The organism is Prauserella salsuginis, assembly GCF_024648885.1.
In the GTDB taxonomy this organism is placed as follows: Bacteria; Actinomycetota; Actinomycetes; order Mycobacteriales; family Pseudonocardiaceae; genus Prauserella; species Prauserella salsuginis.
On record NZ_JANBBF010000012.1, the window covers coordinates 230117 to 460802 of the forward strand.

At 69.3% G+C, this 230686-nt stretch carries 213 protein-coding genes and 1 pseudogene (1 of these 214 only partly in view); 104 read left to right on the forward strand and 110 right to left on the reverse strand.

All coding sequences use genetic code 11. The features are described from left to right. Positions 1-769: the 5' portion of an MFS transporter gene (locus LY40_RS18925; RefSeq protein ID WP_258937669.1), read on the reverse strand. 617 nt of this gene lie to the left of the window's left edge; only the first 769 of its 1386 coding nucleotides appear in the window; the start codon lies at positions 767-769; its stop codon lies beyond the left edge, outside the window. Then, positions 766-1992 carry a M20 metallopeptidase family protein gene (locus tag LY40_RS18930; protein ID WP_258937670.1) on the reverse strand — a complete coding sequence of 409 codons (1227 nt, stop codon included), beginning with the start codon at positions 1990-1992 and terminating at the stop codon, positions 766-768. The genes LY40_RS18925 and LY40_RS18930 overlap by 4 nt, the downstream gene beginning before the upstream one ends. A 103-nt stretch (positions 1993-2095) precedes the next feature. Between LY40_RS18930 and LY40_RS18935 the strand changes: the two genes are divergently transcribed. Further along, positions 2096-3154, forward strand: coding sequence for an Lrp/AsnC family transcriptional regulator (locus LY40_RS18935; protein WP_221212776.1), 1059 nt, complete (start codon positions 2096-2098; stop codon positions 3152-3154). Positions 3155-3257: 103 nt separating this feature from the next. On the opposite strand, the gene LY40_RS18940 is transcribed toward LY40_RS18935, so the two are convergent. Together LY40_RS18940 and LY40_RS18945 are read right to left on the reverse strand one after the other, a co-directional pair. Further along, the gene (locus LY40_RS18940) at positions 3258-4181 is read right to left on the reverse strand and encodes a hydroxymethylglutaryl-CoA lyase (protein WP_258937671.1); all 924 of its coding nucleotides are present in this window, start codon (positions 4179-4181) and stop codon (positions 3258-3260) included. A gap of 1 nt (position 4182) precedes the next feature. Further along, the gene (locus tag LY40_RS18945) at positions 4183-5418 is read right to left on the reverse strand and encodes a CaiB/BaiF CoA transferase family protein (protein ID WP_258937672.1); all 1236 of its coding nucleotides are present in this window, start codon (positions 5416-5418) and stop codon (positions 4183-4185) included. 157 nt (positions 5419-5575) lie between these two features. On the opposite strand from LY40_RS18945, the gene LY40_RS18950 reads away from it, so the two are divergent. The 4 genes from LY40_RS18950 (at position 5576) to LY40_RS18965 (ending at position 9303) form a co-directional block, all read left to right on the forward strand. Continuing rightward, on the forward strand, positions 5576-6397 hold the full coding sequence (locus LY40_RS18950; RefSeq protein ID WP_258937673.1) for an IclR family transcriptional regulator: 822 nt from the start codon (positions 5576-5578) through the stop codon (positions 6395-6397). 242 nt (positions 6398-6639) lie between these two features. Further along, on the forward strand, positions 6640-6930 hold the full coding sequence (locus tag LY40_RS18955; RefSeq protein ID WP_183784460.1) for a hypothetical protein: 291 nt from the start codon (positions 6640-6642) through the stop codon (positions 6928-6930). Next, a complete protein-coding gene (locus tag LY40_RS18960) occupies positions 6918-8417 on the forward strand; it encodes a sodium:solute symporter family protein (protein WP_183784462.1) in 1500 nt (499 codons plus the stop codon). The genes LY40_RS18955 and LY40_RS18960 overlap by 13 nt, the downstream gene beginning before the upstream one ends. A 238-nt stretch (positions 8418-8655) precedes the next feature. Next, positions 8656-9303 carry a TrmH family RNA methyltransferase gene (locus LY40_RS18965; protein WP_258937674.1) on the forward strand — a complete coding sequence of 216 codons (648 nt, stop codon included), beginning with the start codon at positions 8656-8658 and terminating at the stop codon, positions 9301-9303. Positions 9304-9347: 44 nt separating this feature from the next. Here LY40_RS18965 and LY40_RS18970 read toward each other — a convergent pair whose 3' ends face one another. The 7 genes from LY40_RS18970 to LY40_RS19000 all read right to left on the reverse strand — a co-directional run bounded on the left by LY40_RS18970 (position 9348) and on the right by LY40_RS19000 (position 16348). Continuing rightward, entirely contained in the window at positions 9348-9953 is a 606-nt protein-coding gene (locus LY40_RS18970; protein ID WP_258937675.1) for a response regulator, read from the reverse strand. Then, the gene (locus tag LY40_RS18975) at positions 9950-11017 is read right to left on the reverse strand and encodes a sensor histidine kinase (protein WP_258937676.1); all 1068 of its coding nucleotides are present in this window, start codon (positions 11015-11017) and stop codon (positions 9950-9952) included. The genes LY40_RS18970 and LY40_RS18975 overlap by 4 nt, the downstream gene beginning before the upstream one ends. A 36-nt stretch (positions 11018-11053) precedes the next feature. Beyond that, positions 11054-11857: an ABC transporter permease gene (locus LY40_RS18980; RefSeq protein ID WP_258937677.1), complete on the reverse strand. Its 804-nt coding sequence runs from the start codon at positions 11855-11857 to the stop codon at positions 11054-11056. Further along, on the reverse strand, positions 11854-12810 hold the full coding sequence (locus LY40_RS18985) for an ABC transporter ATP-binding protein (RefSeq protein ID WP_258937678.1): 957 nt from the start codon (positions 12808-12810) through the stop codon (positions 11854-11856). Before LY40_RS18985 ends, LY40_RS18980 begins: the two co-directional genes overlap by 4 nt. Before the next feature lie 77 nt (positions 12811-12887). Continuing rightward, on the reverse strand, positions 12888-13766 hold the full coding sequence (locus LY40_RS18990) for a slipin family protein (RefSeq protein ID WP_183784470.1): 879 nt from the start codon (positions 13764-13766) through the stop codon (positions 12888-12890). 130 nt (positions 13767-13896) lie between these two features. Next, on the reverse strand, positions 13897-14670 hold the full coding sequence (locus LY40_RS18995; protein ID WP_258937679.1) for a LamB/YcsF family protein: 774 nt from the start codon (positions 14668-14670) through the stop codon (positions 13897-13899). A 235-nt stretch (positions 14671-14905) separates the two neighbouring features. After that, entirely contained in the window at positions 14906-16348 is a 1443-nt protein-coding gene (locus LY40_RS19000; protein ID WP_258937680.1) for a PucR family transcriptional regulator, read from the reverse strand. Positions 16349-16469: 121 nt separating this feature from the next. Here LY40_RS19000 and LY40_RS19005 point away from each other — a divergent pair, with 121 nt between their 5' ends. The 5 genes from LY40_RS19005 (at position 16470) to LY40_RS19025 (ending at position 22403) form a co-directional block, all read left to right on the forward strand. Beyond that, entirely contained in the window at positions 16470-17369 is a 900-nt protein-coding gene (locus tag LY40_RS19005; protein WP_183784477.1) for a 5-oxoprolinase subunit B family protein, read from the forward strand. Next, on the forward strand, positions 17366-18343 hold the full coding sequence (locus tag LY40_RS19010; protein WP_258937681.1) for a 5-oxoprolinase subunit C family protein: 978 nt from the start codon (positions 17366-17368) through the stop codon (positions 18341-18343). The genes LY40_RS19005 and LY40_RS19010 overlap by 4 nt, the downstream gene beginning before the upstream one ends. 15 nt (positions 18344-18358) lie before the next feature. Next, positions 18359-18598, forward strand: coding sequence for an acetyl-CoA carboxylase (locus LY40_RS19015; RefSeq protein WP_258937682.1), 240 nt, complete (start codon positions 18359-18361; stop codon positions 18596-18598). Beyond that, positions 18595-19938 (forward strand): acetyl-CoA carboxylase biotin carboxylase subunit, encoded by a 1344-nt coding sequence (locus LY40_RS19020; protein WP_258937683.1) that lies wholly within the window; start codon positions 18595-18597, stop codon positions 19936-19938. The genes LY40_RS19015 and LY40_RS19020 overlap by 4 nt, the downstream gene beginning before the upstream one ends. 101 nt (positions 19939-20039) lie before the next feature. Next, complete coding sequence (locus LY40_RS19025; RefSeq protein WP_258937684.1) at positions 20040-22403, forward strand: xanthine dehydrogenase family protein molybdopterin-binding subunit; 2364 nt, start codon at positions 20040-20042, stop codon at positions 22401-22403. A gap of 206 nt (positions 22404-22609) precedes the next feature. Here LY40_RS19025 and LY40_RS19030 read toward each other — a convergent pair whose 3' ends face one another. Both LY40_RS19030 and LY40_RS19035 read right to left on the reverse strand, forming a co-directional pair. Further along, the gene (locus tag LY40_RS19030) at positions 22610-24088 is read right to left on the reverse strand and encodes a 4-hydroxyphenylacetate 3-hydroxylase family protein (RefSeq protein ID WP_228726466.1); all 1479 of its coding nucleotides are present in this window, start codon (positions 24086-24088) and stop codon (positions 22610-22612) included. 139 nt (positions 24089-24227) lie between these two features. Continuing rightward, positions 24228-24821, reverse strand: coding sequence for a flavin reductase family protein (locus LY40_RS19035; RefSeq protein ID WP_258937685.1), 594 nt, complete (start codon positions 24819-24821; stop codon positions 24228-24230). A 164-nt stretch (positions 24822-24985) separates the two neighbouring features. Between LY40_RS19035 and LY40_RS19040 the strand changes: the two genes are divergently transcribed. After that, complete coding sequence (locus LY40_RS19040) at positions 24986-25915, forward strand: AraC family transcriptional regulator (RefSeq protein WP_258937686.1); 930 nt, start codon at positions 24986-24988, stop codon at positions 25913-25915. 150 nt (positions 25916-26065) lie between these two features. Here LY40_RS19040 and tcuA read toward each other — a convergent pair whose 3' ends face one another. From tcuA to LY40_RS19055, 3 genes are read right to left on the reverse strand one after another with little or no spacing between them, the layout of a single operon-like run. Then, a complete protein-coding gene (gene tcuA, locus LY40_RS19045) occupies positions 26066-27532 on the reverse strand; it encodes an FAD-dependent tricarballylate dehydrogenase TcuA (RefSeq protein WP_258937687.1) in 1467 nt (488 codons plus the stop codon). Positions 27533-27566: 34 nt separating this feature from the next. After that, the gene (locus LY40_RS19050; protein WP_258937688.1) at positions 27567-28559 is read right to left on the reverse strand and encodes an asparaginase; all 993 of its coding nucleotides are present in this window, start codon (positions 28557-28559) and stop codon (positions 27567-27569) included. Then, positions 28559-29338, reverse strand: a complete 780-nt coding sequence (locus tag LY40_RS19055) for an IclR family transcriptional regulator (protein WP_258937689.1) — start codon at positions 29336-29338, stop codon at positions 28559-28561. The genes LY40_RS19050 and LY40_RS19055 overlap by 1 nt, the downstream gene beginning before the upstream one ends. Before the next feature lie 178 nt (positions 29339-29516). Between LY40_RS19055 and LY40_RS19060 the strand changes: the two genes are divergently transcribed. The 9 genes from LY40_RS19060 to LY40_RS19100 all read left to right on the forward strand — a co-directional run bounded on the left by LY40_RS19060 (position 29517) and on the right by LY40_RS19100 (position 39022). Beyond that, on the forward strand, positions 29517-30590 hold the full coding sequence (locus LY40_RS19060) for an ornithine cyclodeaminase family protein (protein ID WP_258937690.1): 1074 nt from the start codon (positions 29517-29519) through the stop codon (positions 30588-30590). Beyond that, the gene (locus tag LY40_RS19065; RefSeq protein ID WP_258937691.1) at positions 30587-32002 is read left to right on the forward strand and encodes a dihydroorotase; all 1416 of its coding nucleotides are present in this window, start codon (positions 30587-30589) and stop codon (positions 32000-32002) included. The genes LY40_RS19060 and LY40_RS19065 overlap by 4 nt, the downstream gene beginning before the upstream one ends. Positions 32003-32028: 26 nt before the next feature. Beyond that, positions 32029-33336: an MmgE/PrpD family protein gene (locus LY40_RS19070; protein WP_258937692.1), complete on the forward strand. Its 1308-nt coding sequence runs from the start codon at positions 32029-32031 to the stop codon at positions 33334-33336. 164 nt (positions 33337-33500) lie between these two features. Beyond that, a complete protein-coding gene (locus tag LY40_RS19075; protein ID WP_258937693.1) occupies positions 33501-34406 on the forward strand; it encodes a dihydroorotate dehydrogenase in 906 nt (301 codons plus the stop codon). After that, positions 34403-35698 carry an MFS transporter gene (locus LY40_RS19080; RefSeq protein ID WP_258937694.1) on the forward strand — a complete coding sequence of 432 codons (1296 nt, stop codon included), beginning with the start codon at positions 34403-34405 and terminating at the stop codon, positions 35696-35698. The genes LY40_RS19075 and LY40_RS19080 overlap by 4 nt, the downstream gene beginning before the upstream one ends. 40 nt (positions 35699-35738) lie before the next feature. Continuing rightward, the gene (locus LY40_RS19085; protein ID WP_258937695.1) at positions 35739-36215 is read left to right on the forward strand and encodes a hypothetical protein; all 477 of its coding nucleotides are present in this window, start codon (positions 35739-35741) and stop codon (positions 36213-36215) included. After that, positions 36212-37468, forward strand: a complete 1257-nt coding sequence (locus LY40_RS19090) for a Zn-dependent hydrolase (RefSeq protein ID WP_258937696.1) — start codon at positions 36212-36214, stop codon at positions 37466-37468. Before LY40_RS19085 ends, LY40_RS19090 begins: the two co-directional genes overlap by 4 nt. Further along, a complete protein-coding gene (locus LY40_RS19095) occupies positions 37465-38283 on the forward strand; it encodes an iron-sulfur cluster-binding protein (protein ID WP_258937697.1) in 819 nt (272 codons plus the stop codon). The genes LY40_RS19090 and LY40_RS19095 overlap by 4 nt, the downstream gene beginning before the upstream one ends. Positions 38284-38383: 100 nt before the next feature. Further along, a complete protein-coding gene (locus LY40_RS19100) occupies positions 38384-39022 on the forward strand; it encodes a trimeric intracellular cation channel family protein (protein ID WP_258937698.1) in 639 nt (212 codons plus the stop codon). Between the two features lie 231 nt (positions 39023-39253). On the opposite strand, the gene LY40_RS19105 is transcribed toward LY40_RS19100, so the two are convergent. Genes LY40_RS19105 through LY40_RS19135 form a run of 7 tightly spaced genes read right to left on the reverse strand, consistent with a single transcriptional unit; the run spans position 39254 to position 46292 of the window. Beyond that, positions 39254-39952: an HAD-IA family hydrolase gene (locus LY40_RS19105; RefSeq protein ID WP_258937699.1), complete on the reverse strand. Its 699-nt coding sequence runs from the start codon at positions 39950-39952 to the stop codon at positions 39254-39256. 47 nt (positions 39953-39999) lie between these two features. Beyond that, entirely contained in the window at positions 40000-41211 is a 1212-nt protein-coding gene (locus tag LY40_RS19110) for an FAD-dependent oxidoreductase (protein WP_258937700.1), read from the reverse strand. Between the two features lie 5 nt (positions 41212-41216). Further along, the gene (locus LY40_RS19115) at positions 41217-43256 is read right to left on the reverse strand and encodes an oxidoreductase (RefSeq protein WP_258937701.1); all 2040 of its coding nucleotides are present in this window, start codon (positions 43254-43256) and stop codon (positions 41217-41219) included. 50 nt (positions 43257-43306) lie between these two features. Continuing rightward, a complete protein-coding gene (locus LY40_RS19120) occupies positions 43307-43954 on the reverse strand; it encodes an amino acid ABC transporter permease (RefSeq protein WP_258937702.1) in 648 nt (215 codons plus the stop codon). Further along, positions 43951-44610, reverse strand: coding sequence for an amino acid ABC transporter permease (locus tag LY40_RS19125; RefSeq protein ID WP_258937703.1), 660 nt, complete (start codon positions 44608-44610; stop codon positions 43951-43953). The genes LY40_RS19120 and LY40_RS19125 overlap by 4 nt, the downstream gene beginning before the upstream one ends. Continuing rightward, positions 44607-45374: an amino acid ABC transporter ATP-binding protein gene (locus tag LY40_RS19130; RefSeq protein ID WP_258937704.1), complete on the reverse strand. Its 768-nt coding sequence runs from the start codon at positions 45372-45374 to the stop codon at positions 44607-44609. The genes LY40_RS19125 and LY40_RS19130 overlap by 4 nt, the downstream gene beginning before the upstream one ends. A 39-nt stretch (positions 45375-45413) precedes the next feature. Next, the gene (locus LY40_RS19135) at positions 45414-46292 is read right to left on the reverse strand and encodes a substrate-binding periplasmic protein (RefSeq protein ID WP_258937705.1); all 879 of its coding nucleotides are present in this window, start codon (positions 46290-46292) and stop codon (positions 45414-45416) included. A 160-nt stretch (positions 46293-46452) separates the two neighbouring features. Here LY40_RS19135 and LY40_RS19140 point away from each other — a divergent pair, with 160 nt between their 5' ends. Next, the gene (locus LY40_RS19140; RefSeq protein WP_258937706.1) at positions 46453-47436 is read left to right on the forward strand and encodes an Lrp/AsnC family transcriptional regulator; all 984 of its coding nucleotides are present in this window, start codon (positions 46453-46455) and stop codon (positions 47434-47436) included. 101 nt (positions 47437-47537) lie between these two features. On the opposite strand, the gene LY40_RS19145 is transcribed toward LY40_RS19140, so the two are convergent. After that, complete coding sequence (locus tag LY40_RS19145) at positions 47538-48554, reverse strand: LacI family DNA-binding transcriptional regulator (RefSeq protein WP_258937707.1); 1017 nt, start codon at positions 48552-48554, stop codon at positions 47538-47540. Positions 48555-48763: 209 nt separating this feature from the next. Here LY40_RS19145 and LY40_RS19150 point away from each other — a divergent pair, with 209 nt between their 5' ends. The 4 genes from LY40_RS19150 to LY40_RS19165 all read left to right on the forward strand — a co-directional run bounded on the left by LY40_RS19150 (position 48764) and on the right by LY40_RS19165 (position 54552). Next, positions 48764-50122: an MFS transporter gene (locus LY40_RS19150; RefSeq protein ID WP_258937708.1), complete on the forward strand. Its 1359-nt coding sequence runs from the start codon at positions 48764-48766 to the stop codon at positions 50120-50122. Between the two features lie 41 nt (positions 50123-50163). Next, positions 50164-52218 carry a hydantoinase/oxoprolinase family protein gene (locus LY40_RS19155; protein WP_258937709.1) on the forward strand — a complete coding sequence of 685 codons (2055 nt, stop codon included), beginning with the start codon at positions 50164-50166 and terminating at the stop codon, positions 52216-52218. Next, on the forward strand, positions 52215-53798 hold the full coding sequence (locus LY40_RS19160) for a hydantoinase B/oxoprolinase family protein (protein WP_258937710.1): 1584 nt from the start codon (positions 52215-52217) through the stop codon (positions 53796-53798). Before LY40_RS19155 ends, LY40_RS19160 begins: the two co-directional genes overlap by 4 nt. Before the next feature lie 133 nt (positions 53799-53931). Continuing rightward, positions 53932-54552 carry an IMPACT family protein gene (locus tag LY40_RS19165; RefSeq protein WP_258937711.1) on the forward strand — a complete coding sequence of 207 codons (621 nt, stop codon included), beginning with the start codon at positions 53932-53934 and terminating at the stop codon, positions 54550-54552. Between the two features lie 64 nt (positions 54553-54616). Here LY40_RS19165 and LY40_RS19170 read toward each other — a convergent pair whose 3' ends face one another. From LY40_RS19170 to LY40_RS19195, 6 genes are all read right to left on the reverse strand, one after another. Beyond that, positions 54617-55324 carry an ABC transporter ATP-binding protein gene (locus LY40_RS19170; RefSeq protein ID WP_258937712.1) on the reverse strand — a complete coding sequence of 236 codons (708 nt, stop codon included), beginning with the start codon at positions 55322-55324 and terminating at the stop codon, positions 54617-54619. After that, positions 55324-56106, reverse strand: coding sequence for an ABC transporter ATP-binding protein (locus tag LY40_RS19175; protein ID WP_183784504.1), 783 nt, complete (start codon positions 56104-56106; stop codon positions 55324-55326). Before LY40_RS19175 ends, LY40_RS19170 begins: the two co-directional genes overlap by 1 nt. Further along, positions 56103-57143 carry a branched-chain amino acid ABC transporter permease gene (locus LY40_RS19180; protein WP_183784506.1) on the reverse strand — a complete coding sequence of 347 codons (1041 nt, stop codon included), beginning with the start codon at positions 57141-57143 and terminating at the stop codon, positions 56103-56105. Before LY40_RS19180 ends, LY40_RS19175 begins: the two co-directional genes overlap by 4 nt. Beyond that, positions 57140-58006 carry a branched-chain amino acid ABC transporter permease gene (locus tag LY40_RS19185; RefSeq protein WP_183784508.1) on the reverse strand — a complete coding sequence of 289 codons (867 nt, stop codon included), beginning with the start codon at positions 58004-58006 and terminating at the stop codon, positions 57140-57142. Before LY40_RS19185 ends, LY40_RS19180 begins: the two co-directional genes overlap by 4 nt. A gap of 49 nt (positions 58007-58055) precedes the next feature. Continuing rightward, on the reverse strand, positions 58056-59258 hold the full coding sequence (locus LY40_RS19190; RefSeq protein ID WP_258937713.1) for an ABC transporter substrate-binding protein: 1203 nt from the start codon (positions 59256-59258) through the stop codon (positions 58056-58058). Positions 59259-59405: 147 nt separating this feature from the next. Further along, entirely contained in the window at positions 59406-60890 is a 1485-nt protein-coding gene (locus tag LY40_RS19195) for a long-chain-fatty-acid--CoA ligase (protein WP_183784512.1), read from the reverse strand. A gap of 128 nt (positions 60891-61018) precedes the next feature. Between LY40_RS19195 and LY40_RS19200 the strand changes: the two genes are divergently transcribed. Then, positions 61019-62218 (forward strand): PucR family transcriptional regulator, encoded by a 1200-nt coding sequence (locus LY40_RS19200; protein WP_183784514.1) that lies wholly within the window; start codon positions 61019-61021, stop codon positions 62216-62218. Between the two features lie 10 nt (positions 62219-62228). Here LY40_RS19200 and LY40_RS19205 read toward each other — a convergent pair whose 3' ends face one another. From LY40_RS19205 to LY40_RS19240, 8 genes are read right to left on the reverse strand one after another with little or no spacing between them, the layout of a single operon-like run. Beyond that, positions 62229-63239 carry an amidohydrolase family protein gene (locus LY40_RS19205; protein WP_258937714.1) on the reverse strand — a complete coding sequence of 337 codons (1011 nt, stop codon included), beginning with the start codon at positions 63237-63239 and terminating at the stop codon, positions 62229-62231. Beyond that, the gene (locus LY40_RS19210; protein ID WP_183784518.1) at positions 63236-63775 is read right to left on the reverse strand and encodes a 3-hydroxyanthranilate 3,4-dioxygenase; all 540 of its coding nucleotides are present in this window, start codon (positions 63773-63775) and stop codon (positions 63236-63238) included. Before LY40_RS19210 ends, LY40_RS19205 begins: the two co-directional genes overlap by 4 nt. Beyond that, positions 63772-64209, reverse strand: a complete 438-nt coding sequence (locus LY40_RS19215) for a RidA family protein (protein WP_183784520.1) — start codon at positions 64207-64209, stop codon at positions 63772-63774. The genes LY40_RS19210 and LY40_RS19215 overlap by 4 nt, the downstream gene beginning before the upstream one ends. After that, the gene (locus LY40_RS19220; protein ID WP_183784522.1) at positions 64206-65006 is read right to left on the reverse strand and encodes a 2-keto-4-pentenoate hydratase; all 801 of its coding nucleotides are present in this window, start codon (positions 65004-65006) and stop codon (positions 64206-64208) included. Before LY40_RS19220 ends, LY40_RS19215 begins: the two co-directional genes overlap by 4 nt. After that, complete coding sequence (locus LY40_RS19225) at positions 65003-66475, reverse strand: 2-hydroxymuconic semialdehyde dehydrogenase (protein ID WP_183784524.1); 1473 nt, start codon at positions 66473-66475, stop codon at positions 65003-65005. Before LY40_RS19225 ends, LY40_RS19220 begins: the two co-directional genes overlap by 4 nt. After that, on the reverse strand, positions 66472-67794 hold the full coding sequence (locus tag LY40_RS19230) for an FAD-dependent oxidoreductase (protein WP_258937715.1): 1323 nt from the start codon (positions 67792-67794) through the stop codon (positions 66472-66474). Before LY40_RS19230 ends, LY40_RS19225 begins: the two co-directional genes overlap by 4 nt. Continuing rightward, positions 67791-69044 (reverse strand): kynureninase, encoded by a 1254-nt coding sequence (kynU, locus tag LY40_RS19235; RefSeq protein WP_221212780.1) that lies wholly within the window; start codon positions 69042-69044, stop codon positions 67791-67793. Before kynU ends, LY40_RS19230 begins: the two co-directional genes overlap by 4 nt. A gap of 10 nt (positions 69045-69054) precedes the next feature. Further along, complete coding sequence (locus LY40_RS19240) at positions 69055-69867, reverse strand: tryptophan 2,3-dioxygenase (RefSeq protein ID WP_183784528.1); 813 nt, start codon at positions 69865-69867, stop codon at positions 69055-69057. Between the two features lie 132 nt (positions 69868-69999). Between LY40_RS19240 and LY40_RS19245 the strand changes: the two genes are divergently transcribed. The 3 genes from LY40_RS19245 (at position 70000) to LY40_RS19255 (ending at position 73557) form a co-directional block, all read left to right on the forward strand. Continuing rightward, complete coding sequence (locus tag LY40_RS19245) at positions 70000-70434, forward strand: Lrp/AsnC family transcriptional regulator (protein ID WP_221213368.1); 435 nt, start codon at positions 70000-70002, stop codon at positions 70432-70434. Between the two features lie 174 nt (positions 70435-70608). After that, a complete protein-coding gene (locus LY40_RS19250) occupies positions 70609-72201 on the forward strand; it encodes an amidohydrolase (protein ID WP_258937716.1) in 1593 nt (530 codons plus the stop codon). A 96-nt stretch (positions 72202-72297) separates the two neighbouring features. After that, entirely contained in the window at positions 72298-73557 is a 1260-nt protein-coding gene (locus LY40_RS19255) for an amidohydrolase family protein (protein ID WP_258937717.1), read from the forward strand. 85 nt (positions 73558-73642) lie between these two features. Here LY40_RS19255 and LY40_RS19260 read toward each other — a convergent pair whose 3' ends face one another. Then, positions 73643-74176 carry a helix-turn-helix domain-containing protein gene (locus LY40_RS19260; RefSeq protein ID WP_258937718.1) on the reverse strand — a complete coding sequence of 178 codons (534 nt, stop codon included), beginning with the start codon at positions 74174-74176 and terminating at the stop codon, positions 73643-73645. Positions 74177-74345: 169 nt separating this feature from the next. Here LY40_RS19260 and LY40_RS19265 point away from each other — a divergent pair, with 169 nt between their 5' ends. From LY40_RS19265 to LY40_RS19300, 8 genes are read left to right on the forward strand one after another with little or no spacing between them, the layout of a single operon-like run. After that, a complete protein-coding gene (locus LY40_RS19265; RefSeq protein WP_258937719.1) occupies positions 74346-75959 on the forward strand; it encodes an ABC transporter substrate-binding protein in 1614 nt (537 codons plus the stop codon). Between the two features lie 25 nt (positions 75960-75984). Next, positions 75985-77046, forward strand: coding sequence for an ABC transporter permease (locus LY40_RS26420; RefSeq protein WP_258937720.1), 1062 nt, complete (start codon positions 75985-75987; stop codon positions 77044-77046). Further along, entirely contained in the window at positions 77043-77903 is an 861-nt protein-coding gene (locus LY40_RS19275) for an ABC transporter permease (RefSeq protein ID WP_183784542.1), read from the forward strand. Before LY40_RS26420 ends, LY40_RS19275 begins: the two co-directional genes overlap by 4 nt. Before the next feature lies 1 nt (position 77904). Next, entirely contained in the window at positions 77905-78717 is an 813-nt protein-coding gene (locus LY40_RS19280) for an ABC transporter ATP-binding protein (protein ID WP_183784544.1), read from the forward strand. Next, positions 78717-79667, forward strand: coding sequence for an ABC transporter ATP-binding protein (locus tag LY40_RS19285; protein ID WP_258937721.1), 951 nt, complete (start codon positions 78717-78719; stop codon positions 79665-79667). The genes LY40_RS19280 and LY40_RS19285 overlap by 1 nt, the downstream gene beginning before the upstream one ends. Further along, entirely contained in the window at positions 79664-79984 is a 321-nt protein-coding gene (locus tag LY40_RS19290) for a TIGR04076 family protein (protein ID WP_183784548.1), read from the forward strand. The genes LY40_RS19285 and LY40_RS19290 overlap by 4 nt, the downstream gene beginning before the upstream one ends. Next, complete coding sequence (locus LY40_RS19295; protein WP_258937722.1) at positions 79981-80997, forward strand: LLM class flavin-dependent oxidoreductase; 1017 nt, start codon at positions 79981-79983, stop codon at positions 80995-80997. Before LY40_RS19290 ends, LY40_RS19295 begins: the two co-directional genes overlap by 4 nt. Positions 80998-81039: 42 nt before the next feature. Continuing rightward, on the forward strand, positions 81040-81759 hold the full coding sequence (locus tag LY40_RS19300) for an alpha/beta hydrolase (protein WP_258937723.1): 720 nt from the start codon (positions 81040-81042) through the stop codon (positions 81757-81759). 23 nt (positions 81760-81782) lie between these two features. On the opposite strand, the gene LY40_RS19305 is transcribed toward LY40_RS19300, so the two are convergent. Continuing rightward, complete coding sequence (locus LY40_RS19305) at positions 81783-82247, reverse strand: LysR substrate-binding domain-containing protein (protein ID WP_372497762.1); 465 nt, start codon at positions 82245-82247, stop codon at positions 81783-81785. Then, positions 82177-83028: an alpha/beta fold hydrolase gene (locus LY40_RS19310; RefSeq protein ID WP_258937725.1), complete on the reverse strand. Its 852-nt coding sequence runs from the start codon at positions 83026-83028 to the stop codon at positions 82177-82179. Before LY40_RS19310 ends, LY40_RS19305 begins: the two co-directional genes overlap by 71 nt. 158 nt (positions 83029-83186) lie before the next feature. Between LY40_RS19310 and LY40_RS19315 the strand changes: the two genes are divergently transcribed. Further along, complete coding sequence (locus tag LY40_RS19315; RefSeq protein WP_258937726.1) at positions 83187-84095, forward strand: enoyl-CoA hydratase-related protein; 909 nt, start codon at positions 83187-83189, stop codon at positions 84093-84095. A gap of 69 nt (positions 84096-84164) precedes the next feature. Here LY40_RS19315 and LY40_RS19320 read toward each other — a convergent pair whose 3' ends face one another. The 7 genes from LY40_RS19320 to pcaH form a co-directional block, all read right to left on the reverse strand. Next, positions 84165-85043 carry an SCO6745 family protein gene (locus LY40_RS19320; protein ID WP_258937727.1) on the reverse strand — a complete coding sequence of 293 codons (879 nt, stop codon included), beginning with the start codon at positions 85041-85043 and terminating at the stop codon, positions 84165-84167. Between the two features lie 87 nt (positions 85044-85130). Next, the gene (locus LY40_RS19325) at positions 85131-86333 is read right to left on the reverse strand and encodes a hypothetical protein (RefSeq protein ID WP_258937728.1); all 1203 of its coding nucleotides are present in this window, start codon (positions 86331-86333) and stop codon (positions 85131-85133) included. Between the two features lie 175 nt (positions 86334-86508). Beyond that, entirely contained in the window at positions 86509-87699 is a 1191-nt protein-coding gene (locus LY40_RS19330; RefSeq protein ID WP_183784562.1) for a 4-hydroxybenzoate 3-monooxygenase, read from the reverse strand. Further along, the gene (gene pcaC / locus LY40_RS19335; RefSeq protein WP_307876976.1) at positions 87696-88163 is read right to left on the reverse strand and encodes a 4-carboxymuconolactone decarboxylase; all 468 of its coding nucleotides are present in this window, start codon (positions 88161-88163) and stop codon (positions 87696-87698) included. Before pcaC ends, LY40_RS19330 begins: the two co-directional genes overlap by 4 nt. A 31-nt stretch (positions 88164-88194) precedes the next feature. Then, complete coding sequence (locus LY40_RS19340) at positions 88195-89394, reverse strand: lyase family protein (protein ID WP_258937729.1); 1200 nt, start codon at positions 89392-89394, stop codon at positions 88195-88197. Further along, positions 89394-89957 carry a protocatechuate 3,4-dioxygenase subunit alpha gene (gene pcaG / locus LY40_RS19345; RefSeq protein WP_183784568.1) on the reverse strand — a complete coding sequence of 188 codons (564 nt, stop codon included), beginning with the start codon at positions 89955-89957 and terminating at the stop codon, positions 89394-89396. Before pcaG ends, LY40_RS19340 begins: the two co-directional genes overlap by 1 nt. Beyond that, positions 89950-90699 carry a protocatechuate 3,4-dioxygenase subunit beta gene (gene pcaH, locus LY40_RS19350; protein ID WP_183784570.1) on the reverse strand — a complete coding sequence of 250 codons (750 nt, stop codon included), beginning with the start codon at positions 90697-90699 and terminating at the stop codon, positions 89950-89952. Before pcaH ends, pcaG begins: the two co-directional genes overlap by 8 nt. Before the next feature lie 69 nt (positions 90700-90768). Between pcaH and LY40_RS19355 the strand changes: the two genes are divergently transcribed. After that, positions 90769-91536 (forward strand): IclR family transcriptional regulator, encoded by a 768-nt coding sequence (locus LY40_RS19355; protein WP_183784572.1) that lies wholly within the window; start codon positions 90769-90771, stop codon positions 91534-91536. A gap of 18 nt (positions 91537-91554) precedes the next feature. On the opposite strand, the gene LY40_RS19360 is transcribed toward LY40_RS19355, so the two are convergent. The 7 genes from LY40_RS19360 to LY40_RS19390 form a co-directional block, all read right to left on the reverse strand. Continuing rightward, a complete protein-coding gene (locus LY40_RS19360) occupies positions 91555-91866 on the reverse strand; it encodes a DUF202 domain-containing protein (protein WP_183784574.1) in 312 nt (103 codons plus the stop codon). Further along, positions 91866-92237, reverse strand: coding sequence for a YidH family protein (locus LY40_RS19365; protein ID WP_183784576.1), 372 nt, complete (start codon positions 92235-92237; stop codon positions 91866-91868). Before LY40_RS19365 ends, LY40_RS19360 begins: the two co-directional genes overlap by 1 nt. Next, positions 92234-94429 (reverse strand): arylsulfatase, encoded by a 2196-nt coding sequence (locus tag LY40_RS19370; protein WP_258937730.1) that lies wholly within the window; start codon positions 94427-94429, stop codon positions 92234-92236. The genes LY40_RS19365 and LY40_RS19370 overlap by 4 nt, the downstream gene beginning before the upstream one ends. 154 nt (positions 94430-94583) lie before the next feature. Then, entirely contained in the window at positions 94584-95927 is a 1344-nt protein-coding gene (locus LY40_RS19375; RefSeq protein ID WP_183784580.1) for an MFS transporter, read from the reverse strand. A gap of 186 nt (positions 95928-96113) precedes the next feature. After that, positions 96114-98435, reverse strand: a complete 2322-nt coding sequence (locus tag LY40_RS19380; protein WP_258937731.1) for an arylsulfatase — start codon at positions 98433-98435, stop codon at positions 96114-96116. Between the two features lie 175 nt (positions 98436-98610). Beyond that, positions 98611-99411, reverse strand: a complete 801-nt coding sequence (locus LY40_RS19385; protein ID WP_183784584.1) for an SDR family NAD(P)-dependent oxidoreductase — start codon at positions 99409-99411, stop codon at positions 98611-98613. Positions 99412-99448: 37 nt separating this feature from the next. Beyond that, positions 99449-100072 carry a nuclear transport factor 2 family protein gene (locus LY40_RS19390; RefSeq protein ID WP_258937732.1) on the reverse strand — a complete coding sequence of 208 codons (624 nt, stop codon included), beginning with the start codon at positions 100070-100072 and terminating at the stop codon, positions 99449-99451. Positions 100073-100521: 449 nt separating this feature from the next. On the opposite strand from LY40_RS19390, the gene LY40_RS19395 reads away from it, so the two are divergent. Further along, on the forward strand, positions 100522-102201 hold the full coding sequence (locus tag LY40_RS19395) for a flavin-containing monooxygenase (RefSeq protein WP_258937733.1): 1680 nt from the start codon (positions 100522-100524) through the stop codon (positions 102199-102201). A gap of 34 nt (positions 102202-102235) precedes the next feature. Then, a complete protein-coding gene (locus LY40_RS19400) occupies positions 102236-103336 on the forward strand; it encodes a Zn-dependent alcohol dehydrogenase (RefSeq protein WP_258937734.1) in 1101 nt (366 codons plus the stop codon). Positions 103337-103346: 10 nt separating this feature from the next. Here the strand turns inward: LY40_RS19400 and LY40_RS19405 are convergent, their stop codons facing one another. Beyond that, positions 103347-104237 carry a LysR family transcriptional regulator gene (locus LY40_RS19405; RefSeq protein WP_258937735.1) on the reverse strand — a complete coding sequence of 297 codons (891 nt, stop codon included), beginning with the start codon at positions 104235-104237 and terminating at the stop codon, positions 103347-103349. A 363-nt stretch (positions 104238-104600) separates the two neighbouring features. On the opposite strand from LY40_RS19405, the gene LY40_RS26575 reads away from it, so the two are divergent. The 6 genes from LY40_RS26575 (at position 104601) to LY40_RS19430 (ending at position 109556) form a co-directional block, all read left to right on the forward strand. Next, on the forward strand, positions 104601-105083 hold the full coding sequence (locus LY40_RS26575) for an aldehyde dehydrogenase family protein (protein WP_372497763.1): 483 nt from the start codon (positions 104601-104603) through the stop codon (positions 105081-105083). A gap of 23 nt (positions 105084-105106) precedes the next feature. Then, positions 105107-106045 (forward strand): formylglycine-generating enzyme family protein, encoded by a 939-nt coding sequence (locus LY40_RS19410; protein WP_443687889.1) that lies wholly within the window; start codon positions 105107-105109, stop codon positions 106043-106045. A gap of 389 nt (positions 106046-106434) precedes the next feature. Further along, positions 106435-106728, forward strand: coding sequence for a DUF485 domain-containing protein (locus LY40_RS19415; protein WP_221212782.1), 294 nt, complete (start codon positions 106435-106437; stop codon positions 106726-106728). Beyond that, positions 106725-108275, forward strand: coding sequence for a solute symporter family protein (locus tag LY40_RS19420; RefSeq protein WP_258937737.1), 1551 nt, complete (start codon positions 106725-106727; stop codon positions 108273-108275). Before LY40_RS19415 ends, LY40_RS19420 begins: the two co-directional genes overlap by 4 nt. Before the next feature lie 44 nt (positions 108276-108319). Further along, positions 108320-108877 (forward strand): nuclear transport factor 2 family protein, encoded by a 558-nt coding sequence (locus tag LY40_RS19425; RefSeq protein WP_183784600.1) that lies wholly within the window; start codon positions 108320-108322, stop codon positions 108875-108877. Between the two features lie 46 nt (positions 108878-108923). Next, complete coding sequence (locus tag LY40_RS19430) at positions 108924-109556, forward strand: response regulator transcription factor (RefSeq protein WP_183784602.1); 633 nt, start codon at positions 108924-108926, stop codon at positions 109554-109556. A 229-nt stretch (positions 109557-109785) separates the two neighbouring features. Here the strand turns inward: LY40_RS19430 and LY40_RS19435 are convergent, their stop codons facing one another. The 4 genes from LY40_RS19435 to LY40_RS19450 form a co-directional block, all read right to left on the reverse strand. Continuing rightward, positions 109786-111054, reverse strand: a complete 1269-nt coding sequence (locus LY40_RS19435) for an amidase (protein ID WP_258937738.1) — start codon at positions 111052-111054, stop codon at positions 109786-109788. Further along, positions 111051-111356 carry a hypothetical protein gene (locus LY40_RS19440; protein WP_258937739.1) on the reverse strand — a complete coding sequence of 102 codons (306 nt, stop codon included), beginning with the start codon at positions 111354-111356 and terminating at the stop codon, positions 111051-111053. Before LY40_RS19440 ends, LY40_RS19435 begins: the two co-directional genes overlap by 4 nt. Positions 111357-111366: 10 nt before the next feature. Then, complete coding sequence (locus LY40_RS19445) at positions 111367-111879, reverse strand: flavin reductase (RefSeq protein WP_258937740.1); 513 nt, start codon at positions 111877-111879, stop codon at positions 111367-111369. A 119-nt stretch (positions 111880-111998) separates the two neighbouring features. Then, on the reverse strand, positions 111999-113504 hold the full coding sequence (locus LY40_RS19450; protein ID WP_183784607.1) for a PAS domain-containing sensor histidine kinase: 1506 nt from the start codon (positions 113502-113504) through the stop codon (positions 111999-112001). 129 nt (positions 113505-113633) lie between these two features. On the opposite strand from LY40_RS19450, the gene LY40_RS19455 reads away from it, so the two are divergent. From LY40_RS19455 to LY40_RS19480, 6 genes are read left to right on the forward strand one after another with little or no spacing between them, the layout of a single operon-like run. Next, positions 113634-114803, forward strand: a complete 1170-nt coding sequence (locus tag LY40_RS19455) for an acyl-CoA dehydrogenase family protein (protein ID WP_183784609.1) — start codon at positions 113634-113636, stop codon at positions 114801-114803. Between the two features lie 58 nt (positions 114804-114861). Further along, entirely contained in the window at positions 114862-115242 is a 381-nt protein-coding gene (locus tag LY40_RS19460) for a hypothetical protein (protein WP_183784610.1), read from the forward strand. A gap of 18 nt (positions 115243-115260) precedes the next feature. After that, positions 115261-116538 (forward strand): aromatic ring-hydroxylating oxygenase subunit alpha, encoded by a 1278-nt coding sequence (locus LY40_RS19465; protein ID WP_258937741.1) that lies wholly within the window; start codon positions 115261-115263, stop codon positions 116536-116538. Beyond that, positions 116531-117061 (forward strand): aromatic-ring-hydroxylating dioxygenase subunit beta, encoded by a 531-nt coding sequence (locus tag LY40_RS19470; RefSeq protein ID WP_183784614.1) that lies wholly within the window; start codon positions 116531-116533, stop codon positions 117059-117061. Before LY40_RS19465 ends, LY40_RS19470 begins: the two co-directional genes overlap by 8 nt. Further along, a complete protein-coding gene (locus LY40_RS19475; protein WP_183784616.1) occupies positions 117058-117804 on the forward strand; it encodes an SDR family NAD(P)-dependent oxidoreductase in 747 nt (248 codons plus the stop codon). The genes LY40_RS19470 and LY40_RS19475 overlap by 4 nt, the downstream gene beginning before the upstream one ends. 28 nt (positions 117805-117832) lie before the next feature. Next, a complete protein-coding gene (locus LY40_RS19480; protein ID WP_307876978.1) occupies positions 117833-118795 on the forward strand; it encodes a PDR/VanB family oxidoreductase in 963 nt (320 codons plus the stop codon). 40 nt (positions 118796-118835) lie between these two features. Here the strand turns inward: LY40_RS19480 and LY40_RS19485 are convergent, their stop codons facing one another. Further along, positions 118836-119801 (reverse strand): Lrp/AsnC family transcriptional regulator, encoded by a 966-nt coding sequence (locus LY40_RS19485; protein WP_228726060.1) that lies wholly within the window; start codon positions 119799-119801, stop codon positions 118836-118838. A 125-nt stretch (positions 119802-119926) separates the two neighbouring features. Here LY40_RS19485 and LY40_RS19490 point away from each other — a divergent pair, with 125 nt between their 5' ends. Further along, positions 119927-121150, forward strand: a complete 1224-nt coding sequence (locus LY40_RS19490; protein WP_183784618.1) for a metal-dependent hydrolase family protein — start codon at positions 119927-119929, stop codon at positions 121148-121150. Beyond that, positions 121147-122550, forward strand: a complete 1404-nt coding sequence (locus LY40_RS19495; protein ID WP_221212784.1) for a sodium:solute symporter family protein — start codon at positions 121147-121149, stop codon at positions 122548-122550. The genes LY40_RS19490 and LY40_RS19495 overlap by 4 nt, the downstream gene beginning before the upstream one ends. A 94-nt stretch (positions 122551-122644) precedes the next feature. Here the strand turns inward: LY40_RS19495 and LY40_RS19500 are convergent, their stop codons facing one another. The 12 genes from LY40_RS19500 to LY40_RS19555 form a co-directional block, all read right to left on the reverse strand. Further along, entirely contained in the window at positions 122645-124054 is a 1410-nt protein-coding gene (locus LY40_RS19500) for a rhamnulokinase (RefSeq protein ID WP_258937742.1), read from the reverse strand. Between the two features lie 10 nt (positions 124055-124064). Beyond that, on the reverse strand, positions 124065-126140 hold the full coding sequence (locus LY40_RS19505; RefSeq protein ID WP_258937743.1) for a bifunctional aldolase/short-chain dehydrogenase: 2076 nt from the start codon (positions 126138-126140) through the stop codon (positions 124065-124067). Further along, a complete protein-coding gene (gene rhaI, locus LY40_RS19510; protein WP_258937744.1) occupies positions 126137-127303 on the reverse strand; it encodes an L-rhamnose isomerase in 1167 nt (388 codons plus the stop codon). The genes LY40_RS19505 and rhaI overlap by 4 nt, the downstream gene beginning before the upstream one ends. Next, positions 127303-127662, reverse strand: coding sequence for an L-rhamnose mutarotase (locus tag LY40_RS19515; protein ID WP_183784624.1), 360 nt, complete (start codon positions 127660-127662; stop codon positions 127303-127305). The genes rhaI and LY40_RS19515 overlap by 1 nt, the downstream gene beginning before the upstream one ends. Beyond that, positions 127659-128963 (reverse strand): MFS transporter, encoded by a 1305-nt coding sequence (locus LY40_RS19520; RefSeq protein ID WP_258937745.1) that lies wholly within the window; start codon positions 128961-128963, stop codon positions 127659-127661. Before LY40_RS19520 ends, LY40_RS19515 begins: the two co-directional genes overlap by 4 nt. 102 nt (positions 128964-129065) lie before the next feature. Then, positions 129066-130070: a LacI family DNA-binding transcriptional regulator gene (locus LY40_RS19525; protein WP_258937746.1), complete on the reverse strand. Its 1005-nt coding sequence runs from the start codon at positions 130068-130070 to the stop codon at positions 129066-129068. 336 nt (positions 130071-130406) lie between these two features. Next, on the reverse strand, positions 130407-131501 hold the full coding sequence (locus LY40_RS19530) for an ABC transporter ATP-binding protein (RefSeq protein WP_183784628.1): 1095 nt from the start codon (positions 131499-131501) through the stop codon (positions 130407-130409). 105 nt (positions 131502-131606) lie between these two features. Next, a complete protein-coding gene (locus tag LY40_RS19535) occupies positions 131607-132353 on the reverse strand; it encodes an HpcH/HpaI aldolase family protein (RefSeq protein ID WP_258937747.1) in 747 nt (248 codons plus the stop codon). After that, complete coding sequence (locus tag LY40_RS19540; RefSeq protein WP_258937748.1) at positions 132350-133114, reverse strand: SDR family NAD(P)-dependent oxidoreductase; 765 nt, start codon at positions 133112-133114, stop codon at positions 132350-132352. Before LY40_RS19540 ends, LY40_RS19535 begins: the two co-directional genes overlap by 4 nt. Further along, a complete protein-coding gene (gene hisD / locus LY40_RS19545; RefSeq protein ID WP_258937749.1) occupies positions 133111-134427 on the reverse strand; it encodes a histidinol dehydrogenase in 1317 nt (438 codons plus the stop codon). Before hisD (LY40_RS19545) ends, LY40_RS19540 begins: the two co-directional genes overlap by 4 nt. Beyond that, positions 134412-135140: an alpha/beta fold hydrolase gene (locus tag LY40_RS19550; protein ID WP_183784636.1), complete on the reverse strand. Its 729-nt coding sequence runs from the start codon at positions 135138-135140 to the stop codon at positions 134412-134414. Before LY40_RS19550 ends, hisD (LY40_RS19545) begins: the two co-directional genes overlap by 16 nt. Then, positions 135137-136309, reverse strand: coding sequence for a cupin domain-containing protein (locus LY40_RS19555; protein WP_258937750.1), 1173 nt, complete (start codon positions 136307-136309; stop codon positions 135137-135139). The genes LY40_RS19550 and LY40_RS19555 overlap by 4 nt, the downstream gene beginning before the upstream one ends. 114 nt (positions 136310-136423) lie before the next feature. Between LY40_RS19555 and LY40_RS19560 the strand changes: the two genes are divergently transcribed. From LY40_RS19560 to LY40_RS19580, 5 genes are all read left to right on the forward strand, one after another. After that, a complete protein-coding gene (locus tag LY40_RS19560; protein WP_258937751.1) occupies positions 136424-137461 on the forward strand; it encodes a LacI family DNA-binding transcriptional regulator in 1038 nt (345 codons plus the stop codon). A gap of 253 nt (positions 137462-137714) precedes the next feature. Beyond that, positions 137715-138632, forward strand: a complete 918-nt coding sequence (locus LY40_RS19565) for a carbohydrate ABC transporter permease (protein ID WP_183784640.1) — start codon at positions 137715-137717, stop codon at positions 138630-138632. After that, positions 138629-139528 carry a carbohydrate ABC transporter permease gene (locus LY40_RS19570; protein WP_258937752.1) on the forward strand — a complete coding sequence of 300 codons (900 nt, stop codon included), beginning with the start codon at positions 138629-138631 and terminating at the stop codon, positions 139526-139528. Before LY40_RS19565 ends, LY40_RS19570 begins: the two co-directional genes overlap by 4 nt. Before the next feature lie 5 nt (positions 139529-139533). After that, positions 139534-140919, forward strand: coding sequence for an ABC transporter substrate-binding protein (locus LY40_RS19575; protein ID WP_258937753.1), 1386 nt, complete (start codon positions 139534-139536; stop codon positions 140917-140919). Continuing rightward, positions 140916-141926, forward strand: coding sequence for a nuclear transport factor 2 family protein (locus tag LY40_RS19580; RefSeq protein ID WP_258937754.1), 1011 nt, complete (start codon positions 140916-140918; stop codon positions 141924-141926). Before LY40_RS19575 ends, LY40_RS19580 begins: the two co-directional genes overlap by 4 nt. Here the strand turns inward: LY40_RS19580 and LY40_RS19585 are convergent. Beyond that, entirely contained in the window at positions 141921-142817 is an 897-nt protein-coding gene (locus tag LY40_RS19585; protein WP_183784648.1) for a LysR family transcriptional regulator, read from the reverse strand. The genes LY40_RS19580 and LY40_RS19585 overlap by 6 nt on opposite strands. Before the next feature lie 72 nt (positions 142818-142889). Here LY40_RS19585 and hisD (LY40_RS19590) point away from each other — a divergent pair, with 72 nt between their 5' ends. The 3 genes from hisD (LY40_RS19590) to LY40_RS19600 all read left to right on the forward strand — a co-directional run bounded on the left by hisD (LY40_RS19590) (position 142890) and on the right by LY40_RS19600 (position 146310). Next, entirely contained in the window at positions 142890-144221 is a 1332-nt protein-coding gene (gene hisD, locus LY40_RS19590) for a histidinol dehydrogenase (RefSeq protein ID WP_258937755.1), read from the forward strand. Between the two features lie 203 nt (positions 144222-144424). After that, positions 144425-145504 (forward strand): ester cyclase, encoded by a 1080-nt coding sequence (locus LY40_RS19595; RefSeq protein ID WP_221212787.1) that lies wholly within the window; start codon positions 144425-144427, stop codon positions 145502-145504. Then, positions 145501-146310, forward strand: a complete 810-nt coding sequence (locus tag LY40_RS19600; RefSeq protein WP_258937756.1) for a nitrilase-related carbon-nitrogen hydrolase — start codon at positions 145501-145503, stop codon at positions 146308-146310. The genes LY40_RS19595 and LY40_RS19600 overlap by 4 nt, the downstream gene beginning before the upstream one ends. 118 nt (positions 146311-146428) lie before the next feature. Here LY40_RS19600 and LY40_RS19605 read toward each other — a convergent pair whose 3' ends face one another. Genes LY40_RS19605 through LY40_RS19615 form a run of 3 tightly spaced genes read right to left on the reverse strand, consistent with a single transcriptional unit; the run spans position 146429 to position 149138 of the window. Then, entirely contained in the window at positions 146429-148288 is a 1860-nt protein-coding gene (locus tag LY40_RS19605; RefSeq protein WP_258937757.1) for a WXG100 family type VII secretion target, read from the reverse strand. Then, entirely contained in the window at positions 148285-148596 is a 312-nt protein-coding gene (locus tag LY40_RS19610) for a hypothetical protein (protein ID WP_258937758.1), read from the reverse strand. Before LY40_RS19610 ends, LY40_RS19605 begins: the two co-directional genes overlap by 4 nt. Then, on the reverse strand, positions 148593-149138 hold the full coding sequence (locus tag LY40_RS19615; RefSeq protein ID WP_258937759.1) for a YbaB/EbfC family nucleoid-associated protein: 546 nt from the start codon (positions 149136-149138) through the stop codon (positions 148593-148595). Before LY40_RS19615 ends, LY40_RS19610 begins: the two co-directional genes overlap by 4 nt. Positions 149139-149489: 351 nt before the next feature. Between LY40_RS19615 and LY40_RS19620 the strand changes: the two genes are divergently transcribed. The 3 genes from LY40_RS19620 to LY40_RS19630 are packed head-to-tail and all read left to right on the forward strand — an operon-like array spanning position 149490 to position 152680. Continuing rightward, positions 149490-150323 carry an ESX secretion-associated protein EspG gene (locus LY40_RS19620; RefSeq protein WP_258937760.1) on the forward strand — a complete coding sequence of 278 codons (834 nt, stop codon included), beginning with the start codon at positions 149490-149492 and terminating at the stop codon, positions 150321-150323. A gap of 14 nt (positions 150324-150337) precedes the next feature. Next, positions 150338-150781: a hypothetical protein gene (locus tag LY40_RS19625; RefSeq protein ID WP_258937761.1), complete on the forward strand. Its 444-nt coding sequence runs from the start codon at positions 150338-150340 to the stop codon at positions 150779-150781. Positions 150782-150814: 33 nt separating this feature from the next. Beyond that, positions 150815-152680 carry a hypothetical protein gene (locus tag LY40_RS19630; protein ID WP_258937762.1) on the forward strand — a complete coding sequence of 622 codons (1866 nt, stop codon included), beginning with the start codon at positions 150815-150817 and terminating at the stop codon, positions 152678-152680. Positions 152681-152815: 135 nt separating this feature from the next. Here the strand turns inward: LY40_RS19630 and LY40_RS19635 are convergent, their stop codons facing one another. Beyond that, positions 152816-153835, reverse strand: coding sequence for a LacI family DNA-binding transcriptional regulator (locus tag LY40_RS19635; RefSeq protein ID WP_258937763.1), 1020 nt, complete (start codon positions 153833-153835; stop codon positions 152816-152818). 240 nt (positions 153836-154075) lie between these two features. On the opposite strand from LY40_RS19635, the gene LY40_RS19640 reads away from it, so the two are divergent. Then, positions 154076-155317 (forward strand): MFS transporter, encoded by a 1242-nt coding sequence (locus LY40_RS19640; protein WP_183784659.1) that lies wholly within the window; start codon positions 154076-154078, stop codon positions 155315-155317. Positions 155318-155408: 91 nt separating this feature from the next. On the opposite strand, the gene LY40_RS19645 is transcribed toward LY40_RS19640, so the two are convergent. After that, on the reverse strand, positions 155409-156464 hold the full coding sequence (locus tag LY40_RS19645) for a PQQ-dependent sugar dehydrogenase (RefSeq protein WP_183784661.1): 1056 nt from the start codon (positions 156462-156464) through the stop codon (positions 155409-155411). Between the two features lie 86 nt (positions 156465-156550). On the opposite strand from LY40_RS19645, the gene LY40_RS19650 reads away from it, so the two are divergent. The 5 genes from LY40_RS19650 to LY40_RS19670 all read left to right on the forward strand — a co-directional run bounded on the left by LY40_RS19650 (position 156551) and on the right by LY40_RS19670 (position 162321). Beyond that, a complete protein-coding gene (locus LY40_RS19650) occupies positions 156551-157183 on the forward strand; it encodes a GyrI-like domain-containing protein (protein WP_183784663.1) in 633 nt (210 codons plus the stop codon). A gap of 140 nt (positions 157184-157323) precedes the next feature. After that, the gene (locus tag LY40_RS19655; protein WP_183784665.1) at positions 157324-158169 is read left to right on the forward strand and encodes an SDR family oxidoreductase; all 846 of its coding nucleotides are present in this window, start codon (positions 157324-157326) and stop codon (positions 158167-158169) included. Positions 158170-158309: 140 nt separating this feature from the next. Next, positions 158310-160118 carry a flavin-containing monooxygenase gene (locus tag LY40_RS19660; protein ID WP_258937764.1) on the forward strand — a complete coding sequence of 603 codons (1809 nt, stop codon included), beginning with the start codon at positions 158310-158312 and terminating at the stop codon, positions 160116-160118. 46 nt (positions 160119-160164) lie between these two features. Next, positions 160165-161724: a hypothetical protein gene (locus LY40_RS19665; RefSeq protein ID WP_258937765.1), complete on the forward strand. Its 1560-nt coding sequence runs from the start codon at positions 160165-160167 to the stop codon at positions 161722-161724. Between the two features lie 48 nt (positions 161725-161772). Continuing rightward, positions 161773-162321 carry a TetR/AcrR family transcriptional regulator gene (locus LY40_RS19670; RefSeq protein WP_258937766.1) on the forward strand — a complete coding sequence of 183 codons (549 nt, stop codon included), beginning with the start codon at positions 161773-161775 and terminating at the stop codon, positions 162319-162321. Between the two features lie 108 nt (positions 162322-162429). Here the strand turns inward: LY40_RS19670 and LY40_RS19675 are convergent, their stop codons facing one another. After that, positions 162430-163443 carry an SDR family NAD(P)-dependent oxidoreductase gene (locus tag LY40_RS19675; RefSeq protein ID WP_258937767.1) on the reverse strand — a complete coding sequence of 338 codons (1014 nt, stop codon included), beginning with the start codon at positions 163441-163443 and terminating at the stop codon, positions 162430-162432. An 80-nt stretch (positions 163444-163523) separates the two neighbouring features. On the opposite strand from LY40_RS19675, the gene LY40_RS19680 reads away from it, so the two are divergent. Continuing rightward, positions 163524-164345 carry an SDR family oxidoreductase gene (locus LY40_RS19680; RefSeq protein ID WP_258937768.1) on the forward strand — a complete coding sequence of 274 codons (822 nt, stop codon included), beginning with the start codon at positions 163524-163526 and terminating at the stop codon, positions 164343-164345. 61 nt (positions 164346-164406) lie between these two features. Here the strand turns inward: LY40_RS19680 and LY40_RS19685 are convergent, their stop codons facing one another. Further along, positions 164407-165687: an aspartate aminotransferase family protein gene (locus tag LY40_RS19685; RefSeq protein WP_258937769.1), complete on the reverse strand. Its 1281-nt coding sequence runs from the start codon at positions 165685-165687 to the stop codon at positions 164407-164409. A gap of 95 nt (positions 165688-165782) precedes the next feature. Here LY40_RS19685 and LY40_RS19690 point away from each other — a divergent pair, with 95 nt between their 5' ends. Next, positions 165783-166706, forward strand: coding sequence for a LysR family transcriptional regulator (locus tag LY40_RS19690; protein WP_258937770.1), 924 nt, complete (start codon positions 165783-165785; stop codon positions 166704-166706). 181 nt (positions 166707-166887) lie between these two features. Further along, positions 166888-167619 (forward strand): ribonuclease domain-containing protein, encoded by a 732-nt coding sequence (locus LY40_RS19695; protein ID WP_258937771.1) that lies wholly within the window; start codon positions 166888-166890, stop codon positions 167617-167619. Positions 167620-167815: 196 nt separating this feature from the next. Here the strand turns inward: LY40_RS19695 and LY40_RS19700 are convergent, their stop codons facing one another. The 4 genes from LY40_RS19700 to LY40_RS19715 are packed head-to-tail and all read right to left on the reverse strand — an operon-like array spanning position 167816 to position 172057. Next, positions 167816-169219 carry an MmgE/PrpD family protein gene (locus LY40_RS19700; protein ID WP_183784679.1) on the reverse strand — a complete coding sequence of 468 codons (1404 nt, stop codon included), beginning with the start codon at positions 169217-169219 and terminating at the stop codon, positions 167816-167818. Beyond that, the gene (locus tag LY40_RS19705) at positions 169216-170037 is read right to left on the reverse strand and encodes a cyclase family protein (protein WP_183784681.1); all 822 of its coding nucleotides are present in this window, start codon (positions 170035-170037) and stop codon (positions 169216-169218) included. Before LY40_RS19705 ends, LY40_RS19700 begins: the two co-directional genes overlap by 4 nt. Then, positions 170034-170873: an HpcH/HpaI aldolase/citrate lyase family protein gene (locus LY40_RS19710; RefSeq protein ID WP_258937772.1), complete on the reverse strand. Its 840-nt coding sequence runs from the start codon at positions 170871-170873 to the stop codon at positions 170034-170036. Before LY40_RS19710 ends, LY40_RS19705 begins: the two co-directional genes overlap by 4 nt. Then, entirely contained in the window at positions 170870-172057 is a 1188-nt protein-coding gene (locus LY40_RS19715; RefSeq protein WP_183784685.1) for a CaiB/BaiF CoA transferase family protein, read from the reverse strand. The genes LY40_RS19710 and LY40_RS19715 overlap by 4 nt, the downstream gene beginning before the upstream one ends. Before the next feature lie 240 nt (positions 172058-172297). Here LY40_RS19715 and LY40_RS19720 point away from each other — a divergent pair, with 240 nt between their 5' ends. Genes LY40_RS19720 through LY40_RS19760 form a run of 9 tightly spaced genes read left to right on the forward strand, consistent with a single transcriptional unit; the run spans position 172298 to position 182015 of the window. Beyond that, on the forward strand, positions 172298-173539 hold the full coding sequence (locus LY40_RS19720) for an ABC transporter substrate-binding protein (RefSeq protein WP_258937773.1): 1242 nt from the start codon (positions 172298-172300) through the stop codon (positions 173537-173539). A gap of 2 nt (positions 173540-173541) precedes the next feature. After that, positions 173542-174537, forward strand: a complete 996-nt coding sequence (locus tag LY40_RS19725; RefSeq protein ID WP_183784688.1) for a branched-chain amino acid ABC transporter permease — start codon at positions 173542-173544, stop codon at positions 174535-174537. Next, positions 174534-175598 carry a branched-chain amino acid ABC transporter permease gene (locus tag LY40_RS19730; protein WP_183784690.1) on the forward strand — a complete coding sequence of 355 codons (1065 nt, stop codon included), beginning with the start codon at positions 174534-174536 and terminating at the stop codon, positions 175596-175598. Before LY40_RS19725 ends, LY40_RS19730 begins: the two co-directional genes overlap by 4 nt. Continuing rightward, on the forward strand, positions 175595-176332 hold the full coding sequence (locus tag LY40_RS19735; RefSeq protein ID WP_183784692.1) for an ABC transporter ATP-binding protein: 738 nt from the start codon (positions 175595-175597) through the stop codon (positions 176330-176332). Before LY40_RS19730 ends, LY40_RS19735 begins: the two co-directional genes overlap by 4 nt. After that, entirely contained in the window at positions 176319-177020 is a 702-nt protein-coding gene (locus LY40_RS19740) for an ABC transporter ATP-binding protein (protein WP_258937774.1), read from the forward strand. Before LY40_RS19735 ends, LY40_RS19740 begins: the two co-directional genes overlap by 14 nt. Continuing rightward, on the forward strand, positions 177020-178465 hold the full coding sequence (locus LY40_RS19745) for an MmgE/PrpD family protein (RefSeq protein ID WP_258937775.1): 1446 nt from the start codon (positions 177020-177022) through the stop codon (positions 178463-178465). The genes LY40_RS19740 and LY40_RS19745 overlap by 1 nt, the downstream gene beginning before the upstream one ends. Continuing rightward, entirely contained in the window at positions 178462-179139 is a 678-nt protein-coding gene (locus LY40_RS19750; RefSeq protein ID WP_258937776.1) for an aspartate/glutamate racemase family protein, read from the forward strand. Before LY40_RS19745 ends, LY40_RS19750 begins: the two co-directional genes overlap by 4 nt. Further along, positions 179136-180533, forward strand: a complete 1398-nt coding sequence (locus LY40_RS19755; protein WP_258937777.1) for an FAD-dependent oxidoreductase — start codon at positions 179136-179138, stop codon at positions 180531-180533. The genes LY40_RS19750 and LY40_RS19755 overlap by 4 nt, the downstream gene beginning before the upstream one ends. 12 nt (positions 180534-180545) lie before the next feature. Beyond that, positions 180546-182015, forward strand: a complete 1470-nt coding sequence (locus LY40_RS19760) for a dihydroorotase (RefSeq protein ID WP_258937778.1) — start codon at positions 180546-180548, stop codon at positions 182013-182015. A gap of 27 nt (positions 182016-182042) precedes the next feature. Here LY40_RS19760 and LY40_RS26425 read toward each other — a convergent pair whose 3' ends face one another. The 6 genes from LY40_RS26425 to LY40_RS19790 all read right to left on the reverse strand — a co-directional run bounded on the left by LY40_RS26425 (position 182043) and on the right by LY40_RS19790 (position 188058). After that, on the reverse strand, positions 182043-182900 hold the full coding sequence (locus LY40_RS26425; RefSeq protein WP_258937779.1) for an IclR family transcriptional regulator: 858 nt from the start codon (positions 182898-182900) through the stop codon (positions 182043-182045). 279 nt (positions 182901-183179) lie between these two features. Then, on the reverse strand, positions 183180-184097 hold the full coding sequence (locus LY40_RS19770; RefSeq protein ID WP_258937780.1) for a GntR family transcriptional regulator: 918 nt from the start codon (positions 184095-184097) through the stop codon (positions 183180-183182). 61 nt (positions 184098-184158) lie between these two features. After that, a complete protein-coding gene (gene pdxA, locus LY40_RS19775) occupies positions 184159-185214 on the reverse strand; it encodes a 4-hydroxythreonine-4-phosphate dehydrogenase PdxA (protein ID WP_258937781.1) in 1056 nt (351 codons plus the stop codon). Continuing rightward, entirely contained in the window at positions 185211-186485 is a 1275-nt protein-coding gene (locus LY40_RS19780; RefSeq protein WP_258937782.1) for a four-carbon acid sugar kinase family protein, read from the reverse strand. Before LY40_RS19780 ends, pdxA begins: the two co-directional genes overlap by 4 nt. Continuing rightward, positions 186482-187495, reverse strand: a complete 1014-nt coding sequence (locus LY40_RS19785) for a 2-keto-3-deoxygluconate permease (protein WP_258937783.1) — start codon at positions 187493-187495, stop codon at positions 186482-186484. Before LY40_RS19785 ends, LY40_RS19780 begins: the two co-directional genes overlap by 4 nt. Positions 187496-187731: 236 nt before the next feature. Further along, on the reverse strand, positions 187732-188058 hold the full coding sequence (locus LY40_RS19790) for a hypothetical protein (RefSeq protein ID WP_258937784.1): 327 nt from the start codon (positions 188056-188058) through the stop codon (positions 187732-187734). A gap of 12 nt (positions 188059-188070) precedes the next feature. Between LY40_RS19790 and LY40_RS19795 the strand changes: the two genes are divergently transcribed. Beyond that, entirely contained in the window at positions 188071-188205 is a 135-nt protein-coding gene (locus tag LY40_RS19795; RefSeq protein ID WP_258937785.1) for a hypothetical protein, read from the forward strand. A gap of 12 nt (positions 188206-188217) precedes the next feature. On the opposite strand, the gene LY40_RS19800 is transcribed toward LY40_RS19795, so the two are convergent. Beyond that, positions 188218-189348: an AraC family transcriptional regulator gene (locus LY40_RS19800; RefSeq protein ID WP_258937786.1), complete on the reverse strand. Its 1131-nt coding sequence runs from the start codon at positions 189346-189348 to the stop codon at positions 188218-188220. A gap of 259 nt (positions 189349-189607) precedes the next feature. On the opposite strand from LY40_RS19800, the gene LY40_RS19805 reads away from it, so the two are divergent. From LY40_RS19805 to LY40_RS19815, 3 genes are all read left to right on the forward strand, one after another. Next, entirely contained in the window at positions 189608-190735 is a 1128-nt protein-coding gene (locus tag LY40_RS19805; RefSeq protein ID WP_258937787.1) for an NDMA-dependent alcohol dehydrogenase, read from the forward strand. Between the two features lie 70 nt (positions 190736-190805). Continuing rightward, complete coding sequence (locus LY40_RS19810; RefSeq protein WP_258937788.1) at positions 190806-191771, forward strand: alpha/beta hydrolase; 966 nt, start codon at positions 190806-190808, stop codon at positions 191769-191771. Beyond that, positions 191768-193369: a flavin-containing monooxygenase gene (locus LY40_RS19815; RefSeq protein ID WP_258937789.1), complete on the forward strand. Its 1602-nt coding sequence runs from the start codon at positions 191768-191770 to the stop codon at positions 193367-193369. The genes LY40_RS19810 and LY40_RS19815 overlap by 4 nt, the downstream gene beginning before the upstream one ends. 65 nt (positions 193370-193434) lie before the next feature. On the opposite strand, the gene LY40_RS19820 is transcribed toward LY40_RS19815, so the two are convergent. After that, complete coding sequence (locus tag LY40_RS19820; RefSeq protein ID WP_183784714.1) at positions 193435-194901, reverse strand: MDR family MFS transporter; 1467 nt, start codon at positions 194899-194901, stop codon at positions 193435-193437. A gap of 358 nt (positions 194902-195259) precedes the next feature. On the opposite strand from LY40_RS19820, the gene LY40_RS19825 reads away from it, so the two are divergent. Continuing rightward, positions 195260-196096, forward strand: coding sequence for a M15 family metallopeptidase (locus LY40_RS19825; RefSeq protein ID WP_307876980.1), 837 nt, complete (start codon positions 195260-195262; stop codon positions 196094-196096). A 148-nt stretch (positions 196097-196244) separates the two neighbouring features. Here the strand turns inward: LY40_RS19825 and LY40_RS26255 are convergent, their stop codons facing one another. Further along, complete coding sequence (locus tag LY40_RS26255; protein WP_307876981.1) at positions 196245-197243, reverse strand: TetR family transcriptional regulator; 999 nt, start codon at positions 197241-197243, stop codon at positions 196245-196247. A 95-nt stretch (positions 197244-197338) separates the two neighbouring features. Here LY40_RS26255 and LY40_RS19835 point away from each other — a divergent pair, with 95 nt between their 5' ends. Further along, the gene (locus tag LY40_RS19835) at positions 197339-197821 is read left to right on the forward strand and encodes a hypothetical protein (protein ID WP_183784716.1); all 483 of its coding nucleotides are present in this window, start codon (positions 197339-197341) and stop codon (positions 197819-197821) included. 195 nt (positions 197822-198016) lie between these two features. On the opposite strand, the gene LY40_RS19840 is transcribed toward LY40_RS19835, so the two are convergent. Then, positions 198017-199045 carry a M23 family metallopeptidase gene (locus LY40_RS19840; protein ID WP_258937790.1) on the reverse strand — a complete coding sequence of 343 codons (1029 nt, stop codon included), beginning with the start codon at positions 199043-199045 and terminating at the stop codon, positions 198017-198019. A 209-nt stretch (positions 199046-199254) separates the two neighbouring features. Continuing rightward, entirely contained in the window at positions 199255-200325 is a 1071-nt protein-coding gene (locus LY40_RS19845) for a cation diffusion facilitator family transporter (protein ID WP_258937791.1), read from the reverse strand. 71 nt (positions 200326-200396) lie between these two features. Here LY40_RS19845 and LY40_RS19850 point away from each other — a divergent pair, with 71 nt between their 5' ends. Next, positions 200397-200771 carry an ArsR/SmtB family transcription factor gene (locus LY40_RS19850; RefSeq protein WP_258937792.1) on the forward strand — a complete coding sequence of 125 codons (375 nt, stop codon included), beginning with the start codon at positions 200397-200399 and terminating at the stop codon, positions 200769-200771. Between the two features lie 106 nt (positions 200772-200877). On the opposite strand, the gene LY40_RS19855 is transcribed toward LY40_RS19850, so the two are convergent. From LY40_RS19855 to LY40_RS19865, 3 genes are read right to left on the reverse strand one after another with little or no spacing between them, the layout of a single operon-like run. After that, positions 200878-201645, reverse strand: a complete 768-nt coding sequence (locus LY40_RS19855; RefSeq protein WP_258937793.1) for an SDR family NAD(P)-dependent oxidoreductase — start codon at positions 201643-201645, stop codon at positions 200878-200880. Beyond that, positions 201642-202688, reverse strand: coding sequence for a phosphotransferase family protein (locus LY40_RS19860; RefSeq protein ID WP_183787522.1), 1047 nt, complete (start codon positions 202686-202688; stop codon positions 201642-201644). Before LY40_RS19860 ends, LY40_RS19855 begins: the two co-directional genes overlap by 4 nt. Beyond that, positions 202685-203878 (reverse strand): acyl-CoA dehydrogenase family protein, encoded by a 1194-nt coding sequence (locus LY40_RS19865; protein WP_258937794.1) that lies wholly within the window; start codon positions 203876-203878, stop codon positions 202685-202687. Before LY40_RS19865 ends, LY40_RS19860 begins: the two co-directional genes overlap by 4 nt. Positions 203879-204027: 149 nt before the next feature. Between LY40_RS19865 and LY40_RS19870 the strand changes: the two genes are divergently transcribed. Further along, entirely contained in the window at positions 204028-204627 is a 600-nt protein-coding gene (locus LY40_RS19870; protein ID WP_258937795.1) for a TetR/AcrR family transcriptional regulator, read from the forward strand. A 57-nt stretch (positions 204628-204684) separates the two neighbouring features. Here LY40_RS19870 and LY40_RS19875 read toward each other — a convergent pair whose 3' ends face one another. Both LY40_RS19875 and LY40_RS19880 read right to left on the reverse strand, forming a co-directional pair. After that, a complete protein-coding gene (locus tag LY40_RS19875) occupies positions 204685-204999 on the reverse strand; it encodes a ribonuclease domain-containing protein (protein ID WP_372497764.1) in 315 nt (104 codons plus the stop codon). Continuing rightward, positions 204991-205767: pseudogene (locus tag LY40_RS19880) on the reverse strand (endonuclease I family protein); the annotation flags it as partial. The gene LY40_RS19875 and the pseudogene LY40_RS19880, both read right to left, overlap by 9 nt. 403 nt (positions 205768-206170) lie before the next feature. On the opposite strand from LY40_RS19880, the gene LY40_RS19885 reads away from it, so the two are divergent. From LY40_RS19885 to LY40_RS19900, 4 genes are all read left to right on the forward strand, one after another. Next, a complete protein-coding gene (locus tag LY40_RS19885) occupies positions 206171-206815 on the forward strand; it encodes a C39 family peptidase (protein WP_183787526.1) in 645 nt (214 codons plus the stop codon). Between the two features lie 624 nt (positions 206816-207439). Next, positions 207440-208546 (forward strand): quaternary amine ABC transporter ATP-binding protein, encoded by a 1107-nt coding sequence (locus LY40_RS19890; RefSeq protein ID WP_372497765.1) that lies wholly within the window; start codon positions 207440-207442, stop codon positions 208544-208546. Then, positions 208546-209436: an ABC transporter permease gene (locus tag LY40_RS19895; protein ID WP_183787528.1), complete on the forward strand. Its 891-nt coding sequence runs from the start codon at positions 208546-208548 to the stop codon at positions 209434-209436. The genes LY40_RS19890 and LY40_RS19895 overlap by 1 nt, the downstream gene beginning before the upstream one ends. Positions 209437-209474: 38 nt before the next feature. Further along, entirely contained in the window at positions 209475-210401 is a 927-nt protein-coding gene (locus LY40_RS19900) for a glycine betaine ABC transporter substrate-binding protein (protein ID WP_183787529.1), read from the forward strand. Positions 210402-210493: 92 nt separating this feature from the next. Here the strand turns inward: LY40_RS19900 and LY40_RS19905 are convergent, their stop codons facing one another. Further along, positions 210494-210925 carry a VOC family protein gene (locus LY40_RS19905; protein ID WP_258937796.1) on the reverse strand — a complete coding sequence of 144 codons (432 nt, stop codon included), beginning with the start codon at positions 210923-210925 and terminating at the stop codon, positions 210494-210496. A gap of 185 nt (positions 210926-211110) precedes the next feature. On the opposite strand from LY40_RS19905, the gene LY40_RS19910 reads away from it, so the two are divergent. Further along, entirely contained in the window at positions 211111-211803 is a 693-nt protein-coding gene (locus LY40_RS19910) for a GntR family transcriptional regulator (RefSeq protein ID WP_258937797.1), read from the forward strand. A gap of 39 nt (positions 211804-211842) precedes the next feature. Here the strand turns inward: LY40_RS19910 and LY40_RS19915 are convergent, their stop codons facing one another. Together LY40_RS19915 and LY40_RS19920 are read right to left on the reverse strand one after the other, a co-directional pair. Further along, on the reverse strand, positions 211843-213252 hold the full coding sequence (locus LY40_RS19915; protein WP_258937798.1) for a glycoside hydrolase family 28 protein: 1410 nt from the start codon (positions 213250-213252) through the stop codon (positions 211843-211845). A gap of 39 nt (positions 213253-213291) precedes the next feature. After that, a complete protein-coding gene (locus tag LY40_RS19920; protein WP_258937799.1) occupies positions 213292-214743 on the reverse strand; it encodes a glycoside hydrolase family 28 protein in 1452 nt (483 codons plus the stop codon). A 418-nt stretch (positions 214744-215161) separates the two neighbouring features. Here LY40_RS19920 and LY40_RS19925 point away from each other — a divergent pair, with 418 nt between their 5' ends. From LY40_RS19925 to LY40_RS19950, 6 genes are all read left to right on the forward strand, one after another. Further along, positions 215162-216166 (forward strand): LacI family DNA-binding transcriptional regulator, encoded by a 1005-nt coding sequence (locus LY40_RS19925; RefSeq protein ID WP_258937800.1) that lies wholly within the window; start codon positions 215162-215164, stop codon positions 216164-216166. A 178-nt stretch (positions 216167-216344) separates the two neighbouring features. Further along, complete coding sequence (locus tag LY40_RS19930) at positions 216345-216890, forward strand: TRAP transporter small permease (protein ID WP_228726714.1); 546 nt, start codon at positions 216345-216347, stop codon at positions 216888-216890. After that, the gene (locus tag LY40_RS19935) at positions 216887-218182 is read left to right on the forward strand and encodes a TRAP transporter large permease (protein ID WP_183787502.1); all 1296 of its coding nucleotides are present in this window, start codon (positions 216887-216889) and stop codon (positions 218180-218182) included. Before LY40_RS19930 ends, LY40_RS19935 begins: the two co-directional genes overlap by 4 nt. A gap of 57 nt (positions 218183-218239) precedes the next feature. After that, a complete protein-coding gene (locus LY40_RS19940) occupies positions 218240-219223 on the forward strand; it encodes a TRAP transporter substrate-binding protein (RefSeq protein ID WP_228726713.1) in 984 nt (327 codons plus the stop codon). 85 nt (positions 219224-219308) lie between these two features. After that, positions 219309-220187, forward strand: coding sequence for an NAD-dependent epimerase/dehydratase family protein (locus LY40_RS19945; RefSeq protein WP_183787500.1), 879 nt, complete (start codon positions 219309-219311; stop codon positions 220185-220187). Further along, positions 220184-221257, forward strand: a complete 1074-nt coding sequence (locus tag LY40_RS19950; RefSeq protein ID WP_258937801.1) for a mandelate racemase/muconate lactonizing enzyme family protein — start codon at positions 220184-220186, stop codon at positions 221255-221257. The genes LY40_RS19945 and LY40_RS19950 overlap by 4 nt, the downstream gene beginning before the upstream one ends. A gap of 73 nt (positions 221258-221330) precedes the next feature. On the opposite strand, the gene LY40_RS19955 is transcribed toward LY40_RS19950, so the two are convergent. From LY40_RS19955 to kdgD, 4 genes are all read right to left on the reverse strand, one after another. Next, complete coding sequence (locus LY40_RS19955; protein ID WP_258937802.1) at positions 221331-222785, reverse strand: GntP family permease; 1455 nt, start codon at positions 222783-222785, stop codon at positions 221331-221333. Positions 222786-222872: 87 nt separating this feature from the next. Further along, positions 222873-224219: an enolase C-terminal domain-like protein gene (locus LY40_RS19960; RefSeq protein WP_258937803.1), complete on the reverse strand. Its 1347-nt coding sequence runs from the start codon at positions 224217-224219 to the stop codon at positions 222873-222875. Positions 224220-224302: 83 nt separating this feature from the next. Next, positions 224303-225883 carry an aldehyde dehydrogenase (NADP(+)) gene (locus LY40_RS19965; RefSeq protein ID WP_258937804.1) on the reverse strand — a complete coding sequence of 527 codons (1581 nt, stop codon included), beginning with the start codon at positions 225881-225883 and terminating at the stop codon, positions 224303-224305. Further along, positions 225880-226806, reverse strand: coding sequence for a 5-dehydro-4-deoxyglucarate dehydratase (gene kdgD, locus LY40_RS19970; RefSeq protein WP_258937805.1), 927 nt, complete (start codon positions 226804-226806; stop codon positions 225880-225882). The genes LY40_RS19965 and kdgD overlap by 4 nt, the downstream gene beginning before the upstream one ends. A 106-nt stretch (positions 226807-226912) precedes the next feature. On the opposite strand from kdgD, the gene LY40_RS19975 reads away from it, so the two are divergent. Further along, positions 226913-227851 carry a LysR family transcriptional regulator gene (locus LY40_RS19975; RefSeq protein ID WP_258937806.1) on the forward strand — a complete coding sequence of 313 codons (939 nt, stop codon included), beginning with the start codon at positions 226913-226915 and terminating at the stop codon, positions 227849-227851. A 101-nt stretch (positions 227852-227952) separates the two neighbouring features. Here the strand turns inward: LY40_RS19975 and LY40_RS19980 are convergent, their stop codons facing one another. Then, positions 227953-229242: an MFS transporter gene (locus LY40_RS19980; RefSeq protein WP_258937807.1), complete on the reverse strand. Its 1290-nt coding sequence runs from the start codon at positions 229240-229242 to the stop codon at positions 227953-227955. Beyond that, positions 229239-230654, reverse strand: a complete 1416-nt coding sequence (locus LY40_RS19985) for a M20 family metallopeptidase (protein WP_183787493.1) — start codon at positions 230652-230654, stop codon at positions 229239-229241. Before LY40_RS19985 ends, LY40_RS19980 begins: the two co-directional genes overlap by 4 nt. Between the last annotated feature and the right edge of the window lie 32 nt (positions 230655-230686).

Consider the following 230686-nt stretch of genomic DNA (forward strand, 5'->3'; position numbering starts at 1 on the left):
GGAACAGCAGTTTCGGGTGCTGTTTGATGGTGTCCCACATCCGGCCCTTGGGCTCCGCCGAGTTTTCCTCGTCGTTCTCGGCGAGGAATACCTCGGTCTCCCGCATCCGCAGCCGCACGTAGAGCGAGTAGAGCCCGAAGACACCGCCGAGGATGAACGGCACCCGCCAGCCGTAGCTGTACATCTGCTCCTGTGTGAGCACCCCGGAGAGCAGCGCTCCGAGCAGGGTTCCGGCGAGCACGCCGCACGTGCCGGAGAAGTAGATCAGGCTCGACCAGAGGCCGCGGCGCTTCCGGGGCGCGACCTCGGCGATGTAGGTCTGCGCCGCCGGCAGTTCACCGCCGTGCGCGAGGCCCTGGCCCAGTCGCGCGAGCAGTAGCAGTGCCGAGGCGCCGAGCCCGATCTGCTCGTACGTCGGCGACAGTCCGATCACCAGGCTGCCGCCTGCCGCCAACGCCAGGCACAGCGCCATCGAGACCTGGCGGCCCTTGCGGTCGGCGATCCAGCCGAACACGAAGCCGCCGAGCGGGCGGGCTGCGAAGCCGACCGCGAAGACGGCCAGCGTGCTCAACAGCGCCGAGACCGAGTCCTCGTTGTTGAAGAACTGCCCGGCGAAGAACGAGGCGAAGGTGGCGTAGACGGTCCAGTCGAACCATTCCATGGCGTTGCCTGCGCCGAGGCCGAACAGGGTACGGGCGCGGTCGGGCACGGTGTCGTCGTCGGTTTCGGTGACGTGTCCGCCGGTGGGGGAGACGGGGGAGTCGGTCATCGCGGTGCTCCTTCGGTGAAGCGGTCCAGCCGGCGGATCGCGAGCTCGGCGTAGACGGTGGCCGCGCGGGAGAGCGTGGCCGGGTCGAATGTTGCGTGTGGACTGTGGTTGTTCGGGGCGTCGGCCGGGTCGAGGCCGGGCATGGTGGCGCCGAGACCGAGGAACGCGCCGGGAACTTCGTCGAGCACTCGGGAGAAGTCCTCCGACCCGGCCACCGGGGTCGGCAACTCGGTGTAGTGCACCTCGCCGATCGCCTCGCGGATCACGCCTGCGGCGAAGCCGGCCTCGTCGGCGTCGTTGACGGTCACCGGGTACTCGGCGTCGAACCGGATGTCGGCGGTGACGCCGTGGGAGCGGGCAACGCCGCCGAGGGTCTCGTTGATCATCTCGTCGAGCCGGGCGATCGTCTCGGTGGAGAAGCACCGCACGGTCGCCTCGAACTCGGCGTGGTCGGGGATGACGTTGCGGGCGGTCCCGGCGCGGAGCACCCCGACGGAGATGACGACCGGATCGAAGATGTCGAAGCGCCGGGTCACCATGGTCTGCAGGGCGCCGACCATGTCGGCCGCAGCCGTCACCGGGTCCTGGGCGCGGTGCGGCATGGAACCGTGCCCGCCCGCGCCGTGGACCACGACGCGCAGCCGGTTCGACGCCGACAGGATCGGGCCGGGGCGGCCGGCCAACTGGCCGCTCGGCAGCGTCGAGGAGAACACGTGGAGGGCGTACGCCGCGTCGGCCCGGCGGCCTGCGGAGTCCAGGACGCCTTCGTCGATCATCACCGCGGCGCCGTCGTAGCCTTCCTCGCCGGGCTGGAACATCAGCACCACGTCGCCGTCGATCCGGTCGCGGTGGCTGTGGAGCAGCCGCGCGGCACCGACCAACGAGGTGGTGTGCAGATCGTGCCCGCAGGCATGCATTGCGCCGTTGCGGGAGGCGAACTCCAGGTCGGTTGCTTCTGCCACGGGCAAGGCGTCCATGTCGGCGCGCAGCAGCACCGTCCTCGGGTCAGCCGCGTCCCGGCGCGGACCCGTGCCGCGCAGCACCGCGGTGACCGAGGTGGTCTTGTCCCCTGTGGTGACCTCGAGGCCGAGGCCGTCCAGCTCGCTGAGCACCTTCTCCTGGGTGCGGGGCAGGTCGAGCCCGACCTCGGGTTCGCGGTGCAGTTCGCGGCGAAGGCGTTCGAGCTCGTCTTGCTGGCCTCGTGCGTCGTCGTGGAGATCCACGGTGTCGCGCTCCTCGTTCGTCGGTGGACGGGGTGCCCTCGAGTGTGAGAATCCACGTCGTAAGGAACGTAAAATCGATGGATCCGCTCACTGATGGAGAGGTTTGGGAGAGAAAGTGGACGCGCATCTCGATGAAGAGGACTTTTCGCTCATCCACGCTCTCCAGGTGCGGCCGCGGGCCACCTGGACCCAGCTCGGATCCGTGTTGGACGTCGCGCCGGTGACACTGGCGCGTCGGTGGGAGCGGCTGCGCAACGACGGCAGCGCGTGGGTGACCGCCTATCCGCGGGTGAGCGTGTACTACGAGCTCCGCGTCGCCTACGTGGAGCTGCGGTGCGCCAGCGGGCAGGTGCGACAGCTGGTCGAGGAACTCGTCCGATGGCCGGCGGTCATGACCATCGAGGAGTCTTCTCGGGAATACAGCCTGGTGCTCACCCTCTTCGGGCGCGGGATGGCCGAGCTCTCCGCACTGCTGCTCGACCAACTCCCCAGCCTTCCCGGGGTCCTCAACACCCGTTCCCATCTGGCCGCGCGTATGCATCTGGAGGGGAGTAGCTGGCGGGTGGGTGCGCTGGACAAGGCGCGCGTCCAGGCACTGACGACCCTTCCGGCCTCCGGCGGGGGCCAGGGCGGAGCGGATCGACCGGCGAGCGTGACGCCCTGGGAGCGGCCGTACGCCGACCTAGCCGAGGCCTTGGGAATGGACGGGCGCCGGAACGCGGCACAGCTGGCCCGGCTTGTCGGGCGTCCGGTCGCGACCGTGCGGCGCCAGCTCGGCCGGCTCCTCGCCGCCGACGCGACCACGTTCCGATGCGAGATCGCTCAGGGACACACCCCATCGCCGATCGTGCACAACTGGTGGTGCCGGGTGCCGGTCGGGCACGTCCCCGGATGCGTCAACCAGCTCCGGACGCTGTCGACGGTGCGGCAGATCGTCAGCCTGCCCGGTCCGGCCAACCTGTTGGTGACCACCTGGATGCGCTCGATCGAGGAGTCGATGCAGATGCAGGAGTACCTGGAGCAGGACCTGGCGCCGTTGACGGTGGTGGAATCGGCGCTCGTGTTGCGTACGCCGAAGCGGCTCGGCTGGGTGCTGGACGAGCACGGCCGTGCGAAGTCGTACGTCGCGCCGTTCGTCCGGCCGGAGCCCGGCGGTGGCTGACGCGACCGGGAGTGCGCGGGGGTCCTCATTGCGTGGAGCCGATACCTCCACGTGCGGTCACGTCTGCGGATATCTGACAACGACAGTGGATTCGGCGGTCATGTCATGTGGCACCCACGCCGCGCAACGGCCGGGGCACGGGTGCCGCGGGTACGGCCGCCAGGGCCGAGTCGAGTTCGCGGCCGACCGCCGTGCGTAGCTGCGTTCGAGCTTCGGTGAGTGCAGCCGGGTCGATTCCGGTGTCGACGCCGTCGTGGTGGAACAGGTTGACCAGGTCGTCGGTGGCGATGTTGCCCGCTGCGCCGGGAGCGAACGGGCAGCCGCCGATCCCGCCGACGGCGGCGTCGAACCTGCGGATGCCCGCTCGGTGGGCTTCACGGGCGTTCACCAGTGCCATGCCGTAGGTGTTGTGCAGGTGCAAGCCCAGCTCCAGCTCGGGGTAGGCGTCCTGGACCGTGGCGATCGTGCGGCAGACCTGGGCCGGGTGCGCGGCGCCGATGGTGTCGGCCAGGTGGATCCGCTCGGCCCCCATCTCGAGGAGCTCGCCGACCACGTGTGACACCCGCGCAGGGTCGGTATCGCCGTCGAACGGGCACACGAATGCGGTCGCGACGGCTGCTTCCACCCGGACACCGGCGGTGGTGAGCGTCCTCGCGCACCGCTCCAACCGTTCCAGCGCCCGTGCCGTGGCGGCGCCGGTGTTGGCCTGGCTGTGCCCGTCACTGGCCGAGACGGTGAGTCTCACGCTGTCCACTCCACACGCCACCGCTCGCTCGGCACCGGCCGAGTTGAAGGCCAGAGCGTGCAGCGCCACACCGGGAACGGCGCCGAGAGCGGTGACGACCTCGTCGGTGTCGGCCATCGACGGGACCCGGTCGGGGCGCACGAAGGCGCCGATCTCGAGCGAGGTGAACCCGGCCTCCACCAGCAGCCGGGCGAGTTGCACCTTGGTGGACGTCGGCACGATCCCGGGTTCGTTCTGCAACCCGTCGCGCAGCGCCGTCTCGGTGATGAGTACATCGGCCACGTCAGATCACTCCCGCCGCACGAAGTTCGTCCTGTTCGGACTCCTCGATGCCGATTCCCGCCAGGATTTCGGCGGTGTGACGGCCGAGTTCGGGGCCGAGCCACCGGGTTCCACCCGGCGTCCCCGCGAGCTTCGGCACGACACCGGGTACCGAGATGTCGGTGCTGTGCTCGTCGTCGATGGGTACGGTGTGCTGTTCGTGCATGCCCCGCGCCGTGTAATGGGGGTCGTTCACGATCTCCTGTGCGGTGTAGATGGGTCCACAAGGGACTGACGCGGAGCGGAGCTCGTCGAGTGCGCCCGCCAGGTCGCGCTGCCCGGTCCACGCCGCGATGGCGTCGTCGACCTCCTCGACGTGGGCCACCCTCCCGCGGTTGTCCTGCAGTCGTGGATCGTCGGCCAGGTCCGGCCGTTCGATCAGGTGCATGAGGCGATGGAAGATGCCGTCGTTGTTGCCGCCGATCACGATGTGCTTCCCGTCGGAGCAGAGATAACTGTTCGACGGGACCACCCCGGGAATGGTGCTGCCGGACGGGCCGCGTTCCACGCCGAAGGCCTCGAACTCCGGTACCAGCGATTCGGTCAGGCTGTAGACGGCCTCGTAGAGCGCGACGTCGACGATCTCCGCACCGGAGCCGCCGCGATGGCGCCGCAACAGTGTCATCAGGGTGCCGATGACGGCGTAGAGCCCGGCGACGGAGTCGGCCAGGCTCACTCCCACCCGTACCGGTGGCATGCCCGGATAGCCGGTGAGGTGGCGCAGGCCGCCCACGGCTTCGGCGACACCGCCGAAGCCGGGTTGATCCCGGTACGGTCCGGTTTGGCCGTACCCCGACACCCTGGTCACCACCAGCTCCGGATTGATCTCGTGCAGCCGGTCGGGGCCGAGGCCCCACTGTTCCAGGGTTCCCGGCCGGAAGTTCTCCAACAGAACGTCGGACCGCCGGGCCAGTCGCAGCGCGATGTCGCGGCCCTGTTCGGTACGCAGGTCGAGGGTCACGGACTTCTTGTTCCTGCCCAGAACCCGGAACAACAGGGACGTGTCCGCCCCGTGCTGCCGCCAACTGCGCAGTTCGTCGCCGGTACCCGGGCGTTCGATCTTGATCACCTCGGCGCCGAAATCGGCGAGCAACCGACCGGCCGACGGTGCGGCGATGAAGTTGCCCATCTCCAGCACGGTGATACCGGCGAGCGGACCCGACCGGGAATCGGATTGCGACGTTGCGGAGTCGTCCATCGGACCACCCTTCCGAGCGTCGTGCTCACAATGTGGGTTGTTGAATTAGAATGCAGGTTGCTTCTGGGTGTCAATGGGAGTGGGCGACGTCGTCGTTCGTCATGGCAATCCCACATTGCGGTACGGTCGGCACCGCAGCCCATGGGGAGGAGAGTCCGTGACCGACGCCGCGAACGCGCCCGAGGACCCCGGCGGGACGGACTCCGGCGGAACGGAGACCTCCGCAGGCTCGGCGCGCCCGATCCTGGTGCTGCAGAAGCTTCGACGGATCTTCGAATGCTTCACGCTCGACGAACCCGAGCTCGGACTGCGCGAGATCGTCAACCGCACCGGGCTGCCGCCGAGCACGTGTCAGCGGCTGGTCCAGAACCTCGTCAGTGAGGGCTTTCTGAGCAAGGACGGCGATGTCTACCGCATCGGGCTCGGGATGGTGCGCTGGGCCGCGCCCGGCACATACGGGCTGGACCTCGTCAAGCTCGCCGGTCCGGTTCTGGAGGAGCTGCGCGATGCCGCCGGTGAGACCTCTTTCCTGCAGGTGCGCGACGGCCCCCATCGCACCATCGTGTCGCTCTCGGAGGTCCGGAACGTGGTGATCCGGCGGTTCATGGTCGGGATGGTCATGCCGCTGCACGTCGGCTCGGCGGGCAAGGTGTTTCTCGCGCACGACCCGGACGCGTGGCGCGACGCCATCGACAGCGGGCTGCGGAGTCCCGAGGACAACCGGGTCGTGTCGCTGGAAGACCTGCAGCGTGAAGTGGCCGAGGTTCGCGAAGCCGGCTACTCGGCGACGTTCGAGGAGCGCGCCGCCGGCGCCGGTTCGCTGAGCGCTCCGGTCTTCGACATGGCGGGCACCATCGCCGCGGCTGTCGGAATCGGTGCACCGATCCAACGTTTCACCGAGGCCGACGCCGAACGGATCGCACCACTGGTGATCAGCGCAGCGAAGCGGCTGTCGGCGAGCATCGGCTATCGCGAGTAGTCCCGCATTGTGGACGCGGCCGTCGACGTTGCGAGAAGATTGCGCCTTGACTACAGGTCCCGATCGCCGCATGCTAACCCCCTACATCATGGAGTGCTAGCTCACATCGCGGGCTAGTCGTCGGCAGTAACGCGGTGGCGTCGGTTGCGAGGTCACGTTCGACGTTCCGCGTGACCCGTAGTGCAGGACTGTGATGGATCCGCCCGCCGGACAGCGTCAGTCCGAGCAGGAGAGGAGTCCTTGTGTCTCAATCGGCCCCATCGCGGCGGAGGGAGCCGATCCGTAATCCGTGGATCTGGATCGGCCTCCTCGCGATCGTTCTGGTGGGCATCCCGTGGTATCTACCGCCGGGAACGCTGCACCCGCTCGTGTTCGGGTTGCCCGTGTGGACGCTGGTCGCGGTGGCGTCGTCGATCGGGGTGTGCGGCTTCCTGCACTGGGCCCTGTCCAAGCACTGGAACCTGGTGGAAGACGCCGAGGAAGCCGACACCGCGGAGGCATCGACGGACGGGAGCGAGTCGTGGAGAACCTGACCTTCGGCGGCTGGACGGGGATCGGCGTCCTGCTGGGTTTCGCCGTTCTCATGTTGCTCATCGGCTACTTCTCCGGCCGTCGCCAGCCGAATATGCGGCACAGCATGAAGAATTACTACCTGGCCGGGGGCAATCTCGGCGTCCTGGTGTTGTTCTTCACGCTCTACGCCACGCAGTACAGCGGGAACACGGTCATCGGCTACGCGCCCCAGGCCTACCGAGTGGGATTCCCCTGGTGGCAGTCGGTCACGTTCTTCACCGTGGTGATGGCCGGATACCTGTTGTTCGCGCCGCGCCTGTACGCGGTGGCGAAGAAGCACTCCTTCATCACGCCGACCGATTGGGTTCGGCACCGGTTCTCGTCCCCCGCGGTCGCGTTGCTCGCCACCGTGCTCATGCTGTGGGGACTGGCCAGCTACCTGCTCGAACAGCTCATCGCCATGGGTCAGGCGATCTCGGGCCTGACCGGTGACACCGTGCCGTACCAGGTCGGTGTACTGGTGTTCGTCTTCGTGATGCTGATCTACTCGTGGATGGGCGGAATGCGGGCGGTGGCGCTGACCGACGTGATGCAGGGGATCGCCCTGCTGGTCGGTATCGTCGCCCTGCTGATCGGCGGCTTCGTGCTCGCGGGCGGATCCTGGTCCGAGACCACGCAGTATCTGGTGGAGCAGCGGCCGGATGCGGTCGCCGTTCCGCCACTGGAAGAGTCGGTGAACTGGTTCTCGATGATTCTGCTCGTGGGCATCGGTATCGCGATGTATCCGCACGCGATCCAGCGGATCTACTCGGCGCGCAGCGAACGGACCCTCAAACGTTCGTTGAAGCGGATGGTCTGGATGCCGCTGATCACCGCCGGTGCGGTCTTCTGCGTCGGACTGCTGTCCACGCAGATCTTCCCCGGGCTGTCCGACGACGAGTCGGAGCAACTCGTCGGCAGGCTCACCAATGCGGTGGCCGGTATCAACCCGGTGTTCTACGTCGTGATGCTGCTGTTCGTCGGTGGCATTGTCGCGGCCATCGTGTCGACATCGGATTCGGCGTTGCTGAGCTTCTCGTCCCTCGTGTCCAAGGACCTCTACGCCCGGTATGCCAAACGAGAGATCGGTGAGCATCGGCAGGTGATCATCGGCAAGGGTGTCGGGGTCGTGGTGGTGTTCGCTCTCCTCCTGCTCGCCTGGAACCCGCCCGCCACCCTCGTCGAGATCTTCGTGCTCAAGATCGAGCTGCTCGTGCAGCTGGCTCCGGCTTTCGTTCTGGGGCTGTACTGGCGACGGCTCGCCTCCGGCCCGGTGTTCTGGGGGATGGCAGCCGGCGCCGTCCTCGCGAGCACGATGACGCTCACCGGAGTGGAAACGCTCTACGGGGTGCACGGTGGACTCATCGGCCTGGTGCTCAACCTGGCGATCTGCGTGGTCGGCAGTCTGCTCGTCCGTCAGTCGCCCAGTGAGGCGAAGGCCGGCGAGTCCGTCGCGGAAGCGGTGTAGACCGAGCCGACAGACCGCGTCTCGCCGGCCCGTGAGGGAACCGTTCGCTCATGGGCCGGCGACATGTCGCTCCGGTCGGGACACCGCAGCCGGCCGGCGACCATCGCCGGCCGGCTGCGGCGACCGTCTGCCGATGGCGCTCGTCCGGGGTCCGCAACTCCGGAGCGAGCCCCTGCAGCCCAAGGGTGTCGACGACGCCGGAGAGTCCGGGGCAGCGGCCTGCTAGCGTTCCTGTGCCGTGAGTACTCCCGGACAGCCCGACACGCACGATCATCCCAGCGCTCCTGCACGGCTCGGCACCCCGGCGGAGGCGCCCGACACGTCCACCCAGCATGACTCCCGTGGCGGGGTCGGCGCCGCGGACCCGTGCGGCACCTCCGGTGAACACCATGAACGCCGCATCGTCGTGGTCGCGCACAACCTGCGCTCGGCGCACAACGTCGGTTCGTTGCTGCGGACCGGGGAGGTCTTCGCCGTGGACACGGTGCACATCACCGGGTTCACCCCGTACCCGCAGCATCCGGGCGACGAACGAGACCCCGTGGTGGCGGCACGGCAGACGCGCAGGCTCGCCAAGGCCGCCGCGGGCGCGGAACGGACCATGCCGCTGCAGCGGCACGACGACGTCCACACCCTGCTCGACTCGCTGCGCGGTGAGGGTTACACGATCGCCGGCCTGGAGATCGACCCGAACGCCGTGATCCTGGGCGACTACTCGCCCGGGGCGAAGGTCGCCCTGGTGCTGGGGGACGAGGTGCGCGGCATCGACCCGGACCTCCGGTCCCGGTGCGACCTGCTGCTGCAGATCCCCATGTACGGGCAGAAGAGCTCGCTCAACGTGAGTGTTGCGGCAGGAATCGCGTTGTACGCACTGCGCGCGACGTGACCGTGCGAACGGCCGCCCCCTGCCCGGCCGTTCGCACGGTCACGTCAGATCCACCCCCGATCGCGGGCAAGCCGCGCCGCGGCGTAGCGGTTCTCCGCCTCGGTCTTACCGATGGCCGAGGAGAGGTGGTTGCGCACCGTACCGGGGGACAGGTGCAGCTGCGCGGCGACGGTGCGCACCGACGCACCGTCGGCGGCTGCACGCAGCACCTCCCGTTCGCGGTCGGTGAGGGGGTCGATGCCTCCCGCGAGGGAATCGGCCGCCAGCGCGGGATCGACCACTCGCTCCCCGCCGGCCACGCGGCGCACGACCTGCGCGAGCTGGTCCGCGGGGGTGTCCTTGACGACGAACCCGGCTGCCCCGGCCTCCATGGCCCTGCGCAGGTATCCCGGCCTGCCGAAGGTGGTCACGATCAGGCACCGGCAGGGCGATCCCGACGCGGTCACCGCCGCGGTCGCATCGATCCCGTCGCCGCCCGCCATCTCGATGTCGATCAGCGCGACATCGGGTTCGTGCTCGGTCACCGCGCGCAGCACCTGGTCGCCGCGCCCGACCTCCGCGACGACGTCGAGGTCGCGCTCCAACGACAGCAGAGCGGCCAGACCGCCGCGGACCAGATCCTGGTCGTCGGCGAGAAGCAGTCGAATCACGCGCGGCCCACCTCCAACACCGTTCCGGGGCGCTCGTCATCGTCACAGCGCGACGACAGGGTCAGCCACGCCCCGGCCGTCGACGCCCGTTCCCGCAGTCCGCGGAGCCCCGAGCCGCCGCCGCGGGGTTCGTCGCCGGTGCCGACGCCGTCGTCCTCGACCCGCAACCGTCCCGGCCGGACGCTGACGCGGCAGGTCGAGGCCTGCGAATGACGGACCACGTTGGTCACCGCTTCCCGCAGTGCCCAGGCGAAGAGCTCCGCGTCCGCCCCCTCGACGGCGTGCACGTCGACGTCGGCCGTGATCCCGGCGGCCGCCAGCACCTCCCGCGCCGTCTCCGCCTCCGAGGCCAGCAACGGCGTGCGCAGCCGCGCCACGGTCGAGCGCACCTGCCCGAGCGATTCGCGGGCCAGCGAGTCGATGCGGTCGATCTCCTCCCGTGCCCGCTCCGGGTCGATGTCGATCATCCTCCTGGCCAGCTGCGCGCGGATGGACAGCACGGTCAGCGAATGCCCGAGCACGTCGTGGACGTCACGGGCGATGGCGTCGCGCTGAGCGGCATGGCGCAACTCCTCCTCGGTGTCGAGCTGCCGGTGTTCGTGGTGGTCCGCCAGGCGGATGACCACGATGAACACCACACCGAGCCCCGTGCCGAAGGTGGGCCACCACGTGTCGGCGAACGGCAGCGCGATCACGCAGGCGGCCGCCCACACCGCGACGCCGCTGACCAGCCCGGACCGCAGCGGGAGGCTGAACACCAACGCCGCGGTGAGGAAGGTGGCGAACGTGACCGCCGTGTACCCGGCTGCGGGCACGGTTGCGGCGGCCAGGATCGCCAGTACGACGATTCGGACGATGATCCGGCGTCGCACCTGCGCGGCGTTGCCGTCCTCGGCGTCGTGCCAGAACACCCCCAGATAGACCACGACGAAGCACGCCGTGGCGGCGAGCGCGAGCAGCCGCAGGCCCCCCGTGGCCTCCGACGTGGCGATGGAGGTCACGGGGATGGCGAGGAACACCAGCCATACCCCTGCGTACAACAACCGGAAGATGCGCATCCCCATGACCCCGATCCTGCCCGATGCCCGTCGCGTCCGGTATCAGTGCCGGGTGGTTCGCCGGCGCTGCAGCAACAGGCACGCGACGGCGAACACGACGGTCCACGTGGCGACGTTCGCCAGCACCATCCACAGTGGATCGCTGCCGGACGTTCCGCCCATGGAGACGAGGTCGCCCCCGGTGAGCGGATAGCGGGCCAGTGCGACGATCCCGTACATCGGGGTGAATCGGCCGATGTCGAGCAGCACCCCGTCCAGTGGTGTGAACGCGTTGCCCAGAAAACTGAAGATCACCAGCAACCCGGTCGCCGCTCCGACGGCGGCGTCGGACCGGAAGCTCAACCCGACCGCCAGGCCGTAGAAGGCGAACGGGAGCGATCCGGCGATCGTCAGCCCGACGGTGGCCAGCCAGACGCCCGGTGGCATGTCGGCCACCGTGAAGATCCCGGCCAGGTTGAGGACCAGCACCGGCAGCGCCGCGATCGCCACGGCGATCGCGGCCTTGGCGACGATGAAAGCCCCGTGCGGCATGGCCGTCAGCGCGAGCTGCCTGCCCCAGCCCTGCTGGATCTCGAGCGCCGCCGATCCGGCCATCGACGTCGTGGCCATGGCCGCGCCGTACGAGGCGATGGCGATCATGGTCCAGGCGCTGACGTTGCCCACGCCCACCGGTTCGCCGGACCAGTCCATCGAAGCGCCGAAGAACAGGAACAGCGCGGTGGGCAGGACGATCACGAAGAAGCTGTTGCCGATGTTGCGCAGGTTCCGCCAGAAGTCCATGGCGATGTACCTGCCCAGGCTGTAGCCGCCCCGGACGTGGTTGTGCGGGCTTGTCGCGGTCGTCATGCCGAGACCTCCTCGGGGGCGGCGGTCGCCGGGCGTTCGGTGTCGCCCGTGTCGGTGGATTCCTCGGTGAGCAGGCGGAACGCCTCCTCGAGACTGGCCGGCCGCACGGTGAGACCGTGTGCGTCCGTGCTCGTGAGCAGATGCCGGGCGAGTTCATCGGGCCGTTCGGTGCGGAAGGTGATCCGGGCCCCCTCCCGGGTCGTTCGGATCACGAACGGCAGCCGCTCGAGCTCGTCGGCCGCCGGGTCCCAGGTCACCGTCACGTACGCGGCACCTGCTCGGGCCCGCACCTCGTCGGTGGGTCCGTCGGCGAGCACACGGCCGCTGTTCATCAGCACCGTCCGGCGTGCGAACTGCTCTGCCTCCTCCAGGTAGTGGGTGGCGAAGATGACCGTGATGCCCTCGTCCGCCTGTGCTCGCATCCGGTCCCAGAACTCGTGCCGCGCGGAGACGTCCATTCCCGCCGTGGGCTCGTCGAGCACGATGATTTCCGGGCGGGGAAGCAGCGCGAGCGCGAAGCGCAGTCGCTGCTGCTGGCCGCCCGAGCACTTGCCGACCTGCCGTGAGGCGAACGGCCGTACGCCCGCGATGTCGATGACCTCGTCGACGTCGGCCGGATCGGCGTGCAGCGCGGCGATCATCCGCACCGTTTCGGCTGCGGTCAGATCGGGCAGCAGCCCTCCGGTCTGGAGCAGCGCGGAGAGCCTGCCGGTCTGCACGGCGGCCCGCGGCGGCTGGCCACCGACGCTGACGTCGCCGGATCGGGCGGTGGTGAGTCCCAGCAGGATGTCGAGCAGCGTCGTCTTGCCTGCTCCGTTGGGGCCCAGCAGGGCGAGTACTTCTCCGCGCGCTACCTCGAGGTCGACCCCGTCGACGGCGCGGATGTGGCCGCCGGTGCCGTCGGGGAACGACATGTGCACGTTCCGGGCGGAGATGACGGATTCCTGAACCATGCTCCGCAGTCTTGCCGGTGCCGCGGCGGTGGTCCTAGGGCCGGCGTCATCGATGCCCCGTGACAGATGTCAGGGGGTCACGTCGTGCGTTCGGGAGAACGGTTGTCCGTCCTGTCGAGCTCGCCGTCGGCTCCGTCGTTCCGGCCGCTCGCGTCGCGTTCGGTGCGTGCCTGCTGCGGGACGTCCGCGCCGTGCCCGCGGTTGCCCGTGGACTTGCTGTCGAGGAACTGAAGCAGTTCGACGGGGAAGGGCAACACGAGCGTGGAGTTCTTCTCCGCCGCGACCTCCACCACGGTCTCCAGCAGGCGCAGTTGCAGGGCCGCGGGAGTGTCGGCCATTCGTTCGGCCGCCTCGGCCAACTTCTCCGAGGCCTGCAGCTCGCCTTCGGCGGCGATCACTCGGCCCCGGCGTTCGCGCTCGGCCTCCGCCTGCCGTGACATGGCGCGTTTCATCGTCTCGGGCAGTGCGACGTCCTTGATCTCCACGCGATCGATGTGGATGCCCCAGCCCAGAGCCGGGCTGTCGATCATCAGCTCGAGCCCTTCGTTGAGCCGTTGCCGGTTGGACAACAGGTCGTCGAGACTGCTCTCCCCGATGATCCTGCGCAGGCTCGCCTGCGCGACCTGCAGCATCGCGAACCGGTAATTCTCGACGCCGACGATCGCCTGTACCGGATCGACCACCTTGAAGTAGACGACGGCATCGACGCGCACGGTCACGTTGTCGCGGGTGATGCCGTCCTGACCCGGTACGGGCAGCGTCACGATCTGCATGTTGACCTTGGTCATACGATCGACGCCGGGTACGAGCAGCCTGATACCGGGCTCGGTGGGTGCGCGGAGCACCCTGCCGAAGCGGAAGACGAGCCCACGCTCGTACTGCCGTACGATCCGGACGCTCGCCGCGAGTCCGACGGCGCCGACGATTCCTATCGCGCTCAGGATCTCGATCCACATGGCGGCTCCCCGGTCGGTGAACCCCTGTCGGTCGATGATACGCCCGTTGTGCAAGGAGACGCTGCCCGCGCGATGCGCCGGGACCGGCCGACGTTGCGAACCGCCGGTCCGACGCCGATCTCGGACCGTGTCACCCCTTCCGAGCGGCGACGACGTCGTGCATCGTCGCCGTGGCCACCCCGTGCTGCTCGAACCGTGCACGGATCGCCCTGGCGATGTCGGGGGAGTTCGGACGATCGCCGTGCAGGCAGATCGTGTCGGCGTCGACGTCGATCGCCTTGCCGTTGACCGAGGTGACACCGCCGCGCAGGACGTCGATGGCCTGCTGGGCGCAGACGTCGGGGTCCTTGGCCTCCGGAACGGGTTCGATGATGATGTGCCCGTTGTCGTCGTAGTCGAGGTCGGCGAAGGCCTCGCGGGCGACCGGATAGCCGTCGGCGAGCACCCGCTGTGCGGTGGGCCCGGCCAGCAGGACGAGCAGGACGTTCGGATCGGCCTTCGTGACGGATTCGGCTACGGCGGCGGCCACGTCCGGGTCACGCAATGTCAGCCCGTAGAGCGCGCCGTGCGGTTTGACGTGGGCGATGGGGACGCCTGCTTCGTCGGCGAAGGCGCGCAGCGCACCGTACTGGTACAGGCAGGCGTCGGCGGCTTCGGCGGGGCTCAGCGCCATGGCACGGCGGCCGAATCCGGCGAGGTCGGGGAAGCCGGGGTGCGCACCGAGTGCGACACCGTTGGACACGGCCAGTTCCACCGACCGGCGCATGGTCCCCGGATCGCCCGCGTGCCAGCCGCAGGCGACGTTGACGGAACTGACCTGGGGAAGCAGCGCGGCGTCGTTCCCGAGTTTCCATCGGCCGAAGCTCTCGCCTGCGTCCGCGTTGAGGTCGATGACTGTCTTCATGGCCTGTCCTTTCACGTCGGGAACGGGCAACGGTAGGTCTTCCGCGGCCGGTGTGGGAATGGACGTTCTGGCCAATTGTCGCTGTGCTGACGCGACAATGCGCGGCGCGAGATGCAGCACCGCCCGCGGAACCGGCAGGTCGCGGTGGCCTCCGCACCGGCGCGCAGGTGCGGAGGCCGCGCCACCGTTCCGGGCTACTTCGCCGCCGCCGACGCGGCACCGGACCGCCCCGCCGTTAGGCCACGAGCCGGATGGCCAGCCAGAGCTGTGCGCGGACGTCGGGTGAGTCCACATTGCAGTCCAGCAGTGCGGCCACCTTGCTCATCCGGTGCCGGAGCGTGTGGCGGTGCACGCCGAGTTCCGCCGCAGCGGGGTCCCAGTGGCCGTGGTGGGCGAGCCAGCTGCGCAGCGACCGCACCAGCTCACCGCGCTGCCCGGCGTCGTGGTCGTACAACGGGCGCAGCATCGCCTCGGCGCGGGTGACGACGCCCTGGTCGGCGACGTCACGCAGCAGCCCGACGCCGAGGTCGTCGAACCGGACCACCGCCGTGCCGCGGCGGGTGGCCTCGGAGAGGGCCTGCCTGGCCTGCCGGTAGGCGGCCGACAGCCCGTCCAACCCGGTCGGCGGCGACACGCCCAGGTGGCGTGCGGACGGCAACTGTTGCGACGCGGACGCCACGGCGATCAGCTCGCCGTCGAGCTCCCCGGCCAGCAGGTCCGATGAGGCGCCGCCGTCCACCAGGGTGGGGGAGTGACCCGATCCGGCGAGAACCACGACGGGTTCGTCGGGCAGTCTCATGCCGAGCGGGTCGGCGAGTTCGTCGAAGGCTGTGCGGTGTCCCGTGAGCAGCAGTTTCAACGCCGTGGTGCGCAAGCGTGTATCGGCAGTGGTCCGGGTCCGGATCAAGGCGATGGACAGCAACGAGGCGGCTGCGTGCGTGATGTGGTGATCGGTCGAGCCGAAGGCGTGTTCCCTGCCGACGACGAGGAAACCCGCCAGCTTGTGCCCGCCGCCCAGGGAATGAGCGGCGACGTGTCCGCCGTCGGCGGACAACCCGATGCTGGAGGGCAGGCGTGCGGCGCGCAGCCGGTCGAGGTCGGGGGCCAGGGCCGGTACGTGCTCGGCGGCAGCCGCGGGCTCCGCCTGCGTCACGGTTCCGTCGGGGCTCAGGAGCACCGCCCAGCAGGCGAGTTCGGTGGCCAGCCTGCCGATCAGCCCGCCCAGGTCCTCGCCGTGCACGGCCGCGGTCGTGAGCGCGTTGCGAGCCGTCTCGAAGCGCCGCGCCTCGGCGCTGCGGGTGTCCGCCAGCGCTTGCGAGACGGCTTTGCTGATCTCGATGAACGGCGTGTGGTGCGGGACCTCGAGTACCGGCAGGTGGGCCGCCTCGGCCGCCGCCAGCAGCGGTTTCGGGATCTCGTCGTGTCCGAGTTGGATCCCGAAACCGAGCCCCGACAGCCCGGCCGCGGCGAGCCTGCCGACGTAGGCGGCCTGCCCGTCCTCGGTCTCCGGCAGTGCGATGCCGGTGGTCAGCAGCAGTTCGCTGCCGGAAAGGAACTGGGTGGGATCGGTGAGCTCGCTGGCGTGGACCCACGAGATGGGGCGGTCCGCACCGGCGCTGCCCGCGCGGAGCGTGAGTCCGAGCTGTGGATTGCCGGTCAGATCGCTCGCCGTGGGCATAACCAGCGGTTTTACACATTCTGTCCAGTGCCGCGGAGCCGTTTTGTACAGAGTTTCACTGGCGGAGGGTGGCCACAGCGGGCACAGTGTTGTGATCGCCGACACATTGGGAGGCGTGGTGATGACCGAGAAGATCCAACTGCCACCTGCGCGTTACGAGTACGGCGGGGACGAGTTCGTGTTCGTCGAGCTGGACCAGGCGATGAGCCTGGAGGCGAACTTCGCGGGGATGGCCGTGACCAATGCGCTGCGCGAGGAGGCCATCGAAGGGGTTGTCGACATCTGCCCGTCGAATGCCTCCTACATGGTTCAGGTCGACCCCGACCGCCTCGACCCGCGTGAACTGGTCGAGGAGTTGCGCCGGCTCGAGTCCACGGTCGGGACGCTGCCCGACGACTACGTGCTCAAGACCCGGGTGGTGGACGTCCCGGTCCTGTTCAACGACCCGTGGACACACGAGACGCTCATGCGGTTCCGGGACCGGCACCAGGACCCCGAGGCCACCGACCTGGAATACGCGGCGCGCATCAACGGCTTCGACAGCGTGCAGGGCGTGATCGACGCGATGACGAGTGCGCCGTGGATCGTCACGATGCTGGGCTTCGTGCCGGGACTGCCGTTCTGCTACCAGCTGGTGCCGAGGGACCGGCAGATCCAGGTACCGAAATACGTCCGGCCCCGCACCGACACCCCGGAACGCACGTTCGGGTTCGGCGGTGCCTTCGCGGTGGTCTACCCGGTGCGTGGCGCAGGCGGCTACCAGATGTTCGGCATGGCGCCCGCTCCGGTGTTCGACCTGTCGCAGAGCCTTCCCGACTTCGCCGACGACATCAGCTTCCCCAACGCGAACGACGTGCTGCGCTACCGGGCGATCGACATGGCCGAGTTCGAGTCGACCCGTTCCGAGGTGGAGAGCGGCACGTTCCGCTACCGCATTCGTGAGGTCGAGTTCGAGCCGGCCTCGCTGCTGGCCGACCCCGACGCGGTCAATCGCGAGCTGCTGGAGGTGCTGTACCGATGAGCGAGCTGCTGGTGCGAGCCGGTGGCCTGTACACGACGGTGCAGGACACGGGCAGGTTCGGCTATTACCACATGGGGATGCCGCCCTCCGGTGCGATGGACGTCTACTCGGCGGTCGTGGCCAACATGCTGGTGGGCAACCCGGACGGTGCCGGGGTGCTGGAAGGCACCTACGTGGGCCCGACGCTGGAGTTCACCGACGACCGAGTGGTGGCCGTGACCGGTGCCGACGTGCCGGTGACGGTCAACGACGAACCCGTCGAGCCGTGGACGGCGATCCGCGTCGGACCCGGTGACGTGCTGGGGTTCGCCATGATCCGCGCGGGCTGCCGGGTGTACGTCGCCGTGAGTGGAGGCATCGACGTGCCGGTGTACCTGGGTTCGCGGTCGACGTACACGTTGACCGGGATCGGCGGGCACCAGGGCCGCAAGCTCGTCGACGACGAGACGCTGCCGCTGGGATCGGGCGACGGATCGGCCCGCCCCGGCGCAGTCGTGCCCGAGGAGCTCCGTCCCGAGCTGGCCGGCCCGGCGGAACTGCGCACGGTCATCGGGCTGTGCTCCTACCGGTTGACCGAGGACGCGCTGGCCTCGTTCCTCGGTACCGACTGGAAGGTCACCAAGGACGCCGACCGTGTGGGGTACCGGTTGCGGGGCGGCAAGCTCGACTTCACCGACCGCGAGCAGCCGTTCGGTGCGGGCAGCGACCCGGCCAACGTCGTCGACCTCGGCTACCCGGTCGGTTCGATCCAGGTACCGGGCGGTGACGAGCCGATCGTCCTGCTGAACGACGCCGTGACCGGCGGCGGCTACGCGACCATCGGGACGGTGATCTCGGTCGACCGGGACCGCATCGCGCAGACGAAGACCGGTGACGTCGTGCGGTTCACCTCGGTGGACCTGGACACGGCGTTGGCGGCCAGGCGGGACCGCCGCGAGCGGATCGAACGGGTCCGCCGCGAGATCGCACGCTAGGGAGGCAGCGACACGATGACGACGATCAAAGCTCAGATGCCGGGCGTGTTCTACCGGCGGCCCGCGCCGGAGAAGCCCGTCTACGTCGACGACGGCGAGGAGATCAGCCAGGGACAGACCATCGCCCTGATCGAGGTGATGAAGACGTTCAACGAGGTCAAGGCCGACGAATCGGGAACGGTGGCCGAGTTCCTCGTGGAGGACGGCGACGAGGTCGACGTGGGGCAGGACATCGTGCGGCTGGGTGAGGTATGAGGCGCGTCCTGGTGGCCAACCGGGGTGAGATCGCGGTCCGCATCATCCGGGCCGCGCACGCCGCCGGTCTGGAGACCGTCGCCGTCTACTCCGATGCGGATGCGCAGGGCCGGTGGGTGCAGTTGGCCGACACCGCCGTGCACATCGGCAAATCGGCCGCGGCGAAGTCGTATCTGAACTCGGCGGCCCTCGTCGAGGCGGCCGTGTCGACCGGTGCGGACGCGGTGCACCCCGGGTACGGGTTCCTGTCCGAACGTCCGGGTGCCGCCAAGGAGTTCGCCGATGCAGGTCTGACGTTCGTCGGTCCCGCGGTGTCGACGATCGAGATGATGGGCGACAAGGCTGCGGCACGGGACGCGGCCAAGCGGGCCGGGGTGCCGGTCGTGCCCGGCAGCGGCGCGGTCGGCGATGTCGACGAGGCACTCGCGGCGGCCGAGGACGTCGGTTATCCGGTGCTCGTCAAGGCGGCAGCCGGTGGCGGAGGCCGGGGCATCCGGCCCGTGGCGTCTCGCGACGAGCTGGCCGAAGTGCTGCCCGCCGCGCAGGCCGAGGCCCGGTCGGCGTTCAGCGACGACACCGTCTACCTGGAACGGGCCATCGACGGCGCCCGCCACATCGAGGTCCAGATCCTCGCCGACCACGCGGGCAACGTGGTGCACACGTTCGAACGGGACTGTTCGGTGCAGCGGCGCCGGCAGAAGCTCATCGAGGAAGCCCCGGCCCCCGGGCTGGCGGCCGAAACGCGCGCGAGCATCAACGACGCGGCGGTGCGGCTGGCGCGCCAGGTCGGCTACGTGGGTGCGGGAACCGTCGAGTTCCTGCTGACACCGTCTGGGGAGTTCTTCTTCATCGAAATGAACACCCGCATCCAGGTGGAACATCCCATCAGCGAGGCCATCACCGGGGTCGATCTGGTGAGCGAGCAGCTGCGCATCGCGGCGGGGGAGCCGGTCTCCTTCTCCCAGGACGAGGTGCAGATCCGCGGTGCCGCGGTGGAGCTGCGCATCAACGCCGAGGATCCGGACAACCGGTTCCAGCCCACGCCGGGCGATCTGTCCAGGTTGGATCTGCCGGGAGGGCCCGGGGTTCGGGTGGACACCGGTTTCGTCGCAGGCGATCGGATCAGCCCGTTCTACGACTCGATGATCGCCAAGCTGATCTGTTCCGGTCCCGACCGGGACACCGCCTTTGCGCGCGGCCGCCAGGCGCTCGCCGAACTGCGGGTGGAGGGTGTCCCCACGACGGTGTCGATGCACCGGCGGCTCCTCGACGAGCCCGACCTCCGTGCGGGGGCGGTGCACACGAAGTGGCTGGAGGAACTGTTGCCGGACTCGACGTAGCGACACCGGCGCCGGCGTGTCCGTTGTGGACCGCCGCCGTCGTGTCGGATGCCCGGTCCCCGTCCGAACCGCCGATCGTCGCTGTAGCAGGAGGGTGAACCATGACCGAGACGCTCCGCCCCAGTGTGGGGACCGCGGTCCCCCGCAAGGAGGATCCCCAGCTGCTGGCGGGCAAGGGCAGATGGACCGGTAACATCGCGCCGCCCGGCACCGTGCACATCGCGGTGCTGCGCAGTCCGTTCGCCCGTGCCCGCATCCAGTCGATCGACGTCTCGGAGGCGGCGCAGCGCCCCGGCGTGGTCGGCGTGTTCACCGGTGCGGACCTCTCGAACGAGTGGGCGGGCATTCCCTGCGCCTGGCCCGTGACCGAGGACATTCGGATCCCCGATCACTTGCCCGTCGCCGTGGACCAGGTGCGATTCGCTGGTGAGGCGATCGCGGTGGTCGCCGCGGCAGACGCCGCCGCGGCACAGGACGCCCTCCAGTACATCGACGTCGACTATGAGCCCGGCGACCCGGCTCTCGACGTGGAGGACAGCCTCGCGGGCGGGCCACTGGTGCACGATCGGTTCGACAGCAACGAAAGCTACACGTGGTCGCTGGCGACCGGCGACGTGGACCAGGCGTTCGCCGCGGCGGACGTCACCGTGTCGGAACGGTATCTCCAGCAACGCCTGCAGCCCACACCGATGGAAGATCGCGCCGTCGTGGTCACGCCGGAACCGACGGGGTCGGGTTTCACCCTGTACTCCTCGACGCAGATCCCGCACATCCTGCGCAGCGTCCTGGCGGGCGTGTGTTCGGTGCCCGAGCAGAACCTGCGCGTGGTCGCCCCCGACGTCGGGGGCGGATTCGGCGGCAAGCTGAACGTCTATCCCGAGGAATGCATCGGCATCGTCCTGGCCCGGCGGCTGTCCGTGCCGGTCAAGTGGGTGGCGACGCGCTCGGAGGACAGTCAGACCATGACCCACGGACGGGGACAGGTGCAGTACGTCGAACTCGCCGCGCGCGAGGACGGCACCCTGTTGGGCATGCGCGTGCGGATCCTCGCCGACATGGGTGCCTACCTGCAGCTTCTCACGCCCGGGATCCCGCTGTTGAGCGCCTTCATCTTCCCCGGCGTGTACTCCTTCGGTTCGTTCTCGATCGAGTGCAAGGGCGTGTTCACGAACAAGACGCCGACCGATTCGTACCGCGGTGCGGGCAGGACCGAGGGCATCTACGGTGTGGAACGCGCGATGGACGCGCTGGCACGCAGGCTTGGCATGGACCCGGCCGAGGTGCGCAGGCGGAACTACCATCCCTCCTTCGACAACGGCGCCACCACTCCCGCAGGACTGGAGATGGACTCCGGCAACTACGAGGTCGCGCTCGACAAGGCCCTCGAACTGGCCGGCTACGACCGGTTGCGCGCCGAACAGCGTCGCAGGCGGGAGGCCGGTGCGGCGGTCCAGCTCGGGATCGGGCTGTGCAGCTATACCGAGAACGGCGGTCTGTCCCCTTCGAAGATGACCGCGGCCCTGCGGCTCGGCGCGCCGGGGTGGGAGATGGCCAGCGTGCGCATGCTCTCCACCGGGGCGGTGCAGGTGGTGACGGGCACGTCGCCGCACGGCCAAGGGCACGAGACGACGTGGGCTCAGATCGTGGCCGACCGTCTCGGCGTACCCATGGACAGTGTCGAGGTCGTCCACGGTGACACGCAGTCGTCACCGTACGGTCTGGACACCTACGGCTCGCGCAGTGCCGCGGTCGGTGGCACCGCGGTGCACCTGGCCTGTGAGAAGGTGCTGGCCAAGGCGCGCACGCTCGCCGCCCACATGCTCGAGGCCGCTGAGCAGGACCTCGAATTCTCCGACGGCGCGTTCTCGGTCGCGGGGGTCTCCGGCAGCAGCGTGACGATCCAGGAGGTCGCCGGTGCGGCCTACCTGGCCGCGGACCTGCCGGAGGGGATGGAGCCCGGCCTGTCCGAGGAACAGTTCTTCGACCCGCCGAACTTCACCTACCCGTTCGGCACGCACGTGTGTGTCGTGGAGGTCGACACCGACACCGGCAAGGTCACCATTCCCGAGTACTTCGGCGTCGACGACTGCGGCAACGTGATCAACCCGGCCATTGTGGACGGGCAGATGCACGGCGGTATCGCGCAGGGGATCGGCCAGGCTCTCTACGAGGACGCCGTCTACGACGACGACGGGAACCTCATGAGCGCCTCGCTCGCCGACTATCTCGTCGCGGCCGCCCCCGAGCTCCCCGGGTTCACGCTCGATCACACGGTGACGCCGTCGCCGACGAACGCACTCGGCGTGAAGGGCGCGGGGGAGTCGGGTTCCATCGCCTCTACCCCCGCGGTCGTGAACGCGGTCATCGATGCGTTGCAACCGTTCGGCGTGGATCACATCGACATGCCCACCACGCCGTTCCGCGTGTGGGAGGCCATCAACCGGGGCGGACGAGTGAACTCGTGAACGCGGTGCCGGGAATACGGCGTCGGGAATGCGACGTCGTATTCCCGGCACCGGCCCCGCGGGTCGCGCCGGGGATGCGGGCCACCGGTTCGGTGACCGCGCCCCGGGCGCGGGCGGCTGCGGCGGGCACTCGTCGTGGGTGTCCGCCGCGGCCGCAGCGCGGTCGCCGGCCGGTCACGTCCGGGCCGGAGCGGTGAGCCGGCCGGTCAGAACAGGTCCGGCACCGTCCAGCCGTCGAGGTCGTACTCGTCGAGGAACTCCTCGGCGAGCCCCCGCATCTGGGCGACGCCGCCGCGGTTCTGCGCGGCGAACAGCAGCTCGGCCTTCACGTTCTCGTGGTTGCCGGAGTAGTTGCGCTCGTACAGCTCGTGCCTGCCGCCGAACTCGCTGCCGATCGAGTCCCAGAGCGCCTTCATCACCTTGACCCGGTCGACGGCGGTGATGCCGTTGGACCCGCGGACGTACTTGTCCAGGTACGGACGCACCGCGTCGCTCTTGAAGTCGGCCGCACCGGAGGGCAGGTAGATCAGTCCGGACGCCACGTCCTGTTCGATGATCTCCTTGACCCGCGGGTAGCCCTGCATCATGAACATCCGGTAGGTGAGCCCGTACTCGAGCTTCGGGATGACCGCGTCGCCGATCCACGGTTCGGGGTCGCGGGCCATCGATTCGCTCAGCGACCAGAAGAGGTTGCGCCAGCCGATGACCTCACCGACCCGGGTCTGCACGCCGCGGAATCCTCCGGAACCGGTGGCGTCGAGCGCCTTGAGCAGCAGGCCTGCGATGAAGTCGAGCTTGACCGCCAGCCGGGTGACGCCCTGGAACGTGAAGCGCGGCAGGAATCCGGACTGGGGGAAGAACGCGTTGATGCGATCGACGTCGCCGTACATGAACACGTTCTCCCACGGCACGAGCACCCGGTCGAAGACGAAGATGGTGTCGTTCTCGTCCATCCGGCTCGACAGGGGATAGTCGAACGGTGTGCCGTTCCTGGCGGCCTGTTCGGTGTACGACGGCCGGCAGATCAGCTTGATCCCGGGCGCATCCATCGGCACCGTGCAGATCAGGGCGAACTGCTTCTTCTTGATCGGCAGGCCGTAGTGGGCGATGAAGTTGTAGTTGGTGATGGCCGAGCCGGTGGCGACGACCTTGGCTCCGGAGACGATCAGTCCCGCGTCGGTCTCCTTCTCCACCTTCATGTAGACGTCGCCTACTTCGTCGGGCGGCAGGTTGCGGTCGACCGGCGGGTTGATGATCGCGTGGTTCCAGTACAGGACCTTCTCCTGGGACTCGCGGTACCAGCGTTCGGCGTTGGCCTGGAACGGTGCGTACAGCTCCTGGTTCGCGTGCAGCGTGCCGAGGAAGCTGGCCTTGTAATCGGGGGAGCGGCCCATCCACCCGTAGCTCAGCCGGGCCCAGCGCGCGATCGCGTCACGTTCCTTGAGCAGGTCCGCGGACGAGGTCGGTGTCTTGAAGAACGGCATGGTCACACCGCCGTTGCCGGTGTCGGTCGGCGCGGTCAGCTCGTCGACGTGGGGACCGGTGTGGAGCGCGTCGTAGAGCCGGGCCGTCATCCGCACCGGGTTGCGGAAGGCCGGGTGGGTGGTGACGTCGTCGATCCGCTCGCCGTGGAGGTAGATCTCCCGGCCGTCGCGGAGGCTGTTGATGTACTCGTCGCCGGTCATCGGCGCGGCGGCGAAGTTGGCGCGGGTGTTGGCCTCCGAGTCCGCGGCCGGGTTGACCGTGGGCGGATCGGTGGCGAGGGACTGCTGCGGGATCGCGGTGTCGGTCATGGTTCTCTCCTTTGAGAAGGGACGGGGCCGACTACGGGCGCCCGTGCGGTGTGGTTCCGGCGACGGTCGAGGCCGGACGGGCGGAAATCGGGGTGAAGTCACAGGCGGCGTCGAACCAGCCGGAGTGCGGGTCGTCGAACGAACCCGTCCAGACGGATTCGGATGCAGGCGCCCCGACCTCGGCGAACGTGCTGTCGGAGAACAGCAGCGGGGGACGCGCGGTGGTCTCCACGGCGGCGACCTCACCGAGGAACAGGAGGTGGTCGCCGCCGTCGTCGGTGCGTTGCGGTGTGCAGGAGAGGGTGGCGGCCGTGCCGGCCAGCACCGGTGCCGTGGGGCCGGGCGCCCACCGGATCGGGTCGGCCGACGGCCGACCCGCGAAGTTCATCGCGACGTCGACCTGGTCGGCGGCGAGCACGTTGACCGCGAACGGGGCGCCGTCGAGGTAGCTGCAGGCTCGTGATGTGCGGGTCAGGGCGACGGTGATGAGCGGCGGGTCGAGCGAGACCGGCATGAACGCCGTCACCGTCGCCCCGTGCGGTTCGCCGTCGTTCGACCGGCAGGTGATCACGGTGACGCCGGTGGCGAACCGGCCGAACGCCGTTCGCAGCGTCTTCGGATCCATGGTTCCTCCAGCGGTGGGTGGGGCGTGTCTCGCCCTCGTCTGACGGGTGCCGCTGACCGTAGGCGCGTCCGTGCGCTGCGGCGATCCGCTCAGCGCAGCCGCTGTCCGCTTCCCGAAGTGCGATGTATCGTGTCGTGGATCACGTGCATTACCGGGAGGTGTCCATGCCCACTGCTCGCGTCGCGACGTCCGCGGAGGAGCTGCGGGACTTCTCCGCGGCTGTGGCCGATGCCTACTTCCCCCACGAACTCACCGTGCTCCGCGACGGTGTCGGGCCCGCGGAGCTGCGCAAGGTCGATCTGGGGCCCGTGCGGCTGACCCGGATCGGATGGGGCGCCGAGGTGAGCGTGCGCTCGGACCATCCCGGCGGCTGGGCGGTGAACGTGCCGCGCAGTGGACTGCTCGATGCCCGGGTCAGCGGACGTTCCGTGTTGTCGCTGGAAGGGCAGGCGACCGTGTGCCCTCCCGACACGCAAACGTTGATGAGCCGCTGGTCGGCCGACTGTTCCATCCTCGGAATGCGGGTCGACGCGGAGTATCTCGCCGACGAACTCGTCGCGCTCGTCGGGCTCACCGCCCAGGACATGCCCGCTCAGCTGGACCTGCGCACCGAAGCGGCGCAAGCGTGGCTGGCGCTGCTCACCTCGATCGGAGCGCAGAGCCTCCGTTCGCCGGACCTGCTGGCGCGCCGCGCGGTGCGGGAGCGGTTGGGCGCCACGCTCACGGCGGCGTTCGTCACCGCCTGTTTCCCGGCCGAACCGGAGACCGGGGACGTCTGCCCGCGGATCGTCGCGCGGGTGGTCGACGCGATGGAGGCGGATCCGGCGCGGGCGTGGGGTTCGGCCGACATCGCGCGGTGCGCCGGGGTGGGCATCCGCCGGGTGCAGCAGAGCTTCCAACGCTATCGGGGTGAAACGCCGACGGAGGCGCTGCGCCGGATCCGGCTACGACGAGTGCACGAGGACCTGCTGCACGACCGGGTGGAGACCGTTGCGGATGGGGCCACCCGGTGGGGTTTCATGCATCTGGGCCGGTTCGCGGCGGCCTACCGGCGGGAGTTCGGCGTCAGCCCGTCGGCGACGTTGCGCCGCTGAGGAGACTCGTCGAGACACGGTGTTCGCGCCGGTCCGTTCTCGGCCGCAGCCTGCCTGAGGTGGTGGGCGGAGCCAGGGTCCCCGTGCAGGTTCCCGGTGGAGGGGCACACCCGGTATTCCGTCCGGCGGGCGCGGCTCCACGGCCTCGAATCAGGCGACGGATCCCGCTCGGCGGCCGAAGACGATGCCGGCAGCCAGGCCGGAGCCGCCCGGGTAGTTCCCGCTGAACAGGCCGCCGCGAGCCTCGCCACACACGAGTAGCCCCTCGATGGGAGTTCCGTTCTCGCGTAGTACTCGTCCATCGATATCGCCTTTCAACCCACCGAAAGTGAACGTGATACCGCAGGTCACGGGGTAGGCATAGAACGGAGGCGTCTCGATCGGCGCTGCCCAGTTCGATTTCGGCGGGTCGACATCGGCTCGGCGACCGTCTTTGATCGTCGGGTCGAACGTCCGGCTGCGGTCGATGGAGTCGTTGAAGGTCGTGACGGTGTCGGTGAAGCATTCCGGGTCGAGCCCCAGCCGGCGGCCCAGCTCGGGCACGGAGTCCGCGGTCACTTCGCTGATGCCGGGCATCTCGTACTCTTCGACCCGCAGGCTGGGGCGAAGACTCGCGTCGAAGACCTGGTACGCAACGCTGTCCGGTTGGGCCAGGATCTCGGCGCCGTATTTGGCGTAGGTGTAGTTACGGAAGTCGGCTCCCTCGTCGAGGAAGCGTTCCGCGTTCCGGTTGACGATGATCCCCAACGGATAGCTCTGCCTGGTGAGCCGGTTGGTCAGCGCTCGGTTGGACTCGTTGCATCTGGTGAACGCATCCCATTGGACGCTGTGCGCGGTGGACCAGTCTCCGCCGCGTGCCGCTCCCAACCGGAGTGCGGCCAGGATCATGACGCCGTCGTTGTGCCGGGTGCCACGGACCTTCGCGTTCGCCCAGCCCGACCCGAGGTGGCGCTCCCTCATCTCGGCGTTCGCCTCGAAGCCGCCGGATGCGATCACGACACTGTCGCCGTGCAGCTCGTGCTCGCCCTCGTCGTCGGCATAAGCCACGCCGATGACCCGGTCGCCGTCGGTCAGGAGCCGGGTGACCGTCGCGCCGTAGCGGACCTCTTCGCCGAGGCGGCCCGCCACGGCAGTGTGGTCCGACATGAGCCCTTCGCCGCCGTCGACGTTGCCGACGTGCAGTCCGCCCCAGAACAGGTACGTGCCGTCGGGTCGCGTGTAAGCCTGTCGCTCGTACATGAGTCGGTAGCGCAGGCCCAAACCGTGCAGCCAGCGCACGCCGGAGGCGGCTTCGGTAACCAATGTGTCCGCCATGACAGGGTCGGTACGGCCTGCCGTGACCCGGTCGAGGTCCGCCCGGTACTCCGCTGCGTCGTACGGCGGGACGACCGTTCGAGCGTGGCGGTCATCGGGCTCGAGGATGTCGAGCAGATCGTCGAGGCCACCGTGTGCGATCCGGGTGGCGCCCGCCGTGAAGAACGAGTTTCCGCCCGCGTCGTCGAGTCGTCCCCGCTCGAGAATTACCACGCGACGTCCACGTTCGGTCGCGGCGTGCGCGGCCGAGAAGCCGGCGTTGCCGCCTCCGACCACGATGACGTCAGTGCGGGCAGCGGGCATGGCGGAACTCCTTGGGTCGAGTGGCCGTCCGGCATCAGCGTTTCGGTGCCGGGGGAGGAGCGGGGAAGAGCTCGGCCGCCGGCGTGCCGGCTGACATCCCGAACAACAGGCGTAGCCGGGCTTTCGGCGGGGAAAGCGTGCCGGCGAAGTGCAGTCCCGCACGTCGTAGCTCCCGTTCCGAACCGGCACCGGCGTAGGTGTCGGCGAGAAGCGCACCGTCGGGACAACGGCTGGTCACGACGACGGGCTTGCCGGCCTCGGCACAGGCGACCAGCGCCGCGCCCAACGACGGCGAAACGTGCCCCGCACCGAGCGCGGCTACGACGAGACCGTCCACATCGGGTGTAAGCGCTTCCGCGGCCGACCCATCGATACCCGTTGCGGTGGGAAGGAGGCCGACGCGCACGGACGGCGCAGCGCGGCCGGGAAGAAGATCAGTGCCGGGTGGGGGACCGAGAAGCAGTTCGAGTCGGTCTTCGGCGACGAATCCGACCGGGCCCGCCGCAGGGGAACTGAACGCCGCGATCCGAGTGCTGTGCATCTTGGTCACGAGCCGCGCGACGTGCACCTCGTCCTGGAACACGACGGTGGGCCCGTACGGTGCGAGATCAGGGACAGCGGCGGCGACGAGGGCGGCGCGGATGTTGGCGGGTCCGTCGGGGCCGGAATGATGGGGCGAACGCATGGCGCCGGTAATGACCACCGGGACTCGTGTTTCGACGAGAAGGCCGAGCGCGTAAGCGGTCTCTTCGAGTGTGTCCGTGCCATGGGTGACGACGACACCGTTGCTGCCCGCCGCGATCGCCTCCGTGACCGTGCTCGCGAGCGTCCACAGGTCGTCGGGTGTCATCCGGCGTGAGGACATGCCCAGTGCATCCCGGGGGACTACCTCGATCCCGTCCGGCAGATCGCCCGGTCGTGGAACCAGCTCACCGACGCCGCGGTGAGTTTGGCAGTCGGCCGATGGCGGAGCAACCGAGACGGTGCCGCCCGTGGCGATCAACGCGATCGAACGCGGTACGGCCATCAGGTGTGCACTTCCGGGTTGCCGAGTTCCGCGGACAGTCGATCGGCAGCGCGTTGCGCGGCGGCGGTCAGTCGTGCCCGGGTGTCGGAGTCGGCGGCACGTGAGCCTGGCGCGGTGACGGTGACACTGGAAAGTACACGGTCGTCGCCGTCGCGAATCGGTACCGACACGGCCCAAGCATCCGGATCGAGTTCGTTGTGGCAGACCGCGTAGCCGTTGTCACGGACCTCCTTCAGTACGTGCATCACGTCGTCGACGCTGTGCGGAGTGCCGGACGTGTACTCGATCAGCGGTGAGCCTTCCAGCAAGGTTCGGACGACGTCCTCGTCCTGGTAGGCCAGGATGGCGCGGCTCGAAGCGGCGGCATGCAACGGCATCTGCTGGCCGATCCGGACGAACAGCCGCAACGCGTGATCGGCCTCCACAATAGACACACATACGGGCGCGTCGCCGATGAACTCCGTCAGGAACACGGTCTCCCCGGTCTCGCCTGCTGCGTCGAGGAGTGCCGCGGGTGGCTTCACCAGCCGCGCACTGTGCGATCCGGAACCGCCGGACAGCGCCCGCGCGGCGCGTCCGATGAAGTACCGCTTCGTCACAGGGGAGCGACGCAGGTAGTCAGCCTGGCTGAGCGTGGTGAGGATGCGGTGAAGACTGCCGAGTGGAATGTCGAGATCGTCGTGCAGTTCCTGCAAGGTCAGGCCGGAACGTGCGGCGCCGACCGCATTGAGTACTTCCACGCTGCGGACGATGACCTCGAGGGGTCGTGTGGCGCTCATCGGCTGGCTCTCCTCCCATGGTGATCGTGTTCGGTGCGCGGTCTTTCCACTGCTGCCGCCGTTCGTCGGCGCCTGCGGCGATCCTATGGGACCTGCCCGGTCCGGGTTGACAACGCCGTTGACGATCCTCCAGGCTTCAGCCTACCTGAAGTGGAAAGCACTTTCCACTGTCCTTCTCATGGTGCTACACGACGTCAGCGCCGTCGGAAAGGGATCTATGCCGCGGATTCTGAACGATCGCCATGTCGATCAGCTGCTGCCGCCTGCTGCTGCGCTCACCGATGTGCGCACGGCCTTCGAGCTACTCGCAGCGGGCGAGGCACAGGACGAACCACGGCGGCGGACAGGCGCGGGGACGGTGACGCTCAACGTCATGTCGGCGATCGTGCCCAAGCTCGACGCGATCGCGGTGAAGTCGTATCCGGTGGTGCGATCCGGCACCAACCGCGGAAGCGTCATCACCCTGGTGCTCTACTCCGTCGAAACAGGAGCGGTTCGAGGTGTGCTCCAGGCCGACCTGCTCGGCCGTCGACGGACGTCCGCGGCCTCGGCACTCGCTACCCAGGCAATGGCCCGGACCGACAGTTCGACGGTGTGTCTGCTGGGAACGGGCTTTCAGGCACCAGCACAGATCGCGGCTCTCGTGGAGGTCATGCCGCGTGTGCGGACAGTACTCGTCGTCGGGCGGAACGTGGACCGAGCGGCAGCCGTAGCCGCCGGGCTCCGTGAGGCGTATCCCTGGCTGCACATCGAATCCGGGGACAGGCCGGAACGTGCAGTTCCACGCGCCGACGTCGTGATCACCGCGACAGGCGCGACCGAGCCGCTCTTCGACGGTGCGCTGCTGCGACCCGGTACGCACGTCAACGCGGTCGGCAGTAATCACGCCCAACGCCGCGAGCTCGACAGCACGACTCTTCGGCGCGCGAACTGCGTGGCTGTGGATTCGGCTGCGGTTGCCCGGCTCGAGTGCGGTGACCTACTGGCGAACGGTCTGGATCCGCGGATGGCCGTCGAATTCGCCGACATAGTGGTCGGTGCGACGCGCGGGCGGGAGAACGAGGACGACATCACGGTGTTCGAGTCGCACGGGCTCGCTGTCCAGGACCTGGTGTGCGCGATGCGAGTGGTCGGCGCAGCGGCCGAAGCGGAACTCGGTTCGGTCGTTTACCTGGGAGGCGAGCCGGATGCAGGGGAGGGCGCAGTCGTGCACCAGCACGATTCGGAACAAGGTCAGAGGAGAAACGCATGAGGTTGCACATCGCCAACGGTCGACTGGTCACACCGGCGGGCATGCTCGACAGCGATCTATTGTGTACGGACGGGGTCATCTCGGCGATCCTCGACCGGGGAGCGGATGTCGAAGCCGACCAGCGATACGACGCCGAGGGCATGCTGGTGTTCCCCGGGTTCATCGACCCTCACGTGCACTCCCGCGACCCCGGGATGAGCCACAAGGAGGACTTCGACCACTCCACGCGTGGCGCCCTCGTCGGTGGCGTGACGACGGTCCTGGAAATGCCCAATGCGATACCACCGGTGGACTCGGTCGAGGTGTTCGAGGAGCGTCGCCGTCAGCACGAACGGTCGGCGTGGACGGATTTCGGCCTCTGGGGTCTCGCGCTCGGGGATGCCAACATCGACCAGATCGGCCCGATGTTCGATGCGGGCGCCGTTGCGGTGAAGTTGTTCTGGGGCTATGCACTGCACCGTGAAACCCGCTCGCTCGTGTACAACATCGGCGACGAGAAGCCGGAGAACCTGCTGATGCCGCCGCCGAACGGTCAGGTGCTGCAGTTGTTCGCCGAGGTGGCCAAGCACGGCGGTCTCCTTGCGGCGCACTGCGAGGACAAGGATGTCCTGGCTTCGAGTCAGGAGGCACTCGGTCATCCCATCGAGACCTACGAGGACTTGCTCGCGGCGCGTCCGGCGGTGGCGGAGGCAACGACGATCTCGATCGCGGCTCAGTTCGCCAAGGAAACCGGATGCCGGTTCCATGTGGTGCATCTGGCCTCGGAGAGGGGTCTCGACGCCGTGCGGTCGGCACGGCGCAACGGGATCTCGGTCAGTGCCGAGACGTGCCCGCAGTACCTGACGCTGACCGACGCGGACTACCCGCGAGTCGGGCCGGTGATGAAGGTGTATCCGCCGGTTCGTGCGCAGCAGGATCAGGACGCGTTGTGGTCCGGCCTGAACGATGGGCTGATCTCGTCGCTCGGGTCAGACCACGCGCCGCACACGGTGGAGGAGAAGGCGCGGGGATTCGAGACCCAGCCTGCGGGCGCGGTCGGCTGCGAGACCTTCGGCCCGGTGCTGCTGGATGCGTTGTCACGTGGCAGGACGACGCCGGAGCGACTCGCCGAGGTGGCCGCTACGGATACCGCCAAGTTCTACGGCCTGTACCCGCGCAAGGGAGTCATCCGGCCGGGAAGTGACGCGGACCTGGTTATCGTCGACCCGGAATCGCGCAGGACGGTACGGAACGAGGAACTAGTCGCCAAACAGCCGGTCAGTCCGTGGAACGGGTTCGAACTGCGCGGCGGGCCAGTGGCCACGGTGCTGCGCGGCGAGGTTGTCGTGCGCGACGGCGAGGTCGTCGGTGAACGACAGGGACGGTTCATCCGCGCCGACCACTCCGCGGCTGCACAGCGGGCGGACGCGTGAGTTCGCCGCACAGCCTTACGGCTGGGATGCGGGAAGCTGTCACCCAGGCCTGCGCACTTGCAGGCGAACCACTCGAGGACGACGTGCGGCGCCACGCCACGCATGTCGTCGCCGATACCGTCGGTGTCGCCATCGCCGGCGCGGGCACCGCCGAGATGGCGAGGCTACGCGAGGTCGGTGACGGATTCGGCTCGGCACCGGCCTCCGGCGCGGCCACGGTCCTGGCCGAAAAGCCCCGCTTCGCATCCCCGGAGGATGCGGCGTTCCTGAACGCCACAGCAGGTAGCTTTCTCGAACTGGATGAGGGAACTCGGCCGACCGGTCATCCCGGGATGCACATCGTTCCGGCAGCCTTCGCCGTCGCCGAGGCGGCACATCGTTCCGGCGCCGAGCTGTTGGCGGCCGTTGTCGCCGGGTACGAGGTCAGCGCGCGGCTTCTCACCGCGTTCCGATTATCACCGCCGACGCATCCGCACGGCCATCTCGGCGGCGTCGGGGCGGCCGTGAGCACGGCTCTGCTGCTCGGCGAGGATCCAGTCGGGGCTGCGGCCATCGCGGCGACGACTCCGGTGATTCCGGTATGGGACGCGTGCTACGCCGGAGCGACAGCCCGCAACACCGCGATGGGGTTGGCAGCGCAGTCGGCGGTGCGGTCGATTCGCCTGCTCCGGGCGGGATTCACCGGCACGCTGGAATCCGTGCCGGCGCTCTTCGGCGAAGTGACAGGGCGAGCGGTCGACGTCGATGCGCTGGCCGAACCCCGCGATCCGGTGCGGCCGAGGATCATGCGGAACTACTTCAAGCGGCACAGCGCCTGTGCCCTGACGCACGGAGCCGTGGACGCGGTGCTGTCATTGCCGCCGATGCGCGTGGCGGACATCGAGGGCGTCGAAGTCCGGACGGTCGCCAACAACATCAAACTCGACCGTCAGCCGGCCCCGAACGATCTGTCAGCCCGATTCTCGCTTCCCTATGCAGTGGCGGCCGCGTTGGCTCGTCGCACATCGACGGTCGGGACGTTCGATTACGAGCCCGAGATCGCTCGGCTCGCCGGCACGGTCGAGGTCACGGTCGCTCCGGAGTTCGAGCGGCGATGGCCGGACCACGCGCCGGCCGAGGTGATCGTGCGTACTCGCGATAAGACCTTGTCCGCCGCGGTCGACGACCCGCGCGGGCATCACCACGATCCGTTGTCGGGAGAAGAGCTGCGGCGGAAGTTCACCGGCTTGGTCGGCACGGTCGGTGAACCGTTGTGGGAACGGTTCATGGCACTTCACGAGACCGCCGATTGCGCCGAGGTGCTCGATCCGTTGCGGACACAGTCGGTCACGTAGCCGACGCGTTACGGCCTTGTGGCGGGTCTTGACACCGCCGTAGGTGCGGGAGAAGCTCACCTTCTTCGGAGTGAAAAGAGGTTTCCACTTTGCTGTCAATGAGGATGGCCGAAGCGAACGGTGCTGGAGCGCCTGTAGGCGCCAGCTGCCGGAGCGAACTCGCAGTGGAACTCGGCGACCTGGAACTGGCCAATCCCGTGATGCCTGCATCCGGCTGTTTCGGCCCGGAACTCGCGGAACTGACGCCGGTCGACACGCTCGGGGCGGTGGTCACCAAGACGGTGTTCGCCCAGAGCCGACCTGGCAATCGGACGCACCGGATCACCGAGGTGCCCGGCGGCATGCTGAACAGTGTCGGTATCCCGAGTCGTGGAACGACGGTGTTCCGCGACTCGGGACTCGGTGGGTACGCGGGCCTCGGCGCTCCCGTCGTGATCAGCATCGGTGGACTGTCCGCGCAAGAGTATTGGCAGGTCGTGGACGAGCTCGGGGCGTGTGAGCACGCTGCTGTCGAGGTGAACGTGTCGTGCCCGAACCTCGAGCACGGGGGCGCGACGCTGGACACGGATCTGGATGCGATGACCCATGTGGTGTCCGGAGTTGTGGCCCGCAGTACCAAGCCGGTCCTGGTGAAGCTCAGTCCGCAACTCCACGGCATGGCCGCTGCCGCCCGGGCGGCGCAGGACGCCGGTGCGACAGCCGTCACGGTGTGCAACAGCTTTCCCGCCATGGCCGTGAACGCGAACAGTCGCGCGTCCGAATTGGGCAACGGGACCGGTGGGCTCTCCGGGCCGTCGGTCAAACCTCTCGCGTTGCGGCTCGTCTGGACCGCGGCGCAGGCCGTCGACATCCCGGTCGTCGGTTGCGGCGGCATCGGATCCGCCGACGACGTGGCGGAATTCCTCATCGCAGGGGCGACGGCAGTTCAGGTCGGCACCGCGACGTTCGCTCAGCCGGACGTCATGCCCCGGATCATCGGCGAACTTCCCGCGCTCACGGAGCGGCTCGGTGCGGAGCGGATCGCCGATCTCATCGGCACACTCACCATCCGATCGGAGGATTGGCAATGAGCAACGACGATGCCGGCGTCGCCGGCGGGCGCACCGTGGGTGACAACCCGGACACGACAGCCGATGGTGAACCGACGGAGGTCACGCCATACGGACGCAAAGCGGTGTTCGGCGCAACCATCGGGTATGCGATGGATGGCTACGACCTCCAGATTCTGGGTTTCGCGCTGCCCGCGATCACGATGAGCCTCGGCCTGTCGGACACCGAGGGTGGACTGCTGGCCACCATCACCTTGATCGGTACCGTGACCGGCGCGATGTTCTTCGGCGCCCTCGCCGACAGATTCGGACGCGTGCGCATCCTGACGTACTCGATCCTCTTGTTCGCGATCTTCACCGGACTCACGGCGCTGTCACAGGGATTCACCGAGTTGGCGATCTTCCGCTTCATCGCGGGAATGGGCATCGGTGGTGAGTTCGGTATAGGCATGGCTCTGGCGGCAGAGGCATTCCCTGCGATAAAGCGGGCACGGGCGACATCCTGGGTCGGTGTCGGCTTCCAGCTCGGGGTGCTGCTGGCCGCGTTCCTGTCGGCACCCGTGATCTCGTTGTGGGGATGGCAGGGCCTGTTCATCATCGGAATCTTCCCCGCGGTGGTCGCGATCGTGCTGCGGCTGCGCCTGGCCGAGCCCGATGCGTTCGTCAAACAGCGTGCCAAGGTCGAGGCCGGGGAGAAGCAGAAGAACCCGTATCGCCTGTTGGTGGCCGACGCGAAGACGACGCGCACGAGCATCGGCATCGTCATCATCTGCTCGATCCAGAACTTCGGCTACTACGGCATCCTCACGTGGCTGCCGACGTACCTGTCCGGCCAGCTCGGGCTGAGCATGACCAACTCCGGTCTCTGGACCGCGGTGACCGTGCTCGGCATGATCGCCGGAATCATGATCTTCGGGCACCTCGCGGACCGTATCGGTCGACGGTACGCCTTCTGGATCTTCCAGGCCGGCGCATTCGTGTCGCTCTTCGTTTACAGCCAACTGACGTCACCGCTGGCCGTACTCATCGGCGGGGCGGTCATGGGTGTCTTCGCCAACGGCATGCTCGGCGGGTACGGCGCGGTCATCGCGGAGAACTATCCGACCGCGGCCCGCGCCACGGCGCAGAACGTCCTTTTCGGTATCGGACGTGGTGTCGGCGGGTTCGCCCCACTCGTCGTCGCCCTCGTCGCGGGTTGGCAGGGGTTCGCGGCGGCGTTGGGATTCCTCGCGCTGATCTACATCGTCGACATGCTCGCCATGCTGCTGATTCCCGACCGGCGTGGTCAACAGCTCGACCATGCCGTGGCGTGAACTCCAACGGATCGTCCTTCGAAGTGGGAAAGCGAGAACTATGTCGAACCCGACCGGCCCGGCTACCGCGCTGCGCGCGCTGGGAGTCGCGGCGGACACGTACGGACCGACGATCAATGCATCACGGTCACCACGCGATGTGGAAGCGCTCGGCCGAGTGCTCGCCGAGTCGTTGTCCGACTCGCGACCGCAGAAGCTGGTGGTGTGGAGTACCTGTGATGACGCCGTGCTCGCGCACGTCGTCGCGGTACGACTCGGTATTTCCGTGACGCGCGCATCGGAGGTCGAGGGCATCCTGACCTTCGACGAGCCGTTCTCGCCGGGAACCCGCGTGGCTCTGGTGGCCACACAGTGGGCCGGACGGCGGCTGGCGACGCTACGCCGGTTCGTGACCGGACAGGGCGGCGAGGTGGTCGCACTGGGAGCGGTTATCGCATCGGAATCCCTCGACGCCGCAGGCGACGTGCCAGCGACGGCGCTGGTCCCGGCTCGGGAAGCGAAGGAGGTCGTGACGTGACGTCGCTGACCGCGGACCACGTTCGGCTGGGTGAGCTCATCGACACGTTCGCAGGAGTGTCTGAAAGAGACACATCACCCGGCGTCACACGGCTCGCCTATACGCCGGTCGAACGCGCGGCCCACGACCTGTTCGCCGAGTGGATGTCGTCGCTCGGCTTGACAGTGTGGATCGACGCTGCGGGAAACACGCTCGCCGAGCGCGCCGGTACCGATTCCGGACTGCCGGCGATCGGTACCGGGTCGCATCTGGACAGTGTGCCGCACGGGGGAGCATTCGACGGGGTCGTCGGTGTGTGTGCCGCCATGGAAGCAGCACGCTTACTGGTCGAGCACGACGTGCCGCACCGACATCCGATGCGCTTCGTCGTGTTCGCCGGCGAGGAAGGGGCACGTTTCGGTCAGGCATGTACCGGTAGCCGGATCGTGGCCGGGCTGACCGGGACCGTCGACCTCCCGGAGAAGCGCGATGCAGCGGGTGTGAGTCTCGCGGACGCCATGGTCGAAGTCGGCTTCGATCCGGCCGCGGTGGAACAGGCCCGGTGGTCCGGTGAGGACTGGGCCGGGTTCGTCGAGCTCCACATCGAACAAGGAAGTGTCCTCGAAACGGAGAACGTGCGCCTTGGCGTCGTCGATACGATCTCCGGCAGCACCCGACTTCGGCTGCAGCTCACCGGCCGAGCGACGCACAGTGGTGGGACCCCGATGCACCTGCGTGCCGATGCGATGGCAGCGGCGGCCGAGGTCGTCCTGCTCATCGAGTCATTGGCTGCGGGTGAGGGGAACATCGGGACTCGCACAACGGTCGGCAAGATCGACGTGACTCCGGGATCGATCACTACCATCGCCGGTCGTGCGTCGTTGTGGGTCGACGTCCGCGGCACGGATGCGGATCACCAGCGAAACACGGCGCAGGAGATCGTCACCCAGGCGGCGGCGGTCTGTGCCCGTCGCGGCGTCGGGTTCGAACACGAGCAGCTTGCGGACACGCCGCCGGTCCGGTTGCCGGACGCCGTTCGTGACGAGCTCGCGGAGTCGTGCCGCGCTGTCGGAGTCGAGCCGCGTGTGCTGACCAGCGGTGCCAGTCACGACGCGCAACAGATCAACAACGTGATACCGACCGGGATGATGTTCGTCCCGAGCAAGGCCGGGATCAGCCATGACCCGGCCGAGTGGACCAGTGTCGAGGACATCGCGCTCGGCACGACCGCACTGACGACCAGCCTCATCCGGTTGGATGCGGGTCTGTCATGACCGCTGCCGGAGTACTGGACGTCCTTGCCGGAGACCGTTCCCGGCCCCGGTGTGAACAGGTCTCGGTGGTGGTGAACAGAGAGCTGTCCGACCGCTATCGCCTACTGCGATTCCGTTCCGCGGCGATCTCCGAACGGGCCCGCGCCGGCCAGTTCGTCATGCTCGGCCCGCTCGGACGATCGGCACCGGTGCTGCCACGGCCGATGGCGATCTACACCCGTGACGCCGATGCCGGAGTGGTCGACATCGTCTATGGCGTTGTCGGGTACGGGACGCGGGCCCTGGCGGAGATGACCGAAGGCGATTTGCTGGCGGTCACCGGGCCCTTGGGGCGTGGGTTCGTGATCGAGGAGGGAGTCGAGCGGGTACTGCTCGTCGGCCGCGGTGTGGGCATCTGCGCGATGACGACGGTGGCCCAGGATTTGGCTCCGACATCGGTGCAGGTGACCGCGGTGCTCAGTGGCCGGAACCGGGAGTCGGTCCTTGGTCAGGACGTGCTCCGCGACTGCGGGGCGGACGTTCTGAACGTGACCGATGCCAACGGCAGCAGCGCCGTCGACGCGGTACGTGAACGGCTGGTGCGAAGGTTCGACGACGATCCTCCGCAGCAGATCCTGACGAGTGGCTCAGAACGTTTGACACGGTTGGCGGCCGACCTCGGGGCCCGATGGAACGCGAGGACACTGGTGTCGGTCGAGGCGCACATGGCGTGTGGGCTCGGCTATTGTCACGGATGTGCGGTAGGGAACGGCGACGGAGCCACCGAGGCTCCCCTCGTGTGCCGAGATGGTCCGGTGTTCGGGCTGCGGGTCTGAGCGGGCGTGGCCGCGGCCGGTGCGGCGGCCCATGGCTTACCGTGCACGGTGAGCCGGCTGTACCGCTGGTCCGTGATCGCCCGGACGAAGGACCCCACGCATGTCGACCGCACCACCGTTGTTGTTGGCGCTGGACTTCACAGGAACGTTCGCGTTCGCGCTCAACGGCGCGTTGACGGCGGTGCGGGCGGCGCGGCTCGACATCGTCGGAGTCGTCACCCTGGGCATGATCACGGCGTTGGGCGGCGGGATCATGCGTGACGTGCTGATCGGTGCCGTGCCGCCCACCGCGTTCCAGCAGTGGCCGTACCTCGCGCTGGCAGGTGGCGGCGGGCTGGTGGCTTTCGCACTGAGTCAGTGGCTCGACCGGCTGGAAACCCCCATCAACGTGCTGGACGCCGTCGGGTTGAGCACGTTCGCGGTGATCGGAGCGAGTACGGCGCTCGAAGCGGGACTCGACGTCACGCCGGCGATCCTGCTGGGTGGCGTCACCGCGGTGGGCGGTGGAACCATTCGCGACACGCTGGTCCGGAGAGTGCCGTCAGTGCTGCAGAGTGATCTGTACGCCATTCCGGCATTGATCGGGGCCGCGGTAACGGTGGTGACGATCCGTGCGGACATCTATGGGGTGTGGGCGGCGTTGGCCGCGGTCGGGGTGTGCTTCGTCATCCGCATGCTGGGTGTCCACTTCGGCCTGCAGGCTCCCGTTCCACCGGCTCACCGGGACGGGAACGCCTGACCGCGGCGGCGGGCAGCTGCTCAGTCGCCGACCGAGCACCGAATCGGGGTCCGGTGCCGCAGCGGACCGACGAAGCCGTTCGCGGCGCGCCGGGACGACAGTGCGCGGGGTGGCGCCGATGTCGCCGGCGATGCATGCTCACATCGCACCAACGGGTGGGCATCCACTGACCACCCGTTGGTGCGGAACGGGGTTGCGTATCGACCGGTCCGGCCGACTCGCTGCGGCTACCTAGGCCGCGCCGGCGAGAACGTGCCGGTTGAACAGGTCCGGGAGCGTGAGCAGATCCGGGATCTCGAAATACGGCTGGTAGGAGGAACTCCCGGGAAAGCCGTAGCGGTTGATCCAGACCCTGCGGATGCCGTACTGCTTGGTCGGCATGATGTCGTAGTCCCATCCCTGCGCAACGTGTGTGACGAGGGACGGGTCGCGGTCGATCACCGAGAACAGGTGGTCGAAGGCCCCACGCCGGGGCTTGTACCAGCCGGCGTCCTCGGCGGTCACGACGTAGTCGAAGTCGACACCGATGGTGCGGACATGGTGCCGGATGAAGTCGTTGTCGGAGTTGCTGATGATCGCCAACTGGACCCCGGACGCCTTCAGCGTTTCCAGGGCATCCGGAACTTCGGGGAAGACCGGGAAACGCCGGGCCTCGTCGAGCAGTTGTTCGGCGAACTCCGGACGATACCGCGCACCGTGCATCACCATGCAGCATTCCAGTGTGTCGGCGACGATGTCCTGGTACCGCGTGTACGGACCCTGCGCGACCGCGTGGAATCGCATCACCCGAAGATTGTCGAGAAACGTCCAGTGGTCGATCCCGACCTCGTCCAACGTGTCGCGGACAATGGGCAGGGTGGCCCGATTGAGGTCGAAGTCGATCAGCGTGCGATAGCAGTCGAATGTGGCGATAGGGCTGGTCTTCGACATGGGTGCTGCTCCTTACGGCTGCCTGTGATGATTCCGGGGACGTGGGGTCACGTGTCCGATGGTCGGCTGGACACGATGTGGTTGTGGGTCGCCTCGCCCGTGGCGGGATCGACGATGTCGAACACGGGAGCCGCATCACGCAGGAACCCGAGGTCGATGTCGCTCTCCCCGCGGGTGGCGAGCTGTGCCCCGATCTCGCCGAGTGCGGGGCTCGCCTTGAATCCGTGTCCGGAGAACCCGGTGAGCAGGACGATCTGGGGAAGGGTCCGGTCGAATCCGATGTAGTCGTGCATCGACGTCGTGTAACTCTCGAGGTAGGTGCTCATCCTGATCGGTCGCCGCTGAAGCCCCGGTAGTACGTCGTCGACGATCCATGCGAAGCGGTCCGCCTCTTGGGGCGAAGGGATACGGGGGACCGTGTCCGGGTCCGCGACGGGATGGTGCTCGTTGAAGCCTAGACCGAGCTTGACGGTGCTGTCGTTTCCGGCCGGGATGCCGTAGCAATAGCTCGGAGCGGTACGCATGAACGGCACCATGCCGCGCAGGTGGCCGTCGTCCTTCGCATGGAACCACGCGGACGTCAGACGGCGAACGACGACCGTGTCGCGCAGGTCGGGCCGAAGTTTCGTGGTCCACCCGCCGCACGCGACCACCACGCGGTCGAAGCTTCGGGAGCCCTCTGCGGTGTCGACCCTGACCCCGCCTCGGTCCTCGTCGACATGCGTGACCCTGGTGAACTCGTGGACCACGGCTCCGTTGTCGACGGCGAGGTCGACCGTCGAGGACACGGTCAGTTCCGGGCGGATGACAGCGCCCTGCGGGTCCCAGAGCCCGACATCGGTGTCGGCGACAGACAGCTGTGGGTGACTCGAACGCACCTCCTGCGGGCTCAGGATGCGGGACGGCTTGCTCGAACGCTGGGCCGACCGCACGGCACGCTGCAACTGCGGGCTCTCGCCGTCACCGATGAGCAGGACGCCGGTCGGACACCGCAGACGTCGGGCCGTGGCCGATTCGAGTTCGCGCCACACGGTGTCCGCGCGTTCGATCACCGGTTCGTAGGCGGGATCGTCCATTTCGAAGTTGCGGTACAACCGGGACTCGCCGCCGGACCCCGCCTCGGGATGTCCCGGGTAGGAGGACTCGAAGCCGTGCACGTCCACGTCGGGCAGGCGACTGAGCTGCCAGAGTACCTGCGAGCCGACCGCGCCGAGACCGATGACCGCGACGCGCAGGGGAGAAGCGCCGAGCAGATGCATGCCGTTCACATCCCCAGCGCCAGTCGGTGCGCGTCGAGGATCGCGGCGTGCATGTTCCGGCTCGTCACCGCATCTCCGACCCGGTAGAGCTCGAATGCTCGGTTACCCTCGTGCCCGTGCGGCTGGGGCTGCGCACGGATGAACGCCTCGTAGTCGACACGTCCCTGGTTCGACGACCGTTCTCGCAACGCGAGGTACAACTCGTCGTTCGGGTTGGTGCCGCCCGCGTAGAACACCTTGTCGCACGTGATGCGTTCGGCCGCGGCACCGGCTTCCGTCTCGAGCGTGACCGTGAGCCTGCCGTCATCCCGCGGATCGACCGCCTGGAGTCCCCGGGTAGGAGCGAACGCGACGTCGTGTCGGTCGAACGCGGCCTGGAAGTCCGAGAAGTTCAGCGCTCCCACCTCTACCGCCACCGAGCGTTCGGGCGTGACATAGGTGACCGTGTTACCGGCCTTGGCCAGCACTTCCACGGCGTCGAGCGACGGATAACGACCGTCGTCGTCGAACACGAGTGCCGCGCCGTAGTGCCGGCGAGGCTGTTCGAACACGGCCCAGAGATCGTCGACTTGGGCGGCGCATCCGAGGCCGGCGTCCGACGCGGTGCGGGCCAGCCCGCCCGTGGCGACGACGACCACGTCGGGCGCCAGCTCCAGTACATCGTGCTCTTCCGCGAACACGCCGAATCGGAACTCGACACCGTGCTGCCGGGCCTGCTCGACGCGCCAGTCGATGGCGCCGATGAGATCGCGGCGCCTGTCGTTGGTGACCAGCAGGTTCACCTGGCCGCCGGGGTCGGTGGCGGCCTCCAGGACGACGACCTCGTGGCCACGCTTGGCCGCCACGTGTGCGGCTTCGAGTCCGGCCGGGCCCGCACCGACGACGACAACCCTCCGCCGGTGACCGGCCTGGGCGTCGATCTCGTGCTCGAGGTGGCTCTCCCTGCCGACGGCCGGGTTGTGTACGCACACCACGCCCCCGGTCGCACCACCTTCGAGGCAGTACCGGGCGCCGATACACGGCCGGATGTCGCTCTCCCTGCCGGCCTGGATCTTCGTGACGAGGTAAGGGTCGGCGATGTTCGCGCGCGTCATCCCGACCAGGTCCACGCAACCGTTTGCGACGGCGTGACGGGCGGTGGCGACGTCGTCGATCTTGGCTGCGTGCAGCACGGTGACGTCGGGGTGTGCACGTTTCACCTCGGCCGCCGTGTCGAGGAACGGCGCGGATTTACGCCCGGCTCCCGGTATCACCTCCGATAGGCGCGTGGCCGACTCGATGGTGCCGACGATGACGTTGACGAAGCGGACCCCCAATTCGACGTAGCGGTCGAGCAGGGAATGCGCGGTGTCGAGGTCGAGGCCGTCGGGCCTGCGCTCGTCGACGGCCATACGAACACCGATCACCAGGTCATCGCCCACGGCGTCGTTGACGGCACGGATCACACGTTGCGGTAGCTGTGCCGCGCGAGCGCGGTCGTCCGGCGGGAGCTTCGACAGGTGCCATGGCGAGGCGAACGCATCCAGGAGGTGGCCGTAGTGTTCGAGCTCGATTCCGTCCACTCCGGCCGCTTTGGCTCGTTCCGCAGCGGCGGCGAAGTCCGCCACGATGCGGTCCTCGTCCCAGGGTTCCGCCGCCTTGGGGTAGACGCGATGTGCGGGTTCACGCATGGCGGCCGAGGACACCGTGGGCAGCCAGTCGCCCGTGTGGTCGGCCGTGCGCCGGCCCATGTGTGTGAGCTGGATGAAAACACCGCTGCCGTGGGCGCGGCACGAGTCGACGATCCGTGCCAAGGGTGCGACGACTTCGTCCTTGTACATCGTGATGTTGCCGAAGGCCGGGGGAGAGTCCCGCGCGACGACGGCCGATCCGCCGAGGGTCACGAGGCCGACGCCACCGCGGGCCTTGTGTTCCTGGTAGGCCCGGTACCGCTCCGTAGGAATTCCTTCGCTCGTGTATCGGGACGAGTGTGCGGTACTGACGATGCGATTCTTCAGGTTCAGGCCGGCGAGGCGATAGGGGGTCAGCAACGGATCGTCGATCATGAATCTGCCTTCGTGAGAGTGGGCGGATCGGATTCGGTGGAACGGACGAGTCAGGCGCGCATCTTGGCTTCGAACCTGGCGACGATACGTGCGGAAGCGATGCAGAGCACGGCGTAGATGATTCCGGCGAGGACGAGCACCGACAGATAGTCGAAGGTCATCGAACCGATGGAGAATGCTTGACTGGTCATTTCGCCGACGCCGATGGCAAACGCCAGCGAGGTGGACTGGAACACCATGATCAGGAACGACATGAGCGGGCCCGGTACGGCGCGCAACGCCTGCGGGAGTACGACACGTGAGAACGCGTGCCACGGCGTCAGCCCGAGACTACTGGCCGCTTCGCGCTGCCCGGCGCCCACGTGCAGGATTCCGGCCCGGAAGACTTCGCTGGAGTAGGCGCCGAGGTTCAGCGAGTGCGCCACCACGATGGTGGCGAACGCGCTGATGACGAGGCCGATGTCCGGAAATCCGAAGTATGCGAAGAATATCACCACCAGGAGTGGGATACCGCGGAACACCTCGATGAAGGCGATGGACAGGACGCGAACGATCCGAACGGGCGCGATGCTCAGCAGGGCGAGGGCGAGGCCGAGGGGAAAACCTATTCCCGCGACGCACAGCGTGAGGAGAAGGGAGGTACCCAGGCCCTGAAGAAGATGCGGCAGCCATTCCGCCCAGTTTTCGAGAAAGGTCATACGACGACCACCTTCTCGCGGATTTTGTGGTCCACGAACCGGGAAAAGTAGGAGAGCGGCACGCTCACGATCAGATAGAACCCGCCCGCGATGAGGAACGCGGTGACCGCCGGTGCGCCGCGTGCTACTTCTTGCTGGGCGAAGAATATGATGTCGGTGACGCCGATGATCGCGGCGATCGCCGTGTCCTTGAGCAGTGCGACGGCGTACGAGGCGGACGGCGGCATGGCGATGTTCACGGCCTGTGGGGCGATGACACGCCAGAACTGGTGTGCAGAACTCAGGCCCAGTGCCGCCGCGGCCTCCTTCTGTCCGGTGTGCACGTTCTCGATACCGGCGCGGAAGTTCTCCGCGAGGTAGGCGCTCGAGATGAGTGTCAGACCGATGAGTGCCGCGGGAAGCGGGTCCAGCGACACGATGTTGCCCAGGCCGTAGAAGATGATGAGGAGCCAGACCAGAGTGGGGATTCCGCGGACGACGTCGATGAACGCCGTCGCAGGCGCGCGCACGAGCCATGTCCGCGAGGTGCGCATCAGCGCGACGGGCACGGCGATCACCGCGCCGACGCAGAACGACACCACGGTCATGACGATGGTCACGACCAAGCCCGTGCCGATGACCTGGAACAGAGTGCTGATGTCGGCCTCGGTGTTCATCGGTCCAGCACCGCTTGGAGGAATCTGCTGGTCCGCTCGTGTTCGGGATGCCGGAAGACCCGAGCAGGGGACCCTTCTTCGAGGATGTGTCCTTCGTCGAGCAGAAGCACCCGGTCGGCGACTCTTTCGGCGAACCGCATCTCGTGAGTCACCACGATCATCGTCGTGCCTGCCTCGGCGAGATCGCGCATGACCTTGAGTACGTCGTTACCGACCTCCGGGTCCAGCGCGGAGGTCGGTTCGTCGAAGAGCATGAGTTCCGGATCCTGGGACAGTGCGCGTGCGATGGCGATGCGCTGTTGCTGCCCGCCCGAGCATTCGGACGGCCGGGCTTTGGCCTTCTGCTGCACACCCACTTGGGTCAGCAGCTGCAGTGCGTAATCTTCAGCGTCGGCTCTGGACCGTAGTCCGTTGAGCCGCTGCGCCATCGTGATGTTCTCGATGACCGACAGATGTGGGAACAGGTTGAACGTCTGGAAGACCATTCCCACACGCCTGCGCAGGCTCAACAGTTCGGACTTCGCCGGCTTCAACGGATCGGCGAACACCGGCTCACCGTCGAGACTGAGACTGCCACCGGTTGGCTGTTCGAGATAGTTGAGGCAACGGAGGAAGGTGCTCTTGCCCGCGCCGCTCGGCCCGATCAGCGCGATGACCTCACCGGCGTGGACATCCATGGAGATGCCGTCGAGAACCCGGTTGCCACGGAAGGTCTTCTCGATCGAGTCCGCTTGGAGCAGGATTCGTGCGTTGTCGAAAGTCATGGCTGCCAATCGCGTCGGCGGATAACGGGTCGGCCGGTATCAGTCACCGCCGGGGTATGCGGTGTCGGGGTCGAGCCCTGCTTCCTCGAGCGCGTCACCGAGTTCGCCGGACTCGTAGTAGTCCTTGATCGACGCGTTGGCGGCTTTCTTGAGTGCGGTGTTGCCTTTGGCGATCAGCGCGACCGACGTCGGCGGCTCCTGCGTGTACGGGATCTGGGGAGTCGGTTTCATCTCCGTCATCGCCAGCGCCGAGTATTGATCCTGCTGGAGACGCCACGTATTGGCCGCCAGACTGACGATGCCTGCCTCGATCCGGCCCGCGTTCACGTCGTCCAGCACCGCGGTGTCGGTCTGGTACTGGCGAACGTTGTCGGCGCCGTAGACATCGTTGAGCTGTTCGACCCAGAGGTATCCCTGGGGAGTCCCGAGTGGTTTGCCCTCGAGTTCCTCGACGCTGGACCAGTTCTTGTCGCGCGTGACGATGCCCATGCCGCTGGTGTAGATGCCGTCGCTGACCTCGAAAAGTTTGCGGCGCTGGTCGTTGACGGTCCAGTTGCCTGCCGATAGGTCGGCGCGTCCCGATTGGAGGCCTTCGATCACCGCGGAGAACGAGGTGGACGTCGCGTCGAGTTCGAGGCACAGGTCCGAGGCGATGTCCTTGATCAGTTCGCCTTCGATGCCGGTCAGCTCGTTGCCGCTCATGGAAACGAACGGTGGATGCTCGGCGACGAGCACCGTGAGTTCACCCTCGTTGAGGGTCTGGACGTTCTCGGTGGGCTTGCAGTTCTCGGGCACGGTCGAACTCGAGCCCGGCAACCCGCAGGCGCTCGCGGTGATGAGGGAACCTATACCGATGAGGACGACGGGGGTGCGTCGCAGCTTCCCGGTGGCCTTCGTGCACTGGGGGAGACGAAACATCTCGACCTCGCTTGTGTGATCGGTGCAAACGGCGGGGAGTGTGGCGTGGCTGACAGTTTGGAGGATCAGAGCATACAAAGGCAATAGCGCGGACGATTCAATCGTGTAAGTTCTATTTTGCGGAGGTTGCGATCATCTCGCACGTAGTACAGGAGGACAGGTGGGACCGCTGATCGACGAGATGGACGCGGCGTTGATCCGTGTGCTGCACTCCGACGGCCGCGCGCCGTGGCCGAAGGTCGCCAATGAGATCGGGTGTTCGCCGAGCACGGCGCGGCGGCGCTTCGAGGCGATGCACAGCGCGGGCATGCTGAGACTGATCGGACGTACCGACGTGGCTCGGCTGGGGCTGGGCGTGCCGGCGATGGTGCAGTTCACCGGTGCAGGTGCGGGCGACCCGGAGTTCCTCGAAGCCATGAGAACCCGGGGGGATGTGCGGTTTCTGGGCGCCGTCGTGGGGTCAGTGGGCAGTGTTGCGGAGTTCGTCGTGCCCGACACGGCCGCACTGCAGGAACGCATCGGACGGCTGTCGGCCGAGTTCGACGTCGCAGCCGAGGTGTTCGTCGTCATGCACACCTACACCTCGGGTCAGGACTGGCTGCCCGAAGCGGTCGAGCGGAGGGTCGACACACGTTCCCGTGAGTTGCCGCTCGCGCATCCGACGCCGGCCGAACGGGTCGTTCTCGAGCTGCTCATCCGCAACGGGAGGACGTCCCTGCCGGAACTGGCCGCGGCGATCGGCAAGTCGGAGAACACCGCGCGGCGCACGATGGACTCCCTCCGTGAGCGGGAGTTGCTCGACTTCCGAGTGCTCATCGAGCCCGAGGTGCTGGGATTCAACGCCGAATTCTGGGTGTGGCTCGAGGTCGAGCCGTCTCAGTTGGCTCAGGTCGGCGAGGAACTCGCGCGGAATCAGGGAACGAAGTATTTGGCGGCGACGGCCGGCCGGAACAATCTCGTAGGGCAGATCGTCCTGCCCGAACACCCGGACATGTACGGCTACGTCACCGGGGTTCTGGGGCAGATCGAGGGTGTCCGCCGGGTCGAGATCATGATCCAGACCCGGACCTACAAGCGGGTGTGGAACATGGTCGTCGACGGGCGGTACTCGGCCCAGGCGAGTCGGATGGAATTCCTCGAGTGAAATCCGGGCGGTGCAGGACCGGACCTCGGCCGTCGCGGTGGCCCATGCTCACGACGTAGACGCCGTGGTGGGCGCGGCCCGTCCGCGGCGGTGACGGCGCGTCAGTGCGGCGAGCGCAGAGTGGAGGCTCGTAGGTGCAACACCGGTGAGATCACCACCGGTTTCTCCGGGGCCTCCGCGCCGGCGATGCGGGCCAGCATCAGTTCGACCGCCTCTTTGGCGAGGTTCTCGTGGTTGAGGTCCATGGCGGTGATCGCCGGGTCGGCGGTGCGGGAGTGCTCGCTGTCGGTGAAGGACGCGATCATGAGTTCGTCGGGAACTCGGACGCCTTGTGCCGCCGCGACCCTGGCGATGAGTGCGGCGAAATCGCTCGTGGCCACGACGATCGCGTCGGGGCGGTCGGGTGCCGCGAGCAGCGGCCCGATCAGCTGCGCGGCTTCCTCGTGGGTCAGGCCTTCGCTGAGCTCGTCGATCCGCGCCGGAACGCCGTTTGTCCGGCACCACGCCCGATAGCTTTCCCTGGTGCGGACGTTCCACGCGTTGCTCTCCGTGCCGGTGAGCAGCATGATGTCCGAGGCATGCTGGCGTTTCAGGTGATCGAGCAGCCGGTCCACGACGGGTGGGTAGTCGAGCCGTACGGCCCACGGTAGTTCCGGTCGCTCCGGATCCTCCTCCACGGTCACGACGGGAATGTGACGGCGCAGTACCTCGGTGAGGACGCGGTCCCCGGAGTACGGGTGCGCCACGATGCAGCCGTCCATCGGCACCTTGGCGGCGCGTGGGTCGTCGATGTCCGGCACGTGGATGAGACCTGTCTTGCGGCGCAGCGCCTCCGTGGCGACCGACCCGACCAGCCGGTTGAACGTCTCCGCGCGGTCGGAGGTTCCGACCAGTGCGAACCGCGGCCGTAGGATCAACCCGACGATGCCGGAACGACCGGTGCGCAGTGACCGGGCACTCGGGTTGGGCTCGTAGCCGAGCTCGTTGGCCGCGCGGGTGATGCGTTCCCTGGTCTCCGCGGAGATCGGCCTGCTTCCGGAGAACGCGTGGGAGACGGTGCTGATCGACACGTCGGCACGCTCGGCCACGTCGCGGATGGTGACCCGTCGCCCCGACACCCGCCCTCCTTGCCGCCGGTCTGCCATGTCTTCGGCGAAGTATCCCCCACCGGCCCGGAGGGCACGTACAGGGCGGGCCCGCGTGGCGCCGACCTGTGCGCACGGTCGGCGGTTCGACGGCGGATGTGGTCTTGACAACGGCGGGACAGGAGGCGTTCGATACGTCGATCAAAACGTTTTGACTCACAACGTTGTGTCTGGAGCGTGCGATGAACACTCACGACAGCCCTGCCGCATCCGGGGACGGTGTCGGCACCGCAGGCACTCCTGCCACCGGCCCGTCCGTCGGCGACGTCTGCGACACGATGGTCGTGAGCCGCAGGCACGTCGTCGCCGCTGCGGTCCTGTTCATCACGTTCGTCATCGAGGCGTGGGAACAGGTCGGGCTGGTCTACGTCTCCGGTGGGATCGCGGCCGATTTCGGGATCAACAACACCGAACTGGGGTGGGCGCTGTCCGCGGTCGCCTTCGGCATGGTGCCGGGTGCCTTGCTGTGGGGTGTGTTCATCGACAAGCTCGGCAGGCGTCGCGTCACGGTCTACAGCCTGCTGCTCTACGCGGCGCTGGCGCTGCTGGCCGGCATCTCGCCCGAGTTCTGGATGTTCCTGATACTTCGGCTGTTGTCCGGTGTCGCCTTCGGCGGCGTGTACGCGACCACGTTCCCGTACTTCATGGAACTGCTGCCGACGGCGTGGCGGGGCCGCGGTGCGGTGGCGCTGTCCATCGGGTTCCCCGTCGGAACGTTGCTGTGCATCCTCGTCAGCCAGGCGCTCGGGCCGATCAGCTGGCGCGTGGTCGCGATCGTGGCCGCACTGGCCGGGCTGTGGGCCTTCGCGGTGATCCGGTGGGTACCGGAGTCGCCGTACTGGCTGGCCAAACAGGACCGGCACCGCGAGGCCGCCCGGGTGCTACGCGGATTCGGCGCGGCAGTCCCGGAAGACACGCTCTTCCGGGTTGACGAGCAGGGCGCCGGCGGTGTGGTCCGCGGCCTGTTCGCGCCGGCGATCCGGCGGCGGTTCGCCCTGCTGGTGCTCGTGGCGTTCACGTTCAGCTGGGGCTACTGGGGACTGCAGACCTGGCTGCCGGTGCTGCTCGAGGACCGCGGTATGAGCGTGTCCGGCGCCCTGTGGTTCGTCGCGGTGAGCCAACTCGTCTCGGTGCCGGGCTACCTGCTTGCGGCATGGCTGACCGGTCGGTACGGCCGCAAGAAGGTCTTCGTGGGCTTCGTGTGCGGCGCCGTGGTCGGCGGCGTGCTGTTCGGGTTGGCCACCGGTCCGGGCCAGATGTACACCGGAAACCTGATTCTCGCGTTCTTCTCGCTCGGCGCATGGGGAATCTGGAACACCTGGTCCGGCGAGATCCTGCCGACGAGTCTGCGGGGCCGCGGCTACTCGTTCACCACCTCGGCCATCCTGCTGGCGCACTCCGTCTCCGTCCCGGTCATCGGCGCGATGATGGACAACGGTGTCACCGCCGGCGTGACCATCGCATCGATCATGGCGTTCCTGATCGTCGCGCTGTTGGCCGTGTTCCCGCTTCCGGAAACCGAAGGGCGAGCGCTCGACTGAGCGCACTTCAGCTCGGCCGAGCGCACTTCAAGGAGATTGTGATGACATACCGGGTAGCCATGGACATCGGCGGCACCTTCACCGACGTGGTCAGTTGCGACGAAACGTCGGGGCACATGCAGGCGGGCAAGGTGCTGACCACGCCCGACGATCTGGCGCGAGGAGTGTTCGACGCGCTCGAGCGGCTCCGGTTGCCGTTGAGCCAGGTCGGATTCTTCGTGCACGGCACGACACAGGGGCTGAACGCACTGCTGGAGCGGCGCGGCGCCGATGTGCTGATCATGACCAGCGAAGGCATCGGGGATGTGTACCGGATCGCCCGCGGGAACCGCAGCCGACTGTTCGATCTGCACTATCGCAAGCAGACTCCGTTGGTGCCACGCGACGACATCGTCGAGGTCGGCGGCCGGTTCGATGCGAGCGGCGCCGAGCTGGAACCCCTGGACGAGGACGCTGTCCGGCTCGTGGCGAAACGGGTCAGGGAAGAGGGCTTCGATGCCGTCGCGGTGTGCCTGTTGTTCTCCTTCCTGGACGGTTCCCACGAGGAGCGTGCAGGCCGCATCCTCCGCGAGGAGCTCGGCGACGAGGCGCTCGTGGTGCTCTCGCACGAGGTGGCACCGGAATGGCGGGAGTACGAGCGCACGTCGACGACCGTGTTGGAGGCGTACACGGGCCCGTCCGTGCATCGCTATCTCGACGAGATCGAGGACCGGTTCTCCGAGAAGGGGATGGACGTGCCGGTGCACGTGATGCAGTCCTCCGGCGGTCTGGTCAACGCCGACTTCGCACGGCGGCATCCGCTGCAGACGCTGTTGTCCGGACCGGTCGGCGGCACGATGGGCGGAGTCGCGGTGAGCAGGCTGCTCGACCGGCCGAACGTCATCTGCATCGACATGGGAGGCACGTCGTTCGACGTGTCGCTGGTGCTCGATCACCGGCCCGACGTCTCCCCGGACGGCGAGGTCGAAGGATTTCCGCTCCTCATGCCACTGGTCAACCTGCACACCGTCGGCGCGGGCGGGGGATCGCTCGCCTACGCCGAAGGCGGGGCGCTGCGGGTGGGCCCGGAGTCGGCGGGCGCGGTACCCGGACCCGCGTGCTACGGGCGCGGTGGCACCCGGCCGACCGTGACGGATGCGAACTGCGTGCTCGGCAGGGTGGATCCGGAATCGTTCGCCGGTGGCATGAGGTTGGACGTCGCGGCCGCCAGGGACGCGGTCGCGACCCTGGCGGACCACCTCGGCATGGACGCCGTGGAACTGGCATCGGGTATCTGCGACGTGGGCAACGCCAAGATGGCGCAGGCGATCCGCACGCTGACCGTCGAACACGGCCGCGAACCGGGGCAGTTCGCCCTGCTCGCCTTCGGCGGAGCGGGACCCATGCACGCCGCGTTCATCGCACAGGAGATCGGGGTGACCGAGGTGGTCGTGCCGCGGTTCCCCGGCGCCTTCTCGGCATGGGGGATGCTCGAGGCCGACGTGCGGCGGGACTTCTCGATGCAGTTCTTCGCCACGGGCGCCGACCTGGACACGGCGGCTCTCGACACAGCGTTGCGCACGCTGCACGACCAGGCCTCGAACGCGCTCGCCGAACAGGGTATCGAAGCGGAGCGCAGGCAGGTCGGGCACGGCATCGACATGCGCTACGAGAGCCAGGACTACACCCTCACCGTCCCGCTCAGCGAGGCCGATGACGTCACGGCGCCCGGTTTTCTCGCCGACATCGAGCAGCGGTTCGCCGAGGAACACGAGAAGCGCTACGGGCATGCCACTCCCGGCGCTCCCGTCCAGTTCGTCGCTCTGCGCACCACCGGCCACGGTCTCGTCGAACGGGTCGACGCGCAGTACGGCGCCGCGGCGGCCGAGACATCCGAGCCCGTCGTCCGCGACGTCGTTTTCGACGGAGCCCCGTGGCCGACGACGATCGTGCCCCGCGCCGCACTGCCGATCGGTGCCGAGCTGTCCGGCCCGGCGATCGTGCACGAGGAAACCTCGACGACGGTCGTACCTCCGGGAGCACGGTTGCGGGTCGACGACAACGAGTTCCTGATCATGACGCTGGCCGCCCGGCCGGAACTGGAGGCGCACGCATGACGCTCAGCCCGGTGACCACGGAGATCATCCGCTCGGCCCTCATCCAGGCTGCCGAGGACATGAACATGACGCTGATCCGCTCGGCGTACACCCCGACGATCTACGAGGGCAAGGACTGCGCGGTCGCACTGCTCGACCGGCAGCATCGGGTCCTCGGCCAGTCCTCCGGGCTGCCGATCTTTCTGGGCAATCTGGAGGAGTGCACGCGCCACACCGAGGAGCGATTCGGACCGGACATCTGGGAGCCGGGGGACGTGTGGGTCCTCAACGACTCCTACGTCGGCGGCACTCACCTCAACGACTGCACCGTGTACGCGCCGATCTTCGTGTCGGGCGAACTCGTCGGTTTCGCGGCGTCCCGAGCGCACTGGATCGACATGGGCTCGAAGGACCCCGGTGGCTCGATGGATTCGACCACGATCTACCAGGAGGGTCTGCGGATGGGCCCCACGAGGATCGTCGTCGCGGGCGAGGAGAACCCGGACGTCCTCCGCATGATCGAGACGAACGTGCGCTTCCCGTACGTGACCCTCGGGGACATGCGTGCGCAGGTCGCCTGTGCGCGCATGGGGGTTCGCCGGCTCGGGGAGTTGTTCGCACGCTACGGAGCCGAGACGGTCGACGCGGCACGCGGAGAGATCTTCGCGCAGACCGAGCGGCTCGAACGGGAACGTATCGCCGCGATCCCGGACGGTGAGTACGAAGCCACGGGCTGGCTGGACAACGACGGTATCGACCTCGACACCCCGTTGCACGTCACGGTCCGGGTCACCGTCGCGGGCGAGCACATGACGGTCGATCTGACCGACTGTGCGGACCAGGCCACCGGGCCGGTGAACTGCGGGCGGTCGCAGGCGGTCTCGGCCGCGCGCGTCGGCTACAAACTGCTGATCTCACCGTCGGTCAGCCTCAACGGCGGTTCGTTCGTCCCACTGGACGTGCAGGTACGGGACGGCTCGATGCTCGGCGCGCGCGAGCCCGCCGCCTGCCAGTACTACTACTCCAGCCTCGGCATGCTCATCGACCTCGTGGTCAGGGCACTCGCGCCGGCGATGCCGGAACAGGTCGCCGCGGCCAGCTACGGGGACTCGATGATCGTGCAGTTCGCAGGGGAGCTGAACCCGCGCACCGGCCAGCCGTTCGTGACCTTGGAGGCCACCGTCGGCGGTTGGGGTGCCTGGCACGGCAGTGACGGGGAGACGGCCCTGATCAACAACGTGAACGGATCGCTGCGCGACCTGCCGATCGAAGTGGTCGAAACGCTGTATCCGGTGCGGGTGATCCGCTACGGCATCCGCCACGGCTCCGGTGGCGCCGGCCGCTGGCGCGGTGGCGACGGGGTGGTGCGCGAGTACGTGATGGAAGCCGATCAGGATCTGTCGCTGTGGTGGGAACGTTCCGTCACGCCGGCGTGGGGCGCGTTCGGTGGCGAAGCCGGAGCGCCGCCGCGGGTCGTGCTGAACCCCGGCAGGCCGGACGAGCGGCAGCTGCTCAAGGTGAACAGTCTGCGGGTGCGGCGCGGTGACACGTTGCGCTGCGAATCCGGAGGCGGCGGTGGCTACGGAGTGCCGTCGAACTGATCGACGGCGGGCTCGCCGGTGTCGGACCAGCCACAGTGGACACGTGACCGGTCGGTGTCGGTCGATCCGGCTCCGGTGCCGCGGAATCCTCACCGCTGATGTGTCCCGGCGCGGGTCGCCTAGACTCACCGGTGTGGGTGTGATTGCGCGCGACGGTGAACACGAGGTCGAGATCCAGCGGTCCCGGTTCCGGTGTGTCGTTGCGCGGATCGACGACGTCGACGAGGCAACGGCGCTGATCGCCCGTGTCCGCAAGGAAGGGCCGGACGCGAACCACCACTGCACGGCCATGCGGATCGGCGACCCGGAGACCGGCAGGCTGATCGCGCGAAGCAATGACGACGGTGAACCCGGTGGCACCGCGGGCGCGCCGATGCTGGAGGTGCTGACCCGCCGCGACGTGACCGACGTCGTGGCCGTCGTGTCCCGCTGGTTCGGCGGCACGAAACTCGGTGCGGGCGGACTGATCCGCGCCTATTCGGGTGTGCTGGCCGAGACGTTGGACCTGGTCGGCCGGCTGAGGCGGGTGCGGCATCGCGAGCTGATGCTGTCCGTGCCCCACGACCGCGCAGGGCGGGTCGAGAACGACCTGCGCAACTCGCCGTACGTGCTGCGTGACATCGACTACGGTGCCGATGTCACCTTCACGGTGGCCGTCACCGACGTGGCCCCGTTCGAGGACTGGCTCGCGGAGCACTCCGCCGGCGAGATCGAAGCCGTCGACGCCGGGCCGTGCGACCTCTACCTGCCGTGATCGGCTCCGGGTGCGAGGACGTCGTCGGCGCCCCCGCACCCGGAGCCTCATCGTTGCTGCGGTCTCACACGCCGAGGTACGCCTCGCGTACGTCGGGATGGTCGAGCAGCTCGGACGCCGTGCCCGACAGCACCACGCGCCCCTCGGCCAGAACGAACCCGTGGTGACCGATGCGCAACGCGGTCTGGGCGTTCTGCTCGGCGAGCAGCACGCCGATGCCGTCGCGATTGATCTGCGCGACTGCGTCCAGCACCTGCGCGGTGACCAGCGGCGCCAGCCCCATCGACGGTTCGTCGAGGATCAGCAGGCTCGGATCCGACATCAGTGATCTGCCGATGGCGGCCATCTGTTGCTGGCCGCCGGACAGCGTGCCCGCCGGCTGGTGGCGTTTGTCGTGCAGGATCGGGAACAGCTCGTAGACGTGTTCGAGCAGTTCCCGCACCCGCCCGCGGTTGCGCCTGCGGACGTATCCGCCGAGCATGAGGTTCTTCTCCACCGGCATCTTGGCGAACAGGTGCCGCCCCTCTGGGCAGTGCGCCAGGCCCGCCTTGACGATGCTGTCGGCGGACAAGTCGGGAAGCTGCCTGCCGTCGAAGTCGATGCTGCCGGCACTGGGCCGCACGATCCCGCTGATGGTGCGGAACATCGTCGTCTTGCCCGAACCGTTGGCACCGAGCACGACGGTGAGTTCGCCGGCTCGCGCCGTGATGTCGACCGCGTGCAGCACGTCGACGGCGTCGTATCCGGCGGACAATCCGCGCACGGTCAACATCAGCCAGCACCTTCCTGATCCTGGTGATCGGCGCCGAGATAGGCCTCGATCACCTGTGGATCGGTCCGGACCGTCTCCGGCGTACCGGAGGCGATCTCCTTGCCGTGGTCGAGCACCAGGATGTGATCGGCCAAGCTCATCACCATCGACATGCGGTGCTCGACCAGACCCACGGTGACGCCGTCGGCGACGATGTTGCGGATCAGCTGTGCGAAACCGACCGTCTCCTCCTCGGTGAGGCCGGCCGCCGGCTCGTCCAGCAGCAACAGCTCGGGTTCGGTGGCCAACGCCAACGCGATGGACACGCGCTTCTGCACCTCCTGCGGCACGCTCGAGGCGATCTCGTCGCGGTACTCGGCGATCCCGGTGAACTCCAGCGCGGCCATCGCCTTGTCGAGGTTGTGCCGCTCCTCCTTGCGGTGCCGTGGAGTGCGCAGCACCGCGTCGAAGACGGTGGAGTGCGACCGCACGATCCTGCCCGAGAGCACGTTGTCCAGCACCGTCGCGTCCTCGAAGAGGTTCGTGGTCTGGAAGGTGCGGGCGATGCCGTGCGCCACCGTGCGGTGCGGGCTCATGCCCGTGATGTCCCGGTCCTTGAACCGCACACTGCCCGACGTCGGCCGGTAGAACCCGGCCAGCAGGTTGAACAATGTGGACTTTCCCGCGCCGTTGGGTCCGATGATGGCGGTGATCCGGCCGGCGGCGACGTCGAGATCGACGTCGTCGACCGCGTGCAGCCCGGAGAAATGTTTGCCGAGGCCGCGCACTTCGAGCAGCGTCACAACGTCTCCTTCACGTCGGTGGCGGTGTCGGACGACCGGTGTTCCGGCGGGCCGCCGGAGCCGTTGCCGGCGCCGGCCGCGCGGGAACGGAGTTTTCCGACGAACGCGTTCAGATAGCCCACGATGCCGCGCGGGGCGAAGATCACCAGCACCACGATGATCGGTCCGAGTACGAGGAAGCGGTAGGCCTCGAAATCCTGGAAGAACTCGAACAGGAACAGCACGAGGAAGGTGCCGACCACCGGCCCCAGCACCGTGCCGAGCCCTCCGACGAGAATGAACATGAGCATCTCGAAGGTGAGATCGAGACTGGCGGCGCTCGGCCCGACGAAACCCTGGACCGCGGCGAACAGTCCGCCGGCCACACCGGCGAAGGTGGTCGATGCCGCGAAGGCGAGCTGCTTGTTCAGCCCGACATTGACACCGATGGAGCGCGCCAGATCCTCCGAGGTGCGGATCGCCACGAGCGTGCGGCCGATACCCGAACGTCGAACGGCATGGGTGACGTAGCCCGCGCCGAGGAGGAACAGTAGCACCAGGTAGTACATGACGACGGGTTCGGAGAAGTCGAACAGTCCGAAACCTTCGGGGAACTTCACCCCGCTGACCCCGGAATGGGCGTGCGTGACCGACTCCCAGCGGCTGATCACGAGGAAGATGATGAAGCCCATCGCCATGGTGAAGATGGCGAAGTACTCCTCGCGGGTGCGCAGCGCCACGATGCCCGCCACGAAACCGCCGAGGCCCGTGACGAGCACGGCCACCAGGAACGACGGCCAGAACGCCCAGTCGTAGTCGGTGGTCAACAGCCCCACGATGTACACCCCGATGCCGAAGAATCCACCGTGTGCCAGGGACAACTGGCCGGTCAGGCCCAGAATCAGGTTCATGCCGTAGACAGCGATGGCATAGGTCGCTCCGACGGTCAGCACGCGCAGCACGTATTCCTCGCCGCCGAGCGTCAACGGTGCCAGCAGCAGAGCCAGCGCCACGAGCAGCGTGCCGAGCCGTTGAGGTGAGAAAGTGGTGGTCGTCATCGTTGCACCGCCCTTGCGAAGAGCCCGGTGGGCCGGATAGCCAGCACGAGCACGATGACCACGAACGCGATGCCCTCACCGGCGGCCGCGGAGACGTAGGTCGAGGTCATCACCTCGGCGAGTGCCAGGGTGAAACCTCCCACGATGGCGCCGGGCAGCGAGCCGAGACCGCCCAGGATGATGATCGCGAACACCTTGAGGCTGAGCGCGTCGCCCATCGTGGGTGCCAGCAGGTTGATGGGGGCCACGAGCCCCGCGGCGACGGTGGCCAGCGCCGCCGCGAGCCCGAACGTGAGCATGGAGACCCGGCTGGGACTGATTCCCACGAGCGAGGAGCCGGTGCGGTCCTGCTCGATGGCCTCGATGGTCTGGCCGTGGATCGACCGTTTGATGAACCAGGTCAGCAGTCCCAGCACGATCACCGCCGTGACGACGATGACGATCCGTTGCCACGAGATCTGCGCGCCCAGGATCGTCACGCTCCCGCTGATCGGCGATTCCATGCGCCGGAAGTCGGCTCCCCAGATGGCCTGTGCGACCGCCTGGAAGAAGAACATTGCACCGACCGCGGCTATCATGTGATGGGTGTGCGGCGCGTTGCGGAGCGGATGGAACACGATTCGTTCCAGCAGCACGCCGATGACGGCCAGGACGACCGCGGCGAGGCCGATCGCGGCGACGTAGGGAACGCCGACCGTCACGAGGAAGAAATACGTGACGTAGGCGCCCAGCATGTACAGCGTGCCGTGGGCCAGGTTCGGGATCCGGAGTACACCGAAGATGAGGGTCAGCCCGATCGCGGCCAGGCAGTACACGCCGCCGAGTGCGAGGCCGTCGAACAGCTGTTGGATGAACAGGGTCATGTGCCGTCCTTGGAGGGTCGTCGGCAGTCCGTGGGCACGGTCGGGCCGATCACTCGTCGGGCTGTTCGATCGGCAGGTACTCGTACTCGCCCTCCGGCGTGCGGTAGGCGGCTTCCAGATCCTTGTTGCGCAGGTGCCCGGCGTCGGTGATCTCGGTGGGGAATCCCGAGACGTGGAAGTGCTCGTCGACCTCGCCGATCGCGTCCGGGATGGCCTCGCGAATCGCCGCCGAGTCGTCGATGCTTCCCGCCTGCTGCATGGCCGTGACGACGATGGCGGCGCTCTGGTAGTTGAGCGCGACCTCGCTCGTCACCGGCTGCTTCTTGGTGACCTTCTCGGCGTAGGCATCGAGCAGGTCGTCGGTACCCGGGTCGTCGTAATCCCGCACCGGTTTGACCCCGATGGCGTTGTTGAGGTTCTCCGGGTCGGTGAACTCCTCCATCTCCTCGAACTTCGCCTGGTCCATGAGGAGGAACGAACCCTCGTAGCCCTGCCGCCGTGCCTCCTCGATGATCACCGCGGTCGGCTGTGACGGTCCGCCGAGGAAGATCACGTCGGGGTTATCGGCAAGGGTCCGTGAGACGGGGCCCGCGAAGTCGGACACGGTGGCGTAGTCGATGCTGTTGTCGCTGAGCACCTGCCCGCCGCGGCTCTTCCATTCCTCGGTCACGAGTTTGGTCCACTCCTGGCCGTACTCGCTGGACGTGCCCAGCAGCCCGAGTTTGCTCTCACCGTTCTGCGTGAGTTTGTCGACGAACGGCTCGGCGTAGCTCTTGAAGCTCGGCGGGATCATCATCGTCAGTTCGTTGCCCTGCTCGACGATCTTCGGATCGGAACTGTAGGCGCCCAGCAGGAACTCGGTGCGGCTGGAGTTGAGTTCCTGCGCGGCCTGAATGCCGCCGGCGTGCGGAATGAAGACGACGGCCGCGTCGTCCTGCTCTGCGAGACGCTGAGCGTTGGTCGCGGCTGCGTCGGGGGCGTACTGGTCGTCCAGCGACTGCAGCTCCACCCGGTATTCCTCGCCGTCGACGGTGACGCCGCGTTCGTTCAGGTCGTCGATCGCGAGTTGCAGGCCGTCCTGGATGTTCTTCCCGTAGACGGCCGCGCCTCCACTCAGCGGACCGGAGTATCCGATGACGATCGTGTCGGAGCCGGATCCGGCACCACCGCCACAGGCGCTGGTGGCCAGCAGTGCACCCGCGCAGGCGGCCGCGGTGACGGTCGCGCCGGGTCGAATTCGCATCGGTGCCATGGCATTTCTCCTTTGAAATGAGGCGGGCTCGATCTGGTGGGGATGTGGGGGACCGGTCTGACCGACCGTTTCCGGTGCCGGGTGACCGGCTGGGGTGTGCAGGTGGTGGGGCGCGCACTCGGCGACGACACCGGAGTGCGCCGGACGTCAGGTCGCGTGCTCGAACCTGATGTCGCGTTTGCGGATCTTTCCGGTCGGGGTCTTGGGCAGTTCGGGCACGATTTCGACGTGCCGCGGATGGTTGTCCGTCGCGACCTTTCCCCTGACGTACGTGCGGAGCTCGTCGCCGCTGACGGACTCGCCGGGACGCAGGGTCACCAGCGCGACAATTTCCTCTCCCATCTTCGTGTCCGGGGTGCCGATGACTGCCGCCTCGAGAACGGCCGGGTGTTCGTACAGCACTTCTTCGATTTCGCGCGGGTACACGGTGCAGCCACCGCGTGTGATCAATTCGTGCTTGCGGTCGACGACGTAGAAGAACCCGTCCTCGTCCCGGCGGCCGAGGTCGCCGGTGCGCAGCCAGCCGTCCGGCACGGCCGCCGCCGTCGCCTCCGGTTGCTGCCAGTAGCCCTTCATCACGTTGTGACCGCGGACGGCGATCTCACCGATCTCACCGTCGGTCACGGTGCGGCCGTCGTCGTCGACGATCCGCAGTTCGACGTCCCGGACCGGGAACCCGATGGAGCCGACGCGCCTGTGGTCCGGGCTGTTGCACGCGGCCACCGGCGACGTCTCGGACAGGCCGTATCCTTCGAGGACCACGCAGCCGAAGGCCCGTTCGAAGGCGAGCAGGACCTCGATCGGCAGAGCGGAGCCGCCCGAGGTGCACAGCCGGAGCCGGCTCGTGTCGAACTCGGCGCGTGCCGGGTGGTTGAGCAGGCCGACGTACATCGTCGGGAACGCGGGCATGACCGTGACGCCGCTCCGCTGCAGCGTCGCGAACGCCTCCGCGACGTCGAAGCGGGGCAGTAGGGCCAGGCAGGCGCCGGCCCGGACCGCCGCGTTGAGCACGGCCGTCTGGCCGAACGAGTGGAACAGCGGCAGTGCGCCGAACACGACGTCGGTGGGAGCCAGTTCCGTGAGTTCCTGGGCGACGATCTCGACGTTCTGCACGAGGTTGCCGTGGGTGAGCTCGGCGCCCTTGGGACTGCCCGTCGTTCCGGCCGTGTAGAGAATGGCGGCCGTGTCGCCGGGATCGCGCGGTGCGACGCGGCCGACCGCGGACGGGTCGCCGGGCAGTGAGGTGAGCCCGCCCGGCGTCATGAGGACGAGGTCGACGTCGCCGGCGATCGGCCGGCACGCCGCGGCGACGGATTCCCAGGCGAAGAGCAACCGCGCACCGGAGTCACGGAGCCGGAAGGCCACCTCACTGTCGGTGAGGTGGGTGCTCAGCGGCACCACGATCGCGCCGACCCGGAGGATCCCGTAGTACAGCGGCGCGAACTCCAGGACGTTGGGAAGCATGAGCGCCACGCGTTCGCCGGCCCGCAACCCCTTCGTCGCGAGGAACCCGGCCACGCGCCTGCTCTGGTGTTCGAGCTCCCGGTAGCTGACCACCTGGTCGCCGAGGGACAGGGCCGCGGCGCGCGCATGGAATCTGGAGGATCGCTCCAGGTTCTCGGCCAGGTTCATGCCAACTCCGGTCCTCGCCGTGCGGGAATGTCGCGAGCACCAAGGTTTGTCCAGCTCGCCCAGTTCAGCCATAGTGACCGGACTCACGTACGGCCCCGATGTTTGTGTTCGGCGACAACGGAGGTTCCATGACCGGCATAGCCACGGCGGGCGCGGGTGTCGTGACCGCCTGCGAACGGCTCCTCGACGACCTGGATGCGCTGACGCTGGAGATCGCACGGCTGATCCGCCAGGACGAGCCCTACTACGTCGACTACATGACCCAGCAGCAACTCGCCGACGCCGTCCGCCCCAACATCATCTCGGCGCTGGAGAACGTGATCCGGAACGAGGCCAACCGGCCGACCGTCGCGCGCCGTACCGGCAGGGAACGAGCCGAGGACGGTGTCCCGCTCGACACGGTCCTGCATGCCTACCGGATCGGTACGCGCCATCTCTGGCACGAGCTCGTGCGGCAGTGCCGGGACGACCCCGAGGCGAGCCAGGCGCTGCTCGGCTCGGCGTCGATCCTCTGGAACTCCCTCGACCTGTCCTCGCAGGCGCTCACCACCGCATACCGGGATGTGGAGACCGAACAGCTCTTTCGCGACTCCCGGTTCCGGGAGGCGGCTCTGGCCGCGCTGTTCAGCGGCATCACGACCACGGGACGAGGGCTCGCCGACGTCGCGGCCGCACTGCGGCTGCCGAAGGTCGGGCGGTTCGTCGTCGTAGCCTCCGATCCCGAGTCGATGGAGCGCAGCCGGCCGCCGGTGTCCGCCGAACGGGCGCTGAGCTCACTCGGGGTCCGGTCCGTGTGGCGCTCCGAGGCGGACAGCGAACTCGGGCTCGTCGCGCTGACCAAGACCTACCGGACCGATCGCCTCAACCGGTACCTGGCCTCCATCACGACGGGCCGAGTGGGCGTCAGCGACGTGTTCGAGTCGATCGTCGCGACGCCGCAGGCGGTGCCCCAGGCGCTCATGGCCCGCGACGCTGCGACTCCCGGGAGCAACGTCGTGACCCGCTTCGACGAGGCCCGCGTGGCGGCACTCGTCACGGCCGCGCCCGAGCTGAGCGCGGGACTCGCCCGGCGCACCTTCGAGAAGGTGTTCGACCTGCCGGCTGAGGAGCGGGGCGTGCTGTTCGACACCTTGGAGGCGTGGTTCGAGGCGCAGGGCTCGGCCGCCGACGCCGGGAACCTGATCCACTGCCACCAGAACACCGTCCGCTACCGGCTCAACAAACTCGCCCAGCTCAGTGGTCGTGATCCGCGGAGCCCGGTCGACGTGACACGGCTGTACCTGGCCCTGCAGGCGGTCAGGCTGCTGCCCGAGCAGGTGCACAGCTGACCCGCGTCGATCACCGGCCGAGAAACCGTAGTGCGTTGCCCGACAACAGCTTGCCGCGTACGCGCTCGTCCAGGAACGGGCTGTCGCGCACGACCCTGCCCACCGGCCGTTCGCCGAGCGGGTAGGGATAGTCGCTGCCCAGCAGCACATGGTCCTCGCCGACGGTGTCGACGAGCAGGCGCAGCGCCGCCGGTTCGAAGACGACCGTGTCGACGAGGAACCGGTCGGTGTAGTGACTCGGCGGATGCTCCGAGCGTCCGCGGACGAGGTCGCTCCGGCGGTGCCAGGCGTTGTCGGCGCGCCCTAGCCAGAAGGGAAAACTGCCGCCACCGTGGGCGAAGCACATCCGCAGTGTGTCGGGTACGCGGTCGAAGACCCCGCCGAGGATCATCGCCAGGATCGACAGATGCGTCTCCGCGGGCATGCCCGTGAGCCAGCGGGCCATCCATCGGTCCAGCCGAGGTCCCTCCGACATGTCCCACGGATGGACGAACACCGGTGCTCCCACCTCGGCGCAGTGCTGGAGGAACGTCACCACACCCTCGTCGTCGAGGTCCCGGTCGCCGATGTGATTGCCGATCTCGACCCCGCAGTGACCGGCGGCCAGGCTGCGGTCCAGCTCGGTACACGCCGCGTCGGCGTCCTGCAGCGGCACCTGGCAGAACGGTACGAACCGGGGGTCGTCCGCGGTGACGGTCAACGTGAGGTCGTTGAAGATCCGCGCCACCGCCGCCGCCTGTGCCGTGGGCCGTTCGTAGTTGAAGAACACCGGGGTCGGGGAGACCACTTGGATGTCGACGCGATCCTCGGCCATGTCGGCCGCACGGACCTCGCGATCCCAGCACGCCGCTCCGACGGGGCGGAACTGTGTGTCTCCGACCATGATCATCGCGTCCCGCTCGGAGTCGATCCGCAGCCACGGCCACCCGGAACCGCCGCACTCGGCTGCCAGGTCCGGCCAGCCGTGCGGCACGACGTGGGTGTGGACGTCGATGACGGGTGCGGCCTGCGCGCTCGTCATGCCTTGCCCGGGTGCAGTGCGCCGCAGTCGCCGCAGGTCCGTGCTTCGGCGTCCTCGTAGAAGGCCTCGAACACCGGCGGCAGGTCGGCGACGATGTTGCGCACCTGCAGTTCGACCTCGTGCACGAGCCCGTTGCACTGCTGGCAGTACCACTGGAACTTCTCCAGCGTGCCTTCGGCGCGCACCCGTTCGAAGACCAGCCCGATCGAGCCCGGTTCGGGCCGTTGGGGCGAGTGCGGCACGGATCCGGGCAGCAGCCACATCTCACCCTCACGGATGTGCACGGTGCGCGGGCCGTCCTCGGTGACGATGTCGACGTGCATGTCGCCCTTGATCTGGTAGAAGAACTCCTCGTAGGGGTCCACGTGGAAGTCGGTGCGCCGGTTCGGACCACCGACCACCATCACGATGAAGTCGGAACTCTCGGCGAACAGCTGCTTGTTGGCCACCGGTGGCTTGAGCAGCGACTGGTTCTCGGCGAGCCAGTGCGGGAAGTGCACGGGGTCGGTGATCGCGGTCGGGAGGGTCTCGCTCATGTCACAGGTCCTTCCTCTGTCGTGTCGGGCAGCAGCGCGACCACCTGCATCTCGATGAGCAGGTGCGGATGGGGGAGCTGGTGAACGGCCACCGTGGTGCGGGCAGGGCCGGATTCGTCGAAGAACTCGGCGTACACCTCGTTGTAGCCGCCGAAATCGTTCATGTTGACCAGGTAAGTCGTGGCCGAGACGATGTCGCCGAGGTCCGCGCCGACCTCGCGGAGCAGGTCTCCGATGTTCTTCAGGACGGCGCGGGTCTGGACGCGGATGTCGAGGGTCGTTGTGCCCAGGGCGTCGGCCTCGGCCCCGGCTATCGTGTTGTCAGGGCGCCGACTGCTCGTTCCCGACACGAACGCGAACCCACCCGCGAGTTTGACGTGCGGGAACCGTCCGCGCGGCGTGGCTTTGCCTGTGACGACCCGCGCGCCCGTCACGATCGCACCTCCACCGAGACGGCACCGAGCCCGTCGACCGTCGCGCGCACTCGCGTGCCCGCCTGCACCGGTTCGGCCGCGGTCGCGGCACCGGCGAGCAGCACCCAGCCCGCCCGTAGGCGCAGGCCGTCCTCGTCGGCGAGTCGAACGGCCTCGTCGAATGCCCGGCGAGGGTCGCCGAGGATGGCCGCCGTACTACCGGTCTGCACCGCCGTGCCGTCGACGTCCAACGTGACGGCGAGGTCCGTGAGCTGCGCGGGAACCGGTTGCCACGGGCCGATCGCGTACCGGGCCGCGGACGTGTTGTCGGCGATCACGTCGGGCAGCGTGAACCGGAACCCTTCGTAGCGGGAGTCGATGAGCTCCAGTGCGGGGGCGACCGCGTCGACCACGTCGCCGAATGCGTCCCCCGGAGCGGCGTCCCTGCCGATACGGAACGCGACCTCGGGCTCGATACGCGGATGGATACGGCCGGTGAGCGACAGGGTGCCGTCGCCGACGGCCATCGTGTCGGTGAGCCGTCCCCAGATCGGTGAATCGACACCCATCTGTGCCATCTTCGCCGCGCTCGTCAGACCCATTTTGAGACCGGTGAGCTGCTCGCCCCGATCCAGTCGGCGTCGCACCACCGACCGTTGCACCGCATACGCGTCCGCTACGGGTGCACCATCCAATGCCGACTGTCGGCTGAGCGCGGCGGCATTGAGGGCGGCGTCGTCGAGCGCCGCCGCCAAGCGGTCGATCTCCGCCTGGTCCAGCGTTGCGCCGCCGCCGGTGGCCCGGTGATCGTCGGTCATGAAACCTCCACACACACGTTGGTGTACTCGCTGTAGAAATCCAGCGAGTGGGTGCCGCCTTCGCGGCCCACGCCGGACGCCTTCATACCGCCGAACGGCGTACGCAGGTCGCGCAGGAACCAGGTGTTGACCCACATCAGGCCGACGTCGAGCGCCGCCCCTGCCCGATGCGCCCTGCCGACGTCACGAGTCCACACCGTGGCGGCGAGCCCGTAGTCACCGTCGTTGGCCAGTTCGAACGCCTCGTCCTCGGAGTCGAAGGGAGCGACGTGACACACCGGACCGAAGATCTCCTCCCGGTTGGTGCGGGCTTCGGGCCCGAGTCCGGTCAGGACGGTGGGCCGCACGTACCAACCGCCGTCCCGGTCGTCACCGAACCGCGGGATGTCGCCACCGGCGAGCACCGTGGCGCCTTCGGTTCTGGCCAGGTCGACATAGCCGAGCACCTTCCGGCGGTGCTGTTCGGAGATCAGTGGCATCGCGGTCGTGCCCGGTTCGGTGGGCTTGCCGAAAACCTGTTCGCCGGCGCGTTGCGCGAGCCTCGTCGTGAACTCGTCGAAGATCGGACGCTCCACGTAGAGCCGCTCGGTGCAGAGGCACACTTGACCGCCGTTGGTGAACGACGACCGGACGGCACCCTCCACCGCCGCGTCCAGGTCGGTGTCCGCGAACACCAGACCCGCGTTCTTGCCGCCCAGTTCGAACGACACGGCCTTGACGCCGTCGGCGGCCGCTGCGGCGATGGACCGGCCGGTGGCCGAGGCGCCGGTGAACGTGACGGCATCGACGCCGGGATGCCGGGTCAACAGTTCGCCCGCCGACCCGGGTCCGAATCCGTGCACGAGGTTGAACACGCCGTCAGGGACGCCGGCCTCGGCGAGGATCTCACCGAGGAGCGTCGCCGAGGACGGGGTCTCCTCGGACGGCTTCACCACGACGGCGTTACCGCACGCCAATGCCGGGGCGAGTTTCCAGGTCAACAGGAGCAGTGGAAGATTCCACGGCACGATGATCGCCACGACCCCCGCGGGCTTGCGCACCGCGTAGTTGAGGGCACGTCCACCCGCGGTGGCGGTGGTGAACGACGGTGTCGGAGTGCTCGTGACGAGGTCGGCGAACGCGCGGAAGTTCGCCGCGGCTCTCGGCACGTCCAGCGTCGTGGCCTGGTCGATCGGCTTTCCGGTGTCCGCGAGTTCGGCGGCGACGAGGTCGTCGAACCGGCGGTCCAGTTCGTCGGCCACCCGCCGCAGCGCCGCGGCGCGTTCCCGCTCGTCGGTCCGACCCCACGGGCCGCGCAGCGCGGCGCGGGCTGCCACCACGGCTGCGTCGACTGTGGCCTGATCCGCCTCCGCGACGGTGGCGATGGTGCGTCCGGTGACGGGACTGCGCTTGTCGAACCAGCCGGCCCCGTCGACCGATTCGCCCGCCACGAGGTTGCGCAGCACCGTGGGTGTTTCCGTAGTCGTCATAGCCGGTTCCTCCTGCTCAGCCGGGCGGTCGCCGCCACGATGCCTCCCGTGAGTAGCGTGAACGCGCCGCCCAGCGCACGTTGCTGGGCGGCGACCCGGCGCCGGACATCGGCGTACGGCACGGTCGAGAACGACACGAGCTCGTAGCGCGACACATAGCGACCGGGGAGAAGCCGTTCCAGCGTGTGTTCGACCGCCTTGGTCGCACGGAACATCGGGGAGGCGACCTTGTCACGCATCTCCACGAAGTTGTCCAGCGCCATGTCGGCGATCGTGTCGGCGTGAACCTTGCGCCGGGCGTCGAACAGCTCGAGGGCCCCCTGCCACGAGTCGGCCTCGTCGAGACAGCGATCGAGCACCACGACGTCCTCGAAGCCACAATTGGCGCCCTGTCCGTAGAACGGGACGATGGCGTGGGCCGCGTCGCCGATCAGGCACACCGAACCGCCGGCCTGCCACGGCGTGCAGCGCACCGTTCCCAGCAACCCGACGGGGTTGGCGAGGTAATCATCGACGAGCGTCGGAGCCAGCGGGAACAGATCCGGGTAGTGGGTGCGGAAATGCCGTTCGATCGCGGCCGGGCTGCTCAGTGAGGCGAAGCTCGCCGTCCCGCCGGTCGGCCAGAACAGGGTGCAGGTGAACGATCGGTCCGGGTTCGGCAACGCGATCATCATCGCGCTGCCACGCGGCCAGATGTGCAGCGCGCCCGGATCGAGTGCGAACTCCCCGTCGACAGGCGGAACGGTGAGCTCCTTGTATCCGTAGTCGAGGAAATCGAGGCTCTCGTCGAGCTCCTCCTGGGCAAGCATGTGGCCGCGCACGGCCGAGCCCGCGCCGTCGGCGCCGAACACGACCCGCGCTTCGGCATGCACCTCGTCGTGCGGGGTGGCGAAGGTCAGCGCACCCTTCCCGGTGTCCAGCTCGGTGAGTCTGTGTTCGAAATGGACGGTCACGCCGGCTTCGGACGTGGCCGCGTCGAGCAGGGTGTTGTTGAGTGCTCCCCGGCTGATCGAATTGATGGCACGGGTGCCGTCCGCGCTGTAGGGCTGAAGGACGGGCGTGCCGGTTGGCGGGTGGACCATGCGCCCCCGCATCGGCAGTGCGTCGGCCATCACACGGTGCTCGAGGCCGACTCTGCGGAGTGCGTCCAGGCCCCGTTCGGAGATCGCGAGGTTGATGGAGCGGCCACGTTCGGCGTCCGCCGTCCGGGGGTCGGGTCTGCGCTCGTAGAGGTCGACCCGGTGCCCGCGGCGGGCCAGGTAGTACGCCAGCAAACAGCCGGTGAGCCCGGCGCCGACCACGGCGACGTCGTCGGTCATGACACCTCCCGCGCCAGCGCGTCGGCGGCGCGCCAGCAGTCGTGGTGGGTCGAGTACAGCGGGGCCGGGGCGAGCCGCAGCACGTCCGGCTCGCGGGCGTCGGTGATGACGCCGTACTCGTGGCGCAGCCGCCGCGCGAGCCCGCCCGCGTCGTGCGGGGGCTCGACGCGCAGGGACAGCTGCGCTCCGCGGCGGGCGGGATCCCGCGGCGTGAGCAGCTCCACCGGCCTACCCGGCAGCACCTCGTCCAGCAGCCCTTCGAGGTAGGCGGTGAGCCGCAGGCTGCGTTCCCGCAGGGCCGGCATGCCGATCCGGTCGAAGAGTTCCAGCGAGGTGCGGACCGGTCCCATCGCGAAGATCGGTGGGTTGGAGACCTGCCAGGCGTCGGCGCTCGCGGGCGGACGTGAGACGGGCGACATCTCGAAGCGGGTGGCGGCGTCGGTGCTCCACCATCCCTCGAACCGCGGCAGCGACGGGTCGTCGAGGTGGCGTTCGTGGACGAACACCCCCGCCAGCGCGCCGGGCCCGGCGTTGAGGTACTTGTACGAGCACCACGCCGCGAAATCGGCGCCCCACTCGTGCAGCCGCAGCGGCACGTTGCCCGCGGCGTGGGCGAGGTCCCAGCCGACCACTGAGCCCGCGGCCCGTGCCGCCGCGGTGACCGCCGGGATGTCCATCAGCTCACCGGTGAGGTAGTTGACGCCGCCGAGCAGGACGAGTGCGACGGTGTCCCCGTCGGTCCGCAGGTGGTCGAGCACCTCCCGCTCCGACCGCAGGCGCACGACGGTGTCGTCGGGGTCCAACCCGTGGAACCGTGCTTGGCTGCGGACCGCGTAGCTGTCGGACGGGAAGGCGGAGTCCTCGATCAGGATGCGCACGCGGTTGCCACGCGGCCGGTAGAACGACACCATCAGCAGGTGGAGGTTCACCGTCAGTGAATTCATCACGACGGTTTCCGCGGGCAGCGCTCCCACCAGCCGTGCGGCCGGCTCGGTGAGCAGTTCGTGGTACGGGTACCAGGGTCGTTTCGCGTCGTGGTGTCCCTCGACACCGAACCTGGCCCAGTCGTCGAGGTCCTCGCACAGCTGCCCGCGCGTGGCGCGGGGCTGGAGTCCGAGCGAGTTGCCCGCGAGGTAGGCCGATTCGGTGTGATCCCCGCCGTCGGCAGGCGGGACCAGGAAGAGCTCTCGCCAGCCCGGGTCGGACCTGTCGAGGTCGTGTGCGCGTGCCTCGGTCATCGAGTCGGTCATCGCTCGTACCTCACACGTGAGTGCGGGCCGACCAGAGCTCCGGGAACACAACCCGGTTCATGCTCTGCTCCAACCAGCCGATGCCGTTCGTGCCACCGGTGCCGGACTTGGCCCCCATCGCACGGCGCACCGCGCCGAGGTGCCGGTAGCGCCACTCGGAGAACTGCTCGGCCACCTCCGTGAGCGCGTCGGCCAGCAGCCGCAGGTGGTTGTCGGGAGCCGTGTCGGCGAGCACGTCGGCCCATGCGGCCTCGACGGCCGGGTCCGGTTCGTGCTCGACAGTGTGGTCGCGTTCGAGGAGCGTGGCCGGGATGTCGTAGCCGCGGCGGGCGAGCGCGGCGATGGCGTCGTCCCACACGCTCGGTTCGGCGAGGGTCCGCTGCAGTGCGTCGTGTTGTTCGGGGTCGACGCGGTGCGGCCGCGTCAGCGACGCCGTCTTGAGGCCGAGGCGGAACTCCAAGTGGCGGTACATCGCCGACTGCATGCCGGATGCGTCGCCGAGGTTGGCGCGGAAGCGGTTGAAATCGGCGGGAGACATCCAGCGCAGTCCCTGCCAGCTCGCGTTCAGGCCGTCCAGGTGCAGCGCGGCTCTCCGCAGCGGGGCGAGCGATTCCCAGACCTCGTCGGTTCGCAGTGCGCGCTGTGCCTCACGGAGTTCGAAGTCGATGAGGTTGAAGTAGAGCTCCATGATCTGCGAGATCATGAGGAACGACATCTCGCCCGGATCGTCGGTGTTCGTCTGTTGTAGACGGTGCAGAGTTCCGGCGTGGACGTATCTGTCGTAGGGAACCCTGTCGTATGCCACCCCGGTCGTGGAATCCATGGTGCATGATCCTGGTCCGGGACGGTCCGTGTGCGGAATACCGTCTCGACGGCCTTGCGGGGTTCCTGCCGTCGATTTCCCGGCATATCCTCGCGGTCACTTAACGAACGAGAGGATCGCCAGGTGGACAGCATGGACTGGGAGATCCTGCGGGAGCTGCAGGACAACGCACGGCTGTCGTTCAGCGAGTTGTCGCGGCGGGTGCACCTGTCTCCGCCCGCGGTCACCGAACGCGTGCGCAGGCTCGAGGAGGCCGGCGTGATCACCGGCTACCACGCGCACGTCGACCTCGGCAGCGCAGGTTGGACGGTCGCCGCCTTCATCCACATGAGCTGTCACGGTCCGCGGTGCGTGCTGCGCGACCCCGAGGTCGCCGAATGGCCCGAGGTGCGTGAGATTCACCGGGTCACCGGTGATATGTGCAGTGTGCTGAAGGTCGCGGCCGAATCCATGGTCGCCTTCGAGGACCTAATCGACCGGCTTGCGGTCTACGGCCGTCCGTCGAGCACGATGGTGCTGTCGACGCCGGTGGAGCACACCCGGGTGGTCAGCACCGAAGGGCGGTAGCGGGCGCGTGCCCAGGGCGTCGCGCTCCCGGAGCGCGACGCCCGGTCGGGGAGTCCATCAACGGAGTTTACCTGAACTAAAAATCATACATCTTGACTATACGTGGCCTACTCGCTCTAATGGGCCGATCGCGAGCTCACCGCTCGCCACGGGTCCGAAATGGAGGGTTCCGGCGTGTCGGTCGACTGGTTGCTCACCGGCGGCGAGGTCGTATCCTTCGAGTCGGGGGCTTCCCGGTCCTCCGCGCTGGCCGTCGGGAACAGGCGCATCGTCGCCACCGGCTCCGACGACGAACTGGAGCGACTCGCGGGGCCCCGGACCCGGCGCACGCAGCTCGACGGCGCGGCGGTACTGCCCGGTTTCATCGACACGCACATGCACCTCGAGAAGGTGTCCCACGAGTTCGCCATGCTCGCGCTGGGCCAGGCGCGCGACGTCACGGAGGTGTGTGCGCGGGTACGGGAGCGCGCGGCCTCCGATCGTCCGGGCGCCTGGATCCGCTGTCTGGGCGACGCGGGCGGATGGCACGAACGGAACCTCGCCGAGGGCAGGCTTCCGACCCGCGACGAGCTGGACGCGGCGGCGGGCGACCACCCCGTGTTCCTGTACCGAAGGCCCGACCACGGCGCGCTGAACACGGCCGCCGTGGCGAAGGTGGCCGACTTGCTGTCCGGCGCCGCCACCGAGGCGTTCGATCCGCGCACCGGCCACCTCCACGGGCCGCTCGTGCGCTTGGTCAACGACGCGTTGTATCGGCCGGGCGTGCACGAGCGCGAGGACCAGCTCGATCTGCTGTCCGCCGCATCGAAGCGGCTGCTCGCGATGGGTGTGACGACGGTTGTGGATCCCGGGCTGCCCGCAGGGTTCGAGGCCGCGTGGGACCTCTACCGCGCCGCGGTGGGAGCAGGCGTCCTCGTTCAGCGAGTCCTGCTGATGAACCGCTTCGACTGGCGGCGGGAGTTCTCCGCCGAACTCGACCGGGTGCGGCAGGGCGCGACGGCGCCGGGCGACGGCGACGACCGGCTCCGGGCCTGGGCGCTCAAACTCGTCCTCGACGGGGAGTTCACGGGGGCGTGGCTACGGCCCGCCGAGGAGCCGGGCAGCGACAGCAACGCCCGGTACACACCGGAGCAGCTCCGGACGGTGCTGCGGCTCGCCGCGGACCGGGGCTGGCCGGCCTGTGTGCACGCGATGGGCGGGGGAGCGATCGCCGCCGTCACGCGGACCGTCCGCGAGCTGCGTGCCGCCGGGGCGTCCTTGGCTCCCGGGCAGGTGTCGATCGCGCATGCGTTTCTCATCGACGACGCCGAGGTCGACGACTGCTCCGAACTCGGCATCGGCCTGTCCGTCCAGCCCCCACTGGCCTACACCTACGCCAGGGAGATGCGCGCCGTGTGGGGCGAGCTGGCCGACCGGGCCGTGCCGTTCGGTGCGATGGCGCGCCGCGGCGCACGCTTCGCGGGCGGATCCGACACACACCCGTGCGATCCGCTCACGGGCGCCGCGATCGCCGTCACCCGCCGCGCATGGGACGGCTCCGATCTCGGCGCCGACGAGGCCCTCACGCCGTGGCAGGCCCTGTCGCTCTACACCCGGGAGGCCGGGCACTACATCGGACGTTCGGACGTCGGGACGCTCAGGCCGGGCGCCGTCGCCGACTTCGCCGTGTGGCCCGAGAATCCCCTCGCCCGTGACGCGACGGAGTGGCCGTCGCTCCGGCCCACCCTCGTCGCGGTCGACGGACGTCCCGTGTGGAGAGGCGACTGACGCTCACGGCGCCGCGCGTCCCGTCCGTACCGACAGTCCCGACCATGCCCACCGAATCGTGCCGATCGCACCGACCGAACCGACAAGGAGTCGCCCATGGCCGCCACCGAGACCGGATACCTGCTACGTGACTGCACAGTCGTGGACCCGCTGGCCGACGGACCGCTCACCGACGCCGCCGTCTGGATCGAAGGGGAGCGGATCCGGGAGGTCGGCACGGACCCCGACCTGGTTTCGCGGGCGCGCGCCGCGGGCTGCGTCGAGGTGGAGCTGGCGGGTTCGTACGTCACGCCAGGCCTGATCAACATGCACACGCATTTCTCGCTGTCGCTGCCGGGCGAACTCGGGGCACGCGTCAATCGGATGGGACCGCACGATCTCGCGCTGTACATGGCCGACGGAGCACGGCGCACGCTGCACAGCGGAGTGACGTCGGTGCGGTGCGTGGGGGAGAAGGACCACGCCGACTTCGCCCTGCGGACCGCCGTCGACTCCGGATTCGTCCCGGGGCCGCGGATCTTCACCGCGGGACGGGCCGTCACGTGCACGGGAGGCCACGGTCACGGGTCGTCGGGTGCGTTGGAATGCGACGGCGCGACCGAGTTCCGCCGGGGTGTGCGGTCGCAGGTGAAGGCTGGTGCGGACCTGATCAAGGTGATGATCTCCGGCGGGATCTCGGGCAGGCACGAGAAGATCGATACGCGCCAGGTGACCACCGACGAACTGGCCGCCGTCATCACCACCGCGCACGAGTGGGGGCGGAAGGTGACGGCCCACGCCGGTCCCTGGCCGGTGATCACCGAGGCGGTGGAGCTCGGGCTGGACTGCGTCGAACACGGCTACGAGCTGACGCGGGAACTGGCCGGGCTGATGGCGGAGAAGGGCTGCTCCTACGTGCCGACGCTGGTCGTGACGCGGTGCAAGGAGTTCTTCGACGAGCTCGGTGTCCCGGAGTGGATGCAGCAGCGTTCGCTGGCAGCGGGCGAGCGGCACATGCAGAGCTACGAGTGGGCGCTGGAGGCCGGGGTCGACGTGCTGCTGGGCAGTGACATGCCACCGTTCTGGCGGTTCGAGGGCACGAGCGCGGCGGTGCGGGAGCTGGAGTACATGGCCACGGGCGGGCTCGGCGCGCGGGAGGCCTTGCGATCGGCCACGATCGGCCCCGCTCGCTGGCTCGGAGTCGACGACGATCTCGGCTCGATCACCGCCGGAAAATACGCCGATCTGCTCGTGCTCGACGAGGACCCGCTCGCCGACACCGCGGCGTTCCGTTCCCTGTCCCTGGTGTTGAAGGGCGGTGAGGTCGTCCGGGACGACCGGACCCGGTCGGTTGCGTCGCCGCGGCCGATGGCCTGACGGTGGCGGCCCGGGTGGCGCTTCGGGCCGCCCCGGCTCACGGACCGGAGCGCGCAGCGCCGGCCGGGCCGTCGCGGGGTTGGTGTCACGGGTTGGGCGGCGTGACCGACACGACGAACTCGGCGGACCGGTCCCCGGCGTTGACGTAGCGGTGGGGCGTTCGGGAGTCGAACGTGACGCTCTCGCCGGTGTCCAGTGTGTAGGTGTCGTCCCCGAGTTCGACGGTGAGGGTTCCGTCGGTGACGAGCGTGCATTCGGTGGACGCGTGGCTCCACGGCTCTTCGGACGTCGCCTCGCCGGGCGCGAGCCGGCCGATCAGGACTTCGAGATCGCCGCGTCCGGGCGTGAGCCGGTCGTAGAGCAGGTGTCCTCCGGAACGGCGCAGCTGCGGCCGGTCGCCCGGCCGTGTGATGTGCACGGGCGGCGCGTCGTCGGAGAACATCTCCGCGAGCGACGTGCCGAACGCGGCGGCGAGCTTGCGGATCGTGGTCAGGCTCGGATCGGTGGTGCCGTTCTCGATCTGGCTCAGCAGCCCGGGGGAGACCTCGATGCGTGCCGCCAGTTGGCGCAATGTCAGGTCGTTCTCCTTGCGCAGATCCCGAATCCGATTGCCGAGCACGTGTCGATCGTCCTTTCGCCGGTGCGTGGTCCGCATGATGCCGGATACGGATCGGACCGAAGCCGTTTCCCCTGCGGTTTACTTAAGCTAAACACTCGTATGTCTTGACTATACCTGGGTGTGCGGGTTTGACTCCGGTGTCTCCTCGGCGAACGTCACGGAGGAAAACATGCCCCGTCGGTTCCGAGTCCCCGCCCACCGCCGCTCGGTCGTGGCCGTCTCCCTCGTGTCGGTTCTCGCGTGCGTGCTCAGCGCGTGCACGGCAGGCAGAGCCGGCTCGGCGGCGAGGGACAACACGCTGGTCGTGGACACGTCCTTTGTGTACAAGACACTCGACCCGGGCAGGGTGTACGAACAGACCGGGTATCTGGCCGTGCACGCGCTCTACGAGTCGCTGCTGACTTTCGAGGGCGGCGACGTGACCGAGCCGAAACCCGGTCTGGCTGAGTCCTACGAGGTCTCCTCCGATGCCACGCGTTTCACGTTCACCCTGCGCGACGAGGCGACGTTCTCCGACGGCTCGTCGGTCACGGCCGACGACGTCGAGTTCTCGCTCGAGCGGCTCGTGAACCTCAAGGGCAGCACGGCCGCCTACTTCGAAGGACTCGACGTGGCGGCCCCGGACCGGAACACGGTCGTCGTCACCGCGGACGAGCCGAATCCCAACGTTCCCGTGCTGCTGGCGATGCCCGCGGCGTCGATCCTCAACGCGGACGTCGTCACCGACCACGGCGGCACCTCGGGGCGCGACGCGGCGAGTGAGGATCGCGCCCAGTCCTATCTGGACAGTACGACCGCGGGCAGTGGCCCCTACGTGCTCGAGCGGAACGAACCCGGCGAGCAGCTGGTGCTGACGGCCAACGACAACTACTGGGGCGACGCGCCCGCCTATCCGCGCGTCGTCGTGCGCAACATGGAGGCGCAGAACCAGAAACTTACCCTCACCCGCTCGTCGAGCCCGGAGATCGCGCTCGACATCGCCGGAACCCTGCTCGACGGGTTGCCGCCCTCGCTGTCGGTGTCGCAGAAACCCGACACGGCGTACTTCTCGTTCGTCAACACGGATCCGGAGGTGTCGCCGGTCGGGTCGCGGCCCGCGTTCGTCCGGGCCGTGCGAGCGGCGCTCGACTACCGGGGACTCGCGGACCTGCTGGGCAGCCGCAGCGGACCGGCGAGGGGACTGATCGCCCCCGCCTACCCGGGAGCGCTGCCCGAGGAGGACACGCTCGAACAGGATCTGCCGCGGGCGAAACAGCTGCTCGCCGACGCCGGCCTGACCGACCCCGCGATCGAGTTCATCTATCCGGCCATCACCTATCGCGGCGTGGACCTCGGCACGATCGCTACCAAGGTGCAGGGTGACGCGGCGAAGGCGGGGATCACCATCAACCTCCGGCCGCTGCCGCTGAACGCGTTCCTCGAACAGTACCGGGGAGGCGATGCTCAGATGGGCATGACACCGCAGGCGCTGACCTACCCGCGGGCGGACTCGATGGTCCGCGTGATGTCACCGGGCGGCGTCAACGCCGAGCGCATGAACTGGACCGACGACACGGCCTCGGCGGCCGTGCGGTCGACGACGGCGGATTTCCTCGCCGCGACCACCGACGAGGAACGCGTGACCGCGGTCGAGGCCTGGCAGCACGCGATGCACCGTGACTCGCCGTACGTCCTGCTGGGCAACAACTCGGGCACGGTCGTCAGCACCCCCGAGGTGGCAGGAGCCGACTACACGCCCGCGGGCTGGATCGTCGACCTGGCCGCGGTCCGGCGTGCCGGCTGAGCGTGCCGAACCGGGAGGAGAACCCGTGACCACTGTGGATACCGGTGCACCGCGGCGACCGCGGGTGCCGTCGTTCGTTCGCTACCTCGCCCGGCGACTCGTCATCGCCCTCGGCCTGTTGCTGGGTTCGACCGTGGTCGGTTTCCTGCTCGTGCAGGCGGTACCGGGAGATCCCGTCGCCGCGAACCTGTCCGACGAGGCGCTGGGCGATCCGGAGGCCGTGGCAGCCTTCGAACAGCGATGGGGCCTGGACGAGCCACTCCCCGTGCAGTACCTGACCTACCTCGGCAATCTGGTGCAGGGCGACTTCGGCATGTCGCAGCACACCGGACGGCCGGTGCTCGAGGATCTGCTGGACCACGTTCCCGCGACCCTCGAGATCGCGGTGCCCGCGTTCGTCCTGTCGGTGCTGTTGGGAATCACCATCGGCATGTTCGCCGCGTTGCGTCACGGCAAGGCCGCCGACCAGGCCGTGCGGGTCGGCTCGCTGCTCGGCCTGTCGACGCCGCCGTTCTGGATGTCGCTGCTGGTGCTGTACCTGTTCTTCTTCGTACTCGGACTGTCGCCGGGAGGGGGACGGCTGAGCCCGGAGTTCTCCCCGCCGCCCACGGTCACCGGTCTGTATCCGGTCGACGCGCTCCTCGCCGGTGAGCCGATGGTGGCTTGGGACGCGGTGCAGCACGCGGCGCTGCCGGTACTCGTGCTGACGCTCGTCACGACCGCGACGCTGGTGCGGTTCGTCCGTTCGGCACTGCTCGAGGTGCTGCGGAAGGACTACATCACCGCCGCGTACGCCAAGGGCCTGCCGGCACGCACGGTGCGCCACCGGCACCTGCTGCGCGCCGGTCTCGTCCAGATCATGACGATGGCCGGACTGACGTTCGCCTCGATGCTCGCGGGCACGGTCCTGATCGAGAGCGTCTTCGCCTGGCCGGGGGTCGGCAACTACGCCTACGCCAGCGCCAGTGCGCTCGACCGGCCCGCGATTCTCGGCGTGACCGTGTTCGTCGCCGCCGCCTACATCCTGATCAATCTGGTCGTGGACCTGCTCTACGGCCTTGCCGACCCGAGGATCCGTCTCTCATGACAGCGACCGCCCTGCCCCGGACCGGGGTCCGCGCGCGGCGGCACCGCGTTTGGCGCCAACCCGTCGTCGTTACCGCGCTCGTCGTGCTCGTTGCGTGGCTGGCGGTGGCCGCTTCGGCGGGGCTGTTGAGCCCCTACGACCCCCTCGCCCAGAGCGCCGACATCTACGCGGCGCCGTCCGCGGTGCACCCGTTCGGAACCGACGAGCTCGGCCGTGACGTCCTCAGCCGGGTGTTGCACGGGGCGAGACTGTCGATCCCGCTGGCGCTGGCGATCGTCGCGGGCGCGTTGGCCGTGGGCGGTGTCCTCGGCCTGATCGCCGGGTACCTCGGCAAGCTCGCCGACGAAGTGATCATGCGGTTGACCGACCTCGTGTTCGCATTCCCGCAGATCATCCTGGCGATGGCGGTCACGGCCACGTTCGGGCCGAGTGCGGGAAACGCCGTGCTGGCGCTCATCATCGTGTCGTGGCCGGTGTACGCGCGGGTCATCCGTGGAGCGGTGCTGAGCATCCGTGGGGAGAACTACCTGTCAGCAGCTCGCATGCTCGGTGTCGGCCCGGTGACGGTGCTCCGTCGCGACGTGATCCCGAACAGTGTGGGCCCGGCGATCGTGCTCGCCACACTCGAGCTCGGCAACGCGGTGCTGCTACTCGCCGGCCTGTCGTTCCTCGGCCTCGGGCCGCGGCCACCCGCCCCGGAATGGGGCGCGATGGTCGCGCTCGGTGCCAACGACATCAGCATGTGGTGGGTCAGCGTGTTCCCGGGCCTCGCGATCCTGACCGTGGTGCTCGCATGCAACATTCTGGGCGACGCCGCCCGCGACCGGTTCGACCCCAATCTCGTGGGAGGACGCTGACATGAGCGTGGATTCGGCCACCGACGAACTGCTCGCCGTGGAGAACCTCGCGGTGCGCCTGCCCGGCCCCGACGGGCCGGTCACCGTCCTCGAAGACGTCTCCCTGAGCGTTCGCCGCGGCGAGATCGTGGGGATCGCCGGGGAGAGCGGCTCCGGCAAGAGCATGACCGCGCGGACGTTGCTCGACCTGTTGCCCGCCGGGGCCGAGGTGTCCGGACGGTTGCGGTTCGACGGTGCCGAGCTCGACCACCGCGATCGGAAAGCGATGCACGCCGTGCGCGGGCACGGCATCGCAATGGTGTTCCAGGACCCCACGGCCGCGATGCACCCGATGCTGAGCATCGGCAGGCAGCTGACCGAGCACATGAGTGTCCACTTGGGACTCACCCGGAAGCAGGCGAAGGCACGGGCCGTCGAACTGCTGGAGCAGGTGCGCCTGCCCGATCCCGGCGGCGCGCTGCGGTCGTACCCGCACCAGTTCTCGGGCGGTCAGCTACAGCGCATCGCCATCGCTTCTGCGCTGGCCGCCCGGCCGAAGCTGCTGATCGCCGACGAGCCGACCACGGCGTTGGACGTGACCGTGCAGGCGGGGATCCTCGGCCTCCTGGACTCGCTGCGGTCCGAGCTCGACCTGAGCGTCCTGTTCATCACGCACGACCTCGGGGTGCTCGCGGCGCTCGCCACGCACACGTGTGTGTTCCAGCAGGGCCGGGTCGTCGAGTCGGCTCCGACGGCCGACCTGTTGCGCGCACCCGAGCACCCGTACACCCGCGCGCTGCTGGCCGCGCGCACCGATCCGGCGGAGGTGCCGTGATGAGCCTGTTGGAGCTGACCGACATCGCCGTGGAGTACCGCGCGCCAGGCCGCGACCGCGTCCGCGCCGTGGACGGCGTGTCGCTCGAGGTGAGACCGGGCGAGATCGTCGGCCTGGTGGGCGAGTCGGGGTGCGGCAAGTCGTCGTTGGCGCGGTTCGCCGCCGGGCTCGCCGCACCGACGGGTGGTGGCGTACGGCTGCACGGCGAGGCGGTGAGCCCGCTGGGACGGCGACGACGTCGGCGCGCCGAGATCGGCCTGCAGATGGTGTTCCAGAACCCGTACTCGTCGCTCAACCCGCGGCGGACGGTGCTGAGCCAGCTGCTCGACGGAGTTCCGGCGGAGGTCGGATCGCGAGCCGAGCGCAGGCGGGATGCGCTCGACCGGCTCACCCGGGTCGGACTCGACGAGGCGGCCGCCGAGCGCTATCCGCACCAGTTCTCGGGCGGTCAGTTGCAGCGCATCGCGATCGCCAGGGCGCTGGCGGCCCGTCCGCGGGTGCTGGTGGCCGACGAACCCGTGACCGCACTCGACGTGTCGTCGCAGGCGCAGGTGGTGGAGGTACTCGCAGAGCTGGTCGAGCAGTTGGAGGTGGGGATGTTGTTCATCTCCCACGATCTCGCGCTCGTGCGCAGGCTCGCCGATACGACCGCGGTGATGTACCTCGGCCGATTGGTGGAGACCGGGCCGACCGAGCGGGTGTGGCGGCGGCCGAAACACCCGTACACGCGAGCGCTGATCGACGCGATTCCCAGCGCGGACCCGGACGCCGGACTGCCCCGCGTGCTGAACGGCGACATCAACGGACCTGGTGCGGGGCACGGCGGATGCCGGTTCCGGGCCAGATGCACGGAGGCGTTCGCCGCCTGCGGAGACGAGCCGGAACTCACGGGCGACGATCACGCGGTCGCCTGCTGGTTGGACAGCGAGGATACGGAGAGGGTGGCATGACGGAACCGGACATGAGCCTGTGGGACCTGCGGGTGACGGTCGAACGGATCGAAGGCCGTTCGGTGTGCGGGATGGAAGTGGGCGACTACTTCGAGCTGACCAACAGTGCGGAACTGCGGGTTCCCGACGGCAAGCACTTCTGCATGTACGCGCTCCAGGCTGCGCTGCCGTTGTTGCCTGCGAAGCAGCGTGACCTGCCCGCAGGCGACTGGCTCGAACAGGACTGCCACGTCGCGTGCCCAGATCCGGAGGAACGCCTCGTGATGCGGGTCGACCGGACGCGCCGGTGCGAGCTGAACTCCGGCGACCTCACATGAGCGACGTGGAGATCGGGCTCGGGTTGCAGAGCAACCTGTCGCTGCCGGAATACGCCAGACTGGCGGCGGCCGCCGAGGCCCACGGCGTCGACGTGCTCAGCGTGTTCGCCGACCTGTTGTTCCAACCGCCGTTGCCCGCGCTGCTGGAGATGGCGCGGGTGACCGAACGGGTGCGGCTCGGCGCCGCCTGTTGGAACCCGTACACGATGCACCCGTACGAGATCGCGGGCCAGCTCGCGGCACTCGACTCGGCCTCCGGCGGGCGCGCATACCTGGGACTGGCGCGGGGGACGTGGCTCGGCGACATCGGAGTCACGCAGCCACGGCCGCTGGCGCATCTGCGCGAGGCCGTCGAGTTCGTGTACCGGTTGCTCGCCGGCGAAGGGGCGGGTTTCCAGGGGGAGGTATTCCGGCTGGAACCCGGCGTCGCACCGAGATACGAGACCCACCGGCCGGATCCACCGTTGCTGATCGGGGCGTGGGGGCCGCGCACCGTCGCGATGGCGGGCACGGTCGCCCGGGAGGTCAAGATCGGGGGTACGGCGAATCCCGCGATGATCCCGGTGATGCGCGAGCGGCTCGAACCGGGCGAGCGGGGTGCCGGTCGCGAACCCGGCGCGGTGCGCATCGTCGTCGGTGCCGTCACCGTCGTCGACCTCGACGGGGCCGCGGCGCGACGGCGCGCCCGCAAGGAGGTCGCGATGTACCTCGGGGTCGTCGGCGAGTTCGACCCGACCATCGAGGTGCCGCCGGAACTACTGGCGGACATCAAGGCCAGGGTGGCTCTCGGCGACCACGACGGTGCCGGTGCGCTGATTCCGGACGAGCTGCTCGACCTGTTCGCCTTCTCCGGAACGCCCGAGCAGGTGGCCGCCCAGGCACAACGGCTCATCGAGGCCGGTGTCGGCCGTGTCGAGTTCGGCACCCCGCAGGGCCTCGATACGTTGCAGGGAATCGAACTGATCGGCAGCAAGGTGCTGCCTGCGCTCGATCGGTCGCCGGTGGGCCGATGACGGAGGTGGTGCCGACGTGACCGTATCCAGGAGGAGACTGTGATGGACCGTGCCGTGCTGACCCGACCGGCGCCCGAACCCGACCGGACGCTGCGCTACGGCGACGCTCCCGAGCACGTCGCGGACGCCTGGTTTCCCGCGACGCGGCGGTATCCGCTGCTGCTGTTCGTTCACGGCGGGTACTGGAGGCCGACGTACGACCGGGTACACACGCGTCCGCTCGCCGCGGCACTCCGCGACGAAGGCTGGCCGGTGGTGTCCGTCGAGTACCGCCGCGTGCCCGGGAAACCGGACGACCTCGTCGCCGACGTCCGTTCCGCGCTGGCCGAACTGCCTGCGCAGCTCGGCATCCGCGAGACGGTCCTGGCGGGTCATTCGGCGGGCGGGCACCTGGCGTTGTGGGCGGCGTCGGCGTGTCCACCCGCGGGCCTGCTCGGCACGGTGCCGCTCGCACCGGTGGCGGATCTCGGGCTCGCGCACCGGCTCGGGCTGGGCGATGGTGCGGTCGAGGCGTTCCTGGGCGCTCCGCCGGACGAACGCCCCGACCTCGACCCGGTGCGGATGCCGGCGCCGGAGAGCCCCGTGACGATCGTGCACGGGGCCGAGGACCGCCTGCCGGTCTCGGTCAGCGAGTCGTATGTGGACACCAACCCGGCTGCGAACCTGGTCGTGGTTCCCGGGGCCGCCCACTTCGAGGTCATCGATCCCGTCAGCGCGGCATGGCCGGTGGTAACGGCAGTGCTCGCCGAGTCGACCGGTTAGGGACGTCACCGGGCTCGGGGCGGTCAGTCGACGGCGCGTGCGATGTCCAGAAGCAGGTCTCTGAGCCAGCGGTGTGCGGGATCGGTGTGGTGGGCCGGATGCCACCAGAACGCCTCCTTGAGCGGCACGACGTCCCACGGGCAGGGCAGCCTGCGTACCCCGGCGGCGTCGGCGAGCCGGAGCGCCGCCGGGGTACGCAGAAGCGCGATCCGGCGCGTTCCTGCGACCAGGAACGGGACAGGCAGAAACGTTTCGGTCACCACGTGCACCTCGGGCTCGATGCCGATCATCGACAACCGGCGGACGGCCGGGGTGAAGGCCGTCGGCGCGTGGTGAGTGACGATCCACGGCAGCGTGGTCAACTGGTCCAGCGAGATGTGCTCGGCGACCTCGTCGTGGGCGGCGGGACGGCGGTGGTCAGTCGCCGGCCGCCAGGATCGTGCGCAGCGCCGTGACGAGGGCCAACGGCCGGTCCAGCATCGGATGATGACCCGCGTCCGGCAGGTCGACGAGCACGGTGCGGCAACGCAGCAGGGACCGGATCTCCCGCGCCATCTCCGGCGAGACGAGACCGTGCTCGGTGCGGATGAACGACGTCGGCCGGTCGATCCGGGGGAGGATGCCGCGTAACGGCGTGTACGGGGCCTTCAGCGTCGGGTCGAACTTCCACGTCCAGCCCTCGTCCACCGCCCGCACGGATTCCTCGGCGATGTGCCTGCGGATGTAGGGCAGCAGGACGTCCTGGGGAGGCAGCGTCCGGAACCGGCCGAGAATGGTCTCCCGGTCCGGATACACGCGGACGGGCCTGGCCCGCCTGTTCTCCGGAGGCCGGTCGTTCAACGGCGAATCGATGATCGTCAGCCCGGTGAGCCGGTCCGCGAAATCGGCGCCGGTTTGCGCGGTCACCCAACCGCCCATGCTGTGCCCGACCACGTGGAACGGCCTGTCGACCCCTCCGGCGTCCGCCGCGGCGACGACCTCACGCGCCCAGAGCGTGATGTCGTACGACTCCCTGGCGGCGCTGTCACCATGACCGGACAGGTCGACGGCCACGACCCGCCGATGCTGGGCGAGCAGCGGCGCGATGTGGTCCCACCAGCCGGAATGGGCCGAACCTCCGTGCACGAGCACCACCCCGGGATGGTGCTCGGCACCCCAGCAGCGCAGGTGGACCTTGCCGTCGTCGACGGTCGTGTCACGGTGTTCGGGCCGCTCGGCCAGCGCGGTGCGAAACCACGACGGCGCCTCGGCGTCGCTGTCGAAATCCATCGCATCGAATCTAACCCGGGGCCCCTGCCGCCCGGCGCGTCGGGAGCTGTGGCGCGGCAGCGGTGTGGGCAGCAGGCTTGGGCGGGCCGAATCGCGCTGCTAGCTTGGCGGATGATCAACGATCGCTGCAGCCTGTCGAAGGGGACGGTGGCACGGGAATGGGCGAGTACGCCGAGATCCGCTACGAAGTGTCCGGACCGATCGCCACGGTGACCCTGCACCGTCCGGAACGGTTGAACGCATTCACCACCACGATGGCTCACGAGCTCGTCGACGCGTTCGACCGGGCCGACGCCGACGACGACGTACGCGTGGTGGTCGTGACCGGCGAAGGGCGCGGGTTCTGTGCCGGCGCCGACCTCGGCGGCGGTGCCGACACCTTCGATGCGGGCGACGGGGCCGACCGGCGTTCCGCACACGGCGAGATCGACGGCGTACCGCGGGATGGCGGCGGCACGGTGTCATTGCGCATCGCCGCGTGCCGTAAACCCGTGATCGGTGCCATCAACGGGCCCGCGGTCGGCGTCGGCGTGACGATGACGCTGCCGATGGACATCCGGATCGCCGCCGAGGAAGCCCGTTTCGGGTTCGTGTTCGCCCGCAGGGGCATCGTCCCGGAGGCTGCTTCCACGTGGTTCCTGCCCCGCATCGTCGGCATTTCGCAGGCCATGGAATGGGTCGCCACGGGGCGGGTGTTCGACGCGGCAGAAGCCCGCGAGGGCGGACTCGTCTCCCGCGTGGTCCCCGGTGACCGGCTGCTCGAGTCCGCGACCGAACTCGCCTCGGAGATCGCCGACAACACCTCGGCGGTCTCCGTCGCGGTCGCCCGTCAGCTGTTGTGGGGCATGCTCGGCTCGGCGACACCGTGGGATGCGCACCGGGCCGACTCCCGCGCGATGTACGGACTCGGCGCCGGCGCGGACGCGGCCGAGGGCGTCGCGGCGTTCCTCGAGAAGCGGGCCGCCCAATTCCCCGGGCGGCCCAGCGCAGACATCCCCGAGGGGCTTCCGCGCTGGCCGCTCCCGCCCGACGACGCGACGGGATCGGGCACCTGGCATCAGGCATAGGAGTCGCGCGGCTCGTCGGCAGCCGGCACCGCGCGGGTACGCCTGCCGGCATGTCGACATTCCGGGATGCTAGCTCCCGTCGGTTCGGGCCATGGGCCCGGAGGACGGGTAGCTGCCGGCGTCGCAGACCCGGCGGCCCCAGGGGCGCAGGATCTCGACGAGGGTGGGCAGGTCGTCGCCGAGGGCGTCGACGATCGGTCGGCACTGGCGGTCGGTGGCGGTCTCCACCGCATCCCGCTCCGCCCTGCCCTGTTCGGTCAGCGCGCCGTCGGCGACGAGGCCACGGCCGACGAGCCGCTCCTCGGCGGCGTCGAGGTGTTCGGGTGACCACGCGCGCGAGCGGATGTAGGTGCGCATCGGCATGCCCCAGTACAGCTCGGTGAGCAGGCCGATCTCCACGGCGTCGAATCCGGCACCGGTCCAAGCGGCGATGTGCGCGTCGCCGCGGTACTCGCGGAGCATGTCGCCGAGCCGCCACACGTCGCCGACGGGATCGCCGGGCAGGCCGAGTGCGCGAAGCCCGGCGAACAGGGGCTTGCCTTCGGGCCGGAGCGGTTCGACGGCCCGTTCCAGCAGTGGCCGTGCCTCCTCGAGCCGGTCCGGGTGTTCGCCGAGGATGGCGGTGAGTTGGCGGATCGCGCCGTCGGTCCGCGCCCGGCAGATCGTCGCGGCGTCGGTGAGCGACCACCCGTAGGTGACGGCCGGGACGACGACCTCGGGGTTGAACACGGCGAAGGCCGCGGCGACGACGTCACCGGGCGCCTGCCCCAGTAGCGAACCGCGGCTCGTGAAGTAGGCAGGGCCGTCCGGATTGGGCACGCCGTTCCGGGAGCCGGGGCTGCCGTTGAACCCGAGCTTCTCGTAGGCGTCGTGGCATTCCTGCGCGAAGTAGACCTGTCCGACGACGGGTTCGAGAGCGCCGGAGAGCGCGCGAGCCGGGTTCGCCACGGGTGTTCCTCCTGAATCGACGACGTTCTCGGTGCCGCGGTGCGGATGCCGCAGCGCACGAAGCTTGTCAGTGCCGGACCGCCGGGTTCAAGCCCGTTCCGGCCCGGAACCCGGTCCCGGGTCGCCGGCTCGTCGGGGCGACGGCGTGCCGTCCCCGGCGGAGGGTGAGCCAGGGCGGCCCGCGCGCGGTGGTCGTTCGCCGGCGGGTTCCGGGACGTAGCGGCGGGCAGCCAGCGGATCCTCGGTGACCCGTAACCAGCTCCGGAGATTCGCGGGAGCACGCCAGTCGGGAAGCAGGTCCGCCACCTGCTCGTGCAGGAACAGGGCGTGGCTGCAGCTCTCGTGCCAGGCGCTGATCCGTTGTTCGCGGGTGTGCCGGTGGGGCCGGAGTTCGGTGTGCAGTTCGAGCTGGGCGTGGAGCGAATGGAACGTCGCGGCGGTGCACGGATCGGCCGTGGCCTCCAGCCGTGCCGGAAGGGCGCCGCCGCACACGGGACAGTCGCACCGCCAGAGGTGGTCGAGTTCGGGCGTGTGCGCGAAGGCCCGGGCGCAGGTCGCCAGCAGGTGGTAGCTGAGCAGACCGCTGATGAACGCGGACACCCCGGCCGGGCGGCCGCCACCACCGGACGGCGTCCGATACAGATGGCGGAGCGTGCTGGTGACGCCGATCGCGGCGGCGTGCGCGCCGTGGCAGAGCGCGCCCAGCGCGGAGACGTCGCTGCGCAGGAGGAGGACCGGAACCGTGGCGGCAGCGAGCAGTTCGAGGAAGCCGCGCAGAACGTACTGCGCGGCGAAGGGGTCCTTGTCGTGCTCGATGGCCACGGCGACCGGCACGCCGTGTGATTCGATCTTGTTCGTCAGTGTCCGGTGCCGCCCCGAGGATGCGAACCATTCGGCGGCCAGCGGGAGCATGGCGATCGTCGGCGCCGGTTGCGTCGCTGCTTCGCGAAGGACTCTGTCCAGTCCGTCGTCGTCGCCGGCGGCGGCGAGGTAACCGGAATCGGTGAGTGCGATCAGGCCGCGCTCGCGCTGCCTGCGGCACCATTCCGGCTGGATGCCCTGCGCCGCAGGTTTCCGGTTGCCGCCGGAGTAGCGGTCGGCGTCGCACAGCACCGGACCGTCGAAACCGCGTGAACGCAGGGCGGCCGCGGCCGTGAGCGCATCCTGGTGCCTGCCGGTGACGACGATGCCGGCGTCGTGTGCCGCGGCTACCGGCGCGACCCGCTCCGCCTGCGAGGCACGGCACTGGAGCAGCAGCCGTCCAGCCAGCTGGTCCAGTGAGCCACGCACAGCTCAACCGTGGCGGAGCAGGGAACCGGCTGTCACCAGTGGTCACGCCGATGCCGGGCGGTATCGCGCCGACGGCCCAACCACACGTGGCGCAGCGCGCACGACGGGACGGGTGTGAGTGTCGTTGCCGGCGCTGCCGGCGAGCGCCGTCACCCGGAGTGACCCGGCGTGTCGGTCAGCGGGTGGGCCAGCCCGTGTAGGCCTCCGCGAGGTAGGTCTTCCCCGCCGTCGAGCGCACCACCGAGCGCAGCTCCGCGACCTGGCGCCGGAGGTCGAACTCGTCGGCCCCGTGCGGTCGGTGCAGCATCGAGGTCATCCAGTACGAGAAGTGCTGCGAGCGCCAGACCCTGTCGAGGGCCCGCCGCGAGTACTCGTCCAGCGCCTCGTCGTCGCCGTCGGCCAGCGCCCGCTCGAGGGTCTCCGCGAGGACGCGCACATCGGCCAGCGCGAGGTTGAGACCCTTGGCGCCCGTCGGCGGGACGGTATGGGCGGCGTCACCCGCCAGCACCATGTTTCCGTAGCGCATGGGTTCCACGACGTTGCTGCGGAACCGCAGGACCGATTTCCCGGTGATCGGCCCTTCCTCCAACCGGTGCCCGTTCGCGCCGACCCGGGCCTGCAGCTCGGACCAGATCCGATCGTCCGACCACGCATCGACGTCCTCGTCCGGATCGCACTGGAAGTACATCCGCTGCGTGGTCTCGGTCCGCTGGCTGATCAACGCGAATCCGCGGTCGGAGTGGTTGTAGATCAGTTCCGGCGCGCTCTTCGGTGCCTCGCACAGGATGCCGAACCACGCGAAGGGGTATTCCTTCCGGTACTGGCGGAGCTCGGCGGGCGGAACGGCGTGGCGGCACAGGCTGTGCGAGCCGTCCGCACCGACCAGGTACCGGCACCGGACCTCGTGAGCGCTGCCGTCGGCGTCGGTGAATCGGATCGACGGCCGTTCGCCGGTGACGTCGTGCACCGACGTGTCGCGAACGCCGAACCGCACGTCCGCACCGGCGGCGGCGCGGGCATCGGCGAGGTCGACGAACACCTCGGTCTGCGGGTACAGCCACACCGACGCCCCGGCGAGTTCCTGGAAGTCGATGTGGTGCAGCTGTCCGCCGAAGGCCAGGTACGTGCCGTGGTGGCGGTCGCCCTCGGACAGGACCCGTTCGGACACCCCGGTCTCGCTGAGCAGTCGTACGCTGTCGGCCTCCAGAATCCCCGCGCGCACGGTCTGTTCGATCTCGTCGCGGCTGCGGTGGTCCACGACGACCGAGTCGATCCCGCGTCGTGCGAGGAGGTGGGAGAGCATCAGCCCCGCCGGACCGCCGCCGACGATCCCCACGCTCGTCGTGGTGACCTCGCGCGCGCTCATGCCCCGCCGGTCCGTTCGTCGTCGCCGTCCTCGCCGGGAACCGGTCCTTCCCCGGGAACGTGCTGCTCCTCGGGACCCCGCTGCTCCTCCAGAACCCGCTGCTCCTCCAGAACCTGCTGTGCCACGGCGAACCCGTGGTTGGCGGTGGGAACTCCACAGTAGACGGCGCTCTGCAGGATCACCTCGCGGATCTCCTCGACCGTCAGGCCGTTGGTGCGGGCCGCGCGCACGTGCATGGCGAACTCGTCCCAGTGGCCACGGGCGAGCATCGCCGTGAGCACCGCGACGCTGCGCATGCGCCGGTCGAGGCCGGGACGGGTCCACACGCTGCCCCACGCATAGCGGGTGATGAGGTCCTGGAAGTCCTCGGTGAACTCGTTCTTGCGCGTTTCGGCGCGGTCGACGTGTGCGTCGCCGAGCACCTCTCGGCGCACCCGCATGCCGTCGTCGTACGGGTCGGGCATGGATATCTCCCGTCGTGGGGTCGGTCGGACGTCAGCTGCGGTGGCGGGCGAGGACGGTGTCGACGAACCGGCCTGCGGCGCCGAGATACTCCGTCGGCTCGCAGGAGGCGGGCTCACCGGAACCGCCCCGTTCGGCGAGCAGTTGGTCCGCGGCATCGTCGGCGTGGGTCCGCATCAGCGCGGTGTCGACCTCCAGCCCCGCCGTCAGCTCGGCGGCCTGCGCTGCGGCGGTGATCGTGAGTTCGAGCAGGCGGCGGAGCGTGGGCCACTCGGTGTGCCACGCCCCGTCCGGCCGTTGATCGACGGCCTGCGCGGCGGCGAGATGCAGCTGCGCGCCGAGCTGCGGCGCCTGCAGACCCGCACTGCGGACAAGGACGGACAGCACGGGGTTCCGCTTGTGCGGCATGGTCGACGACCCGCCGCGCCCGGGAGCAGCGCCTTCGCGGACCTCGGCGATCTCGGGCCTGCCCAGCACGCCGACGTCGGTGGCGACGACGCCCAGTGCGTCGCACACGCCGACGAGGGCGTCGCCGGCGTCGGTCACCGGGCGGCGGCGGGTGTGCCAGGGCAGTCCGGGCCATCGGAGCGTAAGTTCGGCGGCGAAGGCGCGTGCCGTCGCCACCGGATCGGTCCCGAACTCGGCCACGAGCGAGAGCGTGCCCGCAGCGCCGCCGCACTGCACCGGGAGGTGGTCCCTGCGGTCCCGGACGGCGTCACGGGCGTCGAGGACACCGGCGAGCCACTGTGCCGCCGTCAGCCCGAAGGTCACCGGGACGGCGTACTGGGTGAGCGTGCGGCCGGGCATGACGGCGTCCCGGTGCTGCGCGGCCAGCGTCGCCAGCTGGTCCGCTGTGGTGTCGAGGTCGGTGCCGATCCGGTCGAATGCGTCCCGGATCAGCAGCACGAGCGCGGTGTCCAGCGTGTCCTGGCTGGTCAGCCCGCGGTGCACGCGCGCTGCGAGGGGGTCGTCGCCGAGGGCATCGCGTAACGCGGTGACGAGCGGCACCACGGGATTGCCCGCATCCTCGGCCTTCCGTGAGAGATCGGCGACGTCGAGCCGCGCCCCGCTGAGCGTCTCGGCTGCGCGGTCCGCCTCGGTGGCCTCCAGCACGCCGGTCGCGGCGAGTGCCCGCAGCCAGGCGATCTCGACCGTACGCATGGCGTCGGCCACGGCGGCGTCGCCGGTCAGCCCGGCGGCCCGGTGCGTTCCCGGGCCGAGCAGGCCGCCCATCAGTCGTGGCCCGGGAACGTCAGGAACACCGTCTCCCGGTCACCCTGGAGCCGGATGTCGTGGCGCAGGTCGCCGTCCGAGTCGCGCATGGCGATCAGTGTGCCCCTGCGCTCCTCGGTCAGCGCGCCGAGCAGCGGGTCGCCGTCGAGGCCGTGACTCGGAACGTAGATGCGGGTGAACAGCCGGTCGAGCAGGCCGCGTGCGAACACGGTCACGGCGAAGTAGGCGGCCGCGCCGTCGCGGACCGGTGCCGGTTCGACGGTCCTGAAGGAGTAGCGGCCCGCCGTGTCGGTCGCGGCCCTGCCCCAGCCGGTGAACCGGCCGTCGCGGCGCAGCGACCCCTCGGTGGCGGGCACGCGGCCGGACGCGTCGGCCTGCCGGATCTCCAGGAGGGCGTCGGGAACCGGAGCTCCCGCGCCGTCGTACACGGTGCCGTGCAAGCGGATCGTGTCCGGTGCGCCCGCGGGCGCGAGCCGTGGGCCGTCGTCGTAGGGGAGGGCGTAGTGGAAGAACGGGCCGACGGTCTGCCCGGGCGTCGGGGCGCTCGGTCCGTGCTCACGCATCGGTGTCCTCCTCCATCGGGGTGGCGTGCGACCCGGTCAGCACGATGTCCCAGCGGTATCCGGTGGCCCACTCGTGAGTGGTGACGTCGTGGTCGTAGGTCGCGATGAGCCGTTGCCGTGCCGTCTCGTCGGTGATGGACTGGAAGATCGGGTCGAGCGGGAACAGCGGATCGCCGGGGAAGTACATCTGGGTCACGAGCCGTTGGGTGAACTCGCGGCCGAACAGTGAGAAGTGGATGTGTGCCGGACGCCAGGCGTTGTCGTGGTTCCGCCACGGATACGGGCCGGGCTTGACGGTCGTGAACCGGTAACGGCCTTCGTCGTCGGTCAGGCACCGGCCCGCGCCGTGGAAGTGCGGGTCGAGCGGAGCGGGGTGCTGGTCGCGCTTGTGCACGTAGCGCCCGGCGGCGTTGGCCTGCCAGATCTCGACCAACTGGCCCCGCACCGGGCGGCCTTCGGCGTCGAGTACCCGGCCGGTCACGACCATGCGCTCGCCGATCGGTTCGCCCTGGGGATGGAGGGTCAGATCCGCCTCGATCGGGTCCACATCGGACTGGCCGAATACGGGTGCTGCGAGTTCGACGTCTTCGGGGTCGACGGTGAGGGGCTGTTTCGTGGGATGGCGCAGCACGGAGCTGCGGTACGGGGCGAAGTCCAGGCGGGTGCGGGTCTCGCCGGGCTGCGCCGTGGCGTGGATGTGCGCGATCTCGTCGGAGATGGACCGCTGCGTTGCGGACGTCATGGGCCACATCGTGCGCCGTGATCACGACCAGGGCTAGAGTGGACTTTCACTCAGTGAAAGGTGTGGGCGATGTCGGGCAACGTCTCGTCCCCGGGCGCGACCGTGGTGTCCCGGGTGTTGGCCGTGCTGTACGCGTTCGACAACGGGCACCGCAGACTCGGCGTCACGGAGCTGGCGCGGCGCGCCGACCTGCCCGTGCCGACCGTGCACCGTCTGCTGCGCGAACTCGTCGCGGGCGAGGCGCTGACCCGGGACTCCGGCGGCCGCTATGTGATCGGCAGGCGGCTGTGGGACGTGGGCATGCTCGCCCCCGAGCAGACCGAACTCCAGCAGGTCGCCTCGCCGTTCCTGAGCGACATCCACGCGGCGACCCGCGCGACCGTCCACCTCGCCGTCCGTGACGGGACCGAGGTGCTGTATCTCGACCGGCTGTCGGGACGGGCCTCGGTGCCGGTCGTCAGCCGTGCGGGCTCGCGGCTACCGCTGCACGCCACCGGAGTCGGGAAGGTGCTGCTCGCACACGCACCCGCACAGCTGCGCGAGGACTACCTGACCATGGAGATGCGGCGGCCGACGGTGCACACGGTGACGCATCCGGAACGTCTGCGCAGACAGCTCGCGGTGGTCCGGCGCGAGGGCTACGCGACGACCGAGGACGAGATGACCCTCGGCGCCTGCTCCATCGCCGTGCCGATCGCGCGGGCCGCGTCCGGCAGCGGCGAGCAGGAGGTCGTGGCCGCGTTGGGCATCGTCGTGCCCACCCTCAAACGGGAACGCACCCGGCTGCTGACCGCGCTGCAGGTCGCGGCCCGCGGCATCGGCCGAAGCCTGCCGTGAGCGGGCCGGCAGGGCCCGCTACGCGGCGAACGGGAGGTAGGCCGTCGCGGCCGCTGCGAAGAGGGCCGTCGCCGCGGCTGCGGCGTGGATCTGCCGGCGGAGTCCACGAGTGCACGCTCTCCCGCGGGCGCGCCGGCGCCCGACCCGGGCGACGAAGCAGGCTGCGACCAGGGCGGCGACGGCGAGGCCGACGCGGGCGGCCGTGAACTCCTCGTGCGGGCGAGCGAGGAGGAGCAGACCGTTCACCACGAACGCGGCCGCGGTGCGCTCCCACGCCAGTTCGGTGCGTTCGGGTTGCAGACCTGGCCGGTCGGGGAGGGGCCGGGGCATCAGGACGAGGCGGGCATCATGATCAGGCCCAGCACGGCCGCCGCACCGGCCAGCAGCACGATCGCGAGCAACTGAGGCAGTCGCGTGTCCGGCAGGTCGGCGTCCCGCCGCATCGCTGCCTGCACCCGTCGCCATCGGCGCAGCGCGATCAGTGGGATCGCCCCGCCGACGCCGGTCAGGCCGGCGCCGAACCCGTACCGCACGGCGTCGACCGCCGCCTCCGGCAGCAACTGCACCACCGCCAGGCCACCTGCGGTCAGCGCCAACGCGGTACGGGTCCAGGCCAGGAACGTGCGCTCGTTGGCCAGCGTGAACCGGTAGTCGGGCTCGCTGCCGTCCTGCGCTCGTCCCGTCGCAGTGCTGCTCGTCACGGCACCGCTCCGCGGTCGGCTTCCGACTCGCTGTCGGGTCTCAGGTCGATGCGCACCCAGTGGAGCCGACCGGAGAAGGTGTTCGCCCGTCCCTGGGGGTACTCCTCGGTGACGGGCGTACCGCGGTCCCTGCCGACGTCGAAGGTTTCGTCGGGGGAGAAGAAGAACGGCACCGTGGCTCCGATCCGTCCGGATCCCACGCCGGTCCCGTCGACGACGAGCCGCCCCGTGCCGCCGCGGCCGGTCCCACCTCCGTCGTAGTCGAAGTGGAACTCGACGGTGTGTCGACCCGGGCCGAGAGCAGTGTCGCTGGAGACGTAGAACCGTTGCATGCCACAGAGGTTGTGACAATAAGCGAGTCGGGAATCCGAGACGTACAACGACCAGCCTCCGAACCGGCCGCCCTGTGCGACGAGGACTCCGTCCGCCACACCGTCGACGGTGATGTCGGCGGTCACCGAGTACGACGTGTTCTTGACGTTCGGCGCGGCATCCTCCCGGAGTCCCGGCAGGTCCGGGTGCATCGTCACGGACCGGCGCCCCGCCATCAGGTCCCGGCGGCCCGCCAGCGCAGGATTCATCTTCTCCGTGAGCCGGTCGTCCAACGGGAACACGTTGTGCCTGGCCGCTTCGACCACGAACCGGTTCTGCAGCTCGGCCAGTCGTTCCGGATGCTTCTCGGCGAGATCGCGGCTTTGGGACCAGTCGGTGTTCGTGTCGTAGAGCTCCCAAACGTCGTCCTCGAACGGTGACAGCGCCGGCGCCGCCATCATCCACGGGATGCGGTGACGGGTGACCGCGGTCCAGCCCTCGTGGTAGATGCCGCGGTTGCCCGCCAGTTCGAAGTACTGCGTGTGGCGTCGCTCCGGGGCGCAAGGATCGTCGAAACTGTAGTTGAACGGCATGCCTTCGAACGGGATCTGTGTGGCTCCGTCGACCTCGGCCGGCTCGGGCAGTCCCGCCGCCTGGAGGATGGTCGGAGTGACGTCGATGCAGTGATGCCACTGATGACGAACCTCGCCGCGGGCCTCGATTCCGTTCGGCCAGTGCACGATCATGCCGACCCGGGTCCCGCCGTAGTGCGAGGCGACCTGTTTGGCCCACGGATACGGGGTGTTCATCGCCAGCGCCCAGCCGACCGGGTAGTGGGCGTAGGCGTGCGGACCGCCGATCTCGTCCAGCTGGTCGTGGATGCGTTCTGCCGTGTCGATGAACCCGTTGGCGGTGACCGCCTCGTTCAGCGTTCCGTCGATGCCGCCCTCGGCCGAGGCGCCGTTGTCCCCGAGAACGTAGATGATCAATGTGTTGTCGAGCTGGCCCATCGCTTCGAGCTCGTCGACGAGCCTGCCCGTCTGCACATCGGTGTGCTCGGCGAACGCCGCGTAGGACTCCATGAGCCGCTGCGCGACCTCGCGCTGGACGTCCGAGAGCTCGTCCCAGTGCGGGACTCCGTCGCACCACGGCGCCAGCTCCGTCTCCGGTCCCACGACGCCGAGCTCACGCTGTCTGGCGAGGGTGCGTTCGCGTTGCTCGTCCCAGCCGTGGGAGAACTCGCCACGGTATGCCTCGCGCCACGATTGCGGTAGATGGAACGGCGTGTGGCACGCCGCGTAACTCAGATAGGCGAACCACGGCTGGTCCGGAGCGAGTGTGTCGTGGGTCCGGACCCAGGAGATCACCTGATCGACGAGATCTTCGGAGAGGTGGTACCCGTCCTCCTCCGTGCCGGGCGGCTCGATGGGTGTCGTGCCGTCGACGAGATTCGGGGTGAACTGGTTGGTTTCGGCGCCGAGGAAGCCGTAGAACTTGTCGAACCCCTCACCGGTCGGCCACCGGTCGAACGGTCCCGCCGGCGTCGACTCGGCACCGGGAGTCTGATGCATCTTCCCGAACGCACCCGTGGCATAGCCGTTGGCCTGGAGCATGCGGGCCACTGTCGCGACCTCGCGGGGGCGGCGCGCGGTGTAACCGGGGATCGAGGTGGCGATGTCGGGCAGCGAGCCCATGCCGGCCGTGTGATGGTTGCGTCCGGTCAGCAGCGCTTGCCGGGTCGGAGCGCACATCGCGGTCGTGTGGAACCGGCTGTAGCGGAGTCCTCCTTCGGCGAGCCGTTCCGCGGCAGGCATGCGGCACGGCCCGCCGAACGCCGACGACGCACCGAATCCCATGTCATCGATGAGTACGAGCAGCACATTGGGTGCATCGGCCGGGGGACGGATCGGTTCCTCTGCCGGGTACGGCGGATCCTGTGCGCGAGCGTCGAATGCGGGCGGAATGCCGGAACCCGGGGGTGTGAGAGGTAATGTTCGCCGGTCCAACGGAGCGCTCCTTTCCGAGCGGTGCGACTCAGGCCTCTTCGAGTTGGGGTGCGGGCGCGTCCGGTCGGGACGATCGCCGGGGTCGCGGTACGAGCATGATCACGGCGCTCAGTACGAGCGCGGTGATGCCGAAGACGTAGAAGTTCCATTCCGGACCGATGGCTGCACCGAGGATGAAGCCACCGATCAGTGGGCCGGCCACGCCGCCGAGCCGGGACAGTCCCATCGTCCAGCCGAGTGCCGTGCCCCGTGCGTAGCCGGGGTAGTACGTGCCCGTGAAGCTGAAGATGAGTGCCGCGGAGGTCAGCGCTCCCGAGCCGGCCACGAAGATGATGACGTAGACGAGCCCGGTGGGCGGCCCCAGGCTGAGCGCCAGGAAACAAGCGCACGCGATGATCCCCGCGATGACCACGGCGAGTCGTGGACTGGATCGGTCCGCCACTGTGGACAGAACCAGATTGCCGAGCAGGCCACCCGCATTGAGGGCGACGAGGAACGCCAGCGATGAGCCGAGGCTGTAACCGGAGCTGGTCAGGATCTGCGGGAGCCAGGTGTTGAGACCGTAGGCCAGGATGAACCCGCAGAACCCGGCAAGGGGGAACGCGATGCTCGCCATCCGGTACCCCGGTGCCGCGAGCGTTCGGATCGCGGCGGTCCGCCCGAGTGGCTCCTTCTCTTCCGGCAGTGACATGGCTTCGATACTGCGTTCGACCACCGCGGTATCGAGGCCCAACGAGGCCGCGAGTGCGCGGGCGCGTTCGTGTCGGCCGCGGGTGACGAGGTGGTCGATCGACTCGGGTAGTCGCCAGGCCAGGAAGGGGAGGACGGCGATGCCGATCACGCCCCCGACGAGAAACATGGCACGGTAGCCGAGATTCGGGACGATGACGACCGACAGCAGCGAGACGACCACGGCGCCGATGGCGTATCCGGCGAGCATCGTCGCGTTGTAGAAGTTGCGCCGCTCGACCGGTGCGTATTCGGTGACGAGGGCGATGGCCATCGGCAGCGCGCCGCCGAGCGCGAGCCCGACGAGGAATCGAAGGAAGCCGAGCATGGCTGGTCCGGTGGCCGCGGCGCACAGTGCCGTGAGCACACTGAACATCGCCGTGTAGAACAGCAGGGGCTTCCTGCGGCCGTACTGGTCGGCGATGTAGCCGGACATCAGCGCGCCGATCATCAGTCCGATGAGCGCATAGCTACCGATCGCCCCTCCGGTTTCCGGACTCATGTTCCAGGAACCGTCGGCGAGCAGCGACGGCAGCACGGTTCCGTAGATGACGAGGTCGAAGCCGTCGAGAAAGACGACGGCGAAACAGAGGGTCCAGACCGTACGGGCGACTCGGGAAGCCGCGGTCGGTTGGTTCACCATCACGCACCACCTTCGTTGGTGATCGCAAAAACATAATCATGATTACGTGGAACTGTCGGGAGAAGCAAAGACCGGCTGCCTGAGGCGGTCATTCGCAACACCTATGACCGCAGGCGGGAGCGGGTGGCGAGCGTGGAGGCCGGGACTGACGGCCGCCACGTCGCTACGGCATTGGGCCGAGCGTGCTCACTCCAGTGCGCTGCCGACGGCCCTGGCCTGGTCGAGGAGGACTTCGGGAGCATCGGGTGCGTGTTCACCCGGTGTGTAGGTGACGGTCTCGAGCGTTCCGGTGAACGGGAAGGTGCCTTCGCGCTCGTATAGCCGCCAACACACCGGCGAACGACGATCGAGGCCGACGTCGATGCCCTCGAACGGCATGAACGAGAACAGTTGCGGCAATCCGGGCGCGTGCGCGCGCAGATCTCCGTCGACCGCCAACGAGACGTCCCATCGGCCACCGCCCGGCGAGTGAAGGTCGACCGTGACTCGCTCGGATCGCCCAGGTAACGGCACGGGGCACACGGCGTGTTCCTCGCCGCACGAGCTGACGAGGAACCGCAGCTCGTCGTCGTCGACATAGAGCAGATACCCGGACTCCTGACCACCGTGCGCGAGGACGATGCCACGATCGCCGTGTTCGAATCGCCAGTCGACCTCGATCCGGACGGAACGGCCTGCCAGCAGTCGGCTCGTGCGGTATCGCTCGGTGGTGGGGTATCCGGGCCGCAACACCACGGGTTCGTCGAAGGCCTTCTCCGAATCCGGCCGTATGAGGTAGTTGATGCCGCCGCCCTCGTACAGCGGGAACACGCCGTTGCGCCATGCCGCGTCCTCCCACGCCGCGGCGAGTTCCGCCACAAGTGCCGGGTGGTCGTCGGCGAGATCGTGCAGCTCGGTCGGATCCTCGGCGACGTGGTACAGCTGCCAGCGTTCGTCGCTGAACGGGGTGAGGGGAACCCGATATGTGAGTGCCTCCCAGCCGTCCCGGTAGTAGCCGCGGCCCCCGAGAACCTCGTAGTACTGCTCGTTGTGCGCGGTGGGAGCGTCCGGGTCGTCGAATGTCGCCGCGAAACTCGACCCCGCCCACGGAACGGCGGGCCGCCCGTTCCGTTCTCTCGGCACGTCGAGACCGATCAGGTCGACCAGGGTCGGCAGTACGTCGGTGACGTGAGCGTACTGCTCTCTGACGATCGCGTTCGGATGGCTCGCCCGGTGAGGCCACGACAGAATCAGCGGTACCTGATGGCCCCCGGCGAACGTCGTCGTCTTGTACAGCCGGAACGGAGTGTTGCAGGCCATCGCCCAGCCTCGCGGGTAGTGCGGCCATGTGGTGGGCCCGCCGATAGCGTCGAAGTTGGCGAGGTCGAGCTCGAAGAAGTCCTTTTCCTGGCGGGTCTTTCCGGGTTCGGGGGAACGTCCGCGGAAGTAGTGACTGGACCCCTGTTCGTTCCCCTCGCGGGATGCGCCGTTGTCGCTCGTCACCAGGATGATCGTGTTGTCGAGCTCCCCGAGTTCCCGGAGACAGTCGACGATGCGGCCCACGCTCGTGTCCACATTGTCCACCATAGCGGCGTAGACTTCCATGTACCGTGCGAACAGTCGCTGCTCGTCGGGTGAGAGCTCCTCCCACGCCCGGACGTCCTCGCCCGGTTCGCTGTTGCGCGGGGGCAGTTCGGTGGCGGGTTCGACGATACCCAGATCCACTTGCCGGGCGAGTCGCTGCTGCCGCAGCCGGTCCCAGCCCATCGCGTAGCGGTCGCGATACTTGACGATGTCGGCTTCCTTGGCGTGCAGCGGGGCGTGCACCGCGCCGTGGGCGAAGTACATGAAGAACGGCTTGTGGGGATGCGATGCACGCAAGCCGTGGATCATGCGCTGTGCCCGGTCGGTCAGGTCGTCGGTGAGGTAGTACCCCTCCGGGTACCGATCCACGTCGACCACGGAGTTGCCGTCGTAGAGCCGGTGCGGCTGATGCAGGTTCGTCATGGCTTCGAGGAAGCCGTAGTACTCGTCGAAACCTCGCTGCAACGGCCACGACGAACGGTCACCCGCTTCCGACAGCTCGGAGTCCTTGGTCAGATGCCATTTGCCGAGCATGAAGGTCCGGTACCCGTTCGCACGGAAGATCTCCGGCATGGTCGGCTGGTTGTCCGGCAGCTCGGCGGCATAACCGGGAAACCCGGGATCGGCATTGCTGACGTATCCCATTCCGGCCGCGTGCGAATTGAGTCCGGTCATGAGTGCGGCGCGGGTCGGCGAGCACAGCGGCGTGACATGGAAGTTGGTGTAGCGGGTGCCCGAGTCGGCCAAGGCGTCGATGTTCGGCGTGTCGATCTCGGAGCCGTAGCAGCCGAGGTCGGAGAAGCCGAGATCGTCGACGACGATGACGACGACGTTGGGGGCGTTGTCGGGAGGTTCGGTGCGTGGCGGCCACCACGGCTGGGAAGAGCGGAACGTTCGGCCTATGCTGCCGCCGAAGTTCTCGTAGGGGTCGGGCTGTTCCGACATGAGCGGTGGCTCCCTCCATTGCCGTCAGTGACCCGATCACCATTGCAACGGACGGCGCCGGGCGTCCAAGACGAAAAGCAGGAGGCGGCCATCGAGCGTCCCTATGCGGGAAAGCGCTCGGGTGGCCGCCTCCGCGCGAAACCGGTGCGCGAGAGCTGTCGTCACGGTGCCGTCGTCACAGTGCCGTGTAGCCACCGTCGACGGTCAGTGCCGATCCGGTGATCCACTGTGCTTCGTCACTGGCGAGGAACAACGCCATGTTGGCTACGTCGTCGGTGGTCCCGACGCGCCCTATGGGGTACTTCTGCGTCATCCGCTGCAGTGCCTCGTCGGCGGCGGCGCCCGGATCGACCTCTCCCGCCGCCCGCTCTTCGTACGTAGCCGTGACCAACGGTGTGAGTACCGTACCCGGGCAGATCGCGTTCACCCGAATACCGCGAGGACTGAAGTCGAACGCCATCTGTTTCGTCATGGCGATGACCCCACCTTTCGCCGCGGAATAGGGCAGGATCTCGCCGACTCCGACGAGGCCGCCGACGCTGGCGGTATTGACGATGCTGCCGGCGCCCTGCTCCAACATGTAGGGCAGTGCGTACTTGGCGGAGAGCCACACGCCCTTGAGGTTGATGTCGAGCACGCGTTGCCAGTCGGCTTCGCTCGTGCTGACCGCGCTGCCGACGCCCGCAACGCCGGCGTTGGCGAACAGCACATCGAGCCTGCCGAACTCGCCAGCGGTGGTGTCGGCCATGCGCTCGCAGTCGGCGCCGCTGGCCACGTCGGCCTGGATCGGCACGGCTCTGCCGCCCATTTCCGTGATCAGGGTGGCGGTCTCCTCCGCACCGTCGAGGTCGACATCGGCACAGCCGACGACGGCTCCTTCGGCGGTGAAACGTACCGCTGCGGCGCGCCCGAAACCGGACGCCGCACCGGTGATCAGCGCGACCTTGCCCGCGAGGCGTCCGCCGTTCGTGCTCATGAGGTCTCCCTTGCTCGGTCTCGCATGGTGCGTGCGGTCATCGGCGGACCGCGGTCCAACCCGGCAGGCTCTCGGGGTAGTCGCCGTCGCGCGGGTCGGTTCCCGGCCACCGGACGCGATCCTGTGCGGTGAGTCCCGTCGGGAGGTCCTCGAGCGGCATCGCGTACTGGAAGCCGATCGCGCGGTGGGCGAACCGCCAGCGATCGGCGACCTTGCGGTAGACGTCGTCGTAGCGGAACACGGCGGTCACGACCGTGTGGTCGTCGGCCAGCTCCGCATATCCGGCTACCCAGCCGACCGCGTCGGACGCGGAGGTCAGCTCGACGACGTGCGCGTCGACACGGTGAATCATGGTGCGGTACGCCCGCATGGGCGTGGCGTAGGCCTCGCGGAGAGCCTCCCGGCCCGCACTCGCGCGGCCACGGCGTTCGAACACGCCGTCGTCGGTGTACATGTCCACGACGGCATCGAGGTCGTACCCGTCGACGGCGCGCGTGTAGAGGAGCGCGAGGTCCCGGATGGCCTCGCGGTCGCGCAACGCGGCCATCGCTGCGAGCTGGCCGGGCACGTCGTCGGCTGCGGGGTGTCGGACGGTCGTACGGGCGGCGACCAGGTCGTGCGTGCCCGGTGTCGTCGGTGCTGCGTTGGCCTGTTGTGACATAGGACCTCCAGCCCTCGGATAGATCAGTCGGCGGTCGGCGGACGGTGGGTACGTGATCGGGATGTCCGATATGGACAGCGGTGCGATGGGGCACGCGTACTGTTGAACGCAAGATAATCATTCGCATTGTTTTGACGGAATGTCAATGATCCGCACCCGGGCGAAGGGTCTGTCCACGCTGATGACGGGCGTTGACCAGGGGTGATAGCGCGAGTGAATGGCGTGCTGGCGAAACCGGTATTTGCGCTTCCGCATGCAAGGTCGCCATTCTGATCATCATTGCTGGTCCGAGGGTCGGAGTGTCGGCCCTGTTCCGCCTCAGTGAGGCGGGCGTGGTTCGGGGTACGTGCGAGCGAACCATCCATCGACCGGTTCGTCCGGCTTCAGCGACGGTGTGTGCCGGTGGCGGTGCGCCGGGTGTGGTGTCGGTAGACGGAGGGAGTGCAACTGTGACGACGGACGAGCGAGCCGAGGGAGCGGCGACCCCGGACCTGGACGCGGTCGTGGTCGGCGCGGGCTTCTCGGGTTTGTACATGCTGCACCGGCTGCGTGGCCTCGGTCTCCGCGTCCGCGTGTTCGAGGCGGGCGGCGGGGTCGGCGGCACGTGGTTCTGGAACCGCTATCCGGGTGCCCGGTGCGACATCGAGAGCTGGGATTACAGCTATTCGTTCGATCCCGAGCTCGACCAGGAATGGGAGTGGACCGAACGGTATCCGGCGCAGCCGGAGATCCGGGCCTATCTCGAGCACGTCGCCGACCGGTACGGCCTGCGCGAGGACATCACGCTCGACACGCGTGTCGCGTCGGCCCGTTTCGACAACGACACAGGGCTCTGGCGGGTATGCACCAATCGCGGACACGATGTGACCGCGCGGTACGTGGTCATGGCGACGGGGTGTCTGTCCGCTGCGCGGACCCCGGACATTCCGGGGATGGAGCGTTTCGCGGGCGAAACCTGCCACACGGGTCGCTGGCCGTTGGAGGGCGTGGAGTTCGAAGGTAAGCGCGTCGCGGTCATCGGCACCGGATCCTCAGGCGTCCAGGCCATCCCGGTGATCGCCGAACAAGCCGCTCACCTGACCGTCTTCCAGCGAACGGCGACCTTCAGCGTGCCGGCCCGAAACCGGGAGCTGGGGGCCGAGGAGAAGCGGCACGTCAAGGAGACCTACCCCGACCGGCGGCGACTCACCCGGGAATCGCCGACCGGGACCACAGTCGTGCGCGGCGACCGGTCCGCGACGGAGGTACCGCCGGATGAGCGCCGGGCGGCGTTCGAACAGCGGTGGGAACGCGGTGGAGCGGGCCTGCCCGCTGCGTTCACCGATGTGCTGACCGATCGCCGTGCCAACGACGCCGCATCCGAGTTCGTGCGATCGAAGATCCGCGAGATCGTCGAGGATCCGGAGACCGCCGACCGGTTGTGTCCCCGGGACGTGCCGATCGCGGCGAAACGGCTGTGCGTCGACACCGGTTATTACGCGACCTACAACAACGAGCACGTCGAACTCGTCGACGTGCGGGCGCATCCGATCGAGGAGATCACGCGGGAGGGCGTGCGCACGTCCGAGGGGACCCACCGGTACGACGTGATCGTGTTCGCCACCGGGTACGACGCGATGACCGGCGCGCTCTCGCGCATCGACATCCGTGGCCGGCACGGACTCTCGCTGCGGGAGAAATGGTCCGCCGGGCCGGTCACCTATCTCGGACTCGCCACGGCCGGCTTTCCCAACCTCTTCGTCGTCGCAGGACCCGGAAGCCCCTCGGTACTGACGAACGTCGTGGTGTCGATCGAGCACCACGTGGAATGGCTCGTCGAGCTGCTGGAACGCATGGATTCGGCCGGCGTTCGGCACGTCGAGGCCACGGAGGATGCCGAGGTCCGCTGGGTCGAGCACGTGAACGAGCTGGCGTCCCGGACGCTCTATCCGGAGGCGAACTCGTGGTACCTCGGGGCGAACGTGCCGGGCAAACCTCGCGTGTTCATGCCGTACCCGGGCGGTCTGGTCGCCTACCGGGAAGCCTGCCGACGGGTCGCCGACAACGACTACGAGGGTTTCAGCCTGACACCAGCGGCGGCCGATCGGACGGATGTCGAGCCACCGGCTCCCCTGCCGGAAGCGGGGTGACCATGACGGCTGTCGGAACGTGGAGGGAGTGGGAATGACGGCGACGCGCGCGGCGATCCTCGAGGAGTTCGGGTCGAGACTGGTGGTCGGCGAGCTGGCGGTCGACGAACCGGCACCCGACGAGGTGCTGGTTCGCACGGTGGCGTCCGGCATCTGCCACAGCGATCGCACGATGCAGTTCGGGGCCAGGGATCTCCCGCTGCCGCTGGTGCTCGGTCACGAGTCGGCGGGAGTGGTGGAGCGGGTCGGCTCGGCGGTCACCACCCTCGAGGTGGACGACCACGTCGTGGTGGCCGCGACACCATCCTGCGGGGCGTGCGATCGGTGTCTGCGGGGCATCCCGCAGCAGTGCCCGGCGCCGCCGGCCCAACGTGGCGATGCGGCGCCACCGCGGTTGACTCGGGCAGGCGTCCGAGTCACCGGCTTCACCGGTCTCGGCGGCTTCGCGTCCCGGATGCTCGTGCACGAGAACGCCACGGTAGCGATTCCGAGGAGCATGCCGCTCGACCGTGCCGCGCTGCTCGGCTGTGCCGTGCTCACCGGTGTGGGCGCGGTGACACACCGCGCACGCATCGACGCGGGGGACACGGTCGCCGTCATCGGATGCGGCGGAGTGGGGCTGAACGTGGTACAGGGAGCGCGGCTTCGCGGAGCATCCCGCATCGTCGCTGTCGACGTGCTGCCGGCGAAGCTGGAGCGGGCACGCCGTTTCGGTGCGACCGACGTCGTGGACGCCTCGGTCGTGGATCCCGTCGCGGCGGTGCACGAGCTGACCGGCGGCGGTGTGGACCATGCGCTCGAGGCAGTGGGCCGTGCGGCGACCATCGAGCAGGCGTACGCGATGATCCTGCCGTTCGGTACCGCCACCGTGGTCGGATTCTCTGCCGACGATGAGGATGTGCGTATCCCGGCCCGTTCGATGCTGCAGGAGAAGCGCTTGCAGGGCAGCAAGATGGGGTCCCGCCACTTCCGGCTGGCCGTTCCCTACTACTGCCGGCTGTACCTGGAGGGCCGGCTGTTGTTGGACGAGCTCATCTCGGAGACGATCGGGCTCGACGACGTGAACCGCGGCCTCGATGCGCTGGACGGGTCCGACGGTGCACGTAGCGTGATCGGTTTTCCGGCCGAAGGCTGACAACGCACGGTCACCGAAACGGATCAGGGGGTGCCGTGAGGCCCGGTGTGCGGAGGATGCCGATGAGCGCCTCTGCCGCCGGGGTGAGCTCACCGGGCCGCCATATCGCCGTGACCTGACGGGTGAGCGGCACCTCCAGCCGGCACACGACGGCACCGCGGTTACGGGCGTCCGCCGCGGCGCGGGGCGGCAGGAGCGCAGCGCCGATACCGCCGAGTACCAGCGGCACGATGACCTCGCGTGCGGTGGTCTCGGCCGTGATACGCGGGACTATGCCCTGCACGCGCATCAGGTCGGCGAGGTAGACACGGGACGCCGTGTTGACGACCAGGCCGACCGTGGCCAGCTGTTCCGGCGTCACGGATGCGCCGTGGGCGAAACCGCGGTCGGCGCCGACCACGAGGTAGATCGGTTCGGGCGCGAGTGAGTAGGTGGCAAGGCCCTCGTCGCTGCGCGGGTTCCAGGTCAGCGCGAGTTCGTGGGCGCCCGTCCGGACGAGGTCGGCAATGTCGGCACTGCCCGAGTCGGCGATGTGCAGGACCACGCCGGGGTGGCGCGCGTGGTAATGGGCGAGCACGTCCGACAGCGGATCCGTGGCGACGCCCGCCACTGCGGCGACGTCGAGCCAGCCCGTCGTCAGGTCACGGACGTTCACGGCGGCCGCGGCCGTGGTCTCGAACCCGCGCAATGTCTGCCGGGCAGGTCCGAGCATGGCCTCTCCTGCCGACGTCAGGAAGGTTCCTCGTGCCGTTCGGTGGAACAGCTCGGTCTTGACCTCGTTCTCCAGCGCCTTGACGGCCTGGCTCAACGACGGTTGTGCGATCCGCAGTGCGTGGGCGGCAGCCGTGAACGATTCGTGCTCGGCCACCGCGACGAAGTACTCGAGGTGTCGTCGATCCATCGGACCTCCTTGTCCCGGCCGGCCGCGGCCGCTGGCGTGGGTGGCCGTCCGTCCTCTCGTCCCTTCGGCGCCGGTGACCAGGCGTGATAGGTGGGCTGAATGGGCGGTGACACGTTCGGGTCTTGGTCCTCGGCTCGCCGCGATGGCACTCTGATCATCATTACGCATGATTGCCGGATGTGGTAGTGGCATTTGTGCCGGTTGACCTGGTCATCCGTCCACAGTGGGCGGAGCGGTCGTGGTTCCGGAGGGCAGGGAGGTCGCGTGACGGCGGAGGTGAGGCGCCACCCGGTGCGGGGTGTGCAGCGGGACCAGCCGTTCGTCGGAGGGGCACGGGCCGACTTCCTCGACGGCCCGCGCGCGGTGGCCACGGACCCCGCCGACGGCGCCGTTGTGGGGGAAGCGCAGCTCGCCGGCCCGGCAGCCACCCGGCGTGCGGCAACCGAGGCGGCGGCCACCGTCCCGAGCCGGGCCGACGCGTCAAGGGCCGTTCGGGCGACCTTCCCTCGAATGGCCGCCGAGTATCTCGAGGCCGACGTCGATGTCGTCGCCGACACCGCGTCGTCCGAGACGGGTGCACGGCGCACCTGCACCGGCGGTGTCGCATTGCCGAATGTGGTGCGGCAACTGCGGTACCGCGCAGATCTGCCCGCCGCTGATAACGGGCTTGAGCTGCGGCCGGCCGGGCCCGGCCGGGTGAGTGTGAACGGCGCCGGCACGCGTTCGACGCGCCGTTCGGCGGGTTCAGGCAGTCGGGGCCGGGCCGGGAGATGGGGCCTGCGGCGCCGGCGAGCTGTCGGGATCTGCGGGCCCTCGCCGTCGAGCTGTGAGCGGGTGGTCCGGTGAGCGGCGAAGGGGTCCAGACAGGGGTGACGAGTTGCTGCGCGCCTTCGCGTGGAACCGGGTCGGGTACCGGAGCCGCCGATGCGCCGCCGGTCCGGGCGGGCGGACCGTGCAGTGCCGCACTCGACGGGATGGTGTCGCTGGACGGCGGTGAGTTCCTCATGGGAACCGACGACACGGAGGGGTTTCCCGACGACGGTGAGGGCCCGGTGCGCCCGGTGGCCGTGGACGCCTTCCGTATCGCCAGGTACGCCGTCACCAACGCCGAGTTCGGTGCGTTCGTGGCCGACACCGGGTATCGCACGGACGCCGAGCGCTTCGGGTGGTCCTACGTTTTCGCCGCGTTCCTACCTTCCGGACTGCGCAAGGGCGCGCCGCGGCCGGACGGTGCGCCGTGGTGGTGCGGTGTCGAAGGGGCGTACTGGGCGCGTCCGGAGGGAGAGGGAAGCTCGACCGCAGGCCGGGAGGACCATCCGGTGGTGCACGTGTCGTGGCACGACGCCGTGGCCTACTGCGGGTGGGCGGGAACGCGACTGCCCACCGAGGCCGAATGGGAGTATGCGGCACGCGGGGGCCTGGCCCAGCGGCGCTACGCGTGGGGTGACGAGCTGACTCCGGGCGGTGTCCACCGCTGCAACATCTGGCAGGGCGCGTTCCCGGCGAAGAACACTGTCGAGGACGGGTACCGGGGGACCGCGCCCGTGGACGCGTTCGAGCCGAACGACCACGGGTTGTACAACGTGGCCGGCAACGTGTGGGAATGGTGCGGGGACTGGTGGTCCACCGACCACACCGCGGCGCCGGTCGCGAATCCTGCGGGACCGGCCGACGGTTCCGCGAAGGTGCTGCGTGGCGGTTCGTACCTGTGTCACCACAGTTACTGCAACCGGTACCGGGTCGCCGCGCGGACCAAGAACACGCCGGACAGCACCAGCGGGAACCTCGGCTTCCGCGTCGTCGGCTGACCGAACCCGCCCGACAGGGCCGACCGTGCGGCCCCGCGTGCGCCGCCGGAATCCGCCGTCCCGACACCGACACACCGCCGTCGCTGATCGCGGTCACTGGTCGGTGGCACCGTCACCGCCCGCGCGTAACAACACACGACGCCTCCCGGCGGTATCGGGAATTTCTTTAGTGGTGAGCGGGATTTCTCCGATCCCGAAGGGGAGTAACGCTCATTGTCGGCACGGAATGCGGGTTCGTAGCCTCTGCGAGTACCCGAACCGGCTGTGTCCGTGAGGGCTCAGGCGACGAGCTGGTGGTTTATGTTGCCAGGCTTCGCAGTACCGGTCGACGGCCGAGGCTCTCGACCGCTGACAGAAGGGGCGCGGATATGCCGCACGACGATCCCGGCGTGCCAGGACCCGAGCCGGCCGAAACGGAATGGAATGTTTTCGACGACCTGGTCCGGAAACGGACGCGGCTCGTCGGAAAGCTTTCCGCACTGACGTGCTTGTTCTTCTTCCCACTGCCCATTCTCGGGCAGTTCACCGATGTGCTGGACGGCGTGGTCGGTAGCGGCATCACGTGGGCGTGGATCTACGCGTTCGTGCAGTTCCCCGTCGCACTCTTCGCCGCGGCCCGGTACTCGGTGCGTGCCAGGGAACTCGACCGGGCGTCGGAGCAGGCCTGGAAGGAGCGGTCATGAACATCTATTCCGCGATCGTGTTCAGCGTCCTGGTCGGGCTCACGCTGGTCATCACCTACGTCGCGGCGCGGCGGGGCAAGTCGGCCGCCGACCATTTCGTCGCCGACGGTCAGCTCACCGGCAAGCAGAACGGCCTGGCCATCGCCGGCGACTACGTGTCCGCGGCGTCGTTCCTCGGCGTGACCGGAGCCATCGCCCTGTCCGGCTTCAGCGGGTTCTACCTCGCGGTGTTCGTGCCGGTGGCGTACGTGCTCGCGCTGTTGCTGGTGGCCGAACCGCTCCGCAACCTGGGGCGGTTCACCCTCGCGGATGTGCTGGCCACCCGGTTCGAGGGCCGCAGCGTGCGCGCCGTGATGGCGGGCAGCACGCTGATCATCAGCACCCTCTACCTCGTGGCGCAGTTCGTCGGCGCGGCTCTGCTCGTGCGGCTGCTGTTCGGGGTCGACTACACGGTGGCCGTACTGGTGATCGGCGGCCTGACGACGGTCTACACCATGCTCGGTGGGATGTTGGCCACGAGCTGGATCCAGATCGTCAAAACCACACTGATGCTGGCCTGCGCGGTCACCCTGTTCGTGCTCGTGCTCGTCCGCTACGGCGGCAATCCGTTGGGCGTGTTCCAGGACGCGTTCGAGACGTTCGGGGCGGAGGCCGTCGCACCGGGCCGGGAGTCCCCGCTGGCCGGTTTCGACCAGCTGTCCCAGGTGTTCGGTCTCGTGCTCGGAGTGCTGGGCCTGCCGCACGTCATGATCCGTTTCTTCACCGTCCCCGACGCGCGCGCGGCACGGTCGTCGGCGATCACCGCGATCTGGGTGTTCACCGCGTTCTATCTGATGATCCCGGTGATCGGCTACGGCGCCTCCCTGATCGTGGGGCGGGACGCGATCACGGCACAGAATCCCGCGGGCAACCTCGCGGTCGCGCAGCTGGCCGAGACCGTCGGGGGAGGGGCGCTGCTCGCGCTCGTGTCCGCGGTGGCCTTCGTGACCATCCTCGCGGTGCTGTCCGGACTCGTCATCGCGGCGTCCGGTGCCATCGCCCACGACCTGTACGCCCAGGTGATCAAACGTGGCTCGGTGACTCCGCGGGCACAGTTGGTGTCCGCACGGATCGCGACGCTGGCGACCTGTGCGGTCGGCGTTCTGCTGGCGCTGGCCGCCGTGGATCAGAACGTCGCCTTCCTCGCCTCGCTCGCGTTCGCCGTCGCCGCGAGCGCCAACCTGCCCGCCCTGCTGCTCACGATCTACTGGCGCCGGATGACAGCACGGGCCGTCCTGTGGGGCATGGCGGTGGGACTCGTCAGCTCGATGGGGATCATCCTGCTCAGTCCCGCCGTACTCGGCTCGTCCGCGGTCCTGGGCTTCAGCAACCCCGCACTGGTGACGGTGCCGCTGAGCCTGCTCGTGTCGATCGCCGTGGCGGTGGCGGCGCCGTCCCGCGGTGTGGCTGCCGAACGCGATCGTGCGGTGTTCCGCATGCTCCGGACGAAAGCGGTCACCGGGCGCGGCAGCGTCGAGGACGAAGGCGACCCCGTGGGCACGCGATGACCGGACCGGCCGTACAGCCCAGCGATGAAGGAGAGATACGACCGATGAGTGACGACAGGACGATCGACGCGCTCGTCTCACGGATCGAGGCGCTGGAGGCCGAGGCCGACATCCGCCGACTGCAGGCGCGCTACATGTTCCTGTGCGACACCCCGAATCCCGAGTTCGGAGTCCGGGACGATCAGCACCGCATCGACCTCATCATGGAGCTCTACACCGACGACGCGGTGTGGGAGGGCGTCGGCGAGTATTACGACAACCAGTTCGGCAAGGCAGAAGGCGCGGCCGCGATCCGTGCACACTTCGAGCGGTTCTGGGCAGCAGAGCGCACCCCGGCGCTCGTGCTCAACGCCCACTACCTGACGTCGGAACAGATCCGGGTCGACCGCGACACCGCGACCGGCCAGTGGATCCACATGCAGCCGTGGCTGTTCTCCGACGGGACGGGCCTGCTGCGGTCGAGCCGCCTGAACAACTCCTTCCGGAAGGAAGGCGGATCGTGGAGGATCAGCAGGACCCGCACCGAGAACGTGTTCGTCGCGCCGCTGGGCGAGGACTGGGCGAGTGATTACCCTGCGGCCTCGGTGCTGATGAAGCCGTAGGAGGCGCCGCAGCCGGAGCCGCCACGACCCCCGGAGGGACAACCCGATGACATCGACCGAATCGTCCGGCCCGGACCCGGTCGTGCACATCGTGGACGACGACGAGGATCTGCGGCAGTCACTGGTCTTCCTGTTCGAGAGCGTGGGGATCCAGGCGCTGAGCTATCCGGACGCGACGTCGTTCCTCGACGAGTTCGACGCCGACGAGCCCGCGGTCGTCATCGTCGACATCCGCATGCCGGAGATCAGCGGATTCCAACTGCAGGAGCGGCTGCTTGCCGCCGACTACCCGGCACCGGTGATCTTCTGTTCGGCGCACGGCGACATTCCCATGTCGGTGCGAGCGCTCAAACAGGGAGCGGTCGACTTCCTGGAGAAGCCCTACCAGACACAGCGGATGCTCGAGGTCGTCCAGAAGCACCTGCACGAGGCCAAGGAGCGGTTCGCCGAGCACGCGGGACGCCGGGATATCACGCAGCGGATCGACACTCTCACCCAACGTGAACGGGAAGTGCTCCGGCTGGTCATCGAGGGCCTGTCCAGTCAGCTCATCGCCAAGCAGCTGGGGATGAGCGTGAAGACGGTCGACGTCCACCGTGCCCGCATCAAGTCCAAGACCGAGTCGGAGACGCTCGGCGCGCTGGTGCGGGACATCCTGCTGCACCGGGTATCGGTCTGAACGTTCCGGCGCGGCTGGGCGTCCGAAGAGCTGCGTTCGGAGAGCTGCGTTCGAAGGGCGGTCCGGAGAGCTGCTGTTCAACGCTGGCGGTGCCGTCGTGATCGGACGGCGACGGCGATGCGACGGCGGCGGTCGCATCGCCGTGTCTTCCTCACCGGTGAGGCAGGACCGTGCCACGGTGCCGGTGCGACCGAGGCCCGGTGACGGCGACCGAGCCTCGGTGCCGGCGTCACACCTGGCCGCTGACGGCGCGTTCGGCCCAGCAGCCTGCGGCCAGCAGGGACTGTTCGTCCCGCGCCCGTCCGACGAGCTGAACGCCGAGCGGCAACCCGGCGGCGTCGGCGGCGCCCGGCACGGTGACCACGGGCAGGCCGAGCGCCTGCCACGGCCTGCTCAGCACCGGGTCGCCCGTGGCCGACAGGCCCATCGGAGCCGGGCCGGGCGCGGCGGGACCCACGATGGCGTCGTAGGACTCCGACAGGCGGGTCAGCGCGGCGCCGATCTCGGCGAGCCGGTCCCGAGCAGCGTCGTACTCGGTGTCCGGCATCGCGTCCCCGGACCGCAACAGCGTCGCGAGCTGCTCGCTTATGCAGGACGCCACGGCCAGTTCCGCAGCACGTTCCCGGGCGGCCTCGTAGGCCATCACGACCTTCTGGGCCGCGACCGCCTCCGCGACGAGATCCTCCTCCGGAAACGCGTCGACGACCGCCCCGGCCTCGGCCAACCGGCGGGCCGTGCCGTCGATCGCCTCGCGCATCCCGTCCTCGACGACACCGAGCGGTTTCGCGGTCCACAGCAGCAGTCGCGGTGGACGGGGTGCCGTCGAGCCGGCATCCACCTCGCCGGTGAACGCCGACCAGGCCAGCGCGAGATCGGTGACTCCTGCGGCGTACACGCCGTGGCTGTCGAGGCTCGGGCTCAACCCGGCGGTGCCGTCCATGGCGATCCGGCCATGGGTCATGACCAGTGACGCCACGCCGCAGAAGGACGCGGGCCGGGTCACCGACCCTGCGGTCTGGGTGCCCAGCGCCAGGGGGACGTGTCCCGAGGCCACGGCTGCGGCCGAGCCGCTCGACGAACCGCCGGGAGTGCGGCCGGGATCCCGCGGGTTCCGGGTGGGACCGGGCGAGAAGTAGGCGAACTCCGTGGTGACCGTCTTGCCGACCGGAATCGCGCCCGCCCGTCGCCACGACGTGACGATCGCGGCGTCCCTGTTGGCCGGTGCGGCGTCCTCCCGCAGCGATGTACCGCATTTCGTCGGGAATCCAGCCACGTCGATGATGTCCTTCACGCCGAGCGGAACGCCGCCCAGCGGCCCGGTGTCGCGGGGCTCGGATTCCGGAGCGTGCGCCACCCAGGCACGCACCTCGGGTTCGGTGTCGGAGACGGCCGCACGCGAGCGGGCGAGCGCGTCGGCCGGGGTGGTCCGCCCGTCGCGGAGGTCGCGGTGCAGCTCGCGCAGCGACCACGGCTCGCGGGGCGTCGCCGGGCCCGTCACGGCTGGCCCCATGCCGCGTCGGCGACCCAGAAGTCCATGCCGCTCGCGCTCACCCCGTGCCGCCATTCCGAGGTACGCCGCAGCAGCGGCTCCACCGCTGCGGTCACGGCGTCGGCAGCCTCGGGCCCGTCCTCGGGAACCTGCCAGTGCACCCAGCTCCGCTCCCTGCCGTCGCGGTCGTGCTCGAAGAGGTCGACGTGCCGCCAGCCGTATCCGTGCGTGTCGTTGTAGCAGGTAAGCGTCATCCGAATACCTTCGTCGTCCCGCTCGGTCACCAGACCCTCCTTCGCATGAATGCTCACGCGCCAGTGCCTACGCGCTCAGCGACGGCGTGGCAAGACTGTGGAACCGGCGTTGGAAATAGACCAGCGCTCCGGTGTCTGCGTGTGTGTGGACGGCGTCGACCTCGACGAACAGCACCGAATGCGAGCCGAGGGTGCGGTCGGCCACGATCCGGCCGACGACCGCGACCAGCGCGTCCTGCAGCACGGGAACGCCGTGGGTGGTGAAGTCCCAGGACCCTTCGGCGAACCGTTCGGCGGTCGGAACCTTCGTCGCACCGGCGAAGTGGAGCGCGAGTTCGTCCTGGTCCGCGCCGAGCACGTTCACGGCGACCCTTCCGTTGGCCGTGAAGATGTCGTGCGAGCGGCTCGAGCGGTTCACACACACCAGCATCGTGGGAGGTGTATCGGTCACCGAGCAGGTCGCGCTGACCGTCATCCCGGCGGGGCCGAGGGCGCCGTCCGTGGTGATCACGTTCACCGCCGCGGGCAGTTTCGCCATTGCGGAGCGGAACTCACGCTGGGCATTCGACAGCTCTGACACGATTCCTCCTGCGACGAGCGCGTGGGCCGGGGCGCCGTTGTCTGGTTCCTGCTGCGACGTTACGACTCCGGTCACGGTGTCGATATCGAGACTTACACCGGGCCCGTTGAGGGTTTCCCCTACTCCTCGTCGTCGGCGAGCGGCAGCGCGAAGCCGAATCGCGATCCGCCCTCGTCCCGCGGCTCGGCCCAGATCCGGCCGTGCTGCCGGGTGATGACGCGATAGCTGAGTGCCAGGCCGATGCCACTGCCGTGCGCCTTGGACGTGAACGACTCCTCGAACGGATCGTGCTGCAGCCCGCGGCCCCGGTCGTCGACCGTGAGGACGCCGAAGCCGTCGTCGAGACGGGTCGTGATCGTGAGCTCTCGCCGTTGCTGCTGGCACGAGGTCATCTCGTCGATCGCGTTGACGCAGAAGTTGAGGAGCACCTGGCCCGTGAGGACGCGTTCGCAGCGCACCAGCACCGGTTCGGGATGAGGGTGCACCGTGACTGTCACGCCGGCGGGCACCGCGCGAAGCCGGACGAAGTGGAGACACTGGTCGAGCACGTCGCCCAGGTCCACGACCTGGTCCACCTGCTCCAGGTGGCCGACGAACTCACGCACCGCGTCGACGATCGTGCTGGCGCGTTCGATCTGCCCGACCGCTCTGTCGACACCGAACGACAGCTGGGATGCGGCCTCGGGCGGGACCGTTCCCGCCTCGGCCAGCGACCGACTGCGAGCTCGGACACCGGCGAGAAAGTTTCCTGCGGCCGCGAGCGGCTGGCCCAGCTCGTGGGCGATCGCCATCGCCATGTCGCCCATCGCGTTGTACCGCGCCAGGTAGTTCTCGCGGTGGAGCTCGCGCTCACGTCGCACCTCGCCCTGAACCCGGTCGGAGACGTCGTGCAGGATCATCAGCAGTGCGTGGTCGCCGGCGTCCTGAACGGATTCGAGGCTTCCCTCGAGCCACACCGACGTGCCGTCGTCGTGCGCGACCTCGAGCTGGATGGCGGTCGACGGGTTCGCCCGCGCCAGGGCCTCGTCCCACGTGACCGTACGTCCCTCCAGCCACAGCCTGCCGTAGTCGGTGAGCGGGCCCAGCGGCTCGTTCGGGGTCGCGCCGATGCGTGCCACGGCGGTGTCCGTGGCGAAACGCAGTGTTCCGGCCGAGTCCAGCATGAGCGCGATCGTCGACGTGTGCCGGGCGAGCGCGTCGATGTAGGACGTCGTCAGCCGCAGTTCCCGTTCGATCTGCTGTTCCCGCTCGATGTCGCGGAACTGCACCATCACGGCGGTGCCCCGGTCCAGTTCCACCCGGACGGCGACCGCGTCGGTGGGGATCACCCGGCCACTCTTGGAGCGGTAGTGCCACTCGATCCTGCTGGCGCCCTTGTCGACGGCCTCCTGCAGCCACGCCCTGCCGATCACGCGGTCGTACTGCTGGGCCGAGCTGCTCATGTGGTTGGCCTTGAGTGGGCGAAGCTCGGTGACGCTCCAGCCGAGCATCTCGCACGCGGCCGGATTCGCCCACAGGATGTTCTTGGTGTCGGCGTCGTGGATCAGGACGCAGAGTTTCGTGGCTCGCATCATCGCGACGAAGTCGTTCGCCGTGATCTCGGGTGCCTGGGGATCGACGTGCATTCGGTCAGGGTAGAACGCCGGCCGCGGGGAGCGGGGCTGAAGAAATCCCCTAGGCCGGCATCGGCAATACCCAATACCGCGTCCCGTTGCGGCTTCGTAGCGTCGAAGTCGGTCGAACGAGGAGGAGCAATGGTGCAGACGCGGGTACGCGAATCCGTGGAAACGCGGGGACGCGGCGACGACGCCGTCACCTTCGACGACGTGCTGGCGGAACTCGAGGACCGGAGAACCGAGTTCGACGAGCAGCGATACGTCCCGAAGGATTTCGTCGAGCGCCTCAAACAAGTCGGGATCTATCGCGCGTCCACGCCCGCGAAATTCGGCGGGCGGCCGTTGCCGCCCGCCGAATTCCTGGACCGGATCGAACGGATCTCCGCCGTGGACGGATCGACCGGCTGGGTCGCCAGCTTCGGTTCCGCGCTGATCTATCTCGCGGCGTTGCCGGTCGAAACCCAGGCCGAGCTCTACCGCAACGGCCCCGACGTGACGTTCGCCGCCGGCCTGTTCCCGATTCAGCCTGCCGAGGCCACCGACAGCGGATTCCGCGTGGACGGGCGGTGGAAGTTCGCCAGCGGCTGCATGGGCGCCGACATCCTCGGGGTCGGTATCCCCGGGGACTCGTCGACTGGGGGCAAGCCGCGCACGGCACTGCTCAGCCCCGATCAGGTCGAGATCGTGCAGGAATGGGACGTCGTCGGGATGCGGGGTACCGGATCGTTCGATCTGGTCGTCCGCGACACCGAGGTGCCGCGCGAGTGGACCTTCATCCGCGGCGGCGAGGCCACTGTGGACGAACCGCTCTACCGGTATCCGGTCATCGCATACGCCGCGCAGGTGCTGGCCGTCGTCGGCTCGGGCGTCGCACGGGCCGCGCTCGATCACGCCGAACAGGTCGGCGGCGGCTATGCCGGGGTGACCGGAGCCCCGAAACTCGCCGACCGGCCGCACTACCGGACCCGGGTCGCCTCGGCCGAGGCGGAACTCCGCTCGGCGAGGGCGTGGTTCTACGACCTCAGCCACGAGGTGTGGGAAACGGTCGTGGCAGGTGACCCGGCCACCGACGAGCAGAACGCCCACCTGCGGCTGGCCTCGGCGCACCTGGCGAAGACCGCCTCTGATGTCGTCGGTGACCTCGTGGAGATCTCCGGAACGGCACCGATCAACCGGAGCCACCCGCTGCAGCGACTGCTCGGTGACGCGCTCGTGCCGAAGCAGCACGCGTTCCTCGGCCCCGCCATGTACGACTCCGCCGGGGCGGTCCTGATGGGGCTGGACCCCACGACTCCCGGTTTTCAGTGACAGGTGCCGCGACGTCCGTCAGCGACACCGTGAACCCCGTGACGGCAAGGAGGCCGGCGTGACCGCACAACCGCTTCGCGTGCTCTTCTGCATCGGAATCAACCAGAACTTCTTCGATCTTCCCTCCGGCGGCATCGCGCCCGGCGACGTCTGGAAAGCGTTCGTGTCCATGATGGACGGTATCAAGGAGATGCCGGGCGTCGACTTCATCGGTGATATGGACGACGACTCGCACCTGGTCGGTCCGTCGGATGGCTGGCCGTGGACCTGCTACATCCTGGCCGACGTCGACTCCCAGGACACGGTCAAGGCCGCCTGCAACCTGTTCCGCACGACCCCGGTCGGCGACGGCGACGCGAAACTCTGGCGGTTCGCCAAGGTCGAGGCGCGGATGGGCCGTGCGCTCACGGTCCGCGACGACGTCACGCTCCCCGAATGACATTACGGAGAAGCCCGGATGAACCAGTACATCGATGACACAGCGCCCGCGGACCTGGTGGCAGCGGACCGCGTGGCCGGCCGGCTCTACACCGATCCCGACATCTTCGAACGCGAGATGGCGGCCATCTTCGAAACCACGTGGGTGTGGGTCGCCCACGAGAGCGAACTGGCGACGCCGGGGAGCTTCAAGTCGACCTACGTCGGCAGGCAGCCGGTGATCGTCACCCGTGACCGCAAGAACAACCTGCACACGATGCTCAACCGGTGCCGCCACCGCGGCGCGAGCGTGTGCGAGAAGCCGCAGGGCCGTGCGAACGGGTTCACCTGCCCGTATCACGCGTGGTCGTACGGCCTCGACGGCACACTGCGCGGCATTCCGTACCCCGACGGCTACGAAGGCGTCGTCGAGAAGCGTGACCTGTCGCTGCGGAAGCTGCGCACCGAGAGCTACGGCGGCATGGTCTTCGCGACCTTCGCGGAGGACGTCGAGCCGCTCGCCGACTTCCTCGGCGACGCGAAGCTGTGGATCGACCGGTTCATGAAGCAGGGTGGCGGTTACCCGATCAAGGTTCTCGGCAAGCACCAGTTCCGATTCAAGGGGAACTGGAAGATCCAGCTCGAGAACACGACGGACGGTTACCACTTCCCGATCGTGCACCGGTCCTGGATGGCGTCGGTCGATGCCGAAACGGCGGACATGATGTCGTTCATGACCGACCCCGATGCGATCACCCACGACCTTGGTAACGGCCACAGTGTCATGCAGATGGTGCCGGAACACGCCGACCTCGACGTCGACGACGGCAGCGAGCCGTTGCAGGGCAGGTTCGACGACCTCGCGGCGGAACTGTCGAAATCCTTCTCCGATACGGAGGTACGCCGACTGCTGCGTGCGATGCACGGCACCGGATTCAACCTCAACCTGTTCCCGAACGTGGCGATGTCGTCCGCGTTCTTTCGGGTGCTGCGGCCCGTCGCGGTCGACGAGACGGTGATCGAGCACATCGCGATCGGCCCCGACGGACCGTCCGAACTGGACCCGCTGAACCGTGAGCGACTGCGGATCCACGAACACTTCCAGGGGCCGTTCGGGTTCGGCACGCCGGACGACGCCGAAGGCTGGGACCGGGTTCAGCGTGGCGCGCGGGCCGAACCGGCGATGCCGATCCTGGTCAACCGCGGCAGCGCGCGGGAGAAGACGAGTGCAGAGGGATGGCCGACGTCGCACGTGACCGACGAGACCGGCATGCGCGCGGCGTACAACCAGTGGAAGCGGATGATGCGCGATGACTGAAGCCACCACAGCGCCGGCCGTGGCCGAGCCGGTGAGCACGACCGACGCGAGGGTCGCCAGGGCGATCGACCTCGTGTGGCGCGAGGCCGAGCTGCTCGACCGCGCCGATTACGTCGGGTGGAACGAGCTGTTCACCGGCGACGGGTTCTACGTGGTGCCGATCGATCCGGACACCGACGATTTCGAGAACACGCTCAACATGGTCTACGACGACGCCCGTATGCGGGAGCTGCGGGTGGGGCGGATGACCGAGGGCTACGCCATCGCCGCGGTCGACGCCGCCCGCACGGTACGCACGGTGTCGCGATTCGTGCCGGAGTCGGTATCGGACACCGAGGTGGTGCTGCGCTCGGCGCAGGTGCTGATCGCCTACAAGCGACGGCGGCACGACATCTGGGCCGCCGACCTGACGCACCGGGTCCGCCTGGCCGCCGACGGCCCGGCCGGTGACCGGATCGCGCTGAAGATCGTCCGGCTGGTCGACAGCGAGGACGCGGTGCCCGCGGCGGGGTTCCTGCTGTGAGCGCGGCACAGACCGCGGTCGTGACCGGCGGTGGAGCGGGACTCGGCGAGGCGATCGCGCGTCGGCTGCACGAACACGGATACCGCGTCGCGATCGCCGACGTGGACGGCTACGCCGCCGATGCGGTGGCGGGACAGCTCGACCGCTCCGGGCACACGGCGAAGGGGTACGGCGTGGACGTACGGGGCCGGGCCGCGTTGGAGGACCTGCTCTCTCGGGTGCTCGCGGACTTCGGCGGCGCGCACGTGCTCGTGAACAATGCGGCGCGCACCCGGGCGACGCCGTTGCTCGAGATCACCGCCGAGGAGCTCGACGACGTCCTGGCGGTCAACGTCGCGGGAACGTTCCAGGCGTGCCAGATCTTCGGGGCGCACTTCGCCGAACAGGGATACGGCCGCATCGTGAACATGGCATCGCTGGCCGGTCAGAACGGCGGGACGGCCACCGGGGGTCATTACGCCTCGTCCAAGGGCGCCATCCTGTCGGCGACCAAGGTGTTCGCCCGCGAACTCGCTCCCCGCGGCGTGACCGTCAACGCGGTGTCGCCGGGACCGCAGGACAGCCCGATGGTGCGGTCGATCGTCGGTGAGGAGAACCTCGAGTCGTTCGCGTCGGCGATCCCGGTGGGCCGGCTCGGTGATCCGGCGTTCATCGGCGACACGGTCGCCCTGCTCGCGTCTCCGGGGGCCGCCTCGGTGACCGGAGCGTGTTGGGACGTCAACGGTGGTCTGTATCTGCGCTGATGCCCGGAGGGCGGGAACGGAAGTGAGCATGGCGATGCACAGGATCCCCGTACGAGTGGCGGACGTCGTCGACGAGACGGCCGACATCCGCAGTCTGCGGTTGACCAGGACCGACGGCGCGGAGTTCCCGGCGTACGAGGCGGGCGCGCACGTCGACGTCGTCGGCCCGACGGGGCTGACCCGGCAGTACTCGCTGTGTGGCAGGCCGAGTGACCGATCGTCACTGCACATCGCCGTCAAGCGGGAGCCGGATTCGCGCGGTGGTTCCCAGGCGCTGCACACCGTCTCGGTAGGCGACTCCCTGGAGGTCGGGCAGCCGCGGAACCTGCTGACGCTCGCCCCGGACGCCGACCGGCACCTGCTCGTCGCTGGCGGCATCGGTGTCACACCACTGCTGGGCATGGCCTACGAACTGGCCGCCAGGGGAGCGGAGTTCGAACTCCACTACTTCGCGCGCTCCAGAGAGGAGGCCGCGTTCGTCGACCACCTCGAGAGTGTCACCGAGTTCCGGGGCCGGGTCCACCTGCGGTTCGGTACCCCGCGGGACAAGTTTCCCGCGGTGCTGGCGGATCTGGTGCCGGAGCTGACGCCGGGGAGTCACGTCTACACGTGCGGGCCGGAAGGGTTCATGACCGAGGTGGTGACGGCCTGCGCCCCGGTGGTGGGCGAACAGCGGGTCCACATCGAACACTTCGTCGCCGCCGCGGACGAGGCGGGCGAGGACGATGCCTTCACCGTGGAACTGGACACGGGGGAGACGTTCGAGATCCCGGCGGGGCAGTCGATCCTCAGCGTGCTCGGCGAGAACGGCATCGAGGTGTTCAAATCCTGCGAGGAAGGGATCTGCGGATCGTGCGTGTCCGGCGTGCTGGCAGGCACCCCGGATCATCGGGACCGGTGCCTGTCGGCGGCCGACCGATCGGCGGGCGACCAGATGGCACTGTGCGTCTCGCGCGCGCTCACCGACAAGCTCGTCATCGAGCTCTACTGACCGGCGTCCCGGCCTGCGGGGCGCCCGGTGGTCTGTGCCGCTAGCGCCGCGGGGACCAGTACCGCATCAGCACCGACAGGACGGTCGACACCTCGAATCCGGTGATGCCGGGGTGCCTGCCGAGGTCGTCGGACAGGAACGTCGCGAGGTCGTCCTCGTGGTGGAACAGCCCGTGGTGGAGGACCGAGGACGTCCCGGCCACGGTGGTCACGTAGCGCGCGGACTCGTGGCCTGCCAGGGCGGTGGCGACGCTGCGCATCGACGCCGGTGACGTGGCCAGGGAGACGACGGCCTCGAGCGGGTAGCCCAGCAACGCCGGCTCGATCTCGACACGTGGTTGCACGAGCCCGCGGTCGAGCACCGATTGGGTCGTGCGATACGCCGTGGACGCGCTCCTGCCGAGCTCGCGGGCGATCTCGGCGGCACTCGCTCTGCCGTTGCGGTGCAGTACCGCGGCGACGGCACGTTCGTCGTCGTCCATCGGCACCGGGGCGTCGGGCGGTGCGCCGTGCCGGTGCGCGGCGAGTGTCTCCTCCTGCTGCGGTGTCAGCCGGTGCAGGCGCCACCGCGACCCGGAGACGTACCGGTGCAGACCGAGCTCCGAGTGTGTCGTGAGGATGCCTGCGATCGACGGCAAAGTCGTGGCCAGCAGCTCCGCGGCGTCCGCGCGCCGGCGGGGGTGGAGGATGCAGTAGACGTCGGCGCGGCCCGTGGTCGACGCGACGAACTGTGCCTCGGGCAGGTCCGCGACGGCCGTGGCGACCTCGCGTGCGTGTCCCGGCGCCGTGGAGATCCACACGTGGTGCGGGGTGGCGCCGTCTAGCCACCAGGGGATCTGGCCGACGATGCGGAGCCCGTAGTGCTCGCGCAGTCTCGTCAACCGCCTGCTGACGGTGCCCGTCGAGATCCCGAGCGTCGTCGCAAGCACCTGCAAGCTCACCCGTGGCGCCAGCTGCAGCGCCGCGACGAGGTCGAGGTCTTCGGGGTCGAGGGTCTCCGCCAGCATGTCCTGTTTCTAGCACGAGCGCTCTGTGTGAACGATCAGAGTCATGTATGGATCCATATTGACAGATTCACCTCATCAGGTGAAGGTATGCGGTCATATTGTTCTGTTGATCGGAGGTTAGTCCGATGACCGCAACGCTCCTCGTCCGCGACGCCCACGTGCTCGATCCGGAGCAGGGGGAGTACCGGCGAGCCGACCTACGGTGCGAGAACGGCCGGGTGGTCGAGGTCGACGACCGCATCCGCCCGGCGTCCGACATCCCGGTGCTCGACGTCCACGGCGGACACGTGCTGCCGGGCCTGATCGACTGCCACGTGCACGTCCTCGCCTTCAGCGGCAACCTCACCGTGGTCGCCGACGCGCCGCCGACCTATGTCACGGCCGGAGCCGTCCGCAACATGGGTGCGATGCTCGACCGCGGGTTCACGACCGTGCGCGACACCGGCGGCGCGGATTTCGGCCTGGCACGGGCTCGGGAAGAGGGACTCATCCGCGGGCCACGACTGTTCTACGGCGGCAAGGCCCTGAGCCAGACGGGCGGGCACGGTGACAAGCGGACCGTCGAGCAGAACCACGTCGACGGGCACCCGTGCTGCTCCGGAACCGGCCGGGTCGTCGACGGCGCGGACGAGGTGCGCAAGGCCGTCCGGGAGGAGCTGCGGCGCGGTGCCCACCACTTGAAGCTGCACGCCTCGGGCGGGGTGTCGTCACTGGGGGACAGGATCGGCTCGACGCAGTACTCGATGGACGAGCTGCGCGCGGCCGTCGACGAGGCCGAGGCGGCGGGCCGCTACGTCACCGTGCACGCCTACCCGCCGTACGCCATCAACCGTGCGCTCGAGGCGGGTGTCCACTGCGTCGAACACGGTAACCTGCTCGACGACCGCACGGTGGAGCTGCTGCTCGAACGTGATGCGTTCCTCGTCCCCACGCTCGTGACCTACTTCGCGCTGCGCGAGGAGGGCCGGGACCACGGGTTGCCGCAGGCCAGCTGGGAGAAGGTCGGCGAAGTGCTCGACAACGGCCTCGGCGCGCTGGAGACGGCCTCACGGGCGGGCGTGCGGCTGGCCTACGGCTCCGACCTGCTCGGCGGGATGCAGCGGAGGCAGAACGAGGAGTTCCGCATCAGGGCGCAGGTACAGCGCCCGCTCGACGTCATCCGGGCGGCGACGACCAACGCGGCGGCGCTCGTCGGCATGCGAGGTGAGCTCGGCACGCTCGCGCCGGGGGCGCACGCCGACCTGGTCGTCCTCGACGAGGACCCGCTCGCCGACGTCACCGTGCTGGCCGACCCCGGCAACATCCGCACGGTCGTGCAGGGCGCTCGCGTGGTGAGGAGTGAGCCATGAGGGATGCGCTGATTCTCGGCTCGATCTGTGCCTACGTCGCCGCGATGGTCGCGATCGGCTTCTGGGCGGCGAGGAAGATCAAGAACAATCACGACTTCATGCTGGCCGGACAGCGGCTCGGCAGGCTCGTGCTGATGGGCACGCTGCTGGCCACCTGGACGGGCGCGGGCACGATCATGGGGCGGGCGTCGTTCTCGTACACCTACGGGCCGCTCGCGAGCATCTTCTACAGCATCGGCGCTCCGCTGGGCATCCTGATCATGTACCTGTTCCTCGCCAAGCGCGTCCGCGAGCACAGCAAGTACACGGTTCCCGAGCTCATGCAGCAACGCTACGGACCGTCCGTCCGGATCGTCACCGCCGTGGCGATCGTGATCGCCTACAGCGCGATCGTCTCCGAACAGGTGCGCGGCCTCGGTTACATCCTGCACCTCACGACGGGCTTCCCCGAGGGCGTCGCGAAGATCGTGGGGCTCGTAGTGGTCGTGTTCCTCGCGTTCAGTGGCGGGCTGATCTCGGTGGCCTACACCGACGCGCTGAGCGCGCTGCTCATCACCATCGGCCTGGTCGGGGCGTTCATCTTCGTGCTCGTGACGCTCGGCGGCTTCGGCGGCCTGGCCGAGCGGCTCCCCGAGGACCACATGACGTGGAGCGGCGGACTGACCCCGATCCAGATGCTGGGGTACGTGCTGCCGACGCTGTTGCTGATTCTGGGCGACCAGAACATGTACCAGCGGTTCAGTGCCGCACAGAGCCCGGAAGTGGCGAAACGATCGACCGTCGGATTCCTGGCAGGTGACCTGCTGTTCTACGGGGCGGTCATCGTCATCTCCTCGGGTGCGGCGGTGCTGCTCCCTGCGATCCAACCGGACACCGCGGTGCTGCGGCTCTCGACCGACTCGTTGCCGGTGGCGCTCGGGGCGATCATGCTCATGGCCGCGACCGCGTTCATCATCACGACCGCCAACTCGTACCTGTTGTCGTCCGCGGGGAACCTGGTCCGTGACATCTACGGTTCGCTGTCGAAGAAGGAACGTGGTTCCCGCAGGGAGCTGTTGCTGACGAGGATGACGATCGTGTTGCTCGGCGCGGCGGCGTTCGTGATCGGCGAGTTCTTCCCCGGGGTGCTGGAGATCCAGGTGTTCGCGTACACCATGTACGGCGCGGTCGTGACGCCGTCCCTGCTCGCGACATTCCTGTGGCGGCGGGCGACCGCCGTCGGATGTATCGCGTCGATGATCACCGGCATCGTGGCGACCGTCGGATGGGAGTTCGGCCTCGACAAGCCCTTCGACTGGAACAGTGTGCTCGTCGCCCTGCCACTGGCCGTACTGGCACTCGTCGTCGGCAGCCTGCTGACCACTCCGCGTGCACCGGCCGAACAGTCGGTCCCCGCATGAGCGGGTGAGCCGCTGCCGCGACGGCCGGTCTCCGCCGCCGTCGGCCCTGGGCGGCCGGCGGCGGAGGCCGGCATGTGCCGGCTCGGCGAACCGCTCACGACGGCAAGTAGGTCTCCAGGTGGTGGGTACGGGCGACGAGGGCACGGAGGTCGTCGAGGCCTCCGCGGATCAGCCCCGCGGCTCGTGCCTGGACGAGCACGTTGCCGGTGGCCGTCGCCTCGACCGGGCCCGCGACGACCGGGCGGCCCGTGCGCTCGGCGGTGAGCCGGCACAGCAGGGTGTTGCGGCATCCTCCGCCGACCATGTGCACGACCGGTACGGAGCGCCCCGTCAGCTTCTCCGCCGTGGTGATCGTCCGGGCGTAGGCCTCGGCAAGGCTTTCCAGGATGCACCGCACGAACTCGGGCCGGGTTCCGGGGACGGGCAGGTCGTGTTCGGACAGCCACGCCGCAATCCGCGCGGGCATGTCGCCGGGCGGCAGGAATCGCTCGTCGTCGGTGTCGAACACCGGCACGCGCCCCGGTGGCACGTCGGCCGCCTGCGCGAGCAGCGTGGACAGGTCGACGTCCGGATCGTTGCCGCGCCAGTGCGCCACGGACTCGCTCAGCAGCCACAGTCCCGTGACGTTGTGCAGATACCTGATCCGGCCGTCGACGCCGAGCTCGTTGGTGAACCCGGCCGCGCGCGACTCCTCCGACAGGACCGGCTCGGCCAACTCGACACCCACCAGCGACCAGGTGCCGCACGAGATGTAGGCGAACGACTCCTCGGCCGCGGGTACGGCCGCCACCGCCGACGCCGTGTCGTGCGAACCGACCGCGGTGACGCGGGTCCGGTGTCCGCCCCGTACCTCGGTCTCGCCGATCGAGTCGCCGGGCGACACCAGGGGAGGTAGCAGGGAACGGTCGATGCCGAGCTGCTCCGGCAGCGCCCGGTTCCACGCTTCGCCGCCGGGCTCGAGCAGCCCGGTGGTCGACGCGTTGGTGCGTTCGGCGACCTGCACTCCCGTCAGCCAGTAGGCCAGCAGATCCGGCAGCAGCAGCATCCGGTCCGCGACGTCGAGCAGTCCCGTGCGCCGGTCAGCGGCGAGCTGGAACAGCGTGTTGAACGGCAGATGCTGCAGCCCGTTGTGCCGGTACAGCTCCTCGGGACCGACGACCGCGTGCACGTCCCGCACCCCGTTGGCGGTCCGCGGGTCGCGATAGTGGTACGGAACGCCGAGCAGCGTGCCCGCGCGCAGCAGGCCGTAGTCGACGGCCCACGAGTCGATGCCGACGCTCAGCAGGCCGGGCGCCCGGATCGCGGCCTCGGCGACTCCTTCCCGCAGCCGCCGGTAGAGCTCGAGGATGTTCCAGTGCAGCCCGTCGGGCGTGCGCACCGGTTCGTTCTCGAACCGGTTGACGGTCTCCAGCCGCAGCTCGTGCTCGCCGACGTGGCCGAGCATGACGCGCCCGCCCGACGCGCCCAGGTCGACCGCGGCGACGCTCCCGTGGGCAGTGCTCACCGACCCCTCCTCACCGCAGGAACGCCGCGGCCACGCCCGCGTCCACGGGCACGTGCAACCCCGTCGTGTGGCTCAGGTCGCCACCGGTGAGCGCGAACACCGCGTTGGCCACGTGCTCGGGCAGCACCTCCCGCTTGAGCAGCGTTCGCTGTGCGTAGAACGCGCCTAGCTCGGACTCCGCGACGCCGTAGACCTTCGCTCGCTCGGCACCCCAGCCGCCCGCGAAGATGCCCGAGCCGCGCACCACCCCGTCGGGGTTGACGCCGTTGACCCGGATGCCGTGCTCGCCCAGTTCGGCGGCCAGCAGCCGCACCTGATGCGCCTGGTCGGCCTTCGTCGCCGAGTAGGCGATGTTGTTCGGCCCCGCGACCACGCTGTTCTTCGACACGACGTAGACGAGGTCGCCGCCGAGTCCCTGCGCGAGGAAGACCTCCGCGGCGGCGCGGCTGACCAGGAACGAGCCCTTCGCCATCACATCGTGCTGCCGATCCCAGTCCTCCGCGGTGGTGTCCAGCAGCGGCTTCGACAAGGACATCCCGGCGTTGTTGACCACCAGGTCCAGCCCGCCGAACGCCAGCACGGCCTCCCGTACGGCCTCGGCCACGCCCGCCTCGTCGCTGACGTCGGCGCGCACCCCGATCGCCACGTCCAGAGACCCGAGTTCGGCGGCGGCCGCTGCGGCCTTGTCGGCGTCGAGGTCGGCGACCACCACGGTGGCACCTTCCGCGGCGAGCCGCTGCGCCGTGGCCTTGCCGATGCCCGACGCCGCGCCGGTCACGAGTGCGACGCGCGTCGCCAGCGGCTTCGGAGCGGGACGCCTGCGCAGCTTCGCCTCTTCGAGCTCCCAGTACTCGATGCGGAACTTCTCGGACTCGTCGATGGGCCGGTAGCTGGAGACGGCCTCGGCGCCACGCATCACGTTGATTGCGTTGACGTAGAACTCGCCCGCCACTCGGGCGGTCTGCTTGTCGCCGCCGTAGCTGAACATGCCGACCCCGGGTACGAGCACGATCGCCGGGTCGGCCCCGCGCATCGGCGGCGAGTCCGCGGTGGCGTGCCGGTGGTAGTAGCCGGCGTAGTCCTCGCGATACCGGGCGTGCAGCTCGCGCAGTCGCTGCGCCGACTCCTCGACCGTGGCGGTCGCGGGCAAGTCGAGCACGAGCGGCTTGACCTTGGTGCGAAGGAAGTGGTCCGGACAGCTGGTGCCGAGCTCGGCGAGCCGCGGATGCTCGGCCCGCGACAGGAAATCGAGCACCTCGGGGCTGTCGGTGAAATGGCCGACCTGCCGCCGGTCCGTGCTCGCCAGGCCGCGAATGATCGGCGCGAGCGCGGCCGCCTTCGCACGGCGCTGCGCCTCGGGCAGCGGTTCGCGGCCGTCGAGCACCGCACCGAACGGTTCAGGCCTGCCGTGCTCGGCGATGTAGGCCGCGGCCGTGTCGATCATCCACAGCGAGTTCCGTTCGCACTCCTCGCTGGTGTCGCCCCACGCCGTGATGCCGTGACCGCCGAGGACCACGCCGACCGCGTCGGGGTGATCCCGCTTGATGTCGGCGATGTCCTGCCCGAGCTGCCAGCCGGGGCGGCGCCACGGCACCCAGACGACCGCACCGCCGAAGATCTTCTCCGTCAGCGCGGGGCCGTCGACGGCCGTGGCGATCGCGATACCGCTGTCGGGGTGGAGGTGGTCGACGTGGCAGGCGTCGACGAGACCGTGCATGGCGGTGTCGATCGACGGGGCCGCGCCGCCCTTGCCGTGCAGCGTGTAGTCGAAGGCCGCGACCATCTCGTCCTCGCGGTCGAGCCCGGGGTAGACCGAGCGCAGTGCCTGCAGCCGGTCCAGCCGCAGCACTGCCAGGCCCGGTTCGGTGAGGGTGCCGAGATCCCCGCCGGATCCCTTGACCCACAACAGGTCCACGGCCTCGCCGGTGACCGGGTCGACATCCGTGCCCTTCGCGGAGGCGTTGCCGCCCGCGAAGTTGGTGTTCTTCGGGTCGGACCCGAGGCGGTTACTGCGCGCCAGCAGGTCGGCGACGACGGAATCTGCTGTGGTCACGGTGTTCTCCTTCGTTGTGCGACCGTCGCTCATGCGCCCCAGCCCGCCTGGGTGCCGCCGACCCGCTCCTCGGCGAGGCGGCGCCCGTGTCCCGACTCGGCGTACGCGCGCATCGGATCGGCGGGCAGGCCGCGGGATTCGCGCCACGCGGCCAGATCGCCGCGCACATCGGTCTGGAACGCGTCCATGAGCACCTCGTTGGCGGCGAGCACGTCGTGTTCCGCCTGCGCCTTCGCCAATGCCGCGTGGTCGACCAGCAGCGCCCGCGCCGTCATCTCCTGCACGTTGAGGACCGAGCGGATCTGCCCCGGGATCTTCTCCTCGACGTTGTGGCACTGGTCGAGCATGAAGCGCACCGGCGAATCCTCGGCGAGCCCGCCGCCCGCGACGACCTCGTGCAGGATGCGGAACAGCTGGAAGGGATCGGCCGCGCCGACGATCAGGTCGTCGTCGGCGTAGAACCGGGAGTTGAAGTCGAACGAACCCAGTCTGCCGAGCCGCAGCAGCTGCATGACGATGAACTCGACGTTCGTGCCCGGCGCGTGATGCCCGGTGTCCAAACACACCAGTGCCCGGTCACCGAGAGCGCTCACCTGGGCCAGCGAGGTTCCCCAGTCCGGCACGTCGGTGTGGTAGAAGGCCGGTTCGAAGAATTTGTACTCGAGCACGAGCCGTTGGTGGTCGGCGAGCCGTTCGTAGATGGTGGCCAGTGATTCGGCGAGGCGGTCCTGCCTGGCGCGCAGGGAATCCTGTCCCGGGTAGTTGGTGCCGTCGGCCAGCCAGATCTTCAGATCCGTCGACCCGGTCGCGTGCATGATGTCGAGGCACCGGAAGTGCGCGTCGATCGCCTGCTGCCGGATCCGTGCGTCGGAATGGGTCAGGCTGCCGAACTTGTAGTCCTCGTCCTGGAACGTGTTCGAGTTGATCGTGCCGAGCTCGACCCCGCGCTCGCGGGCATATCGCCCGAGCGCCGCGTAGTCGTCGACGGTGTCCCACGGAATGTGCAGCGCGACGGCCGGGGCGAGGCCGGTCAGCTCGTGGACCGTGGCGGCGTCGGCGATCTTCTCCTCGGGGGTGCGAGGGGTCCCCGGGGTGCTGAACACCTTGAACCTGGTACCGGAGTTGCCGAACGCCCAGCTGGGCAGTTCGATGGCCTGCCGGGCGAGTGTCTCGGTGATGTCGGCGAAGCGGGGCATTACACGCCATTCCCTTCCTGCGGGCGAGCGGTACGGGACAACTGGTCCTCGAGGTGGAAGACCTCGTCGAGCGAGACCGCGGTCCGGTCGGGGCGGCCGTCGCCGACGAAGAACTCGCTCATCTCCGCCTCCCACCGCGCGGCGACCTCCGATCGCGCCAGGTAGGCGTCCGAGCGCTCCACCGATTCGGTCTCGTAGTAGCCGATGAGCAGGCCGTCCTCGCGGAGGAAGAGCGAATAGTTGCGCCTGCCGGACGCTTCGATCTCCCGGAGCATCTCGGGCCACACTGCTGCGTGCCTGCGGCGGTACTCGTCGATCCGCTCGGGTGCGACCTGCAGTTGGAAACAGACCCTGATCACGAGCGCACCGCCAGGTCGTCCTCGCCCTCCGGCGACGTGCCGTACCGCTCCCTCTCGATGTCCTGCAGCGTTCGGCCCTGCGTGTTCGGTGCGCCGATCGTGCCCACGAGCAGTGCGACGGCCAGCAGCGCCAGGATGATCACGCCGACACCCTGGAGGCCGAGCTGCGTGAGCATCACCGGGAACCACACACTCAGCAGGCCGACGACGATCCGTGCGGACAGGAACAGCACGCCCTGGGCACTCGCGCGATACTGCGTGGCGAACAGCTCGCTCGTCCACAACCCGTAGAACGCCTGCGCGCCGATACCGGACGAGATACCCCAGCCGATCGCGAAGAACAGCAGTGTGGCGGTTCCCGGCGGTGCGTAGATCAGTGCGGCCCACGCGACGATGCCGAGCAGCGCGCCGGAGAAGTACAGCCAGCGCCTGCTCACCCGGTCGGCGAGGAGCATGAATCCGAGGTAGGTCGTCAGGCTCGTGCAGCCCCAGACCACGACCTGCAGGAGGTACTGCTGGGTGACCTCCGTGAAGCCGGCGGCGTCGTACACCCGCGGCTGGAAGATGCCCGCCTGGCCGGCGACCGCGTTCCACAATGCGTAGACACCGAACAGGAACAGCAGCGCGGTGAGGTTGACGCGTTTGGTCAGCAGTCCGCGCAGGCTGGACAGGAACGTGACCTGCTTGCCGGAGGTGGTGCGGTTCGTCCAGATCGTGGATTCGGCGAGGCCCCGTCGTACCCACCAGGTCACCGCGGCGACCACGAACAGGTGCGCGAAGATCAGCCTGCTGCCGAGCAATCCGAGCGGAACGAGGGCTGCGGCCAGCAGATAGCCGACCATGGGGCCGAGCGACCACGCCAGTTGCGCGGTGCCGACGTGCGCGGCTCTGCGGTCGGCCGGCGCCTCTTCCGCGATGTATGTCCACGAGGCCGTGACACCGGCGCCGACCGCGATACCGGTCAGCACGAATGCGATGAGCAGCATCGCGAACGACGCGGCGAAGACGGCCAGCAGCGACCCGAGCATGAACAACAGCAGGTCGTAGGTGTAGATGAACTTCCTGCCGTAGCGGTCGCACAGCGGACCGCCGATGGCCGCGCCCGCCGCGGCGCCGAAGGCGTTGGCGCTGAGCGAGGCGAGCAGGCCGACGGCCAGGTCGTCGAGCCCGAAGTGCTCCTGCCACAGGCTCAGGCTCGTGGCGATCGCGATGATCGAGCCCGCCTCGATGTAGTTGGACATGGCCACGGCGATCGTCGCTCGCCAGCCTGTCGTGTGTCGTGCGCCTACTCGGACCGTCATTGGTCCTCCCGCTTCAGCCGCCGTTGGTTGAATCGTTTCAAAAACTGTAGGGGACCACGACCGTGTGAACAAGGCCCGAATTCGGAGGGGAGCGACGGGCGGTCAGCGGCGGGCGAGACTGGAGCGCCGCACGACCAGTTCGGGGGTGAATTCCACGTTCTCGTGGACGTGCTGTTCGTCGCCCGCGATCTCGCGGACCAGCAGTTCCGTGGCCGTGGCGCCCATCTGGGCCGCGGGCTGGCGAACGGAGGTGAGTGGTACCGCAGCGGCGGCCGCGAAGTCGATGTCGTCGTAGCCGACGAGTGCGATGTCGTCGGGTACGGCGACCCGCGCCGCGACGAGAGTCTGGAGCACGCCGAGTGCGATGAGGTCGTTGGCGCAGAACACGCCCGTGGGGCGTGGGTTCAGTCCGAGCAGGCGGGAACCGGCGTCCCGGCCGGCGTCGACGTCCAGGCGTTCGGTCTCGATGACGGTGACGGCGTCGTGGTCGACGCCGGCGTCGTCGCACGCCTGGAGGGCGCCGGTGCGGCGGTCGAGGCACTGCGGCAGCGACATCGGCCCGCTGACGTAGGCGATGTCGCGGTGGCCCTGTTCGAGCAGGTGGCCGACGGCGAGCCTGCCCCCGGTGACGTCGTCGACCGACACCGAGCACGCCTCGTCGCCGGAGGCGACGCGGTCGAGGAAGACGTACGGGATTCCGTGTCTGCGCAGTACGGACAGCGACGTCGTCGAACTGTCGGTCGGGGTCACGAGCGCGCCGCGGACCCGTTGCTCGGCGAACAGGCCGAGGTAGAACTCCTCCGCGGTGAGCTCCTGGGAGCTGTCGCAGAGCATGACGCCGAGCCCGTCGGCGCGGGCGGCCTGCTCGGCACCGTGTGCCATGCCGACGAAGAACGGATTGCGCATGTCCAGCACGAGCAGGCCCAGCATGCGGCTGTGGCCGGCACGCAGCTGACGGGCCGATTCGCTGCGTACGTAACCGAGCTTCTCGACGGCCCGCATCACCCGCGCGTGCGTGTCGGCGGAGAGCAGTTCCGGGTGGTTCAGCGCGTTGGAAACCGTGGCCACCGACACGTCGGCTGCGCGGGCGACATCCTTGATGCTCACCCCGCGGGAGCGGCTATCGGGTCGGTCCGCCACCCCGACTCCCGTCTGCAGTGCCGCCGTCGCGGCGGTGCGTACCGGTGAATCCTTTCATGATCGGACCATAACCCACTTGAATCGTTTTCATGGTGCTGCCGCGCCGGACCAGTGCCGGGCCGACACGGCGTGCCGTGCCGGAGAGGACACCGCGGGCCGGTGGTCGCTCATCCGGTACGTCGGTGAGCGGCACCGGTCCGCGGGCAGGCCACTGTGGTGCGGCGGTACGAGGAGGCGCTGATGCCATCGGCCGGGAAGCTGGCGGGGTGCGCCAACGGCGTGCCGGTTTAGTCGGCGTGCCGGTCAGCCGGCCGCGGGTAGCCGGAGGCCGGTCTCCGAGTGGAAGGCGTGCACCTCGTCGGGACTGGTGATGGCGACCGTGACGGTCTCCCCGAGTTTCGGTGGCGTGCGCCCGTCGGCACGGACCACGAACCGTTCGGAGTGCTCGCCCACCCGGACGGTGCCGTGGACGTAGGCGTCCGCGCCGAGCTCCTCCACGAGCTCCACCGTCATCGCCGCGCCGTCCTCACCGGAACCGGCCAGCCGCAACGACTCCGGTCGCACACCCAGCGTCAGCGTGCCACCGGCCGCGGCGAGGGTGTCTCGCGACAGCGGCACGCTGAGACCGTCGAGGCGGGCACCGTCGTCGACCACGGTCACCGTTTTGAGGTTCATCGCGGGGGAGCCGATAAAACCGGCCACGAACGCGTTGGTCGGCCGTTCGTACAGGTTGCGCGGGGTGTCGCACTGCTGCAGCGTGCCGTCCTTGAGCACCGCCACACGATGCCCCATCGTCATCGCCTCGATCTGATCGTGGGTGACGTAGATCGTGGTGGTGCTGAGTCGATCCTGGAGTGAGGCGATGTTGGCGCGGGTCTCGACCCGCAGCTTCGCGTCCAGGTTGGAGAGCGGTTCGTCCATGAGGAACACCGACGGCTCCCGGACGATCGCCCTGCCCATGGCGACCCGTTGCCGCTGTCCGCCCGAAAGGGCCTTCGGCTTGCGGTCCAGGTACGCGGTGAGGTCGAGCAGCTCGGCCGCCTGCCGCACCCGGTCGGCGATGCTCGCCTTCGATTCCCCTTTGAGTTTGAGCGCGAAGCTCATGTTCTCCGCAACCGTCATGTGCGGGTACAAGGCGTAGGACTGGAACACCATGGCGATGTCGCGGTCCTTCGCGGGCGTATCGGTGATGTCCCTTTCGTCGATGTGGATGGCGCCCTCGTCGACGTCCTCGAGACCGGCCAGCATGCGCAACGCCGTGGACTTGCCGGAACCCGAAGGGCCGACCAGGACGAGGAACTCACCGTCGGCGACGGTCAGGTCGAGCCGGTCGACCGCGCGCACCGGGGGCGAACCGGGGTACAGCCGGGATGCATTCCGGTAGCTGACCTCTGCCATGGAAACCACCTTTCACCGTGGGCGCCGGACACCTTCGGCCGGACGCCGCGGAGATTGCCGTCCGGCCGCCGGTCGGCCGGACGTCGAAGGGCACCGTGCGGGCGATCATGCCGAGGCCAGACCCCGGACGGTGCCGAGCAGGATATGGGCCAGGTTGAACACGACCGCCCCGGCGGGCGCCGCTGCCGCCGCCTCCGTGGTCGACACGATGGTGACCAGCGGCGTGCCGGCCTCGGCGGCCGCGTCGACGGCACCGTCCGCGGCGGCCCGCACCGCGGGGTCGGCGGTCCCGCCGGGCCTGCCCATCGACACCGCGAGATCCGCGGGGCCGATCATCAGCGCGTCGACACCGTCTACGGCCACGATGTCACCGGCCGCCGCGCACGCCGACTCCGTCTCGAGCATCGGTATCACGAGCGTGGTCTCCGCCGCGTTCGCCAGATGCTCCACGGCCCCCGTGGCGCCGAACGAGCCGGCACGCGAGTACGTCGCGAACCCGCGCTCGCCCAGCGGGGGATACCGGGCCGCGGACACCGCGCGCCGGGCCTGCTCCGGCGTGTCGACGTGCGGCACGACCACGCCCTCCGCGCCGAGATCGAGGACGCGCAGCGTGAATGCCGGCTCGTCGTGGCCGACACGGATCAGCACGCCGATGCCCCGTGCCTGGGCCGCCTGGATGTGCTGCTGCAGCGGAACTAGGTCGGCGGGGCCGTGCTCGCAGTCGATGAGCACGAAATCCAGGCCGCCGATGCCGCACAGCTCGACGAGGTAGTCCGAGGGCATGCGCACCAGGCCGCCGCGCAGCCGATCACCGGCCGACAGTCGCCGCTTGAGTTCGGATTTCGCGGTCATCGCGCCACCATTCCCGCCGACAGGTCGATGTCTGCAGCGCACAGCCCGGGCATCGAGAGCATCGACACGAGCGCCGTGGCCACCTCCTGCTCGGTCACCATGCGGCCGAGTGCCGCCCGCGAGACGAACGCGGCCTCCGCCTCCTCGTAACTGGTGCCGGTCCGCTTGGCCTCGAGCCGGAAGTTGCGTTCCATCCGCGGCCCTGCGACCGGACCGGGGGAGAGCGAGTTGACGTTCACCCCCAGCGGGCCGACCTCCGCGGCGAGCGTGGTCGTGAGTCCCAGCACGGCCATCTTCGAGGCACAGTACGGAGTCCGCCGGACGAGCGGCCGTTTCCCGCTGACCGACGCGATGTTCACGATGTCACCGGATCCCCGCGCGAGCATGCCGGGCAGCAGCGCGCGGCACATCAGGTACGTGCCGTGCACGTTGCCGGCGAACACCTCCGACCACTCGGCCGGTTCGATGTCCGTCAGCGGTTTCACGGGGCCGGGCGTGCCCGCGTTGTTGACGAGGATTGACACGTCCTCGTCGGCGAGCTCGGCCGTCAACGCGGTCACCGAGTCCGGGTCGGCGACATCGACCGTGACGGCGCGTCCCGGCACCGCCAGTCCGGCCACGGTCTCCTCGACCTTCGCCGCCGTCCGGCCGGCGGCGATCACGCGGCAGCCGTTGTCGGCCAGCGCGGTGCACATCGCCCGGCCCAGTCCGGAACCGCCGCCGGTAATCAGCGCCGTCCTGCCCGACAGTACGTCCGTCATGTGCGCACCTCCGCCTGCGGAGCCCACGGCAGTGACGCACCGCCGTACTTCGCGGCACGCACGTCGCCGGAGCGGGCGTGTCCTTCGAACAGCTCGACGCGTGCGGCCCGGCCGCACACCTCGCCGAGCCGCGCGCTGGCGGCCGGATCGGTGACCTCCTGATACGTCACCGTCTTCAGATACTTGCCGACCCAGAGGCCGCCCGTGTAGCGGGCCGCACCCTTGGTGGGCAGCACGTGGTTCGTACCGCTGACCTTGTCGCCGTAGGACACGCACGTGCCCTCGCCGAGGAACAGGGCGCCGTACTGGTTCATCCGGTCCAACGCCTGCCGCGGGTTCTCGGTGAGGACCTGGACGTGTTCGCTGGCGTAGCCGTCCGCGACCTCGAACGCCTCGTCCAGCGAATCCACGACGACGATCTCGCCGTGATCGCGCCACGACGGTTCGGCGAAGTCGCGCGTGGGCATGCCGGGTAGCAGCCGCTCGACGTGTTCGAGCACCGCGTGGCCGAGGTCGGCCGACGTCGTGACGAGCACGGCGGGCGAGTCCGGCCCGTGTTCGGCCTGCGACAACAGATCCACCGCGACGACGAACGGATCCGCGGTCTCGTCGGCCACGATGAGGATCTCGGTGGGACCCGCGAACAGGTCGATACCGACCTCACCGAACAGCTGCCGTTTGGCCTCCGCCACGTAGGCGTTGCCCGGCCCCGCGATCAGATCGACCCGCGGCAGCGTCTCGGTGCCGACGGCGAGTGCGGCCATCGCCTGCACGCCGCCGAGCAGATAGATCTCGTCGGCGCCGGCCATGTGCATCGCCGCGACGGTCGCCGCGGGAACCTCGCCGCGGATGGGCGGAGTGCACGCCGCGACCCTGGGCACACCGGCGACCTTCGCGGTCACGATCGTCATGTGGGCCGACGCGGTCAGGGGATACCGGCCGCCCGGCACGTACGACCCGGCGGCCGCCACGGGCACGTGCCGCTGTCCGAGATGCACTCCGGGCAGCGTTTCGACCTCGATGTCGCGCATCGACTCGCGCTGGTGCCTGGCGAATCCGCGGACCTGCTCCTGGACGAACCGGATGTCCTCGATCACCTGCTCGGGGACGCCGGCGACGATCCGTTCAACCTCCTCGGCGGTCAGCCGGAACGAGTCCGGCGACCATCCGTCGAACCGCTCGGAGTACTCGCGGACGGCGGCGTCGCCGCGGTCGCGGATGTCGGCGATGATCGTCGAGACCCGCTCGGCGACGTCGGCGTCCTGCGTGGCGCCGGGCCGCTGACCTGCGGGCGCCTTCACGAGTTCGGGCATGGGTTTCCTTTCGGGATGCGGCAGCGGGTGAGCCAGTCGGTCAGGTGGTCGGCGACCTCGGCAGGCCGCTCGACGGGGAGCAGATGTCCGGCTCCCTGGACGGTGTGCAGTTCCGCGCCCGGCACGGCGCCGGCGATCCGGCGGTGGAACTCCGGCGGGCACAACGCGTCGGCCGTGCCGCACAGCACCAGGGTCGGAACGTCGACCTCGGCCAGCGATGCCGTGGCGTCGGTGCGGGTCGCCTGCGCGGCAAGCTGCCTGCGGAACGCCTCCGGTCCCACCCTTTCGGCCATCTCCGTGAACCGGCCGGCGTGCTGTGCGGGCGGTTCGGGTGCCGCGAACATCGTCGGCAGGATCGAATCACGGACGACGTCGGAAAAGCCGCCGCGGCGGGTCTGCGCGTCGAACGTCGCCCATCCGGCCCGTTGGGCCTTCGTCGGGGCGCCGGCATTCGTGGACATCGCTGCGAACGCCGTGACGCGCTCGGGTGCGCGCCGCAGCACCTCGAAGCCGACGATCGCGCCGAGGCTCAGTCCGACGAGGACGAACGGTTCGTCCGACGCGGCGAGTACCTCCTCGGCCATGCCGCCGATGCTCGGCGCCGTCGGGACGACGTCCGACACCCGCGGGCCGAAGGCGGCACGGACGTCGTCCCACAGCGCGGTGTCACAGAGCATCCCCGACACCGTGACGACGGGCGCGGCGGCCGTCATTCCCCGATCTTCCTCGGCACCAGCGCGTAGGGCGCGACGTAGCCGTTGTGGTCGATGGCGATTCCGGTGTCCGCGGCCGCCTTGGTGACCTCGTCGTCCCACTGCAGCCGGACCCGGCCGTCACCACCGTTGATGACGAGCAGCGACGCGGTCTCGTCGCCGACGTTGCGGATGGACCGCCATGCGCCCCGCGGCACGGAGAGCATGTCCCACGGGCCCAGTCGCACCGTGACCTGGTTGTCGGAGTCCTCGGAGTTGAGCGCGATCTCCCACTCGCCGTCCTTGGCGAGCAGGACCTGCGTCTCGTGGTGGCGGTGCCCGCGCATCCCACTGCCCGGCTCGGCCCGCAGCCACGCGACGTTGTGCCCGTGCGGGTTGTGGATCGGCGGCTCCTGGTCCCGGTCCTCGGTCATACCGTACCCGATGACCAGTGCCAGTTCCGCGCCGCCGCCGGGAAGCAGGCTGTCGAGGAACGCCGAGGAGGAGAACTCGAGGTCGTCGGGCGAGGCGATGCGCCTGCGCATCTCCTCCACGGAGTAGCTGCGCAGGTTCGCGATCTGCTCGGGCGACATCGGCCGGACGAGTTCGTCGTCGTCCGGCGGCTCGTCACCGGCCTCGGTGTCGATGAGGGCGCTCTCGGTCGTGAGGTAGAGCCCGTGGTCGGCCGCCTGCTGCAGCACCGAGGGGCCCCAGATGATGCCGCCGGTGTCGTCGTGGCCGAGCGTGGTGAACAGCCAGCCGTCGTCGGGGCCGATGTTGGTGAACCCGCGGAAGATCCACGTCGGCATCGAGGCGATGTCGCCTTCTCGCAGTACGAGTTCGCCGTCCTTGCCGTCGGCGCCCCATCGCAGGAGGAACTCCCCGCGGAAGCAGTAGAAGACCTCCGCCGTGAAGTGCAGGTGCAGGTTGTTGGTGATCCCGTTCGGCATCGCGGCGGCGCCGATGTTGTAGCCGTGCGGTTCGCGCAGGTTGACCACCTGATCGGAATTCTGCGACACGCCCGGCCCGATCATCGCGTAGTTCTCCTTGCGATCCGATCCGGGCGTGCGGCAGTCGATGAACGCCTGGTTGCAGGAGACGAAGTCGCTGCGGCGGACGGTACGCCGGGCGGCCTCGTCCTCGCTCACCATCACCTGGTCACTGTGCACGGTCACATCCGATTGCTTCATACGTATGCACACTAGTTGGATCGGGGCAGTCGTTGTCAACCGTCACCTGGGTCAGATGGGTCGTCGGCAGTGCGAGGACGTATGCTCGACCGCGACCGGAACGGGGAGGCAGACGTGGGGATCACCAGCCGCGACGTGGCACGACTGGCGGGTGTGTCGCAGCCGACGGTGTCGAGGGCGCTGCGCGGGGATCCGCGGGTGTCCGAGGACACCGTGCGCAGGGTGCGCATGGCGGCGGAAGCGCTCAACTACGTTCCCAGCGAGGCCGGTCGTTCACTGTCGACGCAGATCAGTCATCGCATCGGAGTGCTGGTCACCGACCTCACCAATCCGTTCTACCCGCACCTGGTCGGGCCGTTGCACGACGAACTCGAGCGGCTCGGATACCGCATGATGCTCTTCACGGAACGGTCCGAAGCCACGGCGGCCGCGGAGCGGCTCGTGGACCGGTCCATCGACGGACTCGTCCTCGCGACGTCCACGCTGGACTCCGGGTTGCCTGCCGAGCTGAGCCGGCGGCAGCTGCCGTTCGTGTATCTCAACCGCGAGGGAACGGTGCCCGCGGACGCGATCGTGGTCGACAACCGGCGCGGTGGTGAACTGGTCGCCGAGGAGCTGGTGAAGGCGGGCCACACCCGCATCGGTGCGATCTTCGGGCCTGACAACACGAGCACCGGACGGGATCGTGAGATCGGGTTCCGGCAGGGGTTGGCCGACGCCGGCATCGCCCTGCGTCCCGCACATGTCCGGCACGGTCCGTTCGAATTCGAGACCGGTGCGCAAGCGCTGGCCGAACTCCTGGACACCGATCCGGTGCCGACGGCCGTGTTCTGCGGAAACGACGTCGTGGCCATCGGTGTGATCGATGCGGCCCGCCGGCTCGGCGTCGACATCCCCGAGCAGCTGTCGGTCGTCGGGTTCGACGACATCCCGATGGCGTCGTGGGCGAGTTTCGAGCTGAGTACGGTGCGGCACGACCTCGACGAGATGGCGCGTACCGCGGCGAGGCTCCTCGTCGCGCGGGTGTCCGGTGACGACGCGAACCTCGAGCCGAGTGGAGTGGACGGCAACGGTGCGGCGGGTCAGCGGCGCGTCACGCTCGAGCCGCACTTCGTCGCGCGGCGCACGCATTGCGAGCCGTCGCAGAGCTGATCGCCCGGCTCGACGTCGGTCGTCTCCAGGCTTCGCGTGATCAGTACATACGAAGAATCGCCTGCGTTGAGTTGATATCCGGCGGTGTCCGGATCGATGTGCAGTGGTTCTTTCCTGGTCAACTCTTCTAACTCGATGCAGTCGAGATTCTCGGGAGACCTTCCGTTCGGGCATTGTCTCGCAGCTGTGAATACGCATACACTGCGCGGCACCCCGATCGCGCCGTTCTTCCGGCAGAGGAGGTCGACCCCCGATGGTGGCATCCACCGTCTCCCCACCGCGCAGACGTTCCGGTTGGCGCAGACGTGCCGAACCGTACGTACATCTGGCGCCCGCACTGCTTGCTATCGGACTGACGACGGTGTACCCGCTCGTCTCCGCGCTCATCACGAGCTTCCGGCACTGGCGTCTCAACGAGACCAGGGAGCCAGGCGAATTCGTCGGGCTGGACCAGTATCAGCGCGCCTTCACCGACGGCACGTTCTACAACAGTGCCTGGGTGACGCTCGAGTTCACGGTGATCTCGGTCGTGCTGTCGGTCGGCCTCGGCCTCGGCATCGCGCTGATCCTGAACAATCGCACGAGACTGAGCGCCTTCACCAAGGCGCTGCTGATCCTGCCGTTCGCCGTGGCACCCGCCCTGAAGGGCTTCTCGTGGCGGTTCATGCTCAACCCGGACACCGGTGTCTACGACAAGATGCTCGACACGGTGTTCCCGTTCTTCGGCGACATCAATTGGCTCGGTGACCCTTTCTGGGCGCTGATGGCGCTGGCGCTGACGGAGGTCTGGGGATGGGCTCCGCTGATCGCCTTGATGCTCCTCGGCGGACTCGGATCGATCTCGCCGGAGGTGCGGGAAGCTGCCAAGCTCGACGGTGCGTCGCCGTGGCAGGAGTTCTGGCGGGTGACGTTCCCGCTGCTGCGTCCGCTGCTGCTCGTCGTCGTCTTCCTCAAGGCCGTGTTCTCGGTGAAGATCTTCGATCAGGTCGTCACGACCACCGGCGGCGGTCCGGGACGCGCGACGGAGAGCATGAACTTCTTCGCCTACAACCAGGGATTCACCTTCCTCGACATCGGATACGCCTCGGCCGTCTCCTGGGTCATCGTCCTCGTGCTCGGAGTGCTGGCCGCCCTGTATCTGATCGCGATGGCCAGGCAGGAGGCGAAATGACCGACATGGCAGTGAAACCGGAACCGGCGGCCTCCGTCCCGGCCGAGCCCCCACCACCGCGGCGGAAGCGCAGGCGCAGCGGCTGGTCGGCGGTGGGGTCGACGGCGCGAGTGGTGGCGACCCTGGCGATTCTCTTCTTCGTGCTGTTCCCGATCGTGTGGATGGCACTGACGGCGTTCAAGCCCGCACGTGACGCCTTCTCGACGTCGCTGGTGTTCACACCGAGTCTCGAGAACTTCTCCGCCGTACTCGGTGGAGCGAGTGACCTGAGCGGCGCCCTGGTCAACAGTGTCCTGATCGGTGTCGCCACGACCGTGGTCGCCGTGCCGTTGGCGTTGCTCGCGGCCTACGGGTTCTCCCGCTATCGGTTCCCGGGGCACCGTTCGATGTTGCTGGCGATCGTGGCGACGCAGTTCATCCCCGGAGTGGCGATCGCGTTGCCGTTCCTCACGCTGTTCCGCAGTCTCGGCCTCATCGACACGCATCTGGCGCTGGTCGTCGTGAATCTGTCGATCGTGGTCCCGTACATCACGTGGCTGCTGAAAGGATTCGTCGACGGCCTGCCGACGGAGATCGAGGAGGCGGCCCGCATCGACGGCTGCGGCCAGGTCGCGCTGCTGTGGCGGGTGATCACTCCGCTGGCGGCGCCGGGCATCTTCGTCTCGGCGGTCTTCTCGTTCCTCCTGGCATGGAACGAGTTCCTGTTCCCGACCTTCCTGTCGCGTTCGGACGCCACGACGCTTCCGGTGGCACTCATGACGCTGGTGTTGCCGGAGGGCGTCGCGTGGGGACAGATGGCCGCGGCCGGCTTGCTGGTGATGGCGCCGATGCTGGTGATGGCCTTCCTCGTGCGGAAGCACTTCGCCGAGGGGATGACGATGGGAGCCGTGAAATGAGGCGCATGCGACGGACCGTCAGGGCGGCGCTGGCGCTCGGGGTGTCGGCCGTGCTGCTGGCGACCGGCTGTACGGCCGGTCCCGGCGATCGGAACCTGTCCGAGCTGGTCGCCGACGCTCCGGTCGGGGAGAAAGGACTGCTCGAGGGCAAACCCTACGACGGTACACACATCCGGCTGCTGAGCTGCTGCAAGACGACGGCGCAGTTCGCGGCGCTGCAGCAACGCACCGGCGAGGAGTTCACGAAGAAGACCGGGATCACGGTCGAGTGGGCCAACATCCCGTACGAGTCGTACCTGCAGCAGATCGTCGCCGAGACCGCCATCGGCGGTGGCACCTACGATCTCGTCGTGTGGCCGGACGCCTACGGCGCTTCGGCGAAGATCGGCCTGCAGCCGTTGAACACGATGCTGAAGCACTCGGATCGGTCCATCGAGGAGTTTCCGCCTCCCTTCCAGGACGCCGCCCGTGCCGGCGACGACCACACCGTGTACGGGCTGCCGTTCCGCGGATTCTCGTACAACTACTTCTACCGCGAGAGCGAGTTCGAACGGCGCGGTATGGAGCCCGCCGAGACGTGGTCGGAGTTCGGGAAGCAGCTGGACGAGCTCGACGGGTCGGGCGGCCGCTCGGCCCTGGCCGGGCAGTACGGCCGTAACGGCGGCCAGAACCTCTACACGTGGCTGGCGATGCTCTGGAGCAACGGCGGTGAGGTGCTCGACGAGGACGGGGATCCGGCGTTCACGACGCCCGCGGCGGTCGAGGCGACGGAGCGGTACATCGACCTGCTGCGTGACGGTCACAGCCCGCCGGCGTCGGTCAACTGGACGGAGACCGACGCGACGCAGTCCTTCGAGCAGAACAGCAGCAATTCGGTGTTCACGTGGGGCTGGCAGATCGACGACTTCACCGATCCCGGCAAGGTGCAACCGGAGGTCGCCGACGACATCGGAGTGGCGCCGCTGCCGGGGTGGGGCGGCAAACAGGCCGTCACGTACGGCTACACGTGGCTGATGGGCGTGCTCAACACGTCGGAGAACCAGGGCGCGGCGTGGGAGTACCTGAAGTGGCTCACTCATCCCGACACCGAAAGGGACGTCGCGCTGGACAAGTCCGATCCGGACACGGCGACCAGCGTCGTCGTGCACAACGAGAACATGCGCGACGACGCAGTGAACGAGGCCAACCACGGACTGCCCCGACTGCAGGAACGCGCGTTGCGCAGTGCCAGGACGGTGCCGATGACCATCGACTGGCCTCAGGTACAGGACGTGCTCGAGGTGGCGATCAACGAGATGGCGCACGGCGCCGATGTGCCCAGTCGGCTCGCCCGCGCGGCGGACGAGGTGCAGGCACTGCTGGACCGTGGCCGAGCAGGAGGCGAATCATGACCGAAACCGTGACGGTGGAGCGTTGGCCGGTCCCGGTCGCCTACGAGCCGTACCGCGACCCCGAGGAGTTCATCATCGAGTGGACCGACCGCATCTGGGTACGCCGCGGGGTCGGCCTGATCCGCGACAACTACGCGGCCGACGCGGTGGTCCACGGGGCCTACGGCACGAGCCGCGGTGTCGAACCGGTCGTGCGGTCGACGTTGACGAAGATCGCGGCCTACCCGGATCGGGTGGGGCAGGCCGAGGACGTGGTGTGGGAGCGGCGGGGCGACGACGCTTTCCTGAGCTCGCACCGGATCTACAGCACGGGTACGCACACCGGGATCTCGGCCTACGGACCGCCGACGCACCGCTCGTTCTCGTCGCGCACCATCGCCACGTGCCTCTACCGCCGTGGCGTGATGGAGTACGAGTGGGTGATCCGCGACGAGTACGCGGTCGTGGCGCAGCTCGGTCTCGACCCGGACGCCGTCGCGCGGGAACTGGCGTTCCCTGGCTGGCCGGACCGCGACCCGTTGCCGGACGTGCTGACGGCGGGCGAGACGGGCCCGCGGCCGGATCTGCACCGGGCGGAGTGCGAGCACGCCCTCGGACTGATCGAGCGGGTGTGGAACCAGCGGATGTTCGATGAGGTGACCGACTTCGTCGCACGGGACGTCACCTCCGACATCTCCCAGGACCGCACGCTGACCCGTCCCGACGGTTACCAGCGGGGACTGCTCGAACTGCTGGCGCCCGTCCCGGACGGGCGCTTCGAGATCAGGGACGTGGTCGCGCACGAGTCCGGGCCGCACGGCGGTGTCCGCGTCGGCGTCGTGTGGTGGCTGGACGGGACTTACTGCGGGGCGCCGGCCTACGGTCCGACGACCGGGACACCGGTGCGCCTGCTCGGGTCCTCGCAGTTCCTGTTCCGGGACGGCAGGATCGTGCGGGAATGGCGGGTCTACGACGAGCTCTCGATCATGGCGCAGATCGCGCGGGCGCGCGGCGACGAACCGTCATGATCTGCTGAGCAGCATGCGCTGGGCGAGCCGGGCGAGTTCGCGGCTCGCGGGGGAGAGCACCTCGCCTTCCCTGCGGACGAGCGCGATCGTGTCGTGGAGCGGTTCGGCGAATCCGACCGTGTGCACCGACGGCGGGCACACGGAGCTTTCCGCCACCGCACGCGACACGATCGTGTCCCCGATACCGCGAGCGACGAGCGCGAGGGCGGACTCGACGTGTTCGACCTCGATCCACGGTTCGAGCTTGACACCGGCGACCTGCGCGCGTTCGGCGAGCTGCCTGCGCGTCGGATCGGCCCAGCCGTAATGCGCGTCGTAGAGGATCAGTCGGGACCGGCCGAGTCCCGCGGTCGTGACCGGTTCGGCCACGCGTGCCGGATCGGCGCTGGCGTACCGGACCTCGTCGCGCAGCAGTGGTGTGACGTCGAGGCCGTCGTCGTCGATGGGCAGCACGACGAGGCCCGCCTCGACGGTGCCCGCGGCCACGGCGGACGCCACCTCGACCGAGTTCAATCCGATCAGCCGGATCCGCACCTCGGGGTAGTTGTCGTGGAACTGTTCGGCCAGGTCGGACAGCAGGTAGTACGCGGCGTTGCGCAGCAGGCCGAAGGTGGCGACACCGCCCCGGAGCGATCGGACGGACCGCAGCGCCTGTTCGGCGCCGTCGGCAGCCGCGACGGCGCGTTCGGCGAACGGCAGCAGCGCCGAGCCGGCAGCTGTGAGCACGAGACGCCTGCCGCCGCGAGAGAACACGGGGGTGCCGTGCTCGTCCTCCAGCTTCCGGATCAATTCCGACACGGAGGCCTGTGTGATGTCCATCCGCGCGGCCGCCGCGGTGAACGACCCGGTGCGCACCGCCTCCAGGAACGCGCGGAGCTGTTTCAGAGTCACAGGGAAACCCTATCGCAAGGTCAGGATTGCATGGGGTTGTCCTTTGCTTGTGGTCTCTCTAGCGTCGATCGCATGAAATTCAGTTCTTCACGACTGGCCGAACTGGACGGTGCGTACCGCGTACTGAAGGAACCGGTCGACCGGCCGGCGGCCCAACGGGATCCGGCCGTCGCCGAACGGGTGTCGGCGATGTTGTCCGACATCGAGCGCGACGGGATGGACGCGGTGCTGCGGTACGCGCGCGAACTCGACGGCTGGGACGGCGGTGACATCGAACTCGGTGCGGGGGATCTGGAACGCTCCGGTGACGAGTTGCCGAAGGAGGTGCGGGCCGGCCTCGAACTGGGAGCCGAGCGCACCCGAGCGTTCGCACTGGCCCAGCGTGCCCACCTCGTCGACTTCGAGACCGAGCTCGCGCCCGGACTGGTCACGGGTCACCGCTACGTGCCCGTCGAACGTGTCGGTGCGTACCTTCCGGCCGGCCGGTTTCCCCTGCTCGCCAGTGCATTCATGACCGCGGGCGTCGCGAAGGCCGCGGGAGTGCCCACGGTGCTCGCGTGCAGTCCGCCGGGGCCGGACGGCCGGGCCCACCCCGCCGTCCTGTACTCGGCCTATCTGTCCGGTGTGGACCGTGCGTACGCGCTCGGCGGGGTGCAGGCCCTGGCCGCGATGGCGTTCGGGCTGCTCGGCGAGCCCGAGGTGGACATGATCGTGGGCGCAGGCAACGCCTTCGTCGCCGAGGCGAAACGCCAGCTGTTCGGTACGGTCGCGATCGACCTGCTCGCAGGTCCCTCCGAAGTGGCGGTCATCGCCGACGAGACGGCGGATCCCGAGCTGGTCGCGGCCGACCTGCTCGGGCAGGCCGAGCACGGGGTGAACTCACCGGCGGCTCTCGTCACGACGTCGCAGCGGCTCGGGGAGCAGGTGATCGCCGAGGTCGACCGCCAGCTCGCGACGTTGGCGACCCGTGAGATCGCGGGGCCCGCCTGGCGTGACCACGGCTCGGTCACCTGGGCCAAGGACGCCGCCACGGCGGTCGCACTGATGGACGACCTGGCCCCCGAACATCTGGAGATCCACACCGCCGACGACGCGTACTACCACGGTGCGCTGCGCAACTACGGATCGGTGTTCCTCGGCCCGTGGAGCACCGTGGCGTATTCGGACAAGGGAATGGCGGGGACGAACCACGTGCTGCCGACCGCGGGCGGGGCGAAGCACAGCGCCGGCCTGTCGGTGTCGCGGTTCCTGAAGCCGCTGACGTACCAGCGGGTGAGCCGGGATGCGACACCGTTGCTGGCCGAAGCCGTCGACGCGATCTCCGAGTACGAAGGCATGGCAGCACACCGGAAAACCGCGACCGTGCGGCTGGAGCGTTACCGCCACGGGCAGGAGGACTCATGAGCAAGGCAGCCGAGAACCACGACGCCGTTGGAGAGACGACGGCCGATCAGTCCACATCGGAAAGCAAGGCCCCAGTGGCAGCGGGAAGGACGCCGACGGCTCCCGCGTCGCCGAGTGCCGGCGCCCCGTCCGATGGCGACCGGCGAGGGCGATCCGGTGTTCCCTCGACCCCGCCCGGGACCATGGCACCGGGGCGCCGAACCATGCCGGGTGACCACAGCATCGCCGTGGACCCGGGTTACGGAGTCGACGCGCCCAACGTGGTGCACGGCGAACGTCGCCAGTCACTGCAGGGCTTCGAGGACGTCTACACCGACATCGTCGACTACATCGTCCGCATCACCCACCGCATCTGGGAAGACCAGGACGTGGGCTACATCTACGACACCTACGCGCCCGGCTGCCGGCTCTACGACGACAGCGGTGTCCACTTCGGTGTCGAACAACTCGTGTCCGGCACGATGCAGAGCATCAACGCGTTCCCGGACTGCCGGCACTACGCCGATGACGTGATCTGGGCGGGTACCGATACGGAAGGCTTCGTCACCTCGCACCGGGCTATCAACATCGGACACCACACCGGCCCGTGGCGGTGGGGTGAGCCGACCGGCCGCAAGCTGGAGACGTGGGTCATCGCCAACTGCGTCGTGCGCAACAACGAGATCTACGAGGAATGGGTCCTCTACAACACCGCGGCGAAGTTGCAGCAGCTCGGCATCGACGTGCTGGCCGCGGCGCGGGAGTACGGCAACTCCAAGGACTTCCCGGGGCTGGCCGAGCGCGGGTTCGCCGAGGTCGACCGTATCGAGGGCGGGCGTAAGCCGATGCCGTACCCCGAGCCGTCGAGTCCGGGTTTCGACGTCGAGCACGAGGTCCGCAGGCTCTTCCACGACGTGTACAACCGGCGTGACCTCAGTGCTGTCGACCGCATCTATGCGCGGACCGTGCGGTGGCACGGTGCGACGAACCGCACCGGGTACGGGCGCTCGGACGTCCGTGGCATGGCGCGGAACCTGCTCGCGACCTTCCCCGACATGGGCGTGCGGGTCGACGAGGTGTACTGGATGGGCAACGACGTCGACGGTTACAGCGCGTCGGTGCGCTGGAGCGGGGCCGGTACGCACCGCGGTTACGGGCTCTACGGAACCCCGACGGGCAGGCGAGTGCACCTCTGGGGTATCTCGCAGCTCTACTTCGCGCAGGGGGAGATCGTCGAGGAGTGGTCGTTGTTCAACGAGTTCGACGTCCTCGCCCAGCTGTTGCGGGACGACCCGGGCGAGTGACCAGGCTCGCGTGCGCCGAGTTCGCGCCGGTCGTCGGTGACCCCGACGGCAACCGTGCGCGGGTGGTCGAGTGGATCGCGAGGGCCCGCGCATGCGGCGCGGACCTCGCGGTGCTCCCGGAACTCGCCACGTCCGGCTACGTGTTCGCCGACGAGGCGGAGGCGCAGGCTGCGGCGATGCCCGCGGACGATGCGACGTTGGCTGCGTGGGCGGACGCGGCGGGGGAGACGACCGTCGTCGTCGGGTTCTGCGAGCTCGGCGGCGACGGCGGTCTCTACAACAGCGCCGCGGTGCTCGACGACGGCCGGGTGCGGGCGGTGTACCGCAAGACGCACCTGTGGGACCGCGAGCGACTCGTGTTCCGGCCGGGCGAGGAGCCGGCACCCATCGTCGACATCTCGGCGGGCCGGATCGGAGTGCTGATCTGTTATGACCTCGAGTTCCCCGAGATGCCGCGGTCGCTCGCGTTGCGCGGTGCCGACCTGCTCGTGGCCCCGGTGAACTGGCCGGTGGTGCCGCGGCCCGACGGGGAGCGGCCACCGGAGGTGGTGCAGGCCATGGCTGCGGCCCGCACGAACCGGGTGTTCGTGGCGGTGTGCGATCGCGGGGGAGTTGAACGCGGACAGGAATGGACCCGCGGCACCGTCGTGATCGACGAATCGGGCTGGGTCGTGGCGGGCGGGCCGGCTGTCACCGGTGAGGCGCGTCTGGTCGTCGCCGACGTGGTCCTGTCGCGCGCACGAGACAAGTCGATATCGGAGTACAACGACGTGATCGCAGACCGCAGGCCGGACCTCTACCGGTAGTGGGCGTGAAGGCGCGGACGTTTCCACGGGACCGCCGGCGTTCCAGCGCGAGGTGCGCCTGAACGCCGGCGGTCGAGCACACACACCCGTCCGACGTGCTCGACCGCCGGTGCCTCGGTCACTGCTCGTCGTTCATGTTCAGTTCCTGATTGACGCCGCCCATCGACTTGATGAACTCGACCGAGCTCTTGGACAGGAATCCGCGGACGCCGTATCCCGGGTCGGTCAGGGTCTTGACGATGGATTCGAACCGCGCTGCGCCCTGGTCGCCGAGCACCTTCGTCAGATCCGGCTTCCCCATCCCCGCATACTGATCGAACTTGTCGAGGATGATCCGATGCTCGGCAGGCCTGGCGTGGGGCAGCTTGTCGACGATCGTCTGCTCAAGGTTCTCCTTGGCATAACGCACCATCTTGTCGGCGGGTGGTTCGTGCCCGGGTTTGAGGGAGGTCTCGCCATCGGCCTTGCCGCCGCTGTCGGGCGTTCCGGCACTGCCGTTGCCGTTGCCACCGTTGCCGTTGCTGCCACCGCTGGCGTTGCCAGTGCTGCCGGAGCTGCTTCCGCTGCCGTTGTTGCTGCCACCGTTGCCGTTGCTGCCGGTGTTGCTGCTTCCACCGCCATTGCCGTTGCCACCGCTGCCGTTGCTGCCACCGCTGGCGTTGCCACTGCTGCCGGAGCTGCTCCCGCTGCCGTTGTTGCCACTGCTGCCGTTCGAGGCGCCGGCACTGCCGTTGGACTGGCCACCACCGTCCAGTCTGGACGAGATGGACCCGGTGCCGCTTGCGTCGCTGCCGTTGGAGCCCGGGGAGTTCCCGCCCGCCGGTGATCCGGATCCGGGACGGGGAGACGTGTCGGGCGTGAAGTACTCCGTGCCTCCGCTCGACGGGGTGCTCGCCGTGTCCGGCTTGGGCACGTTGGTGTCGATGGTCAGATCCGGCTTCGGGGGTGTCGTGCCGCCGGGACCACCGGTGCCGCCGGGACCACCGGTGCTACCGGTGCCGTCGTTCGGCGTGGCGGTGTTGTCGCCGGGGTTGTTCCCGCTCGGTGTGCCCGTGTCACCATCCGTCCTGCCGCTGCCGCTGCCGCTGCCGCTGCCGCTGCCGCTGCCGCTGCCGCTGCCGCTGCCGCTGCCGCTGCCGCTGCCGCTGCCGCTGCCGCTGCCGCCTCCCGGCGTGGGCTTCGACCCGCCGCCGGCCGCATCGGCGAACGCCTTCGCGGCGTCGTCGCCGATCTTGCCGGTCTCGTCGACGTTCGCCCTGCTCTTGGTGAGTTTCTGGGTGAGCTTGGTGATCTGCACGCCGATCTTCGTCATCGTGATGCCGACGGTTGCGGCGACCGTGCCGAGGAAGATGGGAATCGAGGCGCCGAACGTGAAGGGCATGGCCGCGGCGGCGGCGAAGGCACCGGCGATGATTCCGCCGAGGACACCCGCGATGATGTCCCGGATGACGCCCCGGAACGCGCCCACCAGACCGCCGGCGATGCCCATCTGCTGCGAGGCCGAATCGACGTACTTGCCGAGTGAGTCGAGGTGGGCTTTCAGGCCTTCCATGTCCTTGGCGAAGGCATCGGCGGCTGCACCCCGCCACGACTTCCGCAGTTCTTCCAGGGCTTTCCGGTGGTCCTCGGCCCATTCGGAGAGCTTCTTGCGCTCGGCATCGATGGCCTCCTGGGCGGCACCGATGCCGATGGGGTCGCCCATCAGCATGTCGAGGGGTACGCGGAAGGGTGTGACGTGCTCGATGAGCCAGCCGATGGCCGCCGAGACGAGGCTGCCGACCGGGTCGATCGCCAACCCGAGCGTGTCGAGCGCCAACCCCGCGGCGCCGAGGCCGATCGCCACGTCGTTGCGTTCGTCGACGCCGACGCTCAGGGTGTTGGCCGAATCCATGATGCCCGCGCCGCTGAGCATGTCCTTCCTGGTCAGCGTTTCCTGCGGGTCGTGCCAGAAGTCTCCCGGCCGGTAGTCCTCGCTCATGCCTTGTGCTCCGCGATCGAACCGGCCACGTCTTCCTCCTGCTGGCGGTAGGTCTGTTTGGCCTTGTCCAGTTTCTCGCGGAACGTGCCGATCGAGCCCGCGTAGCTGGTGAACTGGTCCCGCGCCTTGCCGCAGTGGATGGTGGCGCCCAGGCCGAAGATCTGGCCGACCGCGCCGAACAGGCCGGGATCGGCGACACATCCGCCGATCATCTCCGCGGTGCCGCGGAGGTTGTCGGCGAGTTCGTCCAGGTGTCTGCCGAAAACGTCGAACGCCTCGGGATCGTCTACTTCGTACCCACCGCTCACCAGGGATTCACCTCATCGTCATCCGCCTCGTCCTGTGCGGGTCGACGCCGCGGTGCGGGCCGCGACGACGGCGGTGGTGGCGGGGGCGGCGACGGGGGTGTCGTGGGCTTCGACGGTTGCGGGTCCGCGTCCGACTCGGGCTCGCGGGCGAACGTGGTCTGGTCCATTCCACCGTCGGCAGCGGGGTCGGTCGGCAGGAATCCCTGCATCATCTCGAGTACCTCGCCACCTCCCATGATGGACTCCACCGAGCCTGCGACCGCCTGCGCTGTCTGCCGCTGTGCCTGGCGGACGGTGTCCATGATGGTCGCCGTCAGCCGCGCCTCGCCGAGCTCGCAGGCGCGCTTGCCGAGCTGGATGTTGCGCAGGGCACCGTTCGGGGCCAGCGAGACGGTGACCGCCCCGTCCCGCGAACTCACGGTCGCCGCCGCTGCTGCGAACGCGTCCTGCAGCTCGGTGGCCCGCTGCTGCATCTCGACGGCCTGTCGTTCGACGTAGTGCTGGAGGTCCTCGCCTGGCCTCAGATTCGGATTCGGTTCCACACCCTTCTCCTTCGATACGCTGGGCTGTTGCCGGCATGCCACCCTGCGCGGTCGCGATGGACGTGGCCGTTCCGCGCGCTCTGACACGGCAGCCGGCGTGCGAGGGGAGAGCGGGCGAAAGCCCGCGCGGGGTCGGAGCAGTCCAATGAGGAGGCAACGATGCCATGGGCAACCTATCGGCACGTCGTCGCCGTGGTCCAGACCCCCCGCACACTCCGGCCGGTGTGCGCTCAAATGAGCGCGCACGGTGTGAATTCGACACGGCCTCATAGGCGCCTTTCCGGGCTGCTGCTAGCCTTCGGCGCCGAAGCGATCACCCGGCGCTCTTCCGGAAAGGTGGCCTTCAGCAAGGTGTTCGGTAGTTTCGAGTTCGTGCTGGGCAGCGTCGAGGCGAGCGTCGTCGCTCAGGCCTTCGGTGTCGATATTCGGCGTTTTCCGCTACGTGTGCGCAACACCACCACCGACCTCGGCCGGTTGCGCAAGCTCGCCGGGATCGTCAGCGGAACGCTCGCGGAGCGTGGACTCCTCGTCGGTAAGGATCCCCATCCGAATCTGCGGAGGGCGTTCGAGCTGTTCGGCCGCCATCGGGTGGCGGTGGCCATCAGTGGGCTCGACGATCAGGGTCACGAGATCGCGATGCTGGTCCTCACCGACGGCGCCGACGCGCTCGGCATCGCGCAGCATCACGGTGAGGACGATCTGGTGTTCTGGCTGTTCTCCGACGACGATCTCGTCGACGTCCTCGCGGGCGCGTTGCCCGCCGTGCCCGCGGCAGCCGGTCCCGAGGCGACGGTCCGGCAGAGCCTGCCCGAGTACCGCTCTGCGTTCGACGCCCGGAAGGCCGCCGAGCGGGCTCACGACGAGGAGGAGACCAACGCGTTCGGCAACATCCGCGTGGTGGGGAAGACCTCGACACGCCGGAGGCGGCGCGGAGCCGGCGAGTCGGGAGAGGAACGGTTGCGCCGCGCGTTCTCGGGTGAACGACGGGGCGGTGGGCAGATAGTCGTGTCGGCGTTGAGCGGCGAGGGGTCCGCGCCGCGGTCCGTCGGCTGGGTCGACACCGACGAGGGCAGGTATCTGGTGCATGCCGGTGAGGTCGACAACGAATTCGTCGCGCGTTACGAGCCCGCCGGTCGTGCCGAGGTGGCACGCGCCATCCACGGTCTGGTCGCCGAAACCTACTGAGTCGGGAGTGTGTGATGAGTGAGGACGAGACGCGCGAGATCCAACCCGCGGCGGTGGCGGCAGGTCCGGTGCTGAGGGCGGCCGAGCGAGGGGTCCCGATGCTGAGCGGGCGTGAGCTCAAGCGCATGGCGACCGACGGCGGTTTCACGGTCGACGAGACCACGGGGAACCGGATGATCAGCGCACTCGAGGACATTCTGGAAGCCCTCAATAACCGCTGGGCGACGCTCTCGAAGCTCGAGACGTCGCCGCCGCTGAGCGCGACATCGACCGCGAAGTGGGTGGCGCAGCACACGGTCAACACGGCCGCCGACGAGCGCGGTCTGCTCACCCAACTGCGCCAGGCGAAGGAAGAGCTTCCGCAGTACATCGAGGCGATCCGCGAGGCCAAACGCCGGTACGCCGACACCGAGTCGGGAACCCGCGGCGAGCTCGAGAGTTTCCACGACCGCTTCTGACTTTTCCCTCCGGCCGAAAGAGGTGTCACGACCGTGTCCACGTCCACTCCGGAAGAGAAGACGCAGGCGGTTTCGGACCCGCAGAGCGAGAACTACGACCCCGACAGTCCTCACTACGACGTGACGGTGGACTCGTCGTCGCCGTTCTACGTCGGCGAGATCAGCGACAAGGCGGAGTCGGGTGACGAGTTCCGCGACGTCGCGGAGGCGCTGTCGGACGTCTTCCCGTTCAGTGCTTTCGGCGACGCGTTCACCCAGGCTCTTTATCAGGGGTTCCTCACCAGCGACCGGGCCGGTATGGACGAAGGCCTGGAGATCCGCCAGGCGGGCGAGGTGCCGAGGACCGTGTGGGAGAACGCCTCGCACGAGCAGATGGTCGAGACACTCAGCAGTCAGGCCGATTCCGCGGCGGTCGCCGAGACCTCCGAGGAATGGGTGAAGACCGGCAACGAGCTGACCCTGCACCAGCAAGCTGTCGCGGACGCGATCAACGACAGCATGGGCGATTGGCAGGGCGACGGTGGAGATGCCGCGAGGGAGCATCTCGCCGGCGTCGCCAAGTGGTTGGGTTCGACGGCGCAGGGTGCCGTCCTCACCGGACGTCAGCAACAGATCCACTCGCAGACGCTCAACGAGACGCAGAAGCAGATGGATGGCAACCCGCCGTTGCCATTCTCCGCGGGAGAGGCCAACCGGCGGTTGGCCGACATCGGTGATCCGACGGCCTACGCCATGGCGGTCCAGCAGGAAATGCAGACGATGCAGGAGAGCGAGGCCAGGCGAGGGCAGGCAGCCCGGATCATGACGCAGTTCGACGAGACCGTCGGAGGCGCCGTCGACATGCCACTGTTCTCGCCGCCGCCCGCGCTCGCCGGACCGCGGGCCACAGCGTCCCCCGGCGCGCCGGCCGCCGGAGGGGGAGCGGCGGCCACGCCCGCGGCAATGCCACAGGTCCAGGAACCGGATTCGTTCGGCGCCGCCGGACAGGAGGCTCAGCCGGCTGCCGGGACCGCGTCACCGGTCGGCCGCTCGTACGCGCCCGGCGGCCCGGCCGGAGAGGGCGACGGTGCGATCACCCCGGCAGGGTCCGGCGGCGAGGGCCGGCCGTTCGCGGCGCAAGTGCCGGACGGTGCCGGGCAGTCGTTCTCGCCGGAGGCCGCGCGTGGTGGGTCGTATGCGCCGGATGTCCCGGATGTGCCTGGCGTGCCGCAGGGTGGCGAGTCCTTCTCGCCGACCCCACCGGCGATGCCGGACGCTCCGCGGGGCGGACAGCCGTTCGCGGCGAACGGGCCGCAGGTGCCGGACGGCCGTGGGCAGTCGTTCTCGCCGGACGTGCCGCAGGTGCCGGACGTGCCGGAGGGCGGCGGATCCTTCTCGCCGAGCGCGCCCGACATCCCGGACGTCGACCGCAGCGGCACGGGTGCCTCGTCGTACGTACCGCCGAAGTTCAGCGCCCCGGACCTGCACCCCTCGGGCGGCAACCCGTCCGGCTGGTCCGGCGCGGTGAACGGTGACATCAGCAGCAGGCTCGGAGGCGCGGCCGCGGCCGGCAGCAGTGGAGCGATCGGCGGAGCGCTCGCCGGCGGTCCCGGCAGTGCCAACGCCGGAGGGCGCGGTCCGGCCACCGGGAGCGGATCGTGGGGCGCGGGAGGCACCTCCGGCGCTGCCGGCACACAGCACGTGACCGGCGGCGCGAACGGTGCCGGCGCGGCAGGCAGCGGTATGGCCGGTGGGATGGCACCCGGGATGGGTGCCTCGGGCCGGAAAGGTGAGGAGGACAAGGAGCACCGTGTGGCGGGCTACCTCGAGGACGGGGAGGATGTCTTCGCTCCCGAACAGGTCATCGCACCACCGGTCATCGGTGATTGGGAGAACAACAAGAACGAGGACTGGCGGTAGGGACGCGGTTGGCGTACCGAGCGCCGGCCGCAACGGAACGTGCAGGTCCGGCGGATCGGTGCGTCGGCACCGAGCACGATCACGGCGCTGTGATTGCCGGCGCTGTGGTTGCCGGTGGGTTGACGTCGCAGTGGTTCAGGGTGTGGCGGTGCTGCCGCGGACGGTGAGCGTCGGGGTGAGGACGACGTCCTTCGCGGCGGTGCGCTGTTCGTCGAGGCGTTCCGCGCAGGCTTGCACGGCGAACTCGGCCATCGCGGTGGCGTCCTGCCTGACGGTGGTCAGGTCCACGTAGGACATGCCGGCCGCGCGGGTGTCGTCGTAGCCCACGATCGACAGGTCGCGGGGCACGCGCAGGCCCGCGCGCCCGAACGTGTGCAGTAGTCCTTCCGCGCAGCTGTCGTTGGCGGCGAACACCGCGGTCGGCCGGTCCGAACGGGACAGCAGCTTCACGGCGGCGCGGACGCCGGACTCCTCGGTGTAGTCACCCGGCAGGATCTCGACGTACTCGGAAAGCCCGTGCTCGGCCATCCGCCCGCGGTAGGCACTCCGCCGGTCGGCGGCGCCGGGCAGGTGGCCGCCGTCGACGTGGACGATCCTGCGGTGGCCGAGTTCGATGAGGTGATCGACGGCGATTCGGGCACCCTCCTCATCGGCGGTACGCACACTGTCGATGCCCGCTCCGCCGGTGTGCTGGCCGATCTCGACGACCGGAACCTGCCGCGCGATCTTGGTCAGGTGGGAAGGCGACTCGATGGACAGTCCGATGAGGATGATCGCTTCGCAGCGGAGGCCGAGCAGTTCGTCCACGGCCTGCCGTACGCCACGGGTGGGCAGGATCGCACTGAGCACGATGCTGTAGTCGAGACCGGCGGCCGCGGCGTACAGCCCCTCGATCACCAGCGGGTCGAGGGAATGCTCCATGGTGAACAGCACGCCGAGCTGACGGCTGCGCGCCCGCCGCAGCAGCTGGGCCGCCGTGTCGGCGTGGAAGCCGAGGTCCTCGGCTGCGCGCAGGACGTGCTCACGGGTGTGCGGGTTCGGGCCCGGCTTGTCGCCGAGTACGAGCGACACCGTCTGGCGGGACACCCCGGCGCGTGCCGCGACGTCGGCCATCGTGGGACGTCGGGTGGGTTCGCAGTCCTCCGACCGCGGCATCACTGCCTCCTGATCGCTGCCTCCGGACCGGCGCGAGGTGTGTCCGGGATCGTACCGGCGACCCGCACGGCGCCGTGGCCGACGTCGGCCGGCGAGGCAGATCACAGCCCTGCGACTTGAACGATCCCGAGAGGTCCTGAGACCGTGGATTTGGCACGTGCCAAACCGGCCTCCATCGCCGGGGGCCCGGCCCGTCCGTCGCCGTTTCCCTCGTCCGATGTGCAGGAAAGGTATGCCCTCATGGCTGTGGCGTTGTGCGCTCTCGCGCTCGGAGCGTTCGCCATCGGTACCACCGAGTTCGTCATCATGGGCCTGTTGCCGCAGGTGGCGGGCGGTCTCGACGTGTCCGTGGCCACCGCGGGCAACCTCATCTCGGCCTACGCGCTCGGCGTGGTGGTCGGCGCGCCACTGCTGACGGCGGTGGCGACCAGGCTGGGCCGCAAGCAGGCGCTGCTGGCGTTCCTGGCGCTGTTCGTCCTGGGCAACGTCGCGACCGTGTTCGTACCGGGCTACGGCGGCGTGTTCGCGTCGCGGGTGATCGCCGGGCTGCCGCACGGTGCCTACCTCGGCGCGGCGAGCCTCGTCGCCGCCCAGCTCGTCGGGCCGGCGCGGCAGGCCACGGCCGTCGCCCGCGTCTTGATGGGGCTGACGGTGGCCAACATCGTCGGCGTCCCGGCTGGCACGTTCCTCGGCCAGGTCTTCGGCTGGCGCGCTGCGTTCCTCGTCGTCGGCGTGCTCGGGCTGCTCGCCGCGGCCGGTGTAGCAGCGTTCGTGCCTGCGCTGCCGAAGCCGGAGGGCGTCGGCCTGCGGACGGAGGTGGTCGCGCTCGGCAGGAAGCAGGTCGTGCTCGGGCTGACGACCGCGGTGTTCGGGTTCGCCGGGGTCTTCGCCGTCTACAGCTACATCTCCCCGATGCTGACCGAATTGGCCGGATTGTCGGACGGCGCGGTGCCGGTGGTGCTGGCCCTGTTCGGTGCCGGTATGACCGCGGGGTCGCTGATCGTGGGTCCGCTGGCGGACCGCGCGCTGCGGCCGACGATCTACGGCTCACTGATGGCACTCGCCGTCGCGCTGCTGGTGTTCTGGTTCGCGATCGACGCGCCGTGGTCGGCGGTGGTCATGACCGTCGTGCTCGGCGCCGTCGGATTCGGGGTCACCGCACCGCTGCAGGTGCTGATCATGCAGAAGGCGGGGAGGGCTCCGACCCTGGCGGCGGCGTCCAACCATTCGGCGTTCAACCTGGCCAATGCCGGTGGAGCGTGGCTCGGTGGCGTCGGGATCAGTGCCGGACTGGGGTACGCCTCGCCCGCGATCATCGGCGCGGTGCTGGCCGTCGTCGGCCTCGGAATCGCGGTTGTGGCCGGGATGCTGGACCGCGACCCGTCCGATTCCCGGCCGGTCGCCGCCGACCCGGGTTCCGGCGATGCGGACTCCGCAGGCCAAGAAGGGATCGGCGCCGCAGCCGTCGAACGGGTCGGTTGATCCGGTCCGAGCGACTGTGGCGACGTCGGGGCCGGACGCGCTCGGTTCGCGGGGCGGCGAAGCCTGCCGGGTAGCGCCGACCCGCTGCCGGTCACCGGCCGGTCAGGCGGAGGATCCGGTCGTCGCCGTCGGTGGGTGACCCTCGGCCGTCGGTGTTGTTGGTCAGGATCCACAGGTCACCGTCGGGTGTCGTGGTGACGTCGCGCAGCCGGCCGTACTCGCCCGCCAGCAACTCGGACGACGACGACGGGTCGGCGACCGGCACCGTGCGCAACACTTCGCCGCGCAGGTTGGCGATGTGGATCGTCCCGTCGTGGATCTCGATGCCACTCGGGCTGGCCTCGTCCGGCCGCCACTGCTGGACCGGGTCGGTGAACCGCTCGTCGCCGCCGATCCCTTCGACGACGGGCCAGCCGTAGTTGCGGCCCGGCTCGATGACGTTGAGTTCGTCCCACGTGTCCGCGCCGAACTCGGACGCGAACATGGTGCCGTCGGCGGCCCAGGCGAGTCCCTGCGGGTTGCGGTGTCCGTAGCTGAACACCGGCGAGCCGTCGAACGGATTGTCGTCGGGCACGTCGCCGTCCGGTGTCAACCGCAGAATCGACCCGGCGGGGTTGCTGCGGTCCTGCGCGTCGTCGGAGTCCCCGGCATCGCCCACCGTGACGTACAGCATGCCGTCGGGCCCGAACGCGATCCGGCCCCCGGAGTGGATCGTCGCGGACGGCAGGCCGTCGACGATCGTCTCGGCGTCACCGAGCGACAGTGCCCCCGGCTCACCCTCGACGGCGTAGCGCTCGACGCGATTGCCGTCCGGCCCGGTCGAGTGGACGTACAGGCGATCCCGGTCGTCGGTGGCCAGTCCCATCAATCCGGTCTCGCCGCCGGGTTCCACGTCGTCGATCGTCCCGGCCACCCGCGTGCCGTCGTCGATGATCTCGAGGATCTCGCCGTCGTCGCGCGTACTGACCAGCGGCGTGTCCCCGGCGAACGCGATCGACCACGGTGCGTCGAGTCCCGTGACCACGGTCTCGGCGCTGCCTCGGGCGTCGGCACGTTCCGCCGAGCCGTCGGAGGGGGCGGACGAACAACCGGTGAGCAGCACGAGCGCAGCGGTGCCGACGACGGGCAGAACGCGCATCGGGGTCATATCGACCACCGTACGACCTCCCGGCCAACGGTTCCCGGGACGACCGTTCCCACGACACCCGCACCCGGATGCGGGACGATCGGACCATGGCCGCCACCGAGAAAGTCGACGTCACGAAGACGATCGACGGCTACCGCGCCCGGAAAGGCAGGTTCGACGTCGTCGACGTGCCGGACCAGCGGTTCCTGATGGTCGACGGGCACGGCGACCCGAACACGTCGGCCGCGTTCGCCGACGCCCTCGGCGCGCTGTACCCGGTGGCCTACACGCTGAAGTTCGCCAGCAAACGCGACCTCGGCAGGGACTACGTCGTGCCGCCGCTGGAAGGACTGTGGTGGGCCGACGACATGGCCGCGTTCACCACGGGGCGGGACAAGACACAGTGGTCGTGGACGATGCTGATCATGGTGCCGGAGTGGGTCGACGGCGGCATGGTCGAGGCCGCCATCTCCGCCGTCGCGACGAAGAAGCGCCCCGCCCGCATCGACGACGTCCGGTGTGACGTGCTCTCCGAAGGAACCTGTGTCCAGACGTTGCACGTCGGCTCGTTTGACGACGAGGCGCCCGTGCTCGCCACGATGCACCACGACGTCATCCCCGCACGCGGGTTGCGGATGACCGGGACCCATCACGAGATCTACTTCAGCGATCCGCGCAGGACACCGTCGGAGAAGCGGCGGACCATCCTCCGGCAACCGGTGTTGCCGGAGGATGCGTGAATCGCTCGGGGACCGGCCGACGTCGCCACCGAGCGGCACACCACCACCGGTCGACGCAGTCCACCACTGATTGAAACGGTACTGCGGCGCAGCGGTGGGTCGTTGCTATGTTCCGCCGCACGCGCGGAAAGGTGAGTGGTATGGGTGTGTACGCGGTCACCGGAGCCGCTTCCGGAATGGGCCGGGCGGCGGTCGACAACCTGCGTGCCGCCGGGCACACCGTCCTCGGCGTGGATCTGCGCGACGCGGACGTGGTGGTCGATCTGGCCGCACCGGCCGGTCGGCGGAACGCTGCGGAGGCGGTTCTCGAGGCCTGCGCCGGGCGGCTCGACGGTGCCGTGCTGGCCGCCGGACTCGGCCCGGTGCGGGGCCGGGAACGAGAGATCGTCGAGGTCAACTACTTCGGCGTGACCGAGTTGCTGCGGTCGTGGCGGCCCGCGCTGGCCGCTGGAGGAGGCGGCCGAGTGGTGGTCCTGTCCAGCAATTCGACCACCACGACTCCGTTGGTGCCGCGGCGCGTGGTGCGGGCGTTGCTCGCGGGCGACGGCGCCAAGGCCGTGCGGGCCCTGCGATGCCACGGCCCGGCCCGTGCGGTGATGAGCTACGGCGGATCGAAGCTCGCGGTGAGTCATTGGGTCCGGCGTGAAGCCGTGACGCCGGAGTGGGCGGGCTCCGGAATCCGGCTCAACGCGTTGGCGCCGGGGGCGATCCTGACCCCGCTGCTGGAACATCAGCTCGCCGATCCGTCGTCGGCCAGGGCGGTGGCCTCGTTCCCGGTCCCGGCGGGTGGTTTCGGCGATCCGGCACAGCTGGCGGACTGGATCGTGTTCCTGCTGTCCGATGCCGCCGACTTCATGGTGGGCAGCGTCGTGTTCGTGGACGGCGGAACCGACGCCTACTTCCGACCCGAGGCGTGGCCGAGACCGGTGCCGCTGCGTGGTCTGCTCCGGTACCTGCGGCGGATGCGGTCGTTCCGCCGACCCTGACCTGGCCGGGCGCGGCCAGGTGCCCCATATGTCACGGCGATGAGCCGTCCCGGTAGTCTATCGTCCAGGTAAGGCACTTGACTGAAAATGTGTCACGGCCTGCCGCCTCCGTGTGGTGGGCCGGCACGAGAAGGGGCGGTATGTCGATTCCCCGGTTGTCCGAGCTGAGTGCACGGCTCGGCGCGGACCTCGACGGAGTGCGCGAGCGGTACCGCGCGGAGCGCGAACGCCGTGTCCGCACCGACACGTCAACCCGTTACCGGCGTGCGGAGGGCGAATGGGGCTACTACGCCGCGGATCCGTACGTCGAATCCGGGTTCACGCGGGAGCCGCTGACCGACCGGGTCGACGCCGTCGTCGTCGGTGGCGGGTTCGGCGGCCTGCTCGCCGGTGCGCGGCTGCGGCAGGCCGGGCTCGAACGCATTCGCATCGTCGAGAAGGCCGGCGACTTCGGCGGCACCTGGTACTGGAATCGCTACCCGGGCATCCACTGCGACATCGAGTCGTATGTGTACCTTCCGCTGCTCGAAGAGGTCGGGTACATGCCGCGGTGGAAGTATGCGCCGGGTGAGGAGATCCGCCAGCACGCGATGGCGATCGGCCGCACGTTCGATCTCTACACCGATGCGCTGTTCCAGACCGGAGTCCGCGAGCTCCGGTGGGACGACGGCGAATGGATCGTCCGTACCGACCGTGACGACGAGGTGCGCGCGACGTACGTCGTCGTGTCGAACGGCACCCTCGATCACGCCAAACTGCCGCGTATTCCCGGTATTGAGGACTTCGCCGGGCACACGTTCCACACGAGCCGGTGGGACTACGGCTACACCGGAGGCGACCCCGGCGGCGGTCTGGCCGGTCTTGCCGACAAGCGCGTCGCCGTCATCGGCACCGGCGCCACCGGCATCCAGGTCGTGCCGGCCGTCGCTCGAGACGCCGAGCACCTCTACGTCTTCCAGCGCACGCCATCCACTGTGGACGTCCGTGACAATCGGCCGACGGATCCCGAGTGGGCGGCCTCCCTCGGACCCGGCTGGCACACGCGGCGGCGAGAGAACTTCCAGGCGGTCGTCACGGGGCACGCCACCGACGAGGATCTCGTGGCCGACGCGTGGACCGCGAGTGGCCAAGTCCTCGGCAAGATCATCAGCACGGACGCCCACGACGATGTCGACCCCGACGAATGGGAGCAGATCGAAGAGTTCCTCGACCTGGAGAAGATGGCGGAGATCCGGGCGCGGGTCGACCGGGTCGTCGACGATCCCGCGACGGCGGAGCTGCTGAAACCGTGGTACCGCTACGCCTGCAAACGGCCGACCTTCAGTGACGAGTACCTGCAGGCGTTCAATCGGCCGAACGTCACGCTCGTCGACACGGCGGATCACGGCGGTGTGGAACGGATGACCGAGCGGGCGATCGTCGTCGGCGGTGCCGAGTACCCGGTCGACTGCGTCATCTTCGCGACCGGATTCGAGGTCGGCATGTCGGACGTCATGACCGGGCGGCTGCCCGTGTACGGCCGGGACGGCACGAACCTGCTGCAGTCATGGGCGGTCGCCGGGCCACGCACCCTGCACGGGTTCACCAGCAACGGATTCCCGAACCTGTTCCACCTCGGCTCGTTGCAGAACGCACCGTCGGTGAACTTCACCCATGTGCTGGACGAACAGGCGATCCACGTCGCGGAAATGATCGCGGAGGCTCGCCGCCGCGGTGTCAAGTCGATCGAGCCGACCGTCGAGGCCGAGACCTCGTGGGCCGAGACGATTGGCCGCACGTCTCCGGACCGCGAATGGTTCGACGCCGAGTGCACGCCGGGGTACTACAACAACGAGGGTCGTCCCCGCGGTCCGCGGCAGACCTATGGCCCCGGCCCGGGTCCGTTCCAACGACTGCTGCGTGAGTGGCGCTCCGGAGACGGCATCGAGGAGGTGCTCCGCGGTGGCTGACGGCGCGCCCCGTCCGTCGGCACGCCACATGCGGAACGTCACGCGGATGAACCGCCCGGGACCACTGCGTGGTTCGAACGGCGTCGCGTTCGGGCCGGACGGCCGGCTGTACGTTGCGCAGTTCGTCGCCGGCCGGATCAGCGCCCTCGACCTGGATTCGGGCGACGTCGAGCATGTCGTCGACGAACGCGGCCCGGTGCAGGCACCCGACGACCTCGCGTTCGGCGCGGACGGATCGATGTACATCACGGACCTCACGCCCGGGCGCGTGTGGCGGCGTGATCACGCGGGCACCGTCACCCTCGTCTCCGACGACGTCGCGGTGCCGAACGGGATCGCGTGCGTCGGCGACCGGCTGTTCGTCAACGAGATGTGCGCCGGAGGCCGGTTGCTGGAGTTGGCGGCAGATGGCGGGCAAACGGTTCTCGCCGAGGATCTGATGCTGGGCAACGCCATGCAGCTCGGGCCGGACGGGATGCTGTATTACCCGCACATGCTGACCGGCGAGGTGCATCGGGTTTCGCCCGACGGCGGCGGCCCGGAGGTCGTCGCGACGGGCGTCGACGCGCCGGTCGCGGTGCGCTTCGACCGTGCGGGCACGCTCACGGTGCTGTCGCGCGGCGTGGAAGGCATCGTGACCAGGTTCGAATCGTCCGCCGGCGGTCGGCGCCGTGTCACGCCCGGTGATCTGTCCGGAATGGACAATGCCGCCTTCGACGCCGAGAACCGGATGTTCGTCTCCCGCTTTGCGGCGGGCGGTATCGCCGAGCTCGCACCCGACGGACGCGCACGCGAGATCGCCACGCCGGGCCTGGCAGGTCCGTACGGCGTGGCCGTACATTTCTCGGGAACCGTCTTCGCGGCGGACAACTACCAGCTCGCCGGCCTCGAGGGCGGCAGGGCCGACACCCGGGAACTGCTGCTGCTCACCCATGGTGTCGCCGCGGCCACCGAGGGCGGCGGCCTGCATCTGACCTCCCAGTTCGGGACGGTGCGAACCTACGATCCGGAAGCGCGCAGCGTGATCACGCACGCCGAGGGGCTCGCGCGTCCGACGGGGATCGCCGAGCTGCCCGACGGCGGACTCGTCGTGGCGGAAACCGGAGCGGGCCGGGTCGTGAAGGTCGATCCCGCCGACGCGGTGACGACGGCCGGTGGGGTGAGCGACGTCGTCGTGCTCGCGGACGGCCTCGCCGAACCGGTGGATGTCGCGATCGGCACTCACGGCAGCTGCTACGTCACCGACGAGCATGCGGGAACCGTCGGCCTGATCACGGAAACTGGTGTCGAGATCGTGGTGGACGGCCTGGACGCACCGCACGGCGTCACCGTCGCCGACGGCGTGGTATTCGTCGTCGAGGCGGGTCGGCGGCGGGTGGTCGCAGTCGACCCTGACGTCGGTGAGCCGGTGGTGGTGGCCGACGAGCTGCCGCTCGCATTCCCGGCGGGACGTGGGCGCACCCAGCCTGCCCTGTTCAGCCACGGTCTCCCGGGAGTGGCCGTGCCGTTCGCCGGTATCGACGCCGGGCCGGACGGAACCCTGTACGTCGCGGCCGGTGGAGAGGGCACCGTGCTGTGCCTCACAGCTTGCGCGACCGGGGAGTGAGCGCGGCGCATCGCGCCGTCCCAGCCGGCAACACCTAGGCTGGCGCTCATGTCGGAGCGGGGATCGGGAGTGGCCACCAGGGAGGCGATCCGGGCGGCCGCGGAGCGGCTGTTTCTCGACCGCGGATATGCGCGGACACCGGTGCGGGACATCGCAGGCGCCGCAGGAGTGAACGCGGCGCTCGTCATCCGCTACTTCGGTAGCAAGGAGGAACTGTTCCTCGAGACGATGCGGCTGACCATCGACGACGAGCCGTTACTGGACGTGCCGATCGAATCCTTCGGCAGGCGCTTCGTCGAGGTCGTGCTGTCCACGGACGACATTCGCGGCGTGTACCTCGCACTCGTACGCGGCAGCGGAGAGAGCCGGATCGCCGAACGGCTGCGGGAGGTTCACGAACAGGCGCTCGTCGCGCCGCTGCGCGCCCGGCTGTCCGGTGCGGACGCGGATCTGCGCGCCCGGATGGCGGCCGCCGCGGTGGGTGGGCTGCTGTACTCGCTGTGGGTGGTGGGGGACGAAGACCTGGCCGCTGACCGGGACGAACTCGTCGCGCGCTACGGCGCGATCGTGCAGCAGCTCGTCGCCCCGCTGCCCTGAAACCCGCAGCCCTGAAACCCGCAGCCCCGAAACGCCGCTGCCCTGACACGCCGCTGCCCTGACACGCCGCTGCCCTGACACGCCGCTGCCCTGACACGCCGTACGACGTCACTGCACCGACCAGCCGCCGTCGGAGGGCAGGATCGCGCCGGAGACGTTCACGCCGTCGTCGCTGAGCAGGAAGGTGATCGACGCCGCGAGGTGCTGCGCCGTCGCGATCGGCGGGATCATGCGGAGGAAGTCACGAGTGCGCTCGTTGCCCCAGGCCGAATCCGGCGCGCCGCCGTGGGCGATGCCGGTGGCGACTCCGCCAGGGGCGACCGCGTTGACGCGGATACCGTGCGGGCCGTACATGAACGCCGTGTTCTTCGTGATACCGACGACCGCGTGCTTGGCCGCGGTGTAGGCGATACCGGCGGCGTTGCCGCGCAGCGCGGCCTCCGACGCGACGTTCACGATGGATCCCGCGCGGCGTTCGAGCATGGCGGGCAGCACGGCGCGGGTGAGTCGGAACACGCCGTCGACGTTGATCGCGAACACGCGGCGCCACATCTCGTCGGACGTCTCGTGGGCGGGGGAGAAGTCGTCGACGATCCCCGCGACGTTGGCGAGTCCGTCGATGCGGCCGCCCGCCGCGGTGACGATGCGGTCGATGTCGTCGTCGCGGGTGATGTCGCCCGTGACGGTGGTGATGCGGCCGGTGTCCGATTCGGACGCCAGTGTCTCGAGCCCCGGTTCGGTGATGTCGGCCGCCACGACACTGCCGCCTTCAGCGGCAATGCGGTGCGCCGTGGCGCGGCCGATGCCGGACGCCGCGCCGGTGACCACGACGGTGCGGCCGTCGAAGCGGCCGGGAGTGATGCGTTCCCGCCACACGGACTCGTCCGCGTCGGCGGGTCCGCCGCCGACCCGCCGCACGAGTGCGTCGACGACGTCCTGCGACAGCCTTCCCTGGCTGAGGGTGACGAGTTCCTGAAGCGGGAGGTTCGCCACGGGTGCCAGCGCGTCGGCGCCCACGCCCGCCTGTTCGAGCAGCTCGCGGATCGCGGCGCCGCCTTCGGGGTGTTCGAGCCAGGTGCCGACCGTGCTGGCTGCGGTCAGGACGCGGGGTGTCGTGCTCATGGCTGCCTCCGGGCGCGTTCGCGGGACGGTCGCTCGAGTGAGTGTAAACTTAGTTTACATACGGAACGGAGGTGGGCACAGTGCCTGAGGACGTGCTCGTGGTGACCGGCGTCGGCGGCATGGGGATTGCGGTGGCACGGCGGCTCGGGCCGGGCAGGCGGGTCCTGCTGGCCGACGTCGACGCGTCCGCAGTGGAATCGGCGACGAACCGGCTGCTCGACGAGGGTTACGACGCGATGTCCGCGGAGGTCGACGTGTCCTCGCAGGCATCGGTCGGCGCCCTGGCGGAGCGGGCCGCGGCGCTCGGCGACGTCCGGACCGTGGTGCACACTGCGGGACTGTCCCCCGTGCAGGCGCCGGTCCGGGCGATTCTCGACGTCGACCTGCTCGGCGTGGCGTACGCGCTCGATGGGTTCGGTGCGGTGATCGCGCCGGGCGGGTCGGGGGTGGTGATCGCCAGTATGGCAGGCCATTCCAACCCGGGTGTCCCGGCCGCGGACCTGCGCGCACTGGCCACGATGCCTGCCGCCGAGCTCGCCGCGTCCCCGCTGCTGGAGGAGGGCAGTTTCGCAGGCCCGGGGGTCGCGTACGCGTTCGCCAAATGCGTCAACCTGATGCAGGTGCAGGCGGCCAGCGAGGCCTGGGGCCGGCGCGGTGCGCGCATCAACTCGATCAGCCCCGGCATCATCGCCACGCCCATGGGCAAGTCCGAATTGGACAGCGAGCACGGCGCGAGGATGCGCGATGCGGTCGCCGTGTCCAATGCCGGACGTGTCGGCACCGCAGCCGACGTCGCTGAGGCCGCCGCGTTCCTCACGGGTTCTTCGGCCGGCTTCATCTCCGGCACGGACCTGCTCGTCGACGGCGGGGTGACCGCCGTGCAGCACACGCGCACGGGCTGACGGCTCCGGCTCTCGCGCGGCCCGGGTGGCGCCTGCGGTGGCGCGACCCGGGCCGCTGCCCTCAGGCGACGTCGCCGAGTGCCTTGTCGAGGATCTCCACCCCACGATCGATCTCGGCCTCGGTGGCCGTCAGCGCCGGGGCGATGCGGAACGTGCCGCCCATGCCCGGCAGCTGCACGATGTTCATGTGCAGGCCGAGTTCGCCCGCCCGCTGGGTCACGGCGGCGCCGAGCCGGTCGCTGTCGGCCGTGCCGCCGCCGGGGGTGACCAGTTCGAGTCCGACGAGGAGCCCCCGGCCGCGTACGTCCCCGATGGCCGGGTGCCGCGTCGCGAGCTCACCGAGGCCGTCACGCAACCGCACGCCGAGCTCCGCGGCGCGCACATCCAGCCGGTCGCGTGTGAGCACGTCGAGCACGGTGTTGCCGACGGCCGCGGGCAGCGGATCGTTGACGTGGGTGGTCAGGAACAGGAATCCGAGGTCGTGGGCCTGCTGCTCGATCTCGGCGCTCGTCACGACCGCCGACAGCGGCAGTCCTGCGCCGAGTGTCTTGGAGAGCGTGATGATGTCCGGCACGACGCCGTCCCGTTCGAAGGCGTACCAGTCGCCGGTGCGGCACAGGCCGGTCTGGGCCTCGTCGAGGATCAGCAGCATGCCGCGTTCGTGGCACTTGTCCCGCAGCGCACCGAGGTAGCCGGGCGGCAGGTCGATGATGCCGCCGGAGCTGAGAATCGGCTCGACGAGGCATGCGGCGAGACTGCCGGTTGACTGCGCGTCGATGAGGTTGAACGCCAGCTCCAGCTGGCGGCGCCAGTCGAGTTCGCCGTCGGCGTCGACGATGTCGGGCCGGAACCGGTCCGGCACCGGAAGGGCGAAGTTGCCCGGCGCCGCGGGACCGTAACCGCCGCGGCCCGCGCTGTAGGTGGCGCCGGCGGCCGCCTGCGTCATGCCGTGCCACGACCGCGCGAACGAGACGACCTCGTGTCCGCCGGTGACCAGCTTGGCCATGCGCAGTGCTGCCTCGTTCGCCTCGCCACCGGTGCTGAGGAGCATGGTCTTCTCGAGCGGTGCGGGCAGGGAGTCGGCGAGCCTGCGGCACAGCTCGAGCACGGGCCGGCTGAGCATGCCGCTGTAGAGATGGTCGAGCCGGCCCGCCTGGTCGCCGATAGTGGCGACGATCTCGGGATGGGAGTGGCCGAGAATGGCGCTCATCTGGCCGGACGTGAAGTCCAGCAGTTCTCGGCCGTCCTCGGTGAACACCGAGGTGCCTGCGGCACGGTCGATCACGGAGGGGTTGAACCCGCCTCGGCCCTGATAGCGGATGAGGTGCGCGGTGTCGGTCATACTCCGACGCTACGAACGCTCGTTGCATCGCGTCCATCACACGATGTCGACGCCGCTGTTCGGTTTTCCCGAACGATCCGGCGCAGACTGGGGACATGCTCAACCCGTGGCGACTGCGGCTGTTGTCCCTGCTGGAAAGTCTCGGCACCGTGCGTGCGGTGGCCGAGACGCTGCACCTGAGTGCCTCGACGGTGTCGCAGCAGCTCACGGTGCTCGAATCGGAGACCAAGGCGACGCTGCTGGAACGGACCGGCAGGCGTGTGCGGCTCACCCGGCAGGGCAGCCTGCTGGCACGGCGGGGCAGGGAGATCCTCGACCGCATGGCCGAGGCCGAGGCCGAGTTGCGCATGCTCGGTGACGAGCCGATCGGCACGGTCCGGGTCGGGGCGTTTCAGAGCGCGATCCAGCCGCTCGCCGTGCCTGCCGTGACGCGGTTGGCCGACTCGCACCCGCAGTTGCAGGTCGAACTCGTGGAGTCCGAACCGCACGAGAGCGGCCCCGCGCTGCGGACCGGCGACCTCGACGTGATCATCACGACCACCGACTACGTCGAGTTCCCATGGGGCCGTGACCTGGAGATCGTGCCGCTGGGCACCGATCCGGTCGTACTCGTGCTGCCCAGGGCGCATCCACTGGCGCGCCGACGTGCCGTGGACCTCGCCGCGTGCGCCGACGAGACGTGGACCGGCGACCGCACGGGCTCGTACATGGCCGAGCTGACCCGCAGACTGTGCCGGCAGTCCGGCTTCGAACCACGGACCGCGAGCCGCTTCAGCAACTACCTGCTGCAGCTGGGCGAGGTGGAGGCGGGCAGGGCGGTGACATTGCTGCCGGCCCTGGCCGTCCCCGCCGACCGTGCGGTCGCGACGTGCGAGCTGACCACGCCGGTGCACCGCAACGTCACGATCGTCGTGCGCAGTGGCAGCGCCCCGCGGGCGGCCGTGGACGCCGTCGTCGACGCCCTGCTCGACCACCCGGAGATCCCGGCGCTGACGGCCGCGGGCGCCGACCCGGGCTGATCGGCCGGTCGGCTGATGTGACCACCGTGAGCGTCCGAACTGCGGATGTACACCCCATACGTCCGTCCTGTGTCCGGATGTCCCTGAATGCCGGTCAAGAGCTGACGTTGTCTGCGATGATTCGGTTAATCGTTCATTTCTCGGCTAGGCGGGTGTCACGCCGGAGGGCTACCGTCCGCTCATGAGCACTCACCGATCGCGCTTTCACCGATCACGACTCGTGACGATGCTTCTCGGTCTGCTCGTGGCTCTCGTGGGCGGCCTCGGATCGGCGGCTCCGGCCGCCGGTGCCGAGCTCGCGGCCCCGGTCGCGGCCCAGCCGGAATGCGGTGACACCTCCGGATTCGAGACGACTCCGCTCGGGGACCTGCCGGCGGAGGCGACCGACACCTACGAACTGATCCAGAGCGACGGGCCGTACCCGTACCCGGAGGACGACACGGTCTTCCAGAACCGTGAGGGTCTGCTGCCCGACTGCGACGAGGGCTACTACCGCGAGTACACCGTGGAGACCCCCGGCAGCGATGATCGCGGAGCGCGGCGCATCGTGGCGGGAAGCGGTGGCGAGTACTTCTACACCGACGACCACTATGCGAGCTTCATCCTCATCGACACCGGCGACGGCGGCACGCCTCCGCCGCAGGAACCGGCGTGCGGTGACACGTCCGGATTGGACACGGTCGCGCTGTCGTCGCTGTCGCAGGAGGCGCAGGCCGTCGTCGCCGACGTCCGCGGCGGTGCCACCGGCCCCACCTACGAGAACCGTGAGGGCGTGCTGCCGGACTGCGACGCCGGCTACTACCAGCTGTTCGACGTGGGTTCCGAGGACCGCGTGATCTCCGGCGAGGACGGTGAGATCGTCTACACGCCCGACCACTACACGACGTTCCAGGCCGTGGATGTGAACTCCTGACCCGAGGTTCCCGCGGGCGACGGGACATGGTCGACCGGGTCCGCGTCCGGAGCGGAGGGCGGCGCCTGCCGACGCCGCCGCTCGGGCACCGCGACACGGCTCCCGGAATCCGCAACATGGGCCCCGGATAGCGCAACACGGCTTCGAGGTGCTCGCCCGTTCCCGGGCGTTCCGGGAACGGGCGAGCGGATCGACGTCAGGCGTCTGCGGCGAGTTCCCGGGTCAACGTGGTGACGCCGGGCAGCCCGGCGAGTCCGTAGGTGAGCTCGGTGATCCGTTCGGCGCGCTCCTCGGTGACCGCCCGGCCGGCATTGAGGCGGAACTTCGTCGCCAGCTCGTCGGCCGACAGCGGGTTGCCGTGGCCGCCCCGGTTGGCGTTCACCCGCTCGGTGAGCTCGCTCCCGTCGGAGAGCCGGACTCGGAGCACCGCGGGGAACTGGTGCGGGAAGATCCCGTCGCATTCCGCGTCGGGAACACACGTCACCTTGGCGGCGAGGGCCAGCCGGTCCGGATCGGCGGCCGCGGTATCGGTGAAGTCCTCGTGGAACACGCCGAGCCCGCCGCCGCCGAGCAGCGCCGCGGCCACGGTGTACGGGCCGGAGAACGCCGCGTGGTATCCCGACGTGGGGACGGCCTTCTCCTCGGGAGGCTCGCCGATGGTCCGCAACACCGCCGTGGGCGCGCCGAGTTCGATGCTCTCGATCGCGGCGGGGTCGACCCCGCGGGCCCGTAGCCGGAGCGCCGCGTCGATGCCCGCGTGCGTGAAGTGGTTGCACGGGTAGGGCTTGAAGAAGATGCCCGGCAGCTCCCATCGCTCGCCGAGCCCGGACGTGACGGCGTCGAGGTCGACCCGGTCGCCGCAGAACGCCTGCAGCATGCCGAAGCGGCCCTCGAGCACGGTCGGGGGTCCTGTGATGCCCGTGCGTGCCAGCCCCGCGGCGGTGACGGCGGCGTGCGCGGCCCAGCCGCAGTGGATCCGCTTGACGGTGCCGCCCGTCCGGTTCGCCTCGAGCAACCCGGACCCCATGCTCGCCGCGATGCCCACGGCGTGGGCGATGCCGTCGGTATCCACACCGGACAGCATGGCGGCAGACACCGCGCCACCGACGGCGCCGCAGATCGCCGTGGCGTGCAGGCCGTGTTCGAAGAACACCGAGTTGCCGAGGTCGGAATCGTAGCCCGCCATGCCGAGCCGGACAGCCACCTCGATACCCACGCCGATCGCGTCGAGCAGCTGGGCGCCGCCGGCGCCATGCGACTCGGCGACCGCCAACGCGGCGGGCACCACGGAGGCGGACGGATGCAGCACCGACGGCAGGTGCGTGTCGTCGAAGTCGAGCGAATGGGCGAGGGTGCCGTTCAGCAGTGCGGCGCTCGGCTCCGGTACCGGCTGCGCGCCGATCGCGGTGGATCTTCCTGCGCCGCCCCATTCGCGCACGAGCGCACCGACCGCTTCCGCGGGCGGTTCGGCCGTCGCGGCGAGGCTGTTGCCGAGTACGTCGAGGACCCGGCGCGCGACGTCGTCCCGCAGTTCGGGGGCGAGCCCGTCGTCGCGGGTGGTCGTGGCGAATCCGGCGAGGTGCTGGACGAGTGTGGTCATGCGCTCACCGCCGCGAGCGGACGGATCGGCGAACCGGTGCCGCCGGTGATGCGCAGGGGAGCGAGCAGGAAGGTGAACTCGCGGACGCCCGCCTCGGCGACCTCCTCGAGGTTGAGGTGCTCCATGATGAAGATGCCCGATTCGACGAGCAGGACTCGGTGCACCGGCAGCACGGCGTGTCCCGCGCCCGCGGGAATCTGCTCGTAGGCGGTGGTGTCGGCGCCCGTCGCGACGACGCCCCGATCGGCGAGCCACCGTCCCGCTTCCACGGTCGGCCCCGGCACACCGGTCTCCTTGCCCATGTACGTCGCGGCATCCGCGAAGTTGCGTGCCCAGCCGGTGCGCACCAATGCGACATCACCCTGGCCCGGTTCGGCACCCGCCAGCTTGGCGGCCTCGGCGAGATCGTCGGCCGTGACGCCGTACCCGGCCGGCAGCGTATCGACGCCGTGGACGGCCGCGACGTCGAGCAGCACCGCACGCCGCAGCAGCCCGGGCAGGTTCTCCGCGCCGTGCGTGCTGAACGTGCCGCCCTGCTGAGCCTCCGCAGCGTCGACCCCGCCGTGGAGCTCGCCGCAGTGGCTCACGTGCGAGAGCGCGTCGATGTGGGTGCCGACGTGGCCGCCGGTGACGATGATCTCGTTGGCGGCCGAACCGCCGTCGGGGCGTTCCATGTCGCCGTGCCTGCGGATGAGCGTCATCCGGAAACCGGGGTGGTTCGGCGAGCAGGGCATGCCCGTGAAGAAGGGCTGCCCGAGCTCGTAGAGCCGGACCCCGCCGGAGACGGCGGCGAGCAGCGGGTCCTGGGAACGTGTCATGACGTCTGGCCTTCCTTGACGTTCGGGTCCTCGTCGGCGATGGCGAGCAGCCACAGCGCTCGTTCGACGACTGCTTTGTCGACGAAGCGGCCCGCGGAGTCGATCCACGCCGCTTCGCCGGAATCGCGCACCGTGTCCACGAGCGACCGTGCCCACGCCACCTCGTCGGGGTCGGGGCGGCAGGCCTCGTGCACCACGGGAATCTGTGCCGGATGGATGACCGACCGGCCGAAGAAGCCCGCCCGTCGTCCCTCCTCGGTGTCACCGCGCAGGCCGTCGAGGTCACGGACCGCGGTCCACACGCTCTGCGCGGGACTGGACAGGCCCGCCGCGCGGGCCGCGACGACCACCCGCGACCGCGGCCACGTGAGCGCGTTCCGGTCGGTGACGCGCAGGTCCGCCGCGAGGTCGGCCTCCCCGAGGGAGATGCCGGACACGAGGGGATGCGCCGTGGCGAGTGCGTAGGCCCGTTCCACGCCGAGTGCCGATTCGACGACCGGGTGCACGGGAACGGACAGTCTCTCGGCGACGGCGCTCAGCCGTTCCGGGTCCTTGCACTTGGGAATCCGGACCCCGGCTGGTGGCACGGAAGCCGTGGCGAGTGCGTCCACATCGGCCGTCCCGTGTGGCGTGCCGGGCTCGTTGACGCGTACGTACGCGCGGTTGCCGTCGGCGAGGGTCGCGACGGCGTTGCGCCGTGCCTGCTCCTTGGCCTCCGGAGCGACGGCGTCCTCGAGGTCGAGGATGACGGCGTCGGCGTCGGAGGCCAGCGCCTTGGCGATCCGGTCGGAGCGGTCGGCGGGAACGTAGAGCCACGTCCGCACCGGTGCGGTCACCGGACGATCCCCTGCTCGCGGAGCCGGGCCAGGCGCTGGGGCGTCACGCCGTACTCGCCGAGGACCTCCTCGGTGTGCGCGCCGACCGGCGGGCCGGTCCAGTTGATCGCACCGGGCGTCTCGGACATCCGGAACAGCACGTTCTGCATGCGAACCGGGCCGAGTTCGTCGTCGGGCAGCGTTGCGATCGTGCCGAGCGCCTGGAACTGCGGGTCTTCGACGATGTCGGCCGCCGTGTAGATCGGCGCGATCGCGGCCTCCGCCTCCTCGAAGGCCTTGATGACCTCGTCGCGGTCGCGCGCGGCAATCCACGATCCGACCGCCTCGTCGAGTTCGTCGGCGTGCCGGGCGCGCTCGGCTCCGCTGGCGAACCAGGGCTCGTCGATGAACTCCGGCCTGCCCACGAGGCGCATGACGCGTTCGGCGATCGACTGGGCGCTCGTGGAGATCGCGACCCAGCTGCCGTCCCTGGTGCGGTAGGTGTTGCGGGGCGCGTTGTTGCTCGAGCGGTTTCCGGTGCGTTCCTGCAGCACACCGAGCTGGTCGTAGGCGATGATCTGCGGCCCGAGCAGGGTCAGGATCGGCTCGATGATGGCCATGTCGACGACCTGCCCGTGGCCGGTCTGCTCCCTCGCACGCAGGGCCGTCGTGACCGCGAAGGACGTCGCCAATGCCGCGATGCCGTCGGCGAGCCCGAACGGCGGCAGCATCGGCGGGCCGTCCGGGTCGCCCGTGATGGCGGCGAATCCGCTCATCGCCTCGGCGAGCGTGCCGAACCCGGGGCGCTTGGCGTAGGGCCCGACCTGGCCGAACCCGGTGACCCGGGTGAGGACGATCCCTGGGTTGATCGCGCGGAGCTCGTCGTAGCCGAGACCCCAGCGTTCGAGCGTGCCGGGCCGGAAGTTCTCGATCACCACGTCCGCGTCGGCGACCATCTCGCGGAAGATCTCCTGGCCCTCAGGGGATCCGAGGTAGAGCGTGACGGCCTTCTTGTTGCGTCCCAGCAGCTTCCACCACAGGCCGACACCGTCGCGCTGTGCACCGTGGTTGCGGACCGGATCGCCGTTCGGGTGCTCGATCTTGATGACCTCGGCGCCGTAATCGGCGAGTGTGGTCGCGGCCAGTGGGCCGGCGAACAGCGTTGCCACGTCCAGGACGCGGATTCCCGACAATGCGCCCGTCATGGGGCGGCACCTGCCTTTCGTTGTGCGTTTCGGTTAGGGGAACACCGATGAACGCCGTGTTTCGCGACCCACGCTTTCCCCTGCTGACCAAGTTCGCACTGCTGATCGCGGAGAGTCAAGCTGTGCAAGGTTGTTGACCTAGCACTGCGGCCGGTGTCACGATAGCTCAACTTCGACATGATGTTTCTTCGAGCGGAACAACTTCCTTCGGTGGAACACTTCAGGGAACAGGGATCAGAGATGATCGTTCGCAGGCTGATCGCCGTCCTCGGCGTGGGCGCGTTGCTCGCCGCCGCGGGCTGCGGTGGTTCCGCACCGTCCGGCGCCGCGGTCGATGCCGCCGGGAGTGGTGACGGTCCGGTCAGGATCGGGGCGCTGCACCCGGTCAGTGGGTCGATGGCGGTCGACGGACTGCAGATGCGACGTGGTGCACAACTCGCGGTCGAGCAGATCAACGAATCCGGCGGCATCGCCTCGCTCGGCGGCCGCAGGGTTCAGCTGACGACCGCCGACACCCAGGGAAAACCCGAGATCGGCCAGAGCGAGGCTCAGCGGCTGATCTCGGACGGCGCGGTCGGCCTGGTCGGCACTTATCAGAGTTCGGTCAGCAGCAACGTGGCCGTCGTGGCCGAGCGCAACGAGGTGCCGTTCGTCATGGACGTGACCGCCTCCGACGAGATCTTCCAGCACGGCTATCGGCACTCGTTCCGTGTGCAGCCGGGCAGTGCCAAGATCTCCGAGTCCGCGGCCGACTACCTAAAACAGGTGTCCGAGCAGGCCGGTGAACCGGCCGGACGGGTAGCCGTGCTCCACGAACAGACGGACTTCGGCACGGGAGCGGCCGACACGTTCGAGGCCGCGGCCCGAAAGCTGGGCATGGAGGTCGGCCCGCGGGTCAGCTACGACGCGACGACGGCCTCGGACTTCACCTCCCAGATCACGCAGGTCAAGGCCTCGGATGCCGACGTCCTCGTCGTGGCTGGGTACTACGGCGACAGCCTGCTCATCGCGCAGGCCATCGACGCCGTCAAACCCGACCTCGACGCGGTGTGGGGCGTCTCGAACGGCGCCTACGACCAGCCGAAATTCGTGTCCGACGCCGGAGAACTCGGCGACCGGTACTTCAGCACCAACTACCACTTCGACGCGCAGAACCCCGAGACCCGGCGGCTGCGTGCGGAGTACCGACAGCGTTTCGGAGCACCGATGCGCACCGGTGCGGTCCTGTCCTACGACGCGGTGCAGGCCATCGCCGCGGGTGTCGAGGAGGCGGGCAGCACCGACCCGGCGGCCGTGCGCAACGGGATCGCCAGGGCGCAGATCGACCCGCTCACCGTCGGCGACGGCCCTGTCCGGTTCGGACCAGACGGGGAGAACGTGAACTCGGCCGCGGTGCTCATGCAGATTCAGAACGGACGGGTGAAACAGGTGTATCCCCCGGAGAAGGCCGAATCCGACCCCGACTACTCGGTGGCCTGGTGACGATGACGACGACGATCGACACCGACGCCCCGGAGACCCGGGCCCCGTCGGCCACACTGGCGGTACTGAAGCGCGCGGGCGTCGTGGGCGCCCTGGTGGCGGCGGCCGTCGCGGTCGCACTGGTCCAGTCGGGCAGCGGCATCGTGGTCTGGCAGTCGGTGGTGACCGGACTGCTCACCGGAGGTCTGTACGGACTGATCGCGATGGGCCTCACGTTGATCTTCGGCGTGCTCGACATCGTGAACTTCGCCCACGGCGCCATGCTGGCAGTGGCCATGTTCATCTCGTTCGGCGTGGTGGCCGTGACCGGTCTGCACCCGTACCTGACGATGCTGATCACCGTGCCCGCACTGTTCCTCGTGGGCGTGCTCGTGCACCGCGGTCTGCTGTCCGGCTCGGGCGGGGCCACGCTGGAGAACCAACTGCTCATCACGCTGGGGCTCTCCCTGCTGCTGGAGAACGGCCTGCTGCTGTTCTTCGGCGCCGAGCCGAAGAACGTGGGCCTGCCCGGCGAGACACACCTCGACGTGTTCGGTGCCGTCGTGGCCGGGTCGCGGCTGTACGCGTTCCTGGGAGCCATGGCGCTCGGACTGCTGCTGTACTGGATGCTGCAGCACACCCGGCTCGGCACGGCGATCCGTGCGGTCGCATCGAACAGCGCCGGTGCCGAACTGGTCGGCATCAACGTGCGCCGGATCCATACGTTGACGTTCGCCATCGGTGCGGCGTGCGCCGGTGCGGCCGCGGCGCTGGCCGTACCGCTGCTGTCGGTCACCCCGACACTGGGCGAGCAGTTCAACATCACCGCGTTCGTCGTGGTGGTCCTCGGCGGCATGGGCAACGTCGTCGGCGCGCTCGTCGGCGGGCTGCTGATCGGACTGGTCGAGCAACTCACCACGATCTATCTCGACGGCCAGAGCTCGCTGCTCGGCGTGTTCGTGGTGTTCGTGCTGGTGCTGTTCCTGCGTCCGCAAGGATTGTTCGGGAGGCGAACATGACCGACACCGCAGTCGAGTCGCGGCGGGAGACCCGGTCCGCAGGGCCGGCGGCGCCGCCGTTGCGTCCCCAGAACCGGCAGTTCGCCGTCCTCGCGGTCCTGGTACTGCTGGCGATCCCGTTACCGCTGATCCTGCCGGCAGCGCAGGGCGCCGTGGCCGTCCGGATCCTGATCTTCCTGATCATGGCGGTCGGCTGGAACATCATGAGCGGGTTCGGCGGCATGTTCAGCTTCGGTCACGCCGCCTACTTCGGCCTCGGCGCCTACACGAGCGCGTACCTGCTGGTCGAACACGGTGTGTCGCCATGGGTGGGGATGGCCGCGGGCATGGTCGTGGCGGCCGCGGTGGCGATGGTGATCGGCTACTTCTCGTTCCGCTACGAACTCAAAGGCGCGTACTTCGCGCTGGCGACGTTCGCGTTCGCCGAGATGCTGCGGCTGATCACCACCAGCAGTGACGCCGTGAACGGTGCCGTCGGTTACCAGGTGCCGTTGATCCAGGGTTCGTCGCTGGGGCAGATGCAGTTCCCCGCCGGGTCGCCCGCGTACTTCTGGATCGCGCTCGTGCTGGCGGGCGGGGCCGTGGCACTGAGCATCCTGTTCCGACACTCGGCCGCGGGCCGCTACGTCGTGGCGATCCGCGACGACGAGCTGGCCGCCGCGTCGGTCGGAGCCCCGGTGATGCGGCACAAGCTGCTGACGGTGGCGCTGTCCGGTGCGATCACGGCGGTCGCGGGCGCGTTCTACACCCAGTACTACCTGTTCATCGACCCGCAGCTGGCGTTCGGCTCCTCGGTGTCCATCGAGGCGATCGTCACCGCGGTGATCGGCGGGATCGGCACCATCTGGGGCCCGGTGGTGGGAGCCGTGATCGTGGGCTCGCTCTCGGACGTGACCGCGACGTTGCTGGCGACCCCGCCCGAGTTCCTGAGCTTCCTGCAGGGCCGCAGCGGCCTCGACGTCATCCTGTACGCGGTGATGTTGATCCTCATCGTGCGGCTGATGCCGAAGGGCATCTTCGGGACTCTCGCGGAGAAGTTTTCGGAAAGGCGGCGCCGATGAGCGTGCTCGAACTATCCGGTGTGGACAAGAGTTTCCGGGGTCTGCGCGCCCTGTCCGATGTGGATATGGCCGTGTCGGAAGGCGAGATCGTCGGAGTGATCGGACCCAACGGTGCCGGCAAGACGACTCTGTTCAACGTGATCTGCGGTGCGCTGAAACCCGATGCGGGATCGGTGCGCTTCGCCGGTGAGGACGTGACCGGCCACAAGCCCGAGAAGATCGCCCGCAGCGGCATGGTGCGGACCTTCCAGTTGATGCGGCCGTTCGCGACCATGTCGGTCGCGGAGAACGTGAGTCTGGCCGCGCAGCATCACACGCGCGGGGCGGAGCGGCTGCGCGGCCACGCCGTGGAGATCGTCGAGCGGGTGGGCCTTCGGGAGTGGGCGTATCGGCCGGCGACCGAGCTGCCCACGGCGGGCCTGAAACGGCTCGAACTGGCCAGGGCGCTCGCCGCGCGGCCACGAGTGCTGCTGCTCGACGAGGTACTCGCCGGACTGCTGCCGGCCGAGCGTGAGCCCGTGCTCGATCTGCTCGCCGAACTGCGCGAGCAGGACGGCACGACGCTGGTGTTCATCGAGCACATCATGGCCGCGGTGATGCGGCTGTCCGATCGCGTGCTCGTGCTGGACCAGGGCGCGGTGCTCGCCACCGGTACGCCCGACGAGGTCACGGCCGATCCACGCGTGATCGAGGCCTACCTCGGGGAGGAGCCGACGACCCATGCTGACGCTTGAGAGCCTGAGTGCCGGATACGGCCGCATGCGCATCCTGCACGAGGTGGACCTGCAGGTCGGTGCCGGTGAGCTGGTCGCGCTGGTCGGCGCGAACGGTGCCGGCAAGACCACGACGCTGCGCAGCATCTGCGGCCAGCTCCCGCCGCAGGCGGGGCGGATCGTGTTCGACGGCAGCGACACCGCGGGACGCAGGCCGGACGTGCTCGTGCGGGACGGCCTGGTGCACGTGCCCGAGGACCGGGCCCTGTTCGGCACGCTCACCGTCGAGGAGAACCTGCGGATGGGTGCGTGGACCGCGCAGGCCGAGGACACCACGAAGCGGCTGGAACAGGTGTACGAGCTTTTCCCGATCCTGGCCGAACGCCGGGGTCAGGTGGCGCAGACCTTCAGCGGTGGCCAGCAGCAGATGCTCGCGATCGGACGCGCCCTCATGGCGGGCCCACGGCTGCTGCTGCTCGACGAGCCGTCGACAGGCTTGTCGCCGAAGCTGACCTGGACGATGCTCGACGCGGTGCGGGCGATCCGGGACACGGGGGTGTCGGTCCTGCTCGTCGAGCAGAACGCGAAACAGGCGCTCGCGATCGCCGACCGGGCGTACGTGATGGAGAGTGGATCGGTCGTGTTGTCGGGCGGCGGTGGGGAACTCGCCGGCGACGAACGCGTGCGGAAGGCGTACCTGGGACTGTGATGGGTACGCACACGACGACGTCGCCGGCGGGGCGGGATGCGGCGGCCGCCACCGCCGAGCTCGGAGCGTGGGTCTCGCAACTGGACCCCGCTGCCGTGCCGGCCACCGTCGTCGACCGTCTCGGCCTCGTGGTGCTCGACGTCGTCGGCGTGGCCGCCGTCGGCGCGAGGACCGCCGATCACCGGGCGCTGCGGCACGCCTGGGCCGCACCGGCAGGGCCCGCGCCCCTGTTCGGCACCGGCGAGACCGCACCGGTGGACACCTCCGCGTGGCTGAACGCCGTGGCGATGGCGTGCCTCGAACTCGACGAGGGCAACAAATACGCCAAGGGTCATCCGGCGGTGCACGGCTTTCCCGCCGTGCTCGCCTTGGCTGCCGAGCGCGACGCCTCCGGCGACGACACCGCCGCGGCGCTGTTGGCCGCCTACGAGGTGGCGGCCCGGTTCGGCCGGGCGACCGGCCTGCGTGCGGGCGCGCACCCGCACGGAAACTGGGGCGTCGCGGGCGCGGCGGCAGGATGCGCCCGGCTGCTCGGCCTCGGCCCGGGTGCGTGCGCCGCCGCCATCGACACCGGAGCCGGGATGCCGATTGCGGGGCACTTCGACTCCGCGACGACCGGCAACCCGGTGCGGGACGCCTGGCTCGGGGCCGCCAACACCTCCGGCCTCGCCGCAGCGCGGATGGCAGCCGCGGGTGTCGCCCGCAACACCGGCACCGCAGCGCTGTCACTCGGGTCGCTGCTGGGCGAGTTCGACCCCCGCGAGCTCACGGCCGGGCTCGGTACGCGCTGGGACATGACGGCCGGATACTTCAAGCGGCACGCGTCGTGCTCGTTCACGCATCCGGCCGCGGACGCGATTCTCGAGCTCGCCGACGGCAGGCCCATCGCCGACGTGCGCGTCGAGACGCACGCGCTGGGCGCAGGCCTGTCCGGAACGGACTGGGACAACCGGCTGTCGGCGATGTTCTCGACGCCGTTCGTGGTCGCGGCGGCGGCCCTCGACGGTGCCGTCGGCCCGCAGACCTACACCCGCCACCGGCAGGCCGATTCGCGGCTGCGGGAGCTCGCCCGCCGGGTGACCGTCGTCGCCGCCGACGACCTCACCGCTCGCCTGCCTGCGGAACGGGCTACCCGCGTGACCGTGCGCTACGCCGACGGCGACACCCGCACCGCGGAGGTGCCCAATCCGGTCGGCGACGCCGATCACCGCCCGTTCGACCGCGACGCCGTCACCGAACTGCTCCGCGGCTGGCTCGGCGACGACGACCTGCTCGACCGGTTGGTGGCGTTCAGCACGCGCTTCGCCGCGTCGCCGCGGGTGGGCGAGGCGCTGCGCGGACTCGCCCATGTCCCGGACGGCACCACCCCGGACGGCACCACCCCGCAGAACACGGCCCCGGACAACACGGCCCCGGACAACACGGCCCCGGACAAGGAGGAATGAGCGTGATGCGCGCGTTCGCCGTGACCCCGATCCACCTGCCCGACGAGGAGATCAGCAGGCGGCAGGACCGGTACGACCGGCTGGCACCGCCGGGGTTCGAGATCGTGTTGCGTGACGTCGGGACGGCGGCACCGGCGGCGCTGGACACCGACGCGGCCGTGCGCGCGTCCGAACGGGCCGTCGAATCCGCGCTGGACGCGGCGCTGGCGGACCGGACCGCGGGCTGGGATCTGGCGTTTCCCGACTGTGTGCTGGACCCGGCCGTGCCCGACGGTGTCGGCACCGACGGCGCGGCCACCGCGGGCCCGGCGGTGCACGGCCTACTGAAGCTCTCGGCCGGTTTCCTCGCCGCCCGTGGCGAGCGGTTCGGCGCGGTGGTCCGCAACGAGGCGATCGGCGCGGAACTCACCCGGCGGCTCGCGGCGTACGGTCTGGTGGCGTACTCGGCGGGTGTCGAGGTGCTGGACCTGCCGTTCGACGCCATCGCCGACACCGCCACCTGGAACGCCGCGCTCGGCGGGGCGGTGACCCGGCTCGCCGAGCGCGGAGCCACCGCGGTGCTCAACGGCTGTTCCGCGGTGGACGTCGAACCCGCCGACCTGGCCGCGCGCATCGTCGACCCGACCGCGCTCGCGCTGCGGTTGCTGACCGTGGAAGGAGCACCGACCGCATGACCGGTCCCGACCCGACCGAGACCGAGGGGCCCGACCTCGTCGTCGCCGGTGCCGGCGGCGGCCTCGCCGGCGCGCTGCGCGCGGCCGAACACGGGCTGAGCGTGCTCGTGGTCGAGGCGAGTGAGCACTTCCGCAGGGGCAACAACACGTCGATGTCCACGGCGATGTTCCCCGGGGCCGGCTCGCGCTGGCAGGCAGATGCGGGGATCGACGACGGGCCGGAACGGTTCGTCGCCGACATCATGGCCAAGACCCACGGCACCGCGGATCCGCGGCTGGCCAGGACACTGGCCGGGATCAGCGCGCCGCTCGTGGAATGGCTGGCCGATTCGGCGGGGCTGCCGCTGTCGCTGGTCACCGACTTCAACTATCCCGGGCACGCCGTCCCGCGTTGCCACACCATCCCGGGCAGGCACGGCTCCGGGGTGATCGACCATCTCGCCCGCACCGTCACCGAACATCCGGACGTCGAACTGCTGGCGCCTGCGCGGCTGACCGACGTCCGCCTCGACGGCGAGGGCGCGGTCCGTGCGGTGGCCGTGCGGTACCCCGACGGCACGGAGGAGGAGATCCCGACTCGTGCGGTGCTGCTCGCCACGAACGGCTTCGGTGCCGACCGTGGTCTCGTGGCCGAGCACCTGTCCGAGATCGCCGGGGCGCTGTACCAGGGCGGGGAGAACTCGCTCGGCGACGCACTGCGGATCGGCGGGAAGCTCGGTGCCGCATCCGGATTCCTCGACGCCTACCAGGGACACGGCGCGGTCGGGGCCAAATCCGGCACGCTCGTCGGGTGGGCGACGATCATCCACGGCGGTGTGCTCGTCGACCTCGACGGCAGGCGCTTCGGCGACGAGACACGCGGCTACTCGGAGTACGCCGCGGAACTCGCCGCCCGCCGCGGCTCGACCGGGTGGATCGTCCTCGACGAGACGATCTATCAGCAGTGCCTGCCGTTCCGCGATTTCCAGGACAACGTCGACGCGGGCGCGATCGTGTGGGGCGCCGACGCCGCGGAGCTGGCCGAGGTGACCGGCCTGCCCGCCGAGTCGCTCGCCGCCGAGCTCGCCGACAGCGCGGCGGCGGCGCGCGGTGAACGCACCGACCGATTCGGCAGGACGAACTGGGAGCGTCCGCTGACGGGCAGGCTCGCCGCGGTCCGGGTCGTGCCCGCGCTGTTCCACACGCAAGGGGGCCTGCTGGTCGACGAGCGTGCGGCGGTCGTCGACGCCGCCGACCGGCCCATCCCAGGTCTGTACGCCGCAGGGGGTGCCGCGGCCGGGATCTCGGGCCGCGGCGCCGCCGGTTATCTGCCGGGCAACGGGCTGCTGCCGGCGTTCGGCCTGTCCTGGCTGGCCGCCGACGACGTGGCCCTCCGGTATTCGCACACGCAGTAAGGAGAACGACAGATGGCGACGACGGAACTGCTCATCACCGATGTCCGGGTGGTGCGCCCCGACGATCCCGACAACGCGACGCCGGCGACGACCGACATCGCGGTCAACGACGGCACGATCGTGCGCGTCGCAAGTGGACAGTCGCGTGAGGACGCCGCGACCGTCGTCGACGGCCGCGGCCTGCTGGCGTTCCCCGGAGTGGTGGACGCGCATCAACACTGGGGCATCTACAACGAACTGCCCGCCGACACGCGCACGGAGAGCCGCGCGAGCGCGCAGGGCGGTGTGACGACGGCGTTGACGTACATGCGCACCGGCCAGTACTACCTCAACAAGGGCGGACCGTACCGCGAGTTCTTCCCCGAGGTGCTCTCGGCCGCGTCGGGGAACGCCTACGTGGACTACGCCTTCCACCTTACACCGATGATGTCGCAGCACATCGACGAGATCCCGTATCTGGTCGAGGAGCACGGCGTCACGTCGTTCAAGATCTTCATGTTCTACGGCAGTCACGGTCTCCACGGCCGGTCGGCGAGCCAGAGCGAGTTCCTCATGACACCGCCGGAGGAGCGTTACGACCTGGCGCACTTCGAGTTCGTCATGCGCGGCGTCCAGGCGGCCCGCGAGGCGCTTCCCGACTACGCCGATCATCTCTCGTTGTCGCTGCACTGCGAGACGGCGGAGATCATGACCGCCTACACCAAGCTCGTCGAGCAGGACCCGTCGTTGTCCGGACTGCGCGCCTACAGCCGGTCGCGTCCGCCGCACTCGGAGGGGCTTGCGGTGACGATCGCGTCGTACCTGGCCCACGAGACCGGCCTGCCGAACATCAACCTGCTGCACCTGTCGTCGGAGAAGGCGCTCGACGCGGCACTGCGGATGGCGAAGACGTTCCCGCACGTGGATTTCCGGCGGGAGATCACGGTCGGCCACCTGCTGGCCGACGTGGACACCGCCAGCGGCATCGGCGGCAAGGTGAACCCGCCGTTGCGGGAACGGGAGGACGTCGAGGCGCTGTGGCGGCACGTGCTGGCCGACGAGGTCGACTGGGTCGTCAGCGATCACGCGTGCTGCAAGGACGAGCTGAAGTTCGGTGAGGACCGTGACGACGTGTTCGTCGCCAAGTCCGGGTTCGGCGGCGCCGAGTACCTGCTGCCCGGCCTGGTCGGCGAGGGCGCCAAGCGTGGCCTGTCCCCGCAGCGCGTCGCGAAGCTGACGTCGTGGAATCCGGCCCGGCGCTACGGACTGCTCACCAAAGGCACGATCGCCGAGGGTTACGACGCCGACATCGCGCTCGTCGACCCGACGGCCTCGTGGACGGTGCGCGCGGCCGATTCGGAATCCACGCAGGAGTACACGCCGTTCGAAGGCTTCGACATGACGGCGAGGGTCACCGACACCTTCGTGCGCGGCCACCATGTGTTCGCCGACGGCAAGATTCAGGGCGACCCGGTGGGCCGGTATCTGGCGCGCGGTCGTTGAGCACTCCGGCCACGGGCGGGCGCCGGATCAGCTCCGGTGCCCGCCCGTGGCCTTTCCGTTGGCCCAGTTCCGGATGATCTCGGCGGTGGCATCGCGCACAAGAGTCCGGTAACGGTCGATCTTCTCCGGCGTGAATCGGTACTCGGGGCCGCAGACACTGATCGCGCCGTGCACCTCTCCGTCGGGTGTGACGAGCGCGGCGGCGACGGAACCGGCGCCGCTCTGCCGTTCGCCGAGGGACACTGCGACGCCGTCGGAGCCGATGGCGTCGAGCTGCTGGCGCAGGGTGGCCGGGTCGGTGACGGTGCGGTCGGTCAGCGCGCCGAGGTCTCCGGCGAGGATCTCCTCGCGGCGCCACTCCGGCAGCTGCGCGAGGATGGCCTTGCCCGACGAGCCGGCGTGCAGCGGGAACCGGGTGCCGATGTCGACCGTCATCTTGATCTCGGCACGGCTCTCGAACTGCTCGAGGTACACGCGTTCGTCGCCGACCAGTCCGGACAGTGTCGTGGTTTCGCCGGTCTCGTCACGGAGGCGCCGGAGAACCGGCGCGGCCGCGGTCTTGGCGTCGAACCGGCGAAGCGCGCTGGCCCCGAGTGCGACGGCGGCGGGACCGAGCCGGTATCCGGTCACGCCGGGCGTGGTGGCCAGTACGTCCCGCGACACGAGCGACTGCAGGATGCGGTACACGACGGCCTTGGAAATGCCGAGTTTGCGGCTGATGGTGCTGACGCCCAGATACTCGGGACCGCCGGTGAACAGCAGCAGCACGTCGGCGACCCGCGCGGCGGCCTCGGTCCCGGTGCCGCCCTGGGGTGGCACGGCGTGCTGTGAGGGCGGGTGTTGTGAGGACGTCTGCGGTGAGGACGGCACAGTGCGTTCGGCCACGACATCGTTTCTGTTGGAGGAATAGGTGGGTCAAGTGTCCCACCAGGCGAAATTGACGGTCAAGCAGGATCACTAACGGGTGATAACGAACGAATGTTCCGCCAGGCGGAATGCAGGAGTGGGTTTGCTTCCGTCCGTCGCCCGGTCGCCGCCTCCCACCGACGCGCCGTGCGTGACTGCGCCCTCGGGTGTGTGCTGCGACTCGGGCCGTCGCCCTGTGTGCCCGCGCGACGTTGTGGTCCGGACATTCCGGCGTCGCGATCGCCGCGGGCGCGGGGTTCAGCCGAGGATACGGGTCAGCTCGGCGAGGAGCCTGCGTGCGCGCTCGAGGTCGACGGTGTCGGCGCCGGTGTTTCCCGGCTCGCGGTCACCGCGTGTGACGTCGCCGCCGGTGTCGCCGTCCTCGCCAGCGTCACGGCCATCGTCGGCAGCGGAGTGTCCGGTGTCGACCGCGTCGAGGCGCAGCGTCTCCATGGACTCGGAGACGTCGATGTCGAACACCACGCGGTCGGCGCGGTGCCAGGCGCTGAACCATTCGAGAGGACGGTCGTGCTGATCGGTCGTGCCGCCTTCGAGCAGCAGCAGCGGGTCACCGGTGGCCGTGGCGAGCGCGTCGGCGAGGCGCTCGTCGGCCGCCACGGCGTGGACCTGCCGCCTGCCGCGCATCGGGCGCAGGTCGTAGCTCCGGGCCAACAGCCGGTGCAGGGAGGCGTCGGTGAGGTGCTCGGCGCGCAGGCCAGGCACGCGGTCGGCGGGCAGCCAGGTGCGCACATAGGACAGCGGGTCGCCGTCGACGAGCCGGATCCGTTCGATCCGGATCGTGTCGTCGGTGCCGAGGAAGTCGCGCCCGCCGGGCGGCGGTGGTGCAGGGGAGAGGTCGCGGATCGTCGTGCGCAGTTGGTGGCCGCGTCGTGCGAACTGGTCGAACATGCCGGTGGCGCGCTGCACCAGGCGGCGGTACTCGGCGGGCGGTGCGACGATCGTCGGCCTGCCCTGCCTGCGGATCACCAGACCGTCCCCGGCGAGACCGGCGACGGCCTGGCGCACGACGCTGCGCGCGACGCCGAACCGCTCGCACAGTGCCGCTTCGCTCGGCAGGGCCTCGCCCGGCGGGAGGTCGTGGCCGAGGATCTCCTGGCGCAACGTGTCCGCGACCTGCTGGTGCAGCGGTGCGCGAGTGCTGCGGTCGACGCCCATGACGGAGCAGTCTACGAAGCCGGCGTGGCCCAGCAGTGGCAGGCCGGCGAGGCCGTGCCGGTCACGACGCCGACCCGGTCCGCGCCGTCTCCCACACCTGATGCCAGCCGGGCGCGAGCTCGGCGGCGCGGCGCGCGGCGAGTACCAGGCTGGCCTCGCGTGCGATGCCCTTACCCGCGATGTCGAACGCCGTGCCGTGGTCGACCGAGACACGCACCACGGGCAGACCGACCGTGATGTTCACGCCGTCGTCGCCGTACACCGCCTTGAACGGGGCGTGCCCCTGGTCGTGGTAGCAGACGACGACGAAGCGCCACTTTCCGTTGACGGCCTGGGGGATGAGCGCGTCGGCGGGCAGCGGTCCGACGGCGTTGACACCGGCGGCCCTGGCACGTTGCACGGCCGGTTCGAGCACGTCGGCGTCCTCGTCGCCGAAGAGCCGGTTCTCGCCCGCGTGCGGGTTCAGCCCCGCGACACCGATGGGTTCGTCCGGGCTGCCGAGGGCACCGGCGAACGAACCGACGAGCCGGAGCACGTTGTCGGTGCGCTCGGCGTCGATGCCGCTGATCGCGTCCCGCAGCGATACGTGCGTCGTGAGGTGGAAGAAGTACAGCTCGCCGGCCGACAGGACGAGGCTGAAGTTGTCGACGCCGAACTCGTGCGCGAGCAACTCGGTGTGGCCGGGCCAGTTGTGTCCGCCCGCGTGCATCGCGGCTTTGTTGAGCGGCGCCGTGACGATGCCGTCGACCTCGCCCGCGCGTGCGAGTGCGCACGCGCGCATCACGAACCGCGCCGCGCCGTCTCCGGCATCGGGGCTGAGTTCGCCGTACGGCACGTGACCGAGTGACGGTCCTTCCTGGACGACCTCGATGATCCCGGGGTCGTTCGTCGCATCGGCGGGACGGCCGACGGTGCGCACGACGGCCGGGTCGAGGCCGAGGACGTCGGTGACCGCGCGGCGCAGGGCGTCGGCGTCACCGATGACGACGGGACGGCAGATGCTGCGGAGCTCATCATGGGCCAGCAGGGTCCGCGCCGTGATCTCGGGCCCGATGCCCGCGACATCGCCGAGCGTGAGGGCGAGGGTCGGCACGTGTGGCTGCGTTGCAGCGGTCAACGGTCACTCCTTTTTCTACGGACCGCGTCTGCGGCCGTGATCAACACGTCGGGTTCGCCGAAACCACCGGCCTTGGTCGCGATCGGCAGTCCTTCGGCCCGGCCCGCGACGACCGTGCCCGTTGCGACACCAACTCCTGCCCCGGTGCCGGTCGCGTCGAGCCGGATGCCGCTACTGCCGAGCCCGGCCAGCAGGGCGCGGGCACCGTCGCCGCCGGTGACGACGAGGCCCGCGGGCGCGGTGGTGCGGACGAGTTCGGCCGCGGCTTCGGCGAGGCGGCGTGCGACGAGGTCGGGCGGCACCGGGGTGTCGCCGCGCTCCGGGGCGCTGAGCACCACCGTGCGTGGCTGCGACGTGGCCGCACCGGCCGTCGGTGCGCCGGGGAGGCCGGCCAGCAGGGCACGCCAGGCGCTGTCGTCGAGCAATTGCCTCGGCGTCGGTTCGTGGTGTGCGGCGCCGTCGTCGAGGAGTGCCTGCACCTGTGCGCGCGCCGCGGCGTGCAGGCTCGTGACGACGACGAGTACCGCGGCGCTCGGGTCGGCCGGCGCGGGCGCCGGTGCGGGTGTGGCTGCGGGCGCGGACGGGCGCCACCGGCGGGCGAGTGCGCCCGCCAGGCCCGCGGCGCCGACCGGCAGGCCGTCGTCGCCGAGTGCGTCGACGGCCCGTGCGATCCGGTCGAGGTCGGCGTCGGTCGCGGCGTCGACGACCACCACCGGCCCGGCCTCGCGGAGTCGGGCGGCCCATTCCGCCGGATCGCCCGCCGGGTCGAGCCGCACCAGGGGCGCGCCGAGCAGCGTGGGCAGGTGGCTCTCGGTCACCGGGGTGACCGGGTCGCGGCCCACCGGCGTGTCGCCGACGGGCACGTCGTCGACCAGCACGGTGCCGTCGACGACCGTGCGGCCCACTCGGGGGAACGCCGGGCACACGACCGCGACGGCGTCCGGTCCCAGCTCCTCCAGCAGCGCGTCGACCTCCGCACGGATCGGGCCGCGCACCGTGGAGTCGATCTTCTTGAACACCCGGCTGCCCGGCGTCGTGGCCATGGCCCGCCGGACCCGTGCCGCGGCGTCGGAGGCCGGACATGCCCGCGAGTCGCTGCTCACGGCGACGACCTGGGCATCGCTCGTGCCCGGCTGCAACCGCAACTCGGCCGTCCAGCCCGCCTCCGCGAACTGCACCGCGGTGTCGCCGGCTCCGGTGACGTCGTCGGCGATGATCACGACGTCGTGCGCGCGCTGGAGCGGGGCGCCGGGTTCCGCGTTGCCGGTCATGCGGGCTCCGCCGAGCCGGCGGCGTCCCGGGCCGGATCCGGCTTCACGAGCGCCCCGGAACGTTTGAGCAGGAACGCGGCGATCGAGGGCGCCAGGATCGCGGTGACGAGCGCCGACGCCGCGATCTGCGCGGTGGCCGTGCCCACGTACTGCTGGAACGTCGGGTCGGCCGCGGCGACGACCGCCGGGGTGGCGATCGCGTTGCCCGCCGTCGTGCCCGCGGCGAAACCGATGCCGGACATCTTTCCGCGGCGCAGCAGGAATCGGTAGCCGAGGTAGACGAGGAAGCCCGTGACCGGCGCGACGATCACGCCGAGCACCAGGCCGCTGACCCCGCCGGTGACGATGTCGCCGAGGTCGATACCGGTGCCGAGCGCGAAGGCGAAGAACGGGATGACGATGTTCGGCACCGGCGCCACGACCTTGCGCCACTGGGCGTCGAGGTTGCCGACGAGCACGCCGAGCAGGAACGGCACGATCGCGCCGACCAGGGCCAGCACCGGGATGTCGCCGAGCCCCGACGCGCCGAGGAACAGCAGCGTCAGGAACGGGCCGTCGTTGATCGCGCTGGCGAGGTAGGCGCCACGGTCGCGCTCGTCGCCGTACTGGCCGGTGAACGCGAGCCACAGGCCACCGTTGCTGTTGTCGACCGCGGCGAGCAGTGCCAGCAGCGAGATACCGAAGATGCCGTCGAGGCCCACGAACAGGCCGAGCAGTACGGCCAGTCCTGCCGGGATGAGGCTCTTGGTGAGCAGCAGGGTGCCCGCGGTCGCCAGGATCGGCCCACCGGTGCGTGCGCTCACCTGGGTGCCGGTGGCGAAGATGAGCAGCGCGATCAGCGGCAGCGCACTGTCGGCGAACAGTGCCGTGGTGAAGCTGCCGATCTCGAGGGCACCGGACGCGAACGTGCCGATCATCGCCCCGAGGATCAGCGGGATCAGCATCAGCCCGCCGGGGATCCGCTGCATCGTGGCGAAGATCGGGACGCGCGAAGTTTCCTGGTTGCTCACGCCGGCCTCCTTGTCGGCATCCGGCACGAACACCCGCGCCGAGAACTTGTACGCATAAGCTGTACGGACAAGATGGCACACTACGCCGTGCGAGGGAATCCCCGCCCCAGGGGTCGCGTGTTCTGCGCCCACCCGTCACCCGGCCGCCACCCCTCCAGGACACGCTGACGCGTGAGGGCGTGCCCACGCGTGTTCTGCACTCCGGCCACGCGTGCCTGCGCCCAACCCGCCACCTCTCACCGAGCGCTGGGGCGCGGCCGTGTTTCAGGGGCCGTGTTGCCGGTTCTCGGCACGGTGTTCCTCGGCGACGCGCCGTTCCAGTCATTCGCCGCACCGGGCGCGGCAGTGTCCACAGTGGGCAGTTCAAAAAGGCGCAGCCAGTGGCGGTAGGCCGTGATCAGAGAGGGGTCGTCGCCCGCGAAGTCGGCGCTGTCGACCTCGAACGGCGGCTGCTCACCCGCGTTGATCGACTCGTGGGCCGCGGCCTCGCAGGTTCGGTCCAGTTCACCGGACCCGGCGTTGCTCGCCCGGTGTAGCCGCTGCTCGAGTGACTGCTCGTCCATCCGTTCCCCAGGATGCAGAACCTGGACGCCGACGAACAGCTGGCGCCCGGCGCCGTGGAAACGCTCGTCGCCGCGATGCGCGAGCACGCGTTCGAACAGCTCACCCTGGCCCCGGCGTGGGTCCCGCCCACCCGTCCGGAACGGTGACCGGCAGGCCCGTCACGCCGTCACCGAGCGGCTCGACCAGCGGCGGCGTGCGCGGGCGACACTGGACCAGTCCTGATAGCCGAGGCGGCGCGCGATCTCGTAGCGGGGCACCGACGGGTCGTGGAGCAGCTTCTCGGCAACGACGCGCCGTACCTCGTCGAGGATCGCCCGGAACGTCGTGCCCTCGCCTTCCAGGTGTCTGCGGAGCGTGCGCGGTGCGTAGTGCAGCCGTTCGGCGACCGTCTCCAGGGTGAGGCCGAGCGACGTCTGATCGAGCAGGAGTGCCCGCACCCGCGCGGCCACCCCGGTGCGGTGGAGACGTTCGGTGCGGATGCGTTCGCACTCGGCCGTCATCAGTTTGGCCGTGTGGCGGTTGGCCATCGGCGGGACCTGGTCGAGGTAGGCGGCGTCGAAGACGAGTTCCGTACGGGGCGCGTCGAACGAGACCGGCACTCCGAAATGCCTGCGGTAGGCCGCCGCGTCACCGGGCCGGTCGAGCGGGAACGCGAACCGCGCCGCGCGCAGTGGCACGCGGTCGGCACCCGGAAACACTTCGCGCTGGATCTGCATCGTGGCCGCGGCGTCGCGCTCGACGGCGAACCGCCGGACGCCGGAGGGCACGTCGTCGGCGTCGAAGGCCAGCACGTAGCCGTCCCCGTCACGGAGGTGAGCCGTCATCGTGGAGAAGGCGAAGGTCAGTAGTGCATAGTGCAGGCCGAGTTCGGCGATCTCCCGCGCCGAACCGCAGGTCGCGAGGAGGTAGCCGAAATGCCCGTACGCCGTCAGGTGGTAGCGGGCACCCACATCGACGCCCAGTCCCGGGCGGTCGTCGCACGCGAGCACGAGGTTACGGATCACGGCGAGTTCCTGGCGTGCTTCGACCAACGCGACCGGATCGGGCAGCAGCGCGGGTTCGATGTGTGATCCGTCGAGCAGCGCCTGCCGGTCGAGACCGTGCTCGGCGGCCCAGTCGAGCAGGGTCGACACACCCACCATCGTCCGTGGGTGGTCCCACGAGTCCGTGATGGCGGCGATGACCCGGTTGGAGTCGGCAGCGGCGGCATCCCGGTGCGCCGTGTGCCGTTCGACGGAGTCGGGTCCTGCAGTCGGTGGAACGTCATCGGCAGCGCTGCCGGGATCCATCGGGCCAGTTTCGCCGAGCCCGAATCGCGCGTCAACGTTCGCAGAAACGCCGAGCCGGCCCGCGGTCGCAGTCCGCGTCCCGCGCGGCGACGAGGGCGGCATGGCCGGAACGGCACGGTTGTGGCCGCGATGGCGCTATGGATGCCGCGCCGGATGACCGTACGTTGACTCACGGGCCGTGACTCGGGTCACATGCCGGCATTCGGGTCGGGCGATCCGCACGAGCCCACACCTGCCCATCGACGTACGGAGACCTCGCATGAAGGTGAAGGCGGCAGTCCTCGAAGAAGTCGGCGCTCCGTGGCAGATCTCGGACGTGGAACTCGGCGACCCGGTGGCCGGTGAGGTGCAGGTGCGCCTGGCCGCGTCGGGACTGTGCCATTCGGACGCCCACGTGGTCTCGGGTGCGAGCCCGGTGGCGTTCCTGCCGGTGGTCGGCGGACACGAGGGAGCGGGTGTCGTCACCAAGGTCGGCCCGGGCGTACGCGGAGTCGAGGAGGGCGACCACGTCGTGCTGGCTTTCGTCCCGGCGTGCGGGCGTTGCCCGGCGTGCGCGTCGGGGTTGCAGAACCTGTGCGACGAGGGTGCCGGCCTGCTGACGGGCAGAGCGATCGCCGACGGATCGTTCCGGGCGCACGTCGGCGGCAGGCCTGCGGTGCAGATGTGCCTGCTGGGCACGTTCTCCCCGTACGTGACGGTCAGCGAATCGTCGGTGGTGACCATCGAGAAGGACATCCCCCTCGACAAGGCGGCGCTGCTCGGCTGCGGGGTGTCGACCGGCTGGGGTTCGGCCACGGAGATCGGTGGGGTCCGACCCGGCGACACGGTCGTCGTGATGGGTGTCGGCGGAGTCGGGATCAACTCCGTGCAGGGCGCGGTGTTCGCGGGAGCGCGGCAGGTGCTGGCGATCGATCCCGTGGAGTACAAGCGCAAGACGGCGCTCGACTTCGGCGCCACACACGCGTACGCGTCCGTAGAGGAGGCCGCGGCGGAAGTGCCGGATCTGACCTGGGGCCGCGACGCCGAGGTCGTGATCGTCACGGTGGGCGAGATCCGTGGTGAGCACATCCAGCAGGCGCTCGACATGACGGGTAAGGGCGGTCAGGTCGTGGTGACCGGCATGGGCGATTTCCGTGACACCGACGTCTCGCTCAACCTCTTCGAACTGACTCTGCTGCAGAAGCGGGTGCAGGGCGCGATCTTCGGTGGTGCCGGTCCGCGGACGACGATTCCCCGGCTGCTGCACCTCTACCGGGCGGGACATCTCAAACTCGACGAGCTCGTCACCTCGACGTACCGGCTCGAGGACATCAACCAGGGCTATCAGGACCTGGCCGACGGCAAGAATCTTCGCGGTCTCGTCCTGTTCTCCGACGGCGACCACTGATCCCCGTCCCCGGCGTTTTGCCACGCCACTGTGGACATTCCTCGTCACCCGTTCTTCCAGGAGGTTCGACATGCCGTTGGACGGTCCGTCCCAGGAGTTCCTGGCCCAGCTCGCCGAGTCCGGCACGCCACCGATCCACGAGTCCACACCCGCTATCGCGCGGATGAGCGGGCCGATCTTCGCCGGGATGAGTGGTCCCGGTCCCGACGTCGCCGAGACCACCGACGTCACGTTGGCCGACGGTGACGGCGGCCGGTTCCGGATGCGGGTGCTCCGGCCCGCCGAGCCCCAGGCGGTCATCGTGTACTTCCACGGCGGTGGCTGGGTGATCGGCGACATCGACCTCCAGTACGACCACGTCGGGCGCAGGCTGGCGAACCTGACCTCGTCGACCGTGGTGCTGGTCAACTACCGCAAGGCCCCGGAACACCGGTTCCCGGCGGCGATCGACGACAGCTATGCCGGCCTGCGGTGGGCGGCCGACCACGCGGCCGAGCTGGCGCCCGACGGCGCACCGTTGATCGTCGCAGGGGACAGCGCAGGCGGGAACATCGCCGCGGTCATGACGCTCCGGGCGCGCGACCGATCCGGCCCGGCGATCGACTACCAGGCGCTCGTCTACCCGGTGACCGACTGCGACCTCGACACGCCGTCCTATACGGCTCCGGAGAATCAGCTGCTGCTGAACCGGGAGACCATGCGGTGGTTCTGGGACCACTATCTGCCCGACGAGGCCGCGCGCACCGGCCCGGACGCATCGCCGCTGCGGGCGGCCAACCACACCGGTCTGCCGCCCGCTCTCGTGTACGTCGCGCGGTACGACCCGTTGCACGACGAGGGCGTGGCGTACGCGCGTGCGCTGGAAGCAGCGGGCGTGCCCGTTGTACTGGAGGAGGCGACCGATCAGATGCACGCGTTCTTCCAGATGGCCGACATCCTGCCCGGCTACGAGGAGGGGATCCGGCTCGTGTCGGGGCACATCAACGAGTTCGTCGCCCAGCACCGGACCGAAAGGCGAGAGGTGGGAGCCCCGTGACGACCGAAGAACGCAACGACCACGACGTGATCGTCATCGGAGCCGGGTTCGCGGGTCTGTACCAGCTGATCCGCCTTCGCCAGGCCGGCTACGAGGTGCGTGTGCTCGAAGCGGGCGCCGACGTCGGCGGGACCTGGTATTGGAATCGGTACCCGGGAGCGCGGTGCGACGTCGAGTCGATCGAATACTCCTACTCGTTCGACCGTGCCCTCGAACAGGAATGGAACTGGACCGAGCGGTACGCATCGCAGCCGGAGATCCTCGACTACATCCGCCACGTCGCCGAGCGGTACGACCTGCGACGCGACATCACGTTCGAGACTTGCGTCGAGGCGATGCGGTGGGACAACGTCTCGGAGCGGTGGACGGTGAGGACCGACGACGGGCGCAGCCGGACCGCTCGCTTCGTGATCGCCGCGACGGGGTGCCTGTCGGTGCCGTCCCGACCGGACTTCGCGGGCATGGCGGATTTCGCCGGGGAGCTGTACTGGACCTCCAACTGGCCGCACGACGGCGTCGACCTGGCGGGCAAGCGGGTGGCGGTGGTCGGCACCGGTTCGTCGGGGCTGCAGACGATCACGGCGATCGCCCCGGTCGTCGGGTCGCTCACGGTGTTCCAGCGCACCCCGTCGTACGCCGTGCCCGCACACAACGGTCCGATCTCCTCACGACTCGACGAGGTCAAACCCGGCTACGCGGAGTTCCGTGAGGAGAGCAGGCTGTCCCGGCTGGGATTCCACTGCGGGGAGGACGCGACGGGATACTACGCCGAGACGCCCGCAGACGGTGTGCGCCGTGAGCTCGAGCGCAGGTGGTCCGACGGCGGCCTGTGTTTCACGCTGTCGTTCCGCGACGTGCTGTTCGACGCCGAGGCGAACGAGGCGCTCGCCGAGTACGTACGGGAGCGCATCCGCGAGAAGGTCCACGATCCGGTGACGGCCGAGAAGCTCACGCCGCGCTCCTATCCGATCGGGGCGAAGCGCATGTGTGTCGACACCGGCTATTTCGAGGTCTACAACCGGGACAACGTGTCGCTGGTGGACCTCGGCGAGGAGCCGATCGAGCGGTTCACCGAACGCGGCATCGTCGCCGGCGACGCGGAGCGCGAGTTCGACGTGATCATCCTGGCGACCGGGTTCGACGCGATGACGGGCGCGCTCACCGCCATGGACGTCCGCGGCACGGAAGGCACGCTCTCGGAGAAGTGGGCGGCGGGTCCGCGCACGTACCTGGGCCTCATGACGGCGGGCTTCCCGAACCTGTTCATGATCACCGGACCGCAGAGCCCCTCGGTGCTGTCGAACATGATGACGTCCATCGAATACCACGTCGATTGGATCACCAGGGCGCTGGAACACCTGCGGACGCGTGGGAGCCGCCGCATGGAGCCGGTTGTCGCGGCCGAGGACAACTGGGTGAACACGACGAACGATGTCGGCGATCTGACGCTGATGCCGCGTGCCGCATCGTGGTACATGGGCGCGAACATTCCCGGGAAACAGCGGGTGTTCATGCCCTTCGTGGGCGGTGTCGGCACCTACAAGCAGATCGGCGACGGCGTGGCCGTCGCCGGCTATCACGGTTTCGAGCTCACCTGAGCGGTGCGCAGGCGAGTGGTGCCCGTCGCGCAGGATGCACGGCGGACACCACTCGGTGCGGGCCGTCAGTGACCGTGGCCGCCCGCGGCCGAACTCGACTTGTGCTTGCTCAACAGCAGCGATGTCGCGACCGCGATCAGCCCGATGGCGCCGGCGATCATGAACGCGACGCGCAGTCCGTCCGCATCGGGGCCTGTGGAGCCGGCACCGCTGGCGACCGCGGCGACGGTCACGAACACCGCGGTGCCGAGGGCGCCGGCGACCTGCTGCAGTGTCGCGAGGATGGCGCTGCCGTGCGAGTGCAGGTGTTCGGTCAGCGAGCCGAGCGCCTGCGTCATCAGCGGGGTCATCATCAGCGCCAGCCCGATCATCATGATCACGTGGTAGATCACGACCGTCGTGATGGCCGAGCCGTGGCCGAGCGTGGTGAACAGCCACAGTCCGGTCGCCATGGCGACCGTGCCGGGAATGACCAGCGGTCGCGGACCGATGCGGTCGTACAGCGACCCCACCGGCCTGCCCAGCAGTCCGAGTGCGAGGCCGCCTGGCAGCACGGCGAGCCCGCTCTCGAACGCCGACGCGTCGAGCACCGTCTGCAAGTACAGCGGCAGCATGATGGAGGCGACCCCGAGCAGGCACATGAACAGCAGGCCGGTCAGCGTGAGCGAGACGACGAAGTCGCGGGACTCGAACGGGCGCAGGTCCAGCAGCGCGCGGTCGCGGCGCTGCAGCCTCAGCTGCCGCCAGACGAACACCGAGAGCACCGCCAGGCCGCCGAGGATGGGCACCAGCGGCGGCACGGCGTGGCCGCCTCCGCCTTCACCGATCGAGGACAGGCCGTACAGCAGGCCGCCGAAGCCGAGCGCCGAGAGGATCACCGACAGCACATCGAGCGGCACCTTCCGGGTTTCGCTGTCCAGCCGCAGCCAGCGCGCGCCGATCAGCAGCGCCGCGATCGCCAGCGGCAGCACCAGCCAGAACATCCAGCGCCAGCCGAGGCCGGACAGGATCGCACCGCCGATGGTGGGCCCGAGCGCCGGCGCCACCGCGATCACGATGCCGATCGTGCCCATCATCGAGCCGCGGCGGTTCTCCGGGATGAGTCGCATGACCGAGGTCATCAGCAGCGGGATCATCACGGCGGTGCCGCACGCCTGCACGACCCGCCCCGCGAGCAGGATCGGGAAGCCGGGTGCGAGCGCCGACAGCAGCGTGCCCGCACTGAACGAGGTGAGCGAGGCGAGGAACACCTGCCTCGGGGTGAAGCGTTCGAGCAGGAACCCGGTGGTCGGGATGACCACGGCCATGGTCAGCAGGAATCCGCTGGTCACCCACTGGGCTGTGGTCGTCGCGACGCCGAGCTCCTGGCTCAGCTGCCGCAGTGCCACGCTCAGGATCGTCTCGTTCAGGATCATCACGAAGGCGGATGCGACGAGCACGCCGATCAGCAGCAGTGCCTTCGGGTCCACCGCCTGCCGATCCTGCTGCCCGGGCTCCGCCGTGTGGGTGCCGGTCTGGGCAGTGTCGGTCATACATCCCCCTCGTGAACTGGCGTGTTCGGTGGACCGGGCGTGCTCGGCGTGCCGGAGCGCGTGGCGGTTCACTCGGGCCGGACGATGCCGTCGGTCCGGGGTGTCCGGCGACCGGCTCGGCTCGGCGGGAGTTGGCGCCGCCGGTGGTGGCTGACACGGCTCACCCGGCGCAGGTCCCGAGTCTAGATTGGCACACCGACAAAATCCGCTGCGAACGAGTTTCGCCCACAGCGGACGGCCGGTGACGTGTGTCTCAGCCGTGATCACGACTCGCGGTCGCGCTGGTCCACAGTGGACGCGACGCGATGCCGCTCGGACGGACCTTGTCCGGCCTGCGAGGCGGTGCTAAGAAACCCGGATGATGCTGAGTCTGTGGCGAGAACGTCAATGGCGGAAGCGCGGGGTCGTCGGTGTGCTGGTCGGTGTCCTGCTGGGCGGAGCGATGCTGGGCGGAGTGCCCGCCGGTGCCGCCGGCACCCAGGGCGACGATCGCGCACCGGAGTCGTTCGTCGCGCTGAGTGATGTCGATCCGACAATCCGGCACGACATCCGGTACGAGACGGCACACAACTTCGTCGGCCGCCGGGTGCTCGGCTACCAGGAACCGCTGTGCCTGCTCACCCGCGAGACCGCGGAGGCACTACGCGAGGTTCAGCGCGCGGCGCTCGCACGGGGCTACACGCTCAAGGTCTACGACTGCTTCCGGCCGCAGCGTTCGGTCGACGACTTCGTCCGCTGGGCTCAGCAGGACGGAAACGCGCGGATGCGCGACGAGTTCTACCCGCGGATCGAGAAGTCGCGGCTGTTCCCCGAGGGTTACATCGCCGAGCGGTCGGGGCACAGCAGGGGCAGCACCGTCGATCTGACCCTCGTCGAACTGCCGGCCCAGCCGCAGCGCTCCTACCGGCCGGGTGAGCCACTCACCGAGTGCTTCGCACCGGAAGGGGAGCGGTTCCCCGACAATTCGATCGACATGGGCACCGGCTACGACTGCTTCGACGAGCTGGCTGCCACGGAGGCACCCGGCGTCGGGGACGAGGCTCGGGCGAACCGGTTCCTGTTGCGCGGGCTGATGGCCGACGCCGGGTTCTCGAACTACCCGCTCGAATGGTGGCACTTCACGCTCGACGACGAGCCGTATCCGGACACCTACTTCGACTTCCCCGTCGCGCGGAGGTCGCTGACCGCCGACTGACTGCCGGCGTGAGCCGGGACCGGCCCGGCACGTCGCGTCGCACACGTCGGGGGCTAATGGCACGCGGTGCCGTTAGCCCCCGACACGTGTTCGGCGCCCTTCCGTCGTGGGCCAGCGGAGCCGACCGGTGCGGGCTCCATGCCGGATCTCAACCCGTACCGGTGTCAGTCGGTGCGCTCGTCGTGCCGGCCGTACCCGCTGTGTCGGCGGCGGCGTCGGTGAGTGCGGCGTTGATCCGCCGGACGAGTTCGTCGGCCGGCACCGAGGTGTGGAGCACGGCCACCACGGGTTCGGCTGCATCCGCCCGGGTCTCGCCGCCGGCGGGCTCCGAGGGTGATTGCGCTGCCGGGTGCTTCTGGGATGGGTGTTCCCGTTCCTCCGCGGGCCGGTCCGGGGAGACGGTCTCCTGCCGGTCGGGGCCGACGGTGTCGGAGGCGCCGGTCGTATAGGGCGGGTTCGCCTGTCGGACCATGGCGAACGCCCGGTCGGCGAGGCGGTGTGCGTCCACCTCGCCGTCGCTGTGCAGCCACTGGCGCAGCACGTGGTTGTGGGCCGCCGCCACGGCCGCGCCGATGATGGGGGCGCGCATGTCGGCCGCTGGGTCTCCCGCCGCGTGCAGGCGCCCGCGCAGGAAGCGGGTGAACACCCGCTGGTACCGGTCCACGCTCGCGACCTCCTTGTCCCGAAGGGAGGTCACGGTGCGGGTGAGCCGGTAGCGCTTCAGGGACACGTCCGGGTCGGCGAGGTACGAGTCGAGGACGAGCCGGACCGCTCGGCACACCACGTCGACCGGCGCCTCCGCGGCGGGATCGGATTCGGCGAGGGTGCGTTCGATGTCGGCGAGCAGCTCGTCGTGGTTGGGGAAGATCGAGTCTTCCTTGGACCGGAAATAGCGGAAGAACGTACGCCTGCCGACCCCTGCGGCCGCCGCGATGTCGTCCACGGTCGTCGTGTCGTAGCCGTGGGCGAGGAACAGGTCGATCGCCGCGCGCGTGATGCTCCGCCGCACCTTGCGCCTGCCCGCGGCGGTACGCCCGGCGCGGGGGCGCGGGGAGTCCGGTTCCAGTGATGCGGCCTGTGTTGCGGCGGGCCGCGCCGGCGGCGAGGCCCGCGAAGACGGCGACGGCGATGACGCGGTGGCGGCCATGGCGGGAAAGATACCAGGAATCCCTTGCTAACGGCACTCAGTGCCACTAGCGTGAGAATGTACGTGGAGCGACGACGCACCGCAGGAGGACCGCGATGACCCTCGAACTGGACGAGTCCCAGGGCACCCGTCCCGACTACCGCGGCACGTACGGCTGGCCCGTCGAACAGCACGCGGGCGGGCAGCGGCTGATCACCGGCTCCGGGGTCGCAGCCGTCGTCGTGCCGCGCGCACTGTCCGACACGGTCCTGGCGGACCTGCGGAAACTCGACTGCGCCGGTCCCGCTCTCGCGCTACCGACCAGGCGGGAGCGCGTCACGGTGCTGCTGGCCGAGGCGGACGACTTCGGCACGATGCAGCAGCCGCTCCCCGGTGGGATCCGCGTGCTGCCCGCCGGATCGGTCGTGCCCCTGCCGGACGGCAGGCACGAATGTGCGGCCCGGTGGCTCGTCGCTCCGGATGCGGCCCGGCGCTGGCTGCCGAGCCTCGGCGCGGTGCTCGCGGCCGTTTCATCGGTGCCCGTCGGCGGACGCGGATCGGCCGAACACGGCATCCCGCGCGAACTGCTCAGCTGGTGACGTGGCCGTCCGGCCTGCGCCGGCCGGACGGAGATCGCACCCACCCCTACCCGGAGCCCCGGGTCGTCCGCGGTCCCGCGGCGTCTCGCCGACGGCTCGTCGCGACCGAGGGCGCGTGACCGACGAGGAGGCGGCCCACCGGGTGACCCCGGCGGACCGCCTCCTCGTCCGAGCGCCCGTGCAGCAGGCCGGGTCTCAGATGTCCACGCCGCGGCTGCGCAGCCACGGCAGCGGATCGATCTTGTTGCCGTTCTCGTGGATCTCGAAGTGCAGGTGCGGACCGGTCGACTGACCGCGGTTGCCCATCGTGGCGATCTGCTCGCCCACGGCGACCTGCTGGCCCACCGACACGGTCGCCTGGTCGATGTGGCCGTACACCGAGATCAGACCGTCGGAGTGCTGCACGCGCACCCACATGCCGAAACCGCTCGCCGGGCCGGCGTCGATCACCTCACCCGGCAGCGTCGAGTGGATCGGCGTGCCGATGCTGTTGGCGATGTCGATCCCGTAGTGGACCGTGCCCCATCGGGCGCCGTATTCGGAGGTCAGCTCGCCCTCGGCGGGCTTGGCGGCACCGCCGGTGCTGACCTGTGCGGTGGCAGCCGAGAGCCGGTCGATCTCGGACTGCGCCTCCTGCTTCTTGGCCTTCGCCGCCCCGAAGGCGCGCTGCGCCTCCGTTTTCGCCGACTCCGCCGCCTGTTCGTTGCTGGACGCTTCGCGCAGGGCTGCGGTGGCCTCGCGCTGCGAGGCACGCCGTTTGTCGAGCGCGGCACGCATCCGGTCGAGGACGCTGAGCTGATCGTCGCTGATCGCGTTCAGCAGCGACGAGCGCTCCAGCATCTCGGTCGCGCTCTCCGCTCCGAGGTAGGCCGAGATCGAGCCGACCGTGCTGCCCTGCCGGAAGCTCGCGGAGGCGAACCGGTCGACGTCGCCGCGCATGCCGCGCACGCGTGCGGCCGCGGACTCCGCCGCGCCGCTGGCCTGCTCGGCACGCTCGCGGGCCTGTGTCGCGGCCTGCTGCGTGCGCTCGTGTTTGCGCTGTGCGTCGCTGTAACGCTGGTAGGTCTCGGCCAGTGCGGCCTGGGCCTCGCTCAGTTGATTGCGCGCGGCCTCCAGGTCGCCGGGGGACTCCTGGCCCTGGACCGGGGTGGTCGGGGCGATGACCAGCGCCAGTGTTGCCAGCGCCACGGCCGCCGCCCGGCTGAGCGCGTGGGGCGCACTCATGCGGGGTCTCCAATTGTGTTGTCGGACGCGCCGGGGGACACGCGTCACTCGGGTCGGGGAGGGCACCGAGAATGCGCACTCGGACGGGCGGGGTCCAGCGCCTTTGAGAAACACCACAACGGTTCGATCACGGGAACGCCTCGATCCGACACCCGGTGATCACGGATATGCGCACCGTGCCGGTCACGGGCCGGTGTCGACGCGCGGCCTCAACCGCCGGAAGGCCGGTGCGCGTCGGCTGCACCGGCGAGAGGTTCGGTGTGCACCGTCGCGGCGGTCAATCGGGGGACGGCTGCCATGAGTGCGCGTTCGACCTCGTGGGAGATCGCATGCGCGGACGTGACGTCGAGCGTGCCATCCACGGCCACGTCCAATTCGGCCCGGAGGCTGTGGCCCAGCCAGCGCACGCGCACCTGCCGGACGGCCTCGACCCCCGACACCGCGGCCGCGGTGTGTTCGACGCGTTCGGTGACGTCGGGCTCGACGGCGTCCATGAGCCTGCCCAGTACCTCCCGTGCGGCGCCGCGAAGCACGGCGAGGATCGCGACCGTGATGAGCAGGCCGATGATCGGATCGGCCAGCGGGAATCCGGCCATGCTGCCGAGCGCGCCGATGACGACGGCCAGCGAGGTGAACCCGTCGGTCCTGGCGTGCAGCCCGTCGGCGACCAGCGCTGCGGACCCGATCTCCCTTCCGATGCGGATCCGGTAGCGGGCGACGAGTTCGTTGCCCGCGAAGCCCGCGAGACCCGCGATCATCGCCACCCAGGCATGGGTCATGGGCTGCGGGTCGAACAGCCTGCTCACGGATTCGTATCCGGCGAGTGCCGCCGAGGCGGCGATGAGTGCGACCACGACGATGCCCGCGAGGTCCTCGGCGCGGCCGAAGCCGTAGGTGTACCGGCGCGAGGCCGCGCGCCTGCCCAGCACGAACGCGATGGCCAAGGGGATCGACGTCAGGGCGTCGGCGAAGTTGTGGATCGTGTCGCTCAGCAGCGCCACGGACCCGGTGATCAGCACGATGCCGAGCTGGATCACGGCGGTGAGCATGAGGCCGGCGAACGACCACGCGAGGGCGCGCAGACCCTTCGTGCTCGTTTCGAGCGCGGTGTCGACGCGGTCGGCGGAATCGTGGCTGTGCGGCGTCACCAGGTGCCGCAGCCGGGACGCGATACTTCCGCCGTGCCCGTGCCCGTGCCCGTGCCCGTGCCCGTGCCCGTGCCCGTGCCCGTGCGGGTGGTCGTGCTCGTCGGGTCCGTGGGGTGTGTGCTGACGTGTCACAGGATCACTATCTGCGTACTCACGCAGATAAGCAAGTGCGCAACCAAATGACGTGACGTACCGTGTTGCGTATGCACAGTTCCGTGCCCGATTTCGACATGCCGAACGACGAGCAGGTCAACCTGGCCGCGGAGTCGTTCCGGCTGCTCGCCGACCCGACGCGGATCAAGGTGCTCTGGGCGTTGCTGCAGGGCGAGTCGTCGGTCGCTTGCCTGGCCGAGCTGGCGGGCGCCGCCCCGACGGCCGTCAGTCAGCATCTGGCCAAGCTGCGGCTCGCGGGCCTGGTCACGGGTCGGCGCGAAGGTACGTTCGTCTACTACTCGGCTGCCAACAACCACGTGCGCGGGTTACTGGCGCAGGCGCTGTTCCACGCCGACCACATCGACCGGGACCTGCCGCCCGCAGCCGACCCCGCCGCGGACAACGCGCACCACGCGGTGTCCTGACCGGGCCGGAACTGCCGGCGTTGCCGGGTCGCGGTGAGCGCCCGGCGTCATGGGGATCGCGTGACGGCTCGCCGGTCGGAACCGCGCCCCGTGGCACGGCGCTGCATCAGTGTCCCGACATGCCACCGTCGACGGCGAGGGTGGAACCCGTGATGTACGACGAGGCCGGGCTCGCGAGGAAGACGACCGCCGTGTCGAGTTCGCGCTGCTCGCCCAGCCTGCCGAGCGTGGCGGTCTGCCGGACGAACGGCAGTAGCTTCTCTTCCGGGATCTCGGCGGTCATCTCGCTGACGAAATAGCCCGGTGCGATCGCGTTGACGCGGATGCCCCTGCGGCCCGACCACTGCTGGGAAAGGTCGCGGGTCAGTCCGATGACGCCCGCCTTGCTGGCGGCGTAGGAGGCCTGCGGGGCGAACGACTTGATCAGGCCGAGCACGCTCGCGATGTTGACGATGCTCGAGCCGGACTCCATTCGCTTCGCGCACGCCTGGGCGGCCAGGTAGGCGCCGCTGAGGTTGACGTCGACGACCCTGCGGAACTCCTCCGGGTCCTCCCTGAGGGCCGGGACGGCGGTGCCGACGCCGGCGTTGTTGATCAGCACGTCGATGCGGCCGAACTCGTCGACCGCCGCGGCCGCCATCGCCTCGACACTGGTCGCGTCGGCGACGTCGGTGGCGACCGTGAGTGCGCGCCTGCCGGTTTCGCGCACCCGCTCGGCCGTCTCGGCGAGGCGGCCGGTGCGCCGGGCCGCGAGGACCACGTCGGCCCCGGCCTCCGCGAGGGCGACGGCGAACCCCGCGCCCAGGCCCGAGCTCGCTCCTGTCACCACGGCGACCTTGTCGTCCAGGCGGAACAGATCCAGCACGCCGCTCATGCGATGTCTCCCTTCAGCGCGCGCAGCCCGCCCGCGGCCAGTGGCGCGACCGCCTCTCCGACGTGGTCGAAACCCTCGCCACGGGTCATGCCCTGCTGATGCCGCGCGTGGATGCCCTCCGCCACCACGGCGATCTTGAAGTAGCCGAGGCCGAGGTAGAACTCCAACCGGCTCAGGTCGCGTCCGCTCGCATCGCCGTAGCGCTGCGCCACGGCACCGGCGGAGGGCAGCTTCGCGCTGGTCGAGGCCGCAGACCCGGCCAGCACCGGGGCGAACGACGGATCGGCGTAGACCAGGTAGAGGCCGAGGTCGGCGAGTGGATCGCCGAGGGTCGCCATCTCCCAGTCGACGACCGCGCGCACGCGCCCCGGATCGCCGGGATCGAGGATCGTGTTGTCGATGCGGTAGTCGCCGTGCACGATCGACGCCCCGCTCTCGGGTGGGCACAGCTGCGCCAGCCGGGTGTGCAGCGCGTCGATGTCCGGCAGGTCGCGGGTTCGCACGCGCTGCCACTGGTCGTACCACCGGCGCACCTGCCGTTCCAGGTACCCCGCAGGCTTGCCGAAGTCGCCGAGTCCCACCGAATCCGGGTCGACGGAGTGCAGCGACGCCAGTACGTCGACGAGCGCGTGCCCGCAGCGTTCGATGTCGGCGTCCGGCAGTTCGTGCAGCTGCCGCTCGGTGCGCAGCACGGGCCCGTCGACGTACTCGACCAGCGCGAACGGCACGTCCAGCACCGCGTCGTCGTAGGCCACCGCGGGTGCGACCGGCACGTCGGTCCCGGACAGGGCGGCGACGACCCGGTACTCGCGCAGCATGTCGTGTGCCGAAGGGGTCAGGTTGCCGAGCGGCGGCCTGCGCAGGACCCAGCGATGCGTGCCGTCGGTCAGCAGAAACGTGAGGTTCGACTTGCCGCCCGCGATCAACTCGGCATCCAGCGTGCCGCCGAAGCCCGGGACGTGGGCGGCGAAGAACTCGGTGAGTGCGGGCAGATCGAGACCGTCGGGCGACGATCCCGGCTGGCCTGCGGACGTCGCGGTCATCGGCGTACCTCCGTGTCGTGGCGGCGGAGCACCCGCCGCGCGATGGACCACCGGTGCGTCTCCGAGGGGCCGTCGTAGATGCGGAACGGCCGGACCTCGCGGAGGAACCGGCTCAACAGCACGTCGCCGGAGACGCCGAGCGATCCGCAGATCTGCAGTGAGCGGTCCACCACCCGCCAGATCGCCTCCGCGCAGAACGTCTTCGCCACCGCGGTCGACTGTGCCGCCGACCGGCCCTGGTCGAGTTCCCAGCACGCCTGCGTGATGAGCCCGCGCGAGGCGGCGATGTCGATCTCGTTGTCGGCGATCATCTGCTGCACCATGCCGAGTTCGCCGAGCCGGGAGCCGAACGCCTCGCGGTCAGCCGCGCGGGCGACCGCGATGTCCTGCGAGCGCCGGGCGATGCCGAGCCAGCGCATGCAGTGCGTCATGCGGGCGGGACCGAGGCGTACCTGGGCGTACCGGAACCCCTCGTCGACCTCGCCGAGAACCGCGTCGTCGGGTACCCGGCAGTCCTCGAACAGCACCTCGAGGTGTCCGCCGTAGAGGCTCTCGTCGAGCGTGTCGATGTGGCGGACGAGCCGCATGCCGGGGTTGTCGGCGTCGACGAGGAACATCGTCGCGCCCGCCTTCCCGGCGTCGGTGCCGGACGTCCGCGCCATGCAGATCGCGTAGGCCGCGCCGTCGGCACCGGTGATGAACCACTTGTGCCCGTTGATCCGCCAACCGCCCTCCTCGCGCTCGGCGACGGTGGTGAGCGCGTTCGGGTCGGACCCGGCACCCGGCGCGGGCTCGGTCATCGCGAAGCACGACCGCACCTCGCCGGTCGCCAGCGGGCGCAGGTAGCGCTCCTTCTGCTGGTCCGTGGCGATCGCCTCGAGCAGGTGCATGTTGCCCTCGTCGGGCGCCGCGATGTTGAGCGCGAGCGGGCCGAACAGCGAGTACCCGGCCGCCTCGAACACGGCGGCACGGCCGCGCATGTCGAGGCCGTGGCCGCCGTACTCGTGGGAGACGTGCGGGGCGAACACCCCGGCGTCCTTGGCAGCCCGTTGCAGCTCGGTGCGGACGTCCTCGGTGCGGGCGACGCCGCCGTGCCGTTCCTCGAGGGGAATGACGACGTCGCGTACGAAGGCCGTCGTCCGTTCGACGAGTTCGGCGACGTCGGGAGTAGGGCTGAGGTCGACGGCCATGGGCGACTCCCGTTCGGCTAATAGCTGTTAGCCGGAACTGTAGATGTCACGCCGCATCCTGGGCAAGTGTGGTTCCAGAAGGCGACATGTACGTGACGATCGGCTACGATCAATTAGCCACACCGGCCGGACTGGATCGAGGAGGGGCCGTGGACCGGTTCGACGACATCCGTGCGGCCGCTCTCGACCTGTTCACCGGACGGGGCTTCCACGCCACCACGATGGCCGACATCGGCGCGGCCGTCGGCATGCGCGGGCCCAGCCTGTACAAGCACGTCGAGTCCAAACAGGACCTGCTGGCGCGCATCATGACGACGACGATGGAGGCGCTGCTGGCGGGATACCGCACCGCCGTGGCGAGTTCCGACGATCCGGCGCAGCGGCTGCGGCGGGCGACCGAGGCGCATGTGCGCTACCACGCACGGCACCGGCTCGAGGCGTTCGTCGGCAACCGCGAGATCCGCAGCCTCGTCGAACCCCATCGCGCCCGCGTGCTGACGTTGCGTGCCGAGTACGAACACGGCTTCCGGGATCTCGTGGCCGACGGGGTGGCCGAGGGGGTGTTCCACGTCGACTCGGCGCGGCTCGCCTCCTACGCCGTGCTCGATCTCGGCATGGGCGTGTCTGCGTGGTACCGCGAGGACGGCGAACTCACCGAGGACGCGGTGGTCTGGCAGTACAGCACGTTCGCGCTGCGCCTGGTGGGCCATCGGGGGCAGGAGCGGCTCTCGCGGCCGTCCCCGGCATGACGACGGGTCGGCGCCCGCCCAGCGGCGAGCACCGACCCGGGAGTTCGTCGGTCCGTGTCAGGAATCGAGGTCGACGGACTGGAACGTCTCGTAGTAGTCCGGCGTGTAGTAGAACTCGCCGCCGTCGCCGGCGATCACTCGGTCCGAGTAGCCGACGTGGAACAGCTGGTAGTAGCCGTCCTCGCAATCCGGCAGGATGCCCTCCCGGTTCTCGTAGGTCTCGCCGGTCCGGCCGTTGCGCGCGTCCTCCACGGCCGCCCGTGCGTCCGCGGGCAGCGAGGACAGGGCCACAGTCTCCAGGTCCGAGGCCTCACCGCAGCCCGGCTCGGGCTCCGGTTCGGGGGTGGGGGTGGTGGACCCGTCGCCGAAGATCTCGCCCGCCCATTCGGGGTGGTCGATGAACGGGTTCCGGTTGTTCTGGAACTGCTCGTAGATGACGTCGTTCCGCTGGCGTTCCATGTCGCTCACCGGGTCGGCGGCGTGCCAGTCGAGCAGCACGGAGCTGCGTCCCATCCGGGGCTGCGACCCGTTGTCGACCTGGTCGTTGAGCTCGAGGTCGGGAGCGCCGTCCTCACCCTCGTAGCGCACCGCCATGTAGAAGATCATGCGAGCGACGTCGCCCTTGACCTCGTCACGTGGTTCGTACGAGTCGTCGTCGGTGAAGTTGCCGGGTGCACCGTCGACCTCACTGCCCCCGTTGTCGAAGTCCTTGTTCCCACGGGCACTGTTGACCTGTACGTCCGTCGGGCGGAGGTGGTGGGCGTCGGCGCCCGGCCCGGACGTGCCGAAGTCGCCGTGCGACTTGGCCCAGACGTGCTCCCGGTTCCAGTCGCCACTGCCGCCGCCGTTGGCGTCCTTGCTCCGGGACTCGCCGCTGTAGAGCAGGACGACGTTGTTCGGGTCGTTCGGGTCCTCGTCGCTCGCCTTGATCGCGTCCCACACCTCGTCGTACGACAGCTGGGTGCTGTCGCTGATGATGTCGTTGAGTGCCGTCTTCAGTTCGTCGCCGGTCAGGCCTTCGGCGGCGTCGTAGTAACCGGCCGGCACGTCCGCCGTCGCCGGAACCGGTGCGAGCATCCCCGCGGTGACGGCGAAAGCCGACAGGGCTCCCACCGCCCACCGGGTGGCACGTGTCCTCATCCCAGAGCCTCGTTTCTGCAGTCGTCACACAGGGGCGGACGTCACTTTCACACGAAAGAGCAAAATGAAATAACCGACGAACGTCTGCCGGTCAATGAACAGGCCGTTACGGGGGTGCGATGCGCAGGAGTCTTTGCGATTACTGGGCTGTTCGGACCATTGCCGCTGGGCTGGCCGGACGTGTCAGCCCAGGTGGAGCGCAGGGTCGCCGGCGGGAGAATTGTCCGTAGCGGCCCGAATCGGACCGGTTCGAACTCGTGGGGGAATTCTTCCCCCGAGTACATCTTTCATCTCTTGTGCGGGTGTCGACCGAGGCTGTTCGGTTCTATTCTGACGCCGCCGAAACGGGCGAAAAGGGCGCGTGTCGGCGCATGTCCGAACGAGACGAGATGGGAGCCGTCGGATGACGATGCGGAAGGTGGCGGTCGCAGCAGGCGCGGCCGTGGTCGCACTCGGACTGTCCACAGCGGTGCCTGCGCAGGTCGGTGCGATGGAGGCGCCGACGCAGCAGCAGGCGGCGCCGTGGCTGGCCGCGCAGGCGGGTGAGGTCACGCTCGATGTCGACTACCAGGTCCAGGAGACGTCCTACTGGTGCGGGCCGGCGGCCACCCGGATCGCGCTGTCGGCGAAAGGTGTGCAGCGGAGTCAGGCTGACCTGGCGGCGGAACTGGGTACGCACACCGGTGGTACGGACCACATCAGCCAGGTCACGTCGGTGATGAACAACTACGTCGGCGGTTACGCGACGACGGAGATGCCCAACGATCCGCCGACGCAGGCACAGAAGGACCGGTTGTGGAACGACATCGTCACCGACATCAACGCCGGTGACGCGATCGTGGCCAACATCGTGGCCCCGCCGGGGAACCAGCCTCCCGGCTACCCGTCGGACCAGACGATCTACCACTACTTCACCGTGGTCGGTTACGACGACCGGAACGGTACGGTGCAGATCGCGGACCCCGCGTCGTTCAGCGGATACCAGATGTACTGGCTTTCCTTCGACCAGCTCGCCTCGCTGATCCCGCCGAAGGGCTACAGCTCCTGAGGAGCGGTTCCTGGCGCACTCGACCGGTGGGCGTGCGATTCCCCGGACGCACGCCCACCGGCCCGTGTTCGCGGCCGAAACGCGGCCGCACGCTGTGCCGTCGCGGGGGCGCGGTGCGACAGCGAGCCGGCAGTGCCCGGTCCCGTCGACACCGGTGCTGTCGCGTCGCGGCCGGGTGTCGTGGGTGACTGTCCCGGCGTGCCCCCGCCTCGGTCGGTGTCGGCGCAGTCGCGGACGGACCGGTAGGACGGCGTTGGACAGGCTGATCACGGCAGAGTGAGGGCCCCGCGCTGTCGGCGGCCGGGGCCGGTCGAGCGGCAGCGGCCCGCTCCCGCCCTGTTATTTATTCTCGAACCGAGGATCGAAATGTAGTGAATCCTTGGTTTCTGTATCTTGTCGATTGTTTCGACGTGGTGACAGGCTGTTCTCGGAGGGTGTCTCTGGGTAGCTCACCCGATGAATTTCCGGAATGGCTACTAAACTGGAGCTCGGTTTTCCTTGCCGCCGCCAGAAAGGTGGACCGAGGTGCCTTCTATCCAGGTGGAAAACCTCTACAAGGTGTTCGGTCGCCGTGCTGACGAGGCTGTCCGAGCCCTGTTGAGTGAGGACGGTTCCGCCGATGCGGTGCCGGGAACGACCGCAGCCGTCGTCGATGCGTCGTTCGATGTGCGTTCCGGAGAGATTTTCGTCGTGATGGGTCTTTCCGGGTCCGGAAAATCGACATTGATTCGGATGCTGAATGGAATCCTACCCGTTACCCACGGGCGGGTTTATCTGGACGACGTCGAGATAACCGCAATGTCGGCGCGCCAGATCCGCGACATGCGCAAGCGGCGCATGAGCATGGTCTTTCAGCACTTCGCACTGTTTCCGCACCGGACCGTGTTGCAGAACGCGGCATACGGTTTGCAGATCCAGGGGCTGGGCAAGGAGGAACGTCTCGAACGGGCGCAGCGGGCGCTGTCCATGGTCGGGCTCGACGGCTGGGAGGACCGGCTTCCGGAACAGCTCTCCGGCGGTATGCAGCAGCGGGTCGGGCTCGCGCGCGCACTCGCCGCGGACACGGACGTCCTGTTGATGGACGAGGCGTTCAGCGCCCTGGATCCGCTGATCCGCCGGGAGATGCAGGATCAGCTGCTGGCCCTGCAGCAGCAACTCGGCAAGACGATCGTGTTCATCACGCACGACCTGAACGAGGCGATGCGACTCGGTGACCGGATCGCCGTGATGCGGCGCGGCCGGATCGTGCAGATCGGCACGGCCGAGGCCATTCTCACGGCGCCGGCCGACCCCTACGTCTCGGAATTCGTCCGGGACGTCGACCGGGCCCGCGTTCTGACGGCGCGGTCGGTGATGGACAAGCCGCTCCACGCCGTCCCGTCGTCGGCCTCCCCGGACGAGGCGCTTCGCCTGATGCGGCAGCAGCACGTGCCGACGGTGCTGGTGGTCGACGCCGTGGGCGCACCTGCCGGTGCGGTACAGGAGACGGACGCGAACGAGGCGGTCCGGAACGGGCGATCGACCGTGCAGTCGGTGCAACGGCCCGTGACGAGTGTGCCTGCCGACACGGCCGTGAGTGAGCTCTTCACCGCAGCCTCGGGGCCGCTGCCGTTGGCGGTCGTGGACGAACGCGGAACGTTGATCGGAGTCGTGCACCAGTCGGCGCTGCTCGCGGCGCTGGGCGAGGTCGAGCACGCTCCCGACCGCACCGGATCTGAGGAGGATCGCTGATGCGCGCAGTACCGGCTGTCACGGACTGGGAGGTGCCGAGGATTCCCCTCGGGGACTGGTTCTCCGAACTCGTCGCGTGGTTACAGGACAACCTGGGGGAGCTGTTCGATGCGATCTCGGAAGGGCTCGAATCCTCGGTCACCTCGCTGGCCGACCTGCTGACCTGGGCTCCGACGTGGGTGATGATCCTCGTCTTCGCGTTGCTGGCTCTGTGGCTGCGCGGGTGGAAATTCGGACTGGCCGCACTGATCGGCTTCGCCCTGCTGGACGGACTGAATTCCTACGGCAGTGCGATGGAGACGCTGTCGCTCGTGCTGTTGGCCGGCATCGTGGCGGTGATCGTGGCCGTCCCACTCGGCATACTCGGCGCGCGCAGTGACACCGCGAGCAGGATGATCAAGCCGGTCATGGACTTCCTGCAGACCGTGCCGCAGTTCATCTACCTGATCCCCGCCGTGATCTTCTTCGGCATCGGCGTCGGCCCCGGCGTCGTCGCGACCGTGATGTTCGCGCTCGCCCCCGGAGTGCGGCTCACCGAACTGGGTATCCGGCAGGTCGATCGGGAGATGGTCGAGGCGGGGGAGGCGTTCGGCTCGTCACCTGCACGCATTCTCACGGGAATCCAGATTCCCCTGGCCATGCCGTCGATCATGGCGGGCGTCAACCAGATCATCATGCTGTCGCTGTCGATGGTCGTCATCGCCGGCATGGTCGGCACGCCGGGGCTCGGGGCCGACGTCTTCGAGGCCACGACCCGGCTCCAGCTCGGCGCGGGATTCGAGTACGGCGTGAGTGTCGTGATCCTCGCCATCTATCTCGACCGCATCACCGCGTCGTTGTCCGCGAAATCCGCGGTCAGTCGAGCACGCCGGCTCGCAGGAGCGGCGTGAGCACCGGGCGCGGCCCTCGGTGAAAGGAGGACGGACGGATGAGAAGGAGAACACCACGCACGTTGTCTGCGGTATTGGCGGCGCTGCTGGTCATGGTCACCGGCGCCTGCGGTGGCGGTGACGACGGCGGTGACGACGGCGGCGGCGGCGGAGAGGAAGGCGGCGGTGGCGATCTCACCATCGGCTACATCGCATGGGACGAGAACATCGCGCTGGCCAACTTGTTCAAAGCACAACTGGATGAACGCGGCTACAGCGTGAACCTCCGCCAGCTCGATGTCGCGCCGACCTGGCAGGCGGTCGCGCAAGGCGAGATCGACCTGTTCCAGGACGCGTGGCTGCCCACCACGCACTCGGACTACTGGGCGCAGTACCGCGACCAGGTCGAGGACCTCGGCGTCTGGTACGACCAGGCGACGCTCGACATCGCCGTGCCGGAGTACGTGCGCGATGTGAATTCGATCGCCGACCTGAAGGAGCATGCAGATCAATTCGGGGGCACCATCACGGGCATCGAGCCCGGTGCTGGTGAGACCCGGCTGGTCGAGACCGAGATGATCCCGGACTACGGGCTCGGTTCGGCGATGACGCTGCAGAAGTCGTCGACCACGGCGATGCTGTCTGCATTGGACAAGGCGATTCAGAACCAGGAGCCCATCGTCGTGACGCTGTGGCACCCGCACTGGGCGTACTCCCGTTACGACCTGAAGGACCTCGAGGATCCCAAGGGGTCGATGGGCGAGGCGGAGAAGTTGCACATGATCGGCCGGGAGGGGTTCGGCGAGGACTTCCCCGAACTGTCCCGGGTCATCGAGAACTTCTCGTTGACCGACAAGCAGCTCGGTGACCTGGAGAACGCCATCCAGGAGGCGGGCGCGGGCCAGGAGCTGCAGGCCGCCCAGCAGTGGGGACAGCAGAACCAGGAGCTCATGGACAAGGCCTTCGGCCAGCTCCAGGGGCAGTGACGCGGTCGATGACGGTGCGGTGACGGCCGGCGCGGTGCGGGCAGGCGAGGACCTGCCGGCATCCGTCGGCCGCGCCGTGAACTACGCCGTGATCAGACCGCGAAGACCTGGTCGTCGTCGGCGAACGCCTTGAACTCGAGGGCGTTGCCGGCCGGATCCCGCAGGAACATCGTCCACTGCTCACCGGGCAGGCCTTCGAACCTCAGATACGGCTCGATGACGAAGGTCGTGCCGGCGGCGCGCAGCCGGTCGGCGAGCTCGTGGAACCCGGTCACGGTCAGCAGCAGTCCGAAATGCGGCACGGGAACGTCGTGACCGTCGACCGGGTTGTGGATCCCTTCCGAGCGGCCAGGGGCGAGGTGAGTGACGAACTGGTGACCGTGGAGGTTCCAGTCGATCCAGGTGTCGGAGCTGCGTCCCTGTTCGAGTCCGAGTACCTCGCCGTAGAAGTGCCGGGCGAGGTCGAGGTCGTCGACCGGCACGGCGAGGTGGAAGCGCGGGATGGGGGAGTCGAGGACGCTCACGGGTACCTCCTTGGTCGCGATCCTGAGCTCGGGCGAGGTGCCGGTACCGCCGGTGCCGGTGGGGTCCGGTGGCCGCACCGTGCGTCCGAGTGGCCGCCGTCGGGTGTCCTGGTGGACGTGGGCGGCGTGCGTGTGTCCGACACGCTCTCGTCTCAATGTTAACATTCAGACAAGAGGAGGTACGAATGTCCGAGCGGATCGTCACACCTGCGCGGCGCCGCGGACTCGCCGACGAGGTCGCGGACACGGTGCGCGAGGCGATCTTCGAGGGCGCCTATGCACCGGGTGCGCAGTTACGCGAGGTCGAGCTCTCGCACACACTCCAGGTCAGCCGAGGGCCGGTGCGCGAAGCGCTGCTGCGGCTTGAACGGGAAGGACTGGTGCGCACGGCCTGGCACCGCGGTGCGTTCGTCGTCGAGCTGTCGGCCGCCGACATCGCCGAGCTCGACAGTCTGCGCGGGGCGCTGGAAGGACTGGCCGTACGTCTCGTGTCCGAGCGGGCCGACGAGTCCGGTCTCGCCGCGATCGAAGCCGCCGCTGACGCCATGGACCACTCCGCCGACCCCTATGCGATGGTGCGCGCGGACATCGCCTTTCACGACGCCGTGTACGCAGCGGCCGGACACGAACGGCTCCGTGGGGCCTGGGAGGCGATCCGCTCGCAGGTCCACCTCTTCCTGCTGACCCGCGTGGGTGTCAGCGACGACCTGGCGCATTTGCCCGGGGAGCACCGCGAGCTGGCCGCCGCATTGCGTGCGGGTGACACCGACCGGGCATCGACGCTGTTCGCCGACCACCGGAAGTACGCGTTCGACCTGCTCACCGGCGGGCACACCGCCACGTCGCACCCGGACCCCGAATTTCGGGAGTCCGAATAGGACGCGGACGGTGTGCCCGCCGGTGGCTACGGGGAACGGTCAGTGCCAGTCGAGGTTCCCCTCGATGCGTTCGCCCGCGATCACCAGGTCGTCGAACGTCAGCTCCCGGACGTTCTCGAGCACCATCGGGGTGTCCGAGTCGGCAACCGTGATGTTGCGCAGTGTGACGTCCTGCAACGGCGCGTCCTCCGGCCCGTGGACCTCCAGGGTCGTCGCGGCGCTGTCGACCGTGAAGTCCTCGAACACCAGGTCGCGATAGACCGGCGGGAAGTCCCCGCCGAGCTCGCCGGGATAGTCCAGCTGGAACCAGATCAGGGTTTCGAAATCCTCGACCTCGAAGTCGCGGACGCGGATGTGCTCCACCGTTCCGCCGCGGTCGAGATTGCCCTTGAACCGAATGGCCGACGCACCGGAACGCAACGTGTTGTCGTCGAAGAAGACGTACCGGATGTCGCCGGACATCTCACTGCCCAGCGCGATGCCGTCCTCACCGCCCATGTCGTTGTTCCGGACGACGACCCGTTCGCTCGGCCTGCCGATGTCCCTGCCGTCCTTGTCGCGACCCGACTTCACGACCACGGCATCGTCGCCGGTGCGGAACCGGTTCTTCTCGACCAGGACGTTCGTGCTCGAATCGACGTCGACGCCGTCGTTGTTGGCGTTGTGGCTGTCGACGGTCAGATTCCGCACCGTGGCGTGATCGGTGTAGACGAGGTGATTGATCCAGAACGGCGAGTTGTTCACCGTGTAATCACTCAGCAGCACCCGCTCGGCGCCGAAGAACTGGATCATGCTCGGCCGCAGGAAGTGGCCTTCCCCGAAGCGGCGCTGCTCGAGCGGTTCCCCGTCGAATCCCATGCGCCGGAGCTTCTGCACGTCCTCGTCCTGCTTGTCGTACCAGGAGAGGAACTCACTCGCCTCGTTGCCGTCGATCACGCCCGTGCCCGTGATCGACACGTCGTGCACGTCCTTGGCGTAGATGAGCGGCGAGTAGCCGTACATCTCGGTTCCTTCCCATCGCGTGTGCACCACGGGAAGGTAGTCGGCGGGATCGGCGCCGAACAGCAGCCGAGCCCCGTCGGAGACGTGTAGGTCGATCTTGCTTTCCAGGTGGATCGGGCCGTCGCTGAGCCAGGTGCCCTCGGGCAGGATGACTCGGCCGCCGCCGCTCTCATGGGCGGCGCGTACCGCCGACATGATCGCGTCGTGGTCGTCCGTCTTCCCGTCGCCGACGGCGCCGTACTCGGTCACCCGGAACTCACGGTCGGGAATGGACGGCTGTTCGACCGTGTCGACGATCCGGTCGGCCATGTTCCACAAGGGGTCCTTGCCTCCCTGGCCCTGTCCACCCGGTTCCGGTGCCGCGCCGGCAATGGAGCCGGCGCCGGCACACAGCAGGCCGGCCAGTGCCACGAGGAGTGCCTTCGCAGGTCGTGACCGCTGTTTCATCCGTTCTCCTCCGCAGTGAGTGGACGCCGTTGAACCCGGTCAACCCGAGGCACCGACGTCGATGACCTCGTCGTAGCGCTCGCCGTTGATCCCGACGTTCTCCAGGCGGAGATTCCGGACGTGTTCGAGTTCCATCGGAGTGTCGACGTCGGCGAACGTCGAATCGCGGATGGTCACATCGCTGATGGGGGACTGTTCGTAACCCAGCAGGTAGAGACCGAACGCACCACCGGTGCTGTGGACGTTCTCGATCCGGATGTCCCGAACCGTCGGCGTGTGTTCGCCGGCGTCACCCTCCTCGTACTGGAAGTTGATCCGGATGACCTCGCCGCCGATCTGCGGAATGTCGTTGTCACGGAAGTACACCTGTTCCACGGTGCCGCCCCGCACCGAGTTCGTCTTGATGCGCAGCGCGCGGTCCAGGTTCTCGCTGTCCATGACGTTGTCCTCGGCGAACACGTTGTACACGTCGCCGGACATCTCGCTGCCGATGGTCACGCCACCGTGCCCGTCGGCCATCGTGTTGTCGTGGATCACGATGTTCTCGCTGGGTACGCCGATCCGGCGGCCGTCCTCGTTGCGTCCCGACTTGATCGCGATGCAGTCGTCGCCGTTGTCGAAACTCGAATTCTTGATCACGACGTTCTTGCTGGACTCGGGGTTCACGCCGTCGCTGTTGGGGCCGACCGGGCTGTCGAGGGTGACCCCGTCGACCGTGACGTTCTCCGACAGCACGGGGTGGATCATCCACATCGGAGAGTTGGTGAGCGTCACGTCCTCGACGAGGATGTTCTCGCTCTCGTAGAACTGGACGAAGTTCGGCCGGAGCTTGCTGTCCTCGAAACGGCGCTGCTCGACCGGCACGCCGTCGGCGGCCCACTGGAACAGCTGGTCACGGTGTTCGGTCTCGATGACTCCGCCGTCGCCGTTCGACTCCTCCTTCCACGGCCACCAGTGCTCGTCGTCGGCCTGGCCGTCCAGCGTGCCGCCGCCGGTGATGGCGACGTCCTCCGCGCCGTGGGCGTAGATGAAGGGGGAGTAGTTGTACAGCTCTACGCCTTCCCAGCGGGTCTTGACCGCGGGCAGGTAGTCGTCGGGATCCTGGCTGAATCGCACCGTTGCGCCGTCGCTGACGTGCAGTTCGATGTTGCTGCGCAGGTGGATCGCGCCGGTGTGGAACTCGCCCGCCGGGACGACGACCTTGCCGCCGCCCTGCTCGGCCGCGGCGTCGATCGCGTCGGCGATCGCCTCGGTGCTGTCGGCCTGGCCGGTCGGGTCGGCGCCGTAGTCGGTGACGTCGAACGGGCGTTGCGGGATCCGGGGCGGCTTGACTTCCTTGCGGATCTGGTCGGCCAGTTCCCAGCCGTGCGGCTCGGTCTGGCCGGGCGCCGTGTCCGGCGGGTCCGCCGTCGCGGCGGGGGTGAGGACGGACACCGCGAGCGCCGCGCCGAGCACGGCGGTCAGGGTGCGGGTGAGGACTGTTGACGACATGCGTTCTCCTCGCTGGTACTCGACGGTGAGCACGCTCGCTCCCGGGCCGCCTTCGGCGCGGGAGGGATTTCGCCGGGCTCCGGTCCGCTGACATCGCTTCCGGCACCCTGAGAAACCGGTTTCTGATGGAACAGCAGCCTGATTCAGGTGTCAATGGGAGAATTCGGCACGATGTGAACAACGTCGGCCGCGCGGGTTTTCCGGCTCGCCGCCGCTCCCGCGTCCGCGGGCCCGTTCGTGCTGCGGTTCCAGGGCCGGTTCCGGCTGGTTCTCGTCTGTCGGAAACACCAGTCGTGCGGACGTCTGCCGTTTGACGTGCGATAAGGTCGACAGAGTCGGTCAATATCGGCGAAACCGCTTTCTCCGGGGGCCCGGGTGGTGGTTGAGGATGTGGATGTCGAGGAAGGAAGGACGGCCCATGGATCCGGGCGAGCGCACGCCGTCGGTCACCATCAGGGACGTCGCGCGGGCCGCACAGGTGTCGCCAGCGACGGTGTCACGGGTGATGAACCGCCGGAGCACGGTCGACGTGGAGCTGGCCCGCAGGGTGCAGCAGGCGGCCGCCTCTCTCGGCTATCACCCGAGTGCCGTCGCCCAGGGGCTGGCGCGAGGTCGGACCGAGTTGGTCTCGATCCTGGTGCCGGATCTCGGCAACCCGATGTTCCAGTCGGTGCTGCGCGGGATCAGCAGGGCGGCCGGGGTCGAGGGGTACCGCGTGCTGGTCACCGACAGCCACGAGATGCCGCTCGAGGAACCGTTCCTGGCGCAGGAGACGCGGTTGCGCACCGACGGGTTGGTGCTCTGCTCACCCCGTTCGCACGACCAGGAGCTCCTGGAACTGGCGGGGAAACTCGAGCCGTTCGTCCTGGTCAACCGGCACGTCGAAGGTCTGCTCGCACCGATGGTCGCGGTGGACTACGCGGCCGGAATCCGCGCCCTCGTCGCTCATCTCGCCGGCCTCGGGCACCGGCACGTCGCGTATCTGTCCGGCCCGATGGCCAGTGTGTCGAACCAGGAGCGGCTCGACACACTGCACGCGTCGGCCGAGGGGCGTTTCGAGCTGACGGTCCTCGAATGCGGCTCGATGCACGAGGACGGCTACGAGGCGGCCGACCGGGCTCTCGGCACCGGAGCGACCGCGATCATCGGCTACAACGATCTGGTGGCCCTCGGCGCGCTCGGCAAGTTCCATGCCATCGGGGTGTCGGTGCCGGACGAGGTCAGCGTGGTCGGGTTCGACGACATCGCGTTCGCCCGCTACGCCTCGCCGATGCTGACCACGGTCGCCGTGCCGCAGGAAGCGCTCGGCGAGGAGGCCTGGCAGCGTCTGTCGGCCGTGCTGCGCGGGGAGGAACCGCCCGCCGACGTGTGTTTCACGCCGCGGCTGGAGGTCCGGCAGAGCACGGCCAGAGTCTCGCGCTGATCCGTCCGGCGCCTGCACGAAGACTGTTCGGCCACGACCGATCCGGCATCCGGTCTTGACAGCATCGCGCCCGCGGCTAGGGTGAGAAACCGGTTTCTCGCACGGTGTGGCCGTGCGTGCTCCATCAAAGCCGATCGGAGTTTCTCGTCCCATGTCACAGTCCCCATCGAGGCCGCCGATGCCGGCCAGGGCGTTACGCCTGGGGCTCGTCGTCGTCGACCGGACGACCGATGCGCTGACCCTCCTCGGTCTCGTGGCCATGGTGCTGGTGGTCAGCTGGCAGGTCTTCGCCCGGTTCGTCCTCGGATTCACCCCGGGCTGGGCCTCCGAGGTCGCGTTGCTGTTGCTGTGCTGGCTCGCCTTTCTCGGTATCGCCAAGGGAATTCGGGAGCACAGCCACATCGCCGTCGGGTTCGTCGTCGACCGGTTGCCCGGGATCCTGCGGGCCGTCGCCATCCGGATCGCGCCCGCGCTGATGGCCGCGTTCGGTGGCTACCTCGTCATTCAAGGCGGTGAGTTCACGCAGCTGATGATGTATTCGACGTTGCCGGCCACCGGTCTTCCCACCTCCGTGCAGTACGCGGCGATGCCGGTGGCCGGTGTGCTGATCGTCGTCTACAGCCTGCTGCAGCTGTTCGGTCTGATACCGCTCGATCCGCCGGATCCGGGGTCCGATGCCGGCACGGCGGGTTCCGCTCCTTCCGGGGAGGGGGATGACCGATGATCGACCCCGTCGCCGTCCTGCTGCTCTTCGGCGGGTTCGCCGTGCTGATGCTGTTGCGCGTCCCCGTTGCGTTGGCGCTCGCGGTCTCGTCGATCGCCGCCGCGCTGTGGATCTCCGTTCCACTGCCGCTCGTCGGGCAGAAGATGGTCCAGGCGCTGAACTCGTTCCCGTTGCTGGCCATTCCGTTCTTCATCCTCGCCGGTGAGGTGATGGCCGGTGGTGGTGTCGCCCGCAGGCTGATCGACCTGGCCAACGTCTTCGTCGGCTGGCTGCGCGGCGGTCTGGCCATGCTCAACGTCGTGGCCAGCACCTTCTTCGGCGGTATCTCCGGCTCCGCGGTCGCCGACACCTCGTCGGTGGGCTCGGTGATGCTGCCGATGATGCGCGAGCAGGGTTACCCGGCCAACTACTCGGTCGGTGTCACCGTCTCGAGCGCCACCCAGGGCGTGCTGATCCCGCCGAGCCACAACATGATCATCTTCGCGCTCGCCGCTGGAGGCAGTGTCTCGATCGGCGGCGTGTTCATGGCCGGTGTCGTACCCGGCCTGCTGATCGCGGCACTGCTGCTCGTGGCGTGTTACGTGATGGCCAGGAAACAGGGCCACCCCAAGGGGCAGCCGATTCCGGCGAGGGACGTGCCGAAGATCGTCTGGCAGGGACTGCTGGGTCTGCTGACGCCGGTGATCGTGATCGGCGGCATTCTCACCGGAGTGTTCACCGCGACCGAGTCGGCGGCGATCGCCTGCCTGTGGGCCGTGCTCATCACGTTCGGTGTGTACCGGGAGGTGCCGCTGCGGGCATTCACGGGCATGCTGCGCCGTTCGGTGAAGACCCTCGGCACGGTGCTGTTCCTGATCGCGGCGGCGGGCGCCTACGGGCATCTGCTGACCGTGCTGCAACTGCCCGAAGCGCTCACCCAGGCGCTGCTCGGGCTGTCCGACAACGCGGTCGTGATCCTGTTGCTGTGCAACGTCCTGTTGCTGGTCCTGGGATCGATCATGGACATGGCGCCGCTGATCCTGATCACGACGCCGATCCTGCTCCCGGTGGTCACGTCGCTGGGTATGGACCCGATGCAGTTCGGCGTGATGCTGCTGCTCAACCTCGGCATCGGCCTGATCACGCCACCCGTGGGCAGTGTGCTGTTCGTCGGTTCCGCGATCGGCGGCATCCGCATCGAACAGGCCGCCCGCGGCGTGCTCCCGTTCTATCTGCCGATGGTCGCCTGCCTGCTGCTGGTGACCTTCGTCCCCTCGTTGTCGTTGACCCTGCCCCACTGGCTCGGTTTCTGACGGCGGCTCCCCGTTCCCCGTGAAAGGAGACATATGCGCAGCGCAGCGCTTCGTCGAATGACCACGGTCGCCCTGGCGGCCTCGCTCGGACTCGGTCTAGCCGCATGCGGCGGCGCAGGCGGTGCCCAGGAATCGGTGACCTGGCGGCTGGCGGAGACCCATCCGGGCGACTATCCGACCACGAAGGCCGACGAGTGGTTCGCCGAGGAACTGAGCAAGCGTTCCGACGGCCGGATCCAGGTCGACGTGTACCCGGACGCCCAGCTCGGCGAGGAACGGGACGTCCTCGAGCAGATGCAGATGGGCTCGGTCGAACTCAACCGCACCAACGCGAACCTCGTGGGCGAGTTCGTCCCGTCGTGGAAGGCCTACGGCATCCCGTACGCCTTCGCCAGCGAGGAGCACTTCTGGAACTTCCTGCAGGGCGAGGGCGGCCAGGCCAAGCTCGACGAACTGTCCGAGATGGGTGCCGTGGGGTTGGCCTATTACGACTCGGGAGCCCGGTCGCTCTACACCAACGGAAAGCCCGTCGAGAAGCCGGAGGATCTGGCGGGCCGCAACATCCGGGTACAGCCGGGTTCGATCACGGCCGAGGTGGTCGAACAGCTCGGCGGCTCGGCGACGACGATGGACTTCGGCGAGGTCTACAGCGGCATCGAGACCGGTGTGATCGACGGCGCCGAGAACAACCTGCCCAGCTACGTCTCGACGCGGCACTACGAGGTCGCGGACAACCTGACGCTGAACGAGCACCAGCGAGTGCCCGAGGTGCTGATGATCTCCCAGTCCGCCATGGACCAGCTGTCCGAACAGGACCAGCAGCTCGTGCGTGAGGTGGCCGAGGAGTCCACGGAGGTCCAGCGCGAGCTGTGGCAGGAAGAGGTCACCGCGAGCCGCAAGACACTCGAGGACGCGGGTGTGACGATCACCGAGGTCGACGACAAGCAGCCGTTCGAGGACGCGGTGGGCGGCCTGAAGGAGCGATACGCCGGCCAGTACGGCGACTTCATGGACGCCGTCGAGGCTGCGGAGAAGCAGTAGCGGTTTCGCTACGGAGAATCGATGTTCCCCGTCGTGCGGGCACACCCTGCCCGCACGACGAGGCCACCATGTGTGAGGAGTAGGAATGCGGGTCCTCGTGACCGGAGGGTCGGGACGACTGGGTCGCAATGTGGTCGGCGCGCTCGCCGCGGCGGGCGACGAGGTCGTCTCGGTGGATACGGCGCCGGAGCAGCGCGACGACGACGTCGTGACGTTCCCGGCTGATCTCACCGATGCCGGTGAGTGTTATTCCACGCTGGCGCGCTTCCGTCCGGACGCGATCGTGCATCTGGCGGCGATCCCGGCGCCGGGGATGCGTAGCGAGGTCCGTACGTTCACCACGAACACGGCACTGTCCTACAACGTCTGCCAGTCCGCGGCCGACCTCGGTGTCGGGCACGTCCTGGTGGCGAGCAGCCCGACGGTGATGGGATACGGCAACCCGGCCGGATGGCAGCCGTCCTATCTCCCGCTGGACGAGAACCATCCGGTGGCGCCGTGGAACGCCTACACGATGTCGAAGGCGGCCACCGAGGACGTCGTGCGGGCGTTCGCGCGCCGGGGGGAGGGCCGGTTCCACATCTTCCGTCCCTGCTTCGTGGTGTCACCCGAGGAGTGGCGCGGCGCCCCGACCCAAGGTGGTGGCACGGTGCGGCAGCGGCTCGAGAACCGGAGCCAGGCGGCGGTGTCGCTGTTCAACTACGTCGACGCCCGTGACGCGGCGGAGTTCGTCCGGTTGCTGTTGGCGAAGGCGGAGCACGTGCCGAACGGCGAGACGTTCTTCGTGGCGGCGGCCGATGCGCTGGCGGAGAAGCCCCTGAGCGAACTCCTTCCCGAGCACATGTCCGTACCGGACGAGATCGCCGGGCAGCTGACCGGCACCGCGTCGGCGTTCGACACGAGCAAGGCGCGTGGGCTGCTCGGCTGGGAGCCGACGTACGACTGGCGCACGGAGCTGGTGTGAGCGCCGCCGCGGGTATCGCCGAGCTGAGGTGCGCGAGCACCCGGTTGCCGCTGCCGGGGACGTGGGACGGCGGAGTCAGCTTCCACGACGTCGTCGTGGCCCGGCTGCGCGACGCCGGCGGCGCCGAGGGCACGGGGTTCAGCTGGACCCCGCGCGTCGGGGCGAGTGCCGTGCGCGCGCTGCTCGAGGACGAGTGCGCGGACTTCCTGCGCGAGGCGGGAACCCATCCGATTTCGGTCTGGGAGGCGCTGTACGCCCGGCTCCACGAGGCCGGACCCGGTGGTATCGCGGCGATGGCGCAGGCGGCCGTCGACATCGGACTGTGGGACCTGCGTGCCCGGGTGGCGGGCACGAGCCTGGTGGACCTGCTCGGCAGGCGCCGGGAGATCGTGCCTGCCTACGCCAGTGGTGTGAACCTCGACTACAGCCTGGATGAGCTGCAGGCGCAGGTGAGCCGATGGGTCGAGGCCGGGCACACGGCGGTGAAGATCAAGGTCGGCTCCGCCGAGCTGGACCGTGACCTGGAGCGCGTCGCGGCGGTGCGCGAGCTGATCGGCCCGCACGCCAAGCTCATGGTCGACGCCAATCAGCGATGGGACGTGCCGACGGCCTCGCGCGCCGTCAACGCGCTCGAACGGTTCGATCCGTACTGGATCGAGGAGCCGTTGCCCGCCGACGACCTCGCGGGACACGTGCGGCTGCGGTCGACGACGCGGGTGCCGTTCGCCGTCGGGGAGAACCTGCGGACCGTGCGGCAGTTCCGGGACATGCTGGCGGTCGGCGTGTGTGACATCGCGCAGCCCAACGTGGTCCGCGTCGGCGGGATCACGCCGTTCCTACGGATCGCCGAGCTCGCGGCCGCCTACGACGTGCCGGTGGCGCCGCACCTGTTGCCGGAGATGTCGGCGCAGCTGGCACTGTGCGTGCCCGTGGTGTCCATGGTGGAGGCGATCGACCGGGCGTCACTGCAGGAGCTCGGTGGGCTGGCCGAACCCTCGGGGGTGACCGTCGACGCCGCCGGAGCCCGCGCCGACACCGGCCCCGGCCACGGACTGGTGTTCGATGTGTGACGCACGCGCCGAACGGCCGGTCTCCCCGTGGGGAGACCGGCCGGGCCGTCCGGTGCCGGTGGTCGGGTGCCGGTCAGGTCAGTGCGAGCACTCCGCTGAGGGCCAGGGCGATTGCGAACGCGATGCCGCCCATGAACGTTTCCATCAGCGTCCAGCTCTTGAGCGTCGTCCGGATGTCGATGTCCATGTAGCGGTTGAACAGCCAGAACCCGGAGTCGTTGACGTGCGAGAGCACGGTGCCGCCTGCGGCGATCGCGATGACGACGAGCGCGATCTCCGGCTGCGACATGCCGGACTCCTGGATGAGCGGGGCGACGATGGGCGCGGTCGTCACGATCGCGACCGTCTTCGAACCGAGTGCGACACGCAGCGCGGTCGCGATGAGGAAGGCGAGCACGACCGCGGGCAGTGCCGTGCCGGACAACGCACCGGCGAGCGCCTGGCCCGCCCCCGTCGCTTCGAGTACCGCGCCGAAGATTCCGCCCGCACCGGTGACGAGCAGGACCAGTGCCACCGGGCCGAGCGAGGCCGACGCGGCCTTCTCGATACGTTCCATGCTGAAGCCGCCGCGCAGGCCGAGCAACCAGAACGACAGGAGTGCGGCGACCGTGAGGGCGACGACCGGAGCGCCGACGAACTCGAGGGTGCTGCGGACCGCGCCCTCCGGGAACACGACGCCCGCGAACGTGTTGAGCATGATGAGCAGTACCGGCAGCAGGATGACGGTGACCGTCACCTTCAGCGACGGCGGAGCCTGTACGGCCGTACCTCCTCCGGAGGCGCCCGCGCCGCTGTCGCCGTCGTATGCCGCCTGGCCGGACTTCTCCTGAGCCTCACCGACCAGCTGCGCCGGAACCGGAACGTTCAGCCGGTCGCCGATCCGGGTGCCGAACAGGTAGGCACCGAAGAACCAAGCGGGCAGGCCGCAGATCAGGCCCATGATCGCGATCCAGCCGAGGTTGCCGCCCAGCAGGCCGGCCGCCGCAACGGGGCCCGGGTGGGGTGGAAGGACCGCGTGCATGATGGCCAGTCCGCCGACCGCGGGCAGGGCGATGCTGATGACCGAACGGCCGGAACGCTGGGCGACGGCGTAGATCAGCGGCAACATGATGATGAACCCGACGTCGAAGAACACCGGGATGCCGAAGATCAGCGCGGTCAGCCCGACCGCCAGGGGTGCCTTGCGTTCGCCGAACGCGGCCAGCAGCCGGCTCGACAGGACGCCGGCCGCGCCGGACTCCTGCATGACGCGGCCGAGCATCGCGCCGAGTGCCACGATGACGGCGATCTCGCCGAGCGTGTCGCCCATGCCCTCCTCGAGGACAGCGGGGATCGCGGACGGTTCGAGGCCTGCGGCGATGCCGACGACGATGCTCACTACGAGCAGTGCCACGAATGCGTGCAGCTTGGCCTTGATGACGAGCAACAACAGCAGCGCGATGCCGCCGGCGACGAGCAGCAGGAGCGCCCACGACGGCAGGGTCCATGCCGTGTCCGGTTGTTCGGCAGCCAGGGTAAGAGTGTTCACAGGCTTCATTGCCTCCTGAGGACGGCACGCGACACGCGCGTGCCGGGATATGGGGACGAATTACGGGGAGCTGGCAGCGGCGTCGGGTCAGCCGCGGTCGAGGGCGGGGCGTTTCGGGTCGAACGTCCAGCCGGGGACGAGGTAACGCATCGCGGTGGCGTCGTCGCGCGCTCCGAGTCCTTCGCGCAGATACAGCTCGTGCGCACCCTCGACTCGGTCGAGGTCGAGTTCGACGCCGAGCCCGGGGGCGTCCGGAACCGGCAGCAGGCCGTCGGCGATCCGCAGCGGCTCGCGGGTGAGCCGTTGCCCGTCCTGCCAGATCCAGTGGGTGTCGATCGCGGTGATCTCGCCCGGCGCGGCCGCGGCGACGTGCGTGAACATGGCGAGCGAGACGTCGAAGTGGTTGTTGGAGTGCGAGCCCCAGGTCAGGCCCCAGTCGGCGCAGAACTGGGCGACTCGAACCGATCCGCTCATCGTCCAGAAGTGCGGATCGGCGAGCGGGATGTCGACGGAGCCGGCGCGCACGGCGTGGCCGAGCTCGCGCCAGTCGGTGGCGACCATGTTCGTCGCGGTCGGCAGACCCGTCGTGCGGCGGAACTCGGCCATGGTCTCGCGACCGGAGTAGCCGGCCTCCCCGCCGCACGGGTCCTCGGCGTAGGCGAGGACGTCGCGCAGGTGGTGCCCGAGCTCGATCGCCTCGGCGACCGGCCAGGCGCCGTTGGGGTCGAGCGTCACGCGGGCGTCGGGGAACCGCTCGGCCAGTGCCCGAACAGTCTCGGCCTCCTCGCGGCCGGGCAGGACGCCGCCCTTGAGCTTGAAGTCGCGGAAACCGTAGCGATCGCGGGCCGCCTCTGCCAGGCGCACGACGGCGTCCGGGGTCAGTGCCTCCTCGTGGCGGAGCCGGGCCCAGTCGTCGGCGTCCGCCGGTTCGTCGGACGGCGACCGGTAGGGGAGATCGGTCCTCCCGCGGTCACCGACGAAGAACAGGTAGCCCAGGACGGGGACCTGCGACCGCTGCCTGCCGTCCCCGAGCAGCTCGGCCACGGGCACGTCGAGCTGTCGGCCCAGTAGGTCCAGCATGGCCGATTCGACGGCGGTCACGGCGTGCACCGTGACGCGCAGATCGAAGGTCTGGTTGCCGCGTCCCGCTGCGTCGCGGTCGCCGAAGCGCTGCTGCATGTCGCGCAGCACCGAGCGGAACCGGGCGACGGATGATCCGACGACGAGGTCGGCCGATTCCTCGAGCGTGGTGCGGATCGGTTCGCCGCCGGGTACCTCGCCGACGCCGGTGTGACCGTCCGAATCTGTGAGAATCACCAGGTTGCGGGTGAAGAACGGGGCGTGCGCTCCGCTCAGATTGAGCAGCATGCTGTCGTGGCCGGCGACGGGGACCACGCGCATCCCGGTCACCACCGTGCGTTGCACCGATGTCATCACTGTCCTCTTCGACTGTTTCCGTGGTGGCCGGTCCGGGTGCCGGCTCCGAACTCTCGGAACCGGCACCCGGACGGGGATCGCTAGTGCTTGCCAGGAGCGCCGTCGACGCGGCGCAGCACGCCGTCGGGATTGCCGTCGGCGATCGGGCTCGGTAGCAGTTCGGGCGGCACGTCCTGGTACGACACGGGGCGCAGGAACCGCTCCACGGCCCGCGTGCCGACCGAGGTCGTCCTCGAATCCGATGTGGACGGATACGGCCCGCCGTGCACCATGGCGTGGCCGACCTCGACGCCGGTGGGCCAGCCGTTGAACAGCACCCTGCCCGCCATGAGCTCGAGCGTCGGCAGCAGGGCGGCGGCGTCCGGCTCGTCACCGGTCCCCGTGTGCACCGTTGCGGTGAGCTGCCCTTCGAGGGCCTCGGCGACCGCACGGACCTGGGCAGCGTCCCGGCACCGCACGACGATGCCGCAGGCCCCGAACACCTCCTGCTGCAACCCCTCGTCGGCTGCGAACCGTTCGGCGTCGGTCGCGAGCAGAGCCGGGCGGCAGGTGATCGGCCGGTCGGACTCGGAGCCCTGGGCGAGTACCTCGACGCCGTCGTGGCCGGACAGCGTGGTGACGCCCTTGGCGTAGGCATCGGCGATCCCGGGGGTGAGCATCGTCGCCGGGGCCGTAGCGGTGATCGCGGTCGTGGCAGCGTCGACGAACCGCTGCAGGTCCGGCCCGTCGACGCCGATGACGATGCCGGGGTTGGTGCAGAACTGGCCCGCGCCGAGGGTGAGGGAACCGACGAACGCGGCGGCGATCTCCTCTGCCCGGTCGGCCAGCGCGCCCGGCAGCAGGAACACCGGGTTCGTGCTGCTCATCTCGGCGTAGACGGGAATCGGTCGGGGCCGTGCCTGCGCGGCGGCGACGAGCGCGAGGCCGCCCTGGCGGGAGCCGGTGAATCCCACGGCGCGGATACGCGGATCGGTGACGAGTGCCGTGCCGAGGTCGGGGCCGTGGCCGAACAGCAACGAGAACGTGCCCGCGGGCATGCCGGTCTCGGTGACCGCCGCGGCGATCGCGCGCCCGACGAGTTCGGAGGTCCCGGGGTGGGCGTCGTGCCCCTTGACGACCACGGGACATCCCGCCGCGAGTGCCGACGCGGTGTCGCCGCCCGCGACCGAGAAGGCAAGCGGGAAGTTGCTGGCACCGAACACGGCGACGGGTCCGAGCGGCACGTCCCGTTGGCGGATGTCGGCGCGGGGCGGCGTGCGGTCCGGCTGCGCGGGGTCGATGCGCGGGATCTCGAGGTTGCCCTCGCGCAGCAGGGTGGCGAACATGCGCAGCTGTCCCGTGGTGCGGCCGCGCTCGCCGGTCAGCCGGGCCACGGGCAGACCGGACTCGGCGTGTGCACGTTCGACCAGCGCGTCGCCGATCGCCTCGATGTTGTCGGCGATCCGTTCGAGCAACTCCGCACGCTTGCTCAGCGGCTGCGCGCGGTAGTCGCCGAACGCGTCCCATGCGGCGGCGCATGCGCGGTCGACGTCGTCGTGGGTGCCGTACGTGAAGGCGGGCTCCATTTCCGCTGCCGTGGCCGGATCGACGGCGCGGATCGTGGTGCCGCTGCCGGTGACCGGCTCACCCGCGATGATCATCTGACCGGTCGGTGTGCTCATGTGTTCTCCTTGGGAACGCGGGAGATCAGCTCGTCGAGCTGCTTGAGTTCGTCGTCGTCGAGATCGGTCAGCGGGGCACGAACCGGCCCCGCGGGACGCCCGATGGCCTTCATGCCCGCCTTCACGATGCTCACCGCGTAGCCGGCCTTGCGGTTGCGGATGTCGCAGTAGGGCAGGACGAACTCCGCGAGGTAGTGGTCGACCGTGGCGCGGTCGTGGGCGAGTACGGCGTGGTAGAAGCGCTGCGCGAACTCGGGCACGAAGTTGTACATGGCCGACGAATAGGTCGTCACGCCCATCTCGAGGTAGGGCAGGGCGAACGTCTCCGCGGTCGGCAGGCCGCCGACGTAGGTCAGCCGGTCGCCGAGGCGCGTGTGGATACGGGTCATGCGCTCGATGTCGCCGACGCCGTCCTTGAAGCCGACGAGGTTGGGGCACGCGTCTGCGAGCCGCGCGACGGTCTCGTCGGTGTAGATCGCGTTGGCCCTGCTGTAGATGATCACGCCGAGCGACGTGGCCGCGCAGACGGCCTTGACGTGTTCGACGAGCCCGTCCTGCGACGCCTCGGTCAGGTACGGCGGCAAAAGCAGCAGCCCGTCGGCGCCCGCCCGCTCGGCGGAGCGCGCCAGTTCGACGGCCGTGGCGGTGCCGTATCCGGCGGGGGCGATCACCGGCACGCCGTCGGGCGCCTCGGCGACGGCCGCGGTCACGACCGTCGACACCTCGTCGGGCGTCAGCGAGAAGAACTCGCCGGTGCCGCCCGCGGCGAAGAGCCCGGCCGCGCCGAAGCCGCTCAGCCAGGCGATGTTCTCGCGGTAGGCGGGCTCGTCGAAGCTCAGGTCGTCCCGGAAATGCGTCACCGGGAAGGACAGGAGCCCGTCCGACAGCTGCCGGGCTGTTTCGTGGGGCGTGAACTGGGACATTGCGTACTTCCTCCAGGGTGGTCTGGCCCGTGAAGGCGACGCTAGGCTCGACGAGTAATGCACGTCCAACTCTGTTTTCGCATCCTCTGATTCAGGAATTGCATCGATGTTCACGATCCACCAGCTGACGGGCTTCGTCGCCGTCGCCGAGGAAGGGCACTTCGGCCGTGCCGCCGAGCGGCTGAACATGACACAGCCCCCACTGAGCAGGCAGATCCAGCTGCTGGAGAAGGAACTCGGGGTGAACCTGATCGACCGCGGCGGCAGGACGGTCCGCCTCACCCCTGCCGGCCGCGCGTTCCTGCGAGACGCTCGCAGGCTGCTGCACGACGCTGCGAACGCGGCGCAGTCGGCCAGGCGGATGACGGCGGGACGTGCCGGTCTGCTCAACCTCGGATTCACGGCGACGTCCGGATACGGCGTCCTCGGCACCGTGCTGCGCACCGTGGCCGAGCGGCTCCCGCACGTCGAGGTCGTGCTGCAGGAACTGGTCACCCGGGATCAGCTGGACCGGATCTCGACCGGCACGCTGGACGCGGGCCTGGTGCGGCCGCCGACGCCGCCCGGTGTGGAGTCCCGCCTCGTGGGCACGGGGGCGCTGGTGGCCGCGCTGCCAGCCGGGCACCGGCTGGCCGGCGAGCAGCTGCTGCCGCTGGAGGCGTTCCACGGGGCGGACGTCGTCGGGTACTCGCCGCTCGAGGCGCGCTACTTCTACGACCTCGTCGTGGGCATCTTCGGCGAAGCGGGGGTGCGGCCGACGTACGTGCAGTACGTCTCGCAGGTGCACACCGTGCTGGCGCTGGTCGAGGCGGGGCTCGGGATCGCGCTGGTGCCGGCGACGGCGGCACGGCTGCGGTTCGCCGGGCTCGCCTTCCGGCCCGTGGAACTGCCGGTTCCGGACCCGGTCGAGCTGCGGGTGGCGTGGCGCGCCGAGAACGACAACCCCGCGCTCGCAGCCTTCCTGGAGCTGTTCACCGCCGCCGACGACCGCGGTGACCCGGTCCTCGACCTCGGCGACGGCGCCGTGGGCGGAACGTCCGAATAAGACCGCCACACCCACGGGCCCGACGTACCCACGGGCCCGACGTACCGGTGCCCGGCCGGGGACGTGCGGTCCGCCGGCCGGGCACGGTGGGAGCAGCAGTGTCAGCGGACCCCGCGGGTACGGAAGGCGGCCGCCAGTGCGGCCAGGCTCACGAACGACACAGCGAGCAGGTAGTACCCGGGCGAGATCTGCGAGCCGGTACCGGCGACCAGCGCCGCCGCGATCGTCGGTGTGAACCCGCCGAAAACGCCCACTGCCGTGTTGTAGCTGAACGACAGCCCCGTGGCGCGGGCCCGCGCGGGGAAGACGTCGGACATCACCGACGGCAGCGCGCCGAAGTAGCAGGCCTTGAGTATGCCGAGAATGGTCATGACCGCGGCCAGGGTGAGGAACGACGGAACGTGGGTCACCCAGACGAACAGCGGCACGACACCTCCGCCGATGAGCAGTGCCGCGGGCACCATGATCGGCAGGCGGCCGAACCGGTCGGCCAGCATCCCGACGAACGGGGTGAGGAAGGTCAGGATCACCCCTGTGATGAGCAGTGCGGTGAACGACAGGGAATCGTCCAGTCCCAGTTGCTCGATGCCGAACGTCGGCAGGTACTGCAGGATGAAGTTCAGCGCCGTCGACACCACGAGCGCACCGCCTGCCATGAGCAGGCCACCCCAGTGGTCGCGGAACACCGCCAGCATGGGCGAGCGCCGCCCGGTGGCGGGCGCGCCGCTGTCGTCGGCGACTGCCGGGGACTCGTCGACGTGGCGGCGGATGTAGTACCCGACCGGGCCGATCAGCAGCCCGAACACGAACGGCACCCGCCAGCCCCAGCTCGTCATGGCCTCGTCCGACAGCAGCGCCGTGAGACCGGTGGCGAAGCCGGCGGCCATCAGCGTCGCCAATCCCTGGCTGGCGAACTGGAAGCTGCCGAAGAACCCTTTGCGGCGTTCGTTCTGCTCGACCAGGAACGAGGTCGCGGCACCGAACTCACCGCCCGCGGCGAAACCCTGGATCAGCCGGGCAACCACGACCAGCAGCGGCGCGGCGAGCCCGAGCGTGTCGTAGCCGGGCATGACGGCCATCAGGAACGTGCCTGCGACCATCAGCCAGATCGTCAGCACCAGGGCCTTCTTCCGGCCGTGCCGATCCGCGTAGGCGCCGAGGACGAGGCCGCCCAACGGGCGGATCAGGTAGGTCACGCCGAACACGGCGTAGGCCTGCACCAGCTGGGCCCCGGGTGCGCCTTCGGGGAAGAACGTGCTGCCGATGTAGGTCGCCATCAGGGCGTAGATGGCCAGGTCGAACCATTCGAGAGCGTTGCCGATGGTGGCGGCGGCGATCGCGCGCCGGGCCGACACCGGGGTGCGCGCGGGCGCCGTGGCCGAGGCCGTCATCGGGCGTCCTCCCGACCCAGGGTCGGCAGCGGGTGATCGGTCGTGGGGTGGCCGATCGCGTCGAACAGGGTGGCCGCGAGGACGATTCCCTCCCGGGCGATCGGTGCGAGCAGGTGCTCGTCGGGTGCGTGCTGCAGGCACCCGGGATACGAGTGCGGTAGCCACAGTGCCGGCATGCCGAGTACGTCGGTGAACACGAAGTTGGGCAGCGAGCCGCCGATGTTGGGAAGTACGGCGACGTTCCCGCCGGTGGCCTCCTCGAGCAACGCCCTGGCCCAGCGTGGCCACGGTCCGTCCACATCGGTGCGGCTGGCCGCGAACCGGCCGGTGATGCTCACGTCCACCGTCGGATAGCCGTGTTCGGCAAGGTGGGAGGCGATGAGCTCGCCGGCTCTGTCGACGTCGGTGCCGGCGACGTAGCGCAGCTGCAGCACCGCCTTGGCCCGACCGGGAATGGCGTTGACGGGCCGGTCGACGTCGGCGGCGCCGAGGGCCAGGACTTCGAGGGTGTTCCAGCCGTACAGTCGCTCGGCCGGGGTCAATCCGGGTTCGCCCCAGCCGTCGTCGGGCACCGGGTCACCGGGGCTCGCGGCCACTCGCACGTCGGCGAGCGCCTCGCGGATCTCGTCGGGCAGTTCGGGAGGGAGCAGCTCGGGGACGCGGATGCGGCCGTGCCCGTCGACGAGGCTCGACACGGCGCCGGCCAACGTCGTCGCCGGGTTGCGGAGAAGTCCACCCCAGTTGCCGGAATGGTACGAGTCGGTGCGCAGGTCGACGTCGAGTTCGATACCGAGGCCGCCGCGGGAGCCGAGGAACAGCGTCGGTGTGGCGGCGTCGAGCCGCGGGCCGTCGGAGGCGAGGAACAGATCGGCTGCCAGCAGCTCGCGGTGGGCGGCGGCGAACTCGGCGAGCCCGGGTGAGCCGATCTCCTCGCCCGTTTCGAACAGCATCGTCAGGTTGAATCCGAGCTCACCGTGTTCGGCCAGCAGCAGCCGCAGCGCGGCGAGGTTGACCAGGTGCTGGCCCTTGTTGTCGGCGGCGCCCCGCCCGTACCAGCGGTCACCGTCGACGGTGAGCCGCCACGGGTCGCGGCCGTCGCTCCACTGCTGTCCGAGCCCTTCGACGACGTCCGCGTGTCCGTAGCACAGCACGGTCGGCCGGTCCGCGGATTCGACACGGGTGCCGACGAGAAACGGTCCGCCCGCGGGGTCCGGATTGGCGTGTTCGGTGACGGTGCAGCCGAGCTCCGTGAGCGCCGGCGTCAGGACCTCGTCGAGGTATGCCTTGATCGCAACGCGGCCCTCGGCGGTCGCGCTTTCGGTTGGGTAGCTGACCAGTCGCGCAAGTTCGTCGCGGAAACCGCCGGAGTCGACGTAGCTCTCGGCGTTTCGGCGGATCTTCTCGGAAAGCACGGAATCACCCCGGGCTGCTCGACGGTGCCTGG

Coding starts and splice junctions, on each gene's coding strand:
- LY40_RS18945 (WP_258937672.1), bottom strand. CDS start 5,418: ATGGACGACTCCGCAACGTCGCAATCCGATTCCCGGTCGGGTCCGCTC.
- LY40_RS18975 (WP_258937676.1), bottom strand. CDS start 11,017: ATGGGGATGCGCATCTTCCGGTTGTTGTACGCAGGGGTATGGCTGGTG.
- LY40_RS18980 (WP_258937677.1), bottom strand. CDS start 11,857: ATGACGACCGCGACAAGCCCGCACAACCACGTCCGGGGCGGCTACAGC.
- LY40_RS18985 (WP_258937678.1), bottom strand. CDS start 12,810: ATGGTTCAGGAATCCGTCATCTCCGCCCGGAACGTGCACATGTCGTTC.
- LY40_RS18990 (WP_183784470.1), bottom strand. CDS start 13,766: ATGTGGATCGAGATCCTGAGCGCGATAGGAATCGTCGGCGCCGTCGGA.
- LY40_RS18995 (WP_258937679.1), bottom strand. CDS start 14,670: ATGAAGACAGTCATCGACCTCAACGCGGACGCAGGCGAGAGCTTCGGC.
- LY40_RS19000 (WP_258937680.1), bottom strand. CDS start 16,348: ATGCCCACGGCGAGCGATCTGACCGGCAATCCACAGCTCGGACTCACG.
- LY40_RS19005 (WP_183784477.1), top strand. CDS start 16,470: ATGACCGAGAAGATCCAACTGCCACCTGCGCGTTACGAGTACGGCGGG.
- LY40_RS19010 (WP_258937681.1), top strand. CDS start 17,366: ATGAGCGAGCTGCTGGTGCGAGCCGGTGGCCTGTACACGACGGTGCAG.
- LY40_RS19015 (WP_258937682.1), top strand. CDS start 18,359: ATGACGACGATCAAAGCTCAGATGCCGGGCGTGTTCTACCGGCGGCCC.
- LY40_RS19020 (WP_258937683.1), top strand. CDS start 18,595: ATGAGGCGCGTCCTGGTGGCCAACCGGGGTGAGATCGCGGTCCGCATC.
- LY40_RS19025 (WP_258937684.1), top strand. CDS start 20,040: ATGACCGAGACGCTCCGCCCCAGTGTGGGGACCGCGGTCCCCCGCAAG.
- LY40_RS19030 (WP_228726466.1), bottom strand. CDS start 24,088: ATGACCGGCGACGAGTACATCAACAGCCTCCGCGACGGCCGGGAGATC.
- LY40_RS19035 (WP_258937685.1), bottom strand. CDS start 24,821: ATGGATCCGAAGACGCTGCGAACGGCGTTCGGCCGGTTCGCCACCGGC.
- LY40_RS19040 (WP_258937686.1), top strand. CDS start 24,986: ATGCCCACTGCTCGCGTCGCGACGTCCGCGGAGGAGCTGCGGGACTTC.
- tcuA (WP_258937687.1), bottom strand. CDS start 27,532: ATGCCCGCTGCCCGCACTGACGTCATCGTGGTCGGAGGCGGCAACGCC.
- LY40_RS19050 (WP_258937688.1), bottom strand. CDS start 28,559: ATGGCCGTACCGCGTTCGATCGCGTTGATCGCCACGGGCGGCACCGTC.
- LY40_RS19055 (WP_258937689.1), bottom strand. CDS start 29,338: ATGAGCGCCACACGACCCCTCGAGGTCATCGTCCGCAGCGTGGAAGTA.
- LY40_RS19060 (WP_258937690.1), top strand. CDS start 29,517: ATGGTGCTACACGACGTCAGCGCCGTCGGAAAGGGATCTATGCCGCGG.
- LY40_RS19065 (WP_258937691.1), top strand. CDS start 30,587: ATGAGGTTGCACATCGCCAACGGTCGACTGGTCACACCGGCGGGCATG.
- LY40_RS19070 (WP_258937692.1), top strand. CDS start 32,029: ATGCGGGAAGCTGTCACCCAGGCCTGCGCACTTGCAGGCGAACCACTC.
- LY40_RS19080 (WP_258937694.1), top strand. CDS start 34,403: ATGAGCAACGACGATGCCGGCGTCGCCGGCGGGCGCACCGTGGGTGAC.
- LY40_RS19085 (WP_258937695.1), top strand. CDS start 35,739: ATGTCGAACCCGACCGGCCCGGCTACCGCGCTGCGCGCGCTGGGAGTC.
- LY40_RS19095 (WP_258937697.1), top strand. CDS start 37,465: ATGACCGCTGCCGGAGTACTGGACGTCCTTGCCGGAGACCGTTCCCGG.
- LY40_RS19100 (WP_258937698.1), top strand. CDS start 38,384: ATGTCGACCGCACCACCGTTGTTGTTGGCGCTGGACTTCACAGGAACG.
- LY40_RS19105 (WP_258937699.1), bottom strand. CDS start 39,952: ATGTCGAAGACCAGCCCTATCGCCACATTCGACTGCTATCGCACGCTG.
- LY40_RS19110 (WP_258937700.1), bottom strand. CDS start 41,211: ATGCATCTGCTCGGCGCTTCTCCCCTGCGCGTCGCGGTCATCGGTCTC.
- LY40_RS19115 (WP_258937701.1), bottom strand. CDS start 43,256: ATGATCGACGATCCGTTGCTGACCCCCTATCGCCTCGCCGGCCTGAAC.
- LY40_RS19120 (WP_258937702.1), bottom strand. CDS start 43,954: ATGACCTTTCTCGAAAACTGGGCGGAATGGCTGCCGCATCTTCTTCAG.
- LY40_RS19125 (WP_258937703.1), bottom strand. CDS start 44,610: ATGAACACCGAGGCCGACATCAGCACTCTGTTCCAGGTCATCGGCACG.
- LY40_RS19130 (WP_258937704.1), bottom strand. CDS start 45,374: ATGACTTTCGACAACGCACGAATCCTGCTCCAAGCGGACTCGATCGAG.
- LY40_RS19135 (WP_258937705.1), bottom strand. CDS start 46,292: ATGTTTCGTCTCCCCCAGTGCACGAAGGCCACCGGGAAGCTGCGACGC.
- LY40_RS19150 (WP_258937708.1), top strand. CDS start 48,764: ATGAACACTCACGACAGCCCTGCCGCATCCGGGGACGGTGTCGGCACC.
- LY40_RS19155 (WP_258937709.1), top strand. CDS start 50,164: ATGACATACCGGGTAGCCATGGACATCGGCGGCACCTTCACCGACGTG.
- LY40_RS19160 (WP_258937710.1), top strand. CDS start 52,215: ATGACGCTCAGCCCGGTGACCACGGAGATCATCCGCTCGGCCCTCATC.
- LY40_RS19170 (WP_258937712.1), bottom strand. CDS start 55,324: ATGTTGACCGTGCGCGGATTGTCCGCCGGATACGACGCCGTCGACGTG.
- LY40_RS19180 (WP_183784506.1), bottom strand. CDS start 57,143: ATGACGACCACCACTTTCTCACCTCAACGGCTCGGCACGCTGCTCGTG.
- LY40_RS19185 (WP_183784508.1), bottom strand. CDS start 58,006: ATGACCCTGTTCATCCAACAGCTGTTCGACGGCCTCGCACTCGGCGGC.
- LY40_RS19190 (WP_258937713.1), bottom strand. CDS start 59,258: ATGGCACCGATGCGAATTCGACCCGGCGCGACCGTCACCGCGGCCGCC.
- LY40_RS19195 (WP_183784512.1), bottom strand. CDS start 60,890: ATGAACCTGGCCGAGAACCTGGAGCGATCCTCCAGATTCCATGCGCGC.
- LY40_RS19200 (WP_183784514.1), top strand. CDS start 61,019: ATGACCGGCATAGCCACGGCGGGCGCGGGTGTCGTGACCGCCTGCGAA.
- LY40_RS19205 (WP_258937714.1), bottom strand. CDS start 63,239: ATGACGAGCGCGCAGGCCGCACCCGTCATCGACGTCCACACCCACGTC.
- LY40_RS19210 (WP_183784518.1), bottom strand. CDS start 63,775: ATGAGCGAGACCCTCCCGACCGCGATCACCGACCCCGTGCACTTCCCG.
- LY40_RS19220 (WP_183784522.1), bottom strand. CDS start 65,006: ATGACCGACGATCACCGGGCCACCGGCGGCGGCGCAACGCTGGACCAG.
- LY40_RS19225 (WP_183784524.1), bottom strand. CDS start 66,475: ATGACGACTACGGAAACACCCACGGTGCTGCGCAACCTCGTGGCGGGC.
- LY40_RS19230 (WP_258937715.1), bottom strand. CDS start 67,794: ATGACCGACGACGTCGCCGTGGTCGGCGCCGGGCTCACCGGCTGTTTG.
- kynU (WP_221212780.1), bottom strand. CDS start 69,044: ATGACCGACTCGATGACCGAGGCACGCGCACACGACCTCGACAGGTCC.
- LY40_RS19240 (WP_183784528.1), bottom strand. CDS start 69,867: ATGGATTCCACGACCGGGGTGGCATACGACAGGGTTCCCTACGACAGA.
- LY40_RS19245 (WP_221213368.1), top strand. CDS start 70,000: ATGGACTGGGAGATCCTGCGGGAGCTGCAGGACAACGCACGGCTGTCG.
- LY40_RS19255 (WP_258937717.1), top strand. CDS start 72,298: ATGGCCGCCACCGAGACCGGATACCTGCTACGTGACTGCACAGTCGTG.
- LY40_RS19265 (WP_258937719.1), top strand. CDS start 74,346: ATGCCCCGTCGGTTCCGAGTCCCCGCCCACCGCCGCTCGGTCGTGGCC.
- LY40_RS19275 (WP_183784542.1), top strand. CDS start 77,043: ATGACAGCGACCGCCCTGCCCCGGACCGGGGTCCGCGCGCGGCGGCAC.
- LY40_RS19280 (WP_183784544.1), top strand. CDS start 77,905: ATGAGCGTGGATTCGGCCACCGACGAACTGCTCGCCGTGGAGAACCTC.
- LY40_RS19285 (WP_258937721.1), top strand. CDS start 78,717: ATGAGCCTGTTGGAGCTGACCGACATCGCCGTGGAGTACCGCGCGCCA.
- LY40_RS19290 (WP_183784548.1), top strand. CDS start 79,664: ATGACGGAACCGGACATGAGCCTGTGGGACCTGCGGGTGACGGTCGAA.
- LY40_RS19295 (WP_258937722.1), top strand. CDS start 79,981: ATGAGCGACGTGGAGATCGGGCTCGGGTTGCAGAGCAACCTGTCGCTG.
- LY40_RS19300 (WP_258937723.1), top strand. CDS start 81,040: ATGGACCGTGCCGTGCTGACCCGACCGGCGCCCGAACCCGACCGGACG.
- LY40_RS19310 (WP_258937725.1), bottom strand. CDS start 83,028: ATGGATTTCGACAGCGACGCCGAGGCGCCGTCGTGGTTTCGCACCGCG.
- LY40_RS19315 (WP_258937726.1), top strand. CDS start 83,187: ATGGGCGAGTACGCCGAGATCCGCTACGAAGTGTCCGGACCGATCGCC.
- LY40_RS19330 (WP_183784562.1), bottom strand. CDS start 87,699: ATGAGCGCGCGCGAGGTCACCACGACGAGCGTGGGGATCGTCGGCGGC.
- pcaC (WP_307876976.1), bottom strand. CDS start 88,163: ATGCCCGACCCGTACGACGACGGCATGCGGGTGCGCCGAGAGGTGCTC.
- LY40_RS19340 (WP_258937729.1), bottom strand. CDS start 89,394: ATGGGCGGCCTGCTCGGCCCGGGAACGCACCGGGCCGCCGGGCTGACC.
- pcaG (WP_183784568.1), bottom strand. CDS start 89,957: ATGCGTGAGCACGGACCGAGCGCCCCGACGCCCGGGCAGACCGTCGGC.
- pcaH (WP_183784570.1), bottom strand. CDS start 90,699: ATGACGTCCGCAACGCAGCGGTCCATCTCCGACGAGATCGCGCACATC.
- LY40_RS19355 (WP_183784572.1), top strand. CDS start 90,769: ATGTCGGGCAACGTCTCGTCCCCGGGCGCGACCGTGGTGTCCCGGGTG.
- LY40_RS19360 (WP_183784574.1), bottom strand. CDS start 91,866: ATGCCCCGGCCCCTCCCCGACCGGCCAGGTCTGCAACCCGAACGCACC.
- LY40_RS19375 (WP_183784580.1), bottom strand. CDS start 95,927: ATGGTGAACCAACCGACCGCGGCTTCCCGAGTCGCCCGTACGGTCTGG.
- LY40_RS19380 (WP_258937731.1), bottom strand. CDS start 98,435: ATGTCGGAACAGCCCGACCCCTACGAGAACTTCGGCGGCAGCATAGGC.
- LY40_RS19385 (WP_183784584.1), bottom strand. CDS start 99,411: ATGAGCACGAACGGCGGACGCCTCGCGGGCAAGGTCGCGCTGATCACC.
- LY40_RS19390 (WP_258937732.1), bottom strand. CDS start 100,072: ATGTCACAACAGGCCAACGCAGCACCGACGACACCGGGCACGCACGAC.
- LY40_RS19400 (WP_258937734.1), top strand. CDS start 102,236: ATGACGGCGACGCGCGCGGCGATCCTCGAGGAGTTCGGGTCGAGACTG.
- LY40_RS19405 (WP_258937735.1), bottom strand. CDS start 104,237: ATGGATCGACGACACCTCGAGTACTTCGTCGCGGTGGCCGAGCACGAA.
- LY40_RS19420 (WP_258937737.1), top strand. CDS start 106,725: ATGAACATCTATTCCGCGATCGTGTTCAGCGTCCTGGTCGGGCTCACG.
- LY40_RS19425 (WP_183784600.1), top strand. CDS start 108,320: ATGAGTGACGACAGGACGATCGACGCGCTCGTCTCACGGATCGAGGCG.
- LY40_RS19430 (WP_183784602.1), top strand. CDS start 108,924: ATGACATCGACCGAATCGTCCGGCCCGGACCCGGTCGTGCACATCGTG.
- LY40_RS19450 (WP_183784607.1), bottom strand. CDS start 113,504: ATGCACGTCGATCCCCAGGCACCCGAGATCACGGCGAACGACTTCGTC.
- LY40_RS19455 (WP_183784609.1), top strand. CDS start 113,634: ATGGTGCAGACGCGGGTACGCGAATCCGTGGAAACGCGGGGACGCGGC.
- LY40_RS19465 (WP_258937741.1), top strand. CDS start 115,261: ATGAACCAGTACATCGATGACACAGCGCCCGCGGACCTGGTGGCAGCG.
- LY40_RS19470 (WP_183784614.1), top strand. CDS start 116,531: ATGACTGAAGCCACCACAGCGCCGGCCGTGGCCGAGCCGGTGAGCACG.
- LY40_RS19480 (WP_307876978.1), top strand. CDS start 117,833: ATGGCGATGCACAGGATCCCCGTACGAGTGGCGGACGTCGTCGACGAG.
- LY40_RS19485 (WP_228726060.1), bottom strand. CDS start 119,801: ATGCTGGCGGAGACCCTCGACCCCGAAGACCTCGACCTCGTCGCGGCG.
- LY40_RS19490 (WP_183784618.1), top strand. CDS start 119,927: ATGACCGCAACGCTCCTCGTCCGCGACGCCCACGTGCTCGATCCGGAG.
- LY40_RS19495 (WP_221212784.1), top strand. CDS start 121,147: ATGAGGGATGCGCTGATTCTCGGCTCGATCTGTGCCTACGTCGCCGCG.
- LY40_RS19505 (WP_258937743.1), bottom strand. CDS start 126,140: ATGAGCGACGGTCGCACAACGAAGGAGAACACCGTGACCACAGCAGAT.
- rhaI (WP_258937744.1), bottom strand. CDS start 127,303: ATGCCCCGCTTCGCCGACATCACCGAGACACTCGCCCGGCAGGCCATC.
- LY40_RS19520 (WP_258937745.1), bottom strand. CDS start 128,963: ATGACGGTCCGAGTAGGCGCACGACACACGACAGGCTGGCGAGCGACG.
- LY40_RS19530 (WP_183784628.1), bottom strand. CDS start 131,501: ATGGCAGAGGTCAGCTACCGGAATGCATCCCGGCTGTACCCCGGTTCG.
- LY40_RS19535 (WP_258937747.1), bottom strand. CDS start 132,353: ATGACCGCGAAATCCGAACTCAAGCGGCGACTGTCGGCCGGTGATCGG.
- LY40_RS19540 (WP_258937748.1), bottom strand. CDS start 133,114: ATGACGGACGTACTGTCGGGCAGGACGGCGCTGATTACCGGCGGCGGT.
- hisD (WP_258937749.1), bottom strand. CDS start 134,427: ATGCCCGAACTCGTGAAGGCGCCCGCAGGTCAGCGGCCCGGCGCCACG.
- LY40_RS19550 (WP_183784636.1), bottom strand. CDS start 135,140: ATGACGGCCGCCGCGCCCGTCGTCACGGTGTCGGGGATGCTCTGTGAC.
- LY40_RS19555 (WP_258937750.1), bottom strand. CDS start 136,309: ATGAAGCAATCGGATGTGACCGTGCACAGTGACCAGGTGATGGTGAGC.
- LY40_RS19565 (WP_183784640.1), top strand. CDS start 137,715: ATGGTGGCATCCACCGTCTCCCCACCGCGCAGACGTTCCGGTTGGCGC.
- LY40_RS19570 (WP_258937752.1), top strand. CDS start 138,629: ATGACCGACATGGCAGTGAAACCGGAACCGGCGGCCTCCGTCCCGGCC.
- LY40_RS19575 (WP_258937753.1), top strand. CDS start 139,534: ATGCGACGGACCGTCAGGGCGGCGCTGGCGCTCGGGGTGTCGGCCGTG.
- LY40_RS19580 (WP_258937754.1), top strand. CDS start 140,916: ATGACCGAAACCGTGACGGTGGAGCGTTGGCCGGTCCCGGTCGCCTAC.
- hisD (WP_258937755.1), top strand. CDS start 142,890: ATGAAATTCAGTTCTTCACGACTGGCCGAACTGGACGGTGCGTACCGC.
- LY40_RS19595 (WP_221212787.1), top strand. CDS start 144,425: ATGCCGGGTGACCACAGCATCGCCGTGGACCCGGGTTACGGAGTCGAC.
- LY40_RS19605 (WP_258937757.1), bottom strand. CDS start 148,288: ATGAGCGAGGACTACCGGCCGGGAGACTTCTGGCACGACCCGCAGGAA.
- LY40_RS19625 (WP_258937761.1), top strand. CDS start 150,338: ATGAGTGAGGACGAGACGCGCGAGATCCAACCCGCGGCGGTGGCGGCA.
- LY40_RS19635 (WP_258937763.1), bottom strand. CDS start 153,835: ATGCCGCGGTCGGAGGACTGCGAACCCACCCGACGTCCCACGATGGCC.
- LY40_RS19640 (WP_183784659.1), top strand. CDS start 154,076: ATGGCTGTGGCGTTGTGCGCTCTCGCGCTCGGAGCGTTCGCCATCGGT.
- LY40_RS19645 (WP_183784661.1), bottom strand. CDS start 156,464: ATGACCCCGATGCGCGTTCTGCCCGTCGTCGGCACCGCTGCGCTCGTG.
- LY40_RS19650 (WP_183784663.1), top strand. CDS start 156,551: ATGGCCGCCACCGAGAAAGTCGACGTCACGAAGACGATCGACGGCTAC.
- LY40_RS19655 (WP_183784665.1), top strand. CDS start 157,324: ATGGGTGTGTACGCGGTCACCGGAGCCGCTTCCGGAATGGGCCGGGCG.
- LY40_RS19660 (WP_258937764.1), top strand. CDS start 158,310: ATGTCGATTCCCCGGTTGTCCGAGCTGAGTGCACGGCTCGGCGCGGAC.
- LY40_RS19665 (WP_258937765.1), top strand. CDS start 160,165: ATGAACCGCCCGGGACCACTGCGTGGTTCGAACGGCGTCGCGTTCGGG.
- LY40_RS19670 (WP_258937766.1), top strand. CDS start 161,773: ATGTCGGAGCGGGGATCGGGAGTGGCCACCAGGGAGGCGATCCGGGCG.
- LY40_RS19675 (WP_258937767.1), bottom strand. CDS start 163,443: ATGAGCACGACACCCCGCGTCCTGACCGCAGCCAGCACGGTCGGCACC.
- LY40_RS19685 (WP_258937769.1), bottom strand. CDS start 165,687: ATGACCGACACCGCGCACCTCATCCGCTATCAGGGCCGAGGCGGGTTC.
- LY40_RS19690 (WP_258937770.1), top strand. CDS start 165,783: ATGCTCAACCCGTGGCGACTGCGGCTGTTGTCCCTGCTGGAAAGTCTC.
- LY40_RS19695 (WP_258937771.1), top strand. CDS start 166,888: ATGAGCACTCACCGATCGCGCTTTCACCGATCACGACTCGTGACGATG.
- LY40_RS19700 (WP_183784679.1), bottom strand. CDS start 169,219: ATGACCACACTCGTCCAGCACCTCGCCGGATTCGCCACGACCACCCGC.
- LY40_RS19705 (WP_183784681.1), bottom strand. CDS start 170,037: ATGACACGTTCCCAGGACCCGCTGCTCGCCGCCGTCTCCGGCGGGGTC.
- LY40_RS19715 (WP_183784685.1), bottom strand. CDS start 172,057: ATGACGGGCGCATTGTCGGGAATCCGCGTCCTGGACGTGGCAACGCTG.
- LY40_RS19720 (WP_258937773.1), top strand. CDS start 172,298: ATGATCGTTCGCAGGCTGATCGCCGTCCTCGGCGTGGGCGCGTTGCTC.
- LY40_RS19725 (WP_183784688.1), top strand. CDS start 173,542: ATGACGACGACGATCGACACCGACGCCCCGGAGACCCGGGCCCCGTCG.
- LY40_RS19730 (WP_183784690.1), top strand. CDS start 174,534: ATGACCGACACCGCAGTCGAGTCGCGGCGGGAGACCCGGTCCGCAGGG.
- LY40_RS19735 (WP_183784692.1), top strand. CDS start 175,595: ATGAGCGTGCTCGAACTATCCGGTGTGGACAAGAGTTTCCGGGGTCTG.
- LY40_RS19740 (WP_258937774.1), top strand. CDS start 176,319: ATGCTGACGCTTGAGAGCCTGAGTGCCGGATACGGCCGCATGCGCATC.
- LY40_RS19745 (WP_258937775.1), top strand. CDS start 177,020: ATGGGTACGCACACGACGACGTCGCCGGCGGGGCGGGATGCGGCGGCC.
- LY40_RS19750 (WP_258937776.1), top strand. CDS start 178,462: ATGAGCGTGATGCGCGCGTTCGCCGTGACCCCGATCCACCTGCCCGAC.
- LY40_RS19755 (WP_258937777.1), top strand. CDS start 179,136: ATGACCGGTCCCGACCCGACCGAGACCGAGGGGCCCGACCTCGTCGTC.
- LY40_RS19760 (WP_258937778.1), top strand. CDS start 180,546: ATGGCGACGACGGAACTGCTCATCACCGATGTCCGGGTGGTGCGCCCC.
- LY40_RS19770 (WP_258937780.1), bottom strand. CDS start 184,097: ATGGGCGTCGACCGCAGCACTCGCGCACCGCTGCACCAGCAGGTCGCG.
- LY40_RS19780 (WP_258937782.1), bottom strand. CDS start 186,485: ATGACCGGCAACGCGGAACCCGGCGCCCCGCTCCAGCGCGCGCACGAC.
- LY40_RS19790 (WP_258937784.1), bottom strand. CDS start 188,058: ATGGACGAGCAGTCACTCGAGCAGCGGCTACACCGGGCGAGCAACGCC.
- LY40_RS19795 (WP_258937785.1), top strand. CDS start 188,071: ATGCAGAACCTGGACGCCGACGAACAGCTGGCGCCCGGCGCCGTGGAA.
- LY40_RS19800 (WP_258937786.1), bottom strand. CDS start 189,348: ATGGATCCCGGCAGCGCTGCCGATGACGTTCCACCGACTGCAGGACCC.
- LY40_RS19805 (WP_258937787.1), top strand. CDS start 189,608: ATGAAGGTGAAGGCGGCAGTCCTCGAAGAAGTCGGCGCTCCGTGGCAG.
- LY40_RS19810 (WP_258937788.1), top strand. CDS start 190,806: ATGCCGTTGGACGGTCCGTCCCAGGAGTTCCTGGCCCAGCTCGCCGAG.
- LY40_RS19820 (WP_183784714.1), bottom strand. CDS start 194,901: ATGACCGACACTGCCCAGACCGGCACCCACACGGCGGAGCCCGGGCAG.
- LY40_RS19825 (WP_307876980.1), top strand. CDS start 195,260: ATGATGCTGAGTCTGTGGCGAGAACGTCAATGGCGGAAGCGCGGGGTC.
- LY40_RS26255 (WP_307876981.1), bottom strand. CDS start 197,243: ATGGCCGCCACCGCGTCATCGCCGTCGCCGTCTTCGCGGGCCTCGCCG.
- LY40_RS19835 (WP_183784716.1), top strand. CDS start 197,339: ATGACCCTCGAACTGGACGAGTCCCAGGGCACCCGTCCCGACTACCGC.
- LY40_RS19840 (WP_258937790.1), bottom strand. CDS start 199,045: ATGAGTGCGCCCCACGCGCTCAGCCGGGCGGCGGCCGTGGCGCTGGCA.
- LY40_RS19850 (WP_258937792.1), top strand. CDS start 200,397: ATGCACAGTTCCGTGCCCGATTTCGACATGCCGAACGACGAGCAGGTC.
- LY40_RS19855 (WP_258937793.1), bottom strand. CDS start 201,645: ATGAGCGGCGTGCTGGATCTGTTCCGCCTGGACGACAAGGTCGCCGTG.
- LY40_RS19860 (WP_183787522.1), bottom strand. CDS start 202,688: ATGACCGCGACGTCCGCAGGCCAGCCGGGATCGTCGCCCGACGGTCTC.
- LY40_RS19865 (WP_258937794.1), bottom strand. CDS start 203,878: ATGGCCGTCGACCTCAGCCCTACTCCCGACGTCGCCGAACTCGTCGAA.
- LY40_RS19885 (WP_183787526.1), top strand. CDS start 206,171: ATGACGATGCGGAAGGTGGCGGTCGCAGCAGGCGCGGCCGTGGTCGCA.
- LY40_RS19895 (WP_183787528.1), top strand. CDS start 208,546: ATGCGCGCAGTACCGGCTGTCACGGACTGGGAGGTGCCGAGGATTCCC.
- LY40_RS19900 (WP_183787529.1), top strand. CDS start 209,475: ATGAGAAGGAGAACACCACGCACGTTGTCTGCGGTATTGGCGGCGCTG.
- LY40_RS19910 (WP_258937797.1), top strand. CDS start 211,111: ATGTCCGAGCGGATCGTCACACCTGCGCGGCGCCGCGGACTCGCCGAC.
- LY40_RS19915 (WP_258937798.1), bottom strand. CDS start 213,252: ATGAAACAGCGGTCACGACCTGCGAAGGCACTCCTCGTGGCACTGGCC.
- LY40_RS19920 (WP_258937799.1), bottom strand. CDS start 214,743: ATGTCGTCAACAGTCCTCACCCGCACCCTGACCGCCGTGCTCGGCGCG.
- LY40_RS19925 (WP_258937800.1), top strand. CDS start 215,162: ATGGATCCGGGCGAGCGCACGCCGTCGGTCACCATCAGGGACGTCGCG.
- LY40_RS19930 (WP_228726714.1), top strand. CDS start 216,345: ATGCCGGCCAGGGCGTTACGCCTGGGGCTCGTCGTCGTCGACCGGACG.
- LY40_RS19935 (WP_183787502.1), top strand. CDS start 216,887: ATGATCGACCCCGTCGCCGTCCTGCTGCTCTTCGGCGGGTTCGCCGTG.
- LY40_RS19940 (WP_228726713.1), top strand. CDS start 218,240: ATGACCACGGTCGCCCTGGCGGCCTCGCTCGGACTCGGTCTAGCCGCA.
- LY40_RS19945 (WP_183787500.1), top strand. CDS start 219,309: ATGCGGGTCCTCGTGACCGGAGGGTCGGGACGACTGGGTCGCAATGTG.
- LY40_RS19960 (WP_258937803.1), bottom strand. CDS start 224,219: ATGACATCGGTGCAACGCACGGTGGTGACCGGGATGCGCGTGGTCCCC.
- LY40_RS19965 (WP_258937804.1), bottom strand. CDS start 225,883: ATGAGCACACCGACCGGTCAGATGATCATCGCGGGTGAGCCGGTCACC.
- kdgD (WP_258937805.1), bottom strand. CDS start 226,806: ATGTCCCAGTTCACGCCCCACGAAACAGCCCGGCAGCTGTCGGACGGG.
- LY40_RS19975 (WP_258937806.1), top strand. CDS start 226,913: ATGTTCACGATCCACCAGCTGACGGGCTTCGTCGCCGTCGCCGAGGAA.
- LY40_RS19980 (WP_258937807.1), bottom strand. CDS start 229,242: ATGACGGCCTCGGCCACGGCGCCCGCGCGCACCCCGGTGTCGGCCCGG.